The sequence below is a fragment of the Rhizobium sp. 268 genome (assembly GCF_036571585.1).
GTDB lineage: Bacteria > Pseudomonadota > Alphaproteobacteria > Rhizobiales > Rhizobiaceae > Rhizobium > Rhizobium redzepovicii.
Map to the genome: position 1 here is coordinate 329717 of NZ_JAPPSO010000001.1, position 228673 is coordinate 558389.

The 228673-nt window shown below is 61.5% G+C and carries 217 protein-coding genes and 2 tRNA genes (2 of these 219 cut by a window edge); 85 read left to right on the forward strand and 134 right to left on the reverse strand.

Going from position 1 to position 228673, the window contains the following annotated elements; all coding sequences use genetic code 11:
- Together tldD and OS035_RS01835 are read left to right on the forward strand one after the other, a co-directional pair.
- Positions 1–553, forward strand: the 3' end of a protein-coding gene (gene tldD / locus OS035_RS01830) for a metalloprotease TldD (protein ID WP_097624096.1). The gene continues 863 nt to the left of window position 1, outside the view; the window shows 553 of its 1416 coding nt (coding positions 864–1416); its start codon lies beyond the left edge, outside the window; the stop codon is at positions 551–553.
- A 17-nt stretch (positions 554–570) separates the two neighbouring features.
- On the forward strand, positions 571–1062 hold the full coding sequence (locus tag OS035_RS01835) for a GNAT family N-acetyltransferase (protein WP_183777294.1): 492 nt from the start codon (positions 571–573) through the stop codon (positions 1060–1062).
- A 16-nt stretch (positions 1063–1078) separates the two neighbouring features.
- On the opposite strand, the gene OS035_RS01840 is transcribed toward OS035_RS01835, so the two are convergent.
- The gene (locus OS035_RS01840; RefSeq protein ID WP_183777293.1) at positions 1079–1396 is read right to left on the reverse strand and encodes a pyrophosphatase; all 318 of its coding nucleotides are present in this window, start codon (positions 1394–1396) and stop codon (positions 1079–1081) included.
- A gap of 76 nt (positions 1397–1472) precedes the next feature.
- Positions 1473–2756, reverse strand: a complete 1284-nt coding sequence (locus tag OS035_RS01845) for a D-alanyl-D-alanine carboxypeptidase family protein (RefSeq protein ID WP_331813309.1) — start codon at positions 2754–2756, stop codon at positions 1473–1475.
- Between the two features lie 217 nt (positions 2757–2973).
- On the opposite strand from OS035_RS01845, the gene OS035_RS01850 reads away from it, so the two are divergent.
- Complete coding sequence (locus OS035_RS01850) at positions 2974–4011, forward strand: polysaccharide deacetylase family protein (protein ID WP_183777292.1); 1038 nt, start codon at positions 2974–2976, stop codon at positions 4009–4011.
- 6 nt (positions 4012–4017) lie between these two features.
- Here OS035_RS01850 and pdxH read toward each other — a convergent pair whose 3' ends face one another.
- Positions 4018–4638 carry a pyridoxamine 5'-phosphate oxidase gene (gene pdxH, locus OS035_RS01855; RefSeq protein WP_097624091.1) on the reverse strand — a complete coding sequence of 207 codons (621 nt, stop codon included), beginning with the start codon at positions 4636–4638 and terminating at the stop codon, positions 4018–4020.
- 65 nt (positions 4639–4703) lie between these two features.
- On the opposite strand from pdxH, the gene OS035_RS01860 reads away from it, so the two are divergent.
- From OS035_RS01860 to OS035_RS01875, 4 genes are all read left to right on the forward strand, one after another.
- Positions 4704–5162, forward strand: coding sequence for an RT0821/Lpp0805 family surface protein (locus OS035_RS01860; RefSeq protein ID WP_003588112.1), 459 nt, complete (start codon positions 4704–4706; stop codon positions 5160–5162).
- 276 nt (positions 5163–5438) lie between these two features.
- Complete coding sequence (locus OS035_RS01865) at positions 5439–6644, forward strand: J domain-containing protein (RefSeq protein ID WP_331813310.1); 1206 nt, start codon at positions 5439–5441, stop codon at positions 6642–6644.
- A 122-nt stretch (positions 6645–6766) separates the two neighbouring features.
- Positions 6767–7585 carry an enoyl-ACP reductase FabI gene (gene fabI / locus OS035_RS01870; RefSeq protein ID WP_049736024.1) on the forward strand — a complete coding sequence of 273 codons (819 nt, stop codon included), beginning with the start codon at positions 6767–6769 and terminating at the stop codon, positions 7583–7585.
- A 21-nt stretch (positions 7586–7606) separates the two neighbouring features.
- Entirely contained in the window at positions 7607–8197 is a 591-nt protein-coding gene (locus OS035_RS01875) for a histidine phosphatase family protein (protein ID WP_097624088.1), read from the forward strand.
- Positions 8198–8227: 30 nt separating this feature from the next.
- On the opposite strand, the gene OS035_RS01880 is transcribed toward OS035_RS01875, so the two are convergent.
- The gene (locus tag OS035_RS01880) at positions 8228–8470 is read right to left on the reverse strand and encodes a DUF1902 domain-containing protein (protein WP_331813311.1); all 243 of its coding nucleotides are present in this window, start codon (positions 8468–8470) and stop codon (positions 8228–8230) included.
- A 21-nt stretch (positions 8471–8491) separates the two neighbouring features.
- A complete protein-coding gene (locus OS035_RS01885; protein ID WP_003569889.1) occupies positions 8492–8752 on the reverse strand; it encodes a DUF1344 domain-containing protein in 261 nt (86 codons plus the stop codon).
- Between the two features lie 241 nt (positions 8753–8993).
- Here OS035_RS01885 and OS035_RS01890 point away from each other — a divergent pair, with 241 nt between their 5' ends.
- The 3 genes from OS035_RS01890 to ribB all read left to right on the forward strand — a co-directional run bounded on the left by OS035_RS01890 (position 8994) and on the right by ribB (position 14530).
- Positions 8994–12167: a bifunctional diguanylate cyclase/phosphodiesterase gene (locus OS035_RS01890; RefSeq protein WP_331813312.1), complete on the forward strand. Its 3174-nt coding sequence runs from the start codon at positions 8994–8996 to the stop codon at positions 12165–12167.
- A 152-nt stretch (positions 12168–12319) separates the two neighbouring features.
- Positions 12320–13417, forward strand: coding sequence for a chorismate synthase (aroC, locus tag OS035_RS01895; protein WP_331813313.1), 1098 nt, complete (start codon positions 12320–12322; stop codon positions 13415–13417).
- 9 nt (positions 13418–13426) lie between these two features.
- A complete protein-coding gene (gene ribB, locus OS035_RS01900) occupies positions 13427–14530 on the forward strand; it encodes a 3,4-dihydroxy-2-butanone-4-phosphate synthase (RefSeq protein ID WP_097624085.1) in 1104 nt (367 codons plus the stop codon).
- A gap of 39 nt (positions 14531–14569) precedes the next feature.
- Here the strand turns inward: ribB and OS035_RS01905 are convergent, their stop codons facing one another.
- The gene (locus OS035_RS01905; protein ID WP_097624084.1) at positions 14570–15760 is read right to left on the reverse strand and encodes a winged helix-turn-helix domain-containing protein; all 1191 of its coding nucleotides are present in this window, start codon (positions 15758–15760) and stop codon (positions 14570–14572) included.
- 293 nt (positions 15761–16053) lie between these two features.
- Here OS035_RS01905 and OS035_RS01910 point away from each other — a divergent pair, with 293 nt between their 5' ends.
- Genes OS035_RS01910 through OS035_RS01920 form a run of 3 tightly spaced genes read left to right on the forward strand, consistent with a single transcriptional unit; the run spans position 16054 to position 17924 of the window.
- On the forward strand, positions 16054–16728 hold the full coding sequence (locus tag OS035_RS01910) for an energy-coupling factor ABC transporter ATP-binding protein (RefSeq protein ID WP_097624083.1): 675 nt from the start codon (positions 16054–16056) through the stop codon (positions 16726–16728).
- On the forward strand, positions 16728–17336 hold the full coding sequence (locus OS035_RS01915; protein ID WP_183852476.1) for an energy-coupling factor transporter transmembrane component T family protein: 609 nt from the start codon (positions 16728–16730) through the stop codon (positions 17334–17336). The genes OS035_RS01910 and OS035_RS01915 overlap by 1 nt, the downstream gene beginning before the upstream one ends.
- 24 nt (positions 17337–17360) lie before the next feature.
- A complete protein-coding gene (locus tag OS035_RS01920; protein ID WP_012556795.1) occupies positions 17361–17924 on the forward strand; it encodes a biotin transporter BioY in 564 nt (187 codons plus the stop codon).
- Between the two features lie 593 nt (positions 17925–18517).
- Here the strand turns inward: OS035_RS01920 and OS035_RS01925 are convergent.
- Both OS035_RS01925 and OS035_RS01930 read right to left on the reverse strand, forming a co-directional pair.
- Positions 18518–20083 carry a methionine--tRNA ligase gene (locus OS035_RS01925; protein ID WP_331813314.1) on the reverse strand — a complete coding sequence of 522 codons (1566 nt, stop codon included), beginning with the start codon at positions 20081–20083 and terminating at the stop codon, positions 18518–18520.
- A gap of 252 nt (positions 20084–20335) precedes the next feature.
- Positions 20336–21229, reverse strand: a complete 894-nt coding sequence (locus OS035_RS01930) for a LysR substrate-binding domain-containing protein (RefSeq protein WP_183777288.1) — start codon at positions 21227–21229, stop codon at positions 20336–20338.
- A 198-nt stretch (positions 21230–21427) separates the two neighbouring features.
- Here OS035_RS01930 and OS035_RS01935 point away from each other — a divergent pair, with 198 nt between their 5' ends.
- Positions 21428–21814, forward strand: a complete 387-nt coding sequence (locus OS035_RS01935) for an ectoine synthase (RefSeq protein WP_131711368.1) — start codon at positions 21428–21430, stop codon at positions 21812–21814.
- A 166-nt stretch (positions 21815–21980) separates the two neighbouring features.
- Entirely contained in the window at positions 21981–22598 is a 618-nt protein-coding gene (locus OS035_RS01940) for a 2'-5' RNA ligase family protein (protein ID WP_183777287.1), read from the forward strand.
- Between the two features lie 173 nt (positions 22599–22771).
- Here the strand turns inward: OS035_RS01940 and OS035_RS01945 are convergent, their stop codons facing one another.
- Positions 22772–24643 carry a methyl-accepting chemotaxis protein gene (locus OS035_RS01945; RefSeq protein ID WP_331813315.1) on the reverse strand — a complete coding sequence of 624 codons (1872 nt, stop codon included), beginning with the start codon at positions 24641–24643 and terminating at the stop codon, positions 22772–22774.
- Between the two features lie 494 nt (positions 24644–25137).
- Here OS035_RS01945 and OS035_RS01950 point away from each other — a divergent pair, with 494 nt between their 5' ends.
- Positions 25138–26148, forward strand: a complete 1011-nt coding sequence (locus OS035_RS01950; protein WP_183852486.1) for a PAS domain-containing protein — start codon at positions 25138–25140, stop codon at positions 26146–26148.
- Between the two features lie 188 nt (positions 26149–26336).
- Here the strand turns inward: OS035_RS01950 and OS035_RS01955 are convergent, their stop codons facing one another.
- The 4 genes from OS035_RS01955 to OS035_RS01970 form a co-directional block, all read right to left on the reverse strand.
- On the reverse strand, positions 26337–27440 hold the full coding sequence (locus OS035_RS01955; protein ID WP_183852488.1) for a helix-turn-helix transcriptional regulator: 1104 nt from the start codon (positions 27438–27440) through the stop codon (positions 26337–26339).
- Positions 27441–27716: 276 nt separating this feature from the next.
- Positions 27717–29066: an SLC13 family permease gene (locus OS035_RS01960; RefSeq protein ID WP_331813316.1), complete on the reverse strand. Its 1350-nt coding sequence runs from the start codon at positions 29064–29066 to the stop codon at positions 27717–27719.
- Positions 29067–29159: 93 nt separating this feature from the next.
- Positions 29160–30674: a malonate--CoA ligase gene (locus OS035_RS01965; protein WP_183777285.1), complete on the reverse strand. Its 1515-nt coding sequence runs from the start codon at positions 30672–30674 to the stop codon at positions 29160–29162.
- On the reverse strand, positions 30671–32095 hold the full coding sequence (locus OS035_RS01970; RefSeq protein WP_183777284.1) for a malonyl-CoA decarboxylase: 1425 nt from the start codon (positions 32093–32095) through the stop codon (positions 30671–30673). The genes OS035_RS01965 and OS035_RS01970 overlap by 4 nt, the downstream gene beginning before the upstream one ends.
- A gap of 161 nt (positions 32096–32256) precedes the next feature.
- Between OS035_RS01970 and OS035_RS01975 the strand changes: the two genes are divergently transcribed.
- Positions 32257–32907, forward strand: a complete 651-nt coding sequence (locus OS035_RS01975) for a GntR family transcriptional regulator (RefSeq protein WP_097624070.1) — start codon at positions 32257–32259, stop codon at positions 32905–32907.
- A 149-nt stretch (positions 32908–33056) separates the two neighbouring features.
- Here OS035_RS01975 and OS035_RS01980 read toward each other — a convergent pair whose 3' ends face one another.
- Both OS035_RS01980 and OS035_RS01985 read right to left on the reverse strand, forming a co-directional pair.
- A complete protein-coding gene (locus tag OS035_RS01980; protein WP_131711366.1) occupies positions 33057–33476 on the reverse strand; it encodes a hypothetical protein in 420 nt (139 codons plus the stop codon).
- A gap of 12 nt (positions 33477–33488) precedes the next feature.
- Positions 33489–33890: an acyl-CoA thioesterase gene (locus OS035_RS01985; protein WP_097624069.1), complete on the reverse strand. Its 402-nt coding sequence runs from the start codon at positions 33888–33890 to the stop codon at positions 33489–33491.
- Between the two features lie 188 nt (positions 33891–34078).
- On the opposite strand from OS035_RS01985, the gene OS035_RS01990 reads away from it, so the two are divergent.
- The 4 genes from OS035_RS01990 to OS035_RS02005 all read left to right on the forward strand — a co-directional run bounded on the left by OS035_RS01990 (position 34079) and on the right by OS035_RS02005 (position 37164).
- On the forward strand, positions 34079–35014 hold the full coding sequence (locus OS035_RS01990) for a histone deacetylase family protein (protein ID WP_097624068.1): 936 nt from the start codon (positions 34079–34081) through the stop codon (positions 35012–35014).
- A gap of 2 nt (positions 35015–35016) precedes the next feature.
- Entirely contained in the window at positions 35017–35268 is a 252-nt protein-coding gene (locus OS035_RS01995; protein ID WP_003545921.1) for an exodeoxyribonuclease VII small subunit, read from the forward strand.
- Positions 35269–35356: 88 nt separating this feature from the next.
- Entirely contained in the window at positions 35357–36124 is a 768-nt protein-coding gene (locus OS035_RS02000) for an SDR family NAD(P)-dependent oxidoreductase (protein WP_183777283.1), read from the forward strand.
- A gap of 116 nt (positions 36125–36240) precedes the next feature.
- A complete protein-coding gene (locus OS035_RS02005) occupies positions 36241–37164 on the forward strand; it encodes a pirin family protein (RefSeq protein WP_183777282.1) in 924 nt (307 codons plus the stop codon).
- Positions 37165–37207: 43 nt separating this feature from the next.
- On the opposite strand, the gene OS035_RS02010 is transcribed toward OS035_RS02005, so the two are convergent.
- Entirely contained in the window at positions 37208–39187 is a 1980-nt protein-coding gene (locus tag OS035_RS02010) for a phospholipase D-like domain-containing protein (protein WP_331813317.1), read from the reverse strand.
- A gap of 286 nt (positions 39188–39473) precedes the next feature.
- Between OS035_RS02010 and dxs the strand changes: the two genes are divergently transcribed.
- On the forward strand, positions 39474–41390 hold the full coding sequence (gene dxs / locus OS035_RS02015; protein WP_183777280.1) for a 1-deoxy-D-xylulose-5-phosphate synthase: 1917 nt from the start codon (positions 39474–39476) through the stop codon (positions 41388–41390).
- A 282-nt stretch (positions 41391–41672) separates the two neighbouring features.
- On the opposite strand, the gene OS035_RS02020 is transcribed toward dxs, so the two are convergent.
- Together OS035_RS02020 and OS035_RS02025 are read right to left on the reverse strand one after the other, a co-directional pair.
- Positions 41673–43610: a methyl-accepting chemotaxis protein gene (locus OS035_RS02020; protein ID WP_331813318.1), complete on the reverse strand. Its 1938-nt coding sequence runs from the start codon at positions 43608–43610 to the stop codon at positions 41673–41675.
- Between the two features lie 219 nt (positions 43611–43829).
- Positions 43830–44813: a DUF4424 domain-containing protein gene (locus tag OS035_RS02025; RefSeq protein ID WP_097624062.1), complete on the reverse strand. Its 984-nt coding sequence runs from the start codon at positions 44811–44813 to the stop codon at positions 43830–43832.
- Positions 44814–44905: 92 nt separating this feature from the next.
- On the opposite strand from OS035_RS02025, the gene OS035_RS02030 reads away from it, so the two are divergent.
- Together OS035_RS02030 and OS035_RS02035 are read left to right on the forward strand one after the other, a co-directional pair.
- Positions 44906–45691: a TlyA family RNA methyltransferase gene (locus OS035_RS02030; RefSeq protein ID WP_310803971.1), complete on the forward strand. Its 786-nt coding sequence runs from the start codon at positions 44906–44908 to the stop codon at positions 45689–45691.
- Positions 45688–46938 (forward strand): class I SAM-dependent RNA methyltransferase, encoded by a 1251-nt coding sequence (locus tag OS035_RS02035; protein ID WP_097624061.1) that lies wholly within the window; start codon positions 45688–45690, stop codon positions 46936–46938. Before OS035_RS02030 ends, OS035_RS02035 begins: the two co-directional genes overlap by 4 nt.
- A 54-nt stretch (positions 46939–46992) precedes the next feature.
- Here OS035_RS02035 and OS035_RS02040 read toward each other — a convergent pair whose 3' ends face one another.
- On the reverse strand, positions 46993–47442 hold the full coding sequence (locus OS035_RS02040; RefSeq protein WP_097624060.1) for a winged helix-turn-helix transcriptional regulator: 450 nt from the start codon (positions 47440–47442) through the stop codon (positions 46993–46995).
- An 86-nt stretch (positions 47443–47528) separates the two neighbouring features.
- Between OS035_RS02040 and OS035_RS02045 the strand changes: the two genes are divergently transcribed.
- Positions 47529–48347 carry an oxidoreductase gene (locus tag OS035_RS02045; protein ID WP_183777277.1) on the forward strand — a complete coding sequence of 273 codons (819 nt, stop codon included), beginning with the start codon at positions 47529–47531 and terminating at the stop codon, positions 48345–48347.
- Between the two features lie 83 nt (positions 48348–48430).
- The gene (locus tag OS035_RS02050) at positions 48431–49435 is read left to right on the forward strand and encodes an MBL fold metallo-hydrolase (RefSeq protein ID WP_331813319.1); all 1005 of its coding nucleotides are present in this window, start codon (positions 48431–48433) and stop codon (positions 49433–49435) included.
- Here OS035_RS02050 and OS035_RS02055 read toward each other — a convergent pair.
- On the reverse strand, positions 49432–50187 hold the full coding sequence (locus OS035_RS02055; protein WP_183777275.1) for a crotonase/enoyl-CoA hydratase family protein: 756 nt from the start codon (positions 50185–50187) through the stop codon (positions 49432–49434). The genes OS035_RS02050 and OS035_RS02055 overlap by 4 nt on opposite strands.
- A 9-nt stretch (positions 50188–50196) precedes the next feature.
- Positions 50197–51975, reverse strand: a complete 1779-nt coding sequence (locus OS035_RS02060) for an acyl-CoA dehydrogenase (RefSeq protein WP_097624056.1) — start codon at positions 51973–51975, stop codon at positions 50197–50199.
- 222 nt (positions 51976–52197) lie between these two features.
- On the opposite strand from OS035_RS02060, the gene OS035_RS02065 reads away from it, so the two are divergent.
- Together OS035_RS02065 and OS035_RS02070 are read left to right on the forward strand one after the other, a co-directional pair.
- A complete protein-coding gene (locus OS035_RS02065) occupies positions 52198–53193 on the forward strand; it encodes a transporter (RefSeq protein ID WP_310803975.1) in 996 nt (331 codons plus the stop codon).
- Between the two features lie 259 nt (positions 53194–53452).
- Positions 53453–53716 (forward strand): DUF982 domain-containing protein, encoded by a 264-nt coding sequence (locus tag OS035_RS02070; RefSeq protein WP_097624054.1) that lies wholly within the window; start codon positions 53453–53455, stop codon positions 53714–53716.
- Between the two features lie 274 nt (positions 53717–53990).
- Here OS035_RS02070 and OS035_RS02075 read toward each other — a convergent pair whose 3' ends face one another.
- Together OS035_RS02075 and OS035_RS02080 are read right to left on the reverse strand one after the other, a co-directional pair.
- Positions 53991–54461 (reverse strand): BA14K family protein, encoded by a 471-nt coding sequence (locus OS035_RS02075; protein ID WP_131711363.1) that lies wholly within the window; start codon positions 54459–54461, stop codon positions 53991–53993.
- A 168-nt stretch (positions 54462–54629) separates the two neighbouring features.
- Positions 54630–55874 (reverse strand): aromatic ring-hydroxylating oxygenase subunit alpha, encoded by a 1245-nt coding sequence (locus OS035_RS02080; protein WP_097624179.1) that lies wholly within the window; start codon positions 55872–55874, stop codon positions 54630–54632.
- Positions 55875–56277: 403 nt separating this feature from the next.
- Between OS035_RS02080 and OS035_RS02085 the strand changes: the two genes are divergently transcribed.
- From OS035_RS02085 to OS035_RS02095, 3 genes are all read left to right on the forward strand, one after another.
- Entirely contained in the window at positions 56278–56886 is a 609-nt protein-coding gene (locus tag OS035_RS02085; RefSeq protein WP_003588182.1) for a DUF6656 family protein, read from the forward strand.
- A gap of 88 nt (positions 56887–56974) precedes the next feature.
- Positions 56975–57949, forward strand: coding sequence for an L-threonylcarbamoyladenylate synthase (locus tag OS035_RS02090; RefSeq protein WP_331813320.1), 975 nt, complete (start codon positions 56975–56977; stop codon positions 57947–57949).
- 36 nt (positions 57950–57985) lie between these two features.
- Positions 57986–59422 (forward strand): FAD-binding oxidoreductase, encoded by a 1437-nt coding sequence (locus tag OS035_RS02095; protein ID WP_310803977.1) that lies wholly within the window; start codon positions 57986–57988, stop codon positions 59420–59422.
- A 219-nt stretch (positions 59423–59641) separates the two neighbouring features.
- Here OS035_RS02095 and OS035_RS02100 read toward each other — a convergent pair whose 3' ends face one another.
- A complete protein-coding gene (locus OS035_RS02100) occupies positions 59642–62977 on the reverse strand; it encodes a DUF1217 domain-containing protein (RefSeq protein ID WP_183852523.1) in 3336 nt (1111 codons plus the stop codon).
- Between the two features lie 297 nt (positions 62978–63274).
- On the opposite strand from OS035_RS02100, the gene OS035_RS02105 reads away from it, so the two are divergent.
- Positions 63275–63841, forward strand: coding sequence for a DUF6101 family protein (locus OS035_RS02105; protein ID WP_012556768.1), 567 nt, complete (start codon positions 63275–63277; stop codon positions 63839–63841).
- An 80-nt stretch (positions 63842–63921) separates the two neighbouring features.
- Here the strand turns inward: OS035_RS02105 and ubiA are convergent, their stop codons facing one another.
- From ubiA to OS035_RS02130, 5 genes are all read right to left on the reverse strand, one after another.
- Entirely contained in the window at positions 63922–64881 is a 960-nt protein-coding gene (ubiA, locus tag OS035_RS02110; RefSeq protein ID WP_097624049.1) for a 4-hydroxybenzoate octaprenyltransferase, read from the reverse strand.
- Between the two features lie 165 nt (positions 64882–65046).
- On the reverse strand, positions 65047–65859 hold the full coding sequence (locus tag OS035_RS02115) for a MipA/OmpV family protein (protein ID WP_097624048.1): 813 nt from the start codon (positions 65857–65859) through the stop codon (positions 65047–65049).
- Between the two features lie 146 nt (positions 65860–66005).
- The gene (locus OS035_RS02120; RefSeq protein ID WP_097624178.1) at positions 66006–66587 is read right to left on the reverse strand and encodes a histidine phosphatase family protein; all 582 of its coding nucleotides are present in this window, start codon (positions 66585–66587) and stop codon (positions 66006–66008) included.
- Between the two features lie 32 nt (positions 66588–66619).
- Positions 66620–67879, reverse strand: coding sequence for a cyclopropane-fatty-acyl-phospholipid synthase family protein (locus OS035_RS02125; RefSeq protein WP_331813321.1), 1260 nt, complete (start codon positions 67877–67879; stop codon positions 66620–66622).
- A gap of 133 nt (positions 67880–68012) precedes the next feature.
- Positions 68013–70322, reverse strand: a complete 2310-nt coding sequence (locus OS035_RS02130) for a Tex family protein (RefSeq protein ID WP_097624046.1) — start codon at positions 70320–70322, stop codon at positions 68013–68015.
- A 422-nt stretch (positions 70323–70744) separates the two neighbouring features.
- Between OS035_RS02130 and glyS the strand changes: the two genes are divergently transcribed.
- Positions 70745–72928, forward strand: a complete 2184-nt coding sequence (glyS, locus tag OS035_RS02135) for a glycine--tRNA ligase subunit beta (RefSeq protein ID WP_331813322.1) — start codon at positions 70745–70747, stop codon at positions 72926–72928.
- A 368-nt stretch (positions 72929–73296) separates the two neighbouring features.
- Here glyS and OS035_RS02140 read toward each other — a convergent pair whose 3' ends face one another.
- The 10 genes from OS035_RS02140 to OS035_RS02185 form a co-directional block, all read right to left on the reverse strand.
- A complete protein-coding gene (locus tag OS035_RS02140; protein WP_331813323.1) occupies positions 73297–75120 on the reverse strand; it encodes a methyl-accepting chemotaxis protein in 1824 nt (607 codons plus the stop codon).
- Positions 75121–75535: 415 nt separating this feature from the next.
- Positions 75536–75997, reverse strand: a complete 462-nt coding sequence (locus tag OS035_RS02145) for a plant virulence effector HPE1-like domain-containing protein (RefSeq protein WP_097624043.1) — start codon at positions 75995–75997, stop codon at positions 75536–75538.
- Positions 75998–76090: 93 nt separating this feature from the next.
- Positions 76091–77374 (reverse strand): phosphoribosylamine--glycine ligase, encoded by a 1284-nt coding sequence (purD, locus tag OS035_RS02150; protein ID WP_183852529.1) that lies wholly within the window; start codon positions 77372–77374, stop codon positions 76091–76093.
- A 65-nt stretch (positions 77375–77439) separates the two neighbouring features.
- Positions 77440–79374, reverse strand: coding sequence for a DUF2207 domain-containing protein (locus OS035_RS02155; protein ID WP_331813324.1), 1935 nt, complete (start codon positions 79372–79374; stop codon positions 77440–77442).
- Between the two features lie 36 nt (positions 79375–79410).
- Complete coding sequence (locus OS035_RS02160) at positions 79411–80673, reverse strand: 3-phosphoshikimate 1-carboxyvinyltransferase (RefSeq protein ID WP_331813325.1); 1263 nt, start codon at positions 80671–80673, stop codon at positions 79411–79413.
- A 111-nt stretch (positions 80674–80784) separates the two neighbouring features.
- Positions 80785–81336: a LemA family protein gene (locus tag OS035_RS02165; protein WP_097624039.1), complete on the reverse strand. Its 552-nt coding sequence runs from the start codon at positions 81334–81336 to the stop codon at positions 80785–80787.
- 61 nt (positions 81337–81397) lie between these two features.
- Positions 81398–81835: a nucleoside kinase gene (locus OS035_RS02170; RefSeq protein WP_097624038.1), complete on the reverse strand. Its 438-nt coding sequence runs from the start codon at positions 81833–81835 to the stop codon at positions 81398–81400.
- The gene (locus OS035_RS02175; RefSeq protein ID WP_331813326.1) at positions 81832–82788 is read right to left on the reverse strand and encodes a glycine--tRNA ligase subunit alpha; all 957 of its coding nucleotides are present in this window, start codon (positions 82786–82788) and stop codon (positions 81832–81834) included. Before OS035_RS02175 ends, OS035_RS02170 begins: the two co-directional genes overlap by 4 nt.
- A 381-nt stretch (positions 82789–83169) precedes the next feature.
- A complete protein-coding gene (locus OS035_RS02180; RefSeq protein WP_003588221.1) occupies positions 83170–83361 on the reverse strand; it encodes a hypothetical protein in 192 nt (63 codons plus the stop codon).
- An 18-nt stretch (positions 83362–83379) separates the two neighbouring features.
- Positions 83380–84240: a S49 family peptidase gene (locus OS035_RS02185; RefSeq protein ID WP_097624177.1), complete on the reverse strand. Its 861-nt coding sequence runs from the start codon at positions 84238–84240 to the stop codon at positions 83380–83382.
- 200 nt (positions 84241–84440) lie between these two features.
- Between OS035_RS02185 and OS035_RS02190 the strand changes: the two genes are divergently transcribed.
- Positions 84441–85781: an Nramp family divalent metal transporter gene (locus OS035_RS02190; protein WP_097624037.1), complete on the forward strand. Its 1341-nt coding sequence runs from the start codon at positions 84441–84443 to the stop codon at positions 85779–85781.
- 1 nt (position 85782) lies between these two features.
- On the opposite strand, the gene OS035_RS02195 is transcribed toward OS035_RS02190, so the two are convergent.
- On the reverse strand, positions 85783–86559 hold the full coding sequence (locus OS035_RS02195; RefSeq protein ID WP_097624036.1) for a tRNA1(Val) (adenine(37)-N6)-methyltransferase: 777 nt from the start codon (positions 86557–86559) through the stop codon (positions 85783–85785).
- 7 nt (positions 86560–86566) lie between these two features.
- Positions 86567–86794: a putative signal transducing protein gene (locus OS035_RS02200; protein WP_012556751.1), complete on the reverse strand. Its 228-nt coding sequence runs from the start codon at positions 86792–86794 to the stop codon at positions 86567–86569.
- A 108-nt stretch (positions 86795–86902) separates the two neighbouring features.
- Here OS035_RS02200 and OS035_RS02205 point away from each other — a divergent pair, with 108 nt between their 5' ends.
- From OS035_RS02205 to moaB, 4 genes are all read left to right on the forward strand, one after another.
- The gene (locus OS035_RS02205; protein ID WP_097624035.1) at positions 86903–87919 is read left to right on the forward strand and encodes a polyprenyl synthetase family protein; all 1017 of its coding nucleotides are present in this window, start codon (positions 86903–86905) and stop codon (positions 87917–87919) included.
- A 133-nt stretch (positions 87920–88052) separates the two neighbouring features.
- Complete coding sequence (locus OS035_RS02210; RefSeq protein ID WP_097624034.1) at positions 88053–89885, forward strand: tetratricopeptide repeat protein; 1833 nt, start codon at positions 88053–88055, stop codon at positions 89883–89885.
- A 12-nt stretch (positions 89886–89897) separates the two neighbouring features.
- On the forward strand, positions 89898–90794 hold the full coding sequence (locus OS035_RS02215; protein WP_097624033.1) for a 4-(cytidine 5'-diphospho)-2-C-methyl-D-erythritol kinase: 897 nt from the start codon (positions 89898–89900) through the stop codon (positions 90792–90794).
- Complete coding sequence (gene moaB / locus OS035_RS02220; RefSeq protein ID WP_097624032.1) at positions 90794–91345, forward strand: molybdenum cofactor biosynthesis protein B; 552 nt, start codon at positions 90794–90796, stop codon at positions 91343–91345. The genes OS035_RS02215 and moaB overlap by 1 nt, the downstream gene beginning before the upstream one ends.
- An 18-nt stretch (positions 91346–91363) precedes the next feature.
- Here moaB and OS035_RS02225 read toward each other — a convergent pair whose 3' ends face one another.
- Both OS035_RS02225 and OS035_RS02230 read right to left on the reverse strand, forming a co-directional pair.
- Positions 91364–91678: a hypothetical protein gene (locus OS035_RS02225; protein WP_097624031.1), complete on the reverse strand. Its 315-nt coding sequence runs from the start codon at positions 91676–91678 to the stop codon at positions 91364–91366.
- 388 nt (positions 91679–92066) lie between these two features.
- Positions 92067–92585, reverse strand: a complete 519-nt coding sequence (locus OS035_RS02230; RefSeq protein WP_097624176.1) for a glycosyl transferase — start codon at positions 92583–92585, stop codon at positions 92067–92069.
- Positions 92586–92723: 138 nt separating this feature from the next.
- Here OS035_RS02230 and OS035_RS02235 point away from each other — a divergent pair, with 138 nt between their 5' ends.
- Together OS035_RS02235 and OS035_RS02240 are read left to right on the forward strand one after the other, a co-directional pair.
- On the forward strand, positions 92724–93881 hold the full coding sequence (locus OS035_RS02235; protein ID WP_097624029.1) for a PA0069 family radical SAM protein: 1158 nt from the start codon (positions 92724–92726) through the stop codon (positions 93879–93881).
- A gap of 270 nt (positions 93882–94151) precedes the next feature.
- Entirely contained in the window at positions 94152–94841 is a 690-nt protein-coding gene (locus OS035_RS02240; RefSeq protein ID WP_003588235.1) for a ribonuclease HII, read from the forward strand.
- Between the two features lie 134 nt (positions 94842–94975).
- Here OS035_RS02240 and OS035_RS02245 read toward each other — a convergent pair whose 3' ends face one another.
- From OS035_RS02245 to OS035_RS02295, 11 genes are all read right to left on the reverse strand, one after another.
- Positions 94976–95467, reverse strand: a complete 492-nt coding sequence (locus OS035_RS02245) for a F0F1 ATP synthase subunit B (protein WP_097624028.1) — start codon at positions 95465–95467, stop codon at positions 94976–94978.
- Positions 95468–95470: 3 nt separating this feature from the next.
- The gene (locus tag OS035_RS02250) at positions 95471–96094 is read right to left on the reverse strand and encodes a F0F1 ATP synthase subunit B (protein WP_097624027.1); all 624 of its coding nucleotides are present in this window, start codon (positions 96092–96094) and stop codon (positions 95471–95473) included.
- 77 nt (positions 96095–96171) lie between these two features.
- Entirely contained in the window at positions 96172–96399 is a 228-nt protein-coding gene (locus OS035_RS02255) for a F0F1 ATP synthase subunit C (protein ID WP_003545854.1), read from the reverse strand.
- A gap of 67 nt (positions 96400–96466) precedes the next feature.
- Entirely contained in the window at positions 96467–97219 is a 753-nt protein-coding gene (locus tag OS035_RS02260) for a F0F1 ATP synthase subunit A (RefSeq protein ID WP_097624026.1), read from the reverse strand.
- 62 nt (positions 97220–97281) lie between these two features.
- Positions 97282–97620 (reverse strand): AtpZ/AtpI family protein, encoded by a 339-nt coding sequence (locus tag OS035_RS02265; protein ID WP_097624025.1) that lies wholly within the window; start codon positions 97618–97620, stop codon positions 97282–97284.
- 271 nt (positions 97621–97891) lie between these two features.
- A complete protein-coding gene (locus tag OS035_RS02270; protein ID WP_331813327.1) occupies positions 97892–99100 on the reverse strand; it encodes a cell wall hydrolase in 1209 nt (402 codons plus the stop codon).
- A gap of 264 nt (positions 99101–99364) precedes the next feature.
- A complete protein-coding gene (locus OS035_RS02275; protein WP_183777261.1) occupies positions 99365–101263 on the reverse strand; it encodes a potassium transporter Kup in 1899 nt (632 codons plus the stop codon).
- A gap of 18 nt (positions 101264–101281) precedes the next feature.
- Positions 101282–102259: a magnesium transporter CorA family protein gene (locus OS035_RS02280; protein ID WP_331813370.1), complete on the reverse strand. Its 978-nt coding sequence runs from the start codon at positions 102257–102259 to the stop codon at positions 101282–101284.
- Between the two features lie 399 nt (positions 102260–102658).
- Entirely contained in the window at positions 102659–103843 is a 1185-nt protein-coding gene (locus OS035_RS02285) for an Mrp/NBP35 family ATP-binding protein (protein WP_183777260.1), read from the reverse strand.
- A 523-nt stretch (positions 103844–104366) separates the two neighbouring features.
- The gene (locus OS035_RS02290; RefSeq protein WP_097624021.1) at positions 104367–105101 is read right to left on the reverse strand and encodes a LuxR family transcriptional regulator; all 735 of its coding nucleotides are present in this window, start codon (positions 105099–105101) and stop codon (positions 104367–104369) included.
- Positions 105102–105304: 203 nt separating this feature from the next.
- Positions 105305–106102: an IclR family transcriptional regulator gene (locus OS035_RS02295; RefSeq protein ID WP_183777259.1), complete on the reverse strand. Its 798-nt coding sequence runs from the start codon at positions 106100–106102 to the stop codon at positions 105305–105307.
- A 105-nt stretch (positions 106103–106207) separates the two neighbouring features.
- Between OS035_RS02295 and OS035_RS02300 the strand changes: the two genes are divergently transcribed.
- The 5 genes from OS035_RS02300 (at position 106208) to OS035_RS02320 (ending at position 110249) form a co-directional block, all read left to right on the forward strand.
- On the forward strand, positions 106208–106969 hold the full coding sequence (locus tag OS035_RS02300; protein WP_310803988.1) for an SDR family NAD(P)-dependent oxidoreductase: 762 nt from the start codon (positions 106208–106210) through the stop codon (positions 106967–106969).
- Complete coding sequence (locus OS035_RS02305) at positions 106969–107883, forward strand: 2-dehydro-3-deoxygalactonokinase (protein ID WP_183777257.1); 915 nt, start codon at positions 106969–106971, stop codon at positions 107881–107883. Before OS035_RS02300 ends, OS035_RS02305 begins: the two co-directional genes overlap by 1 nt.
- 13 nt (positions 107884–107896) lie before the next feature.
- Positions 107897–108538: a 2-dehydro-3-deoxy-6-phosphogalactonate aldolase gene (locus OS035_RS02310; protein ID WP_183777256.1), complete on the forward strand. Its 642-nt coding sequence runs from the start codon at positions 107897–107899 to the stop codon at positions 108536–108538.
- The gene (locus OS035_RS02315; RefSeq protein WP_003588263.1) at positions 108535–109422 is read left to right on the forward strand and encodes an SMP-30/gluconolactonase/LRE family protein; all 888 of its coding nucleotides are present in this window, start codon (positions 108535–108537) and stop codon (positions 109420–109422) included. The genes OS035_RS02310 and OS035_RS02315 overlap by 4 nt, the downstream gene beginning before the upstream one ends.
- Before the next feature lie 221 nt (positions 109423–109643).
- Entirely contained in the window at positions 109644–110249 is a 606-nt protein-coding gene (locus OS035_RS02320; RefSeq protein ID WP_097624018.1) for a PRC-barrel domain-containing protein, read from the forward strand.
- A 138-nt stretch (positions 110250–110387) separates the two neighbouring features.
- Here the strand turns inward: OS035_RS02320 and OS035_RS02325 are convergent, their stop codons facing one another.
- Together OS035_RS02325 and OS035_RS02330 are read right to left on the reverse strand one after the other, a co-directional pair.
- Entirely contained in the window at positions 110388–111752 is a 1365-nt protein-coding gene (locus OS035_RS02325; protein WP_183777255.1) for a putative bifunctional diguanylate cyclase/phosphodiesterase, read from the reverse strand.
- A 181-nt stretch (positions 111753–111933) separates the two neighbouring features.
- Positions 111934–113658: a response regulator gene (locus OS035_RS02330; protein WP_331813328.1), complete on the reverse strand. Its 1725-nt coding sequence runs from the start codon at positions 113656–113658 to the stop codon at positions 111934–111936.
- A 290-nt stretch (positions 113659–113948) separates the two neighbouring features.
- On the opposite strand from OS035_RS02330, the gene mutL reads away from it, so the two are divergent.
- Entirely contained in the window at positions 113949–115751 is a 1803-nt protein-coding gene (gene mutL / locus OS035_RS02335; protein ID WP_331813329.1) for a DNA mismatch repair endonuclease MutL, read from the forward strand.
- Positions 115752–115818: 67 nt separating this feature from the next.
- Positions 115819–116049, forward strand: coding sequence for a DUF2093 domain-containing protein (locus OS035_RS02340; RefSeq protein ID WP_003588271.1), 231 nt, complete (start codon positions 115819–115821; stop codon positions 116047–116049).
- Between the two features lie 116 nt (positions 116050–116165).
- Here OS035_RS02340 and OS035_RS02345 read toward each other — a convergent pair whose 3' ends face one another.
- From OS035_RS02345 to OS035_RS02355, 3 genes are all read right to left on the reverse strand, one after another.
- Complete coding sequence (locus tag OS035_RS02345) at positions 116166–117083, reverse strand: sugar ABC transporter substrate-binding protein (RefSeq protein WP_097624172.1); 918 nt, start codon at positions 117081–117083, stop codon at positions 116166–116168.
- A 79-nt stretch (positions 117084–117162) separates the two neighbouring features.
- The gene (locus OS035_RS02350; RefSeq protein WP_183777254.1) at positions 117163–117927 is read right to left on the reverse strand and encodes an ATP-binding cassette domain-containing protein; all 765 of its coding nucleotides are present in this window, start codon (positions 117925–117927) and stop codon (positions 117163–117165) included.
- Entirely contained in the window at positions 117924–118982 is a 1059-nt protein-coding gene (locus OS035_RS02355) for an ABC transporter permease (RefSeq protein ID WP_179867054.1), read from the reverse strand. Before OS035_RS02355 ends, OS035_RS02350 begins: the two co-directional genes overlap by 4 nt.
- 99 nt (positions 118983–119081) lie before the next feature.
- Between OS035_RS02355 and OS035_RS02360 the strand changes: the two genes are divergently transcribed.
- Positions 119082–119966 carry a GntR family transcriptional regulator gene (locus tag OS035_RS02360; RefSeq protein ID WP_097624012.1) on the forward strand — a complete coding sequence of 295 codons (885 nt, stop codon included), beginning with the start codon at positions 119082–119084 and terminating at the stop codon, positions 119964–119966.
- 100 nt (positions 119967–120066) lie between these two features.
- Here OS035_RS02360 and lpxK read toward each other — a convergent pair whose 3' ends face one another.
- The 6 genes from lpxK to OS035_RS02390 all read right to left on the reverse strand — a co-directional run bounded on the left by lpxK (position 120067) and on the right by OS035_RS02390 (position 126015).
- Positions 120067–121140 (reverse strand): tetraacyldisaccharide 4'-kinase, encoded by a 1074-nt coding sequence (lpxK, locus tag OS035_RS02365; protein ID WP_097624011.1) that lies wholly within the window; start codon positions 121138–121140, stop codon positions 120067–120069.
- Between the two features lie 103 nt (positions 121141–121243).
- A complete protein-coding gene (locus tag OS035_RS02370; RefSeq protein WP_183777252.1) occupies positions 121244–121966 on the reverse strand; it encodes an HAD family hydrolase in 723 nt (240 codons plus the stop codon).
- A 9-nt stretch (positions 121967–121975) separates the two neighbouring features.
- Complete coding sequence (gene waaA / locus OS035_RS02375) at positions 121976–123295, reverse strand: lipid IV(A) 3-deoxy-D-manno-octulosonic acid transferase (RefSeq protein WP_331813330.1); 1320 nt, start codon at positions 123293–123295, stop codon at positions 121976–121978.
- A gap of 188 nt (positions 123296–123483) precedes the next feature.
- Entirely contained in the window at positions 123484–123723 is a 240-nt protein-coding gene (locus tag OS035_RS02380) for a DUF4170 domain-containing protein (RefSeq protein WP_012556727.1), read from the reverse strand.
- 61 nt (positions 123724–123784) lie between these two features.
- The gene (locus OS035_RS02385; RefSeq protein WP_097624171.1) at positions 123785–124594 is read right to left on the reverse strand and encodes a 3'(2'),5'-bisphosphate nucleotidase CysQ; all 810 of its coding nucleotides are present in this window, start codon (positions 124592–124594) and stop codon (positions 123785–123787) included.
- A gap of 74 nt (positions 124595–124668) precedes the next feature.
- The gene (locus OS035_RS02390) at positions 124669–126015 is read right to left on the reverse strand and encodes a TldD/PmbA family protein (RefSeq protein WP_097624008.1); all 1347 of its coding nucleotides are present in this window, start codon (positions 126013–126015) and stop codon (positions 124669–124671) included.
- Between the two features lie 119 nt (positions 126016–126134).
- Between OS035_RS02390 and OS035_RS02395 the strand changes: the two genes are divergently transcribed.
- The 4 genes from OS035_RS02395 (at position 126135) to OS035_RS02410 (ending at position 130355) form a co-directional block, all read left to right on the forward strand.
- Positions 126135–127949: a monovalent cation:proton antiporter-2 (CPA2) family protein gene (locus tag OS035_RS02395; protein ID WP_183777250.1), complete on the forward strand. Its 1815-nt coding sequence runs from the start codon at positions 126135–126137 to the stop codon at positions 127947–127949.
- An 81-nt stretch (positions 127950–128030) separates the two neighbouring features.
- A complete protein-coding gene (locus tag OS035_RS02400) occupies positions 128031–128432 on the forward strand; it encodes a hypothetical protein (RefSeq protein WP_331813331.1) in 402 nt (133 codons plus the stop codon).
- A gap of 86 nt (positions 128433–128518) precedes the next feature.
- Complete coding sequence (locus tag OS035_RS02405; protein ID WP_331813332.1) at positions 128519–129892, forward strand: PepSY-associated TM helix domain-containing protein; 1374 nt, start codon at positions 128519–128521, stop codon at positions 129890–129892.
- Positions 129893–129905: 13 nt separating this feature from the next.
- On the forward strand, positions 129906–130355 hold the full coding sequence (locus OS035_RS02410; protein WP_097624004.1) for a copper uptake system-associated protein: 450 nt from the start codon (positions 129906–129908) through the stop codon (positions 130353–130355).
- A 9-nt stretch (positions 130356–130364) separates the two neighbouring features.
- Here OS035_RS02410 and OS035_RS02415 read toward each other — a convergent pair whose 3' ends face one another.
- Genes OS035_RS02415 through OS035_RS02425 form a run of 3 tightly spaced genes read right to left on the reverse strand, consistent with a single transcriptional unit; the run spans position 130365 to position 133831 of the window.
- Positions 130365–131246 (reverse strand): patatin-like phospholipase family protein, encoded by an 882-nt coding sequence (locus OS035_RS02415; protein ID WP_097624003.1) that lies wholly within the window; start codon positions 131244–131246, stop codon positions 130365–130367.
- A gap of 13 nt (positions 131247–131259) precedes the next feature.
- Complete coding sequence (rsmD, locus tag OS035_RS02420; protein ID WP_097624002.1) at positions 131260–131820, reverse strand: 16S rRNA (guanine(966)-N(2))-methyltransferase RsmD; 561 nt, start codon at positions 131818–131820, stop codon at positions 131260–131262.
- Positions 131801–133831, reverse strand: a complete 2031-nt coding sequence (locus OS035_RS02425; RefSeq protein WP_097624001.1) for a pseudouridine synthase — start codon at positions 133829–133831, stop codon at positions 131801–131803. The genes rsmD and OS035_RS02425 overlap by 20 nt, the downstream gene beginning before the upstream one ends.
- Before the next feature lie 90 nt (positions 133832–133921).
- Here OS035_RS02425 and OS035_RS02430 point away from each other — a divergent pair, with 90 nt between their 5' ends.
- A complete protein-coding gene (locus tag OS035_RS02430; protein ID WP_331813371.1) occupies positions 133922–134359 on the forward strand; it encodes a nucleoside deaminase in 438 nt (145 codons plus the stop codon).
- A 40-nt stretch (positions 134360–134399) separates the two neighbouring features.
- Here OS035_RS02430 and OS035_RS02435 read toward each other — a convergent pair whose 3' ends face one another.
- Complete coding sequence (locus OS035_RS02435; protein ID WP_097623999.1) at positions 134400–135029, reverse strand: hypothetical protein; 630 nt, start codon at positions 135027–135029, stop codon at positions 134400–134402.
- A 131-nt stretch (positions 135030–135160) separates the two neighbouring features.
- The gene (gene ileS, locus OS035_RS02440) at positions 135161–138052 is read right to left on the reverse strand and encodes an isoleucine--tRNA ligase (protein ID WP_097623998.1); all 2892 of its coding nucleotides are present in this window, start codon (positions 138050–138052) and stop codon (positions 135161–135163) included.
- A 325-nt stretch (positions 138053–138377) separates the two neighbouring features.
- On the opposite strand from ileS, the gene OS035_RS02445 reads away from it, so the two are divergent.
- The gene (locus OS035_RS02445; RefSeq protein ID WP_239619830.1) at positions 138378–138758 is read left to right on the forward strand and encodes an antitoxin Xre/MbcA/ParS toxin-binding domain-containing protein; all 381 of its coding nucleotides are present in this window, start codon (positions 138378–138380) and stop codon (positions 138756–138758) included.
- Between the two features lie 3 nt (positions 138759–138761).
- The gene (locus tag OS035_RS02450; protein WP_097623996.1) at positions 138762–139196 is read left to right on the forward strand and encodes an RES family NAD+ phosphorylase; all 435 of its coding nucleotides are present in this window, start codon (positions 138762–138764) and stop codon (positions 139194–139196) included.
- Here the strand turns inward: OS035_RS02450 and OS035_RS02455 are convergent.
- Positions 139185–140177: a bifunctional riboflavin kinase/FAD synthetase gene (locus tag OS035_RS02455; protein ID WP_097623995.1), complete on the reverse strand. Its 993-nt coding sequence runs from the start codon at positions 140175–140177 to the stop codon at positions 139185–139187. The two genes, OS035_RS02450 and OS035_RS02455, sit on opposite strands and share 12 nt — an antisense overlap.
- Positions 140178–140208: 31 nt before the next feature.
- On the reverse strand, positions 140209–141057 hold the full coding sequence (locus OS035_RS02460; RefSeq protein ID WP_097623994.1) for a TIGR01459 family HAD-type hydrolase: 849 nt from the start codon (positions 141055–141057) through the stop codon (positions 140209–140211).
- Positions 141058–141341: 284 nt separating this feature from the next.
- Between OS035_RS02460 and groES the strand changes: the two genes are divergently transcribed.
- From groES to OS035_RS02475, 3 genes are all read left to right on the forward strand, one after another.
- Positions 141342–141638, forward strand: coding sequence for a co-chaperone GroES (gene groES / locus OS035_RS02465; protein WP_003545797.1), 297 nt, complete (start codon positions 141342–141344; stop codon positions 141636–141638).
- Between the two features lie 71 nt (positions 141639–141709).
- On the forward strand, positions 141710–143350 hold the full coding sequence (gene groL / locus OS035_RS02470; protein ID WP_097623993.1) for a chaperonin GroEL: 1641 nt from the start codon (positions 141710–141712) through the stop codon (positions 143348–143350).
- A gap of 566 nt (positions 143351–143916) precedes the next feature.
- Complete coding sequence (locus OS035_RS02475; protein ID WP_097623992.1) at positions 143917–144363, forward strand: hypothetical protein; 447 nt, start codon at positions 143917–143919, stop codon at positions 144361–144363.
- A 71-nt stretch (positions 144364–144434) separates the two neighbouring features.
- On the opposite strand, the gene OS035_RS02480 is transcribed toward OS035_RS02475, so the two are convergent.
- On the reverse strand, positions 144435–145145 hold the full coding sequence (locus OS035_RS02480) for a glutathione binding-like protein (protein ID WP_097623991.1): 711 nt from the start codon (positions 145143–145145) through the stop codon (positions 144435–144437).
- Between the two features lie 212 nt (positions 145146–145357).
- Here OS035_RS02480 and OS035_RS02485 point away from each other — a divergent pair, with 212 nt between their 5' ends.
- On the forward strand, positions 145358–145771 hold the full coding sequence (locus tag OS035_RS02485) for a DoxX family protein (protein WP_097623990.1): 414 nt from the start codon (positions 145358–145360) through the stop codon (positions 145769–145771).
- A gap of 81 nt (positions 145772–145852) precedes the next feature.
- Here the strand turns inward: OS035_RS02485 and hisG are convergent, their stop codons facing one another.
- The 3 genes from hisG to hisS form a co-directional block, all read right to left on the reverse strand.
- Positions 145853–146548 carry an ATP phosphoribosyltransferase gene (gene hisG / locus OS035_RS02490; RefSeq protein ID WP_097623989.1) on the reverse strand — a complete coding sequence of 232 codons (696 nt, stop codon included), beginning with the start codon at positions 146546–146548 and terminating at the stop codon, positions 145853–145855.
- The gene (locus tag OS035_RS02495) at positions 146545–147666 is read right to left on the reverse strand and encodes an ATP phosphoribosyltransferase regulatory subunit (protein WP_331813333.1); all 1122 of its coding nucleotides are present in this window, start codon (positions 147664–147666) and stop codon (positions 146545–146547) included. Before OS035_RS02495 ends, hisG begins: the two co-directional genes overlap by 4 nt.
- 174 nt (positions 147667–147840) lie before the next feature.
- Complete coding sequence (gene hisS, locus OS035_RS02500; RefSeq protein ID WP_097623987.1) at positions 147841–149364, reverse strand: histidine--tRNA ligase; 1524 nt, start codon at positions 149362–149364, stop codon at positions 147841–147843.
- Between the two features lie 134 nt (positions 149365–149498).
- On the opposite strand from hisS, the gene OS035_RS02505 reads away from it, so the two are divergent.
- From OS035_RS02505 to copM, 3 genes are all read left to right on the forward strand, one after another.
- A complete protein-coding gene (locus OS035_RS02505; RefSeq protein WP_331813334.1) occupies positions 149499–150254 on the forward strand; it encodes a hypothetical protein in 756 nt (251 codons plus the stop codon).
- 59 nt (positions 150255–150313) lie between these two features.
- On the forward strand, positions 150314–150679 hold the full coding sequence (locus tag OS035_RS02510; protein WP_183777241.1) for a hypothetical protein: 366 nt from the start codon (positions 150314–150316) through the stop codon (positions 150677–150679).
- Positions 150680–150755: 76 nt separating this feature from the next.
- Positions 150756–151115: a CopM family metallochaperone gene (copM, locus tag OS035_RS02515; RefSeq protein ID WP_097623985.1), complete on the forward strand. Its 360-nt coding sequence runs from the start codon at positions 150756–150758 to the stop codon at positions 151113–151115.
- Between the two features lie 209 nt (positions 151116–151324).
- Here copM and OS035_RS02520 read toward each other — a convergent pair whose 3' ends face one another.
- On the reverse strand, positions 151325–152374 hold the full coding sequence (locus tag OS035_RS02520) for an aldo/keto reductase (RefSeq protein ID WP_310804003.1): 1050 nt from the start codon (positions 152372–152374) through the stop codon (positions 151325–151327).
- 346 nt (positions 152375–152720) lie between these two features.
- Here OS035_RS02520 and OS035_RS02525 point away from each other — a divergent pair, with 346 nt between their 5' ends.
- Entirely contained in the window at positions 152721–153425 is a 705-nt protein-coding gene (locus OS035_RS02525; RefSeq protein WP_003588314.1) for an HAD family hydrolase, read from the forward strand.
- Positions 153426–153444: 19 nt separating this feature from the next.
- Here the strand turns inward: OS035_RS02525 and OS035_RS02530 are convergent, their stop codons facing one another.
- Positions 153445–153954, reverse strand: coding sequence for a hypothetical protein (locus OS035_RS02530; protein WP_310804004.1), 510 nt, complete (start codon positions 153952–153954; stop codon positions 153445–153447).
- Positions 153951–154580, reverse strand: a complete 630-nt coding sequence (locus OS035_RS02535) for a DNA-3-methyladenine glycosylase I (RefSeq protein WP_097623982.1) — start codon at positions 154578–154580, stop codon at positions 153951–153953. Before OS035_RS02535 ends, OS035_RS02530 begins: the two co-directional genes overlap by 4 nt.
- 261 nt (positions 154581–154841) lie before the next feature.
- Between OS035_RS02535 and OS035_RS02540 the strand changes: the two genes are divergently transcribed.
- The 3 genes from OS035_RS02540 to OS035_RS02550 all read left to right on the forward strand — a co-directional run bounded on the left by OS035_RS02540 (position 154842) and on the right by OS035_RS02550 (position 157212).
- Complete coding sequence (locus tag OS035_RS02540; RefSeq protein ID WP_183777237.1) at positions 154842–155591, forward strand: L,D-transpeptidase; 750 nt, start codon at positions 154842–154844, stop codon at positions 155589–155591.
- Between the two features lie 135 nt (positions 155592–155726).
- The gene (locus OS035_RS02545) at positions 155727–156413 is read left to right on the forward strand and encodes a L,D-transpeptidase (RefSeq protein ID WP_331813335.1); all 687 of its coding nucleotides are present in this window, start codon (positions 155727–155729) and stop codon (positions 156411–156413) included.
- Between the two features lie 124 nt (positions 156414–156537).
- Positions 156538–157212: an outer membrane protein gene (locus OS035_RS02550; RefSeq protein ID WP_331813336.1), complete on the forward strand. Its 675-nt coding sequence runs from the start codon at positions 156538–156540 to the stop codon at positions 157210–157212.
- Positions 157213–157311: 99 nt separating this feature from the next.
- Here the strand turns inward: OS035_RS02550 and OS035_RS02555 are convergent, their stop codons facing one another.
- From OS035_RS02555 to OS035_RS02570, 4 genes are all read right to left on the reverse strand, one after another.
- Positions 157312–157752, reverse strand: a complete 441-nt coding sequence (locus OS035_RS02555) for a hypothetical protein (protein WP_097623978.1) — start codon at positions 157750–157752, stop codon at positions 157312–157314.
- A 39-nt stretch (positions 157753–157791) separates the two neighbouring features.
- A complete protein-coding gene (gene glcF, locus OS035_RS02560) occupies positions 157792–159102 on the reverse strand; it encodes a glycolate oxidase subunit GlcF (protein WP_097623977.1) in 1311 nt (436 codons plus the stop codon).
- Positions 159103–159339: 237 nt separating this feature from the next.
- Entirely contained in the window at positions 159340–160539 is a 1200-nt protein-coding gene (locus OS035_RS02565) for an FAD-binding protein (protein WP_183852581.1), read from the reverse strand.
- On the reverse strand, positions 160536–161975 hold the full coding sequence (locus OS035_RS02570) for an FAD-linked oxidase C-terminal domain-containing protein (protein WP_183852583.1): 1440 nt from the start codon (positions 161973–161975) through the stop codon (positions 160536–160538). Before OS035_RS02570 ends, OS035_RS02565 begins: the two co-directional genes overlap by 4 nt.
- A gap of 147 nt (positions 161976–162122) precedes the next feature.
- On the opposite strand from OS035_RS02570, the gene OS035_RS02575 reads away from it, so the two are divergent.
- Entirely contained in the window at positions 162123–163019 is an 897-nt protein-coding gene (locus OS035_RS02575; protein WP_097623974.1) for a LysR family transcriptional regulator, read from the forward strand.
- Positions 163020–163032: 13 nt separating this feature from the next.
- Here OS035_RS02575 and OS035_RS02580 read toward each other — a convergent pair whose 3' ends face one another.
- A complete protein-coding gene (locus OS035_RS02580; protein ID WP_183852585.1) occupies positions 163033–163884 on the reverse strand; it encodes a LysR family transcriptional regulator in 852 nt (283 codons plus the stop codon).
- Between the two features lie 134 nt (positions 163885–164018).
- Between OS035_RS02580 and OS035_RS02585 the strand changes: the two genes are divergently transcribed.
- On the forward strand, positions 164019–165086 hold the full coding sequence (locus OS035_RS02585) for a zinc-dependent alcohol dehydrogenase family protein (RefSeq protein ID WP_331813337.1): 1068 nt from the start codon (positions 164019–164021) through the stop codon (positions 165084–165086).
- Between the two features lie 56 nt (positions 165087–165142).
- Here OS035_RS02585 and OS035_RS02590 read toward each other — a convergent pair whose 3' ends face one another.
- A complete protein-coding gene (locus OS035_RS02590; protein ID WP_331813338.1) occupies positions 165143–166300 on the reverse strand; it encodes an adenosylhomocysteinase in 1158 nt (385 codons plus the stop codon).
- A 65-nt stretch (positions 166301–166365) separates the two neighbouring features.
- Positions 166366–167271, reverse strand: a complete 906-nt coding sequence (locus OS035_RS02595; protein ID WP_097623970.1) for a LysR substrate-binding domain-containing protein — start codon at positions 167269–167271, stop codon at positions 166366–166368.
- A gap of 263 nt (positions 167272–167534) precedes the next feature.
- Between OS035_RS02595 and OS035_RS02600 the strand changes: the two genes are divergently transcribed.
- From OS035_RS02600 to OS035_RS02620, 5 genes are all read left to right on the forward strand, one after another.
- Entirely contained in the window at positions 167535–168065 is a 531-nt protein-coding gene (locus tag OS035_RS02600; protein ID WP_310804012.1) for an NUDIX hydrolase, read from the forward strand.
- Positions 168066–168129: 64 nt separating this feature from the next.
- Positions 168130–169629, forward strand: coding sequence for an inorganic phosphate transporter (locus OS035_RS02605; RefSeq protein WP_310804013.1), 1500 nt, complete (start codon positions 168130–168132; stop codon positions 169627–169629).
- Positions 169630–169645: 16 nt separating this feature from the next.
- A complete protein-coding gene (locus OS035_RS02610; RefSeq protein WP_331813339.1) occupies positions 169646–170383 on the forward strand; it encodes a 16S rRNA (uracil(1498)-N(3))-methyltransferase in 738 nt (245 codons plus the stop codon).
- Positions 170384–170530: 147 nt separating this feature from the next.
- Entirely contained in the window at positions 170531–171904 is a 1374-nt protein-coding gene (locus OS035_RS02615) for a glutamate--cysteine ligase (RefSeq protein WP_331813340.1), read from the forward strand.
- Between the two features lie 147 nt (positions 171905–172051).
- On the forward strand, positions 172052–172915 hold the full coding sequence (locus OS035_RS02620; RefSeq protein ID WP_331813341.1) for a DUF937 domain-containing protein: 864 nt from the start codon (positions 172052–172054) through the stop codon (positions 172913–172915).
- Between the two features lie 88 nt (positions 172916–173003).
- Here the strand turns inward: OS035_RS02620 and OS035_RS02625 are convergent, their stop codons facing one another.
- Entirely contained in the window at positions 173004–173303 is a 300-nt protein-coding gene (locus OS035_RS02625) for a DUF1127 domain-containing protein (RefSeq protein ID WP_012556688.1), read from the reverse strand.
- Between the two features lie 204 nt (positions 173304–173507).
- On the opposite strand from OS035_RS02625, the gene OS035_RS02630 reads away from it, so the two are divergent.
- On the forward strand, positions 173508–174464 hold the full coding sequence (locus tag OS035_RS02630) for a LysR substrate-binding domain-containing protein (protein ID WP_003588350.1): 957 nt from the start codon (positions 173508–173510) through the stop codon (positions 174462–174464).
- A 20-nt stretch (positions 174465–174484) separates the two neighbouring features.
- Here OS035_RS02630 and OS035_RS02635 read toward each other — a convergent pair whose 3' ends face one another.
- The 3 genes from OS035_RS02635 to OS035_RS02645 form a co-directional block, all read right to left on the reverse strand.
- Positions 174485–175126, reverse strand: coding sequence for a TetR family transcriptional regulator (locus OS035_RS02635; protein ID WP_331813342.1), 642 nt, complete (start codon positions 175124–175126; stop codon positions 174485–174487).
- A 290-nt stretch (positions 175127–175416) separates the two neighbouring features.
- Positions 175417–175833 (reverse strand): MAPEG family protein, encoded by a 417-nt coding sequence (locus tag OS035_RS02640; protein WP_097623963.1) that lies wholly within the window; start codon positions 175831–175833, stop codon positions 175417–175419.
- Positions 175834–175941: 108 nt separating this feature from the next.
- On the reverse strand, positions 175942–176697 hold the full coding sequence (locus tag OS035_RS02645; protein WP_097623962.1) for an SDR family oxidoreductase: 756 nt from the start codon (positions 176695–176697) through the stop codon (positions 175942–175944).
- Between the two features lie 92 nt (positions 176698–176789).
- On the opposite strand from OS035_RS02645, the gene OS035_RS02650 reads away from it, so the two are divergent.
- A complete protein-coding gene (locus OS035_RS02650) occupies positions 176790–177707 on the forward strand; it encodes a LysR family transcriptional regulator (RefSeq protein ID WP_097623961.1) in 918 nt (305 codons plus the stop codon).
- A gap of 7 nt (positions 177708–177714) precedes the next feature.
- Here OS035_RS02650 and OS035_RS02655 read toward each other — a convergent pair whose 3' ends face one another.
- The 3 genes from OS035_RS02655 to OS035_RS02665 all read right to left on the reverse strand — a co-directional run bounded on the left by OS035_RS02655 (position 177715) and on the right by OS035_RS02665 (position 180955).
- Entirely contained in the window at positions 177715–178266 is a 552-nt protein-coding gene (locus tag OS035_RS02655; RefSeq protein WP_097623960.1) for a hypothetical protein, read from the reverse strand.
- Between the two features lie 2 nt (positions 178267–178268).
- On the reverse strand, positions 178269–179753 hold the full coding sequence (gene guaB / locus OS035_RS02660) for an IMP dehydrogenase (protein WP_003588358.1): 1485 nt from the start codon (positions 179751–179753) through the stop codon (positions 178269–178271).
- A 209-nt stretch (positions 179754–179962) separates the two neighbouring features.
- Positions 179963–180955: an MBL fold metallo-hydrolase gene (locus OS035_RS02665; protein WP_331813343.1), complete on the reverse strand. Its 993-nt coding sequence runs from the start codon at positions 180953–180955 to the stop codon at positions 179963–179965.
- 249 nt (positions 180956–181204) lie between these two features.
- Between OS035_RS02665 and OS035_RS02670 the strand changes: the two genes are divergently transcribed.
- Positions 181205–182626, forward strand: coding sequence for a DHA2 family efflux MFS transporter permease subunit (locus OS035_RS02670; protein WP_097623958.1), 1422 nt, complete (start codon positions 181205–181207; stop codon positions 182624–182626).
- A gap of 55 nt (positions 182627–182681) precedes the next feature.
- Here the strand turns inward: OS035_RS02670 and OS035_RS02675 are convergent, their stop codons facing one another.
- From OS035_RS02675 to OS035_RS02685, 3 genes are read right to left on the reverse strand one after another with little or no spacing between them, the layout of a single operon-like run.
- Positions 182682–183065, reverse strand: a complete 384-nt coding sequence (locus OS035_RS02675) for a VOC family protein (protein ID WP_097623957.1) — start codon at positions 183063–183065, stop codon at positions 182682–182684.
- A 55-nt stretch (positions 183066–183120) separates the two neighbouring features.
- Positions 183121–183840 carry an RlmE family RNA methyltransferase gene (locus tag OS035_RS02680; RefSeq protein WP_331813344.1) on the reverse strand — a complete coding sequence of 240 codons (720 nt, stop codon included), beginning with the start codon at positions 183838–183840 and terminating at the stop codon, positions 183121–183123.
- 9 nt (positions 183841–183849) lie between these two features.
- On the reverse strand, positions 183850–185412 hold the full coding sequence (locus tag OS035_RS02685) for a Ppx/GppA phosphatase family protein (protein ID WP_331813345.1): 1563 nt from the start codon (positions 185410–185412) through the stop codon (positions 183850–183852).
- Between the two features lie 244 nt (positions 185413–185656).
- Here OS035_RS02685 and OS035_RS02690 point away from each other — a divergent pair.
- Positions 185657–185730, forward strand: a tRNA-Gln gene (locus OS035_RS02690).
- 232 nt (positions 185731–185962) lie between these two features.
- Here the strand turns inward: OS035_RS02690 and fcl are convergent.
- Complete coding sequence (fcl, locus tag OS035_RS02695; protein WP_331813346.1) at positions 185963–186913, reverse strand: GDP-L-fucose synthase; 951 nt, start codon at positions 186911–186913, stop codon at positions 185963–185965.
- On the reverse strand, positions 186914–187975 hold the full coding sequence (gene gmd / locus OS035_RS02700) for a GDP-mannose 4,6-dehydratase (RefSeq protein WP_331813347.1): 1062 nt from the start codon (positions 187973–187975) through the stop codon (positions 186914–186916).
- A gap of 183 nt (positions 187976–188158) precedes the next feature.
- On the opposite strand from gmd, the gene rfbB reads away from it, so the two are divergent.
- Positions 188159–189214, forward strand: a complete 1056-nt coding sequence (rfbB, locus tag OS035_RS02705; protein ID WP_331813348.1) for a dTDP-glucose 4,6-dehydratase — start codon at positions 188159–188161, stop codon at positions 189212–189214.
- A 40-nt stretch (positions 189215–189254) separates the two neighbouring features.
- Here rfbB and OS035_RS02710 read toward each other — a convergent pair whose 3' ends face one another.
- From OS035_RS02710 to rfbA, 21 genes are all read right to left on the reverse strand, one after another.
- Positions 189255–190226 carry a hypothetical protein gene (locus OS035_RS02710; protein WP_310806855.1) on the reverse strand — a complete coding sequence of 324 codons (972 nt, stop codon included), beginning with the start codon at positions 190224–190226 and terminating at the stop codon, positions 189255–189257.
- A complete protein-coding gene (locus OS035_RS02715) occupies positions 190223–191035 on the reverse strand; it encodes a class I SAM-dependent methyltransferase (protein ID WP_331813349.1) in 813 nt (270 codons plus the stop codon). Before OS035_RS02715 ends, OS035_RS02710 begins: the two co-directional genes overlap by 4 nt.
- The gene (locus OS035_RS02720; protein ID WP_097623951.1) at positions 191035–192168 is read right to left on the reverse strand and encodes a CgeB family protein; all 1134 of its coding nucleotides are present in this window, start codon (positions 192166–192168) and stop codon (positions 191035–191037) included. The genes OS035_RS02715 and OS035_RS02720 overlap by 1 nt, the downstream gene beginning before the upstream one ends.
- Positions 192169–192178: 10 nt before the next feature.
- Complete coding sequence (locus OS035_RS02725; RefSeq protein WP_097623950.1) at positions 192179–193186, reverse strand: class I SAM-dependent methyltransferase; 1008 nt, start codon at positions 193184–193186, stop codon at positions 192179–192181.
- Positions 193183–194061 (reverse strand): glycosyltransferase family 2 protein, encoded by an 879-nt coding sequence (locus OS035_RS02730; protein ID WP_097623949.1) that lies wholly within the window; start codon positions 194059–194061, stop codon positions 193183–193185. The genes OS035_RS02725 and OS035_RS02730 overlap by 4 nt, the downstream gene beginning before the upstream one ends.
- A gap of 3 nt (positions 194062–194064) precedes the next feature.
- A complete protein-coding gene (locus tag OS035_RS02735) occupies positions 194065–194979 on the reverse strand; it encodes a TIGR04325 family methyltransferase (protein WP_097623948.1) in 915 nt (304 codons plus the stop codon).
- The gene (locus OS035_RS02740; protein ID WP_165503917.1) at positions 194976–195842 is read right to left on the reverse strand and encodes a hypothetical protein; all 867 of its coding nucleotides are present in this window, start codon (positions 195840–195842) and stop codon (positions 194976–194978) included. The genes OS035_RS02735 and OS035_RS02740 overlap by 4 nt, the downstream gene beginning before the upstream one ends.
- Positions 195827–196459, reverse strand: a complete 633-nt coding sequence (locus tag OS035_RS02745) for a PIG-L deacetylase family protein (RefSeq protein WP_003556714.1) — start codon at positions 196457–196459, stop codon at positions 195827–195829. The genes OS035_RS02740 and OS035_RS02745 overlap by 16 nt, the downstream gene beginning before the upstream one ends.
- On the reverse strand, positions 196456–197157 hold the full coding sequence (locus OS035_RS02750; RefSeq protein ID WP_097623947.1) for a WbqC family protein: 702 nt from the start codon (positions 197155–197157) through the stop codon (positions 196456–196458). The genes OS035_RS02745 and OS035_RS02750 overlap by 4 nt, the downstream gene beginning before the upstream one ends.
- The gene (locus tag OS035_RS02755; protein ID WP_097623946.1) at positions 197154–198119 is read right to left on the reverse strand and encodes a PseG/SpsG family protein; all 966 of its coding nucleotides are present in this window, start codon (positions 198117–198119) and stop codon (positions 197154–197156) included. Before OS035_RS02755 ends, OS035_RS02750 begins: the two co-directional genes overlap by 4 nt.
- Entirely contained in the window at positions 198101–198778 is a 678-nt protein-coding gene (locus OS035_RS02760) for a cytidylyltransferase domain-containing protein (protein ID WP_097623945.1), read from the reverse strand. The genes OS035_RS02755 and OS035_RS02760 overlap by 19 nt, the downstream gene beginning before the upstream one ends.
- Entirely contained in the window at positions 198775–199791 is a 1017-nt protein-coding gene (locus OS035_RS02765; RefSeq protein ID WP_097623944.1) for an N-acetylneuraminate synthase family protein, read from the reverse strand. The genes OS035_RS02760 and OS035_RS02765 overlap by 4 nt, the downstream gene beginning before the upstream one ends.
- A gap of 83 nt (positions 199792–199874) precedes the next feature.
- Positions 199875–200945: a radical SAM/SPASM domain-containing protein gene (locus OS035_RS02770; RefSeq protein WP_097623943.1), complete on the reverse strand. Its 1071-nt coding sequence runs from the start codon at positions 200943–200945 to the stop codon at positions 199875–199877.
- Between the two features lies 1 nt (position 200946).
- Positions 200947–201792 (reverse strand): NAD-dependent epimerase/dehydratase family protein, encoded by an 846-nt coding sequence (locus OS035_RS02775; protein ID WP_097623942.1) that lies wholly within the window; start codon positions 201790–201792, stop codon positions 200947–200949.
- Positions 201785–202498, reverse strand: a complete 714-nt coding sequence (locus OS035_RS02780) for a nucleotidyltransferase family protein (RefSeq protein WP_097623941.1) — start codon at positions 202496–202498, stop codon at positions 201785–201787. The genes OS035_RS02775 and OS035_RS02780 overlap by 8 nt, the downstream gene beginning before the upstream one ends.
- Positions 202491–203471, reverse strand: coding sequence for an NAD-dependent 4,6-dehydratase LegB (locus tag OS035_RS02785; RefSeq protein WP_097623940.1), 981 nt, complete (start codon positions 203469–203471; stop codon positions 202491–202493). Before OS035_RS02785 ends, OS035_RS02780 begins: the two co-directional genes overlap by 8 nt.
- Positions 203468–204787: an ABC transporter ATP-binding protein gene (locus OS035_RS02790; protein ID WP_097623939.1), complete on the reverse strand. Its 1320-nt coding sequence runs from the start codon at positions 204785–204787 to the stop codon at positions 203468–203470. Before OS035_RS02790 ends, OS035_RS02785 begins: the two co-directional genes overlap by 4 nt.
- Positions 204787–205665 carry an ABC transporter permease gene (locus OS035_RS02795; protein ID WP_012556661.1) on the reverse strand — a complete coding sequence of 293 codons (879 nt, stop codon included), beginning with the start codon at positions 205663–205665 and terminating at the stop codon, positions 204787–204789. The genes OS035_RS02790 and OS035_RS02795 overlap by 1 nt, the downstream gene beginning before the upstream one ends.
- Positions 205662–206768, reverse strand: a complete 1107-nt coding sequence (locus tag OS035_RS02800) for a DegT/DnrJ/EryC1/StrS family aminotransferase (RefSeq protein ID WP_097623938.1) — start codon at positions 206766–206768, stop codon at positions 205662–205664. The genes OS035_RS02795 and OS035_RS02800 overlap by 4 nt, the downstream gene beginning before the upstream one ends.
- A gap of 1 nt (position 206769) precedes the next feature.
- A complete protein-coding gene (locus OS035_RS02805; protein ID WP_012556659.1) occupies positions 206770–207144 on the reverse strand; it encodes a sugar 3,4-ketoisomerase in 375 nt (124 codons plus the stop codon).
- A 24-nt stretch (positions 207145–207168) separates the two neighbouring features.
- Positions 207169–208080 (reverse strand): glucose-1-phosphate thymidylyltransferase RfbA, encoded by a 912-nt coding sequence (gene rfbA / locus OS035_RS02810; protein ID WP_097623937.1) that lies wholly within the window; start codon positions 208078–208080, stop codon positions 207169–207171.
- 251 nt (positions 208081–208331) lie between these two features.
- Between rfbA and OS035_RS02815 the strand changes: the two genes are divergently transcribed.
- Positions 208332–209120, forward strand: coding sequence for a glycosyltransferase family 2 protein (locus OS035_RS02815; RefSeq protein WP_097623936.1), 789 nt, complete (start codon positions 208332–208334; stop codon positions 209118–209120).
- Between the two features lie 42 nt (positions 209121–209162).
- Here the strand turns inward: OS035_RS02815 and OS035_RS02820 are convergent, their stop codons facing one another.
- The 3 genes from OS035_RS02820 to OS035_RS02830 are packed head-to-tail and all read right to left on the reverse strand — an operon-like array spanning position 209163 to position 211153.
- Positions 209163–209966: an anti-sigma factor family protein gene (locus OS035_RS02820; RefSeq protein WP_097623935.1), complete on the reverse strand. Its 804-nt coding sequence runs from the start codon at positions 209964–209966 to the stop codon at positions 209163–209165.
- Positions 209963–210568 (reverse strand): RNA polymerase sigma factor, encoded by a 606-nt coding sequence (locus tag OS035_RS02825; RefSeq protein ID WP_097623934.1) that lies wholly within the window; start codon positions 210566–210568, stop codon positions 209963–209965. The genes OS035_RS02820 and OS035_RS02825 overlap by 4 nt, the downstream gene beginning before the upstream one ends.
- Positions 210569–210616: 48 nt before the next feature.
- Positions 210617–211153 (reverse strand): tetratricopeptide repeat protein, encoded by a 537-nt coding sequence (locus OS035_RS02830; RefSeq protein WP_097623933.1) that lies wholly within the window; start codon positions 211151–211153, stop codon positions 210617–210619.
- Positions 211154–211322: 169 nt separating this feature from the next.
- Here OS035_RS02830 and OS035_RS02835 point away from each other — a divergent pair, with 169 nt between their 5' ends.
- The 3 genes from OS035_RS02835 to OS035_RS02845 all read left to right on the forward strand — a co-directional run bounded on the left by OS035_RS02835 (position 211323) and on the right by OS035_RS02845 (position 214196).
- Positions 211323–212375, forward strand: a complete 1053-nt coding sequence (locus tag OS035_RS02835) for a type III polyketide synthase (RefSeq protein ID WP_097623932.1) — start codon at positions 211323–211325, stop codon at positions 212373–212375.
- Positions 212372–212875 (forward strand): isoprenylcysteine carboxyl methyltransferase family protein, encoded by a 504-nt coding sequence (locus OS035_RS02840; RefSeq protein ID WP_097623931.1) that lies wholly within the window; start codon positions 212372–212374, stop codon positions 212873–212875. Before OS035_RS02835 ends, OS035_RS02840 begins: the two co-directional genes overlap by 4 nt.
- A gap of 73 nt (positions 212876–212948) precedes the next feature.
- Positions 212949–214196 (forward strand): NAD(P)/FAD-dependent oxidoreductase, encoded by a 1248-nt coding sequence (locus OS035_RS02845; RefSeq protein WP_097623930.1) that lies wholly within the window; start codon positions 212949–212951, stop codon positions 214194–214196.
- Here the strand turns inward: OS035_RS02845 and OS035_RS02850 are convergent.
- The 8 genes from OS035_RS02850 to OS035_RS02885 all read right to left on the reverse strand — a co-directional run bounded on the left by OS035_RS02850 (position 214186) and on the right by OS035_RS02885 (position 222977).
- The gene (locus OS035_RS02850) at positions 214186–214725 is read right to left on the reverse strand and encodes a gluconokinase (protein ID WP_097623929.1); all 540 of its coding nucleotides are present in this window, start codon (positions 214723–214725) and stop codon (positions 214186–214188) included. The genes OS035_RS02845 and OS035_RS02850 overlap by 11 nt on opposite strands.
- A gap of 85 nt (positions 214726–214810) precedes the next feature.
- Complete coding sequence (locus OS035_RS02855; RefSeq protein ID WP_331813350.1) at positions 214811–215764, reverse strand: peptide ABC transporter ATP-binding protein; 954 nt, start codon at positions 215762–215764, stop codon at positions 214811–214813.
- Positions 215761–216777 (reverse strand): ABC transporter ATP-binding protein, encoded by a 1017-nt coding sequence (locus tag OS035_RS02860; protein ID WP_097623927.1) that lies wholly within the window; start codon positions 216775–216777, stop codon positions 215761–215763. Before OS035_RS02860 ends, OS035_RS02855 begins: the two co-directional genes overlap by 4 nt.
- The gene (locus tag OS035_RS02865) at positions 216777–217667 is read right to left on the reverse strand and encodes an ABC transporter permease subunit (RefSeq protein ID WP_183777225.1); all 891 of its coding nucleotides are present in this window, start codon (positions 217665–217667) and stop codon (positions 216777–216779) included. The genes OS035_RS02860 and OS035_RS02865 overlap by 1 nt, the downstream gene beginning before the upstream one ends.
- A 9-nt stretch (positions 217668–217676) precedes the next feature.
- The gene (locus OS035_RS02870; protein ID WP_097623925.1) at positions 217677–218681 is read right to left on the reverse strand and encodes an ABC transporter permease subunit; all 1005 of its coding nucleotides are present in this window, start codon (positions 218679–218681) and stop codon (positions 217677–217679) included.
- Positions 218682–218768: 87 nt separating this feature from the next.
- Positions 218769–220364 (reverse strand): ABC transporter substrate-binding protein, encoded by a 1596-nt coding sequence (locus OS035_RS02875; RefSeq protein ID WP_003588419.1) that lies wholly within the window; start codon positions 220362–220364, stop codon positions 218769–218771.
- Positions 220365–220724: 360 nt separating this feature from the next.
- Positions 220725–221207: an iron-responsive transcriptional regulator RirA gene (gene rirA, locus OS035_RS02880; protein ID WP_003588420.1), complete on the reverse strand. Its 483-nt coding sequence runs from the start codon at positions 221205–221207 to the stop codon at positions 220725–220727.
- Between the two features lie 273 nt (positions 221208–221480).
- Complete coding sequence (locus tag OS035_RS02885; RefSeq protein WP_097623923.1) at positions 221481–222977, reverse strand: CoA-acylating methylmalonate-semialdehyde dehydrogenase; 1497 nt, start codon at positions 222975–222977, stop codon at positions 221481–221483.
- Between the two features lie 181 nt (positions 222978–223158).
- Here OS035_RS02885 and OS035_RS02890 point away from each other — a divergent pair, with 181 nt between their 5' ends.
- Complete coding sequence (locus OS035_RS02890; RefSeq protein WP_183777224.1) at positions 223159–223473, forward strand: putative quinol monooxygenase; 315 nt, start codon at positions 223159–223161, stop codon at positions 223471–223473.
- Positions 223470–224351 carry a LysR family transcriptional regulator gene (locus tag OS035_RS02895; protein ID WP_097623921.1) on the forward strand — a complete coding sequence of 294 codons (882 nt, stop codon included), beginning with the start codon at positions 223470–223472 and terminating at the stop codon, positions 224349–224351. Before OS035_RS02890 ends, OS035_RS02895 begins: the two co-directional genes overlap by 4 nt.
- On the opposite strand, the gene OS035_RS02900 is transcribed toward OS035_RS02895, so the two are convergent.
- The 4 genes from OS035_RS02900 to OS035_RS02915 form a co-directional block, all read right to left on the reverse strand.
- Positions 224348–224515 (reverse strand): hypothetical protein, encoded by a 168-nt coding sequence (locus OS035_RS02900; protein WP_097623920.1) that lies wholly within the window; start codon positions 224513–224515, stop codon positions 224348–224350. The two genes, OS035_RS02895 and OS035_RS02900, sit on opposite strands and share 4 nt — an antisense overlap.
- Before the next feature lie 48 nt (positions 224516–224563).
- Positions 224564–225001 carry a DUF4174 domain-containing protein gene (locus tag OS035_RS02905; protein ID WP_097623919.1) on the reverse strand — a complete coding sequence of 146 codons (438 nt, stop codon included), beginning with the start codon at positions 224999–225001 and terminating at the stop codon, positions 224564–224566.
- A gap of 94 nt (positions 225002–225095) precedes the next feature.
- Positions 225096–225172: transfer RNA gene (locus OS035_RS02910), tRNA-His, on the reverse strand.
- A gap of 130 nt (positions 225173–225302) precedes the next feature.
- Positions 225303–225752, reverse strand: a complete 450-nt coding sequence (locus OS035_RS02915) for a phasin (RefSeq protein WP_097623918.1) — start codon at positions 225750–225752, stop codon at positions 225303–225305.
- A gap of 214 nt (positions 225753–225966) precedes the next feature.
- Between OS035_RS02915 and OS035_RS02920 the strand changes: the two genes are divergently transcribed.
- Positions 225967–228673, forward strand: partial view of an ATP-binding protein gene (locus OS035_RS02920; protein ID WP_097623917.1) — the 5' portion only. Its footprint extends 1157 nt past the window's final position; the window shows 2707 of its 3864 coding nt (coding positions 1–2707); its start codon is at positions 225967–225969; its stop codon lies off the right edge, out of view.

Genomic DNA, 228673 nt, shown 5'->3' on the forward strand with positions numbered 1-228673 from the left:
CGGCACGATCGACAACCGCCGCGGCTCGATCACCATCGACGACGAGGGCACGCCTTCCGGCTACAACGTGCTGATCGAGAACGGCAAGCTCGTCGGCTATATGCAGGATCGGCAGAATGCCCGGCTGATGGGCATGGCGCCGACCGGCAACGGCCGCCGCCAGGGTTATGCCCATGTGCCGATGCCGCGCATGACCAACACCTATATGCTCGGCGGCGACAAGACGCCCGAGGAAATCATCGCCTCGGTGAAGAAGGGCATCTATGCCGTTTCCTTCGGCGGCGGCCAGGTGGATATCACCTCAGGCAAGTTCGTCTTCGGCTGCACCGAGGCCTATCTGATCGAGAACGGCAAGGTCGGCGCGCCGATCAAGGGCGCGATGCTGATCGGCAATGGCCCGGATGCGATGAAGCGGGTGTCGCTGATCGGCAACGACATGAAGCTCGATACCGGCATCGGCAATTGCGGCAAGGGCGGCCAATGGGTTCCGGTCGGCGTCGGCCAGCCGCATCTGCGCATGGATCAGATCACCGTCGGCGGCACCCAGACCTGAGGCGAAAGGAGCCTGTCATGGCGGAGGTCGAGATCAGGCGTTTTGCGGAAGGCGACGCCGATGCCGTGCTTTCGGTGATCCTGCCGATCCAGCGCGAAGAGTTCGGCATCGACATCACCGCCGATGCGCAGCCGGATCTGAGGGTCATCCCGGATTTCTATCAGTCCGGCAAGGGAGAGTTCTGGGTCGCCGTCAAGGATGGCGCCATCGTCGGCACGCTGGGCTTGAAGGACATCGGCAATCATCAGGCGGCCCTGCGCAAGATGTTCGTTGCCGCTGAGGTTCGCGGCCGCGAACATGGGGTGGCGGCGCTGCTTCTCGACCGCATGTTCGCCCATGCCAGGGATGCCTGCCTGACCGATATCTTCCTCGGCACGACCGACAAATTCGTCGCCGCCCATCGCTTCTACGAAAAGAACGGCTTTACCGAGATCGCCAAAAGCGCCCTTCCCCGCGCCTTCCCGCTGATGGCGGTGGACACCAAGTTCTATCGGCATAAGGTCGGCTGAAGGCCACCGGCATGCTTCAGCTCTTCGGCGCCTCCGCCGGCTGAAACAGCCACTTGCGTTCGATCGCCGCGGCAAGGTCGATATCATTGCGGCGGGCAAATAGCAGCAGATGACCGAGAAGGTCGGCGGTCTCGTCGGCCAGATCGCGCCGCATCTCGTCAGGCGAGCGGCCTTTCGCACGGCCGCGGCCGGTCAGCCGGTTCCAGGCCTGCGTCAGCTCGCCCATTTCCTCCTGCAGCTTCAACAGGAACCAGTCGGCATCGCGTTCGATGCCGTTGGCGGCGACATGGGCGGCGGATGAGATTTCGAACTGATCGGCAAGACGACGCAACATAAGCGTTCTCCTTTTGTTTATGAAGGAGACGCTGATTCCAGATGCTTGTCCAGAGTCGATTGCCTGACTGCGGCGATCAGCCGTGGTCAGGCAGCAGCATGCAGTCGTAGGAGCGCTGCTTCAGCGCATCGCAGGCGGAAACGGCAGCATCCTTGCTGGCGAAACCGACGAAGCGGGCACGGTAGATCTTGTTGGCGCCCTTGCCGACCGCTTCGGTATAGGGCGAGGCTGAACTGAGCGGCGCGCCGCCTTCAGACTTCGCCTGGGCGAGAAGTGCACGCGCAGCATCGGCGCTCGGGGCGGCCGAGATCTGGATCTGCCAGTCGCCGTCGGACTTTTCTGCCGACATTTTCGGCGCCTTGCCGGCGTTCAGGATTTCGTCCATTGCGACGGGACGCTCCAGCGGCACGACGGCGTCATCGGCATAGGCCAGGCTCTTTGCTGCAAGATCGTCGGCCGGGCGCGGTGCGCTGAGCGGCACCGGAACATCGGAATCGTCGGCGGCAGACGCCACTTCGACAGGCTCCCTGGCGCCGACGCTCGCCACCAGCTTGGCGCCGCCGGAAGAGGAGGCACGGCCGAGATAACGGTCGAGCAGACCGGCCATCTTGTCGTCACGGCTGCGGGCGGTGCGGCCGCCGAGCACGACGCCGACGACGCGGCGGTTGCCGTCCCGAACAGCGCTGACGAGATTGAAGCCGGAGGCGTTGGTGTAACCGGTCTTGATGCCGTCCATGCCCTGGTAGCGGTACATGAGATTGTTGTGGCCGCGCACGGTGCGGCCGCGGAAATTGAAGCTTGCCACCGAAAACAGCCGGTATTCGTTCGGATAATTCTTCATCAGCGCGATGGCGAGCGTCGACATATCTCGCGCGGTGGTGACCTGGCGGCCGTCCGGCAGGCCGGAGGCGTTGACGAAGACGGTGCGGCTCATGCCGAGCTGGCGGGCCTTGGCCGTCATCATCCGGGCAAAGCCGCTTTCCGAGCCGCCGAGCTTCTCGCCCATGGCGGAGGCGGCATCATTTGCGGATTTGATGATCATGCCATAGACCGCCTCGCGCACGGTGATCGTGCCGCCGGCCTTGACGCCGAGCTTGGTCGGCGGCCGGGAAGCGGCGTATTTCGACATCTTGATCGGCGTATCCCAGGCGATCTTGCCGCGTTTCAGCGCTTCGAAGGTGAGATAGAGCGTCATCATCTTCGTCAGCGAGGCCGGATGGTTCAGCGTATCGGCGTTCTCGGCGGAGAGAACCTTGCCGGTGCGGGCATCGAGGACCAGTGAAGCGCTGCCGGCCAGGGCCGCAAGAGGCGCCGAAACGGCCAGCGTTACGGTCAAAACAGCCGCCAGAAGCGTTCTCATGCAGTTCCCCTTGATGCGTCGGCGCTCGATCGGATCGGCGTTGTGCCGTAACGTGACAGAAGCGGCAAGTTTGGCGCGACTTTGAGGCAACTCCCACCATTTTTCTAGTCTTTTCATTGCCTTGGTTAACAGGAAATGAAAGGAGCCGTGCGAAATCGGGATTCAGCAAGGCTTAAGTCGCGCTTGCTAGTTTGCGGCAAAAAGCAACGGACGGCGCATGATGGGACAATTCCGGCGACTGGCAAAACGCGCGGCGATTGGCGCCGGGCTCGAGCTTTCCTGGCTGATTGCCGCCGCCGGGCTGATGCGCCAGGCGCGCGGACGCGGCGTCGTCTTCACGCTGCATCATGTCCGCCCGTACGTGCCGGAGGCCTTCGAGCCGAATGCGCATCTCGAAATCACCCCCGGCTTTCTCGATACGGCGCTGCGGCGGCTGAAGCGGGAGGGCTATCGTTTCGTGCCGCTCGATCAGGTGCCGGCGCTGCTGGCCGAGCCCGAGGGCGGAACGCCGTTTGCTGCCTTCACGCTCGACGACGGCTACACAAACAATCTGGAGCACGCGCTGCCGGTGTTCGAACAGCATCGGGCGCCGTTCACAGTGTTCGTTGCCAAGGGTTTTGCCGAGGGCTCGCACAGCATTTGGTGGGAGACGCTCGCCGCCCTCTTACGCCGGTCAGGCGAACTTCACTTCGACTTCGGCCGTGGCAGCGAACGGCTGGCGCTCGACGATCCGCAGCAGCAATGGGATGCCTTCGACCGATTCGCCGCCTTTATCCACCGGTCCGACGAGGCGCGCGCCGTCGCCGCGATCGACATGCTGGCGCGGGAAAACGGCATCGAGCCAACCGATCTCACCCGCGCGCTGGTGATGGAGCCCCGCCAGTTGCAGCGGCTCGCGGCCCATCCGCTCGCCACACTCGGCGCCCATACGATCAGCCATCGGGCGCTGGCCCGCCTGCCGGAGGCCGAAGCGCGGATAGAAATGCAGGTTTCGGCCGATTACGTCGAGGCGGTGAGCGGCATTCGCCCCAAGACGATCGCCTATCCCTACGGCACGCCGGAGGCTGCGACCAGCCGCGAGGCGGCGATCGCCCGCAATCTCGGCTTCGAGCTTGCGGTCACCACCCAGCCGGGCCTGCCGGAGGCGAGGAAAACCGGCTATCTCAGCCGCATTTCGCTGAACGGCTTCTACCAGAAGCGACGCTACGTCTCAGCGCTTGCCTCCGGCATTCCACTGAAGCTGATGGGCAAATAGCGCCGCTTACGGATACATCCTGACCTTCTCCCATGCGCCTTCCGCCAAGGCCCGTCGAAATTCGATGCGGTCATGCAGGCGGAAATTCTGGTCCTTCCAGAACTCGATCGAGGTCGGCCGGATGCGGAAGCCCGACCAGTGGGCGGGGCGCGGAATTTCGCCGATGGCATAACGGGCGGTATATTCGGCCACCGCCTTTTCAAGCGCGAATCGGCTTTCGAGCGGGCGGGATTGTTTCGAAGCCCAGGCGCCGATGCGGCTGCCGCGGGCCCGCGTCTTGAAATAGGCGTCGGCTTCGGCGTCGGTGACGATCTCGACTGGGCCGCGCAGCCTGACCTGGCGGCGCAGGCTTTTCCAGTGGAAACACATGGCGGCCTTTTTCTGGCCGAGAATTTCACGGCCTTTCTGGCTCTCGAAATTGGTGTAGAAGACGAAACCGTTGTCGTCGAATCCCTTCAGGAGAACCATGCGGACATTGGGAAGACCATCCTCATCGACCGTTGCCAGCGCCACGGCGTTCGGGTCATTGGGTTCGGAAGCCTCCGCTTCGCCAAGCCATTCGGCAAAGAGCTTGAAGGGTTCGCCACTTTCGGTAAAGTCACCGCTTGTTAACTCGTTTGCCGACATATTGGTTCAAATGCCCCGGATTATTCAAAACTCGCCCAGCTTTTGATAACTGGACAGGATGCAGGGTGGAAGTCATAGCAAAGTCATATCGCCATACAAAGGGCCTGCGGCGTCGCAGCAGCACGTTCTTCGTCATCGGTGCCGCAATGCTTTCGCTTTCCGGCTGCCTGGCAGGCGGTATGGATTTTCTCAGCGAAGCCAAGGTCGACCGATCGGTGGCAACCGGCACGGTGCCGCAGACGCCGCCGAGCACCGATACGCTGTCAGACGAGATGACGGTGCGCAATGCCGTGACCTCGGCTGATGTGCAAAGGCTCGAGGGCCAACCGCTTCCCTGGGCGAATGCATCGACAGGCAGCGCCGGCGTCATCGATACGATCGTCGAGAATAACGAGTCGGGCCAGGTTTGCCGCCAGTTCCGCACGACGCGGCATTCCTATGTCGGCATCGCCAAATTCTACGGCAAGACCTGCCTCGTCGGCGGCGGCAACTGGCAGCTCTTGAGCTTCCAGCCGGAAAGCTGATCCGGCGGGAAAGCTGCTCCGGCTCGCCGACAGGTTAACGCCCGACACCTTTCGGCCGAATGCTTAGCAAAGAGCTAACCATTCGGCGCAAAACACCCCACATCTCTCCATAGAAATAAGAAGTGATTAGCAACTCCGACGCACGATCAGCGTTGAGAGTGGTTGTCCCTGCCTGTGCAACGGGATGGCGCGAATTGTTATTGGGCTTTTGATTTCGGAATTTCGGGATGCCGGGCAAGGACGTGGCTTCCCGCATCGCAACACCGGCGGTTTAACATGCGCGATCCTTATAAAATTCTGGGCGTCAAGCGCGACGCGGCAGCGGACGAGATCAAGGCGGCCTGGCGCAATATGGCCAAGTCAGCCCATCCCGACCACAATCAGGGTGACCCGACGGCAACCGCCCGGTTCGCCGAGATCGGCCGCGCCTATGAAACGCTGAAGGACCCGCGCAAACGCAGCCTGTTCGACAATGCCGTACGGATGGCGGAAGCCAAGAAGAACGAACAGACGATCATGCAGCAGCGCCAGGCCGCACGTGAGGCCGCAGTGCGCGCCAAGGCGGCGCAGGCCAATGCCGAGCGGGTGATGGAAGAGCTTGCGCGCGCCGCCCAGAAGGCCGCCGCCGACGGCTCCAGACAACAGGCCGGATCGGCCGAGCCCGCCGACGAGATGGTCGATCGCATTTTCGGCGTTCAGGCCCGCGCTGCGGCCGGCGGCCAGGCGCAGGCTCGCGCGCAACAGGCGCAATACCAGCAGGCCCAGAGCCAGCAGACACAGAATCAACAGGCCCAAAACCAGCAGGCTGGCGAGGCCGGCAGGCGCGTGGATGGCGACGCCGCCGAGGGTGAAACCAAGGGCGACGAGGAGGCCGGCGAGGCTGGGCCAAATGCCGGCGCCAACCTGCCGCTGCCGCTCAGTATCCTGACATCCCTGGTGCGCCGGTTCACCGGCGCCAAGGATACCGGCCTGGAAAAAGCCCCCGACGAGGTGGCGACGGCGACGGTGACGATCGACGACGTGCTGAAAAGCGGCTGGATCACCGCCTCACTGCCGGAGGGTCGCGAGATCGGTTTCGCGTTGCCGGCCGGCACCAAGGATGGTCACGAGCTGCGGCTCAAGGGACAAGGCTTCAAGCTGCCGGGCATGCAGCGGGGCGATGCCGTCATCAACATTCGCATTGCGCCCGATCCACGCTTCACGGTCGACGGTTTCGATCTGCATGCGGTGCTGCCGCTCAGCATCGAAAATGCCGTGCTCGGCACCGAGGCGCGTATCGAAGGACCGAGCGGGCCGCTGAACGTGACGATCCCCGCATGGTCCGGCTCGGACAAGACGATTAGAATTCCCGGCCAGGGATTGCCTCGCGAAGAGGGCGGCAGAGGCGATCTCGTCGTCGAATTGCGCATTATCCTGTGGGAAAAGCCCGACGACAAAGTCACCGATCTCATGCGGAGCATGCGCGAAGGCCTGTTCCTGTGAAATATTTATGACTTTCGCACCCTTTGTTACGAAGCCTAACAGTTGATGATCCAGGCCAAGCTTGAACCGATTAGCGGCCTATGCCATAGGCAGGATCAATCAGAATTCCTAGGGAGCGAAATATGGCTCAAGCATCCGGCCTCATGGCAGGCAAACGCGGCGTTATCATGGGTGTCGCCAACAATCGCTCGATTGCGTGGGGTATTGCCAAGGCCATTCATGCGCAGGGCGGAGAAGTCGCGCTCACCTACCAGGGCGATGCGCTGAAGAAGCGCGTCGAGCCGCTTGCCGCCGAAATCGGCGCAACGCTGGTCGGACACTGTGACGTTGCCGACGAAGCCACCATCGACGAGGTTTTCGCAAACGTCGAAAAGCTCTGGGGCAAGATCGATTTCCTGGTGCATGCGATCGGCTTCTCCGACAAGGACGAGCTCACCGGCCGCTACGTCGACACCTCGGCCGACAATTTCGCCAAGACGATGCAGATCTCCGTCTATTCCTTCACCTCGGTCGCACGCCGCGCCGAGAAGCTGATGACGGATGGCGGCGCTATGCTGACGCTGACCTATTACGGCGCCGAAAAGGTGATGCCGAACTATAACGTCATGGGTGTCGCCAAGGCCGCGCTCGAAGCGAGCGTCAAGTATCTGGCCGTCGACCTCGGACCGCAGAATATCCGCGTCAACGCCGTCTCGGCCGGCCCGATCAAGACGCTCGCAGCCTCCGGCATCGGCGATTTCCGCTATATTCTGAAGTGGAACGAATACAACGCGCCGCTGCGCCGCACCGTCACCATCGAAGAAGTCGGCGATGTCGGCCTCTATCTGCTGTCCGATCTCTCGCGCTCCGTCACCGGCGAAGTGCACCATGCCGACAGCGGCTATCATGTCATCGGCATGAAGGCGGTCGACGCCCCTGACATTTCGGTCGTCAAGGACTGAAGCATTCCCGGAGCAGAGACCGTGCTTATCTACGTGATCAGACACGGTCAGACCGACTGGAATGCCGAGCGCCGCCTGCAGGGCCAGAAGGACATCCCGATGAACGCCACGGGCCTGGAACAGGCCCGGCAGAACGGGGTGGCGCTTGGCGAAATTCTCGGCGACACGGTCGATGAATTCGATTTCGTCGCAAGCCCGCTGCAACGCACGCGCGCGACCATGGAAATCGTCCGCGGCGCCATGGGCCTGCCGCCGTTTGCCTATCGCACCGATCCGAGGCTGGTCGAGATCTCCTTCGGTGACTGGGAGGGCTCGACGCTCAAGGAGCTGAAGGCCACGCAGCGCGAGCGGGTGGCCGAACGCAATGCTTCGAAATGGGATTTCATCCCGCCCGGCGACGACGCGGAAAGCTACGAGATCCTCTCCTGGCGCACCGGCTCATGGCTGCAATCCGTCGACCGCCCGACCGTCTGCGTCACCCATGGCGGCGTCATCCGCACACTGTTCCAGATGATCGCCGACCTGCCGAAGAGCAGCGCTGCCGAAGGCGGGATCCCGCAGGACCAGATTGTCAGGATCGATACTACTGAGCGGACGATCGTCTGGCTTTAGGGCGTTGCCGCATCTTAGCCCGCGATAGGCTCACTTTGTGGGATTGGGGATGCCGACGAGTTGTTCGGCTATGATGTGGATCGGGATTTCCGGCTGGTTCGAGGTAAAACCGTTCAGCTCGAGAAGGCCGGCTGCAACAGCGATAAGTTTAGGCTTGGGGCTTCGAAGGGTATCGGCTTCAATGGCCAGTCCTTCGATATCGTTGCTGCTGGCGACCCAAACGCCAGCCTCTTCATCCCAATCAGCACGCACGACGATCGAAGCATGCTTCAAGCCATCCTCCGCGGACCCGCCCTACTTGACGATATCGAGATCGTTGATGACGCGCTTGCCGTCGACCTCGGTATAGAAGACGATCACCTTCACGCCGGCTTCGAGGCCGTCGAAATTGAATTCCTCAGGCGCCTGATAGGTTTTGCCGTCGTCGAGCGTCAGCACCAGATTAGCGGTATCGACCTTCTTGATCGTCGCCTCGACATCGGCGCTCTCGGCAAAACCGCTCATCGGCGACAGGAAACTTGCTGTTGCCAAAAGCGTGGCGACGACGAAACGCATGGCGACAATCCTTTTCAGACGCTGCACGAGAACATGACTGGCCACAGATAGCCTCCTGAATATGGCGAAAATTGCCCGGAAGAATGGCTTTTCCCGCCTAATTGATGAATAGGATTTTAAATATAATCAAGACGCCGTGTTAACCGCTGCTTTTGCCTTCCCATGATTTTTGGCATCGCTTGCGGGCAATCGTAAATTAACCCCCACGCCCTAAAGTCGCCCGGAAGACGGGAGTTTCATTTTGCTATTCAGGCTGAGCGACAACAAGCAGTTACGGCGCGTGTTGAAGAATACCCGCGTTTCGTTTCTGGTTTCATCGCTTGTCGCCCTTGTCGTCATCATGGTCGGCTTCGGCCTCGACCGGGCCAATACTCAATCCTATGAGCGCGAACTTCATATCCGCACCGAAAGCGAGGCAAACCTCATCCGCGCCCGGGTGATGGCTGAGATCAATATGGACCTCAGCATGGTCCGCGATCTTGCCAATCTGATCTCCGTCAGTGCGGCAAACGGAGAGGAGATGGAGCGGCAGATCAACTGGCTGCTGATCCAGAATCCGTCCTTCATTCACATCGCCGTCGCACCGGATTTCATCATCGACAACGTCTATCCCCGGCTACCCGGCAATGAGGAGATCGGCCGCGACGTGCGCGCAACGCTGTTTTCACGCCAGGCGATGACGCCGGCGGCCGCCGATCTGTCGGCGCGCTTTTATGGCCCTGTCAGCACCGACGGCCGGGACGGCTTTGCCATATTCTTCCCGGTTTTCGTCAAGGAGAACGGCCAACGGCGGCTCTGGGGGGCGGTCGAGCTCGTCATCGACCAGCAGATGTTCTACGAGGCGACCGGGCTGATGCCGGCGCGCGACCGCGAGAACCGGGAACGTTTTCCGCATCTCAACCATCTATCGATCGCCCTCCGGGATATCGGCTCATCGGCGAGGGCCGCGACAACCGCGCCGTTCTTCGGGTCGTCCGAGATCGATGACAAGGATCCTATGCGCCAGAAGATCGGCTTTGCCGGCGGCAAGTGGGAACTTTCCGTCGTTCCGAACAGCGGCTGGCACGCGATACCGGAGAACCAGACCGAGCTGCGGCTGATCGTCGTTGCCGCCGGCTGCATCATCATCGTCCCGATCTTCTTCGCGACCCTCCTGCTTGGGGAGCGTAATCGCAATATCACCGAGCTCGAGACGCGCGAAGCGAAACTCAAGGAATTGTCGCAACGGCTCGATCTGGCGTTGGAATCCTCGAATATCGGCATCTGGGAGCTGGATGATCATTCGAGCAGCCTGCTCTGGGATGCACGTGCGGCGGCCCTGCACGGCAAGCCGGCGCAGGAAGGAAGCCGGGCGCTCGACGAATGGCTAACGGCGATCCTGCCCGAGGACCGCGAGATCGCCGAGGTGCATTTCTTCAGCTGCAGCATCGCCGGTGCCGCCTGCACGGCGCAGTACCGTATCGTGCCAGCCGATGGCGGCATCCGTCACCTGCGCTCGGTCGGCGCCTTCTATACCGATGCCGGCGGCGTCAGCAGGACGATCGGCATCGTCTGGGACGTGACCGCCGATGCGGAGACGACCGATACGCTGCGCAAGGCGAAAGACATGAGCGAGGTCAAGAATGCCGAGCTGGAGCTGGCGCTTGAAGAGCTTTCCAGCCGCGAGGGACAACTCGCCGAGCTGTCGAGCCGGCTCGACCTGGCGCTCAACTCCTATCAATGCGGCATCTGGGAAGCGCGGCCCGACCGGGGCGGCTCGATCTGGAACGAGCGCATGCACGAGCTCTATGGGCTTGCGCCGCGCAACGGCTTCATGACCGAGGAGACCTGGCTTGGCTGCATCCACCCCGAGGATCGGGGTCTGGCGCTCGAAAGCGCGCGCCACTTCAAGAAAAATGGCGATACCCACACCCTCGTCTGTCGGGTGATCGTCGATGGCGGCGCGGTGCGCTATGTCCGCTCCGTCGGCAAGGTCCACCAGACGGGGACCGGCGAGATGAAGATCATGGGCATCGCCTTCGATGCCACCGAAGACGTGCTAATGACGATCCGGCTGAAAGCCGCCAAGGACGAGGCGGTCGCCAAGAATATCGAGCTCGAGCTTGCCAAGAACAGGATCGAGCACAATTCGCTGCACGACCCGCTGACCGCGCTTGCCAATCGCCGCAAGCTCGATATCGCGCTCGAAGAATTGACGAATGACGGCCGCCGGCAGCGGCAGAAATTCTCGATCCTGCACATCGACCTCGACCGCTTCAAGGACATCAACGACACGCTTGGCCATGCCGCCGGCGATGCCATGCTGGTGCACGCCTCGAAGGTGCTCGCCAAGAATGTCCGCGGCAGCGATATCGTCGCCCGCATCGGCGGCGACGAATTCGTCATCCTCGCCCTTGATGTCGGCGACACGGAGATGGCACAGCTTTCGGCGCGGATCATCGAAGAGATGCGCCAGCCGATCGATTTCCAGGGTTTTTCCTGCCGCTGCGGCGTGTCGATCGGCGTGGCGCTTGCCAACGGCATTCACGTCGATGCGCGCAAGGTGCTGATCAATGCCGATATCGCGCTCTACCGCGCCAAGAGCACGGGCCGCAACCGCTTCGAATTCTTCAATCACAATCTCCAGGCCGATATCGTCAACACCAAGCGCACGGCCGACGAGATCCTCGCCGGCATCGACAATGGCGAGTTCACCGCCTGGTACCAGCCGCAATTCTCAGCCCGGACGATGGAACTGACGGGTGTGGAGGCGCTGGTGCGCTGGAAACATCCGACCAAGGGGTGGCTGACGCCAGACAAGTTCCTGCGCATCGCCGACGAGATCAATGTCGTGCAGATGCTCGACAGGATCGTGCTGGAAACGGCGCTGCGCGACAAGATGCGCTGGACGGCGCAAGGCATTGCCGTGCCCAAGGTCTCGGTCAATGTTTCGGCGCGGCGGCTGCATGACGGCAGCCTGCTGGAATCGCTCGCCGACCTGCATATCCGCCCCGGCGAGCTTTCCTTCGAACTGGTGGAATCGATCTTCCTCGACGAGAGCGAGGACGTCGTCTCGCACAATCTCGAGCACATCAAGGCGCTCGGCATCGATATCGAGATCGACGATTTCGGCACCGGCCATACCTCGATCGTCAGCCTGTTGAAGCTGAAGCCCAAGCGCCTGAAGATCGACCGCCAGCTGGTGCAGCCGATCGTCGGCGCAACACAGGAGCGGGCGCTGGTCCGCTCGATCATCGACATCGCCCGCTCGCTCGGCGTCGAGACGGTGGCCGAAGGGGTGGAGACGGCGGCCCATGCCGAACTGCTGCGCGATCTCGGCTGCGACATCCTGCAGGGCTATGCCTTCTCGCGGCCGCTCTCCTTCGACGATTTCACCACCGAGGCCACCGGCACGGGATGGCGGCTGGCATCCTGACCGCCTTCCTTTGATAGGGACGGAAATAGCATTTCCGCCACCGCCGGTTTGACGCAAAGAAAGGCTTTTGCCTCGACGGTTTTTTGGCCTATGAGTGTCGCGCCTTTTCAAGCAATGGCGCAACCGGCTTTGGCGCGCCACCGTGGGAACACATGTCGCACAATACATTCGGTCACCTCTTCCGCGTAACCACCTGGGGCGAAAGCCATGGTCCGGCGCTCGGCTGCGTCGTCGATGGCTGCCCTCCGGGGCTGCGCTTCAAGCTCGAGGACCTGCAGGTCTGGCTCGACAAGCGCAAGCCCGGGCAATCCCGCTTCGTGACGCAGCGGCGCGAGGACGACCTGGTGAAGGTACTCTCCGGCGTCATGCTCGACGCCGACGGCGAGACGATGACGACAACCGGCACGCCGATCTCGATGCTGATCGAAAACACCGACCAGCGCTCCAAGGATTACGGCGAGATCGCCCGGCAATTCCGCCCCGGCCATGCCGATTTTACCTATGACCTCAAATACGGCATTCGCGATTATCGCGGCGGCGGCCGCTCCTCGGCGCGCGAGACCGCGGCAAGGGTCGCCGCCGGCGGCATCGCCCGGCTGGTCGTGCCCGGTGTCACGGTGCGCGGCGCCCTGGTGCAGATCGGCAAGCACAAGATCGACCGCCGCAACTGGGATTGGGATCAGGTCGGCCAGAACCCGTTCTTCTCCCCCGATGCGGCGATCGTGCCTGTGTGGGAAGAATATCTCGACGGCATCCGCAAGACGGGCTCCTCAATCGGCGCCGTCGTCGAAGTGATCGCCGAAGGCGTGCCGGCCGGCCTCGGCGCGCCGATCTATGCCAAGCTCGACCAGGACATCGCCTCGCTGCTGATGTCGATCAACGCCGTCAAGGGCGTCGAGATCGGCAATGGTTTTGCCGCCGCCGAAACCTCAGGCGAAGACAATGCCGACGAGATGCGCATGGGCAATGACGGCACGCCGATCTTCCTTTCCAACAATGCCGGCGGTATTCTCGGCGGGATCTCGACCGGACAGCCTGTCGTGGCACGTTTCGCCGTCAAGCCGACTTCGTCGATCCTGACCGAGCGCCAGTCGATCGATGCCGACGGCAAGAATGTCGATGTCCGCACCAAGGGCCGGCACGACCCCTGCGTCGGCATCCGCGCCGTGCCGATCGGCGAGGCGATGGTCGCCTGCGCCGTCGCTGACCATTATCTTCGCGACCGCGGCCAGACCGGCCGCCTGAAATAGGAGCGCCCCATGTCGTATGATCAAAAGCGCGTCGTCGACGCCATCCGGGCTTTCGAGGCCGGCGAGATCGTCGTCGTCATGGACGACAATGACCGCGAGAACGAGGGTGACCTGATTGTCGCCGCCGTGCACACCACGCCGGAGAAGATGGCCTTCATCGTGCGCCACACATCCGGCATCGTCTGTGCGCCGATGCCGAAGGAAGAGGCCAAGCGCCTCAACCTCAACGCCATGGTGGCGGAAAACGACTCGGCCCATACGACGGCCTTCACCGTCTCGGTCGATTTCAAGCACGGCACGACGACCGGCATTTCCGCCGACGACCGGACCCTGACGGTGCGCAACCTCGCCAATCCGAATGTGGGCGCCGCCGATTTCGTCCGGCCCGGCCACATCTTCCCGCTGGTTTCGCGCGAAGGCGGCGTGCTAATGCGCTCCGGCCATACGGAAGCGGCCGTCGACCTCTGCAAACTCGCCGGCCTGCCGCCGATCGGCGTCATCTCGGAACTCGTCAATGACGACGGCACCGTCACGCGCGGCCCGCAGGTGGTCGATTTCGCCGAGCAGCACGGGTTGAAGCTCGTCTCCGTCGCCGATCTCATTGCCTATCGCCAGCGCAAGGAAACGTTGGTCGAGCACGGCACGAGCTTCGACATCGACACACCGTTCGGCAAGGCCAAGGCTCATACCTATTCCCTGCCCTGGGACCCGATGCAGCATCTCGCCGTCGTCTTCGGCGACATCCGCGACGGCGTCGACATCCCGGTGCGCCTGCATCCGGAAAATGTCGCCGAGGATCTCTTCGGCAAGAACAGCCCGGTCGATTTCTACATGCAGAAGATTTCCGAGGAAGGCCGCGGCGTCATCGTCTACCTGCGCGAAGGCTCGGTCGGCGTCGGCCACCACGACAACGGCCGCAAGGCCCGCAACCAGGGCCGCGAAGCCCATGCCGAAGCGCAGAGCCGCGACAGCGAATGGCTGGAAATCGGCCTCGGCGCCCAGATCCTCAAGGACCTCGGCGTCAGCTCGATCAAGCTGCTCACCAGCCGCGAGCGCCACTATGTCGGGCTGGAAGGTTTCGGGATCAAGATCAGCAAGACGGAGATTTGCTGAGGCTCGGAGAAAGCCCCCTCCCCACAAGGGGGAGGGGTTTTATCCTCTCCAGCCGTCGAGCAACACAACCTTCTCTACCCCCGCAAACCGCGCCAGCCGCTCCAGCTCGGCTTCCAGCCTCTCCAGCCGCCCGGCTGACGGCTTCACGCCAGGCTCCAGCCAGAGCCGCTTGACATCGAGCGTCGACTTTTTCCGATCCGCCTTCATGTCGATGCGGCCGATCAGCCTGTCACCTTCGAGCAGCGGGAAGACGTAATAGCCATATTCGCGCTTCGGCTCGGGGACGAAAATCTCGATGCGGTAGAAGAAGCCGAACAGGCGTTCGGTGCGGTTGCGGTCGCGGATCATCGGGTCGAAGGGGCTGAGTACGCGGATGCGCGGCGGTGCGGCGGGGTAGTTGTCGAGCGTCGAGAGGAAATCGGCAAAGGCCCAGGAGGGGCGCGGCTTGGCTCCGAGCGCCGGTTCGATCAGCACTTCGGCGAGCTCGTCGCGATGGGCTGATACCCAGGCCTTGGCTTCCTCGGGCGAGACGAGGTTCCAGAAGGCCGATATCTCGCCATGGGTGGCAAAGCCGAGGCGGGTGAGCGCACTGCGGCAGGCCCAGTCGATAAAGTCCTCGCGGCTCACCTCCGGCTCACGGAATTCGGCCGGGATGACGCGCTCGGTGAGATCGTAGATCTTCTGGAAGTTCGATCGGCCAGCGATGGCGAACTTGCCGGTGTGCCAGAAATATTCGAGCGCCGTCTTGTTCGGATGCCAGTTCCACCAGCCGCCGGAAACATGGCCGTCGGCCTTGATGTCGCGCGCTAGGATCGCCCCGTCGCGCTCGACGCGCTGATAGGTCTCCTCGAAGGCCGCCTCGAAGCCTTCGCCGCGCCATTTGCGCCAGCGCTCGACGATGACCTTCTCCTGATGGCGGAACTTGTGCTTCCAATAGACGAAGAAGGCGCTCGGCAGGATCGAGGCGTCGTGCGTCCAGTGCTCGAACAGCGCGCCGTCCTTTTCGAGCAGTGCCGTCAGATGCTCGCGCCGATAAGTCTGGTTGCGGGAGAACAGGATCTGATGATGCGCCCGCTCGACCGTCTGGATGCTGTCCACCTGAACGAACCCCAGTTCGCCGATCAGTTGCAGCAGCCCCTGCTTGGTCAAAGCGCGGTTCGGCGGGGCGCTGAGGCCCTGCTTGGCGAGGAAGACCCGGCGGGCGTCGGAATTGGAGAGCAGATTCGTCATGGATACATCATAACGCGGAAAATCTTCCTAGCCACCCGATATCGCTATCGGATGTCGACAGCGAGGTTTGCTCTTTGTAGAAGCACTGCTGTCAGGTCGGCGCCAATGACTGCCCCTCACCCTAAACCTCTCCCCGTTTTGACGTGGAGAGGGGACGTGCCAGACGCAGCGTCGAGGTAGAAGGAGATGGTGCGGCATATCCCCTTCTCCCCGCCTGCGCGGAGAAGGTGGCGGCAGCCGGATGAGGGGCCGGGATCGGCAATCTCCTCCGATGAAAAATGCGAGGAACTGGTTTGGACATACACTTCGAAGGCGCCGGGGTCAGTTTCGGAACGCGGGTGGCGCTCGCGCCGCTCACGCTCGGCATCAGCGGCAAACGCATCGGCGTCATCGGGCTCAATGGCTCGGGCAAGACCACGTTTGCGCGGCTGATCAACGGGCTGACCAAGCCGACGGTCGGGCGGGTCACCGTCAACGGCCGCGACACGGCCGACGAGAAGACGGCGGCAGCCGATGTCGGCTTCATCTTTCAGTCGCCGCAGAACCAGATCATCATGCCGATCGTCCGGGACGACATCGCCTTCGGGCTGAAGCGGCGCGGCTTCACCAAGGCGGAGATCGAGGCGAAAGTCGAGGGCGTGCTGGCCCGCTTCGGCGCCGAGGCGCTGGCCGGGCGGCGGGCGCACGAGCTTTCCGGCGGCGAGCTGCAGGTGGCAGCCCTCTGCTCGGTGCTGGCGACGGGGCCCGGTATTCTGATCCTCGACGAACCCACAAACCAGCTCGATCTCAAAAACCGGGCGCTGGTCGAAGGAATTATCGCCGGACTTGCCGAAAGCGCCATCGTCATCACCCATGATCTGGAGCTGATTGCCGGTTTCGAGCGGGTGCTGCTGTTTCATGAAGGGCGGCTTGCCGCGGATGCGCCGGCGACTGAGGCGATCGCCCGCTACAGGGAGATCGCCCTCTGATGCAGTCGCTCTATGTCGAAGGCAACAGCGCAATGCATCGGCTTTCGCCGCGGGTGAAACTGCTGTCGCTTGCGATCTTCAGCATCGTGCTGTTCATCACCGGCAATCTCGTGCTGCTGTCTCTCGCCTTGCTGGCGGCGGCGATCCTCTATCGCATGGTCGGCCTGCCGATTGGCGCCGCGCTGAGGCGGCTCCGGCCGATCTTTCTGACGATCGCGGTCGTCGCGCTCTTCAACCTGCTCTTCAATCCCTGGCAGCAGGCGCTCGTGCCGCCGCTGCGGCTGACGGCGCTGATGCTGCTTGCCGCCGCCGTGACGGCGACGACGTCGATCACCGCCTTCATCGACGAAGTGACGGCACTTGCCCGCCCGCTGGAGCGTACGGGCCGGGTGCGGGCCGACGATATCGGCCTGGCGCTGGGCCTGGTCTTGCGTTTCGTGCCTGAAATCGTCGACCGTTACCAGGCGATCCGCGAGGCACACAGGGCGCGCGGGCTGAAGGTCCGGCCGGCGAGCCTGCTTGCGCCGCTGATCATCCTGACGCTCAAGGATGCGGATAATATCGCCGCGGCGATTGACGCGCGCGGCATTCGACGGCATGGAAGTTAATCAATTTTAACCACGGAATTCATGATGAGCACCCGCGACCTCGTTCTCACCGCCCTCTTTGCCGCAATCATCGTGGCGCTCGGCCTGCTGCCGCCGATCCCGCTCGGCTTCATTCCGGTGCCGATCACCGCGCAATCGCTCGGCGTCATGATGGCCGGCGTCGTGCTCGGCGCCCGGCGCGGCGCCATTGCCGTGCTGATCGTGCTCTTGCTCGTCGCCATCGGCCTGCCGGTGCTTTCCGGCGGCCGCGGCGGGCTTGCGATCTTCGCCTCGCCGACGGCCGGCTTCCTCATCGGCTGGATCTTTGCCGCCTTCGTCACCGGTTACCTCAGCGAGCGGCTGATCAACGACCGGCAGTCCGGCCTGGTGCAGACGGTCAGCTTCTTCCTCACCGCCATGGTCGGCGGCATCGTCGTGCTCTATGCTTTCGGCATCACCTATCTCGCGACGGTTGCCGGTCTCGGCTTCCCGAAAGCCTTCGTCGGCTCGATGGCTTTCGTTCCCGGCGATGTGATCAAGGCCTTCGTCGCCGCGCTCCTCGGCCGCGCCGTCATGGTCGGCTATCCCCTGCTGCCGGCGCGCGCATAGCCGTCCCAATGGCAAATACTGGCAATGGCCGTCTTCGTCAGAAGGCGGCCATTATGCGTTAATGGCCGCGTCAATCCATCGCCCGCCGTCGGAAGCGAGCCACGCGTCTTTATGCCGGTACGTTGGGATAAGGGATCGTCCGCGTTGCGATCTCGGCATAGCCCCGGAATCCGGGCAACAAAAAACCGCCTTGAGGCGGTCGGGCATTCTATCGATTTGAGATTGATTTAGTCTCCTCCACCTCCGTCGCTGCCGTCACAGCCGCCGCCGTCGTCTGAGGCGTCGAAGCCACCGCCATCGCCGGAGCTTCCTGAACTGCGCTTGCTGCTCGCGATTAGCAGGGCAACAAGCAGGACAAAACATGCGAAGGGCATGGCATCCGAGAAAAATGTGTCCAATCAGTATCCTTTCGTTTGCATCGAGAAATCTTGTTTCCCTATGAGAATAATAGATTATTTTCTCGATCCGGACAATTGCTCCAGTATAAAACTTTTATGACATCCTGGATCGCGTCAAAACGCCCTCTCTTGTCACCGCCCTCCCGACCCTGCGCTGCTGTCGCTGCAGCGCAGGGTATCCGGCCCCGGGATGATTCAAGCTACCGCTCTTTGTGGGAAGAGCACGGCTTGCGGGGCAGCCTTGGCCCCAGCCACGATCAGCGGATCCCGATAGAGCCGAGGAGACGGTATTCCCAGCCTGGAGTGCAGCGTTGCGGCCGAGCCCGGCAGCAACGGGAGCAGGCAGCGGGCAACGATCGCAAGGCCGCAGACCTGCTCCGCCAGGCAAGCGCCAAGACGTTCGGCGGTCACCTTGCGATCCTCCGGAGCGGGATCGCCAAGCAGCGCTTTCGCATCAGCCCATGGTGCACCTTTTGTAAATCGCCGGTTCGCCTCACCGACAAACTCGAAAATATCAGCGAGGCCGACATGCAGCTCGTAGGCATCGAAGGCCTCCGCCACCTTGCCCGGAAGGCGGTAAGCTTTCTGCACGAACTCGCTCTCCGGTACGGGCGGTACGATGCCGCCGAACGACTGATATAAAAGGGTAAGCACCCGGTTGGCGAGATTGCCGAGCTGGCCTGCGAGCTCTCCCGCCCATGCGGCTTCGAGACGCTCGCCCGAGAAATCGCCGTCGTCTCCCGAGCGTATATGCCGGAGCAGGTAATATCGCAGCGCGTCCGGCGTTCCGTAGGCGTCGATGATGCCTTCGGGATCAATGCCGTTGCCGGCCGACTTGCCGATCTTCCTGCCGTCCACCGTGACATAGCCGTGCACCAGGATCGACGACGGCGGCGGCAGGCCGGCGGACAGCAGGATGGCCGGCCAGTAGATGGCGTGGAACTTGGAGATGCCCTTGCCGACGACGTGGATGCTTTCTCCGCGATTCCAATAGCGCTGCTGGAGCACCTGATCGGATCCGTGCCCCAGACCTGTATGATAGTTCGCCAGGGCGTCGAACCAGACATAGACGACGTCACCTGCTTCGGGGCCACCCCCATCGGGAACCGGAACGCCCCAGCCTCGCGCCCGTTCGGCGCTGCGCGACACGCTGATGTCGGTCAGGCCACGCCGCAGCAGGGCAAGGACCTCGTTGCGCCGATGGGCTGGAACGATGCGAAGCTCACCAGTTTCGACGAGTTCACGGAGTTTGCCGCCATATCGGGATAGACGGAAGAACCAGTTCTCCTCACGGACGATCTCAAGAGCGATCCCATGTTCCGGGCAGCGCCCGTCATCGAGTTCCGATGGCTCGTAGAATTGCTCGCAGCCGACGCAGTAGAGGCCCTCATAGGCCTTGCGATAGAAGTCGCCGGTGTCAGCGCAGGCCCGCCATAAGGCGTGGACACAGGCGACATGCCTTGGATCACGGGAGGTGCAGACGAATTCCTGGTTGGAGATATCGAGCCGGCCGCCAAGGCGCTCGAACCTGTCGGCGTTGGCATTGACGAAGTCCCTCACCTGCAGTCCCGCGGCTTCCGCGGCCCTGACATTCTTCAGGCTGTTGTCATCGGTCCCGCACTGGAACCTGACGTCATGGCCGAGGAGCCTGAGATGACGGGCATAGGCATCGGCCTGGACGAGTTCCAGGGCAAAACCCACATGCGGCGCGGCATTCACATAGGGGATGGAAGTGGTGATATAGATATCCGCCTTGTTCATCGGTGTTTCCTTTCGAAGGCTGTTATTGCCGGCGAGACGGATCGACCCATGAAAAAACCGCCTCGAGGGCGGTTGCTGGTGCATTATGGACGCACGAAACCCGCCACGCTATGAGCGCGGCATCATCATCACGAAAGTGCTGATCACGTTGTTGTCCATACCATTTTTCTAGCATCAAGCGTGGTTTCGAACAAGCGCGCTGTTTGGGCCGGCGCGCTTTGCCCTCCCGTTGAGCGCCCGCCTTGGCGGAGCTTATTCAATGATCGGTGAGCCGGCGGATCGGCATTCCTTCGTGAACCACTCCGTAAAACGACGCACCGGCTTTTTCGCCCAGGAACTGGTGATCAGGTAATATCCCTGGGTCTCGGCGGTCGAGATGTCCGAAAGCACGACGAGGTCGCCGCGATCGATCTCTCGCCGAAACACTTCGACCGGGCATAATGCCACCCCATGCCCGGCGATCACCGCCGTGGCAAGGATGTTGAAGTCCTGAAATATCGGCCCGCGAACCGGCTCGGGCGCCTTTATCTCAGTCTTCCGGAACCATTCTTTCCAGCCGTCGACGGATTCGTCGTGCAGCAGGTCGGCCGTGGCAAAGGGCACGTTCCCGATCGTCCAATTCCGCTTTGCCAGATAGTGGACGCTCGCCACCGGCTGGTTGCGCCGGGAGAAAAGCAGACGGCTCTCCCGTCCTCCCGACAGGTCTTCCCCCATGGTGATGAGAACATCCAGGCTTTCGTCATCGAAGCGTTCCTCGGCTCTGGCGTAAACGATCCTGACGTCGAGATCGGGATCGCTCTCCCGGAACGACGGCAGTGCCGGAACCAGCCAGCGCGACGCGATCGAAGGAATGCAGCCGACCGTGATCGAACGCATATTGTGGTCTCTGCGCATGTTGCCGGTTGCATGGGCGATGGCTGCCAATGAGCCGGAGACGGCAAGATAATATTCGGCACCCGCTGGCGTCAGCGCCACGCCGCGTCCGGATTTTTGGAGCAGCTTGCGCCCCAGCCACGTCTCCAGATGCTTGATCTGGTGGCTGATCGCGGCGTGGGTCACATGCAGCTCGTCTCCGGCCTTTGAGAGGCTCATGAGCCGAGCGGTCGCTTCGAAGGCCCTCAATGCGTTCAGCGGCGGCAGCTGCATCTGTTTGAATTCCTCACATGAGAGCCAGGATAGGCTCCTTTATCTACATCAAATTCGGGCATCTACATCAAATTCGGGCGAAACATGTAAATTATTCTAACAGTTTTCTCAATTTAGATCATTTGAAGCAGGCGTGGATTTCAGGGCCTAATGGATCATGGAGATCGAGCTATCTCCGCCATTTTCGAGGAGAACAACATGTTTGTGAGAAGCCTGAAAGACGTGGAGCAGACCGAGCGCTTCGTCGATTGGGGCAATGGCACGAGCCATCGCCTGCTGACGAATGATGACGGGATGGGGTTCACGGTCTGCCACACGGTCGTTCGCGCCAACACGCAAGCTCTGCTGCAATACCGCAACCACCTGGAGGCCTGCTATTGCATCCAGGGAGAAGGCGAGGTCGAGGATATGGACGGCAACGTGTTTCCGATCCGCGTCGGCGACATCTACGTCCTCGATAAACATGATCGCCACTATTTGCGGGGCGGGAAGGACAAGGACCTCATTCTCGTCAGTGTCTTCAATCCGCCTTTGAAAGGGACGGAACGTCACGATCTGAACAACAGTAGCGGTTCCGAATACTGAGCCGAGCGACGCGGCGGGGATTCCTGAGCGGCTCAAGATCTTCATCATCTGCCGATCTCCGGCCGGGTCGCCCGTCCTTGGCGAACAGTTTGGCGATGTGATAGCAAGGATCGGAATTGCACGCTCTCGGTGCGGCGTGCCCCGGTTGGGTGGAAGGGTGCTGCCAGTGATCCGCACGAAGGTTGATACGCTGTGGTTCAAGCGGTGCTGCGCGTTTCACCTGCAGTTCCTTCCCGATCGCGAGGCGCTGTCAAAACTCTGCCTCTTGCAAGACAGCATCGAGCGAGACAGCGCCGCGTCCCTCTCACGCGTCCCGGCCACAAGCCTGCACATGACGGTCGTCACCCTCGTTAATGCGGCAGCCCAATTCGGCATTCCGAACGAGGAGGTCTGGAAGCGGAACGGGGAACAATGGACGGAGATTGTCGAGAGACTGATCGACGAGACCCCACCCTTCGACGTTCATTTTCACGAGGTGGCGGCTTCGGAAGCGGCTATCTTCGTAAAAGCCGAGGAGCCCGCGGAATTGCACAGACTTCGCTCGGCCATTTCACAGGCCGTCTGCTTCGAACAGTGGCGTCCGACCCCGCCCCGCATAGCGCATATAACGCTGTTCAGGTTTTTCGCCCAAGAGCCGGTGCCGGCGGTAAGTTTCGACGCAGGCTGTTTACCCATGGGAATGCGAGCTGGATCCCTCACCTTGCTGGAAGAGCACGTTTATCCAAACGTCGATATCAATATCCTCAGCGAACCGGCCCTCCGCGGCAAAAGCGCGGAATGCTAAAATGGTTAGCCCACCGGCTCCAGCCGGCTGATGGCAATCAGCGCATGAGCGGCAGCACCAAGCCGAGCCGGCTCAGCGCGCGGCTGCATTGCATCTCGTTCTTCATACAGGAGGCCTGCGGCGGCAGGCTCCGCCGCAGGTTGGGTTCTGTCGGTTCCAAACCGTCTGACACACTAGCGAACGGCTGCCAGTCTGGGGGCTCTCGCCGACTCCTCGCCTGGTCTGCGTGCCCAGGCTGCGTCCGGCTCGCGGACCTGGGTGCGACGATTGAGTTTAAAACGGCCAACCAGTTCGGTGAGCATTTGGGAATCTACTGCGAGGGAGTGGCCGATCGCCGTACTCTCTTCGACCATCGCCGCATTCTGCTGCGTCATCTGATCGATTGAATTCACTGCGCCGCTGATTTCCTGTAGGCCGATCGACTGTTCGCGTGAGGCAGTGGTGATCGCATCGACTTTGGCGTCGATTTCGGTGACGTAGCTAGCGATTTTTGAAAGTGCCTTGCCCGTTTCGTCGACGAGTTGAACGCCCGAGGCGACCTCATCGGTCGAGTTGCGGATCAGCGCAGTGATCTCCTTGGCTGCACTTGCCGAGCGCTGGGCAAGCTCGCGCACTTCCTGTGCCACGACTGCAAAGCCCTTGCCTGCATCTCCGGCTCGCGCCGCCTCGACGCCGGCATTAAGCGCCAACAGATTGGTCTGGAAGGCGATCTGGTCGATGACATTGATGATCTGGCTGATTTGGCCTGAGGCGTCCGCGATTCGTTTCATTGCCTGGACGGCTTCGCCCACCACCTGGCTGGAGGCGGTGGCGCAGTCCTTGGCTTCGCGAACGAGGTCGCGGGTTTCGGCTGTGCGTTCGGCCGAAGAACGCACCGTTGACGATACCTCTTCGAGGGATGCGGACGTCTGCTCGAGCGCTGCGGCCTGCTGTTCGGTGCGACGTGCAAGATTGTCTGCGGCACCGCGCATCTCCTGCGCCGAGGCCGAGAGATGTCCGGTCTTGGCCAGTACCTGTTCGAGCGTGGCCTGGAAGGTGGCAATCGAATTGTTGAAGTCGTGCCGCAGCGGTTCAAAGTCGGCGGCAAAGGGTTCATCGATCGTGGTACGGATATTGCAGTCCGCCAGTCGACCGAGGCCCGCGCCGAGTGTCTGAACGACTTGCTGCAGCAATTCTGCCTGCTGCGCCTGCAGGCGGCTGCGTTCGGCTGCGTCGCGTTGCGCGACGGCGCGGCTGTCATCCATTTCCTGCTGCAAGCGCTGACGCTCCATACCGGCATGGCGGAAGACTTCCACGGCGCCCGCGATCACGCCGATTTCATCCTTTCGCGACAGGAACGGCACAGATTTCGTGTAGTCGCCGCCTGCAAGCTCCTGCATGTTGTCGGCAATCGCGAAGAGCGGCCTGATGGCGCGACTGCGGACGAACCACAGGCCAAGCAGAAAGAGTGCAACCGAAACCGCGCTGCCCGACAGCGCAAGCGTCCTCGCCCGAACGCCGGCGGCCTCAGCGGCGGTCTCTGACTTTGCCAACCAGACATTGCTAAGCTGCGCCAGAACATTGACCTGCGCTTCATGCGCATGAAACGCGTCCTTCAGGTGATCAAGCGCTGCGTGAACGGCGTGTTCGTCCTCTTGGGAGACGGCAGAGGCATAGGTGCGCTCTACCTCGTCCCAGAAGACGTCCGCCGAGCTGTAGACACCCGACAGCCTGTCGCGGACTTCCGCGGGAAGGTCGGCCTTTGCCCAGAATGCCTTGCGATCCAGGTATCCCTTGTGAAGCTCGACAATGCGGCCGAGATTGGGATGCAACAGCTCGGTATGCACCGCACCCTCCGTCGCCAGCATATAGGCTTCGACGACGAAAATTGGCGGCGGCAGGATATCGGCAACCAGATCCTTGCCTTCGACGAGGCCGTTATAGACCGGACCCCTGACCCTTAACTCCTCGAAGGCCTTAGTCTGCAGACCAACAGCCAGGATCAAGCCTGCCGTAACGATGATTCCAAACAGCATGATGAGGCGGGAGACAGATAGATTTGGCACAGCGGCGACCTTTGTTTTGTTGGGGAGGAGTTACACAGGAGTGGAAAGCTTGGTCGTGGAACCTGCAAAGTATCTGGAGTTGCTTTGCGCCAGGAACTTGTTGGCAAGTTTGACGACGAAAGGAGGAGACGAATATTTGCCTGCGGCGCAGATTTTGCGGGCAGTAGGAGCATTGCGATTTCGACGGCCACCACGATCATTCACCGGCAATATTCTGGAATTCGCGATCCGATCCCGAATTCCTGAGCTTCCACGTTTGAAGTATAGATTAGCGCTAGCGAGTAACTCGTCAGTAAGAACGCGGCAGCCAGCCAACATATTTCTAATGAACAATAATTGCTCACATCAGAGACTTTGAGCAATTAATGCTCATTAAGCTGCGAATATCTGCTCACTTGGCGAAATCTTGCTCAAATTGATATATGTCGTCTTCACTGCCTTCCGAAGGCCGTAAAAGACGGCTCTGGGCTCGCCAAAAGAGGATGCGCGCGGCAATGCCACTCCGGAATGCAAAAACACCTGAAAAACGAGCGCAACTGATTGAGGTATTCCTCGGAGCGGGAACCTGGACCTATGATCTGATCACGCGGGAACTGACGTGGTCGGACGGGCTCTATCGTCTCGTCGGACTCGATCCAAAAGCCGTTGCGGCAAGTTTCGACCTCTATGAATCCCTTGTGCATCCCGACGACCGTCTAGCGCACGAAGAAATTGTAGAGTTGGCACATGCGAACCAACTGTCCTCGCGCCGCTTTCGCGTCATCCGGCCCGACGGGCATCTTATTTGGCTCGAAAGCAGATTTGACCGCCAATATGACCGCAGTGGCCGGCTGGCCATCCTCCACGGTGTCGTTCAGGACGTAACCAATGATCACAAGGCGCAAATTGCACACAACCGCGCCGCCGCGGCCAATGCGTCGTTGCGTAAGCTTGTGGGTGGCGAGTTCTGGCGCGCCGACAGTCAGGGTAAGCTGCTCGACTATACCAACTGGATGCGCTTCACCGGTCAGACGGCGGAGCAGCTCAGGGATTACGACAGGCTTGCAGCGGTTCATCCTGACGATCGGCAACATTTCCGCACGACTTGGCAGGGAGCGATTGAGGGCAAGTATAAACTGGATCTCTCCGTTCGTGTCCGACGGCATGACGGCGTTTTTCAGCGTTTCGAAAATACGGCGGTTCCCCTACTCGATAACGATGGCGAGATCGTTGAATGGCACGGCGTCTCCAAGTTGGTTGAGGATATTCCCGCGAAACCCAATCTGCAGAATGCGGTCTGCGAAGTTCACATCAGGGCCGCGCGCGCAATGCTCGGTTGGACGGCTCAGGAACTGGCAGAGCGATCGGGCATTTCCTTTTCCACAATACGACGTATGGAAGCGGATGCTCACTCGGTCAAAGCTGAAAACGTCGAGCGGGCGCGCGAAACGCTGGAGATCCATGGCATTACATTCCTGTCTGAACCAAAGGATGTTGTAACGGTGACATTCGCAGCCAAGAGGTAAGCGGTTTCGGTATCGCAATCATGCCGCCGAACCGCTGCCGCGACCGAAGATTTCAGTTTAACCGGAACCAATGGCAACTCGGGGATAGCGACTATCGTCTCACGAGATGGCAGCTTGGGGCGCCATCGGCCTCAAAAGCATGAAACGCGATAAGCGGTAGCCCAACAGTTCCAGCCAGCCGATACCAATCAACGCATCAGCAGCGACACCAGGCCGGCCTGGGAGTTGACCCCGAGCTTGGAATAGATGTTCCGCAGATGAGTTCTGACGGTCTCGTAACTGATCTCGTCGGCGATCGCCACTTCCCTTGCGGAATGACCCGATGCGATGCTCGATGCGATCCGGACTTCGGTTGCGGTCAGCTTGTAGAGCTGCATCAGCAAATCGCGCCGCTCCCTGAGGGGGCTCGCCAGCATCGGCTCGGCAATGAGCGCCACGGTCGGCCCCTCCAGAAACTCGGTAAACGCATCGGACTGAAGCCGGACGAGCGTGAGGCGGTAGTTATCCTGGTCCCTGCCGTTGACGATTGCCGTGTGCGGTTTGGTCTGCATACCGTTTCGGGAGGTCAGGAATTCAAGAACGGCAGCCGACTTCTGGCATTGCAGTCCGAGCTTGCCATCTGCGGTGATCCGCACCGGCAGGCCGGCTTCCATCAAGGCCTCCGCGCTATTATTCCAGCGACGGACTTTCCCTTGCTCCGAAACATAGATCAGGCCGACCCCGATGCTGTCGAACAGGGTTTGGGTTACGTGTTCGTGCGGCGCAAACAGATCGCGCTTGCGAATGAAATCGAACGCCCTCTTCAGATGCGGCGCGAGGATCGTGTAGCGTTGGGCCGCTTCCCTGTTGAGATCGGGGTCGGCCGAAGATGTCGAGGTCGACAAGATGAAGGTGCGGTCTTCCTCGCGAATGATGGAAACACCCACACTCGTTTCGCATCCGGCCTGTCGCTTCAGCCAGTCGTTGTAAAATTCCGATTTGATCAGCTCTTCGCGCGGAAAGATCTCGTCGCCGCACAGGCCCTGGCCGACGGGCACGAGACCCAATCTGGGGATCCAAGGATTGACCGCGGCAAAGTGGCTGCTGAACTGGTCAACCTCGGCCTGCGAAAAGCCCGACATGAAGGGAACATGGGCAACCGACGAGGTCAGATCGTGGTAATGCAGCGCGGCCTTGCCGCCCGGCGACGTTTGCGCAACGCGATCGAGGAAATCCTGCCAGCTGCACTCGCCGAAGAGACTTCCATAAATCAAATCCGTCAAGTGAGATGAGACGTCAGTCGATTGAACCATGATCGATTTTCAACTTCAGCGAATGAAAGCATCTTCGAATAATCAATAGCGTTGAATTCGGAAATGCAACGGAATTCGCGCGTTCAAATCCGGTAGCTGCCGGCTGCGCAATACTACAACCGAAGCATGCTTCATCTTCGACCGTCGTTACATTTGGCGACTGGCGCCTTCCAGCCGGGAAACGCATGGAACTGGGAATGCCCGCGCGCGGCATGGACATTTTGACGCCGCGGGCGATGCCCCGCGGCGTCAAGCAATGGCTGCGGCTGCCCGTCGTCAAACCAGCCCCGGCACGACGAAAACCAGCCAAGCGACGATCGGGCCGATGATGGCAATCAGCGCGCTGTAGATCAGCAGTTGCCTGAGCACCTGCTCTCGACTGTCATCCGGGGCATTGGCGACCACAAGCGCGCCATTGGTGGAGAACGGGCTGGTATCGACGATCGTCGTTGAGATCGCGATGGCGGCGACCACGCCGATGGCACTGACATGTCCCTGCATGAGGAACGGAACGGCAAGCGGGATGATCGCGCCGAGCAGCGCGGTCGAGGATGCAAAGGCCGAGACGATGGCGCCGGTAAAGCAAAGCAGCAGCGCCACCAGCAGCGGCATGCCGAGACTGGATATGCCATTCGCCACGTAATCGACCGTGCCGGCCTTCTCCATGACGCCGACATAAGTGATGATGCCGGCAATCAGCAGCACGGTCGACCAGCTGACCTTGTCGATTGCCGCCTTCTGCGTTTTCGGGGATAGCAGCGCGAGAGCGACGGCGACGGTCATGGCGACGAGGCCGACATTGAACTTGAAAACCAGGGCGCCGATGCCGAGCGCCGTCAGGCCGATCAGGGTGGTAATTCTCTCATTGTTCAGGCGCAGCGTCGCGGCGGTATCGGCCGCCGTACCGTAGGCATGCTCCCGGATGGGTTTTGCCGGCGTGCCGCCGTGACCTCTGATCGACGCCGACACGCCCTCGGGATGCAGTTCGGGCAAAGGGCCAAAGGACGATGCGGGTATCTGCCGCATGACCTTTGCGCCCCCGAAAACGAAGAAGACCAGCACCGCGATCGCCAGGTTGAAGAAAAAGCTGGAGAGAAACAGGGAGGTCGGCGCGAAAGGCAGGCCGGCCTTGGCGACGATCTGGTTGGTGATGCCGCCATAGATGCTGATCGGCGAAAAACCGCCCGCTTGCGCGCCGTGGATCACCATCAGGCCCATCATGACGGGGTGAATGCGGTACTGGATGGCAAAGCTCAGCGCGACGGGCGCAAGAATCGCGACCGCGGCAGGCCCAAGAGCGCCGAAGCCGGTAATGACGGCGGCGACGAGGAACATCACCCAGGGGATCAAGCCTATGTGTCCACGCACCAGGCGGACGGCGCATTCGACCAGCCAATCGATGGTGCCGTTGATCTGCGCGATGGCGAAGAGGTAGGTGACGGCGACGAGCGTCAGGAACAGATCGCTCGGAAAGCCGGCAAAAATGTCGGTGGTTTTCATGCCGATGGTCATCGAGCCAAGCACGAAGGCGCCGGCAAAGGCGAGCGCGCCCATGTTGATCGGCTGGATCGTCGCAACGATGAACATGGCGACCAGCAGGCCTATGGCCAGAATTTCAATACCCATGATTCCCCTCCCTCCGACGCCTCCGGCGCCGTCGCTGCTGTTTGCAATATTGATGCGGATACCGACGCGCCCTCCTCCCAGAGGGCGGCCGTCTTACGTCCCTGTGTAGAGATCGGCGTATTGCTGCCGCAGGATGTTCTTCTGAACCTTGCCCATTGTGTTGCGCGGCAAGTCCTCGGCGAAGATGATGCGTTTGGGCTGCTTATAGCGCGCGAGGCGATCCTGGAGGGCGCGGACAATGGTCTTTTCATCCAGGCCGGCGTCGGGTCTGCATACGACGACTGCTGTTACGCCCTCTCCGAAATCGGGATGCGGCACGCCGATCACAGCGCTCTCGACGACGCCCTCGATCTGGTCGATCTCGCTCTCGACCTCTTTCGGATAGATATTGTATCCCCCCGAAATCACCAGATCCTTGCCGCGGCCGACGATGTGCACATAACCGTCCCGGTCGATCTTACCGAGGTCGCCGCTGATGAAGAAGCCGTCCGCGGTAAATTCGGCCGCGGTTTTTTCCGGCATGCGCCAATAACCCTTGAAGACGTTCGGCCCCTTGATCTCGATCATGCCGGTTTGTTCAGGCGGCAGCACTTGTCCCGTGGCGGGATCGGTGACGCGCACCGTCACATCAGGCAGCGGCAAGCCGACCGTCCCGGCGATCCGCTTCTCCTCATAGGGGTTGGAGGTGTTCATGTTGGTTTCCGTCATGCCGTAGCGCTCGAGAATCGCGTGGCCGGTCCGCGCCTGGAACTGGGTGTGCGTTTCTGCAAGCAGCGGCGCCGAGCCTGATATGAACAGGCGGATGCTGGCTGCCGCCTCTTTACCGAAGTGCGGGCTTTGCAGGAGGCGAACATAGAAGGTCGGCACGCCCATCAGCATGGTTGCCTGCGGCATCAGTGAAACGACCTCGTCGGCGTCGAACTTCGACAGCAGGAACATCGAGGCGCCGGCGAGCAGCGTGACGTTGGTGGCAACGAACAGCCCGTGCGTGTGGAAGATCGGCAAGGCGTGGATCAGCCGGTCATCGGGGGTGACGCGCCAATAGTCGCGCAAGGTCAGAGCGTTCGAAAGCAGGTTCCCATGCGTGAGCATCGCCCCCTTGGAGCGTCCCGTCGTTCCCGAGGTGTAGAGGATCGCGGCCAGATCATCGGCGGAGCGCGAAGCGTCGACAAAGTCGGCCGGCTCGTCACGCGCCAGATCGAGCAACGAGCCGCTGCCGTCAGCGTCGAGCGTTTCGACGATCGCGCCGTAATGCTTGGCGATTTTCTCCACGCCCTCCCGCGCAGCCGAGGCAACGACCACCAGACGCGGCTCGGCGTCGCCGATGAAGTAATCGAGCTCGGCCAGCGTATAGGCGGTATTGAGCGGCAGGTAGACCGCGCCGCTTCGAAGACAGGCGAGGTAAAGGATCAATGCCTCGGCGCTTTTCTCGACTTGCACCGCAACCCGATCGCCGGGGCGAATGCCGAGCGTGTCCATGGCGCCGGCGAGGCGGCCGGAAAGAGCAAAGGCATCGCCATAGGTCCAAGTCTGAGCGCTGCCAATCCGAATGAACGGTGCGTCATCGGGTGCGGCGGCCCGCATGGCGTCGAAAAGATGGTTGCTCACTTTCGCCCTCCTCCAAGCGTTGAGTTCATGATCTGTGCGAAGGCTCGAGAGCCTTGCTGGCCGTTGCCGCCGCGACGGCCTTCGTCGCTCTGGTTGAGCAGGCTTTTGACGGCTGGCGAGGCGATCACTTCGCCGCGCTGCGCTAAGGCCTCGTGGTTGGCCACGATGTCGTCGAGCTTATAGAGGTAGTTGACCATCAGGCCATGCGCCTGCCGGACTGCCTTCGGCGATCGGTCGCCGAGAAAATTCACTCTTTCAAGCCGAGCACCGTTGCCGAGATGGAAGCGGGCCACCGGATCGACCGGGCGGCCCTCCGGCGTCCGTTCGGTCAGGAAGTAGCGCGCCGCAAGCGGCAGCAACACGCGCTCCAATTCGGCGCTGCTCTTCTCCTTGTCGGGCCAGTTCGGGTCGTCCAGCAGGCTCAGCGTTTCCAGGGCCGCTTTGGACAAGGACCGGGCGCCGGCCGGATCGCGCGCCTTGGCAAGCCAACGGGCGAAGCCCGGGACAGGCGACAGCGTGACGAAATTCTTCAGGCCTGGCAGGTCTCGCCGCAGGTCTTCCACGACCTGCTTGATCAGGAAATTGCCGAACGAGATTCCGCGCAAGCCATCCTGGCAGTTGGAGATCGAATAGAAGACAGCCGTCGTCGCCTCATCGGCATTGATCTGCTCCCTCCCCTCGTCGAGTACATCGGCGATCGCATTCGGCAAGGATCGGGTGAGCGCCACCTCGACGAACACGAGCGGTTCGTCGGCCAATCGGGGATGGAAAAAGGCAAAGCATCGACGGTCGGCCGGCGCCAGACGGCGGCGCAACTCCTCCCAGCTGGCGATCTCATGCACGGCCTCGTATTTGATAATCTTTTCGAGGATGTTTGCCGGCGTCGACCAGTCGATCGGCCGCAGCGTCAGAAAGCCGCGATTGAACCAGGAGCCGAACAGATGCGTGAAGTCAGCATCGAGCGCGTGATAGGCTTCGGACCGGTCCTTGGAGGCAAGCAGCTGCTGACGCATACGGACCAGCCTGGCGGTGCCGTTCGGCGCATGATTCAACCGGCGCAGGAGCTCCTGGCGCCGCGGCTCCGCGGCCTGATGGAGCGCGATGACGGCGGCAGAGCTTTTGTCAGCGCGGTAATTTTCCATCGCCTGGTCGAGCCTCACCGTGTCGGGCCCGAACGTTTCGTGAAGCATATGGAAGAATTGCTGCGCGCCCGCGCTTTCGAGCGCGCCCCAGCGATCGAGTATCTCGGCCGCAAGGGCGATGCCTGATGCTTCACCCCGGCTCGACAACAGCATCTCGCAGAGAGTCTGCAGATCGGCTTTGGCCGCAGCCTGGGTATTGCGCGAGCCGGAAAACAGAAGCTGGCGTCCGTGATCGGTGATGCTTTGCAGCATGTCGGTGAAGAAAGAAGCTTCAGGCATGTCATTCTCCCCTCTCTGCAGGCCCGCCACATTATGCGCGCCTTGGACCTCTGCTTCCCATCGAAGGGCTTGGTCTGTAGTATGTAGACTGTCATTCTTCGTACACGAAGTCAACAATCGTGTATACAAGAATGGCATTTATGTATGAAGGATGCGAAAAAATGTCCGAGAATGTCGGCCGGTGGCTCCGGGATGAGATTGAAAATGCAATACTTTCCTACGAATTCGCCCCCGGCGAACGGCTGGATGAAACCGTGCTTGCCAATCGGTTCGGCGTGTCGCGAACGCCGGTGCGCGAAGCCTTGATGCAGCTAGACGCGATCGGCCTGATAGAAATCCGGCCGCGCCGGGGCGCTGTCGTGATCGATCCGGGGCCGCACCGCATTTACGAGATGTTCGAGGTGATGGCGGAGCTCGAGGGCCTAGCTGGAGCGCTCGCCGCACGCCGGTTGGACAAGACCTCCCGGGAAGCGATCACCGCCACCCACGGCCGCTGCGAGCAGTCCGCCGGCGCCGGCGACAGCGATGCCTACTACTACGACAATGAGGAATTCCATAAGGCCATCTACGCCGCAAGCCGAAGCGATTTCCTGCAGGAGCAATGCGTGCAATTGCATCGGCGCCTGCGCCCCTATCGCCGTCTCCAATTGCGGGTGCGCAATCGCCTGTCGACCTCTTTCTCGGAACATTGCGCCATCGTCGATGCGATCTTCGCCGGCGATGGAGATGAAGCCCGCCGCCTGCTGCGCACGCATGTCGGCATTCAGGGAGAGAGGTTCAGCGATCTGGTCGCCAGCATGGCGGCGAGATGACCGGAGGGCGTGACATAAGCCGGATCGCGTTGGTTTTCTGTTCCTCACGCAAGATAGGGCCGCTACCGATCCCTTATTTAACTCTGCCCGGATCTCCGGCTCACCCAGTCGCCTTCAGAGATCAGCGCTGGACCAACTCCGGGATCGGTTCAATTGCTGTCGACTTTTTGGATGGCGGCTGGAAACGTCCGGGAAACCTCGTTTCCATCAGGAAAGCCTTCGGTCACAACCGTAAATTTGATCCAGCCTTTCCATCCTATAAGACCGGTGCGCTTCGGCGCGATCACCACTACCACGATGTCCTCATTCGGAACAACGTGAACGGCACGAACTCCTGGACCTGGCTCTGAGTGCAGCACTGCGAGTACCGTTCCGCCCCCCGGCTTGGCACCTGCATAGATGGGAGAACCGTCACCTAGTGGTGCGATTGCGCTAATAAAACGCGTGCTGACGTAACCCTCGCCATTGAAGAAAAGAGGACCTTGGTAGGGACGGGGCTCATCATCGCTCCAAGCAGCGCTGACGGACACAAGCAACAGGCCAGTTGCGAGCATTGAAAGTCGCGTCACCGAATGGCTCCTCTAATCCAAGAACCCATAAAGCCAGTCCCGCGTCTCCTCCGGCAAAGACACCGGCTGCTGATCCTCGCCGCTGCGGGCCTGCCAGATGATCTCCACCTCGGCGGCGCGTTCCTCCCCCGTATCGATCGAGACGATGAAGCCGATGGAACGCACGCCGATCTTGTCGACGGCGGCGGTAAAAAGGGCCGGCTCGTCGTAATGCAGCGGGCGGTGGAGAACGCAGGTAATCTTGCTGGCGATATAGACCGGTTCGTCCTCGACCTCGGGCCGCGCTAACCAGAAGCTCGCAATGACGGACTCGGCATAGGAAATATAGGAGGCCAGAAACATCTGGCCGGTCATATCGACATCGCGAAACGGCACATGTATTTCCGTTACACCCGGGCGTTTCGACTGACTCATCAACAACTCTGCCTACAAAATTCCCCGTTGACGACAGTAGCACGGGGTTTTTCGAAGTAAACCGCTGAGATGACAGGAATTTATAATGCCGGCGGCGACGAGATGGGGCGCAGGCGCGCTTGTTGAAATCGTCGGGCGATGCCCCATCTGCTGTGGAACATGACATAAGCGACCGATAGAGTGTCTCCATGAGCACCCGTCTTTATGAGCATCCGATCTTTCTGGAACATGTGACGCCCACTGGTCATCCGGAGCGATCGGACAGGATCCGCGCCATCAATGTCGCGCTCGAACATCCGAATTTCGAGCGGCTGGAGCGCCGGCAGGCGCCTGAAGCGAGCGCGGATGCGGTGCTGCTGGCGCATCCGGAGGAACATCTCAAAGCCGTGATGCGGGAAATTCCTGAGGAAGAGGACCGGATCAACCAGCTCGAAGCCGATACCTATGCCAGTCCCAAAAGCCTGCAGGCGGCGCTGACCGGCATCGGCGGTGCGATGGCGGCGGTGGACGACGTCTTTTCCGGCGCCGCCGACAATGTGTTCGTCGCCGCCCGTCCGCCGGGCCACCATGCCGAGAAGATGACGGCGATGGGCTTTTGCTTCTTCAACAATGCGGCGATTGCCGCCCGCCATGCGCAGAAGCGGCATGGCGCCGAGCGCGTCGCCATCATTGACTGGGATGTGCACCACGGCAACGGCACCCAGGATATCTTCTGGGACGACCCCTCGGTGCTGTTCTGCTCGACGCATCAGATGCCGCTTTATCCCGGCAGCGGCGCCAAGGACGAGAAGGGCAAGCACAACACCATCGTCAATGCGCCGCTTTCGCCGAATGTCGGCAGCGACCATTTCCGCGAGGCGTTCAAATCGCGCGTGCTGCCGGCCGTTGCCGATTTCAGGCCGGATCTCATCATCATCTCCGCCGGCTTCGACGCGCATCACCGCGACCCTCTGGCGCAGATCAACCTGACGGGCGAGGATTTCGACTGGGCAACCGGCCGCGTGCTCGAACTGGCCGACCGGCACGCGAAGAACCGGGTCGTCAGCCTGCTCGAAGGCGGTTATGATCTCGAGGGGCTCGCCGAATCGGCGGGCATGCATATTCTGCGAATGATGAAGGGTTGAGAATGACTGACAGCGCCAAGCCGGAGGTATCCGGCCTTTCCTTCGAAAAGGCGGTCGCCGAACTCGAAAGCATCGTCGCCCGGCTGGAACGCGGCGACGTGGCGCTGGATGAATCTATCGAGATCTATGAGCGCGGCGAAGCGCTGAAGAAACATTGCGAGACGCTGCTTTCGGCCGCCGAAAACCGCATCGAGAAGATCAGGCTCGACCGCGCCGGCAAGCCGCAGGGCGTCGAACCGCTCGACGGGGCCTGAGGGTCAGAGCAAAGCTGCCTTTTGGCGCTTGGCGATCGGCTCGCGGCCGATCTATGATCCCCTTCCAATATCATGAGGGGACGGAAACATGACGGACAGATTGAAGGGCAAGGTCGCCATCATCTCAGGCGGCGCGACCGGCATGGGCGGTGCCGCCTCGAAGCTGTTTGCGGCGGAAGGCGCGCGTGTCGCGATCATCGACCGCAATGGAGAAGCTGCGGCCGAGACCGTCAAGCAGATCCGTGATGCCGGCGGCGAGGCCGACTGCTGGACGGCCGACGTCTCCGATGAAGCTGCGGTCAATTCAGCCGTCGCTGGCGTCGAGGAACGCTACGGCGCCGTCACCGTACTTTTCAACCATGCCGGCACCATCGTCATCAAACCCTTCCTGGAAACGACGCTTCAGGAATGGGACTGGCTGCACGCCGTCAATGTGCGTTCGATGTTCCTGATGACCAAGGCGGTGCTGCCGAAGATGATTGCCGCGGGCGGCGGGTCGATCGTCTGCACCTCGTCGATCTCGGCGGTCGCCGCCACGCCGATGGAAGTGCTTTACGACACGACCAAGGGCGCCGTGCATATGTTTGCCCGCGCCATCGCCGTGGAATTCCGCGACCGCAACATCCGCTGCAACGCCGTCTGCCCCGGCTTCATCCGCACGCCGCACGGCCTGCGCGAGGTGGCCGACCTGCAGGCGCTCGGCGTCGACGTCTCCGATGCCGCCATCGCCGCGCAACAGGGTCGGATCGGCGAGCCCGAAGACGTGGCGCGGGCCGCCCTTTACCTCGCCAGCGACGAGTCGAATTTCGTCAACGGCGCCCATCTGTTCGTCGACAACGGCTTTACGGCAATCTGAGACGGGCCGGCTCAGCGCGTGATTGGACGCGCGGCGCTCCAAGCGCTATCTGTGGGCAGTGCAAAGCTGCATCATTCAAACTGCTGCAACGGCGCCTCAGATCGGAGAGTTCCATCATGTCCTTCTTTCCCGGTAAAGATCCGCTGCCCGGCGATGCCTTCGCCTGTGATGCGATCGAGAATCTGATCATTCCGCGCACCAGCGATATCGGCGGCTTCCAGGTGCGGCGGGCGCTGCCGACGCGGCAGCGACGGCTGGTCGGGCCGTTCATCTTCTTCGACCGCATGGGGCCGGCGATCCTGAAGCCCAACGAGGCGCTTGATGTGAAGCCGCATCCGCATATCGGGCTGTCGACGGTTACCTATCTCTTCGACGGCGAGATCCGCCATCGCGACAGCCTCGGCACCGAAAAGGTCATCCGTCCGGGCGATATCAACCTGATGACGGCAGGGCGCGGCATCGTGCATTCCGAGCGCACGCCCGACAATCTGCGCGGCCATCCGCTGCTGATGTCGGGCCTGCAGACCTGGCTGGCGCTGCCCGACGACAAGGAGGAAATCGATCCTTCCTTCGCTCATACGGAAAAGTCTGAAATGCCGCTGATCGAGACTCCAGGCGTGCGCGGGCGCGTGGTTATCGGCTCGTTCGAAGGCATGACATCGCCTGTCGGGGTTTTCTCCGACACGCTCTATGTCGATCTCGACCTGCAGCCGGGCGCCAAATTTCCTTTCGGCGCAGCGCATGAAGAGCGCGCCGTCTACGTGCTCTCCGGCGAGGTCGTCATCTCAGGCGACCGCTTCGCCGCCGATCAGCTGCTGGTCTTTCGGCCCGGCGATCCGATCACGCTCGAAGCCGGCAGCGACGGCTGCCACCTGATGCTGTTCGGCGGCGCGGCGCTGAATTCGAAACGTTACATCTGGTGGAATTTCGTTTCCTCCTCGAAGGAGCGGATCGAAAAAGCCAAAGAGGAATGGCGCAGCGGCCGCTTCGATATCGTTCCCGGCGACGAAGAGGAATTCGTGCCTTTGCCGGAAGGCTGACGGCGGCAATGATCGGCCGCCGCCGGTCACCTGTCCCCGAATTTCAACCCGCCGCGAAATACCGCGTCAGTGCGCCCTTCGTGCGGTTGATATAGCCATCCTGCCAGCTGTCGTCGACGTTGAGAAAGCCCGACCAGCCCTTCTTGCCCTGGCGCTTCAATTCAGCCTCGACGGCGCGGAAGCGATAGTGGTCATAGACGTCGAGGATGTGGACGGCATAGGCTTCGGCCAGCGCCCGGTCGCCTTTGACGATCAGCATGTTTTCGTCATTGGCATAGGAGGCCTTGAAGCCGAGATTGTGGCTGCCGAGGACGACGACGCATTCGTCCGACAGGGGATCGATCACCAGCACCTTGTCGTGAATGATGGCGCCCACCTTCTTGGCCGTCAGTTCCTCCGCACCGAAATCCGCCAGCAACTGGCGGTCTTCGATGCGCGACGCCCGAACGATCGATACATTGGCCTCGTCGAAAGTATGGGGCGAAACACCCTCTTCATCGTCATCCGGATCGTCGGGATCGTTGTCCTTGCCGGGGACGTAATTGGGCATGGCCTGCGGGCTGGAAACGGCGCCGGTGACGATCAGCTTCTGATCCTTCAGGCCGATATCGATCGCCTCGCCGACGATGCAATCCCGGCCCGACTGACCGGGATAGAAGGCAAGAAAGAGCACCGCATGCTCGGCACGGCGCATCAGGCGATAGACCTCGCGAAGGTCGGGCGGAATTGCCTTGCCTTTTCTGCGGCTTTGCATGTTCGGCGAGAACCAGGTTTCAAGCGAAGCCCCGTTGACTGTGGGTATAATGGACGGCGTCTCGTTGGAGCGGCGGAATTCCTTGCTCTGCTGGTTGTCGGGCATGCCGTCATCGAATTCGACGGGCGCTTCCAGCGTCTTATTGTCTTCCAGCATCCGATCCCAATAACCGACATAGGCCGCGGCGACCGCATCGTTCCTGACGATCAAGGCGTTGTTGGACTGGCCGGCAAGTCCGGTGGCCGTCCAGTTGGTGCTGCCGGTGAAAACGCTGCGCGGAGCGTCATCCGCCGGTAGGTGCACGACAAATTTGTTGTGGCCGATCTGGCTCGAATTGTTGAACATCCGGTGGTGTATCTCGACGCCCGCATCGATCAATGCCTTGCGCGCAGGCGTATTGCGCACATCCCAGGCATCCCCGACCTTTCCGGTATTGGCGAGGATGATGCGCAGCCTGTTCTTGTTGGCAAGCAGCAGCTCCAGCAGTTCCTCGTCCTCCAGCTCGTAAAGCGCGACGAGGAAACGGCCCGGTGTACTCATGAATTCCCTGAGCATCGGAATGACATCGCCGGCAAGATATTTGCGGATGCCGTTCGACGGATTGGAAATCATGTCGATCAGCTCATTCGGCTGTTTCATCCCGTCTTCGAGAAGGACGTTGCGCAACCACTGGGCGGCGAGAATACCATTGGTGAAGGTCGACTCGAACTGGCCGCGCTTGCGCGTCACATGGACGGGGTTGGAGGCGACCGCCGGTCCGAGATAACCGAGCGGCCGCGGAGGACCGTCATAGGCCTTGACGGAGATTTTCTCGAAGGTGCCGTCGGCCTTCTTGATCGGCCTGCCGTTGGCGTCGCGCTTGTTGATCTCGACAAGCTGAGGCGTCGGGTCGGGGGCAGCCGCCATGCCCGGCTTCAGATCGCCGAGCGGACGGATCTCGTAGCGCACCCGCACCTCGTCCGGCCGCCGCCGCATTTCATTGCGCCGCTTGCGCAGCGTCAGGTCGCGCCAGGAGAGCTTCTGCACTGGCCAGAGCGATGTCGTCTGCGGCAACCAATGCGGATTGCGCTGTCCCTTGAAGGCGACCCAGGCGGCGCACGTCACTCGGTCATCGCTGCCATCGGGTCTTTTCGACGCGTTTCCCTGTTCGTCGAGATAGACGCGAACGACTTCGAACCCGAGGCATCCATCGATCTTGGCGTCTATGTGCCAGGCCACATAGGCGACCTCGTTGTTCACATAGGCATGCGCTGCGACAATCGTTCCCATGGCCCGTCTCCCAGTGAGCGCGGCAACTCTGCTACCATTCCGTGTCATATTCAAGCTGCTCGCCGGCCCTTCGCGCGTTCGGCCACCGTTCGGAAAAACAGGGCGGAACCGGCCAGGATCAGGCGAATGCAACGCGCAGAAATAGAATGTGATATCTCCCGAAACCGCTCACACATTTTTCCGCCATGCTCTAAGGTGAAAACCTTCGGTTCCTGAAAATCACTTGTTTTGCCTCGTTCTAATCGAATAAAGCGGTACAAGGAAAAGTAAGAAAGAGCGCCCGCCCGTGACACAACTGCCGAAGACCCCCCTGCTCGATCAGGTCACCTACCCCGCCGACCTGCGCAAGCTGGAGGATCGCGACCTGCCGCAGCTTGCCCGCGAAGTGCGGGACGAAATGATCGATGCGGTGTCGCGCACCGGTGGTCATCTCGGAGCCGGTCTCGGCGTCGTCGAGCTGACGATCGCCATTCACAGCGTCTTCGACACGCCTGACGATCGGCTGATCTTCGATGTCGGCCATCAGTGTTATCCGCACAAGATCCTCACCGGCCGGCGCGACCGCATCCGCACGCTGCGCCAGGAAGACGGGCTTTCCGGCTTCACCCGCCGGGCCGAGAGCGAATACGACCCCTTCGGGGCGGCGCATTCCTCGACCTCGATCTCGGCCGGCCTCGGCATGGCGATCGCCGCCGATCTCGACAAGAACGACCGGCGCGTCATCGCCGTCATCGGCGACGGGGCGATGTCGGCCGGCATGGCCTATGAGGCGCTGAACAATGCCGGCGCGCTCGATGCGCGGCTCATCGTCATCCTCAACGACAACGACATGTCGATTGCGCCGCCGACGGGCGCGATGAGCGCCTATCTCGCCCGCCTCGCCTCGGGCCGCACCTATATGGGCTTCCGCGACTTCGGCAAGAAGCTGACGGCCTATCTCGGCAAGAACATCGATCGCGCCATCACCCGCGCCGTCGAGCATGCCCGCGGCTACGTCACCGGCGGCACAATGTTCGAGGAGATGGGCTTCTATCATATCGGGCCGATCGACGGGCATTCCTTCGACCATCTGCTGCCGGTGCTGCGCAATGTGCGCGACAATGCGCGCGGACCGGTGCTGATCCATGTGGTCACCCAGAAGGGCAAGGGTTATCCGCCGGCAGAAGCTGCTGCCGACAAATATCACGGCGTCAACAAGTTCGACGTCATCACCGGCGCCCAGGCCAGGGTCAAGCCGAATGCGCCGAGCTATACTAGCGTCTTTGCCGAAGCGCTGGTGCAGGAAGCCGCCCTCGACGACAAGATCGTCGGCATCACCGCCGCCATGCCGAACGGCACCGGCCTCGACAAGCTCGCCGAAGCCTTTCCGTCGCGCTGTTTCGATGTCGGCATCGCCGAGCAGCATGCCGTGACCTTCGCCGCCGGCCTTGCGGCTGAGGGTTACAAGCCGTTCGCGGCGCTCTATTCCACCTTCCTGCAGCGCGCCTACGACCAGGTCGTTCACGACGTGGCGATCCAGGGACTGCCGGTGCGTTTTCCGATCGACCGCGCCGGCTTCGTCGGCGCCGACGGGCCGACGCATGCCGGCTCCTTCGACACCGCCTTCCTCACCACCCTGCCCGGCTTCGTGGTGATGGCGGCGGCCGACGAGGCCGAACTCAAGCATATGGTGCGCACCGCTGTCGCCTATGATGCCGGGCCGATCTCGTTCCGTTATCCGCGCGGCGAAGGTGTCGGCGTCGACATGCCGGTGCGCGGCGAAATCCTGCAGATCGGCAAGGGCCGCATCGTCAAGGAAGGCACCAAGGTGGCGCTGCTTTCCTTCGGCACCCGGCTTGCCGATTGTCTGCTTGCCGCCGAAGATCTCGATGCCGCCGGCCTTTCGACGACGGTTGCCGATGCACGCTTCGCCAAGCCGCTCGACCACGACCTGATCCGCCAGCTGGCCCGCCACCACGAAATGGTCATCACCGTCGAGGAAGGCTCGGTCGGCGGCTTCGGCAGCCAGGTGATGCAATATCTCTCGAGCGAGGGCCTGCTCGACAACGGCCTGAAGATCCGCTCGCTCGTCATGCCCGATATCTGGATGGAGCAGGCAAAGCCGGAAGCGATGAACGCCCATGCCGGGTTGGATCGCGCCGGGATTGTTTCCACGGTGTTCCGGGCGCTTGGGCGCGGTGTTGCGGTCGGGGTTGCGGGATAGGTGAATTGTGAGGGTGTGCCGTGCGGCGCCCTCATCCGCCCGCCGGCACCGACCGGGGTTGAGCCACTGGTCTCAACCCGCCCTTCGGACCCCGCTGGGGAGAAGAGATTTGCGGCGATGTCTCGACTCCCTCTTCTCCCCTCGGCGAGAAGGTGCCCGTAGGGCGGATGAGGGGGCCGCGAGGTCGGACAGACCTAACAGAAGCTTATTCCCATAAAAAAAGGCGGCACTACCGCGCCGCCGTCTTCACTTGACATTCTTCCCTTCCAGGAAAGCGCCCTCTCAGAACTCCGTCCAGTCTTCCTGAACCGCGACCGCAGCAGCCGCTTGCCGGCCGCCGAAGGCCTTGGTGACCTTGTTGGCGAGCGCGCGGGCCGGAGAAGCGACCGGGCGGGCGTTCGCAACGGCCGCGCGCGGTGCTGCATCCGGCCTCGTCTGGCCGAGCTTGAACTGGTGCAACAATTCGTCCAACGCGTTTGCCTCCTGGGCGAGCGCATGGCTTGCCGCCGTCTGCTCCTCGACCATGGCGGCGTTCTGCTGGGTGCCCTGGTCCATGTTGTTGACGGCGGTGTTGATCTCCTGCAGGCCGATCGACTGTTCGCGGGTGGCGGTGACGATCGCGCTGACGTGGTGGTTGATCTCCTGCACCTCGGCGACGATTGCTTCCAGGGCCTTGCCGGTCTCGCCGACAAGCGAAACGCCGGCAACGACCTGTTCGCCCGATGTGGTGATCAGCGCCTTGATCTCTTTCGCTGCCTTGGCCGAGCGCTGCGCAAGCTCGCGCACTTCCTGGGCAACGACGGCAAAGCCCTTGCCGGCATCGCCGGCGCGGGCGGCTTCGACGCCGGCGTTCAGGGCCAAGAGGTTGGTCTGGAAGGCGATGTCGTCGATGACGCCGATGATGTTGGAGATTTCACCCGACGACTTTTCGATCTGCTGCATGGCGGAGACCGCCCTGCGGACGACTTCGCCGGATTTTTCGGCGCCAAGGCGGGTGCGCTCGACGAGATTGCCGGCGTCCTCGGCGCGCTTGGCGCTGTCGCGGACGGTCGTCGTCACCTGCTCGAGGGCTGCGGCGGTCTGTTCGACGGCGGCGGCCTGCTGTTCGGTGCGGTGGGCAAGATCGTCGGCGGCCGAGCGGATTTCGCCGGCGCCGGCATTGATCGCCGAGGCGTTGCGGCCGACCGATTGCAGGGCCGCCTGCAGCTTTTCAACGGCATGGTTGAAGTCATTGCGCAGGCTGTCATATTGCGGCGCGAACGGCGTCTGGATACGGCCGGCCATATCGCCATTGGCAAGCTCGGCGAGGCCGCCGGCCAGCGCGTCGATGGCATGGCGGATCTCGCCTTCCTCGCGGGCCTTCTGCTCGTCGCTTGCCCGGCGCTGGCGTTCGGCGTCGCCGCGCATGCGGTCGGTCTCGCCGGCAAGCCGCAGCTTCTCGATCGCCGCCTGCTTGAAGACCAGCACAGACTGGGCCATGCGGCCGACTTCGTCGCCGCGGTCGGTTGCCGGGACCTCGATATCGTTTTCACCGCCGGCGAGGCGATCCATGGCGCTCGTCATGCCGACGATCGGGTGGACGATGGTGCGCGACATCAGCCAGGCGAGCACGGCGGCGGCAAACGAGGCGACGATACCGCCGGCCAGCAGCGTCGTCTTCAGATCGCTGTTGGCATCGGCGCGAATTTCAGCAAGCGCTTCGGATTTTTCGCGGGCGCTGGCCTTGATCTTCGCCGAGGCCTGGCGGAACCCGTCGAGCTGGCCCTTGGTGGCGTTGACGCCGATCTTGACGACCTCTTCGATCGGCATGTCGGATTCCTTGCGCGCCTTGGTCTGCGGCTCGGCCAGTTCATGGAAATAGAGGTCGGCTGCCTTCTGCATGCCGTCGATCATCTCGACCAGCTGCGGCTCGCCGGCCGCTGTCTGCTTGGCGGCGGCAATCGCCTTCAGCATGCGCTCGCGGTTGGCAAAGACATCGCCATAGGTGCTGTCGCTGCGGAAGAGGATGAAGCCGCGCAGATTGACGGCCTGCTCGAGCATTGCCTGCAGCGCATCGTCGATCTGGTTAACGAGCAGCTCGGACTTTTCCTGCTCGGCAGAAGCAGCCGCAGACGCCGTCGCCTTGGAATAAACAAAAGCGGAAATGGCGACGAAAATGAGAATGAGGGCTGCGAACGTGGCCGCAAGCTTACCGTTCAAGGATATGTTTTTGGCGGACATCGGTGATTTCTCCTGACGACAGTCGACGCGGCGAGAGGCAGGTCGCGTGAGACGCAACCGCCGGGATGTTTGAAGCTGAAAACATGATCGGCGTGGAAACGCTTGCGCCTTCATGGCGCCGAGCAGTTCAGATGAACCGCTGCAATCGCGCTGAACCTATATGGGCAGGCTTTAAATTTGTTTAAATTTGTGCGGCGCAACAGCGGCGGAGCCTGCGGATTATTGTGCCGTTTCCGGCGGATTGAGGATCAGAATGTCGAAGTCCTTGGCGGGATCGAAATCCTCTGCTGTCATCCGGAAGGTCGTCGGGCCGATCTTCTCGACATTGCTGCCGCAGAAGCTGATGAGGCTGCCGGGCTTGCCCTTGTCGATCGTCAGCTGGAAGCGCCGGATCGGCCCCGCCCAGTTGGCGCCGGTCGACAGTACATAGGAGATCCAGCTTTCGGTGTAGTTGGCGCCATTCGTCTCGGCTTCCGCGGCACGCTGCTGCGCGACCCGGACGAAGTCTGCGTCCAGGCAGTATTTGCGGGAATATTCCTCGAAGCGCTCGCCCTTCGGCTGGCCGTTTTCGAGAAAGCTGATGGCGACGGTGCCGCCGACGGCTGGCTGGTAGCGGTGCTCGACGCTCACTTTCTTCTTCGCGGGAAAAGTGGTGCGCCACCAATAGGTCGAGCGCAGCGTCCAGAGCGGCACCAGATCGGCCTCTGCCATCGGATAGATCAGGCCGCGGGCGATCCAATCCTTCCGGATGGTCTGGGGAAGTTTGGCGAGCGCGTCGCGGGTCTTGTCGCTGTAGGGCAGGACCGGAATGTTATTTTTGGCAAGTTCGTCGGTGACGTCGATGCCGAGCGAGACGACACGCTGCTGCAGCTTGGCGGTGATCGGCTTGCCGTCCTGCACGGTGGAGAAATGCAGGAAATTGTCGCTGTCATAATCTGCGATGGCGGAGTTGTTGTCCATCTGACCCGATATATCGGGCATCGGGAAGGCGACCAGGCTTTCGACATCCTTGTCGGACGTGTTCTCGAACACGTAATCGACCCGCACCTCAGAAGCGGAAATGAAGAGATCCTCTTGCACCATGCTGACATCGTCGGATTGGGCAAAGATCAGCCCGCCGGTCTTGACCTCGGCCATGGTATCGTTTGCCAGCGCCGGCGATGCGATCCCTGCCGCGACAAGAAGAGTGAAGAGCTTCAGCATAAAACACCCCCGTGCCTGCGGCCGCCCCGTAATCGCCGCGGCAGGATTATCGCCGAAAGCTTTCGAGGGTCAATGACGCTGTCTGGAACAAAATGCTTGCAACCGGCGGCTTTGCCGGTCATTCACAGCCGATGTCCGATCAAAACAGCCAACGCCTCGACCAACTTCTCGTCTCCCGCGGCCTCTTCGCCAGCCGCTCGCGGGCTCGCGACGCCGTGCAACGCGGCACCGTGCGGATCGCCGGCCAGGTGGTGACGAAAGCCGGCGCGCTCATCGGCGACGACGCCAATATCGAGATCGACGATCCGGCGCAGGACTATGTGTCGCGCGCGGCATTGAAGCTTGCTAGCGCCCTCGAGCATTTTCGGCTCGATCCCGCCGGCCATCGCTGTCTTGATATCGGCGCTTCCACCGGCGGCTTCACCGAGGTGCTGCTGCAGCGCGGCGCCGCGCATGTCACGGCGATCGATGTCGGCCATGGCCAGATGCATCCGCGCATTGCGGCCGATCCGCGGGTGACGAACAAGGAAGGCCTCAACGCCCGCCACCTGACGGCCGAGGATATCTGCAAGCCCGCCACATTCCTCGTCTCCGACGTCTCCTTCATCTCGCTGAAGCTGGCGCTGGCGCCGGCTCTCGATATCGCCGAAGCGGGTGCGGTCGCCGTGCTCTTGGTCAAGCCGCAGTTCGAGGCGGGGCGCGAGGCGATCGGCAAGGGCGGACTGTTGAAGGACCCCTCGTCCGCGCCCGCCGTCGCTGCGGAACTGGAGCGCTGGTTCATCGAGGATATGGGCTGGAAAAGCCTCGGCCTCATCCCCTCCCCGATTGCTGGCGGCGACGGCAATCAGGAATATCTTCTGGCAGGATCGAAACCGTGAGCACCGAAACCGTCACCATCGAAAAGCTCGGCGCCCAGGGCGACGGCATTGCCGGCAGCGCCGGCGGGCCAATCTATGTGCCGTTTTCGCTACCCGGAGAAACCGTGGCGATCGCCCGCGTCAAAAGCCAGGGCACGATCATGTCGATCACGACACCCTCGCCCGACCGGCAGGAGCCGCCCTGCCGGCATTTCGGTCCGGATGGCGTCAACGGCACCTGCGGCGGCTGCACGCTGCAGCACATGACCGATAGCCCCTACCGCGCCTTCAAGCGACAGCTGGTCATCGATGCACTCAGATCGAAGGGGCTGACGCCCGATGTCGGCGAGATCGTGCCGGCCCGGCCGGGCGAGCGCCGACGCGTGGTGTTTGCGGCGCGCAAGACCGAGAAGGACATGCTGATCGGTTTCAACCAGGCCGAAAGCCATCATATCGTCGCGATCGAGGAATGTCCGATCTCGTCGGCGGGGATCGTCGCCCGGCTGCCGGCGATCCGGGCGATTGCTTCAGCACTCGCGACCAATGCCGAACCCTTCCGCGTCTCCGTGCTGGAAACGCTGTCCGGCCTCGACATTGCGGTCGACGAGGTGAAGAAGCTCTCCGACCCGCAGCGGCGCAAGGCGGTCGAAACCGTGCTCAGCCTGCGCGGCATTGCCCGTGTTTCTCTGAACGGCGAAATCCTCATCGAGCCGTCGAAGCCGCTGATTGATTTCGGCGGCGTCCAGGTTTCACCGCCGCCGGGCGGCTTTGCCCAGGCAACCAAGCCGGCGGAAGAGGCAATGGCCGAGCTGGTGCTTGCCCATGCCGGCAAGGCCAAAAGGATCGCCGATCTTTTTGCCGGCGCCGGCACATTTTCGCTGCGGCTGGCGCGTGTCGGCCGCGTGCATGCTGTCGAAGCCGAGGCAAAGGCGCTCGCCGCCCTCGACCATGCCGCCCGCAACACGCAGGGGCTGAAACCGGTCAGCATCGAGAAGCGCGATCTCTTCCGCCGCCCGTTGATGACGCAGGAGTTCAAGCCCTATGACGCCGTCGTCTTCGATCCGCCACGCGCCGGCGCCGAGTTCCAGTGCAAGGAGCTTGCCCGCTCGAGCGTGAAGAAGATCGCCGCCGTCAGCTGCAATCCGCTGACGCTGGCGCGAGACCTCGCGATCCTCGTCGAGGGCGGCTACCGGATCACCGGCGTGACGCCGATCGACCAGTTCCTCTGGACCTCGCATGTCGAGGTGGTGGCGACGCTGGAGAAATAGGGGCTGCCGTCGGCTGCTCCCTCCGTATCAATGTCGAGGGGCGACGCCCCCTCTCTATTGGTCGCCGGATTCTTGTTCTTGACCAGCACTCAGCCGCATTGCCCGGGTTCCGAGTTTTGCACCCGTCACCGCATCGATGGCGATCGGCTCGATCTCCGAGCCCGTTTCGACATCGACATAGCGGGCGAGTTCGCCGTCGCAGTGGCGGTGCGCCCACGCCCCGATCATCATCAGCACCGGCAGGAAATCCCGGCCTGCTTCCGTCAGCACGTACTCCTCGCGGGGCGGTCGCTCGGAATAGAGGCGCTTTTCCAGCAGGCCATCGTCGGTCAGCGCCTTGAGGCGCTTGGTGAGCATGGTCGGGACGATGCCGAGGCTCTTCCTGAACTGGTCGAACCGGGTAAGGCCGGTATGGGCGTCCCGCAAGACCAGAATGCTCCACGCATCGCCCACAGACTTAAGACCGCGGGCCACCGGGCACTGGAGGATCGAAGTATTTTTCATTAGGTATCTTTTCGATAGTGACATGATATCTAAAAGATAGTAACACAGCGTCAGCCAATGATCCACTTCAAATGAGAGCTGACAGCATGATCGACAGAACCAAAAACATCGCCCTGGTCACCGGTGCTTCCTCCGGCATTGGCCTTGTCACCGCCCAAACCCTGGTGAAAGCCGGTTATCGCGTCTATGGGACCAGCCGCAAACAGGTTGCCGGCAAGCCCGGGATTACCATGCTGGTCTGCGACGTGACGGATAAGGCCTCGGTGGAGGCGATGATTGCCGAGATCATGCAACAGGCCGGCCGGATCGACCTCGTCGTCAACAATGCCGGGATCGGCCTGCTCGGCGGCGCGGAAGAATCGTCGATCGACCAGGCCCAGCGCCTTTTCGACGTCAATCTTTTCGGCGTCGCCCGCGTCGTCAATGCCGTGCTGCCCATCATGCGCAAGCTGAAGAGCGGCCGGATCATCAATATGAGCTCGATCCTCGGACTTATCCCATCCCCGTACAACGCCTTCTATGCCTCGACCAAACATGCGATCGAGGGCTATTCCGAATCCCTCGACCATGAAGTGCGCAACTTCGGCATCCGTGTCGTTCTCGTCCAGCCCGGCATCACCAAGACATCCTTCGAGGAGAACCTGACGCGCGTCGATCAACCTCTTCCCGTCTACGACTCGGAGCGGAGCCGGAGCGAGGCTCTGATGCGCAAGTGGATGGAGACGGGCGACGCGCCACAGGTGGTCGCCGACATGGTCGTGAAAGCCGCAACCGCCAAGAAGCCGAAGCTGCGCTATTCCGCCGGCAAGCAGTCGCGCCAGGTCCGCTCGCTTCGCCGCTTCCTGCCGGAGCGGCTGGTCGACAGCCTCCTGCGCAAGGTCAACGAGTTTCCTGCCTCCTTGTGAGTCTTTAATTTGGAACAGGTTCAGATCCCGGTCGACCTGGCCTAAAATCCGAACCTGTTCCAGGCGAAGGAAACCGCTTCCGAATGCGCAAGACCAAACGACGCAATCCCTATTATACCGGCCCGGTGTCCGATCATTTCGACGGCACGCATTTCTTCAATCCCGACGGTATCGAGCCGCTTGGTTTTCGCGATTTGCTGCGGTGGCAATTCGGCGGCGGCCGCCAGCCTTGGCCGAAATCGGTCCCAAGTCCATACGCGGCGGCCAAGCCGGATACACGTGTCGAAGGTGAGGATCTGCGGGTGACCATGGTTGGCCATGCAACCATGCTGGTGCAGGTCGCCGGGCTCAATATTCTCACCGACCCGGTGTGGTCGGAGCGCGTCAGCCCTTTCACCTTTGCCGGACCCAAACGCGTCGTCCAGCCGGGCATTGCGTTCGATGATCTGCCGCCGATCGATCTCGTGCTGATCTCGCACAATCATTATGATCACCTCGATATCGCAACGCTCAAGCGGTTGCATGCAAAGCATCGACCGCATGTGGTGACGCCACTCGGCAACGACACGATCATCCGCCGCGCCGTGCCCGATATGGAGACGACATCGATGGACTGGGGCGAACGCATCGCGCACGCCGGAATCAGCATCGATGCCGAACCCGCCCATCATTGGTCCGCCCGCGGCGGCGCCGATCGCCGGATGGCGCTCTGGGCAGCGTTCGTCCTCTCGACCCCGGCCGGAAAGATCTATCACATCGGGGATACGGGCTTTCATCACGGCGTCAATTACAAGGCGGCACAGCAGAGGCATGGCGGCTTTCGCTTGGCGATTTTACCCTTCGGTGCCTATGAGCCGCGATGGTTCATGAAAGGCCAGCACCAGAATCCGCAGGAAGCGGTGATGGGGATGAAGCTGGCGAATGCGGCCTATGTGGCCGGGCATCACTTCGCGACGTTCCAACTGACGGATGAAGCGGTCGACGCACCGGTAAGGGCGTTGCAAGAGGCAATGGGCGAGCACAATATTGCCGCGGACCGGTTCCGGCCGCTCAGGGCCGGCGAGGTCTTCGATGTGCCCATGCTCTAGCGACGCATGAAGGCTTCGAAGGCGGCCCGGGCCTCGGCGCTTTTCAGACGGGCGGAGAAGTGGCGGGCCTCCTCGTCGATGCGGGCGATGATCTCGTCCCTGTCGCCGCGGACGAGATCGCGGGCGATGCGCATCGCTTCCGGCGGTTTGGCGGCAAGCCGAGCGGCAGTCGCCAGCGTCACAATATCGACCTCGCCGGGTTCGACCACCTTCCAGATCAGACCGGCGTCCTTGGCCTCTTCAGCCGAGAAGGTTTCACCGGCCGCCAGCAGGGCGAAGGCGCGCTGGTGGCCCATCAGGCGCGGCGCAACGAGACTGGACCCCGCCTCCGGCACCAGCGCCAGATCGACGAAGGGAGTGCGGAACTGGCTGCGGTTCGAGGCGATCGCCAGGTCGCAATGGAGGTGGATCGTCGTGCCGATGCCGATCGCCAGACCGTCGACGCCGGAGATCACGGGTTTTTCGGCTTTCACCAGGGCATAGAGGAAATCGAGGATCTCCTGCTCAAGGCCGCCGCCGCCGACTGCGGCGGCAAGGAAATCGTTGAGATCATTGCCGGCGGAAAAGCAGCCTTCGGTGCCGAGGAAGGCGGTGGCGCGGATGGTCGTATCGGCATCGGCCGATTTCAGGGCATCGGCCATGGTGCTATACATGGCGCGGGTGATGGCGTTCTTCTTCTCCGGCCGGTTGAAGCGGATGATCTGGACGCCGGGATGTGCGGAAGGCTGCTCGACGATGATGTGATCGGTCATTGGATGTCCTCAGGCAAGCAGGATGCGGGCGGCGGCAAGGCTTGCCGCGCCATTGACGACGCGGTCGCGAAGGGCTGCGGTCTCGGCAAGCAGGTTTTCGGCGGCGAAGCGGCTAAGCGCGATGCGGCCCTCGCCCCTGCCATCGCCGCTTTCGGCGAGAGCACCCTTGGCGAGATAGCAGCCGGTGAGCACGAGGCCGAACAGGCGCTGATAGGGCGTCGCGCCCGAAAGCGCCTCGGCCGCCTTGCCGTCGGCAAGCATCTTCATGAGCCAGCCAGTCGCCGCTTCGAGATCTGAAATTGCTGCGTCGAGCCTGACTGATGTCTCGCCGAAACCATCGAGATTGGAGCGGCGGGCGCTATCGGCGATCTCCTTCAGCTCGGCGATGAAACCCTTCACCTGCTCGCCGGCGGAGAGCGGCAGCTTGCGGGTGACGAGGTCGATCGCCTGGATGCCATTGGTGCCCTCGTAAATCGGCGCGATGCGCGCGTCGCGCAGGTAACGCGCCGCACCAGTCTCCTCGATGAAGCCCATGCCGCCATGCACCTGAATGCCAAGCGAAGCGACGTCGACGCCGGCATCGGTCGAAAAGGATTTGGCGATCGGGGTCAAAAGCGCGGCGCGCTCCTGCCAGTGGCGGCTGACGTCGCCGGCCCGGTGGGACATGTCGATCGCGTGGGCGCAGGCATAGGAAATGGCGCGCGCGCCTTGGGTCAGCGCCTTCATGGTGAGGAGCATGCGGGCGACATCGGGATGTTCGACGATCGGGCTCATGCCGGCGCCGCTCCAGCCGGGCGCCCTGCCTTGGGTGCGTTCCTTGGCATAGGCGACAGCCTTCTGGGTGGCGGCCTCGGCGATCGCCACGCCCTGCATGCCGACGGCCAGGCGCGCATTGTTCATCATTGTGAACATGCAGGCGAGGCCCTTGTTCTCCTCGCCGATCAACCATCCCACGGCCCCCTTTTCGTCGCCGAACCGGCCGTCGCCATAGATCATCGTGCAGGTCGGCGAGCCGTGGATGCCGAGCTTGTGCTCCAGCGAATGGCAGAAGAGATCGTTCCGGGGCCCAAGCGAGCCGTCCTCGTTCACCAGGAATTTCGGCACCAGGAAGAGCGAGATGCCGCGAGTGCCGGCCGGCGCATCCGGCAGGCGGGCGAGCACAAGATGGATGATGTTGTCGGCCGCGTCATGCTCGCCCCACGTGATGAAGATCTTCTGGCCAAAGATGCGATAGCTGCCGTCGGCGCGGCGCTCTGCACGGGCCTTGAGCACGCCGAGATCGGAGCCGGCATGCGGCTCCGTCAGGTTCATGGTGCCGGTCCATTCGCCTGAGACCATCTTCTCCAGATATTTTTTCTTCAGCGCGGCGCTGCCATGGGTGCTGACCGCCTCGATCGCGCCCATTGTCAGCGTCGGGGCGAGCGCAAAGGCCATGGAGCCGGAATTCCACATTTCCAGCGCAGCGACGTTCAGCATATGCGGCAGGGCCTGGCCGCCGAAAGCTTCGGGCGCCGTCAGACCGTTCCAGCCGCCGGCGATCCAGCTGCGGTAGAGATCGCGCCAGCCATCCGGTAGCCTGACCTCGCCGCCTTCCAGACGGGCGCCTTGGCGGTCGCCGATGTCGGCGAGCGGCGCCACTTCCTCTGTGGCAAACCGTCCCGCCTCGGAGAGGACGGCATCGACCAGATCTTCGCCGAGATCGCCGAGAAGCCCTAGTGAAATCGCTTCGCCCATGCCGGCTACATGCTTCAACGTGAACGCGATTTCCTCGACGGGCGCCTTGTACATTGTTTCCTCCGCAGGACCGGCCTGCATCCCGCGCAAAGCCCTCCGGGGCAAAGGGCTAATTGATTTTTACGTAAACGTCAATTTCGATTTGCCGGTCTGCCATGCCATAATTCGACTGAAACGGCGCCGAGCTCTTGCACCGTCGCACAAACAGCCGTCATGAAGACTCTCTAGGGGGGAACCTCTGAAAACGACATCGCCTTCGCAAAGGATCGGCGACCAATGGATACATTGCCCGTCAACATACCCGGTTTCGTCTGGGCTTATCGCTTCTCCCCGGATGAAAAGACCGCAGTGCGGCTGAACAACAGTGCGACGGTGGCGGATCTGACCGCCGACAATTGTTTCTACTGGCTGCACCTCAACCTTGTCGACGCGCGTGTGCCGGCATTGCTCGACACACTCACCGGGCTGACGGAGGACGCGAAATCGGCGCTGACGACGCGCGACACGCATGCGACCATCACCGTCGACGAGCAGATGCTCTACGGCACGCTCGTCGACTGCCAGCGCGATTTCGCTGAGGATACCAACAATCTCGGCTGGCTGCATTTCGCCATGTCCGACCGCTTCATCATCACCACCAGGCTGCAGCCGCTGCGTAGCGTCGAGCGGGCGCGGACACTGATCGACAAGAATCCGGGCAAATTCTCGCGGCCGGTCGATCTGTTCGAACTGCTGGTGATCGAGTTTCAGCGCACGCTGATCGCGATCGTCATCGAGCTCACCGACGAGCTGAACCTGATCGAGGATTTCGTCTACGACAATGCGCCGCGCGACGAACGCCGGCGGCTGGCGCCGGTGCGACGAACCGTGGTCAGGCTGCATCGGCATCTGCGCACGGTGCTGGCGCTGATGCGGCGCGCCTCGGCAACCGACGAGGACGAGATGCCCTTCGGCTTCGACGACGTGGCGCGGCGGCTGACGAGCCGGCTGGAAACGGTCGATCACGACATCTATGCGCTGCAGGACAGGGCGCGCCTGCTGCACGAAGAAATCGATTCGAAACAATCCTCCGAAACCAACCGCCACCTCTATCTGCTATCGATCATGACGGCCTTCCTGCTGCCGCCGACCCTGGTGACCGGCTTCTTCGGCATGAACACCGCCAACCTGCCCTTCGCCGTCGGCGAGTACGGCACCGAATACGCCGTCGCCCTCATCGTCGCCTCGATTGCCTTTGCCTGGTGGCTGCTGCGGCGGGTGGATATTCTTTGAGGGTGAGAGGTGCGGTGGGCGTGCTGAGTTTCTCCACCATACGTTGCGGTATCTATCACAGGGCTCACCCGTCATCCTCGGGCTTGGGGAGGCCAACATGGATCCTCGGCTCAAGGCGGAGGATGACGGAGGGCGGGGTTACGTTCGGCCAAACTCACCGTCGGCACAACGCAATTGCGCGACGCTGCGCGTACCCCACCTCGCCCGGAACGGTTCTTGCACGGTTACTAATACATTTACCGTGGGGAGACCAATTGTCATGGAATGGTGCATATCCGAAGAGTTTGTCCCTCTGATGCTCGTTGTGAGTGGGCCGGAAAAATACAAGCTTGTTGCAAGCCTCGTACAGGCTGCCGAGATGCTGACGGTTGGCTGGCCAATCGACGATGGAGACGAATATCTGATTGCGATCAGGGCGTGCCGGGCTGCGATCCATGGGGAAATTTCAGCGCAGGACGCGCGAGCAGCGCTCATCCGTGCCGCCGACGAAGCTGGCATTTCGGTGATAACAGCCGTTCACTGAGTTTCGCAGCCGACGATGAAATGGTCCACGGGCTTTCATGCCAGCGCCCTCTCGTTCCGCTGCATGCGCAGGTCCATGAGTGATTGCTGAGTCCCTGCGCATCGCATCTCGGGCCACGGGCGCTTCTGACCCGGATATCTCGCGGAATTAGGCGCAGAGCTTACCCCCATCCCCCGTCATCCTCGGGCTTGACTTGAGGATAACGGGAGGCGGGGTGATGTTCCGGCCAACTCCTCGGCCGAAGCAACTGGCGTCGCGCTTGCCCTACCTCACCTCAATACGGCGAATAGCACTGCTGGCGCGGGCCGTTATAGGGCTGGAACGTATTGTCGTAGGCGCGATAGGACCGGTAGCGGCTGGCGCACCAGGCGACGTGGCTTGAACCCATGCGGGGCGCGGGGGCGACGTAGCGCGGCTGGGCGACAACGGCGCCGCCGATGACCGCGCCGGCGCCGAAGGCGGCGAGCGGATACCAATAGCCGTTGTAGTGACGATAGCCCGGGCGGTAATAGGAATATCCGCGATATCCGCCGTAATAGCCGGGGCGGTAATAAGCGCCGGGGCGATAGCCTGGCCGGTAATAATCGCCGCGATAGTAGCGGCGGTATTGAACGTTCTCGACGGTGGAGGATTTTTCCACCTGCGGGGCGGTCGGCATCTGGATTGCCTGCGACGGCACGAAGCCTGTCAGAACCACGGCGGCAGCCAGAACTGCAGTCGCGATCTTGTTACTCAAACCGAACATTCTTCTCTCCCATTCAGCAGCGATAACCGCCTGCTCAGCAACGCTTTCGTGCCGGAATGGTTCCGAAAGCGGCCGGGGCCCGGCTGCTTTCGTATTTTTAAAGAAATCGATCTGAACCGGGCATTAACCGGGGCGAACCACCTTCAATGCCTCACGTCCGACGTGTGTTCAGGCCACGGCGGAGATTTTCGCCTGATCGCCCTGCAGACGGTTGACCATGAAGTTCGAATACCATTCGAGGAACTGCATGACGCCGCCCTCGTGCAGGGAAGAATAGGGGCCGGGTTCATAGGCCGGAGAGTGAATGCCGAAGGCGTTCTCTTCGACGATGCGGCGATCCTGGTCGTTGGTCTCGGTCCAGACGTGGGTCAGTTCCTCGAGATTGTAATCCACGCCTTCGACGGCGTCCTTGTGGACGAGCCATTTGGTCGTCACCGCCGTCTCGTTGGCGCTGAGCGGCAGCACCCGGAAGGAGATGGCGTGGTCGCCAAGCAGGTGGTTCCACGTCGTCGGATAGTGGAAGAGCAGCATGGTGCCGATATGGCTGATCGAGATATCGTCGGCGAGCGGACGATTGACCGCGCGCTTGCCCGACATGGTGTAGCTCTCGGCATCTTCGATCAGCGGCATGCGGGCGGTGCGGAATTGGCCGTCCGGCGAAATCTGGAATTTGCTCGGCAGGCCGGCGGCCTCGCAGCGCGCCCAATGGCCGGCGATCTCCGGATCGTCGGCGCCGCCATCCGTGCCGGTGACGCTCGGGGCTTCGGGATAGGTGCGGCAGAGTTCGGGATGATTGGCGGCGCAGTGATAACACTCGCGGTTGTTTTCCCAGACGAGCTTCCAGTTGCCCTTCTCGATGATCGTGCTCTGGAAGGCGACCTTGCTCTCGCTGATCCGGTGCGGCGCGACATAGGGCTCGATCTTGTCGCGCACCGGCTGGAAGTCCGGAGCGGTGTTGGCAAGGCAGATGAAGACATAGCCTGCGACGACTTCGCAATGGACGGGCTTCAGGTTGAAGCCGGTCTTGTCGAAATCATCGCCCATGTGGCGGGCGAAGGCGAGCTTGCCTTCGAGATCGTAGGTCCACTGATGATAGGGGCAGACGAGACGCACGGAGGAGCCGTGCTCCTTGGTGCAGACGCGCGAGCCGCGATGACGACAGCTGTTGTGGAAGGCGCGGATGACATTGTCGCGGCCGCGGACGACAACGACGGGATAGGTGCCGATCTGGACGGTGAAATAGGCGCCCGGCTTCGGCAGTTCGCAATCATGGCCGATGAACAGCCAGTCGCGATAATAGATCATCTCCATGTCGAGCTGGAAATAGTCCTCGTCGATATAGAACGGCCGTTCGAGGCTGAAGCCCTCCCGGCGGTTCTTGAGCTGACGCAAAACGTTGCTGCGAATATCCATCTTCATGTCCTCGTGCACCCGGTTGCCGCCCTTACGCAGAAGGCCGGCGGAAGCGCGCCCGCTTCCTTCTCCTTCGGGAGAATTGTTCATGGCAGCCATTTAATCATCTGGGCTGGCTGCCGCTCGGTTGTAATGCGACATCGGCTTCGAAATTGACGACAGGATGCAAGCGGCCCGTCCAGGTCGTTCGCATCTGCCGACTCTGCAGCAATTATCGTCAATTGCGACATGGCGTAAAGACCCGCTGCGTAAGAGGTAAGCCGACCGGGATAGAAGTCCGTCGCGTTTGCGACATCTGTCGGCATTTGCCTTTTGGCCGGCCGGCTGCCGGGTGATTTTAACATCGCCTTAAGCATACCGCCCTATCCTACTGTTGATTCAGACCGAGCGAAGAACGCGAACCATGGCCAAACTCCGTTATTTCGACGCGAAAGATGCAAGCAGATCGCAGGAGCCGCAGCTGGTTGCCGCGCATTCCGAATTCCTGCGCACCGGCCGCATTCCCCGCGAGCGACGGCACTGGCTGGCCGAGGAAAAGCGCTATTTCACCCATGACGAGGTCGCCGCCAAAACCGGCCGCAAGCTGCAGGTGGCCGGCGAGAAGACGCATCAGCACATCAACGGCTTTCACCACTCGATCCAGTTTCCGAAAATGATCTTCCATCGGACGCTGGAGGACAGCCCGCATCTCGGCTATTGCCACGTCACCGCAGCACGAACGAAGTTCGCTCACTACGAAGAGGTCAGCTGGGCCTTCTACATCGCCAATTTCTATTCCGACATCGGCGAGAACGACAACTTCTTCGAACGGATCGATGTCGGTTATTCCCGCATGTATTTCGCCGTCGCCATCAAAGCGGGCGAGAATTCCCAGGAAAAGATGACCATCGACCGGTCGGTGCGCGGCAACGGCCTGCTGTTCCGCACCCATGATCCGCAGGCGGCAATCCGCAACATCCTTCTGCTTGGCGCCCGTAACGAACAGCTGCGCGAAATCATCCGCCAGCTGTGACGCCCACCAATGGGTGAGGCAAACATCGCGATTGATCGCAGGCAGCGGAAAGCCTAATGACTGCCGGGACCAAAGCATCGGGCAGCACATGGCACGCATCATCGATATAGAGGCAGACAGGCGGGCAGCACTTGAAGCGGCCTCAGCCGCTCTTGCCGACGGCTTTGCCATCGCCATTCCGACCGAAACCGTCTACGGCCTTGCCGCCGACGCCACCAATCCGGCGGCCATCACCCGCATCTACGAAACCAAGGGACGGCCGCGTTTCAACCCGCTGATCTGCCATATGGCCGACCTTGCCATGGCCGAAGAGCATGCCGAATTCGATCGTGTCTCGCGGGCGCTCGCCGCAGCCTTCTGGCCCGGCCCGCTGACGCTGGTGCTGCCGCTGAAACCGCAAAGCCCGATCCATTCGCTGGCGACCGCCGGGCTCGACAGCGTCGGGGTGCGCGTGCCGAAAGGTTTTGCGGGCGCCCTGATCGGCGCCTTCGGGCGGCCGCTCGCAGCCCCCAGCGCCAATACCTCAGGCGCGATCAGCGCGACGAGTGCGGCTCATGTCGAGGCCGATCTCGGAGCGAAGGTCCCGTTGATCCTCGATGCGGGGCCAAGCACCGTCGGCGTCGAATCGACGATCGTCAAGGTGGAGGGCGACCGGGTAAGGCTGCTGCGGCCCGGCGGCCTGGCAGCACGCGAGATCGAGCGTGTCGCAGGCCGGCCGCTGCTCAGGGCGAAAACGGCATCGGCGGCGATCGAAGCACCTGGTATGCTTGCCTCGCACTATGCGCCCGGCGCCTCCGTGCGTCTCAATGCGACGAGGGTCGAACCCGGCGAAGCGCTGATCGCCTTCGGCGGCGCGGCAATCTCCGGCACGAACAGCGCCCGGATCGTGCTTGATCTCAGCCCGCGCGGCGACCTTGCCGAGGCGGCGGCCAATCTTTTCGATTATATGAAGCGGGCCGATGCCAGCGGGGCTTCGAGCATCGCCTTCTCGGCCATTCCCGAAGAGGGGCTCGGCGAAGCGATCAACGACCGCCTGCAGCGGGCGGCGGCGCCACGCGACTGACAGACCCGATCAAATCGACCGAGGAGACCGACCCCGATGAGCAGCACCGGCATTTCCACCGAACTTCTCGACCGTTTCGCAGCCATCGTCGGCGATAAATACGCGCTTCGGGGCGAGGCCGATCTTGCGCCGCATCTGGTCGAAAACCGCGGCCTCTATCACGGCTCCTCCCCTCTCCTGCTGAAACCCGGCTCGGTCGAGGACGTCTCTGCTATCATGAAGCTTGCGACGGAGACCGGAACGGCGATCGTGCCGCAGACCGGCAATACCGGCCTTGTCGGAGGCCAGACGCCGCGCGCCGGCAAGTCCGATATCATCCTGTCGCTCGAGCGCATGAACAGGATCCGTGACGTCGATCCGGTGGCGAACGTGCTGGTCGCCGACGGCGGCGCCATTCTCGCCGATGTGCAGAAGGCGGCCGAAGCGCATGGGCGGCTGTTTCCGCTGTCGCTCGGTTCCGAGGGCTCCTGCCGCATCGGCGGCAATCTTTCCACCAATGCCGGCGGCACGGCGGTGCTGGCTTATGGCAATATGCGCCAGCTCTGCCTCGGCCTCGAAGTGGTGCTACCGACCGGCGAGGTCTGGGACGGCCTGCGCCGCCTGAAGAAGGACAATACCGGCTACGATCTGCGCGACCTCTTCATCGGCGCCGAAGGCACGCTTGGCATCATCACCGGCGCGGTGCTGAAGCTGTTTCCCCAGCCGCTCGGCCATCAGGTGGCATTCGCCGGCCTTCACTCGGTCGAGGATGCGCTTGCGCTTTTCAACCTAGCCTCCAGCCTCTGCGGCACCTCGCTCACCGGTTTCGAGCTGATGCCGCGTTTCGGCGTCGAAATCACCGCCCGCCATATCGAGGGCGTACGCGATCCGCTCGACGCGGCCTATCCCTGGTACGTGCTGATCGATATTTCGACGTCTGACTCGGCCGAAACGGCGGAGCGGATGATGAACGGCGTTCTCGAACAGGGTTTTGCGGCCGGGCTGGTGCTCGATGCGGCGATCGCCTCATCGGTGGCGCAGCAGCAAGCAATCTGGCACATGCGCGAGAGCATGTCGGATGCCCAGAAGCCCGAAGGCGGGTCGATCAAGCACGATGTTTCCGTGCCGGTTTCGCGGATCCCGCATTTCATGGCCGAGGCCGCGGAAGCGGTCCTGGCAGCAATGCCCGGGGCCCGTATCTGCGCCTTCGGCCATATGGGCGACGGCAATATCCATTACAATATTTCCCAGCCGGTCGGCGCCGACAAGGCCGCCTTCATCGCCCGCTGGCGCGAAATGAACCACATCGTCCATGGGCTGGTGCTGGCGCATGGCGGCTCGATCTCGGCCGAGCACGGCATCGGCCAGCTGAAGCGCGACGAATTGGCGGCGATCCGCCCGGCAATCGAAATCGAACTGATGCGCCGGATCAAGCGGGCTTTCGATCCGGCTGGTATCATGAACCCTGGGAAGGTGGTCAGCCTCGAGGTTTGAGGGTGGCGGACCGGGGGAGCCCCCTCATCCGCCTGCCGGCACCGACCGGGGTCGAGCCACGGGTCCCTCGACCCGTCCTTCGGACCCCCGCGCGCGGGGCGAGGGGGACTGCCGCAACCCCTCCGTTCCTCATCAAAGTGGCGCGGGGCACGTCCCCTCGCCCCGTTTTTACGGGGAGAGGGTTAGGGTGAGGGGCAAATCATTGAAACTGACTAGCAATTAGGACGACTGCGTGCCGCCGCCGGTCAGGATCTGCAGCGCCGGCGATTGCTGGGTGGCGTTCTGGACGTCGTACATGGCGGTAAAGCGGCGCAGCAGCTTGTCGACCTTCTTCGGATCCTGGAGATCCTCGAGCTTGACGAAGCGGTTGAGGAGGTCGGCCTGTTTGGTGACATCCATGCCCGACATCTGCGAGGGCAGGCTGTAAGCTGTGGTGATGACCTGATAGAGCGCCTTGTCGCCGAGGATCGAATAGATCGAGGTGATGCTCGGGGCCTTGCGGCTGAAATAAAGCGCCAGGCGCACACCATCGTTGCTTTCGCCCTGCTGGGCTTCCATCGTCTGCTGGACGTAGAGCTCCTGGGTGTGCTCCTCGGCCGCCTTGTTCTGGATGGTGCCCATCTTGGCGCGGGTGAGATTGCCGTCCTTGTCGAAGTTGAAGGCGGCGACGATATCCTGGAAGCGCGCATCGGCCTTGGCGTTCAGGTAGCTCTTCTTGTCGTCGGGATCGGAGGTGAAGATCTTCTTCAGCGTCGCCTTGTCGTAATCCTTCGGGTCGAGGTTGTTGGCCTTCAGCACCAGATCCGTCAGGCGGCTGTCGTCGAGGAAATCGTCGAGCGACTTCACCTTGGCCATGCCCTTGGCGAAATAATCGACTTCGGCAGTCGCGTCCTTCGATGCCTTGTCCTTTACCGGGCCGGCCTTCAGCAGCATGGTCATATGCGCCTTGTAGTCGGTGGCGTATTTGGCCATGGTCGCGTCGGGCAGCGCCTGGAAGGGTGATGCCGCCTTGCCGTCCGGGCCGAAATTGAAGGCGCGGGCGAGATTGGTGATGCGTTCGTCCTTCAGCGAGGCGATATAGCCGTCCGGATCATAGGCGTCGCTCGTCAGGATCTTGCGCATCATCGAGCGCGGCACGTCCTGGTCGGTCAGGCCGAAGGCCTGCAGCGCCACATGATAGGGATCCGGCAGATTGTCGTTGCTCTTCTTGAAATCGGCCGTGGCATTGGTGCGCAGGAAATCGTTGACGGATTTGATCTCGGCAGTATCGAGCAGGCTCGTACTGTCGGCCATCATGCTCGAGTAGTTGGAAGCAACCTCGTCGATCGCCTCTTCGCGCTCGTCGTCATAGCGCGCCATATAATTGTCATTGGTGGTCTGCGCCTGATCGGCCGTCTGGACCGAGCTTACAACCGGCAGCGATCCATCGGCGGCGAAGTTGAAATCGGCGTTGAGATCGGCATAACCGGCGGCTGAGGCAGCCGTCGCATCGGTCAGGTAGCTCTTCAGGTCGGCGTCCGAGATATTCAACGGCAGATTATAGGTGCTCTTCAGGAAATTGGTGATGGCGGGATCGGCGATGAGATCGTCGACATTGGCGATCGTCGCCATCCGGGCGGAATAGTCGTCGGTGCGCGCTCCGGCGGCAAATTTCGTGTTGCGGATCTGGGTGTCCGTCTGCGCCGCCAGTCCGTCCTTGAGAGAGCCGTCGGCCTTGAAATTGAAGGCGGCGGCGACGTCGGCATAGGTGCCGGTGCCGCTCTGATCGGTCAGGATGCTGCGAAGAGCGACGTCGGTAACGGTGGACGGGATGCCGAAGGCGTTGCGCACGAAATTGTTCAGCTTCTGGTCCGCCAGCAGCTGATCGACATTGGCGATGCCTGCGATGGTCGCCTGGTAATAGACGGCCGCATTGTCGGCCTTGCTGGCGGTGCTGGCACTTTGCGCGGCCGTCTGCGAGGCGTAGAGGGTGGCGATCGAACCGTCCGTCTTGAAATTGAAGAGATCGTGGACGTCGCTATAGCCCTGGGCGCTGGCAGCGGCGGGATCGACGAGGAAGGTCCTCAGCGTCGCATCGGAGACGCTGTCGGCGACCTGCATGCTGGTTCTGAGATAGCTGACCGCAACGGGATCGGACATGATGTCGTCGACACTGGTGACACTGTCGATCATGGCGTTGAAGTGGGCCGCGTTCGCCGCCGATTTGTCGGTGGTCGACTTGCGCTGCGTGTCCGTCTGGATCACCGACCCGTTGATCGAGCCATCCGCCTGGAAGTTGAAATCGGCGTTGAGATCGGCATGGCCTTGCGCGGCGGCATAGGCGGAGTCGGTCAGGATGTTCTTCAGATCGGCATTGCTGAAATCCGTGCCGAGACCATAGGCATCCTTGATGTAGCGCGCCATGTTTCCGTCGGCGAGCAGGGCGTCGACATTGGTGATGCCGCTCGATTGAGAGGTCACCTTGTAGTAGTTGGCAGTCTGCGACGCCGCCGACGACAGCTTGTTTGCCTGATCGAGCGTCCGGACGCGCGCCGTGCTCGAGGTGGAGCCGTCAGCCTTGAAGTTGAAGGCGTTGTAGACATTGGTAAAGCCCATCAGCTGGGCATAGCCGGGGTCAGTCAGGACCGTGCGCAGTGCTGCCGCGGTGAAATCGGCGCCCATGCTGTAGGCGGTCTTGATGTAGGAGGTCAGACGTTTGTCTGCGACCAGATCGTCGACATTGGTGATCGTGCCGATCTTGGCGGTATAATAGGCCTGGTTATAGTCGGCCGCCGTCTTGTTGACGTAGACGACGTCGGAACCGACCGAATTGTCAATGATGACCGACTGGGAATTCAGCGTGTAGGTTTCGATGACCGAAGCCTTCTGCGCCGCGGTCTGGGCCGTGCCGGTAACCGTGCCGTCGGCGTTGAAGCTGAACTGGGCGGCAAGCGCCTTGTACTTGTCGCCGCCCTGCGTGTTGACGACGCTCGTGGGGTCGCTCAGATCGCTCGTCAGCACCTGGCGCAGAAAATCCTTCGACGCATAGGTGGGATCGATGTTGAACGTCTTCAGCACGTAGGTGCGAAGCCTCGTGTTGTTGACCAGATCGTCGACGGTCGTCACGCTGTCGATATTATTGCCGTAATAAGTGCTCTCTGCGGACGTCGCCTTGTCGGCATCGATGAAGGACTGCTTGTAGAGGCCGATCAGATCGTCCTCCTGCGCGTCCGTCTGCACGTCCTTCTCGGGCGCATTAAAATTGAAGGCGGAAGCGAATTCGCGATAGCGCGTATCAGAGAGCTTGTTGGCGTAGCTGTTGGGGTCGGTGAGATCGCTTTCCAGCACCTTCTTCATGAAGGCCTTGGCATAGGTCATATCCTCAAGACCATAGGCTTTCATCGCATAGCTGTAGAGCTTGTAATCGCCGAGGAAGTCGTCGACCGAGGTGACCTTGTTGATATGATCGGCGTAGTATTCGGCGTCCTTCTTGACCGTCGCCTGCGACGCGACCTTGTTCAGGCTCGACGTCATATCCTTCGACAGGATCGTGTAAGCGAGGGAGGCCGTAATCATCAAATGCGCCCTTTTCGGCAAAATCTCTAAAAGAACGAACTGCTGGTAAGCATATTTTGCCACGAAAAACTTACCTGAGCCTTACCTCAGGATGCATCACTTCAGCACAGCATGGCGTTCACCTTCCGGAAACCCTGCCGGATTCGGTTTTGATAACCATCAGAGGACGCAAAGTTTTCTTAACCGCAATTTTTAAGCTGTACGGAACGGCAGGCCCCTATTGTCGGCCATAGAGGACGAAAAGTCCCAAGGAGAAGACCGGAAATCGGCTCTCAGGTAAGACAAGGGTAGAATGACATGAACAATCCCGTAATGAAGCCCGCCTGGGCTGGTACGACGTTACGCCTCGATCCGTCCCGCTTTCCGCAGCAGGTCAGCTACGCCATCCATGATTGTTCGGATGACGTGAATATTACCATAGACGAACGCGGCGCGGTCCTGCGCAAGGTCCTCCCCTCCAGCGGCCTGCCGCTCTCGATTGCGCTGCCGAAGCGCGTCTTCCAAGGTGTCGCCGCCCGCGCCATCGACCATGGCGACGGCGAGGTTACCGTCACCCTCGAACTCCATCATGCCGATCCGGAACTGTGCATTCCGCTGCTCGTCGCCCATGATCTCAGCGATATCGCCGCCGACTGGCGCGGCTGGTCGGAAGCATTCCGCATTCCGATGCTGATGGTCGAGGCCGACGGCGTCGCCCGGCCGCTCGAAGACCATATCGGCGGCTTGCGCACCAGCGATCTCAAACCGCGCCGCCGCCATTCCTACTTCGCCAACCGCCGCCCGCGCTTCCTCGTGCGCCGCACCACCGGCCGGCTCGGCGTCGCCATGAAGATCGAAGGCAAGGAAATCATCGCCCGCAACTGAGCGATTTCGCGACACTTCGTTTCGCACGCATTTGAAACCCGGCGCCCGCGCCGGGTTTGTCTTTTCACGCATCGCCCCATTCAGGGAATGGCGAAGAGCAGCGAGACGAAGAGGCCGAAGAAGATGATCAGGCCGACGCGATTGTTCGACTTGAAGAGCGCCAGGCATTGGGCGGCATCATTGATATCGAGCCGGACGATCTGCCAGGCGAACATGCCGGCGGCCCCGAACAGGGCCAGGAAAGCGATCAGATTGGCGCCGGCAAGCGCGAAAGCGGCAAACATCAATACCAGCGTCAGCCCATAGAGGCCGATCAGCCATACCCGCGTCCTGTCGCCGAACAGGCGCGCGGTGGAACGGACGCCGATCAGCTCGTCGTCCTCCTTGTCCTGATGGGCGTAAATCGTGTCGTAACCGATCGTCCAGGCCACCGAGGCGGCATAAAGCAGGACAGCGGCAAAGGAGAGGCCGCCCAAAATGCCGGCCCAGCCCATCAGCGCGCCCCAGGAGAAGGCAAGCCCCAGGTAGAATTGCGGCCAGTCGGTGAAGCGTTTGGCGTAGGGATAAAGCGCCACGATGCCGAGCGAGAGCACGCCGAGGAAGACGGTGAACCAGTTGAACTGCAAGAGCACGAAAAGCCCGACGAGGGCCTGCAGGCCAATGAAGATCTTCGCGTGGGCGCGCGTCACCCGGCCGGAGGGAAGCGGACGCGAGCGCGTGCGGGCCACCTCCATGTCGATCTGGTGGTCGACAAGATCGTTATAGGTGCAGCCGGCGCCACGCATGGCCACGGCGCCGATGAAATAGAGCAAAAGGTGGGACACCAGCAGGCTGCCGGAATAGAGCCCCTCGCCGATCGCCGCATTGGCGGCAAGGGTTGCCGACCAGAAGCACGGCCACATCAGCAGCTGCCAGCCGATCGGGCGATCCCATCGCGCCAGCTGTGCATAGGGCCAGAGCCATGGCGGCAGGATCCGGTAGACCCAGTTATCGGAAGGTGCGTCGGAAACGCGATCGTGGAAGTCGCCGGTATCTTGCATGCCGCCATCTAGCGACCGGCCGGCGATCCGGTCAAGAAGCGATCTCTTGTCTTATGCGTGTCGTTATCCCGGACCCGCTGCACACTTCTGGGCGACATGCATTGGATGTTTAATGCATGTCGTTATCCCGGAACCGCTGCACACTTCCGGGCGACATGCATTGGATCACTGCAGGGAGAAATTGAACTTGTAGGTCGCCGAGACGCCGATCAGGACCTGGTTCTTGGAGCCGCGGTCGCGCACCAGGCTGCTGTCGGCGGCGGGACCGGCCAGCCGCTTATATTCGAGGAAGGAGCTTGCCGAGAGATTTTCGGTCGCCTTCCACGTCAGTGCTGCGCCGGCGCCGTAAGACTGCATGCCCGCCGTCGGCTTGTAAGGATCAAGGCCGCTTTCGGCGGCGTGCTTGGCGCTGACGCCATAATAGGCGTCGTAATAGCCCCTTGTCGCAAATGTCGCGCGCGGGCCACCTGACAGCTGCAGGTCGGGCGCGATATCGGTGAAGGCATCGATCGCCAGATCGGCGACAACGCCGTCATGCGAGCGGATGCCCTGGCGGACTTCGGCGCGGGCGCGCAGGAAATCGGTGGGGTAGACTTCTAGGAAACCGCCGGCCTCAGCCCCCCATTTGACCTTCCTCAAGCCCTTCAGCTCATGGCCGTCGCCCTCGTCGCGCGATGGCACGAACTTGCCGACGATGCCGGCGCGGAAGGCGCCCTTGTCGATCAGGGCGAAGGAGGGATTATCGTTGCGCGATGAAAAACGCGGGCCGGCGCCTTGGCGGCCGACCGAGATCAGTGGGCTGAACTTGAATTCATTGTGCGACGAGCCCTCGAATTTTGGCGCCGAGAAGCCGGCGACGCCGACGTTCAGATACCAGTCGCCCGACCAGAAATGCTGGCCGCTTTCCTGCGCCGCCGCTGAACCGAAAGATAAAAAGGCAATAGCCAAAGAGATCGATACGACTGATCGATGAGACACGTCCGCACTCCAGAAAACGCAAAAACAAAGCCGCGGAGAGCGGCGACGGTTACATTTATAGTGGGGTCGTTACCCCAATGTTAACCACGGGGGACAAAGGGCGCTAATGAAAGTCATGTCGTCGGCCCCACACGGCTGATGGCATCCTATCTCTGATTCCACCGGCGAATGACCGGTTCCGTCAGATCGTGTTCGTAACCGAGCACGCTGATGCTGGCCGTATCCAGCACGAAATGCGCGCCGCCTTCCGGCGGCAGGCCGAGCCAGCGGGCGGCGAGCACGCGCAGGAAATGCGAGCTGGAAAAGATCAGGATGCTGTCCGCCGCCTCGCGAAGCGCGTGGATGATGCTATCTGCGCGAGCGCCGGCGTCGGCCGCCGTTTCGCCATTCGGGCAACCGTCGCGAAAGAGCTGCCAGCCGGGGCGCTCCGCCAGGATTGCCTTCGTGGTGACGCCTTCATAAGCGCCATAGTCCCATTCGGCGAGATCGTCGCGGATCACCGCGCCCGATCCGAAGCCGGCGAGCGCGCAGGTTTTACGGGCACGCGCCGACGGGCTCGACCAGACGGCGGAGAAGGCGTGGCCGGCGAGTCGCTCGGCAAGCTTGCGGGCGGCGGCCTCACCATTCGCCGTCAGCGGAATATCGCTGCGGCCGGTATGGCGCCCGGACAGGCTCCATTCGGTTTCTCCGTGCCGAACCAGGTAGATCTCGGGAAACGCACTGCTCATCGGCATGTCCTTTCATCGCGTCCGGCTGCCGCTCAGAAGGTCACCTTTTCCAACGGCGGGCGCCTCGCCTCGAATTCCTTCAGCTTGGCTTCGTTGCGGGCGATGTAATTGCGGTTGTCGGGAACGGTGAACTGGTTCTTGGCGATCTGGATCTGCAGGATGAAGAGCTCGTCCCAGCGAAAACCCATTTCCGAGCCGGCCAGGTAGAATTCCCACATGCGGAAGAACTGCTCGTCGTAAAGCGCCACCGCTTCGGCCTTGCGGGCCACGAAGCGCTCGCGCCAGTGACGCAGCGTATAGGCATAATGCAAAGGCAGGATTTCGACATCCCTGACCAGGAGCCCGGCCTTTTCGAGCGGCGGCAAGACTTCGCCGACGGAAGGGATATAACCGCCGGGGAAAATATACTTCTCGATGAAGGCATTGGTGCCGAAACTCGGCTTCGGGCGGCCGATCGAATGCAGCACCATGACGCCGTTGTCGTCGAGCAGATCCGACACCTTGCGGAAGAAATTGGGGTAATTGCCGATCCCGACATGCTCGAACATGCCGACCGAGACGATGCGGTCGAATTTTCTGCCCGTCAGGGTGCGGTAATCCTGCAGCTCGAACCGCACGCGCTCGGCAAGGCCGCGCTTTTCAGCACGAGTGCGGGAGACCTTCAGCTGTTCTTCGCTGAGCGTAATGCCGGTGAAATCGGCTCCCTCCGTCGCCTCCGTCAGGTACATGCCCATGCCGCCCCAGCCGGAGCCGATCTCCAAGATGCGTTGGTTCGGCTCGAGCAGGAGCTTGGCGGCAATATGGCGTTTCTTGGCGAGCTGCGCCTCGTCGAGCCCGATGCCCGGGGGTTCGAAATAGGCGCAGGAATATTGCCAGTCCTCATCTAGGAAGAGATCGAAGAGCTTGGCTGACAGGTCGTAATGATGGGCGACATTGTGCTTGTTGCGATTGACCGGCACGCGGCTCTTCAGCTGCTGCCAGGCAATTCGGCCCAGAAGCAGTGCTGCCATCTTGAAATCGAAGATCTCGTTGGTGGTGTTCTGTTTCACCATCGACAGGAAATCGTAGATATTGCCCTCTTCGAGAATGAACCGGCCCTGCATATACATCTCGCCGAGCTTCATCGTCGGGTCGCGCCGGATGGCGTCCTCGGCCTCCTGATCGGCGAGGCGGGCGGCAACCATGTCTCCGCTACCGTCGCCGATCAAATAAATGTCGCCATTGGCAAGGGTAAGTTTCAACGAACCCTTGCGGATGATTTGCTGGACGATCGAAAGGAAAGCCGACGCCATGGACGCCTCGCAAATGTGACAGGATGGTCACATCAACTTAATAACTCTCCTTCGCCTTACAAGCGCCGGATTTAGCACTCCGTTCAGAACGTTGCCAAACTGTTGCATTTTTGCCGAAATACGGGCTAAACCCTTATTTTCGCTTCATCGCTTCGGCCAGTGCCGCGCCAAAAGCACCCTGGCTCTCCGGCTTGGGAGCGGCAGGCCGGCGCTCGTTCTGTGGCCGCGAGCCCTGGTTTCCGCGAGAATCACCACGCGGCGGCGGCGCTGCAGAACCGTCGTCGCGCTTCATCGACAGAGCGATGCGCTTACGCTTGGCGTCGACCTCGACGACCCGCACCTTGACGACATCTCCCGCCTTGACCACCTCGTGCGGATCCTTGACGAAGCGGTCGGCAAGCTGGGACACATGCACCAGACCGTCCTGGTGCACGCCGATATCGACGAAGGCGCCGAAGGCGGCGACGTTTGTCACCGTGCCCTCCAGCATCATGCCGGGCTTCAGGTCGGAAATTTCGTTGACGCCCTCGGCGAAGGTGGCGGTCTTGAAGCTCGGACGCGGGTCGCGACCAGGCTTTTCCAGTTCCGAGATGATGTCCCTGACGGTCGGCAGGCCGAATTTCTCGTCGATGAACTGGCGCGGATCGACCGATTTCAGCATGGCGCTGTCGCCCATCAATGCGCGCAGGTCACGGCCGCAGGCGGCGACGATCTTCTTGGCGACGCCATAGGCCTCCGGGTGAACGGAGGAGGCGTCGAGCGGCTCCTTGCCGTTGGGGATGCGCAGGAAGCCGGCGCATTGCTCGAAGGTGCGGCCGCCGAGGCGGGCAACCTTCAACAGATCGCGGCGCGTCTCGAAACGGCCCTCGTTGTCGCGGTGGCGGACGATGGCGTCGGCGATCGAGGGCCCGAGGCCGGAGACGCGGGACAGCAGCGGCGCCGAGGCGGTATTCAGATCGACGCCGACGGCGTTCACCGCGTCTTCGACCACAGCATCGAGCGAACGCGACAGCTTCTGCTGGTCGACATCGTGCTGATACTGGCCGACGCCGATCGACTTCGGCTCGATCTTGACGAGTTCGGCGAGCGGATCCTGCAGACGGCGGGCGATCGAGACGGCGCCGCGCAGCGACACGTCGAGATCGGGAAACTCGGCCGCTGCGGTTGCCGAGGCTGAGTAGACCGAGGCGCCGGCTTCCGAGACGATGACCTTGGTCGGCTTCGGCGCCGGCAGTTCGGCCAGCATGTCGGCCACCAGCTTTTCGGTCTCGCGGCTGCCGGTACCGTTGCCGATCGAAATCAGCTCGACATTGTGCTTGCGGATCAGCGATGCGAGCTCGATCTGGGCGCCGCGCACATCGTTTCGCGGCTGGAAGGGATAGACCGTCGATGTCGCAACCACCTTGCCGGTGCCGTCGACGACGGCGACCTTGACGCCGGTGCGGATGCCGGGATCGAGACCCATGGTGGCGCGCGAGCCGGCGGGGGCGGCGAGCAGCAGGTCCTTGAGATTGCGGGCGAAGACATGGATCGCCTCCTCTTCGGCCCTCTCGCGCAGCTCCCGCATCAGGTCGAGCGACAGCGACATGGAAAGCTTGACGCGCCAGGTCCAGCTCGCGACCTCTATCAGCCAGCGGTCGCCGGGGCGGCTTGCGCCGATCTCATAGGCCGCAGCGATCATGCGTTCGACCGGCTTGTTCGGCGAGGCGGTCTCGGCGTCGGCCTCGATCGTCAGCGTCAGCACCTCCTCGTTCCAGCCGCGCAGCATGGCGAGCGCGCGGTGGCCGGGGGCGGTCGCCCAGCGTTCGGAATGGTCGAAATAATCGGAAAATTTTTCGCCCGCCGCCTGCTTGCCGTCGACGACCTTGGCCTTCAGCAGCGACGCCTGGCGCATATGGGCGCGCAATCTGCCGAGCAGATCGGCATTTTCGGCAATGCCTTCGGCGATGATGTCGCGCGCGCCTTCGAGCGCCATCTTCACATCGGGCACATCAGCCGTGACGAAGCTTTCGGCAAGCGCCGCCGGTTCCCGGCCGCGCTCGGCAAGGATCGCCTCGGCAAGCGGCCCGAGGCCGCGTTCGCGGGCGATTTCGGCGCGGGTGCGCCGCTTCGGCTTGTAGGGCAGGTAGAGGTCTTCGAGCTCGGCCTTGGTTTCGGCGCCTGAAACCTTCGCCATCAGCTCGTCGGTCATCTTGCCCTGGCCGGTGATCGATTCGACGATCGCGGCGCGCCGGGCCTCGAGTTCACGCAGATAGACCAGCCGCTCGGCGAGATTGCGCAGCTGCGTATCGTCGAGCCCGCCCGTCACTTCCTTGCGGTAGCGCGCGATGAAGGGCACGGTGGCGCCTTCGTCGAGCAGCTCGATGGCGGCTTTGGCCTGTTCCGGACGAGCGTTGATTTCGGCCGAGATGCGGGCTGCGAGAAAACGGAGGTCAGCGGCCATAGGATTTCCTATTTCGACGAAAGTTGCGGGACCATAGCGGCGAAAAGCGGCAAGGCAATGCCCGACTGTGGTTTCCACAGCGGAAGTTATTGGATTGGGGGATCATCGGCATCGTGCCGCGTAGCTCCCTCATCTGCCTGCCGGCATCTTCTCCCCAAGGGGAGAAGCGGAATCGTAGCAGCGTCTCGCCCTCCTGGAGGTACTGTTTGCGGAGCCGAGGGCAAGCGGCCTGCTCCTCTCTTCTCCCCAGCGGGGAGAAGGCGGCCCGAAGGGTCGGATGAGGGGGCCACACGGCACAACGCCTCCCAACCGTTCACCCCATCGCTCTCTTCCGTTTTTGCGGTTGTGCAGATGCGGCATTCTTTGATAGCAGAAGCAACGTTTTGGATCGCCCTGCCCGCGGGCGCAAGGAAAAGTGTGACATGCCAAACCTTCTTCTCGAACTCCGCTCCGAAGAGATTCCGGCCCGCATGCAGCGCAAGGCTGCCGGCGATCTGAAGAAGCTCGTCACCGATGCGCTCGTCGAAGCGGGTCTTTCCTATGAGGGCGCCCGTGAATATTGGACGCCGCGGCGGCTGGCGCTCGACATTCACGGCCTGACGGCGCGCTCGGCCGACGTGCGCGAGGAGCGCAAGGGGCCGCGCACCGACGCCAATGAGAAGGCGATCGAAGGCTTTCTGCGCGGCGCCGGCCTTTCGTCGATCTCCGAGGCGCAGGTGGTCAGCGATCCGAAGAAGGGCGATTTCTACGTCGCGGTCATTTCCAAGCCCGGCCGCGCGGCGGAAGAAATCGTCGCCGAGGTGATGCCCGGCATCATCCGCGATTTCCCCTGGCCGAAGTCGATGCGCTGGGGCAAGGCGTCCTCCAAGTCCGGTGCTCTGCGCTGGGTGCGGCCGCTGCAATCGATCGTCTGCACCTTCGGCCCCGAGCATGAGGAAACCACCGTCATCCCCTTCGAGATCGACGGCATCATCGCCTCCAACATCACCTACGGCCATCGTTTCCACGCGCCCCAGGCGATTACCGTCCGGCGCTTCGACGATTATGCGGCAAGCCTGGAAAAGGCAAAGGTCATCCTCGACGCCGAGCGGCGCAAGGATATCATCCTGCACGACGCCCGCGACACCGCTTTTGCCAACGGGCTGGAGCTTGTCGAAGACGAGGGCCTGCTGGAGGAAGTCTCCGGCCTCGTGGAATGGCCGCAGGTGCTGATGGGCAGTTTCGAGGAAGATTATCTCTCCATCCCCTCCGAGATCATCCGGCTGACCATCAAGACCAATCAGAAGTGCTTCGTCACCCGCAAGCAGGGTCAGGAAACGCTGTCGAACAAATTCATCCTGGTTTCCAATATCCAGGCACATGACGGCGGCAAGGAAATCGTCCACGGCAACGGCAAGGTGGTGCGGGCCCGGCTTTCGGATGCGCTGCATTTCTGGAAGCGCGACCAGGGCGACCTGCCGGATCTGGAGACTTTGAAGGCGTCGGCAGCAAAATTCGACCTCGACCTGAGGAAGCCGCTCGACCAGCGCATGGCCAAGCTCGATGCGCTCGACGTGACCTTCCATGCCAAGCTCGGCACGCAGGGCGCACGTGTCGCCCGCATCCGCGCGCTGGCGGAGCAATTGGCAAAGATCACCGGCGCGGATGCGGCTCTCACCGATCGCGCCGCCGTGCTCGCCAAGGCCGATCTGCGCACCGAAGCGGTCGGCGAATTCCCCGAACTGCAGGGCCTGATGGGCCGCAAATATGCGGCGCTGCAGGGTGAGAATGGCTCGGTTGCCGCAGCAATCGAAGACCACTACAAGCCGCAAGGCCCGTCGGACCGCGTTCCCGCCGACAAGGTCGCGATCACCGTCGCGCTCGCCGATAAGCTGGACACGCTGATCGGCTTCTGGGCGATCGGCGAAAAGCCGACAGGTTCGAAGGATCCCTTCGCGCTGCGGCGTGCCGCCCTCGGCGTCGTCAGGATCCTGCTGGAGCGCAATGTCAGGCTGCCGCTGCTGAAGATCATGAGCCGGACGTCGCTGCTCGCCAAGACAGGCGGCGAGTCCGTGTTTTCATTCGCAGGCGATCCGGCCGAGACTTGCTTCGACCTCCTCTCCTTCTTCCACGATCGCCTGAAGGTCTATCTGCGCGACCAGGGTGCCCGCCACGATCTGATCGACGCCGTGCTGACGGCCGATGCCGACGATCTGTTGATGGTGGCCCGCCGCGTCGAAGCGCTGACGGCCTTCATCACCTCGGAGGACGGCAAAAACTTGCTTGCCGGCACCAAGCGCGCCACACAGCTGCTCGCCGCCGAGGAGAAGAAGGGCACTGTGATCGCCGATGCCGTTTCGCCGGCGCTGCTGAAGCTCGATGCCGAGAAGGAGCTGTTCGCGGCAATCTCCAGTGCGTCGACGGAAGCGGCCGATGCCGTCGCCGGAGAAGATTTCCGCTCGGCGATGGCAGGGCTTTCCCAGCTGCGCGGCCCGGTCGACCGCTTCTTCGAAGACGTGCTCGTCAACGACGAGGACGCGGCCATCCGCGCCAACCGCCTGGCTCTGCTGCGGCTGATCCGCGAAGCGACGGGGACGGTGGCGGACTTCTCGAAGATCTCGGGGTGAGAGCGGGTTGGGTCGGTAATCTTTCTACCTCTCAAGTTGGGCCTACGGCTGCCGGGTTAGCACCGGAATTTGCCCCTCACCCTCACCCTAACCCTCTCCCCGTTCTGACGAGGAGAGTCGAGGTGCCCTGCAAGAGCTTGTGGGGAACGGAGAGGTCGCGGCATATCCCCTTCGCCCCGTTTACGGGGAGAAGGTGCCGGCAGGCGGATGAGGGGCTGCTCCCGCCGGGCGATTTCATCCATGACGACGCCGGCGCCGGCATTTTATCAGATCACGAGATCAAACGCGTTGCTGAATGTTTCCAAAACAGTACGGCCGCCGGAAACCGGCGGCCGCACAGGCTCTGGTGATGGAACTCGCGGGGCCGTTTAAGCGGCGCGACGACCCTGATGCATGGCCGGAGCCGCGCCGGACCTGCCGACGCGGAAGCCGCGGATCAGATCAATCAGCTCGTCGGTGTCGCTGGCCAGCGTTTCGGCCGATGCCGTGGTTTCCTCGGCCATGGCGGCGTTCTGCTGGGTAGCGGCGTCGAGCTGGTTCATCGACGATGAGATCGAGCGCAGCGTCGTGTCCTGCTCGGAGGCGCTGTGGGCGATCTTGGCGACGATCTCGTTGGCGGCCTTGATCTGGTCGGAGATGCGCTTCAGCGCCTCGCCTGCCTCGCCGACCAGGCGGACGCCGTGCTCGACCTGGCTGGAGGAGCGGGCGATCTGGTCCTTGATCTCCTTGGCCGCGGCGGCGGAGCGCTGGGCGAGTTCGCGCACTTCCTGGGCGACGACCGCAAAGCCCTTGCCGGATTCACCGGCGCGGGCCGCCTCGACGCCGGCATTCAGCGCCAGGAGGTTGGTCTGGAAGGCGATTTCGTCGATGACGCCGATAATCTTGGTGATCTCCGACGACGATTTCTCGATGCCGCTCATCGCCTCGATCGCCTGGCCGACGATCGCATCGCTGTGGGTGGCCTCGTTGCTGACCGAGTGGACGCGCTTGCTCGCCTCATGGGCCCCATCGGCCGTCTGGCGGACGGCGACGGTGAGTTCGTCGAGGGCCGCCGAGGTTTCCTCGAGGCTCGCCGCCTGGCGCTCGGTGCGCTGCGACAGCTCGTTGGAAGCGCGGCGGATTTCTTCCTTGCTGGTGCCGATATCGGCGCCCTTGGCGCTGACCTTGGCCATGGCGGCTTCGAGATGCGACAGCGCATCGTTGAAGTTGTCGCGAAGGGCGGCATATTTCTGGCCGAGATCGGCGCAGCGGACGGTGAGATCGCCACGGGCAATCATCTCCAACGCCTGGCCGATCGTCGCCATCACGCGGACCTGGAGTGCCGTCTCGTCCTGTTGCTGGCGCTGATTGTTTTCGCGCTCGTTTTCCAGCGCCAGCTGCTGGGCCGCCTCGCGATCCGACATCGCATGGCGTTCGCGGATCTTTTCCTGCAGCGACTGCGTGGCTTTCGCCATCAAGCCGACCTCGTTGTTCATGGCCGTATGCGGGATGGCGATGGAAACATCCTCTTCGGCGACAGACTTCAGCGCTGCGTGGACGCTGTTGAGAGGGCCGGAAATGCCACGGATGACGACGTAGGCGGCCGCCATGGCAAGGAAGAACAGAACGATGCTGCCGGAGAGCGCGGTCAGGATCGTGCTGTGGATCTGCGCATCGAGATCGTCCATATAAACCCCGGTGACGACGACGACTTTCCATGGCTCGAAGGCCTGTCCATAGGCCGTCTTGCGATAATCGCCGGCCGGCTCGCCCGGCTTGCTGGTGGAATAAAATTCGACGAGACCGCCGCCCCGCTGGCCGAGCTTGACCAGTTCCTCGCGGTAGAGCTTGCCCTTGCTGTCCGGCTGGCCCTTGAGGTTCTGCCCGACTTTCGCGGCGTCGTAGTGGAACAGCATCTGGACGTCATAGCTATAACCGAAGAAATAGCCGTCCGGATCGTATTTCATGCCGTTGACGGTGGCGTAGGCCTGCTTCTGGGCATCTTCGAGCGTCATTTCGCCCGCGGTGACCTTAGCCTGGTAAAGCTTGAGAACGGAGACCGCCGACTGAACCTCGGCGCGGAGCATGTCATAACGCTCCTTGTAGATCGCATCGACCGAGGAACGGATTTGCAGGGACGTGGCAACTGCAAAGGCGATCATCAGGCCGACGACCAGCAGTATGAGCTGCTTCGATATTTTCAGATTTTTCATGACGCCTCGCAACGGGAACGGTGAGTGCAGTCCGGTGCGGTTTCCTACCGCCTGTGCGAGCGCGCCAAAACGGCGACGCATCTACCGCTGCTCAAACAACATGCTGCGACCGGGTAAATAACCATTGAGGCTCACCCCATAAGAAATGTTTAATTTTATTATAAGTGACGGGAATTTCCCTAAAATTTCAGGGGTCGACTGGGAAGCAAAACGCTCGATGTTCACCGATAATTGGATCTCATTTGCTTGAAGTTCTTGAATAAATTGTTGTCTGCGAGCCGGACGCAAACCGCCTCGGTTTTCGCCATCACGCACAAAAGAGAATGCACCCCCGCTTCTCTTCGAGGGTGCATTCGGTCCACCTGAGGTGGAACCCCAAACGATCGAAACCTTGATCGGGCAGGGGCAGGGAACTTTAGAAACGCAGCTTGAATTCCGAAACGTTCAGGGCTGCCGGTTGTTCCGCCATGCCGGCCACAACAGGCTTGGCATCGCCGCCGATGACGGCCGCGGTCGTCGCGCTCATATCGATGCCATCCGCGGATGGGGCTGAAGGCGCGGCAGCGATCATCGCTTCCGGTGTCGCCTTGCTGACGAAGACGACGGGCGAGCCGCCCATCCAGCCTTCGGTGCGATAGATTTTCTTTTCGCCGCCGACATCGCGGACTTCACTCGCCTGGAGGACACCGGGCTTCAGCTCCGGCACCGTATAGTCCTTCTTGACGAGTTCGGCCTGGAGCGGCGGGCAAGCGGCACAGCTTTCGGTGATGATGCTGCCTTCAGCCGGCGCCGCGGTCTTGCCGATCACCTCGATCGAGGAAGCCATCGCCGAACCTGCCATCAGCAGGATTGCCGCACCGAGGAAAATCTGACGCATCAACGCAACTCCGTCTCACTATGAGAGCGGTATAGCGCAGCTTTGTTTCCATCCCGTCAGGGGAAAGGGTAAAAATTTAAAGAACGCGGCGGTTTATACTGTGTCCGCACCTGTTTCGCGCTCGATCGCCCGCCAGCCGATGTCGCGCCTGGAGAAGCCGTTTTCCCACTTGACCCTGTCGAGCAGCGCGTAAGCGCGATCCCTGGCCTCGGCGACCGTGCCGCCTGACGCGGTGACGTTCAGCACGCGCCCGCCGGTCGCAACCAGCGCGCCGTCCTTCAGGCCCGTGCCGGCATGAAACACCTTCTCGCCCTCGCCTGCCTCAGGCAGGGAGAGGATCGGCGTGTTTTTCGCGTACGCGCCGGGATAACCCTTCGAGGCCATGACCACCGTCAGGGCCGGATCGTCGCTCCATTCGGCGCTCACCTGGTCGAGCGTGCCGTTGGCGGTGGCGAGCAGCAGCGGCAGCAGATCGCTCTTCAGCCGCATCATCATCACCTGGCATTCGGGATCGCCGAAGCGGACATTGTATTCGATAAGCTCCGGCCCCTTGCTGGTGATCATCAGCCCGGCGAAAAACACGCCAGAGAAGGGATGGCCGCTCTCGGCCATGCCGCGCATCGTCGGCTCGATGATTTCCTTCATAGTGCGCTCGACCATGTCGGCGGTCATGACCGGCGCCGGCGAATAGGCGCCCATGCCGCCGGTATTGACGCCGGTATCGCCCTCGCCCACCCGCTTGTGATCCTGGGCGGTCGCGAGCGGCAGCGCATTCCTTCCGTCACAAAGGCAGAAGAAGCTCGCCTCCTCGCCGTCGAGATAGGCTTCGACGACGACTTCGGCGCCGGCAGCGCCAAAGGCGCCCTCGAAACAGTCGTCGACGGCAGCCAAGGCTTCATCCAGCGTCATCGCCACCGTCACGCCCTTGCCGGCGGCAAGGCCATCGGCCTTGACGACGATCGGTGCGCCCTGATCGCGAATATAGGCCTTGGCCTTCGGCGCATTGTTGAAGCGCTGATAGGCGCCTGTCGGAATGCCGTAGCGGGCGCAGATATCCTTAGTGAAACCCTTGGAGCCCTCGAGCTGGGCGGCGGCTGCCGAGGGTCCGAAGACGGTCAGGCCATCGGCGCGTAGCCGGTCGGCAAGGCCGGCAACGAGCGGCGCCTCGGGGCCGACGACGACGAAATCGATCGCCTTGTCCTTACAGAAGGCGGCGACCGCTTCATGATCCTCGATGTTGACGGGCGCGAGCACGGCGTGTTCGCCAATGCCGGGATTGCCGGGCGCGGCATAGAATTCGCTCAGCAACGGCGATTGCGCCAGCTTCCAGGCGAGCGCATGCTCGCGTCCGCCCGATCCGATCAACAGAACCTTCATGCGCCACCCTTTCCTTTTGCCTCTGGCGGTTAAGGGCCAAGGGGCGAAAGGTCAAGCGGGAAAGCTTACCAGCCCCCGCCTCCCCCGCCTCCGCCACCGCCCCCCGACGAACCGCCGCCGCCAAAACCGGAGGACGAGCTCGACGGCGGCGGCGAGGGTATGGTCGAGGCGATGGTCGAGGCCATCGACGAGGAAAAGCCGCCGACGCGGTCGGAGAAACTGCCGCTGTTGAAATTGCCGGAATACCAGGCGGGCGCATAGGCGGCGGCCGCACCGGCCGCGGCGGCTGCAAGCCAGGTCTCGAAGGTGCGCGACCAGGGCCTCTCGACACCGAGCGCCACCGCATAGGGCAGCAGCGTCTCGAAATGCTGCGGCGACATTTCAGGCGCGCCTGCCGTGTTCATGCGGTCTTTTTCGGCCAGCGTCAGATATTGGCGCAGGCCGTCTATGCCGTCCATCATCCGCGCGCCAAGCGGGGTCGGCGCGCCCATGATGAAGAAATAGAGGATGTTGAGCAGCACGATGCCGCCGACGGCAAAGAGCATCGGCGTTTCGTGCAGCTGCACCAGCGACGAGGCAAGCGCCAGGACGACGACGGCAAGAATGCTGATGCCAACGAAAACGCCGACCGCCGTGGCGATGATGGCGATGATCTTGCCGAACAGCGAGTTGCCGCGATGCATCGACCTCATGAAACCGGCGAAGAAGACGGCAACGAATACAGAGATCGCCGTCGGGACCAGCATCAGCGCGATCGTGTCCGGTTGCAGCGAGCCGAAAACGAACAGCGCCACCAGGGAAGCGGCGCTGAGCGCGATGCCGCCTGCGGTATAGGCCAGGTTGGAATTGTAATATTTGCCGCGATGCTCCTTCTCGATCGCCGAACGGAAACTCTGGCCGACGGATTTGACCCGCTCGCCATTGGCCTTGTCGATCGTGAGCGTCCTGCCTGCGCCACCGACAGCTTTCAGAAGCTCGGTCTCGCCGGCCTGGAATTTCTCCTTGCCGAGCGCTTTGCCGGTGCCCTGGATGACGATCGAATTCTTCAAGTCTTCGAGCTTGACGTAGCCGCGGACCGCAAGGTTGAGCGCGCTTGAAGCAAGCGCCGTCCAACCTCCGCCGGAGAAACCCTTGTTGTCGATGTAGTTGACCAGCGCCGGCGAGATGCCCTCAGGCGCGTCCCAGCGCGGCACGACGACGCCGCGGGCGGGATCGCGGCCGACCTTCAGCCAGGAACGAGTGTAATAAGCGAAAACCAGGATCAAGCCGCCGAAGCCGATGAAATAATTGCGGTTATCCTTGAGCCACCAGGTGCTTTCCATATCGGCGCTCGGCGGATCGATCGAACCCTTCGGCATGCGGATCGCGAAGGTCAGGCCCTCGCCGGCGGCAAGCGGCGCGGTGGTGGCAAAGACCAGGCTGGCGCCGGCTTCATCGACGCGGGCGTTCTTCCCCGTCGCGCCCTGAGGGCCGGTAAAGAAGACCGTGTCGGTGGCGGCAACACCCAGCGGCAGTTGCACCGTCGCCGTGGCCGAGCGGATCGGGAAGATCCAGCCATTGCCGGTGACGTTCCAGTAGAGTTCGGCATGATCGTCGAAATAGCGGATCTGGCGGTTGGTCTTGTAGGTGAAGACGTAGCGGTGACGGCCCGGCGTCACCGACACATCGGCGGAACCGGCATAGATGCGGATGCCGCCGGAAATCGATTCCGTGTGCCAAGGCTCGTCTTCGCCGTCGCGGGTGACCGACACCATATCGAAATCGACGCTACGGCGACGGCCTTCGGCGTCGGTGAAATAGAGCGGGAAGTCACGGAAGATGCCGTGATTGATCCGGTTGCCCTCGGCATTGACGGTGATCGTTTCGGCCACCGTCATCGCGCCGCTCTTTTCGAGTGTGATGGCGGAGGCGAAACTGTCGATGACCTCGGCGGCGAAAGCCGCCGGGGCCGCCAGCATAAAGAGCAGAGCAAAACAAAATCCGAAAAACCGACGCCCCATCCCAGTCTCCCCGCCGGCAGCCTCGGCTGCTTCTAGTCAATCCTTGTTCTGATATGTCACGCCGAGGGCGGCGAGCGTCCGCCAATAGGCGGGGAAGGTCTTGCCGACGCAATCGGGATCAAGAATGGTGATGCCGTCGATCTTCAGGCCGGCGAGCGCGAAGCTCATGGCGATACGATGATCGGCGAAACTGTCGATCTCGGCCGGAAGACGCTTTCCCGCAAGGGCCGGATCGGACTTTACGATCAGATCGTCCCCCTCTTCGCGGGCAAGGCCGGGGAGAATGCGGTTGAGGCCGGAGGAAAGCGCCCGGATGCGGTCGCATTCCTTGACGCGCAGATTGGCGATGCCGACGAAGCGCACCGGCGTCTCGTTGAAGGCGGCAAGCACGGCCAGCGTCGGAACGGCATCCTGCATCTGCGAGCCGTCGATTTCGGGGGGCAGCTGCGGAAAGCGGGCGATCATGTCGTAGGCGCGCGCGTCCGGCTGCGAAAAAGCGTCGGCGGGAACGCCGAGATCGATCGCGCCGCTGGTCAGAACTTCGGCGGCCCAGAGATAGGTCGCAGCCGAGGCATCGGGTTCGACGATGAAGTCGGCGGCGCGGTAGCCGGTCGGCTCGACCCGCCAGGTGACCGGGCTGGTCCTTTCGACCTTGGCGCCGAAGGCTTTCATCGCCGCCGTGGTCAGATCGATATAACCGAGTGCGCCGATATCCTCGCCGACGAGCTCGATATCGACCGGCCGGTCGCCGCCGGCCGCCATCATCAGCAAGGCCGAGACATATTGGCTGGACAGGCCGCCATCGATGCGGATGCGGTCGGCCTGGAAGCGGCCGGTGCCCTTGACGGTGACCGGCGGGCAGCCGGTCTCGGCGGTCGCATCGATGCCGAGCGTGCGCATCGCCTCAACCAGCGGGCCGATCGGGCGCTTGCGCATATGTTCATCGCCGTCGACGATCACGGTGCCATCGACCAAGGCGGCGGCCGCCGTCAGGAAGCGTGTCGCCGTGCCGGCATTGCCGAGGAAGAGCGGTACTTTCGGCGGCTGGAGCCTGCCGCTGCCGGTGACGACGAAGGTTGTGTCGTCGGGCTCGTCGATCGAAACGCCCATGGCGCGCAGCGCATCGGCCATATAGCGCGTATCGTCGCTCTTCAGCGCGCCGGTCAGCCGGCTCGTGCCCTTGGCAAGGCCGGCGAGCAGCAGCGCCCGATTGGTGATCGACTTGGAGCCCGGCGGCATGGCGCGGCCCGAAAGCGGCTTGTCCGGCGGGATGATCGTGAGTTTGGCTGTACGTGTCATGCTGTTCTTCCGTCCATCGTGCCGCTGCACAGTTTTGCGCGACATGCTCTTGCCGGCCGCAGTCTGCCCCTGCTCTTAGTCGCTTTTTCGCAAAGGCAAAATGCCGGATCGTCAGAATTTAACGCTGGGGACGGCGCGATCGGCCTCGTTGGTGATTTCGAAATAGTCCCGCTTGGCAAAACCGAACTGGCCGGCGACGAGATTGGAGGGGAAGCTTTCGACCTTGACGTTGAGGTCGCGAGCTGCCCCATTGTAATAACGCCGCGCCATCTGCAGCTCGCCTTCCATGGTTTCGAGCGAGGCCTGCAGCTCGGCAAAATTCTGGTTGGCCTTGAGGTCGGGATAGGCTTCCGCGAGCGCGATGACACGGCCGAGCGCCTGGCCGAGCAGCCCTTCCGCCTGCGCCCTGCCGGCGACATCATCTGCTGGCACGGCCTGCGCCTTGTTGCGAAGCGCAACCACCTCTTCGAGCGTCGACTTCTCGTGGGCGGCATAACCCTTGACCGTCTCGATCAGGTTCGGGATCAGATCGGCGCGGCGCTTCAGCTGCACGTCGATACCCGACCAGGCTTCTTCAGCCATCTGCCGCGAGCGAACCAGGCCGTTGTAGATGAAGACGACATAGAGGGCGACCAAAACGATGACGCCAAGCGCAATATACATCGCGAATCCCCTGCAACGAAGTAATCTTGGTGCAAAGACTACGCAGGATTCCCAGTTGCCGTCAAACACCGATATGCGCGAGAATTCGGGCCGTCGTCTGCTCCGGCGAAAGATCCGTCTTATCAATTTCGACCGTGTGCTCAGCAAGTCCGCGCAACAGTTTATAGTTTGCCCGGAGCTGTTGCAGCCTCGCCGTATCCGTCAGCTTGAGCGCCTCCGATCGGCCGGGGGAGACGAGGCGCCTGGCATTTTCCTCCGGCGCGCAGTCGAGGAGAACTGCGACCAGATCCGCGCCCCTGCCGGCAGCCAGATCGAGATACCAGGAAAACGTCGCACTATCATCCGCGTCATCCGCAAGAGCATCGGTAAAGACGAAGCTGTCGGCCGGATCGGCACGCACGGCATGGTCGAAAACCGCCAGCAAACGGCCGACGGTCAGCTTCCCGGTGCCTGGCCAGCCGTTGATATGGACAATACGGCTGGCAGGCTTTTGCGTCACGCTGCCTCTTTGCCCAGATTGACGCCGCCGGCGTCGGTCAGGAGGAAGGCTTCGCCGCAGGCCTTGGCGAGCGTGCGCACGCGCAGGATATAGCTCTGGCGTTCGGTGACCGAGATGACGCCGCGGGCATCGAGCAGGTTGAAGACGTGGCTGGCCTTGATGCACTGGTCATAGGCGGGGAAGACGCATTTGTGCAGGCGCTGGTTGGCGTTGTCGCCAGGCGCGCCGGCATCGAGCAGCGCCCGGCATTCCTTCTCGGCATCGACAAAGTGGCGATGCAGCATCTCGGTATTGGCGAATTCGAAGTTGTGACGCGAATATTCCTGCTCAGCCTGCAGGAAGACGTCGCCATAGCTGATCTTCTCGTCGCCTTCGCGGCCGTTGAAGTTCAGGTCGTAGACATTGTCGACGCCCTGGACATACATGGCGAGGCGCTCGAGGCCATAGGTCAGCTCACCGGCGACCGGCGCGCATTCGATGCCGCAGACCTGCTGGAAATAGGTGAACTGCGAGACTTCCATGCCGTCGCACCAGCATTCCCAGCCGAGGCCCCAGGCGCCGAGCGTCGGGCTTTCCCAATCGTCCTCGACGAAACGGATGTCGTGCAGCAGCGGGTCGAGGCCGATCGCCGCGAGCGAGCCGAGATAAAGCTCCTGCAGATTGGGCGGGTTCGGCTTCAGGATGACCTGATACTGGTAATAATGCTGCAGGCGGTTCGGGTTTTCACCATAGCGGCCGTCGGACGGGCGCCGCGACGGCTGGACATAGGCGGCCTTCCAAGGCTTGGGGCCGAGGGCGCGCAGCGTGGTGGCAGGGTGGAAGGTGCCGGCGCCGACCTCCATGTCGTAGGGTTGCAGCACCGCGCAACCCTTGTCCGCCCAGTAGCTGTGCAGGGTCAGGATCAGCGCCTGGAAGGAGCGCTTCGGGTTCATATAGTCTGGGATGGCTGACATGAAACGGCACCGATTGCGTGGGGATTATCGGCGCGACAGGTGCCATGGAGGGCGGCGGGGGTCAAGGGTTTTGCGAGAGTGGAACGGCCCGTATGGAGAGGGTCTCTGCCCTCACCCTAGCCCAACGGGGACGTGCCCCGTGAGGCGTCGGTGCGGGACGGAGAGGTCGCGGCATATCCCTTCTCCCCAGCGTGGAGAAGATGCCGGCATGCAGATGAGGGGGTAAGCGGCAAAGCCGCGAATGCGCTGAGCGCAACCGAAGGGCAATTAATGCCGTGCCGTGCGGCCCCCTCATCCGACCCTTCGGGCCACCAGCCTGGGCGAGCCACCGGTCTCGCCCGTCCTTCGGACCCCCGCTGGGGAGAAGGGAAAATCGACGCCCTATTCCTCATCCCGCTTCAGCCGGTATTCGCCGGTGACAGGATCCTTGACCAGCGTGCCGATTGCGCCGGTCTGGCGCTCCCTTTCGGCGCGGCGCGATTTTTCGGCGAGCTTGCGGGCATCGGAGACGAAGCGGCGGTAGAGCCACCAGGCCGAGAAGACCAGGACCAGGATGGTGATAAGCTGCGCCATTTCCCTCTCTCGCTCCCCTCAAAGCCCGAAACGGCTCCACAATGCTCTTTCTTCGGCCGCTTCGACAAGCCCCGTCGCGAGACCGGATGCCGCACTTTCGAGCGAGACCGGCGACACGCCGGGAACACGGCGGCCGAACAGGCCGCGGCCGGCGGCGACGAGTTCCAGCTTGGTCTTCTGGCCGTAGCGCCGCTTCAATTCCTGGCGCATGTCGCCGAGACCGTCGACGAGGCCGAGTTCGAGGCCGCGGGTGCCGCTCCAGAACAGGCCCGAGAAGACCGCCGCATCGTCCCTCAGCTTGCCGGCGCGGCGCTCGCGCACCATCGAGATGAAGACCTGGTGGATTTCGAGCTGCAGGCTCTTCAGATATTCGATGTCCTTTTCCTTTTCCGGCTGGAACGGATCGAGGATCACCTTGTTTTCGCCCGCGGTGTAGACACGGCGCTCGACGCCGATCTTCTTCAAAAGTTCGGGAAAGCCGAAACCGCCGGAGACGACGCCGATCGAGCCGACGATCGAGGTGGCGTCGGCAATGATCTCGTCGCCGGCGAGCGCGATCATATAACCGCCCGAGGCGGCGACATCCTCGACGAAGACCAGGACCTTCTTCTGCTTCTCGCGGGCGAGTTCGCGAATGCGGGTGAAGATCAGGCGGGACTGGACGGGCGAACCGCCCGGCGAATTGATAGTTATGGCAACCGCCGGCGCGTCCTTCATGGCGAAGGCCTTTTCCAGAACCGGAGCGACATTGGCGAGATTGAGGGCCGGCCGAAACGGGCCGCCGCCGCTGACGATCGGCCCCTGCAATCTGACGACCGGGATGGTGATGCCGTTCTTGCGGAACCGTTTCGGCAGCAGCTTTCTCCAGAATCCGGCCATCTCTAATCCTTCGCTTTCGGGTCGCACGATCACGTCAATGATGATCGGCATCCATGTATGCGCTGGAACGACAAACGCAATGGCCGCGTTCTCGAAAACATCGGCCCTGAAAACAGCGGATTGATTTTCTTGTTGCGAATGACTTGCATTATCATTCTAATTCGTCATAGTGCCACTCACGACTAATAGGTGGAAATCGTATGGATGCCCTGAATCCGAATGCAAACCGCGGCTGGCGGCACGAACGGGGAGAGGCGTCGCTATCAGATGTCTATCGCACCGTCGGAACCGGGCGTCATAGCTCAAGGTGGCGGCGGGCGGCAGCTTTTGCCGGACCCGGCTACATGGTCGCCGTCGGTTACATGGATCCCGGCAACTGGGCGACTTCGCTCGCCGGCGGCTCGAAATTCGGCTATGCGCTGCTCACCGTCGCGCTGCTTTCCAACCTGATGGCGATCGTGCTGCAATCGCTCTGCGCGCGCCTGGCGATCGCGTCCGGCCGCGACCTGGCGCAGGCCTGCCGCGACGCCTATCCGAAATGGGTTTCGGTGCCGCTCTGGGCCTTTGCCGAAATCGCGATCATTGCCACCGACATCGCCGAGGTGATCGGCACGGCGATCGGCCTCAACCTCTTGATGGGCATCCCGCTCGAACTTGGCGTGCTGATCACCGCGCTCGACGTCTTCGTCATTCTCTTCCTGCAAAAGCTCGGTTTCCGCTGGGTGGAAGCCTTCATCATCGCGCTGCTCGGCGTCATCGCGATCTGCTTCGGCGTGCAGATCCTGCTGGCCGATCCGCAGTGGGGCGCCGTCGTCACCGGCTTCTTCCCGACGACGGAGATCGTCACCAATCCTGAGATGCTTTATCTGGCGCTCGGCATTCTCGGCGCGACCGTCATGCCGCACAATCTCTATCTTCACTCCGGCATCGTGCAGACACGGGCCTATGGCCATACGGTTCCCGAAAAGAAAGAGGCGCTGACCTATGCGACGATCGACTCGACGGTCGCTCTCTGCTTCGCGCTGCTGATCAACGCCTCGATCCTGATCCTGGCGGCTGCCGCCTTCAATGCGCATGGCAGGACCGATGTCGTCGAACTCGGCGAGGCGCATTCGCTGCTGTCGCCGCTGCTCGGTCTCGCCATCGCGCCGACATTGTTCGGCATCGCGCTTCTCTGCTGCGGCCTCAACTCGACGGTGACGGCGACGCTTGCCGGCCAGATCGTCATGGAAGGTTTCCTGAAAATCAAGCTGCCGCCATGGATGCGCCGGCTGATAACCCGCGCCATCGCCATCGTGCCGGCGGCGATCGTCACCATCTGGTATGGCGACCAGGGCACGGCGCAGCTTTTGATCCTGACACAGGTAGTGCTCAGCCTGCAGCTTTCCTTCGCCGTCTTCCCGCTCGTCATGTTCACCGCCAACAAGGCCAAAATGGGCGAACTCGTGGCGCCGCGCTGGCTGAGCGGCATCGCCTATCTGATCGCGGTTGTAATTGCGGGGCTGAACGTCAAGCTGCTCTTCGACTTCGTCACCGGCTAAATTAAAGCCTGGCATAGGCCGCCCGGCCATTGTTGAAATCGTCGACGAGAGGGGAGAACTTGTGGCTCCCCTCTTCGTGCATGATGAGGGCCGCGCGCAGCGACAACCGCGCCCGCGATCCCTTGATCGCGGTCACCAGGATACGCACGGCGTTTTCACCCTGTCGCGGATGGATTGCGGTGATTTCGATGCCGCCGAAGCGCCGGCCGCAGGCATCGATGATCTCGGCGATCGATTGGGGTCTGGCGATCAGCGACAATTGCCCGCCCGGGATCATGACCGCACCCGCCGTGCGGATCCAGCTTTCGAACAGGCCGTCGGTCATCGCATGGGCTTCGGCTTTCAACGCATCCGGCGTGCGCCGGTCGCCCACATGGTTGAACGGCGGGTTCATGATGACGTGGTGGAAACTCTCATCGATGAGGCCGGCATCGTTGCGTGCTCTGGCAGTCAGCGTCACATCGGCTTCGACGACGCTGACGCGGGTAGCAAGATGGGCGTTTTCAGGCAGCAGGATGCTGCGGCGGGCGTAATCGGCCATTTCGGCCGAGCGCTCGAACAGCACCACCTCAGCATCGGCAAGCCGCGAGGCGACGGCAAGGCCGGCAGCACCGGCGCCGGCGCCGAGGTCGGCGACCTTGACCGGACGGTCGTCGGCAACGAGGGCGGCGAGCAGCATCGCATCCATGCCGGCGCGATGGCCCCTGCCCTTCGGCTGCACCAGGTGGAAGGCGCCGCGATGGAAGGCATCGATGGTTTCGGCGGGCTCCCCGGTCATCCTCCCCTCACGTCCTGTCACGCAATTCGTCGCCGAGGCCGGCGTCGATCAGGATGCGGCGGGCCTGATCGGCCATCTCCTCATCCACGAGCAGGCGGCGCGGCAGCATGCCGAGCGAACCTTCCAGCACGCTCATGCCCTGATCGGCGATGAAGCAGTGAATTCCGGCATCCTTCATCAAGCTCTCAGCAAAGGAGAGCAGAACAGCGTCGTTGGCGCGGATAAGTTCATGCATTTGCCGTCGTTTTCCTTCCAATTTCGCCTTGCGCGACAATTCACCCCTTGCCGCGTCCATCGCCCCTTTCTATTGTCAGATGCAAAGAATGAACAGGAGTCCGGGTCGTTGGGCGTGGTCATACCGCTTGAAGAAAGCAAAAACAAACTGGCATCCATCAAGCCATTGGTCGATCTCACCAGGGCGGACATGGAGCGGGTGAACCAGCTCATTCTGTCCAAGGCCGGCTCCGACGTGCAGATGATCCCCGAAGTGGCGAACCATCTGATATCGTCCGGCGGCAAGCGGCTGCGGCCGATGCTGACGCTGGCGGCCGCCTCGCTGTTCGACTACCGGGGCGAAAACCACGTCAAGCTCGCCACCTCGGTCGAGTTCATGCACACCGCAACGCTTCTGCATGACGACGTCGTCGACGAAAGCGACCTGCGCCGCGGCAAATCGACAGCGCGGATGATCTGGGGCAACCAGGCAAGCGTGCTGGTCGGCGACTTCCTGCTCGGCCAGGCCTTCCGCATGATGGTCGATGTCGGCTCGCTCGATGCGCTCGACGTCCTGTCTTCCGCCGCCTGCATCATTGCCGAAGGCGAGGTTCTGCAGCTTTCCGTCGCCAAGAACATGGAGACGACGGAGGACGACTATCTCTCCGTCATCCGCGCCAAGACGGCGGCGCTCTTTGCCGCCGCCGCCGAAGTCGGGCCGATCGTCGCCGAGGCCGGCAAATCCGGCCGCAACGCGCTGAAATCCTACGGCATGAATCTGGGGCTCGCCTTCCAGCTGGTCGACGATGCGCTCGATTACGGCGGCAAGGCGGCCGATCTCGGCAAGAATGTCGGCGACGATTTCCGCGAGGGCAAGATCACCCTGCCGGTCATTCTCGCCTATCGCCGCGGCACCGAAGACGAACGCGCCTTCTGGCGCGATGCGATCGAAGCCGGCAACAGCACCGACGCCAACCTCGAAAAAGCGCTGGGGCTGATCACCAAATACGGCACGCTCGCCGACACGATCGGCCGGGCGATTCATTACGGCACGATCGCACGGGACGCGTTGGCGCCGCTGCCCGATACCGTATGGAAATCCTCCCTGATGGAAGTGATCGACTTCTGCATCGAGCGCGTCAATTGATCAAACGTCCTTGATCTTAGGCTGAATTTCTTGCGGCGCCGCTTCAAAAAAGCCATCCTGTTATGAATCAGTGAACACAACTGGTTTTGCGACCGGCACCATTGTCGGGACGCTGTCGAAGAAAGGTTTCCTAATGCGGCAGAGAATTGCCATCCGTCTTCTTACGAGCGCAGCGCTTGCCGCTGTCCTTTCGCTCAGCGGTGTCGGCGGCGCGAATGCCGAGGATGCGGCCAAGCCGAGCGATGTGGCGAAGACCGATAGCTTCGATGCCGATAGCGTTACCACCTTCTCCGGCGCCTTCCTTGCGGCGCGCACGGCCGATGTCGATCATGACTACGAGACGGCGATCGAACTCTACAAGAAGGCGCTGCAGATTGAGCCCGGCAATCCCGAGATCCGCCAGCGGCTGATGATCTCGCTGCTGCTCAATGGCGACATCAAGGACGGCGTCAAATATGCCAACGACCTGAAGGGCGATCCGTCCGTCGAGCGCATTACCACGATCGTGCGCGGCATGGATGCCGTGCGCCGTGATGACTACAAGACGGCCGAGAGCATTCTCAAATATAACGGGCCGAACGATCTCGACCGGATGATGAACGACCTGCTGCTCGCCTGGGCCCGCGTCGGCGCAGGCCGCGGCAAGGAAGCGCTCGCCATGGTCGAGAAGATGAAGGGGCCGGACTGGGTCCGCATCTTCCAGAATTACAATGCCGGGGCAATCGCCATCGCCACCGGCGACGTGAAATCGGCCCGGAAGCATCTCAACGATGCCGTGCTCGACAAGGAGGGAGGTGCGACGGCACCCGACACCTTCATGCGCGCAGTGATGGCGCTGGCCCGTCTCGAAGCGACACAAGGCAATAAGCAGAAGGCGCTCGACGCCGTTTCCGTCGGCGACAATCTGCTGCCGAACTACGCGCCGCTGAACGCGCTGCGCGACAGTATCGAAAAAGACGAGAAGCAGGAGCAACAGGTCAAGACGGCCGAAGAAGGCGCTGCCGGCGTACTGTTCTCGGTCGGCGGGGCGCTGAACCGCGATGGCGCCGAGGACATCGTTTCGCTTTACCTGCAGACCGCCAATGCGCTCGACCCGAACAGCGCCGATACGCTGGTGCTGCTCGGCGGCATCGCCGAGAAGCAGAACCAGATGGATCGCGCCATTGCGCTTTACAAGAAGGTGCCGGAGAATTCGCCGATGCGGCGGATCTCCGAGCTGCAGCTCGGCCTTGCCCTAGCCCAGGGCGGCAAGGTGGACGAAGCGCGCAAGCACCTGCAGGCGCTGATCGCTTCCGACCCGAAGGATATCCGCAGCTATCTCGCCTATGGCAGCGTGCTCTCCGACGCCAAGGACTACGAGGCGATGGCCGCCAATTACGACAAGGCGGTCGACGCGATCGGCCCCATTCCCGGCCGCGCCAACTGGAGCGTCTTCTTCCAGCGCGGCATTGCCTATGAACGGCTGAAGAAGTGGGACCAGGCGGAACCGAACTTTCGCAAGGCCCTCGAACTCAATCCCGACCAGCCGCAGGTGCTGAACTATCTCGGCTATTCCTGGATCGACATGAACCGCAACCTCGACGAAGGTCTCGGCATGATCAAGAAGGCCGTCGACCTTCGCCCCGACGACGGCTACATCATCGATTCGCTCGGCTGGGCCTATTTCCGCCTCAACCGTTTCGACGATGCCGTCGACGAGCTGGAGCGGGCCGCCCAGATCAAGGCCGGCGACGCGACGATCAACGACCATCTGGGTGACGCCTACTGGCGCGTCGGCCGCAAGCTTGAGGCCGTCTATCAGTGGAACCGGGCGCTCGCCTCCGAGCCAGAAGCAGCCGAGATCCCGAAGATCAAGGACAAGGTCGCCAATGGCCTGCCTGCCGTCAGCGACGATGCCAAGGCGGCCGACAAGAAGCAGCCGGATCCGGCCCCGGTCACGCCGCCGCCGGTCGACAAGAAATCCTGACGGGCGACAAACATGCCTGAAGCAGGCCTGGCCGAGGCGTTCGGCGTCACCGAAGAGGCGCGCGCGAAGATCAATCTCGCCTTGCATGTGACGGGCCAGCGGGCAGATGGCTATCATCTGCTTGATATGCTGGTAACCTTTGCCGATTGCGGCGACCGGCTGGGCTTCCTGCCTGCCCAAGTCGACGCCTTCACCCTGTCGGGCCGCTTCAGCGAGATGCTTGCCGGCGAAGGCGGCACCAATCTGGTGCTGCGGGCACGCGATCTCCTGCGCGAGCAGTTCGGCGCCCTCGCCTTCCCCGTCCATATCCACCTGCAAAAGAACCTGCCTGTTGCCTCCGGCATCGGCGGCGGCTCGGCCGATGCGGCCGCGACATTGCGCGGGCTGATGCGGCTCTGGGGCATGAGCCTGCCGGTGGAGGCGCTTGCCAGCCTGGCGCTGAAGCTCGGCGCCGACGTGCCGATGTGCCTTGAAAGCCGGCCGCTGATCGCCCGTGGCATCGGTGAGGAGATCGAGGCCGTGGCTGATCTGCCGGCCTTTGCCATGGTGCTTGCCAATCCGCTGAAGGGTGTTGCGACGCCCGAGGTGTTCCGCCGGCTGACGACAAAGAACAACGCGGCCCTGAGCCTCGCAACCGGTGTATCCGGGAGTGCCGGCTGGCTGGCAGTCATCGATGCCGCCCGCAACGATCTGGAACCGCCGGCGCGCCAGCTCGTGCCTGAGATTGCAGTCATCTCTGAGATGCTGCAGACCCGGGGCGCGCTTTTGACCCGCATGTCCGGCTCCGGCGCTACCTGTTTCGGGATCTTTGCCAACATGGCTGAGGCGCAAGAAGCGGCTGCAGCCCTTCACGGCGAGCGGCCCGACTGGTATTTCCAGGCGACGGAAACGGTTTCGGGAGGCATGTGATGGCAGGTCTGGACGAGAAGCGGCCCTTCATCGCCGTCGGTATTGCGGTTCTCACCGTCTCGGATACGCGCACGCGGGAGACGGACAAGTCAGGCGACACGCTGGCGGCGCGAATCACCGAGGCGGGCCACCGGCTGGTCGACCGGGCGATCGTGCCGGATGATCGCGAGAAAATCGCCGCCCGGGTGAAGGCCTGGACCGAGCTGGATGAGATCGACGTCGTCATCACCTCAGGGGGCACCGGCTTTACCGGCCGCGATGTGACGCCCGAAGCGCTGGAGCCCTTGTTCGAAAAGCGCATGGACGGCTTTTCCGCCGTCTTCCACCGCATCTCCTACGACAAGATCGGCACGGCGACGATCCAGTCTCGCGCCACGGCGGGCGTTGCCAACGCCACTTTCATCTTCGCGCTGCCGGGGTCGCCCGGCGCCTGCCGGGATGCCTGGGACGGCATTTTGAAAGCACAGCTCGACTACCGCAGCCTGCCGTGCAATTTCGTCGAGATCATGCCGCGTCTGGACGAACACCTGAAACGCGGCGCGATGAAATAGGCTACCGAACCCGGCTCGCTATGTGGCAAGGCCCGGCAGAGTGGGCATCGTTTCCCAGCTGTCACCCGACAGCAGGATGCAGCTTATGCCGTGAACATCCGTGACGACGAGCGTCCAGGTGCCGCTTTCGGCGGCATAGACCTCAAGAACGGCGTTCTCGTTGACCAGTCCGACCGCTGTCAGCTTTTCGGCGAAATTCTTGTCCAGGAAATTGACGACCTCGGATCGGCCTGCGCAACTGAGCATCGTCTGCGATGCTGCCGAATGCGGATGCGCGATCACCAATGTCGGCAATATGACGGCCAGCAGGCCGTAGAGCATATTGCGTACCATGACGCACCTCCTTCCGCCGGGAACCCGGCAGAAGAGGAGATTGTCGCCGACCTGTTCTGCCGTCCACCGGCATCCATGGCCATCCGTTGCGAAGCGAGGCGCTTCGGCGGCGCCATGGAAGAATTATAGCGCAAAATCCGATTGGGCGCCATCTTTTGCGCGATGGTGGGTTGCAATCGCCGACGTTATTGCGGGACCAGCCCCTCATCCGGCTGCGGCCACCTTCTCCCCGCTTGCGGGGCGAAGGGGATATGCCGCAACCTCTCCGTTCCCCGCTAACGTCTCGCAGGGCACGTCCCCTCTCCCCGTTCTTCACGGGGAGAGGACGTTTTCGGCGCCAACCAGATATGCGCGGTCAAGCCCAGCTCAAGATTGAGAGCGAAATCGTCTACCGAGCGGCGCGCGCCACCCAGGAAGGAATCAATTCACTGGCGAGCTTGCGCGGCTTCTGGCCCTTGGCGAATTCGGCAAGGGCCATGCCGCTTTGGGCGGCGGCGAGCGCCTGGTTCTTCGGCATCAGCAGACCGAGTTCCAACGGCGGCGCGGCGCGACCGATGCGCTTCAGAAACGGGCGCCGGTAGCCGCGCGAGGCGGTGAAGCGCGCCGGCAGCTTGTTCAGCGCCATATATTCGGCGATCTCGTCGATCCAGCCGGCCTGAGGCCGCGCGCCGGGCTCGACGAAGAGCAGCCATTCGCCGCGGGCGGAGCGGACGATGTCCTTGATATCCCAGTGCAAATAAAACCGGCAGCCAGCGGCGTCGGCGACCCGCGAGCTGCCGTCGCGCGAGCCGTGATCGAGCACGACCACATCGCTGACCAGCCCCTCTACCGCGCCTGCCACCAATACCGATAAAGTCTGGGCCAGCTCAGTTTCCTGATCCTGACATTCGAGAACAACCGTCAACATCGCCCATTCATAATGCGCCGTACAAATTATTGCCAGCGGCGTTTTCCGCATTTTGTTCTTGCATTGTTCTTGTTTTGCGGATAGGAATTTAATCATCAAAACGGGCGGAAGCGATGGCTTTTGCCGCGGGAGAATCCGATGAGAGAGCAGTCCTTGGCAGGGCAGGCCGCATTCGCGCCTGCCAATACGGCAGATATTGCCGATGCGATGATCGTGTCCTCCGGGCTGCGGATCGAGGTCGATCGGCGCCGTGGGCGCGGGGCGGGATTGAACCCGACAGGCAGGTTCGAGGCGCTGCAGCGCGAGACCTTCGACGATGGCTGGCAGACGCTGGAAGAGCTGCCGCCGTTCAAGACGGACGTGCAGATCGAGAAGCCGCGCACGGCCATTACCCGCAACGAATCGCCTGACATTGGCTTCGACCGCTCGATCAATCCCTATCGCGGCTGCGAGCATGGCTGCATCTATTGTTTCGCCCGGCCGACGCACGCCTATATGGGGCTTTCGGCGGGGCTTGATTTCGAGACGAAGCTCTTCGCCAAGCCGGATGCGGCAAAACTGCTGGAACGGGAACTTGCCAAGCCGGGCTACAAGGTGCGGGCGATCGCAATCGGCACCAATACCGACCCCTATCAGCCGATCGAAAAGGAATGGCGCATCATGCGCGGTATTCTCGAGGTCTTGAACAAGGCGAACCACCCGGTATCGATCGTGACCAAGTCAGCGATGATCCTGCGGGATCTCGACATTCTGCGGGAGATGGCGGCGAAGAACCTGGTGCGCGTCGGCATCTCGGTCACCACGCTCGACCGCAAGCTTGCCCGGACGATGGAGCCGCGCGCCGCCACGCCGCCGCGCCGGCTGGAGACCATTCACGCGCTGTCGGAAGCCGGCATCCAGACGGCTGTGATGGCTGCACCGCTGATCCCGGCGCTGAACGATCACGAGCTGGAGCGCATCCTCGAATCGGCCAAGGCTGCCGGCGCTGCCGAGGCGAGTTATGTCATCCTGAGACTGCCGCTCGAGGTCAGCCCGCTCTTCCGCGACTGGCTGCTGCAGCATTATCCCGATCGCTACCGGCATGTGATGTCGCTGGTGCGCTCGATGCGCGGCGGCAAGGATTACGATGCCGAATTCGGCAAGCGCATGAAGGGCGCCGGTCCCTATGCCTGGCAGATCGCCCGGCGCTTTGAAATGGCCGCCAGGCGTTTCGGCCTGACGCGGCGCGGCATGCCGCTGCGCGACGATCTGTTCGTGCCGCCCGATGGCAGCGGCGTGCAGCTGTCGCTGCTCTAGGCTTTGTCTTACGCAATTCTTGGCTTCTCGCTTTGTCTGGAATTGCTTTTTGACTTTTTACGCAATTCCGGACGGAAAACCGTGCCGCACTTTTCCCGGAATTGCTTCAAGCTTGCGCATCGGCTGCTCAGAAAAACCGCCCTGTTTTCGAGCCCCGAGCGCAATTCCCGCGGATGGCACTGACCGCCACCATCCGCCGGACCCGGTCCCCGACCGCCGCCCTGATCGGGGACTTGCGGGCAATCGGGTTGGCGTGCGAGGTTCAGCCGCATGAAACCTCGCACGCCACCCGATTCTCCCCAGCTGTTCCAAGCGGTTCCCCTCGTGCCGGATTTCCGGCTGGAGCTCAAAGCCCGCAAGGCCGGCCACTGGCCGGTCGCCGGCGCCGACGAGGCCGGCCGCGGGCCGCTCGCCGGGCCGGTCGTTGCTGCCGCCGTCATCCTCGACCCGAAGCGCATCCCGGAGGGGCTGAACGATTCCAAGCAGCTTTCGGCGCAACGGCGCGAGGAGCTGTTCGTGCAGATCCTGGCGACCGCCACCGTCTCGATCGCCTCCTCCAGCTCGACACGTATCGACGAGACGGATATCCGTAAGGCGAGCCTCGACGCCATGCGCCGCGCCATCTGCAGCCTCGCCATCCCGGCAAGCTACGTGCTGACCGACGGGCTCGACGTGCCGCCCGGCCTCGATTGTCCCGGACAGGCTGTCGTCAAGGGCGATGCCCGTTCGGTCTCGATCGCCGCCGCCTCGATCGTCGCCAAGGTCACACGCGACCGGATGATGGCGCGCGCCCATCACGTCTTTCCCGATTACGGCTTTGCCGCTCATGTCGGCTACGGCACGGCGCAGCACCGCGCCGGCATCGAAAAACTCGGCCCCTGCTCCCTGCACCGGATGAGCTTTCGGCCGCTGCGCAAGGTCGAGGACGGTCCTGAGATGGACGAGCTGATCTCGGAATAGGTCTGGACTCCAGACTGCCGAGAGCTGCTTTAGGCCCCCTCCCCAACCGGACAGGCTCGGATTTCATAAGAGGAACTATCAACAAGAAAAGGCCGGGACATGCCCGGCCTTTTGCTCATTTCATTCGATACTGCTCAGTTGAGCCGCGTCTTGACCTGGCCGACGGCGTTGCCGAAGAGCTCGGACTGGACCTTGGCGTCGGCCTGCTTGGCGAGCACCGTTTCGGCAGCCGCGATTGCGAGATCGACGGCGGCGGAACGGACCGCCTTCATCGCTTCGGCCTCGGCCTGCTTGATCTTCTGCTCGGAAACCGCCGTGCGGTTGGCGACGAATTCTTCCGTCTTCTTCTTTGCTTCGGCGGTTAGCATTTCGGCTTCGCGCTCAGCGGCGGCAACGATGTGGGCCGCTTCGGCTTCGGCTTCCTTGCGCTTGCGCTGGTATTCGGCCAGCAGGTGCTGGGCCTCCTCGCGCAGGCGCTTGGCTTCGGCCAATTCGTTGCGGATCTGATCGGCGCGGTCGTCGAGCGACCGTGCCATCATGCCCGGAACCTTCAGGTAAACGACCAGCGCCAGGAAGAGGACGAGGCCGACAAAGGCGAAGAAAGTTGCGTCTAAGGCAAATTCCATCGATCAAGCCTCCTTCTTGGCGGCTGCGACGGCAGCGGCGACATCGGCCTTGGCGACGGTGCCGCCGATCAGTTGATCGACCACGGCAGCCGCGGTTTCCTCGGCAATGGTGCCGACATCGGCAAAAGCCTTCGCCTTGATTTCGCCGATGCGGAGCTCGGCAGCCTTAATCTTTTCAGACAGGCTCGCCTCGACAGCGCGGCGATCCTCTTCGGCCTTGGCCTTGGCGGCGTCGCGTGCGGCGGAGCCGATCGCGTTGGATTTGGCGCGGGCAGCAGCCAGTTCACCTTCATAGGTCTGAACAGCAGCGTCGGCTTCCGCCTTCAGGCGGCCCGCTTCTTCCAGATCCTGGGAAATGCGCGTATGACGCTGGTCGAGGATCGCCCCGATACGCGGCGCGATGACCTTTTGCATGAGCAAATAGAAGACGGTGAACGTGATCACCAGCCAGAGCAGTTGGGACGCGAAGGTCGTCGAATCGAAAGGCGGGAAAGGGCCACGGGCGTGCTCGCCGCCGGCAACACCAGTCTCGGTATGGACCTCGCCTGCGGCCGGAGCGGCATGCGCATCCGTACCCGTCGCTGCCGCCGGTGCTTCTTCAGCGTAAGCCGGGGTCACAAAAAACATTCTCACCTCCAGGTGGACTGCAAATGCAAAGGATCACGGCTTGCGGTGGCAGGCCGTGATCCATCTATTCGCCGATATCAGACGGCGAAGAGGAGGAGGAGAGCGACGAGCAGCGAGAAGATGCCCAGAGCTTCCGTAACGGCGAAGCCGAATACCAGACGGCCGAACTGGCTGTCAGCGGCAGACGGATTGCGCAGTGCGCCGGAGAGGTAGCTGCCGAAAATATTGCCGAGGCCGAGAGCCGTACCGGCCATACCAAAGCAAGCCAGGCCTGCACCGATGTACTTTGCTGCTTCCGCTTCCATGTTGAACTCCTTTGAAATGGTTGTTGCGGCGAATGACTGACGCCCTATGACGTCGATGTCGTTATCCTTAGTGCCCGCCCGGATGGATTGCGTCGTTGAGGTACATGCAAGTGAGCACCGCAAAGACGTAAGCCTGGAGGAAGGCGACGAGGAACTCGAGACCGGTCAGGGCGACGGTCATGATGAGGGGAAGAACGGCGCCGCCGACACCGACTGCACCAAGGGCTCCAAGCGAGGCGACGAAGCCTGCGAACACCTTCAGCGTAATGTGACCGGCGAGCATATTTGCGAAAAGACGAACGGACAGTGAAATCGGGCGGGACAGGAACGAAATGATTTCGATCGAGACGACCAGCGGCAGCAGGATACCCGGGACCCCCGAGGGCACGAAGACATTCAGGAAGTGGAAGCCATGCTTATAGAAGCCGTAGACGAGAACTGTGCCGATGACGAGGATCGCCAGTGCGAAAGTGACGATGATTTGGCTGGTGATCGTGAAAAAATACGGGAACATGCCAAGCAGGTTCGCCGTCAACACGAACATGAAGAGCGAGAAGACCAGCGGGAAGAACTTCATTCCCTGCTTTCCCGCGCCTTCCTTCAACATGTTGGCGATGAATTCATAGGACATTTCCGCAACCGACTGCGAACGGCCAGGTACGATGGCGCGGTTCGAGGTTGCGAAATAGAGGAAGCCTACGGCCACGGCGGCCGAAGCGACCATGAAGAGCGATGCATTGGTGAACGAGAAATCAATCCCGCCGATTTCGATCGGCACAATCTTGAAGATCTGGAACTGATGAGTCGGATCGTTGGACACCGCTTGTTCTCTCTCTTTGGCCCGCAGGACGCGGGGTCATTGCACTGGACCGGGACCGGTCCTTACTTCTTGTCGTCCTTATCGTCCAGAGGATGGGCCACCACCCCCGCAGAACGCAGCACGTTCAGAACGCCGGCACAGAATCCGAGAAGCAGAAGAACAATCATCCCCCAAGGCGCCGTGCCAACAAAACGGTCGAAGACATAGCCAAGGACAGCACCGACGACGATTGCGGAAATGAACTCGCTGGAAAGCTTCATCGCCTGGGCATAACCTTTGCGGCTTACCTCGGAACGGGCTTCGCTTGCCTCTTCCACTTTCGCCTCCACGCGCTTGGTCGCGAGTTTCGCTTCCAGTTGCGCACGGCGCTTCTCAAGACTTTCTTCGCGGTCATCCGCCATGGATCTCTCCTCGCCTGCCCGTCGCCCGCACTCCCGCTACCCCGGTCATTCGGACCCCGGACGCGAAGGTTGAAACCCTTCCGGCCCGTTCTGAAGTCGCGCGCAACATAGTTTTAGGGACTGGTATAGTCAAGGCGTAGGCAGCTTCTGTCCAGCCATAAAATAGTTTTGTCAAATCAAAGAGATAAGTCGTTTCTGGGGCGATCTGTTAAATTCGATGGAAAGAATCCGCTTTTCAGCCCGGCAAATCGGCTTGCCCGAGCGAATTATCTCAGCTCCAGCCGCCGCCATAGGTGCGATAGAAGACGTGAAGACCGATGCGGCCGACCTTTTCCATCGTCTTTGCCCATTTCGGCCTGACATAGACGGCATGGTAATGCGTCGCCGAGCCCACCTGCGGCAGCCAGATCTTACCTGATGTCACCGCCATCGCCACATCGCGGGCCATCCGCCAGTGATATTCCGAGTTCACCCTGTCCTCGATGCTGTCGCAGGCGAAGGAAAACTGGCAGCGGTTGCGCCAGTCCTCGTTCTGGTAGACGACGCCGCAGATGGTTTTCGGATAGGACGGGTTGCGGACGCGGTTGAGGATGACCTGGGCGACGGCCGCCTGTCCCTTCACCGATTCTCCCCGCGCCTCGAAATAGATGCCGGAGGCAAGGCACTGCTGCTCGCGGGCGGAAAAGACGCTCGGCGACAATATGCTGGCGGCCCAGGCATGGTCGCGCGGGCCGATCTGCGGGACGAAGCGGCCGCTATCCTGCTCGGTCAGAATGGAATCGAAAGGCGATTGGCGGGAATAGTCGGGCGCCGCTGGCCCATAGGCCGTGGCCAGGACATCGGCCTTGTCGCTGGTGACGAGGCTTGCGAGCATTGCCGGCACGCCACTATCGGTCACCACCGGCTGCTTCTTATAGAAAGAAGTGGCGATCTCGATTTCCTTGCCTTGGATCTTCGGCTTGACGAAAGCCGACCTGTCCTTGAGATCGAAACTCGGGGTGAAGAGCATCCTGGTGCGCTCGAGGATCGAGCCGGCGGAAAAATCCTTCGGCGGCTGCATCTCCTCGACGGCGACAACGCGGCCTTTCTTGGTGCCGCGGTTGACGCGATCCTCGTCGGGCGTGTCCTCGTGGCCTTTTTCCTTGGTGAAAGCCACCTTGCGGCCATCGGGAAGCACCATGCCGGCACCCGACGAGATCGAGCCCGTCACCGCCGGATCGGAAAAGGCAAGTTCGGCCTGATGGATCGAGCCGGCCGGCGAATTGGTCAGCACCATGCGCCAGTTCTCCCCCTCCCGATCGAGACCGGCGAGCATGGCGGCGAGATCGGCATGAGACGCGACGCTCGGGAAGATCAGCCAGCCGGCGAGCCCGAAGATTGCGGGCGACACCCAATTCTCGGGAAGAAGACGCAGCTTGCTACGGGAAGAGCTCTTTCGACGCAACACCAACTCCGGGCATGGAACGCGGGAACATTCCATCGAAAATCTCTCATTAACCTTGACGTCGGGTTAACGGGGCGTGCCGGAATGTGACCATGCGAAGTTTTGCATGTTCTAATGTGGCTTGTTTGACAGGGACGCATCCCCACTCTCCGTCATCCTCGGCCTTGAGCCGAGGATCCATGCCGCGGCTGCTGTGGATGCCGTGTGGATGCTCGGCTCAAGGCCGAGCATGACGGAAGACGAGGTCGCGGAAGGAGCCAGACAGCGCAGACACGCGTGTCGGAATGTCGCCCGCACCTGTCAAATAATTACGTGCGACCCCAGTTCCACCACGCGGTTGGCCGGCAGGCGGAAGTAGTCCGAGGGGTTGGCGGCGGCGTTGGCAAGGGCGATGTAAAGCCGGTCCTGCCAGTAGGGCATGCCTGATTTGGCGTCCGGCACCAGCTTGCGGCGGCCGAGATAGAAGGAGGTCGACATGATATCGAACTTCAGCCCCGTCTTGCGCAGCGTCGCCAGGGCCTGCGAGACGTTCTGGGATTCCATGAAGCCGAACAGCAGTTCGACGCGGGAGAAACGCTCGGAAATCTGCTCGACCTTATAGCGGTCGTGGCTCGGCACGCGCGGCTTGTTGACGGTGCGGATCGTCAGGATGACGTTGCGGTCGTGGAGCACATGGTTGTGCTTGAGATTGTGCAGCAAGGCGGCGGGGGCCGATTCCGGGTCGCTCGTCAGGAAGATCGCGGTGCCCGGGACCTGGGCCGGCGAATGTTCGCTCTTGCGCTCGATCGAGCTGACGAAGGAGGGGAGCGGAATATCGGTGTGGCGGGTCTTTTCCATCAGGATCGCGGTGCCGCGACGCCAGGTCCACATGATGACGGTAAAGGCGGTGGCGATCAGGATCGGGATATAACCACCGTCGTGGATCTTCAAAAGGTTGGCGCCGAGGAAGATCAGTTCGAGCACGACCAGCGGCGCAAGCGCGATCACCGCCACCGGAAACGACCAGTTCCAGCGGGCGCGAACGAATTCGAAGGCCATGATCGAGGTGACGACCATCGCACCGGTGACGGAGATGCCATAGGCGGTCGCCAGCGCATCCGAGGTCTTGAAACTCAGGACCAGGAAGATGACGCCGATGAACAGCACAGCATTGACCGACGGCACGAAGATCTGCCCGGTATTGGTTTCCGACGTGAAGAGGATTTCCATACGCGGCAGGAAGCCGAGGTTGATGCCCTGGCGCACCATCGAGAACGCGCCCGTGATGACCGCCTGGCTGGCGATGATCGTCGCGGCAGTCGCCAGGATGACGACCGGCAGCAGCGCCCATTTCGGATACATCAGATAGAAGGGATCGGACATCGTCTCCGGATTGCCGAGAACGAGAGCGCCCTGCCCGAGATAGTTCAGCGTCAGCGCCGGGAAGACCAGCAGGAACCAGGCCCACTGGATCGGACGGCGGCCGAAATGGCCGAGATCGGCATAAAGCGCCTCCGCACCGGTCACCGTCAGGAACACGGCGCCGAGCACGACGACGCCGTAAAAGCCCTCATGCAGCAGAAAGCTGACGGCATAATAGGGGTTGAAGGCGGCGAGGATGCCGAAATCGTCGGAGATATGGGAAATGCCGGCGGCAGCCATGACCAGGAACCAGACGGCGGTGATCGGGCCGAAGAACCTGGCGACGGCGCCGGTGCCGCGCGATTGCACGACGAAGAGCAGCGCCAGGATCACCACCGAAATCGGCACGATATATTCCGAGAGCCTCGGCGTGACGAGTTTCAGGCCCTCGACCGCCGAGAGTACCGACAGCGCCGGCGTGATCATCGCATCGCCGAGGAAGAGGGCAGCCCCCATCAGGCCGAGCAGCATCAGTATGGCGGTATGGCCGTTGGCGGTTTTCATCAGAAGGGCGAGCAGCGACAGCGTTCCGCCCTCACCTTCGTTGTCGGCGCGCAGCAAAAACAGCACATATTTGATGGTGACGATGATCGTCAGCGCCCAGATCATCAGCGAGATCAGGCTGATGACCTCGAAACGGGTGACGCCGTCATGGGCGACCGGCTTCAGCGCCTCGCGAAAAGCATAGAGCGGGCTGGTGCCGATATCGCCGTAGACGACACCGACGGAACCGAGCGCAAGATAGAACAGCTTTTTCGGCGTCATCTGGGATTCGTTCGGATGGCTCTCTTCGGACATGAAGTTGCAACAGGCTCCTCAGAGCCAGCCTTTCCAGCGGAAAAAGAAAAAGGGGATGACGGCTGATATCACCATCAGGGCCAGCGAATAGGGATAACCCGCGGCCCAGGCCAACTCCGGCATGACCTGAAAATTCATACCATAGATGGAGGCGACCAATGTCGGCGGCAAGAAAACCACCGAGGCAATCGAGAAAATCTTGATGATCGAATTCTGCTCGATGTTGATCAGCCCGAGCGAAGCGTCGAGCAGGAAGGTGATGTTGCCTGCAACGAAGGCGGCATGCTCCGACAGCGACTGGATATCGCGCGAGAGGGTGCGGCAGAGTTCCTTCGTCTCGCAGTCCTGCTGGACCGCCGGAATCGTGTGGAAGAAGGTCAGCAGGCGGGACAGCGAACCGAGGCTGTCGCGCACCTTGCTGATCATCCGGTGATAACCGGCGATATCGCGCAGCTTCTCCTCTAGATAATTCGAGGGCTTGCGCGTCTTCTTCGCCCGATCGCCGAAGACATGCATCGACAGGATATCGAGGCGCGAGACGGAGACCTCGAGGATCTCGGCGGTGCGGTCGACGATCGTCTCCAGCAGTTTGGCGAGAAGGGCAGCGCCGCTGCGCCAGTTTTCCGGCAGCCGGTGGAGGGCAGCGATGAACAGCGCAAAGGATTTGGGATGGGCGTAGCGGATGGTGACAAGCCGGTTTCCGGCCAGGATGAAGGCGACATCGGTCAGCGTCGGCGCGTCGGTATCGGCCTTCCAGAGCAGCGAGGCGGTCATGAAGACAGCGTCGTTTTCGACGTAGAGACGGGCGGAGGGCTCGATATCCTTGAGGTCGTCCCGGGTCGGAACCTCGATGCCGAGCACCTTCTCGACATAAAGCTCCTCGTCGCGGCTCGGCTCGATCATGTCGATCCAGACGACATCCTCGGGGAAGGATGCGGGATGCGACAGATCGCGGATCTCGACCGACCTGCAATTGGAACAGTAAGCGGTGATCACCGGCAGCCTTTCCATGCGGCCGCCAGCGCGGCAACGCGAGGGTCGCTCGTCCCAGGTCCCAACGGAAGCGGATCAAAAAAGGTCATACAACTCCGGCTGCATCCAACCTTGAAGGCCGGCATGCGCATTGTGCTCCACCGCATCGCAGCGATCAATCCTTCGATCGACAAGACAACTCCGAACTTGCAGGCGGGCCGAAATCTTCCAAACGAGGACGGCCGTCATTGAGCATCTGCAGCAAACGCCATCATGGCGCCGCGGCATATGCAGCAAAGCCGTGAAATAATCAAGACATCTTCCGTGAAGCGCGGCTTTTCACCACGTTTCCCCCACAATTTGGGGTACTGGCGATCGCGATTCGGCCGCTCGGAGCAGCCGCCCGGGTGCCGATGACAGCGCTTATTCGAAGACGATTGTCGGGGCGGGACGCTGGGTCTGGCCGCCGAGCTGCTCCCAGACCTTGGCGGCGATGCCGCGATAGATGCCGGCGACGACGCCGTTCGGCTCGGAGGCGACAAGCGGCGTGCCGGCGTCGGAGGTCTCGCGAATATTCATCGTCAGCGGCACTTCGCCGAGGAAGGGCACACCGATGCGCTCGGCCTCCTTGCGGGCGCCGCCATGGCCGAAGATGTCGTAGCGGGTGCCGGTATCCGGCGCGATGAAATAGCTCATATTCTCGACGATGCCGAGCACCGGCACTTCGACCTTGCGGAACATGTTGAGGCCCTTGCGGGCATCGATCAAAGCGAGGTCCTGCGGCGTCGAGACGATGACGGCGCCGGCAAGCGGCACCTGCTGGGCCATGGTCAGCTGCGCGTCGCCGGTGCCGGGCGGCATGTCAACGACGAGCACGTCGAGCTCGCCCCAGGCGACTTCGCGCAGCATCTGCAGGAGCGCCGACTGGACCATCGGACCGCGCCAGATCATTGCCGTCTCCTCGTCGACGAGGAAGCCCATCGACATGACCTTGAGGCCGTAATTCTCCATCGGATTGATGATGCGGCCATCGATCTGGGTCGGGCGGCCGGATATCTTCAACAGCCGCGGCATGGAGGGACCATAGATATCGGCGTCGAGAATGCCGACGCGCAAACCGTTGGCAAGCAGGCCGAGCGCCAGGTTGACGGCGGTGGTCGACTTGCCGACCCCACCCTTGCCCGAGGCGACGGCGATGATGGCGCCGATGCCGGGGACGCCGATCTTGCCGGCCCGCGGCGGCTGTTGCTGCGGCGCGTGCGCATGGCCACCATGGTCATGCCCGTGATGATCGTGGCCGGCATGGCCGTGCGACGGGTTCGGCACCGGGCGGGCAGTCGGAGCGGCGGCGGCAGCTTTCTTGTCTGCGGTCAGTGCGACGAGCGCGCCCTTGACACCAGGCATTGCCTTGACGACGCGCTCGGCGGCGAGCCGCATCGGCTCCAGCTCCTTGGCACGATCGGCCGGAACGGTGATAGAGAAATAAACCTTGCCGTCGGAGATAAAGACGTCGGAAACCATACCGAGCTCGACGATATCGTGCTCGAGATCCGGTCCACGCACGGTCTTCAGCGTTTCGAGAACCTGTTCCTTGGTGACGTCGGTCATTCCACCCTCACTGCTGCTTCCCGATCACAGATAGTGGAGACGGACGCCTTCGCCAAACAAAATCATCGGCGGGAAAATCGATTTGCCGGCTTGCAAAAAGCGCCGGGGAGAACGGGCAATCCGTTGCGGCCATCAAGTCCGCCGGGCTTTCGCCCTGATGGCCGCAACGGTCTCCCCGAGAACCGGCGCAATCCGGGGCGAACTAGAGCAAGCCGACAAAAAGGCCAGCGAAAAATGAAGCGGGAGGGCCAAATGGCGCGCAGCTGTGCAAGAGGCGGTGCCAAAACGCAACAACCGCCGCCGACACCGAAGGCTTGGGAAAAGCGGCATCGGCGTCGGGCAGCGGTGTGCGGCCGCGCCATTTCCTGGCGCTGGTCCAAGTCCCCTCTGGGCCTCTGGCAAAAGAGAAGCAGAAAGCGTGCCAGACGGAAAATCGGCGGAAATGGCGCAAACGCCGGCTGGGACGGCCGCCATATGCCCAAGCGCTGGGCGCCCGGCGAAGACCCGCTATGCCTTTTGCACCTTATTTGATCAGGCCGATCCGAAGCGCCTTGGCCACCGCCTGGGTGCGATTGACCGTATCGAGCTTCTTGGTGGCACGGTTGAGGTAGTGATTGACCGTGTGCTCGGAGAGGGTGAGGATTTCGGCGATTTCCGCACTGGTCTTGCCAGCCGCTGTCCAGTTGAGGCAATCGATTTCCCGGTCGGTCAGCGTGTCCGTAATGCGCGTGTCGAGGTTGCGGATCTCGGCAAGCCTGTCATAGACATGGATCGAGATATAGCAAAGCTCGCGCATCTCCGCCGGGCTGAAGGGCTCGCGGTCGCCGGCGAAAGAGATGGCGCCGCGCACGCCGGATGGCTCATGCGTCGGGAAATAGGCGCCGCGCATCATCCGGAAACGTTCGAACAGCGAGGCGACGAGGATGGACTTGCCGTCGTCGCGCGACCAGTTTTCGCGAGACATGTCGTAGAAAAAGGGCCGCGCCGATGTTCTGAGCCGCCTGAGAACCGGGCTGTTGACCAGCAGTCCCTCCTGGTCGTAGAGCGCCAGAAGCTCGGCCGGCCAACTGGTGATGACGGTGCTGCCCTGGATATCCAGGGAGGTGACCGGCGGCAGATTGAGAACCAGGAAGGCACGGCTGCGATAGGCTTCCGTCACACGTTTCAGGAACCGGAAAATATCGAACTGGGTCTTCAGGCCGGCTATTTCCTGGATGTAATCGTCGTCTTCCTGGGATGTTTGCGACAAGGGTGCCATCACATTTCTTCATCTTCGGCGCAACGGCCGGTTCGATTGCCTCGGGGAATGACGATCGCTGATTGGATCACATGGAATCGGCCTCGCCGCAGAGGCGTTCGGCCGGCAGGTGGTTAATCGATTTCGCGGACTATTTGCAGTTGTCGTGATTCGCCCGAAAATCTCAATATCGCCCTCATCATAAGCATGCTCTCCGATCGCATTTAGCGGCGCGGGCCGAGCCGAACGCGCATATCTTCCATGATCCTCCCAGCTGCCAGCTGAACTGGAACGGCCCATTGGCGCAGAAGTTCCATCGACAGACGATAGGCCGGGCCGGTAATCGAAATGCCGCCGATAAAGCTCCGATCCTGCGACCATAGCGGAGCGGCGACACAGCGGATGCCGGCCTCATGCTCCTCGCGGTCGAAGGCATAGCCCTGGTCGGTGATCTCGCGGATTTCGGCAAGCAGCGTTTCTGCCGAGAGATGGGTCGAGGCGGTAAAGCCGGTGAAGTTCAGGCCGGCGAGGAGATCGGCGAGGAGATCGGCCGGTAGCAGGGACAGGGCGGCCTTGCCGACACCGGTGCAGTAGCAGGGCGAGGCATTGCCGATCTGCGAATACATGCGCACCGGCTGACGACCGTCGACCTTGTCGAGATAGATGATCGACTGGCCCCTCAAAACACCGAGATGCACCGTTTCGCCGGTCGCCTGCTGCAGAGCGGCAAGGTGCGGCTCGGCAATCAGCCGGAATTCATTGCGCGCCCAGCTGCGTGCCGCAAAATCGAGCAGGCGCAGGCCCGGCGCATAACGGCCGTCGCCATCAAGCTCAAGCAACCCTTCCTCCACCAGATGGCTCAGCTGGCGATGCAAGGTGCCGCGCGGCTGGCCGGCAAGGGCGAGGATATCGGTGAAACGCAGCGGCGCATCGGCATGGGTGACGAGATCGAGCAGAACCATCAGTTTGCCGAGCGTGCCGGTCTCGCGGCCCTGCGCCATGCTTTCGCTATTTGAATTCATCGTCTCGTCCGCCCTTGACAGCAAGGCCAGCATAATTTGATAATTCCATATAGTCAAATATAGTTCCAAATAATGGAACGCATTGAATATCAAAAGGCGACGGCGATGCCAGCACAATTTCCGGAGTTCAGAGATCGAACCGTGCTGGTGACGGGCGGCGGATCGGGCATCGGTGCTGCGATCGTCGAAGGCTTCGCGCGCCAGGGCGCCAAGGTCTCGTTCATCGATATCGCCGAGGCTGCCGGCCGCGAACTCGCCGAAAGGCTGTCGCAGGAGACCATGCATCCAGTCTCCTTTCACCATGCCGATCTGCGCGACATCGAGGCGATCCGGCGCACGGTCGATAGCGTCATTGCCAGCTCAGGGCCGATCCGCGTGCTGGTCAACAATGCCGCCTGGGACGACCGCCATGAATTCGACGCGGTGACCGAGGCCTATTGGGACAACAACCAGGCGGTCAACCTCAAGCATGTGTTCTTCACCTCGCAGGCAGTCGTGCCACCGATGCGGGTGGCCGGCGGCGGGGCGATCATCAATATGTCGTCGATTGCCTTCAAGCTGAACATGGGTGGCTTTCCCGCCTATGCGGCAGCCAAGGCGGCGGTCGTCGGGCTGACGAAGAGCCTGGCGGGCAGGCTCGGGCCGGAGAACATCCGGGTCAACTGCATTCTGCCCGGCATGGTCGTCACCGAGCGGCAGATGCAGCACTGGCTCACCGAGGAGAGCATTGCGCGCTCGGTCGAGGACCAGTGCCTGAAGGTCGCGCTCAAGCCCGATGCGATCGTCGGTCCCTGCCTGTTTCTTGCATCCGACTGTGCGGCTGGAATGACCGCCCAGTCCCTGATTGTCGATGGAGGCGTTCTGTAATGGCAAATCCCGCTTATGTCGCGGTGGACTGGGGCACCAGCAGCTTCCGGCTCTGGCTCATGGGTAGGGACGGCACCATCCTTGCCGAACGCCGCAGCGGCGAAGGCATGACGAGCGCGGCAAAGACCGGCTTTTCCACCGTGCTTACCGGCCATCTCACAGCCATTGAGGCGCCGGAAAACCTGCCGGTGATCATTTGCGGCATGGCCGGCGCACGGCAGGGCTGGGTCGAGGCCGGTTATATCGATGTGCCGGCGCCCCTTGCCTCCGTCCTCACCGGGGCGGTCTCCGTGCCAGGCGAAAGCTGTGACATCCGCATCCTGCCCGGCCTTGCCCAGCGGGATATGGCGACACCCGACGTCATGCGCGGCGAGGAAACCCAGCTTCTCGGCGCGCTCGGCAGCGCAAGCGCGGGCGCCCAGGCGGTCTGCATGCCCGGAACCCATTCGAAGTGGGTGCATGTGGGCGACGGCAAGGTCACCGGTTTTTCGACCTTCATGACCGGCGAACTTTTCGACGTCATCAGCAAACACACGATCCTTTCGCATGCCGTTGCCGGCGCCGAGGAGCAGCCGGCCGATGCGGCCGCCTTCGAGGCGGCGGTCTCGGCCGCTTTCGCGCGGCCCGCGCTTGCCTCCAATCTGCTCTTTACCGCCCGCTCGGGGCAGCTCCTGCACGGAATCTCCGCCGCTGCCGCGCAGGCCCGCCTCTCCGGCACGCTGATCGGTCTCGAAATCGCCGGTGCGCTGCAGGAGGCGGCCAACTCAGGCATCACCCTGGTCGCTTCCGGGCGCCTGCAGGCGCTCTATGAACAGGCCTTCAAAACCCTTTCACTTCCCTTCACCGCCATCGATGCGGACGCCGCCGTGCGCCGCGGGCTTTCGGCCGCCGCCGAAGCCATCTGGCCGAATTGAGAAAGCCGACACGATGAACCGTATCCCCTTCCCCGACATGAAGCGCCCGCTGATCGCCATCCTTCGCGGCATCCGGCCCGACGAGACCGAAAGCGTGGTCGGCGCCTTGATCGACAATGGCCTGACGGCGATCGAGATCCCGCTGAATTCGCCGGAACCGTTCAAATCGATCGAGATCGCCGCCAAGATGGCGCCGCCCGAGGTGCTGATCGGCGCCGGCACGGTGCTGACGGTCGAGGCGGTCGACAGCCTGCATGCGGCCGGCGGCACGCTGCTCGTCACGCCGAATGTCGAGCCCGAGGTGATCATCCGGGCGCGCCAATACGGCATGGTGACGATGCCTGGTGTCTTTACCCCGACAGAGGCGCTCGCCGCAGCGCGGGCCGGCGCCACCGGTCTCAAATTCTTTCCGGCAAGCGTGCTCGGTCCTTCCGGCATCACGGCGATCCGGGCGATCCTGCCGCCGGAACTGACGATTGCCGCCGTCGGCGGCGTGTCTGACAAGAATTTCGGCGATTACACCAAGGCCGGCATCTTCGCCTTCGGTCTCGGCACCAGCCTCTACAAGCCCGGAATGACCGCAGCAGAGGTTGCCGAGCGCGCCAAGGCGACCATTTACGCCTATGATGCAGCCATTGGGAGCGTGAGCGTATGACCGATATCTACGAGTTCGAGGGCAAGACCCTTTGCAACACCAATTCCGTTCTCGGCGAAGGCCCGACCTATGATCCGGACAGCAACACCGTCTGGTGGTTCAACATCCTCGGCAAGGAACTGCACGAGCTCAATCTCTCGACGGGCGCCAAAAAGGTGCATCCATTGCCTGCCATGGCGAGCGTGCTTGCCCGTATCGACGCCGGCCGGCAGCTGATCGCGACGGAGGAAGGGCTTTTCGTTCGCGATGTGGCGAGCGGCAACCTCACCTTCTATGCCGCGCTCGAAAACGACAGGCCGGAGAACCGTTCGAACGACGGCCGCACCCATCCTTCCGGTGCGCTCTGGATCGGCACGATGAGCAAGCGGGCGGAAAACCAGGCCGGCGCCATCTATCATGTCGCCGGCGGCAAGGTGACGAAGATCTTCAACGGCATCAGCATCCCGAATTCGATCTGCTTCTCGCCGGACGGCACGATCGGCTATTATACGGATTCCCGCCTTAATCGACTGATGCGCGTCATGGTCGATCCGAACACCGGCATGCCCTCGGGCGAACCGATCGTGCTGGTCGACAGCGCCGACGAGCCCGGCGACATCGACGGCTCGGTGGTCGATGCCGATGGTTATATCTGGAATTCCCGCTGGGGTGCTGGCGTCGTCGACCGCTACAATCCCGACGGGTTGCGCATCTCGCGCTATAAGGTTCCCGCCGTCCAGCCCTCCTGCCCCGCCTTCATCGGCGTCAATGCCGACCGGCTGGCAGTGACGACCGCCTGGGAGGGCCTCGACGAAGATGCCCGTTCTGCGCAGCCGAGCGCCGGCGCGCTGCTCGAACTCGGCATCGAGGTCAAAGGCGTGTTCGATCCGGTCTACGTGATCTGAAGACAGCTTGCCCGTAACAACCAGAGGCGCTTCCGGCCGGAGGCGCCTTTTCTCGTTCTGGTGGCGGTTGCGCGATAAATGTTCCGTGAAAATCGAGAAATTTTCCGTGTTTTCAACCGGAACCATTCGGCGCACCAGTCATTTTCCTTTCGAACCGGCGCGGCAATGAAACAGAAATTGCCGCGTCAGCGACCACTCTAGGAACTGAAGGTAGGTTCGAAATGACACGCAAACTCTTGACGACCGTTGCCGCTGGCGCACTGTTTGCCACGGCTTTCGCACCGGCGGCATTCTCGCAAGCGGCGCCGCAGCCCGCGGATCCGGCTGCTCCGACACAGGCGGCTCCGGCCGATCCGGCAGCACCGAAGCCGATGACCCCTGACGTCACCAAGCCCGCAGGCGATGCCGCACAGGCTCCGGCTGCAGCCCCGACGGCAGACACGGCGCAGGCCGGCTATATCACGGAGCAGTCTCCGGACCAGGTCAGCGCCAACACCTATATCGGCCAGTCGGTCTATAACGGCAACAATGAAAGCATCGGCAGCGTCAACGACCTGATTCTCAAGAAGGACGGCGGTTTCGTTGCTGCGATCGTCGGCGTCGGCGGCTTCCTCGGTATCGGCGAAAAGAACGTCGCCGTCCCGATGGAGAAGATCACCGTCGCCCAGAATACTCAGGATGGCAGCGTCAAGCTGACGACAAGCGAAACGGCTGAATCGCTGAAGGCTGCACCTGAGTTCAAGACGCTGGCCATGCAGTCGGCCGAAAAGGCTCCGGCTGCAACCGGCACCGACACCACGGCCACCGGCTCGACAACGCCCAAGTAAGTTGGCGTTTAGACAGCCCGGCCAGATATACCGCGCGGTAGTATAGCGTAGGCGATGGCGCTCCTAGGGGCGCCATCGCTTTTTGCTATGTCGGTCTTTGGAGCATGATAAACCGCTCACACTTTTCGGCATCATGCTTTATGCGCTGACACGCTCCGCCATGGCGGGATCGTAATAGTTCTCGTGCAGAAAGCGCAGTGTGGCGATCCCGTCCGCCGGGCGGCCGAAATGATAGCCTTGGCCCATGCCGCAACCGAGCATGCGCAGCTTCACTGCCTCGGCATAATCCTCGATACCCTCAGCCACGACTTCCAGCTCCAGGCCGTCGCACATGGTCAGAATCGCCTTGATGATGTGTTCGGAGGCGCGGTCGGAATTGATGCGCGAGACGAAGGCGCGGTCGATCTTGATCTTGTCGAAGATGAAGTCGCGCAGGCGCCCGAGGCTCGACTGGCCGGTGCCGAAATCATCAAGCGAAATACGCACACCGGCGGCGCGCAGATCGGCGATGATGCGGTGGGCGGTATCGGCCGAGCTCATCACCGCGGTTTCGGTGATCTCCAGCTCCAGGCGATGCGGATCGAAGCCGACCCGACCGAGGATCGACAGGACGCTGCTGCTGGTGCCTGGATCCATCAACTGGGCCGAGGAGAGATTGAACGACAGGAAGAGTTCGCGCGGCCATGAAAGAGCTGCTTCGGCGGCTTTGCGCAGCAGCGCTTCCGACAGCGCATCGATGAAACCACGTTCTTCGGCGAGCGGCACGAAGACGCCGGGAGAGACGAAGCCGAGATCGGGATCGTTCCAGCGGGCGAGCGCCTCGAAGCCGACCACCTGATTGTTGGAGAGCGAGACGATCGGCTGGAAATGCACGTCGATCGCGTCGGAGATGATGGCGTTTCTAAGCGCCTGCTCCAGCTGCGTCGCGCGCTTCATTTCCTGGGCGATCTCGCGCGAATAGACGGTGATCTGGCCGCGCCCGCGGCGCTTGGAACGGTAGAGGGCGGTTTCGGCGCTCTTCAGCAGCTCTTCGCAGTCTTCTCCGGCGAACGGGTAGATGGCAAAGCCGAGGGAGGCGGAAAGACGGACGTTGCGGTCGCCGAGATCATAGGGGGCCGACAGTATTTCACGGATCATCTGGCCGAATTTTTCGGCACTCGCCCGCTCGAAGATCAGCGGTAGCACGAAGGCGAATTCATCTCCGTCATGGCGGGTGACCAGCGCGCCATCGGGAATGCAGGCCCTGAGGCGATGGGCGACCTGACAAAGGATCTCATCGCCGGCAGCCGAGCCGAAAAGATCGTTGATCGGTTTGAAACTGTCGAGATTGGCGATGCCGATGGTGAAGGGAGCCGGGTCGCTAGCGCGCTCGGAAGAGATCTGCAAGACCTTGTCCCGCATGCGATTGCGGTTTCCCAATCCGGTGAGCGGATCGGTATAGGCCATCGCCTGAAGCTCATTCTGACCGACGGTCAAGAAAGCTGTGTCCGCCGATTTCATCATTCACCCGAGCTTTCCCGCGCCATGCAAAGAATGACCGGCATGTCTTAACAATTTGATAGTAAATCAGCAGGCATTGCCGCTAAAACCACCCCAGAATCCAGGAGTTGACCGGTAGTCCCGGCTAAAGTCGTTAATTTTTATGTCGTTAGCCGGAACCGCTAAGAGGTCCTGATGACATGTATCAGCCTCGCGCCCGTATGCCTTCATCCAGCAGATGCCTCTGGAAGACAGCCTCGAGCATATCGGGGCTGACCGGTTTCATGATGACATCGTCCATGCCTGCCTTGACGCATTCGGCGCGGTCTCGTTCGAAGGCCTGGGTGAGCACGCCGATGATCGGGGTGTGGCTTGTCCCGCCGGATTCTTCCATCTGCCGGATGAGGCGGGCAGCCTCGAAGCCGTTGAAGCCCGGCAGCGAAATATCCATCAACACGATCTGCGGCCGGTGCTCGGCCCAGAGACGCACGGCTTCATCGCCGGTCGCCGCGATCATATGGCGATAGCCAAGGCCTTCGAGGATCTGCGAAAAAACGATCTGGTTGATATCATTGTCTTCGGCGACGAGAACCTGCAGGCCGACGACGTCGTCGGAAATGCTGATTTCCCAATCCGAATCCGCACCGGCGGCGCCATTGCGGCTGTTGCGATTGAAATGGCGGGCGATCTGGAAGGTGAGCTCGTTGGCGATCTGAAAACCGTCCATAACAAGCGCCGGGATGCCATATTGCTCTGACAGCTCGAGGCAGCGCATGCCCATCTGGTTGTCGATGATCAAGAGATCGAGCGAGATGCCGGAGGAAGTGGCGATTTCCAGGAACCGCTCCTCCTCGTCCTCGCCGCGGACCGAGCAGGATTCGAAACCGTATTTCGACAGCGTCCGCAACGCGGCGGTCTCGGCGGCAAGGTCGGACGTGACGACGAGGACCTTGCGGCCGGAGAAATTCTCCGGAACGATCGCTTCCATCGCCGCCGGCTCGCGGCGCTCGACAGCGCTCGGCACCGGCACATAGGCGCGGCGATAGCTTTGATTGCTTGAGGTGGTGATCGCCGATGCCCGGCCGAACTCGTCGAGATCGGCGCCATCGCGCGGCAGATCCTGCATGGTCGACACGAGGAAATAGCGGCCCGGCTTGCCGATGCGGTGCTTGCGGCTGACGATGTCGCGCTCGATGCCGTCGCGGGAGATCTGCCGCTGGCGGGAGACGGACATCTCGCCGGTCTCCAGCACATGACGGTCGCTTTCTTCGAAACGCTTGGCGATCTCGACGGAAAAAAGGTCGCTGCTCTTGCGCCCGAGCACCTCGTCGGCGGTCGTCTGATATTTCTCGCAAAAGGCGAGATTGACCGCGACATAGGTGAGGTTGCGGTCCTTGACGAAGAGCGGGAACGGCAGATTGTCGAGAATGTCCTCGGTGAGCTGCACCCGCTCCAGATCCGAGCGCCATTGCTCTTCGCGCTTCTTGTCCTCGGAAATATCAGAAATGATGGTGACGCCGTAACCGCCGGGGAGCCTGCGTTTGACGAAACGGACCCAGCTGTCGGCAGCATGGCGCTCGACGGCATCGAAGCGCTCGCGCCAATGCGAGGCGATTTTCTGCGACAGCCAATCCTCGCGGCTCAGCGAGCCGCGCTGCTTCACGTCATATTGCTGGCGAATGCCGGTGTCGTAAACCGCGCCGAGGAAATCGCGAAGCCGCGTGCCGGGCTTCAGCATCTCGGGGGGCAGCGGGAAGAATTCCAGCGTCTGGCGGCTGGCGAAGATCAGATGATCGTTCTTGTCATAGATGATGAAAGCTGACGAAAGGCTGTCGCACACCACATCGAAAAGCGCCGTCTGCAGATCGGCTCCGGCGGAAATCCCGTCGGTTTCCGATGATGTGTCCGCCTTATCGAAGCCGGCACTCATGCTGTTGCGTCCCACATCTGTTCGATTTCGAAAGCTTCCGGAGGTATTTGAATAGAAATGCCATTTTTATGTTAAAACCGGCTTAACACTACAGCGCCGCGGGTCTTTTCCAGGCGCGCATAGGGCGCAATAACACTTTGAACTGCTGCATAATTTCATCAGTAAATCGGTTCCGATTTAAGCATGAATTATGCAGCGGCGATTCCCAGGTTGCGGGAGCCTCGGATCACGCTTTGGGAAAGCCCGCCGAACCCTCTTCCCTCCGGCCCGCGAATCCTCGAAAATAGCCCATGGCCATCAGACAGCTTTCCGAAACGCTCATCAACCAGATCGCCGCCGGCGAAGTCATCGAACGGCCGGCGAGCGCTGCCAAGGAACTGATCGAAAACGCGCTCGATGCAGGCGCGACTCGCATCGAGATCGCCACGGCAGGCGGCGGCAAGGCACTGCTGCGGGTGAGCGACAACGGTTCGGGCATGGATGCGGCCGATCTGGAACTGGCGGTCAGGCGCCACTGCACCTCGAAACTATCGGAGACGCTCGAGAATATACGCACGCTCGGCTTCCGTGGCGAGGCGCTGCCCTCGATCGGCTCGGTTGCAAGACTCAGCATCGCCAGCCGCCGGCGCGACAGCGCTGGCGGCCACGAGATCGCCGTCAACGCCGGCAAGATCGCGCATTTGCGCCCGGCCGCCGCCAATCCCGGCACGATCGTCGAAGTGCGCGATCTTTTCTTCGCGACCCCCGCGCGGCTCAAATTCCTGAAGACCGAGAAGGCCGAGGCCGGCGCCATTACCGAGATCGTCAAGCGCATGGCGATCGCCTTCCCGGCCGTGCGCTTCGTGCTGTCCGGCTCCGACCGCACGACGCTGGAATTTCCGGCGACCGGCGACGACCATCTGGCGCGCATGGCGCAGGTGCTCGGCAAGGACTTCCGCGACAACGCCATCGCCCTCGACGCCGTGCGCGAGGAAATTTCGCTGACGGGCTTTGCCGGCGTGCCGACCTTCAATCGCGGCAACTCCGCCCATCAATATGCCTTCGTCAACGGCCGGCCGGTGCAGGACAAGCTGATCCTGTCGGCGATCCGCGGCGCCTATGCCGAAACCATCCCGTCAGGCCGCCATCCGGTGGTGGTGCTATCGATTACCCTCGATCCCGCCCTCGTCGACGTCAACGTGCATCCAGCAAAATCCGACGTACGGTTCCGCGACCCCGGCCTCGTGCGCGGCCTCATCGTCGGCGCCATCCGCGAGGCCCTGGCGCGTGACGGCAGCCGGGCGGCAACCACCGGGGCAAGCGACATGCTGCGCTCCTTCCGTCCCGCTTTTCAGCCCTACGCGCAACGGCCACAGACGGCATGGTCGGCCGAGACCTCGCCTTCCCGTCCCTACCAGCCGGCAAACGGTTTCGGTGAACGGCCGCAGGCCTCCTTCGACGGGCTCTCGATGCCGACGGCACGAGCCGAGCCGCCGTTTCCGCCGCAGCCGGCAGCAGCCGACACCACCGCGCGCTATCCGCTCGGCGCGGCGCGGGCGCAGATCCACGCCAATTACATCGTCGCCCAGACCGAGGACGGGCTTGTCATCGTCGACCAGCATGCCGCGCATGAGCGACTGGTGTTCGAAGCGATGCGCAAGGCGCTGCATTCGAAGCGGCTAGCCTCGCAGGTGCTGCTCATTCCGGAGATCGTCGATATTCCGGAAGAGGATTGCGACCGGCTGATGCAGCATGCGGGCGAGCTTTCCGAACTCGGTCTGGCGATCGAGCGTTTCGGTCCTGGGGCGATTGCCGTGCGCGAGACGCCGGCGATGCTCGGCGAAGTCGATGCGCATGGGCTGATCCGCCAGCTTGCCGACGAGATCGCCGAATGGGATACGGCGTCAGGCCTGTCGGCCAAGCTCGAATATGTGGCGGCAACCATGGCCTGCCACGGATCGGTGCGCTCCGGACGACGGCTGCGGCCGGAGGAAATGAACGCGCTGCTGCGGGAAATGGAAGTGACGCCCGGCTCCGGCCAGTGCAATCACGGCCGGCCGACCTATATCGAATTGAAGCTCAGCGATATCGAGCGGCTTTTCGGCAGAAGCTAAAAAAGCTGGAAAAGCCGCCTTTGCGGGAGTATGGCAAACGGATGAGAGGCTGCAGGGAACGGAGCGCATGAATTTGTTCGAAGGGCACGGAAACCGCGAAGCGAAGATCCGATATCTCGATGGCGATTTCCAGATTCTCTCGCCCGGCTCCTATGTCGTCTGCGCAATGACGGGAAAACAGATCCCGCTCGACGAACTGCGCTATTGGAGCGTCGCCCGCCAGGAGCCCTATGCCGACGTGATCTCGGCGATCGAAGCCGACAAACGCGCCGGCGTGCTGCCGAACCAGCGGCGTTAAGCGCGGCCGCGTGCGAGAGGCCGCAGGTCCGGCCCGCCCCACGAAGGACGGGCCGTTTGCTAGGCAACAGCAAGGTCGATATGCGCTCTCTGCAAATTGCACAGATCGGCAACGGTTTACTTGAATTGCGCCATATTCTCGGGCGTCACGAGCGCGGCGCCGGAATCGATCAAAGACTCCACCGTCTCTCCGCGAATCGATTTTACCAGCGCATCCACACCGAGTTCAGCCATCTTGGTGGGGAATTGCGCCACCGAAGCATCCTCGATTCCGCTCTTCAGCGCTTCCTCTTCACCACAGCAGAAGTCGAAACCGACCAGCACAATCTTGTCATTGGCAGTGCCGGCGTTCTTGATGGCGCGCGCAGCGCCAGCAGCGGGCGGGCCGCAAGCGGCATAAATGGCCTTGAGGTCCGGGTTCTTCGTCAGCAGGTCTTCGGCGACACTGATCCCGAGTTCCTCAGTGCAGTTTGTTGCGCCTTTCCCGACGATCTTGACGTCAAGGCCCTGCAGCCCTTCAAGCATGCCCTTCACACGGTCATCAAGCGCTGGCACACCGGGCACACCCTCGAGAATCCCGAGCGTATCGCCCGCTTTGAGAACCGTTTTGAGATATTCGCCCGCGATTTTGCCCGCGGCAAAATTATTGGTCGTGGCAAGCGCCGTTCTGCCTTTCCAATCCGGAATATTGTTATCCATCAGGACGACCTTGACGCCGGCTGCCACCGCCTTGTCCAGAGCCGTGGACACGGTAGGATCGACGGGCGTCAGGGCGATGCCCTGCACGCCTCGTGTCACCATCGACTCGATCTGTGCAATCTGGCCCTCGATGTCAGTTGCGGACGTCCCCTGTCCGTAGATGATCTCGACGCCGGGATTTCTCTTTGCATAATCTTTGGCTGCGTTCTCCATTGTTGCGAAGAACGGAACCGGGAACTTGGTTATAAAGCCGAGCTTGACCGGCTCCTGCGCCAAGGATGGGACTACAGCGAGAGCCAGAAGCGCAAGAGCTCCCAGCAGGGATTGCGGTTTCATCATAACACCTCCCATGTTTCGATCGCCCTCCTCTAGAGCGATCTCGTTGTCCACTGCCCTATCGAAGCAGTGATCTCCCTTAAGCCTCGGCGCCCACAATCATCGCGACAAGGTCCTGCTTGTTCGCTTCGGCTGGCTTCAGTTCACCCACCTTGCGACCCTGCCGCAGCACCACGGCCCGATCGGCGATTTCGACGACATGTTCCATATTGTGCGTGATTATGATCACGGCATTGCCTTCGGCTTTGAGCTGATTGACAAGGTCAAGAACTTGGCGAGATTCTCGCACGCCGAGGGCGGCCGTTGGCTCGTCAAGGATCACAAGCTTGCGCGCAAAAACAATGGCGCGCGCGACCGCGATCGCCTGTCGCTGTCCACCAGACATCAGCGCGACCGGCGCGTCGAACCGCGGCAGCTTGACCTTCAGGCGATCGATCACACGCGCTGCTTCCCGCTTCATCACGCCGGTGTTGAGGAAGCGGAGCGGGCGTGGCAGCCAGGAAGGGAAAGAGATTTCTCGCCCGCAATAGAAATTCTGCACAGGGGTCAGATTGTCGAAAAGCGCCAGATCCTGATAGACGGTTTCAATGCCGGCGCGGCGGGCCGCCGCCGCTGAATGGAGCAATACGGGAGCACCATCCACGAGGATCTCTCCTTCGTCGAGGCAATGAAGCCCACTAATGCATTTGACGAGCGTCGACTTGCCGGCGCCGTTGTCACCCAGAAGAGCGGTTACCTCGCCTGCATATGCATCAAAGCTTACATTTTTCAGGGCATGAATGGCGCCAAAGCGCTTCTGCGCATTTCGAACCGAAAGGACCGGTGGAGCGGATGCAGCGTTCATTGCACTCTCGCCGATTGAAGCACACGCGCGCGCGCCTCGAGATGGTTACGAAGCACATCGGCCTCAACGGCGATGACGATGACGAGACCGATCGCGATCATTTGAAAGAACACGTCGACGCCGAGAAGGTTAAGGGCGTTGCGGATGACGCCGATTAGCACGGCGCCGATCAGAGCGTGGCCGAGATGGCCTCGTCCGCCGAGGAAGCTGGCACCGCCGATTATCACCGCGGCAATCGTATCGAGCTCCAAGAGATTGCCGTAGATCGGCGAGGCGGCGCCGGTTCGTCCCGCCAGCAGCACCGCGCCGGCGCCGGCACAAAAGCCTGAGATAATGTAGGTCGAGAGCAGAACGCCCTTTACCGGTATACCCATGCTTCTGGCGGCATTCGGCGAGCCACCGACCGCATAGATCCATCGGCCACAGACCATTGACTTCGTCAAAATCAGAAAAAGAAGCCCGAAGATCCCGACGGCAAGGAAGGAATTGGGCACACCAAACGTCGTACCGCCGCCGATCGCAGTAATTGCATTGGGCATCCCGCGCATGGTGGTGTGGCCAGGGGCCAGTGCCAGTGCAAGGCCACGGCAGATACTCAAGGTCGCGAGGGTAATAATGAAGGGGTGTGGCAGCCTGCCATAGACAAATACCACGCCGTTTACCGCCCCGATTGCAGCACCCGAAAGCAGCATGGCCATAATGACGGCGATCGAGGCATCAACCTGCTGATAGACCAGTCCGCCGATGACTGTCGCGAGCGCGAGATTCGAGCCGACAGACAGGTCGACACCGCGAGTCAGGATAACGAGCTGCTGCCCCATCGCCACCAGAGCAATCACCGCCGTCTGCGCCAGGATGTTCCCCAGGTTGCCGGGCTTTAGAAAAGCCGGCGTGATCAGACTGACGACGGCGATGAGGATGATGAGGATCAGCAATGGGCCTAAGCTCAAAAGCTTCAGTCCTAATGTGATGCCAGATTGTCTCGGGTGGAAGGTTGCACCTTGCGAACCTCCAGGTCGAGACGAGTTCTGAGGCAGAATCCCAGAGTCTTCCAAATTTCCCCAGCCTCCCTGGTTTTTTATACATAAGAAACATATGATACACGTACGTCAAATTGTTTCTTATGGATATCTAAACATGCCGGGAGTTGTGCAATGAGGACGGATACGACCTTTAAGAGGGCCTTCAATGATATGATCGATATCATTCGGACATCCGGTCTTGGGGAGGAATTGCCGTCCGAAAACGCACTGCGCGCCCAGCTTGGCGTGAGCAGAACGACGGTGCGGAAGGTGCTGGCGGCGATGTCCGCACGTGGGATCATCATATCCGAAGCGCATAGGCGGATCATACGCGAGCAGCCGCGGCAGATAGAGCGTTATCCGAAGGAAGAGACCTTAGCCATCTCGGAACAGGTCGAGACGAGTTTCATGGAATGGATGCTGCGCGGCGATGCCTGTCCGGGCACAGAAATCAATGAGGCTGAATTAGCTCGGAAATTCGGCGTCGCGACAACCATAGTCCGTGAATTTCTCAATCGATTTCAGAAATATGGGCTGATCGAGAGGCGTCAGAATGCAGGCTGGGTTTTTAAAGGGTTCACCGCGAGTTTCGCACTCGAACTGTTCGAAATCAGAGAAATGTTCGAAATGCGCTCCGCACGTCTCTTCGCTACCCTGCCCGACAGCTCACCCATCTGGAAGCAGGTGCGTGCAATACGAGCGGCGCATTTGGAACTGCTCGCGGACATCGATGCCCGGTTTCAGGATTTCTCGGAACTGGACAGCCGGTTCCATCGCCTGATTGTGGCTGTCGCGCCAAACCGCTTTATCGAAAGCTTCCAAGACGTGATCGCCATGGTCTTCCACTATCACTATCAGTGGAACAAGCGGGATGAACGCGCTCGGAATGAGGTCGCCATTGGGGAACATCTCGCGCTGATCGATGCCCTCGAAAGCCGCAATGTCGCGTTGATCGATCACGCTTGTCGGTCGCATCTGACCTCCGCCCGTGAAACTCTGCTTCATTCGATCGTGTAACCACATTGCGATTGGGGGTAGCAGAAAGCCCGGCGAACCGGCGGACAAGAGGCCGGCGATCCATAGCCTCAGCAAACCAACGCGAGTTCGCGGCAGTCTTTTAGAGCGGCCCAGCCTTGCCGGGCATCGCTTTAAAGCCGGCCTTCATCTCCCTTAGGCGCCGCTCGCGGCAGGCAACGATCGCCCGGTCGATGATCAGGCTCGGGGCGAGGTGATCCTCGAACACCATGTCGACCTCGATCACCTGGCACTTTTCCGCGAGCTGTGCCGCCTTGCCGGGATGGCCGGAAAGGCGGACGAAATCCTTTGAGGTGGTGACGATCAGCAAGCCCTGACGCTCGGCGGTCGTCAGGATGTCGTCGATCTCGTCCTCGGTCAGGTGCTCGTGGTCGCCGAAGGACTTGGCGACGGCGATTTCGGCGCCGCGCGATTCGACCGTGCGGAAGAATTTGGCGGGATCGGCAATGCCGGCAAAGGCGAACACCTTCATGCCCGCGAGCGTATTGTCGCCGCGCACTTTCAGCGAGGCGGTGAAATAGGGCTTTGCGGCGCGTGCCGCCATGCGGACGATGCTGTCGGCGGCATTGCCGCCGCCGACCTTCAACAGGGCGGTGGCCGAACGCAGCTGCTGGCGGATCGGGGCCCGCACCGGGCCGGCCGGCACGATATGGCCGTTGCCGAGGCCGCGGGTCGCATCGATGACCAGCAGGGCATAGTCGATCGCCAGCCGGGCGCTCTGGAAACCGTCGTCCATGATGATGAGATCGGCGCCTTCCGCGACCAGACGCTGTGCCCCGTCGACGCGCCTCCGCGAAATCACCGTCAGCGCCTCCCGGGCAAGCAGCAGCGGCTCGTCACCGACGGCGACCGCCCGGTGATGATCGGGATCAACCACGGTCGTCACATCGAGCGAGCCGCCGTAACCGCGGCTGAGAAAGCCGGGTTTCAGCCCTTTCGCCTTGGCGGCGCGGGCAATGGTCAGCGCCGTCGGCGTCTTGCCGGCGCCGCCGACGGTGAAATTGCCGACGCAGATGACCGGAATGGCAACGGAGGCGCGGCGCGCATGGGCCATGCGGTGGCCGGCGATACGACCGTAGAGAAAGGAAACCGGCAGCAGCAGCCAGGCCCGCCAATCGGCTTTCCTCCACCAGAACGGCGGCGCTTCGGATATCATCTTGCCGTTCCGCTCCCCTGCCCGCCTTACGGCAACCAGCCCCTTGCTTTTCGACCGGCCGGATTGAGAAGCCAAATTCAATGAAAATGCAAGCCCTTACCAGTCAGGCCGGCTGCAGATCCGGCAGCAGTGCCTCGAGAGCGGTGATATCGTCGAGCACATGATCGGCGGCGGCGGCCAGCGAATCGCGCGAACCGGTTCCGGTCAGCACCGCGATCCTGAGCCCCGTTCCGGCATTCAGGCCCATGTGCAGGTCGTGATTGTTGTCGCCGACCATCGCCACTTCCTCGGGCGAAAGACCGGTCGCAGCGCAGAAGCCGAGCACCATGCCCGGCTCCGGCTTGACGCCGAAACCGCTATCATATCCGGCGATATAATCGACATAGCGGGCGAAACCAAAACGTTCCGCGGTCTGGCGGATCGAGCGCTCATTGTCGCTGGAGGCGACGCCGAGCTTGAAGCCGCGCCGATGCAGCCTGGCGAAGAAGTCAGCGAGATTGGTTACCGGCACGGAAAATTCGGCGGCGTTGGAAAACAGTTCGTCGAGGCGCACCGTCAGTTCGCCGACATCGACCATCGAACCCGCGGCAACCAGACCCTCGGCAATCTGGCGGGTATTGCCGGCGGCAAGCAGGCTGTCAGGCACGATATGGCCAGTCGCCGGATCCATGCCGCAGGCCGACAGCAGCCGGTCGGCAAGAAGCGGATCCCCTTCGGCGGCGATGCGGGCAAGTTCGCGGTTTACCGGCAGCCAGCTCTCGTCATAGTCGAGCAGCGTGCCGTCCTTGTCGAAGAGAATGCCTTTGATAAGCGACGCTGCCGCCATGCTTTATCCTCAGAGCTGGGCCACGGCCTTGGGCAGCAGCCGCGCCTTCACCGTCAGCGGATTGATATAGGGTTCCAGCCCCTTGACGGTCGCGGTCAGCGCACCGCGCATCTCGTGCACGGCGGTGATGCCGGCCTCGATCATATTGCGGCGGGCTTCGTCATTGGTCAAAAGGTAATGCACGCCCTTGGCCAGCATTTCGGTATCGCGCACCATGCGGGCGCTGCCGCTGCGGGCAAGCTTCTGATAGGCATCGCGGAAATTCTGCACATGGCCGCCGGAGAGAACGGCGCAGCCGAGCATGGCGGGCTCCAGCGGATTCTGGCCGCCTTCGGCAAAAAGCGAGCGGCCGACGAAGGCGATTTCCGTCAGTCGCAAATAGAGGCCCATTTCGCCGATCGTATCGCCGAGGAAGATATCGACATCGGCCGACAGGACATCGTCGCGGGTGCGGCGGGCGACCTTCAGCCCCAGCTTGACCAGAGCCGCCTCGATCTCGTCGCAACGGTCGGGATGGCGAGGCACGATGATCGTCAGCTGACGATCGCGCTCCCTCAGCGCCCGATGAACGATGGCAGCGGCATTCTCCTCGCCGTCGAAGGTCGAGATCGCCGCCCAGGTCTTGCGGTCGCCGATCTGCTTCTTGTAGCGGGCGAGGACAGTGCTGTCATAAGGGGGTGCGTCGGTATCGACTTTCAGATTGCCCGAGGTGATAACGGGAACGGCGCCGAGATCGCGGAAACGTTCGGCATCGATATCCGACTGGGCGATGACGAGGGCGAGATTCTCGAACAAGGCTTCGGCGATTGCCGGCCGGCGGCGCCAGCGGGCAAAGGAACGATCCGACATGCGGGCATTGATCAGGATCTGCGGAATGCGGCGGCGGCCGAGTTCCAGCACTGTTGCCGGCCAGATCTCGGATTCGGCGATGATGGCGCAATCGGGCGCCCAATAATCGAGGAAGCGGCTGACCGAGGGCTTCAGGTCGAGCGGCACATATTGGTGGATCGCGTCATTGCCGAGGCGCTCGGCGGCGAGCCTGGCCGAGGTGATCGTGCCCGTGGTCAAGATGACATGGATGTCGCGGCGGCGGATTTCGCGGATCAGCGGAATGACGGCATTGGTTTCACCGACACTTGCAGCATGGAACCAGACGAGCGGGCCCTGCGGCCGGTTGGCGCTCGGATAGCCGAAGCGTTCCAGGCGGCGCGCCCGGTCTTCCTTGCCCTTGGCCGTGCGGTAGGTGATATAGAGGCCGACGACAGGAGAGGCCACGGTTCCCGCCAGACGGTATGCGCTCAGACCGAACCGAGCCATCCGGGAACTCATTGCGCCAGTCTCCGATCCAAGATCGACATCAAACCCATTCCCTCATTATCGTTGCGGCCGGAATGGCCGATGAATTTGTTCAGAATGCGTCAAACGATCCGGATCGACGGACGGCCGGTGCACGAACCCGGCGCGACGAACCGCAGGCCGCCGATACATGCCGCGGCCGATGGCCGAGATCGGCTGCTTCAGGCCTTTTCCTGCGGATCGAGCAAACGATGCATGTGGACGATGAAATAGCGCATATGCGCATTGTCGACCGTCTGCTGCGCTTTCGACTTCCAGGCCGTCAGCGCCGTGGCATAATCCGGGAAAATGCCGACGATATCGAGACCCTTCAGATCGCGGAACTGGACGTTGTCGAGGCTTTCCAGTTCGCCGCCAAAAACGAGATGCAAAAGCTGCTTCTTGTCACCGGAGTCAGTCATTTTTTGTTCTCTTTCTGCTATTCTCCTCCGCCACCCCATCTGCGGGATTTTGACGGAAACGTCAACTGTCTCGTCGTCCCGCAAAGGCCGCGAGAAACTCGCTGATGCGGGGCGTCGGTGCTGCGCAGAGGACGTTGTGGGTCACGTCGGCGCGATTGTAGACGATCGGCCTGCCGTCGAGATCGACGAGGCCACCGCCAGCGCAGCTAAGGATCAGATCGGCGGCGGCCAGATCCCAATCATGCGAATTGCTCTTGACGAAGGTGCCTTCGAGACGACCGTCCGCCACCATGGCGATGCGATAGGCAAGCGAGGGAATGTGTTTGTGGCGGCTGACCCGGTCGCGAAACTCCGGCGGAAAGGTCGTCAACAGGTCCTCGCCGACCGCAAGGCGGCTCGTCTCCTCCGGTCCCGCGGCGGAGACGGTGAAGGGCACGCCGTTTTTCAGCGCCACGCCGCCGTCGACGGCCTCATAGAGTTCCTCGAGCGCCGGGGCATAGAGCACGCCGGCGACCGGACGGCCGCGATGAACGACCGCGACGCTGACGCACCAGAGCTTCTGCCCGCCGAGAAAGGCGCGCGTGCCGTCGATCGGGTCGATGATGAACAGCGTCTCATGCGAGAGGCGGCCGGCATCATCGTCGGTTTCCTCAGACAGCCAGCCATAATCCGGCCGGGCCTTGCGCAGAATGGTTTCGAGCGTCTTGTTGGCGGCGAAATCGGCGGCGCTGACGGGGGAGCGGTCGTCGTTTTTCCACCAGACCTCGGGAGACTGGTTGAAGAAACCGAAAGCGACCGCACCGGCCTCTTTCGCAGCATCGACGATCAGCGTGAGATCGCTCTGCCAACGGGGCTTTTCCCTATCGCTCATCCCGTCAAATCCGTCCAACTTTCGTTTGAGCATGATGTCGTCCGAAAACCGCACACACTTTTCGGCATCATGCTCTACCGCCCTGCCAGGGTCATGCCTTCGATGGCGAAGGTCGGGGCCGCGACGCCGAACTTGCGGTCGATGTCGTTTGCCGGCGTCAGGCGCATGAACATCTCCTTGAGATTCGAGGCGATCGTCACCTCGGAGACCGGGAAGGTCAGTTCGCCGTTCTCAATCCAGAAACCGGTGGCGCCGCGGCTGTATTCGCCGGTGATCATGTTGACGCCGTGGCCGATCAATTCGGTGACATAAAAGCCATTGCCGACGCTGCGGATCAGTTCCTCCGGCGTGATGTCGCCGGGTTCAAGGGCAAGATTGGTGGAGGACGGCGAAACGGCAGTGCCGCCGCGCACGCCGCGGCCGTTGGTCTGAAGGCCGAGCTCGCGACCGGTCGAGGTCGACAGGAACCAATGCTTCAAGACGCCGTCCTCGATCATCACCATCCGCTCGCCCGATACGCCCTCGCCGTCGAAGGGCCGCGAGGAGGGGCCGCGCACGATCAACGGATCGTCGGTGATAGACAGGCCCGATTTCAGTACCTGCTGACCCATCCTGTCGCGCAGGAAGCTCGACTTGCGGGCGACGGCGGCGCCATTGATTGCGCCGGCGATATGGCCGACGAAGCCGCGGGCGACTCGCGGATCGAAGATGACGGTGACATCCTTGCCGGTCGGCACTTGGCGCGGGTTGATGCGCTTTATCACTCGTTCGCCGGCTCGGCGGCCGATCTCGGCGGGATCGTCGAGCTCGGCATAATAGAGCCGGCTGTCGAAATCATAATCGCGCTCCATGCCGGTGCCTTCTCCGGCGATGACGCTGACGGAATGGCCGAAACGCGAGGCCATGTAGCTGCCTTCGAAACCGTGCGAGGTGGCGAGAACCAGGCCGCCCATGCCGGCCGAGGCACCGGCGCCGGAGGAATTGGTGACGCCCTCGACCGCAAGGGCCGCGGCCTCAGCTGCAAGGCCTGCCTCGCGCAGCATCTCGGAGGAGACCTCGGTGGTATCGAGCAATTGCAGGTCGGGGTAGGATTTCGCAAGGCTCGCCTCATCCGCGAGGCAGGCGAAGGGATCTTCCGGCGAGACTTTGGCCATGGCGACGGCGCGTTCGGCCAGCGCCTGCAGATCGAAGCCCGGATTGGCCGAAACGCTGGCAACGCGCTTGCCGATGAAGACGCGCAACGAAAAATCGTCGCTTTCGGAGGATTCCGTGCCCTCGACCTTGCCGAGGCGGACGCTGACCGATTGCGAGCGCGACCGGACGACGACGGCGTCGGCGGCGTCGGCCCCTGCCTTCCTGGCCAGATCGATCAATTGACTTGCGCGGGAAAGAAGTGTCGAGGAATCGATTTCAGAGGACATGATTTGGCCTTTCCTTCGGCTTCCATTTATTGTGCACTCACCCAAGCATCAAGGCCGCCGCCGCCGATTCTTTGTCGGGGCTGCCGGCCTGTTCCCCGCCGTCGAAAGAAATCGCCCCGATGTCCGCGTCCAATGCCTTTTTTTCCGAAACGATCCTGCTGCTCGGCGGAGCGGTGGTCGCCGCGCCGATCTTCAAGAAGCTCGGGCTCGGCACGGTGCTCGGCTATCTCGCCGCCGGCATCGTCATCGGGCCGGTTTTCCACGGCATCACCGATGGCGAACAGATCCTTGCCGTCGCCGAACTCGGCGTCGTCTTCCTGCTTTTCATCATCGGGCTGGAGCTGAAACCCAGCCGCCTCTGGCAAATGCGCCGCGACATTTTCGGTCTCGGCACGGCGCAGGTGGTGGTGACCGGGCTGGCGCTGACCGCGCTTGCCTGGTTTTCTGAGGTTCTCGACTGGCGCGGCAGCATCGTCGCCGGCTTCGGCCTGGCACTGTCCTCGACGGCCTTCGCCATGCAGATCCTCGAGGGCGACGGCGACGTCAACACGAGGTATGGGCAGCGCTCCTTCTCGATGCTGCTGTTCCAGGACCTTGCAATCGTGCCGCTCTTGGCGCTGATTACCGTGCTCGACGGCGGCGGCAAGGGCAGCCCTGCGCCGCTCACCGATTTTGCGGTCGCCGTCGGCGCGGTCGCGGCGATGGTCGTCATGGGGCGCTACCTGCTGACGCCGCTCTTCCAGGTCATCGCGCGCACCGGTGCGCGCGAAGCGATGATCGCCGCCGCCCTCTTCGTCGTCATGGGATCGGCGAGCCTGATGCAGCTTGCCGGGCTTTCGATGGCGATGGGCGCCTTCCTCTCCGGGGTGATGCTCGCCGAATCCTCCTACCGGCACGAGCTGGAGGCCGATATCGAGCCCTTCCGCGGCGTGCTGCTCGCCATCTTCTTCATCGCCGTCGGCCTGTCGCTGCAGCTCGACGTGCTTGCCGACAACGTGCTCTTCGTCATCGTCGCGGTGCCGATCATCATGGCGGTCAAGGCGATCATCATCTACGGGCTCTGCCGGATCTCCGGCTCTCCGCATGATGATGCGATCCGCATCGCCTTCCTGCTGCCGCAGGGCGGCGAATTCGGCTTCGTGCTGTTTACCGCGGCGGCGACCGTCGGGCTGATGTCGGCGAGCACGGCATCGCTGCTGGTCGCGATCGTCACGCTGTCCATGGCGCTGACGCCGATCGGCGCGGCGTTTGCGAAGAGTCTGCTCAGCGGCGACGAGCATGAGGAGCTGGACGAGGATTTCGAGGGCGCCGGCGCCGACGTGCTGATGGTCGGCTTCTCGCGTTTCGGCCAGATCGCCGCGCAGATCCTGCTTGCCGGCGGGCGCAGCGTCACCGTCATCGAATTTTCGGCGGACCGCATCCGCCAGGCCTCCTCTTTCGGCTTCCGCATCTATTTCGGTGACGGCACCCGCAAGGACGTGCTGCGCTCGGCCGGCATCGACCGGGCAAAGATCGTGCTCGTCTGCACGCAGAAGAAGGAGGTCACCGACAAGGTGGTGGAGCTGGTGCAGGCGGATTATCCGCACACAAGGCTCTACGTGCGCTCCTACGACCGTATCCATTCGATCGAACTGCGCAACAAGGGCGTCGACTACGAGTTGCGCGAAACGCTGGAATCCGGCCTGCTCTTCGGGCGGCGGACGCTGGAGGCGCTCGGCGTTCCCGAGGTCGACGCCTATGAGATCGGCGAGGATATCCGCAAGCGCGACGAGGCGCGCCTGGTGCTGCAGGTGTCGGAAGGGCTGCAGGCCGGCCGCGACATGCTGTTTTCCCACCCTGTCCGCCCCGAACCGCTCGTGAAGCCGAAACGCGCCGCCGATCCATTCGAGGACGATCCGCTGGCGGGAACGGTGGATGCGACGGCGGAGGCCTGATCGCCGCCGATCGGCTTGTTAAATTGACGCATTGAATATGCGCTCGGCGGCGTCTATCAGCGGGTGATCGGAGAGGGACATTTGATCAGACGGGCGAGACAGATCGAGCAATGGGCACTGCGCATCCTGTGCGCGGCGACGTTGGTTTTTGTCGCATTCGCCCATCAGGCTCCCGTCGCCGGTGAGTCCGGTCCGACCGAACTCGCGCAATATGTACTGCCCGATGGAACGCTGCCGTCGCTTTGCGTCACCGTCAGTGACAAATCCGATCAAGGCCAGCACGACAAAACCCATTCGCATGGTTGCGAGGCCTGCCGGATCGGCGCCTCGACCCTGCTGCCGGCGCCGATGGATGTCGCCGGTGCTCCGATACCCTTTGCGGTCGCGGTCGAACTGCCGATCCGGGCCGAAAGCTTCCCTCGCCGGCTTTTCCCGCCCAATACCGGTCCCCGCGCTCCGCCTTCCGATCCGATCCTCGCCTGAACCTCGTGTTGCGGCAGGCGCCGTGACGCCTTTCAACGCCGGCCGAACTGCTTCCCGCAGCCGGCCGCGGATACGGATCCATCCTCATGTCGACTATCACTGCCGCCGGACCGGCGGAGGACGCCGCCAGCGGCGTTTCGCTCTACCGCGCCATCTGGCGCTGGCATTTCTTTGCCGGGCTTCTCGTCATACCCTTCATGCTCAATCTGGCCGTGACCGGATCGCTCTATCTTTTCAAGGACGAGATCAACAACAGCTTCTTCGGCTACCGTTATACCGTCCAGCCCTCCGGCCAGGCGCTGCCGGCCGAGCGGATCGCGGAAATCGCCACCGCCGCGGTGCCGAGCTCGGCGGCGACCTCCTACAAGGAGCCGGCCGGACCTGAGCGATCGGCCATCGTCACCGTCGCCAGCGATGCCGGCACGACGCTGGTCTTCGTCGACCCTTATGCCGGCAAGGTGCTCGATGTGGTCGGATCGACCGATGAGTTCAATTATGTCGTCAAGCGCATCCACAGCCTGGCCTATTTCGGCGGTATAGCGAACCGGCTGATTGAGATCACCGGCGGCTTTGCCATGGTGCTCGTCGTCACCGGCATCTATCTCTGGTGGCCGCGCCGCCAGACGGGCGGTGTCGTCAGCGTGCGGGGAACGCCGGGCCGCCGGGTTTTCTGGCGTGACCTGCATGCGGTGACGGGCGTCTTCGCCGGGGTGCTGATCTTCTTCCTGGCGATAACAGGCATGCCATGGTCGGGCTATTGGGGCGCAAACGCCAATGCCTGGCTGACCGAACACGGCCTCGGCTATCCCGTCCAGCTCTGGGACGACGTGCCGAAATCGCAGAAGGTGACCGAGGACATCCTGCCGAAGAGCGGCTGGATCGTCGAAAAGGCGCCGGTTCCGCTTTCCGATATCGCCGCAGCACAATCGGCCAAGCCGATCGGTCTCGACAAGGCCGTGGAGATCGCCAGGCGGCTGGGCATGGCGCCGGGCTTCGACGTGGCCATTCCCTCCGACGAGACGGGCGTCTATACCGCCTCGCTCTATCCCGACGATCTGGCCAACGAACGCACCATCCATATCGACCAGTATTCCGGCAAACCGCTGATCGATATCGGCTTCAATCAGTATCCGTTGCTCGGCAAGGCGATCGAGTGGGGCATCAATGTCCACCAGGGACAGGAATGGGGGCGTTTCAACCAGTTGCTGATGCTCGCGACCTGCCTGGCCATCGTGCTCAGCTGCGTGAGTGCCGTCATCATGTGGTGGAAACGGCGCCCGGCCGGCCGGCTCGGCGTGCCACCCATGCCGCCAAAACGCGCGGTCTATTACGGCCTGTGGCTGATTACCACAATCTTCGCCGTCGCCTTCCCGATGAGCGGGCTCGCCATTGTCGCCATGATCGCCTTCGACCAGATCGTCGTGCGCTTCGTGCCCGTGTTGAAACGCGTTGTCGCTTAAGGGAGACCATTCGATGAGGATGATCATTGCCCTTCTAGCCTGCATGCTTTTCGCATCCATGGCAGCTGCGGACGACGATCCGCAGCAGGCGATCCCGGCAAGGCTGAAGCTGATGTTCGAAAGGCTTGATAAGCCATTGGACATCGCCCCGGTCGTCGTCCAGGCCGATTGGGCGATCGCCGGCTGGCGCCAAGCTGGGCGCGGCGGACGCGTCTTGCTGCAAAAGACGCATCATGGCTGGAGCATCTATCTCAGTAGCGGCGACAGCCTGAAGGATGCGGGGACGCTGGAGAAAATCGGCCTCCCGGCAAGTGACGCGGCCGGACTGGCTGCGAAGCTGAAAGAGGCCGAGACAAGCCTTGATCCCTCCGCGCTGGCACTGTTCTCAAGCTTCGAGGGCACGGTCATGATGATTAACGCGGCGTCAAACGGGGCGGGTGGCCATGAGGGCCACGCCCAATAACACTATGTTCTAGCGCTTGAGCCGCGCTTCGATTTCCCGGTCAAGGGCGAATTTCAGCTCGTCCTTGACGCCGACCGACATGGCCAGCACCTCGCGGGCCTTGAGGAAATCCATGACGCCGGTGCGGCCGACGGCCGGGCGCAGGAAGATGTGCGGCTGGCAGAGCTTCAGCTTCAGCGTGATCGCCGTCTGCATCATCAGCTGGCCGGAGCCGAAGATGCTCTCCATGCGGTTCGGAATATGGGTGCCGTCGCCTTCCGGCGCGCCGACGACATCGATGCCGATGACGATATCGGCAAGATCCATCAGCGGTTCATAGGGCACGGGATTGCTGATACCACCGTCGATCATCACCCGGCCGCGCAGGCGCACCGGCATGAAGACGGCGGGAATGGCGGAAGACGCGGCGAGTGCCGGAAACAGCTCACCTTCTTCGATGATGACTTCGTTCTGCCCGTAATAATCCGTGGTGATGACCTTCATCGGCACCAGCAAATCCTCGAAGCGGGCCGGCAACTCGGCCGGCAGAAAGGCTTTCAGGATCCGCTCCAGATTGAACTGGCCGATGCGGATGCCCTTGGCCACCGCATCGCGCACCGTCGCCGGCCGCAGGCCCCAGATGCGTGCAACGACCGCCGTCTTGTTGCCGACGGTCGTCAGCGCATGTTCGCGGATTTCGGCTCCCGACATGCCGGCGGCCATGCCGGCCCCCATGATCGCGCCCATCGACGAACCCGATATCGCCACCGGGCGGATGCCGAGTTCGTCGAGCGTCTCGATGATATGGATGTGGGCAAGTCCGCGCGCGCCACCGCCGCCGAAAGCGACGGCGACCGTTGGAAGATCGCTGATCGCAGGCAGTTTCGGACTGATGATCTCTGCCTGCTGCACGCCCCGCCCCCGCTTATTGCGGCTGATACCGGAAGAAATGTACCCTCGTATCGCCAAAGATGCGGTTTTCGAGGAAAACATAGGAAGGATGCACGGATACGACAATATCGGCGCGTTCCTCGAGCACCGCGATCGCGCCGGGCCTGAGCCAGCCGCCGCCGGCCGCCGCCGCCATCGCCTTTTCGCCGAGGCCTTTGCCATAGGGCGGGTCGGCAAACAGCATGTCGAAAGCTTCGAGATTGCCGACGCTGCCGAGATCGGTCGCATCGCGGCGCAGGATGCGCGTGCGGCCGTGCAGGCCGAGCGCATCGATGTTTTCCCAGAGCAGCGCCCTGCCCTCGACGCTGTTTTCGACGAAGAGCGCGTGACGACAGCCGCGTGAAACGGCTTCGAGACCGACCGCGCCGGTTCCGGCAAAAAGGTCAAGGATCCGGGTGCCATCGACGCATTCCGGATAGGCATGGCTCAATATATTGAACAGGCTCTCGCGCGTCCGGTCGGCAGTCGGCCGGATCTCGTTGGATTTTGGCACGGCGAGAGGCCGCCCGCGAAATTCACCGCCGACGATCCGCACCGCGCGTCATTCCCTTTCCTTTTCCACTACCTCTGGACGGCCCGCCCGCGGGCCTGTCGCCGCCCGGTCTGTCGCCGCCTGATTTGGCGTCCTTCGGCTTACCGGAAAAATTCTTGGCCGCGCCCGGCTTGGCGCCAAAGCCCTTGCCGCGCGGCTTATCGCCCGAAGACCGGCCGCCCGCAGATTTGTCGCCGAAGGATTTCTCGCCACGCGGACGCTCGGAGCGGCCTTCGCCGGCAAAACTTCTGGCTGCGCGCGGACGTTCATCACCGTCCTCGCGCGGCCTGCGTTCACCCCGCGGCTTATCGCCGAAGGGGCGGTCGCCACGCGAAGGACGATCCCCGAAAGGCCGGTCACCGCGCGGACGCTCCGAACGGGCCTCACCGGTGGAGGATCTGGCGGCACGAGGGCGTTCGTCACCATCGCCACGCGGTTTGCGATCCCCGCGCGGCTTGTCGCCGAAGGGCCGGTCGCCACGCGAGGGACGATCACCGAAAGGCCGATCGCCGCGCGGACGCTCGGGGCGGCCTTCACCGGCAGAGCTTCTGCTACGCGGACGTTCGTCACCCCCTTCACGGGGCCTGCGGTCGCCGCGGGCCGGGCGGTCGCCAAAACCGCGCTCTTCACGGCCCGGACGATCCCCGAACGGACGCTTGCGGCCGCGGGCTTCGCCTTCATCCTTGCGATTGGGCTGCTCGCTCGAGCGGATCCATTCGCCGTCCTCTTCGCGCACCCGATTGATCTGTGTGCGCGGGCGATCCTCGATATGTTGGGAACCGCTGCTTTTTGCCGGCACCTGCTCGCCGCGCCGGCGCGCGGTCTGCTCATTCTTGGCAGCTTTCGCCGCAGCTTTTTCGCCGAGCGGCCGGGCGCCCGGCGCCATCCAGACATTGGCGCTGCGGCGCTGGCCGAGCGGCTGGGGACGTTTCGGCTTGTCGTCGTCGAAGCGGCCGCCATCGCGGCGGTCGTCATCTCTACGCCCGCCACCGCGGCGATCGTCGCGCTTGGTGTCGAGGCGGCTCAGCGCCCGTTCGCGCTTGTCCTCGTCGCGGCGCGGACGCTGCTCGCGCCTTTCCGGTACTGGGGCTTCAGCCCCTTCCTCGGCGGCAACCGCCGGCGCGTTATAGATCGGCGCATCGAAATTCGCCTTGGCTTCCTCAATCAGGCGCGGGCCGAGCTGGTCGCGAAGCGTGCGGCCGCGCACTTCGATGACATGGCCTTCCGGTAAGTCGCCGAGCTGGAACGGGCCGTAGGAGATGCGGATCAGACGATTGACGTCAAGGCCGAGCGCGCCCATCACGTTCTTGATTTCGCGGTTCTTGCCTTCGCGAAGACCCATGGTGATCCAGACGTTCGAGCCCTGCGTGCGGTCGAGCGTCGCCTCGATCGAACCGTAGAGCACGCCGTCGACGGCAATGCCGTCCTTCAGCTTGTCGAGAGCGTCCTGATCGATGTCGCCATGGGCGCGGACACGGTAGCGGCGCAGCCAGCCGGTCGCCGGCAGCTCGAGCGCACGGGCAAGACCGCCGTCATTGGTCAGCAGCAGCAGGCCTTCGGTGTTGATATCGAGACGGCCGATCGACATGACGCGCGGCAGTTCTTCCGGCAGGTTGTCGAAGACGGTCGCGCGGCCTTCCGGATCGGCATTGGTGGTCACCAGCCCGGCCGGCTTATGATAGAGCCACAGCCTGGTGCGCTCGATGCCGCGGATCGGCACGCCGTCGACCTCGATGCGATCGGCCAGCGTGACGTTGACGACAGGGGTGTCGAGAACCGCGCCGTTCAGCGTCACGCGGCCTTCCATGATCATGCGCTCGATGTCGCGGCGGGAGGCGACGCCGGCGCGCGCCATCACCTTGGAAATGCGTTCGGCCTTGGCCTCGCCTTCGGTCTCGGCCGCGATCGCAGCCTTTGCCGGCTTCGTGCCGCCCGACTTCGCGCCGGCCTTCGGCCCGCTGTCGCGTGAAAAGGGCTTTGCGCCCGGGCGTTTTGGCTTGTCTTTGGGTGTCATTTGTTGTTTGCCTGCCTTTTGGGCCTGTCTATCAGGTCACGCATCTGCGGTTAAGTGGAAATTCTTGCGATCGTGAAGACAAATCGTTTCATGGAGATGGCGCTCGAAGAGGCACGCGCCGCCGGAGACCGCGGCGAGGTGCCGATCGGCGCCGTCGTCGTCATCGACGATATTGCCGTTTCGCGCTCGGGAAACCGCACGCGCGAGCTTAATGACGTGACCGCACATGCCGAAATCACCGCGATCCGGCTGGCCTGCGAAGCTCTCGGCCAGGAGCGTCTTGTCGGCGCCGATCTTTATGTGACACTCGAGCCTTGCACCATGTGCGCGGCAGCCATCTCGTTTGCGCGTATCCGCAGGCTCTATTACGGCGCCGAGGACCCGAAAGGCGGCGGCGTCGACAATGGCGTGCGATTTTATGCGCAACCGACCTGCCACCACGCACCGGAAGTCTATTCCGGCTTCAACGAGGTGCAATCGGCCGATATATTGCGAACATTCTTCTCGCAAAAGAGAGAGGCGCCGTAGTCTCTACAGCGCCTCGCGTCTATTCAGGCAGATAAGGAGACTATTGCAGGAAGTTCCACCACTGCTTGCCGCTGTTGGCGATCGCCGCATCCTTCTTGCGCTTCTTCTGCTTCTTGAGTTCGGGCTCGCCGACATCATCGAGCTTTGCCGGGTCGTCGACGGTGCGGTAGCCGGGCGGCGGATCGGAAATATAGCGGCGCTGATCGACATAGGAGCCCTTCTGCAGGGCGCGGGCTTCGCGATAGGCCTTGGTCTGGGCTTCGGTCGTACGCCGGCCGCCCTCGATGGCGGAGCTTGCCAGCGGCGAGCGGTAATTCGGATTGTCGGAGTTGGCGTCGGCTTCCCCGACCAGGCGGGCGCGGGTTTCCTCCGGCGATTCAATCCACTGCGGATTGTCCTTGTTGGCGACGGTCGGCTGTGGCGCAACGAGGGTTTCCCTCTGCGCCTGGGCCGGCAGCACCAGCGTCGGGCGCGGCGTGTATTTGACGCCCTTGTTCTTCGGGTCCGGCCCGGTCAGCGACACGGACTGGCCGAGATCGTCGGTCAATTGCTCCATGGCGGTCTTGTCGGTGCCGTAGGTCGGGCTGCTGGCGCAGCTGGAGACCAGGGAGCATCCCGCCATGACAACAGACAGGCAGGCGCCCATACGGAACCAATGCGTTGCGAACATGAAAACCCTTCCAGCCACCGGTGCAATCGTTGCCCTACCGGACAACCGTCCCCCTGACGCAAAAATCCGGCCATTTTCAGGCAGCTTTTACCGGATGAACCGCGAAAACGCAATTCACCCGGCAATATTCTTCACGCGAGCCGGGCAAGCTCGCGAAGCGCGGCAGCGTCACGGGCCGAGACATCGGGATATTCCGGATCGGAACCGACATCCCTGGTGATGCGCCAGGAGCGGGCGCATTTTTGGCCCTCCGCCAGCTTCGGCACGACGCTGACCAGAGGCACCTCGGCAAGGCGGAAAGCCTCCGCCGGGCCATCGCCGGCCGCAATCTCGATTGCCGAGGTGATGCAGACTTCGGTGAAGTCCTGGCCTTCCAGCGCCTTCATCAGTTCCGGATCGGCGATGTGGACGACGGGAGCGGCTTCCAGCGAAGAGCCGATGCGCTTGTCCTTGCGCTCGATTTCCAGGGCGCCTGTGACAACCGAGCGGACAGCGCGGATCTTCTTCCACTTCTCGGCCAGGGCATCGTTGCGCCATTCCTTGGCAACAGGGGCAAACTGCTCCAGATGCACGGAAACGGCGGACGGGTTGCGCGACAGCCAGGCCTCCTCGGTGGTGAAGGGCAGCATCGGGGCAAGCCAGGTCACCATGCAATCGAAGATCTGGCGGATGACATGCAGGCTGGCGCGCCGGCGCAGGCTCGACGGCGCGTCGCAATAGAGTGCGTCCTTGCGGACATCGAAATAGAAGGCCGAAAGCTCGACATTGGCGAAATCGATCAGCGCACGGGCGATCTTCTTGAAATCGAAGGCATCGTAATTCTCGCGCACCAGCTCGTCGAGTTCGGCAAGCCGGTGCAGCATCAGCTGCTCCAGTTCCGGCAGATCGGCAAAAGCGATCTCCTCGCCCTTGTCGTGGGCAAGTGTGCCCAGCATCCAGCGGATGGTGTTGCGTAGCTTGCGATAGGCGTCGACATTGGTCTGGATGATCGTCTTGCCGACGCGCAGGTCGTCGGCATAGTCGGAGGTCATCACCCACAGACGCAGGATGTCAGCGCCGGCATCCTTCATTACTTCCTGCGGCGCGGTGACGTTGCCCTTCGACTTCGACATCTTCTCGCCCTTCTCGTCCATGGTGAAGCCATGGGTGAGGACGGCGTTGTAAGGCGCGCGGCCGCGGGTGGCTGCCGATTCCAACAGCGACGAATGGAACCAGCCGCGATGCTGGTCCGAGCCTTCGAGATAGAGATCGGCCGGCCACTTCAGGTCCGGACGGTCCTCCAGCGTGAAGGTGTGCGTCGAGCCGGAGTCGAACCACACGTCGAGGATATCCATGACCTGCTTCCAGCGGGAATGGTCATGGTCGTTGCCGAGGAAGCGCTCCTTGGCGCCATCGGCAAACCAGGCGTCGGCGCCCTCCTGTTCGAAGGCTTCGAGGATACGGGTGTTGACGGCTTCATCGACCAGGACCTCGCCCTCATCGTCGGCAAAGACGGCGATCGGCACGCCCCATGCTCTCTGACGGGACAGAACCCAGTCCGGGCGGCCCTCGATCATGGCGCGCAAGCGGTTCTGGCCGGCGGCGGGCACGAAGCGGGTGTCGTCGATCGCACCCAGCGCGCGCGAACGCAGCGTCGTGCCGTCGGCAAGCGTCTTGTCCATATAGACGAACCATTGCGGCGTGTTGCGGAAGATCACCGGCTTCTTCGAGCGCCAGGAATGCGGATACTGGTGCTTCAGCCGGCCGCGGGCAAAGAGCGCGTTGCGTTCGATCAGCGCCTTGATGACGCGGTCGTTGGCATCGCCCTTCTTGCCGTTGTCGTCGATGACGCGGGCGCCTTCGAAGCCGGGGGCGTCCGATGTGTAGAAGCCGCCGTCGTCGACCGGGAACGGGATCTTGGTGTCGATGCCGCGGGCCTCAAGCGTGCGGACAGCCGACATCCAGGCATCAAAGTCTTCGCGGCCGTGGCTGGGCGCCGTGTGCACGAAACCGGTGCCCGCATCGTCGGTGACGTGATCGCCATCGAGCAATGGCACTGGGAATTCATAGCCGCCGTCCAGACCCTTGAAGGGATGCGCACAGGCCATCGCTGCGAAGTCGGCCGCGGAGACATCGCTCAGGCGCTTGTACTGCAGCTTGGACTTGGCAAAGGACTCCTCAGCCAGTTTATCGGCAAAGATCAGCTTTTCGCCCGGACGCGGACCAAAATCGTTCTCGGCGGCCGTCACCTCATAGAGGCCGTAGGAAACACGCGCGGAAAAGGAGACCGCGCGGTTGCCGGGGATCGTCCAGGGCGTCGTCGTCCAGATGACCACGAACGCATCCTTGAGCGCAGCCGGACCTTCGACGACGGGGAATTTCACCCAGATCGTGTCGCTCTCATAGTCCTGGTATTCGACCTCGGCCTCGGCCAGCGCCGTGCGCTCGACGACCGACCACATGATCGGCTTGGAGCCGCGATAAAGCTGACCGCTTGCGGCGATCTTCAAGAGTTCGCCGGCGATGCGCGACTCCGCGTGGAAGTTCATCGTCGTATAGGGATTGTCGAAGTCGCCCTCGATGCCGAGACGCTTGAACTCTTCTGCCTGGACCTTGATCCAGCCGGCGGCGAATTCACGGCATTCCCGGCGGAATTCGTTGACCGGGACCTCGTCCTTGTTCTTGCCCTTTTCGCGGTACTTTTCCTCGATCTTCCATTCGATCGGCAGGCCGTGGCAATCCCAGCCGGGCACGTAATTGGCGTCGTAGCCGCGCATCTGGAACGAGCGGTTGATGACGTCCTTGAGGATCTTGTTCAGCGCGTGGCCGATGTGGATGTTGCCGTTGGCGTAGGGCGGGCCATCGTGCAGCACGAATTTTTCGCGGCCGGCGGCAGAGGCGCGCAGTTTCTTGTAGAGACCCATCTCCTGCCAGCGCTTGACCAGCTCCGGCTCCTTCTGCGGCAGGCCGGCACGCATCGGGAAATCGGTTTCGGGCAAATAGAGGGTCTTCGAATAGTCGATCTTTTCGGCTGTGTCGGTCATATCGGGACAATCGTTTCTGGCGGCCCAGGAAGGGGCGCAACGGCGTGAAAAAGCTGGTGACGGAAGCGCTCATATCCAAGCGCCAAAAACCCGGACCTCCCGGCCGCTTAGCGCGCGCGGAAGGCCGGGCCGATAATTCGCATCATCATTGCCAGCCGATATTTTGTCATCGCGCCGGTTCATAGGCGTTTTTGCCGGGAAAAGGAAGAGGCCGGCTGCCACAACGGAAGCAATTGAAGATGGCGCCAAATGCGCATATATATTGGGGCAAGTGGCATAAAGGTCATTCAGGGCAATGCTTGGTTTTCTTCAGACACCAGAATCGATGACTATACGCGAGCGCCTCGAGATCGCTTCGCACGGCTCCGTCCAGGTTTATGACGGAGCAATGGCATTGAAATTGACAGAACTCGGCTTTTCCGTGGAGGAAATATATCGTTTCGTCGCACCGCGCCGAACTCTGGCGAGACGCAATGCGAACGGCGAGCCGCTGACGGTCGAGGAAAACGACGGCGCCTTACGCATCGTGCGGATCGCGGACATGGCTAAGCGCATTTTCGGCGACAGAGCCGTTGCGTTCGATTGGCTGCGCAAGCCCAATCGCGGCATGGACGGCATCGCGCCGATCGATCTGCTGGAATCGGAAACCGGCGCCCGCCTCGTCGAGCAGGCCCTGCACCAGATCGACCACGGGATTTACGTCTAGGCCATGATCTTATGGCGTATCTCGAATTATGCCGATCTTTCCGGACGCGGCGGGCTGCTTGCACCGGGACGATGGCATCATCAGGGAATTCCCGTCGTCTATTGCTGTGATCACCCGTCGACTGCGCTCCTCGAAATTCTGGTACAGGTCGACCTGCATCAAATTCCGAGAGATTTTCAGCTCCTGAAAATCCGTTGCCCGGATAACATCGAAGTCTTCGATATCGGGATCGATCCTGCTGCGATCAACCAGACCAGCCTGACGCGCGACCGTGGCAACAAATTACTGGAAGACAATGAATTCTGTCTCCTGCGCGTCCCATCGGCAATCATGCCAGAGGCCGCGAATATTCTTATCAATCCGCGTCATCCGGACGCGTCGCGCCTGACGATCGAAAAAACGATCCGCTATCCTTTCGACAGCCGGCTATTGCGCTGAGGAAAAGCAGAGTTTCTGATCAAGCGCGCCGAGCGGCTTGACACCTGCAAGCAGCGCCCTCGCCTCTTCCTCATCGCGCTTAATCTGGGCGACCAGCGGATCGAGGCCGTCGAATTTTAGCTCGGGGCGGAGATAGCCGAAGAAGGAGACGGAGCAGAGCTCACCGTAGAGATCGCCGCTGAAATCGAAAAGATAGGTTTCGAGCAGCGGCGCGCCGTTCTCCGTCACCGTCGGGCGGCGGCCGTAGCTCGCGACGGCGTCGTGCAGCGTGCCGTCCTGGCGGCGGAAGCGGACGGCGTAAATGCCGGCAGCAAGTTCAACCTCCGGCGGCAGGCGCATGTTGGCAGTGGGAAAACCGAGCTGGCGGCCGAGCTTTTCGCCGTCGATCACCTCGGCCTCAACCGTATAACGATAGCCCAGCATGCCGGCGACTTCGCTGACGCTGCCTTCTTTCAGCAGCGCGCGGATATGGCTCGACGAGACGACATCGGCATTTTCGTCGCGGAAGGCATCGATCAGGGTGACGCCGAAGCCATAGGTCTGGCCGGCATTCATCAGGAAGGCCGGACCGCCCTCGCGGCCGCGGCCGAAATGGAAATCGAAACCGGTGACGACCTCAGAGGCGCCGAGCCAATCCTTGAGGATCGAATGGATGAAATCATCGGCCGAGCGCTGCGAGAACTCGTAGTCGAAGGGGTATTCGATCACCGCGTTGAAGCCCAGCGTTTCCAGGATGCGGGCCTTCAGCGGCGCAGGCGTGAGGCGAAAGACCGGGGTCTCGGGCCGGAAGACCGTGCGCGGATGCGGCTCGAACGTCAGCACCAAAGCCGGGATGCCGCGCGCCTTGGAGATTTCGAGTGCGCGGTTGAGCACCGACTGGTGGCCGCGGTGCACGCCGTCGAAATTACCGATGGCAATGACGCCGCCCTTGAGATGGGCGGGCAAGGGTTCCCGGGTTTCATTGCGGTGGAAGACGGTCATCGGCTGGCTTCTCTTTATGCAAGGCGTGTCTTCATGCAAGGCGGGGCATCCACCACTTCGGCGCGGCGTTTTCCCGATCGAGATAGGCGTTGAGGATCGCCTCGTCGGTCTCGCCGTTCAAGGTGTATTCCCGGGCGTGGATACCGCCGCTGATGTAGAGAAGGTCGAGGCCATAATTCAAGGCGCCGCGCACATCGGTCGGCATGCCGTCGCCGATTGCCAGCACGCGCTCGACGGGGAAATCGCCGCGAAGCTCGCGGGCAGCGGCCAGCGTCGCCTCATAGATCGGCCGGTGCGGTTTTCCGGCGATGCGAGTGCTGCCGCCAAGCTGCTCGTAATAGGCGGCCATGGCGCCGGCGCAGGGGATGATGCGATGGCCGCGCTCGACGACGAGGTCGGGATTGGCGCAGATCATCGGCACCTCGCGGGATTTGAACTCCAGAAGCATGTCGGTGTAATCCTCCGGCTTCTGGGTCTCATCGTCGAAAAAGCCGGTGCAGACGAGCGATTGCGCTTCTTCAGCCGGCCGGCGCTCGACATCGAGGCCGTCGAGCAGCGGGCTGTCACGCTCGGGGCCGAGCAGAAAGACCGTCTTCGGCCCTTCGGCGATCAGCCGGCGCGTGACGTCGCCAGAGGTGACGATCCGGTCATAGGCGCCGTCGGGAACGCCGATCTGGCGCAGTTGCTCGACCACCTGCCAGGAAAGGCGCGGCGAATTGGTGATGAGGACGACGGCGACGCCGCTGGCGCGGGCCGCTTCAAGAGCTGCGGCCGCCTTCGGAAACGGATCGACGCCATTGTGAACGACGCCCCAGACATCGCAGAGCACCACGTCATAGTGAGCTGTGATTTCCGAGAAGTTTTCTATCCGCCTGGCCATTCCGATTTCCCGATTTGCTTCAGTCACCGGTGACATTGCAAAGGCGCAAGGCGATGGCAAGGAATTTTCTTTGCCGTTCGCCCAGCATGCCGGTTTCGGCGGCAATCTCCGCAATTCTCCGGCCTCTTCACAATTCCGGCACAAAAATTCGTGATTGCTCTCATTGACTCCTCTCGGAGCCATCCCTAAATGCTCGTCGCTAGCACTCACTGCAAGGGAGTGCTAACATCTATCCATGTGGGCCGCTCCGGCCCGCGAATGTCATTCGATCGAGGGATTAGACAATGGCAAGCACCAACTTCCGCCCCCTTCACGACCGCGTCGTTGTTCGCCGCGTTGAGTCCGAAGCCAAGACCAAGGGTGGCATCATCATTCCCGATACCGCCAAGGAAAAGCCGCAGGAAGGCGAAATCGTCGCCGTCGGTTCCGGCGCTCGTGACGAGTCCGGCAAGGTCGTCGCACTCGACGTCAAGGCTGGCGACCGCATCCTGTTCGGCAAGTGGTCCGGCACCGAAGTCAAGATCGACGGCGAAGACCTTCTGATCATGAAGGAAGCCGACATTATGGGCATCATCGGCTGATCAGCCGCTGGCCTTTCCGACGTAGCCGACGGGTCCCAAAACCCGGACACTCGAATTGAGGAGTTTCAATCATGGCATCTAAAGAAATCAAGTTTGGTCGTACCGCGCGCGAAAAGATGCTGCGTGGCGTCGACATTCTCGCCGATGCAGTCAAGGTAACGCTCGGCCCGAAGGGCCGTAACGTCATCATCGACAAGTCCTTCGGCGCTCCGCGCATCACCAAGGACGGCGTTTCCGTCGCCAAGGAAATCGAACTCGAAGACAAGTTCGAAAACATGGGCGCCCAGATGGTCCGCGAAGTTGCTTCGAAGACCAACGACATCGCCGGCGACGGCACCACGACTGCAACCGTTCTTGCCCAGGCGATCGTTCGCGAAGGCAACAAGGCCGTTGCAGCCGGCATGAACCCGATGGACCTGAAGCGCGGTATCGACCTCGCTGTGGCCGACGTCGTGAAGGATCTCCAGGCCAAGGCCAAGAAGATCTCCACCTCTGAAGAAGTTGCACAGGTCGGCACGATCTCGGCAAACGGCGACAAGCAGGTCGGTCTCGACATTGCTGAAGCCATGCAGAAGGTCGGCAACGAAGGCGTCATCACAGTTGAAGAAGCCAAGACCGCCGAAACCGAACTCGAAGTCGTCGAAGGCATGCAGTTCGACCGCGGCTACCTCAGCCCCTACTTCGTGACCAACCCGGAAAAGATGATCGCCGACCTCGAAGACGTCTTCATTCTCCTTCACGAGAAGAAGCTCTCGAACCTGCAGTCGATGCTTCCGGTTCTCGAAGCTGTCGTCCAGACCGGCAAGCCGCTCCTGATCATCGCTGAAGACGTCGAAGGCGAAGCTCTTGCTACGCTCGTCGTCAACAAGCTGCGCGGCGGTCTCAAGATCGCTGCCGTCAAGGCTCCTGGCTTCGGCGACCGCCGCAAGGCCATGCTCGAAGACATCGCCATCCTGACCGGCGGCACCGTGATCTCCGAAGACCTCGGCATCAAGCTCGAGAGCGTCACGCTCGACATGCTCGGCCGTGCGAAGAAGGTTTCGATCTCCAAGGAAAACACCACGATCGTCGACGGTTCGGGCGCCAAGTCCGACATCGAAGGCCGTGTTGCCCAGATCAAGGCCCAGATCGAAGAAACCACCTCCGACTACGACCGCGAGAAGCTGCAGGAACGCCTTGCCAAGCTCGCTGGCGGCGTTGCCGTCATCCGCGTCGGCGGCTCGACTGAAGTCGAAGTGAAGGAAAAGAAGGACCGCATCGACGACGCCCTCAACGCGACGCGCGCTGCCGTTCAGGAAGGCATCGTCCCCGGCGGCGGTATCGCACTCCTGCGCTCCTCCACGAAGATCACCGTCAAGGGTGCAAACGACGACCAGGAAGCCGGCATCAACATCGTTCGCCGCGCCCTGCAGTCGCTGGTTCGCCAGATCGCTGAAAACGCAGGCGACGAAGCCTCGATCGTTGTCGGCAAGGTCTTGGACAAGAATGAAGACAACTACGGCTACAACGCCCAGACGTCCGAATTCGGCGACATGATCTCCATGGGTATCGTCGACCCGCTCAAGGTCGTTCGCACCGCGCTGCAGAACGCTGCTTCTGTCGCATCGCTGCTGATCACCACCGAAGCCATGATCGCCGAACTGCCGAAGAAGGATGCCCCTGCCGGCATGCCTGGCGGCATGGGCGGAATGGGCGGAATGGACATGATGTGATAGGCGAAAGCCTGCACTGATCACCATTCCGGCATCCGGAATAGGAAGGGCGGCCCTCGGGTCGCCCTTTTCTTTTGCGCTCAAAGCGATTCGGTCCGTTGCGCGCAATTTTATGGCGCGTTGCCGGCTCCTGCCCCGGAAACTTGCGCGAAACTTGCGTTGGCGCGTTTTTTCAGGCCGCCGGCCTCGGCGCGGGAATGCGGTGTTGGGGCGCCATTTCTGACCTCATATCGAGTGGAATGGTATCCAAATCGCGCGAAATTGATGTGTCGGCGCGGCTTTCCCGCTGGATAAGGCGAGAGTGGCGGCATCCCAGGGGAAAATGCCGATCCGAACACCCCTTAAAAAGCCGTTGCCGTTTGTTCAAAAGCTCCTATAAATCCGCGCTGCAATTGAAGTGCGCCTACCAAACGGGCGCGAGAGACGATCCTTGACGTTCCGCCGGCCCGAGGGCCGCGGCAACAATCGCCGGTAAAAGCACGGGCATCATGCCTGCTGCTGCGTGATCCTGTTTTTGTGTTTACCGAGCGTGCGGCGGAGGAGCTGCATCCGAACGGGGGAACGCCTTGTTTAAGATCGCCAAAGCCAATGCAGCCGTACCTTTGACACCCGGCTCGCTGGAGCACCACAATCAAAATGACGAGATGGTGGCTCAGTTTTCGATTTCCGAGGCCTGGACCGGAGATTTGTCGAGCGGCATGCTCCGCCTCGGCGAATGGAGCGCGATGCTGCACGGCCTCTCCGCACGAGACTGCGGGCTATTGAGCCTGATCCGCTGCTATGACAGCAAGGACCGCGGCCACATCCTGGAGCTATTCGAGCAGGCGGCGACGCTCTGCTCCTCCTTCTGTTTTTCGACGACGATCATCATGCCGAACGGCTTGCGCCAGCCGCTCTTCTGCATGGGCGAGTCGAACGGGCTCGAGGAAAAATACAGCGGCAGCATGGTCGGCGTCTTTATTTTTCCGCGCTTCAAGCTCGAAGGCGCAAGGCAGATCACAAGTCCGCGATAAGACCACCCATGCAGAGCAAAAAGGCCGTCTCCGAGTTCCCCGGGGACGGTCTTTGTGTTTTCCGGCAGTCCCTACTCCGGCTTGACCGGAATGTTGAGCCCCTTCTCGCTGGCCGGACGGGCGATGCAGCGCTGCAGCCAGTCCATCACGGCGGGGAAATTCGCATAGTCGAGAACCTCGCGGCCGCCGTAGAAGATATCGGCGCCGCGAACCCAGGTGAAGGTGGTGATGTCGGCGATCGTATACTGATTGCCCATGATCCACTGCCGACCCTTCAGGCGGCCTTCGAGCACGCCGAGCAGCCGCTTGGATTCGTCGCGATAGCGCTCCACCGGATAGGAATTGTTGGCGACCTTGTCGGCGGCGAATTTGTAGAAATGCCCGAACTGGCCGAACATCGGGCCGATACCGGCCATCTGGAAAAACACCCACTGGATGCATTCATAGCGGCCGGCAGCATCCTCGGGGATGAGCTTGCCCGTCTTTTCCGCGAGATAAAGCAGGATGGCGCCGGATTCGAAAAGGCCGATCGGTTTACCATCAGGCCCGTTCGGATCGATGATCGCCGGAATGCGGCCGTTCGGGTTGAGGGATTCGAATTCCGGCGACTTCTGCTCGTTGGCGGCGAAGGAAATATAATGCGGCTCATAGGCGAGCCCGAACTCTTCGAGGGCGACCGATACTTTCACCCCATTTGGGGTCTGCAGGGAATAGAGCTGGATGATGTCGGAATTTTTCGCCGGCCAGCGCTTCGTGATCGGAAATGCGGACAGATCTGCCATCGGATTCTCCTTGTTGGGCGCCGACCATAAGAGACCGGGTGCGGCAAAGGCAAGCGGCCGTCCGCAGGAGATCGTTCCACATTATTGAACGAACTGTCCGCGTCTGTTTATCTATCCATAACGGAGGAAAAGAGCGACATAGGACGCATCCGAGGTCCACACGGTGCCGGGGCACCAAGATCTCCAGAGCCATTCAAACGGAGACTGCATCCATGTCGAACGCCATTATCCTGATTGCCCGCATCCTTCTGTCTTTCATGTTCGTCCTTTCCGGCTTCATGAAGCTAACCGATCCTGCCGGTACTGCGGGCATGATCGCAGGTGCCGGCCTGCCGGCCGCAACCCTGTTGGCCTATGTCGCAGGCCTTTTTGAACTGCTCGCCGGCCTTGCGGTTCTCACAGGCTTCCAGGTCCGCATTGCCGGCTGGCTGCTGGCGGGCTTCTGTGTCTTCACGGCGGTTGCCTTCCATCTGCCCTACGCAAGTGGCGCGGATCTCGTGAATATTCTCAACCAGATCATGGTCATGAAGAACATCACGCTTGCCGGCGCGTACATATTGCTCGCCACCGTCGGTGCCGGTGCCTATTCGATTGACGCCCGCCGCGGCGCCTATGCGACTGCCTGATCCAGCAGACATCCTCCCAGACATGAGAGAACCCGCCGTCATTGAATTGACGGCGGGTTTTCTTATGCATTGATGGCTAGATCAGAGGGCGGCGCGCACCGCGTCGATAATCGCCTGCACGACGGGTTCATCGGCATGGCTTTCCTTGCGGGCGCGCACAAGGCAGGCCTGCGAATGCAGGATAACGCCGTCCTGGAGCACCTTCAGATGGTTGGCGCGTAGGGTCGAGCCGGTGGAGGTGATGTCGACGATGATATCGGCCGAGCCTGAGGCGGGAGCGCCCTCGGTGGCGCCGAGGCTTTCGACGATGCGATAGAGCTGGATGCCGTGCTGGCTTGAAAAGAACTGCTGGGTCAGGCGCCAGTATTTGGTGGCGATGGCCAGGCGCCTGGAGTGGCGGGCACGAAAATCGGCAGCGACATCGCCGAGATCGGCCATGGTCTCGACATCCAGCCAGATCTCCGGCACGGCGACGACGACGTCGGCATGGCCGAAGCCGAGGCGGGCGCAGAATTCGACGCGCTTATCCACTTCGGAAAAACCTTCCCGCATCAGATCCTCGCCGGTGACGCCGAAATCGACAGTGCCGTTGCCGAGTTCGCGGGAGATTTCGGAGGCAGAGAGGAAGGCAACCTCGACATCGTCCCAGCCTTCAACGCGGCCGCGATAGGAGCGGTCGTTGCCGACAGCCGTGATCGGCATGCCGGCCCGCTCGAAGATCGCCGAAGCGTCGTCCTTCATCCGGCCCTTGGAGGGAAGCGCGATGGTGATGGTCATACGGCTGCCCTTTCGGTTTCGATGCGGTCGAGCCAGAAGGAGAAGCCGACAGCCGGAATGCGGTCCGTCGCACCGAGGAAAGTCAGGAGCCTATCGTAGCGGCCGCCGCCGGCCAGAACCGCGCTCGATCCCTCAGCCGTCACCTCGAAGACGAGACCGGTATAATAATCGAGCGGTCGTCCGAAGGCGGCGCGGTAGTGGAGACAGGAAAGATCGACGCCGGCATCGGCAAGGGCGCCGACACGACCGTTGAAGCGGGAAAGCGCATTGCCAAGTTTCAGGCCGGCAGCATCGGCAAAACCGGCCAGTGCTGCGGACGCATTGACGAGCGGTACGTCGAGCGACAGGAACTCTTCCAGCACATGGAAGGCTGCATCGTCGAGGCGCGTTTCGGAGAGGATGAGCTTTTCCTTGAGCCGCCGGGCGATCTCCAGCGGCGAGCGACCGGCATTGGTCGAATAGCCCGTCGCCTGCATTTCCTGCTCGAGATGGGCGACCAGCGCCTGCTCGTCGCCTGACGCAACAAGCTTGGCGATATCGTCGTCGAGGCCGGTGACGAATTGCGGGCTGACGAGACCGGCCAGCAACGCTTCCAGCTGCGTCATGTTGCCGAAGGCGTGGATCAGCCGCTTCTGCCAGCCGAGCGGCAGGCCGAGCGCCTGGACAACGGCCTCGAAGACCGCCTGGTCGCCCAGCGTCACCGACAGGCGCCGGCCCGGCAGCAGACGGGCGAGAATGCCGGTGGCATCGCCGATGGCGCGGGCATCGGCGCTCGGTATGTTGATATCGCCGAGATCCTCGATGCCGGCCTGATAGAACTCATTGGCGCCATCGCGGCGCTGGCGAAAGACCTCCCCGAGATAGGCGTAACGCTTCGGCGTGCCGGTCGCCGTCTCGATGTGGCGCAGACAGACGGGAATGGTGAATTCGGGGCGCAGGCAGAGGCTGGCGCCGGTTTCACTCTCCGTCATGAAGATGCGGCGACGCAGATCCTCGCCGGCGATATCGAGGAAAGGTTCGGCCGGCTGAATGACAGGCGTATCGATGCGCTCGGCCTTGCGGGCGTCGAATTCGGAAAGCAGGTCGTTGGCAAATTCGGGGAGGTTGATCAGGGGCATGGTGTCGCTCCCGGGAAAAGTCCCCTCCCCAACCCCTGCCCACAAGGGGGAGGGATTATCCCGTGGCGACCGTCGAAACAAATCGAAAGAACCGTCGAGGAAGCAGACGTTGAGTTGGGCACAGCGTCACCACTTGAAGCCCCTCCCCCTTGTGGGCAGGGGTTGGGGAGGGGTCTATTGCGCATCGCCCGCCCTCTTCCGATCCTCCGCCTGCGCCGCAAGGATTTCCCTCACCTTGGCGACCAAGTCGGCTTCCGGCGTCGTCTCCTGCGCCACGCGGGCTTCGCGCCAGCTGGCATTGTCCTCGATCTCGCCGGAGAGCCGCTTGCCCTCGATCAGATCCTTGATCTGCACCACACCGGTTGCGCGTTCGTCGCCGCCCTGGATGATGGCGACGGGGCAGCCGCGACGGTCGGCATATTTCAGCTGGTTGCCGAACTTCTTCCAATTGCCCTGGAACATCTCGGCGCGGATGCCGGCGGCGCGCAGTTGCTGCGTCATCTTCTGATAACGGCCCATCGCCTCGACGTCGCCATCCATGACGGTCACCAGCACCGGCTCGATCACTTCGCTGGCGCCAAGCTTGCCGAGGTTCTTCAGCGCCGTCATCAGCCGGGAGACGCCGATCGAAAAGCCGGTGGCCGGCACCGGCTGGCCCATGAAACGCGAGACGAGACCATCATAACGGCCACCGCCGCCGACCGAACCGAAGACGACCTTTTCGCCCTTTTCGTTGGTGACGTCGAAGCTCAATTCGGCCTCATAGACCGGGCCGGTATAATATTCGAGGCCGCGCACGACGGAGGGATCGATCTTGATGCGATCGGACTCGTAGCCTGCGCTCTTGACCAGCGCGCCAATGAAGTTCAGTTCCTCGACGCCTTCGCCGCCCTTCGACGTTCCGGCAACGAGTTCGGCGAGTCGGGCAGCGCTTTCGGCGTAGTCCTTGATGCCGACGAAGAACAGCACCTTGTCGATCTGCGCCTGGTCGAGACCGGCGCCCTTGGTGAAGTCGCCGGATTCATCCTTGCGGCCGGGGCCGAGCAGCAGGGCCACACCTTCGGGGCCGAACTTGTCGAGCTTATCGATGGCACGCAACACGTTCAGCCGCTGGCCGGCCTTGTCGTCGCCGCCGAGGCCGATCGCTTCCAAGACGCCGTCCAGAACCTTGCGGTTGTTGACGCGGATGACGTAGTCGCCGCGCTTGATGCCGAGCGCCTCAAGCGTATCGGCCATCATCATGCACATTTCCGCATCGGCCTGGACGCCCGGCGCGCCGACGGTATCGGCATCAAACTGCATGAACTGGCGGAAGCGGCCAGGGCCCGGCTTCTCATTGCGGAAGACGTAGCCGGCGCGATAGGTGCGGTAGGGAAGCTGGATCTCGTTGAAATTCTCGGCGACATGACGGGCAAGCGGCGCCGTCAGATCGTAGCGCAGCGACATCCATTGCTCGTCGTCATCCTGCAGCGAGAAGACGCCCTCGTTCGGCCGGTCGCTGTCGGGCAGGAACTTGCCGAGCGCATCGGTATATTCGAACTGCGGCGTTTCGAGCGGGTCGAAACCATAATGCTCATAGACTTCCCGGATCTTTGCCGTCATCTCGTTGACGGCGCGGATATCGCCGGCCGTCCGGTCGACGAAGCCGCGCGGCAGGCGGGCCTTGAGCTTTTGCGGTTTCTTCTGCTTGTCATTCATTTCCGGGAATTCCACTGACTGTGACAGTGGCGGTTTCCTAGCGGATTGGGCGGGGAGCGGCAAGAGCGAAGGGTCTTGAAGCCGCAAGCCGAATCGATTGAAGCAGAGGCGCCTATCAGAATGCGGATATGCTCATGATCACCGAAGCGCTTCTTTATGCCGCGACATGGCCGCTGACCGGCAAGGCGCATCGAAAGTTCATCCGCTATTCCGTCAATCTCTGGTCACGGGCCAGGCGCTGCGCCGGCGAATGGGCCGAACATGAGACGATGAGCCGGAACGCGATCCGCGCGGCGGCGGCTGGTCTCAGGCAGAAGCGGACCGCCGTCGTGCTCGGCTCCGGGCTGCTGCGCGACGTGCCGATCGAGGAACTGGCGCGCGCGTTCGACACTGTCGTTCTGGTCGACCTCGTCCATCTCGCCTCGGTGCGCCTATGGCTTGCGGCCAAGGGCTATCGCAATATCAGGCTGATCGAACGCGATCTCTCCGGCTATGACGATCTCGCCGCCGGCAAGGAGCCGGAGCCGCTCGGCTTCCTGCGCACCGTGCCCTATCTCGATTTCGTGGTTTCGGCAAATCTCCTGTCGCAGATCGGCCGCGGCGTAAAACGGCGCTGCGACGCCGAGGCGGCCGGAATGCCTGAAGATACGGTGGAACGGCTGATTGCGGCGCATCTCGTCGGGCTTTCGGGGCTCTCCTGCCGCCATTGCCTGGTGAGCGACATCGCCTATGCCGTCATCGACCGCAACGGCCGGACGCATGAGGAGGCCGACCTGCTGCACGGCATCCCGCCGCCGCCGGTCAAAGCCACCTGGACATGGCCGGTGGCGCCGCTTGGCGAGGAGAGCCGGGATTACCGGATCGAGCACAAGGTGATTGCCGCCTGGTGACCAGGATGTGACCGCCGATCGGCTTGGCTTGCATCCGGCATTCCCCTATATGAAGGACGATGCGCACGCTCGCTCTCATCACGATGGTTCTCGGCTGGCTGGTCTACAGCGCCATGTCTGCTTGGGCAGGCTGTCCGACCTGTGCGTCGATGAGTGCACCCGCCGCCGCCGAAGCCGGCATGCATCATGAGATGGCCGGCATGCAGATGCCTGACGCGGCGGGCAAGGCGGATCCCTTGAAAGACCCTTGCACCAGCGGCAATGCCGCGCATATGCCGCTGTGCGCCGCCTGTCTTCTGCTGCCGCCGACGGTGACGGTCATGGATGGCGGAAAGTCCGTTTTCTTCTATCCCGCCCCCGCGCTTGCGCGCGCTCTGGATGACAGAAGACCCGCACCGCAGGCACCCCCTCCCCGACTGTCCTGATATCACGCTGATGCATTGAGAAGCGAGCGGCCTCAGTCGCCCGCGAACCTATTGTCAGACAGAGGAAGGATCTTTCATGTCTCTGAAAATCATCACGTTTACCGCCATGCTCGCCATCATTGCCGCTCCCGTCCTTGCCGAAGACAAGGCCATGGATATGAGCAAGCCGATGGGCAGCCACGACGCGGCAAGCCATGCCTTCACCGAGGCGAACGACAAGATGCACAAGAATATGATGATCGAATATAGTGGCGATGCCGACGCGGATTTCGTCCGCGGCATGATCCCGCATCATCAAGGCGCGATCGACATGGCAAAGATCGAGCTTCAATACGGCAAGGATCCGGAAATCCGCAAACTCGCCGAAGGGGTGATCAAGGCGCAGGAAGCCGAGATCGCCGAGATGAACGCCTGGCTTAAGGCCCACGGCAAGTAAGTATCCCTAACCGGTGAAGGGGATTTCAGGCAAAAGGCCACGGTTCGTGCCGTGGCTGCCCTCACCCTAACCCTCTCCCCGTTCTGACGGGGAGAGGGGACGTGCCTTGCGAGAGCGAGGTGGGAACCGAAAGTTTGCGGCATAGTCCCTTCGCCCCGCAAGCGGGGAGAAGGTGCCGGTAGGCGGATGAGGGTCCCCTGTCGGCGATCTCAGCCTTTCGGCTCGAAATCGGCCGGGCGGCGGCCGGCGCCTTGTCGCTCCAGCATCCAGCCCGGATATTCGGGGGCAAGCGCGCTGACCTCGTCGAGCTTCGTCATATCGTCCCCGTCGAGCTTCAGCTTGACGGCGGCAAGATTCTGGTCGAGCTGGTCGACATGCTTGGCGCCGATGATGACGGTGGTGACGAAAGGCTTGGCGAGGATATAGGCGAGCGCCACGGTGGCGACGCTGACGCCGTGCTTTTCGGCGACCTCACGCATGACGGCGACGCAAGCCCAGGCCTTGTCCTTATCGACCGGCGGGAAGTCGAAACTGGCGCGGCGGCCCTCGCCATTGCCGGGCGCACCGGGACCGTACTTGCCCGACAGGAGACCGCCGGCGAGCGGCGACCAGACCATCAGGCCGAGCTTCTCCTCCTGCATCATCGGCACGATGTCGCGTTCGAGGTCGCGTCCGGCGATGGAATAATAGGCCTGCACCGTCTCGAAACGGGCAAGGCCGCGGCGTTCGGAGAGGCCGAGCGCCTTGGAAATGCGCCAGGCCTGCCAGTTGGAGACGCCGATATAGCGCACGAGGCCGCGGGACACGAGATCGTCGAAGGCGCGCAGCGTCTCCTCGATCGGCGTCACCGTGTCGGTCGCGTGGATCTGATAGAGGTCGATATGATCGGTCTGCAGACGCTTGAGGCTCGCCTCGACCGAATCCATGATGTGGCCGCGCGAGGCGCCGCGGTCGTTCGGCTTCTCGCCCATGACGCCATAGACCTTGGTAGCGATGACGACGTCCTTGCGGGGCACGTCGAGGTTCTTCAGCGCCTGGCCGAGCAGCCTTTCGGACTCGCCGGCGGAGTAGACATCGGCCGTGTCGATGAAATTGACGCCAGAGCCGAGCGAGCGCTCGACGATCCGGTCGGCGGCATTCTGGTCGACATCGGCGATGGCGCCCCACATGGTGCCCTGTTTGGCTTCGCCGAAGGTCATGGTGCCCAGGCAGATTTCCGAGACGAAAAGTCCCGTATTTCCGAGTTGATTGTAACGCATGGTCGAAAAAATCCTTTGTGTCTGCCGCAAGAGGGGCTTGCGAACCTAAGAACTTCATTTTTTGATTATTGGCCTGCGCACGCGACAGGCACAGCCGTGGCTGGCTGCAAGGTGAGGCGTTTTTCATGTAGTGCGGCGGCGAGGCTTTTCAACGCCGCGCCCTTGTCTCGACACAGCCCTTGTCTCGACACAGGCGAGCGATAGATTGCCGGCGATATTTCAAGAACAGGATGATTTTGGGCCGGGTCGGCCTCAGATCTGAATCCTGTTCTCAATTTTAGAGTTAGAGCATGATGTTGTCCGAAAACCGCTCGCACTTTTCGGCATCATGCTCGAAGGTACGCATATGACGACGCGACCACTGACCACGATCGGCTTCGATGCCGACGACACGCTCTGGCAGAACGAACAATATTACCGGCTTACGGAAGCGCATTTCACCGGGCTTCTTGCCGATTTCGCCGAAGGGCCGAAGATCTCCGAGCGGCTGCTGGAAGCCGAGAAGCGCAACCTTCGCCATTACGGCTTCGGCATCAAGGGTTTTACGCTCTCGATGATCGAGACGGCGATCGAGATCACCGAAGGCAAGGTTCCCGCCGGCGTGATCGCCAAGATCCTCGATACGGGCCGCGATCTTCTTTCCCATCCTGTCGAGACCATGCCGCATGTGCGCGACACGCTGGAAGCGCTTTCCGGCAAATATCTGCTTGTGATGATCACCAAGGGCGACCTGTTCGACCAGGAGCGCAAGCTCGCCCAGTCCGGGCTCGGCGACTTCTTCGATGCCGTCGAGATCGTCTCCGACAAGACGGCCGTCACCTATCGTCGCATCTTCGCCAAGGTCGGCGATGGACCGGAACGGGCGATGATGGTCGGCAATTCGCTGAAATCGGACATCGTGCCGGCGATCGCCGCCGGCAGCTACGGCGTCTTCGTGCCGCATGAACTCACCTGGGTGCTGGAACATGTGGACGAACCGACGGAGGCGCCGCGATTTCGCAAGATCGGTCATCTCGGCGAATTGCGTGACCTGATCGACCGGCTGGCATAGGCGGGCCGCTCGCCCGCCTTTATTGCTGTTTGGCGGGCGCCTTCGGGAACAGCGACGGGCGTTCCGGCTCGACCGGCGGCTGCGGCTGTTTCGGGGCAGCCGCCAAAGGCTCGATCAGGATGCTGAAGGGGGCGCCGAGGCCGCGGCGCGGCGACACCTTGGAATAATAGGGACGCATCAGCCAGGTGGTGTTTTCCTTGACCGTCGTCTCGAAGCTCATGCCGTCCTCGTCGGTGCCGAAGAAGGCCTCGTCATCCGGTTTCGACAGGTCGAAGATTGCCAGGAAGGCGAATTTGCTCTTGGTGGCAAAGTCGATCTTCATGTGCTGGCCGGCGCGCACCGGCAGCGTGTAGACATGGCCGTTGCCGAACTTCGTCCAGCCCTTCAACTGCATGGTGACGGCCGGGAATTGCAGCTTCTCCAGCTTTTCACCGGGATCCAGCTGCGGCGTCTGCGCCAGAGCGGGGACCGTCAGGAGAAGGAGGGCAGCGGCGGCGATCAATGTTCTCACGGATGCATCTTCTTTCATGGTCGGACCAAAACGGCGCGCATCGCCTCGACCTCGGGCCGGCAGAAACAGCCCTCCAGATGATCGTTGACGAGGCCCATCGCCTGCATGAAAGCATAAACTGTGGTCGGGCCGACAAAGGTCCAGCCGCGTTTCTTCAGATCCTTGGAAATGATCGTCGAGGTCGGCGTCGTCGGATTGGCGACGATATGCTCGCGGTCGACTACTCCGGGCCGTTCGTTATGACCCGGCTCATAGCGCCAGAAATAATGGGCGAGCGAACCGAATTCATCTCTCAGCGCAATAGCGCGCCTGGCATTGTTGATGGTCGAGACGATCTTGCCGCGATGGCGGATGATGCCAGCATCGGCAAGGCAGCGGGTGACGTCCTCGTCGCCGAAGAGGGCAACCTTTTCGAAATCGAAGCCGGAAAAAGCGGCACGGAAATTCTCGCGCTTGCGCAGGATGGTCAGCCAGGAAAGCCCGGACTGGAAACCTTCGAGGCAGATCTTCTCGAAGAGGCGGATATCATCGGTGACAGGGCGGCCCCATTCCTCGTCATGATAGCGGAGATAATCCGGCAGATTGGCGTGCCAGTGGCAGCGGCTCCTGCCGTCCTCGCCGATGATGATGCCTGTCTCGCTCATGTCCGCTTCATTTCCGGGTCCGTCCGTTCGCCGGTCCGCCTGGTTTTCCGGTCATGATTCCGGCTTTACCATTTGCAAACCGTCTTTCCAAACCGAACGGTAACCCTGACGAAAAGTTTATTCGGCCGGTCGGGTTTTCATGAATCGATCTTTACCATTCGCTGGCGGATTGGGTGGCAGCGTCTTTCCCGGGTGGAACATCTCCGCCCGGGCGGACGTCTCCGCCAGCGCATTTTCGGCCATTTGTAGAGAGTCCGCCCGATGATGAAACAGCTTGTTCTTGCCGCAGCCCTGTTCGGCATATGCTCCACGGCCGCCCTTGCAGACGACCGCTACGCCACCCGTCCGCCGGTCGTGCTCAGCCCCGATCTGACCGCACCCTGGATCAACCAGCTCGGGGGCGGCACGGTTCGCCCCGTCGTCTATCAGCGACCGGTCGTCCAGTTGCAGCAGCGCGGCCTTTTCCAGCGCCGCGTCATCCGCCAGGCGCCGCAGGTCGCACCGCAGACCGTTTCGGCGATCAACCCTGGCATACCGGCGATCCGCCATCCGATCGAGCCGCAATTCCTGCCGCAGATGGTCGATTACGACACTCAGGAAAAGCCCGGCACCATCGTCATCGATACCAATAACCGCTTCCTCTATCTGGTGATGGATGGCGGCAAGGCGCGGCGTTACGGCGTCGGCGTCGGCAAGCCCGGCTTCGAATGGGCCGGCGCCCACAAGATCACCCGCAAACAGGAATGGCCGGACTGGACGCCGCCTTCCGAAATGATCAGCCGTGAAGCAGCCAAGGGCCACTACCTGCCGGCGCGGATGGATGGCGGTGCGGAAAACCCGCTCGGTGCCCGCGCCATGTATCTCGGCTCGACGCTTTACCGTATCCACGGTACCAACGCGCCTTGGTCGATCGGTAGCGCCGTCTCCTCCGGTTGCATCCGCTTGCGCAACGAAGATGTCGTCGATCTCTATGACCGCGTCCGCGTCGGAACCCGCGTCGTCGTCATGTAACGGCACATACAATATCTTGGAAGCCGCAAGAACAGCCGGCTTCCTTCCCCGAAATTGCTTTATCCGGCCGGGCCGATCTTGAATCGGGCAGAAGTTCATGTAGCTTCAGGCAGATTTGCTTGAGGGGAATCGATCATGATCAAATTGATGCCAGGTCTGGCCGCGGCCGGACTTGTCCTGTCCTTGATGTCTACATCCGCCTTTGCCGCGCCTGCCGGCTCCGACAACACCCAGCGCCCGGCGCACGTCTTGCGTGTGGCGCAGATGCCGAAATATGTGAAGCCGCAGTTCAAGCGCAAGAAAGTGCGGCTGGTGACGACGGAAGCCGCCGGCACCGTGATCATCGATACCAACAACAAATATCTCTATCTCGTCGAAGGCAACAACCGGGCCACCCGCTACGGCATCGGCGTCGGCCGCGACGGCTTCGGCTGGTCGGGCGTCGTCAAGATCGGCCGCAAGGCCGAATGGCCGGGCTGGACACCGCCGGCCGAGATGCGCCGCCGCGAAGCCGCCAAGGGTCACATCATTCCCGCTTTCCAGGAAGGCGGCGAGGATAATCCGCTCGGTGCGCGGGCCATGTATCTCTACCAGGGCGGCCGCGACACGATCTTCCGCATCCACGGCACCAACCAGCCCTGGACGATTGGCCTCAACATGTCTTCCGGCTGCATCCGGATGATGAACGAAGATGTGACGCATCTCTATGATCGCGCCCCTGTCGGCACCAAGGTGATCGTCATCGGCCCCGGCAACAGGCAAGGCAAGGTCGCGTTCGAGGACAGAGGCATCGACGTGCTCCGCACAATGTTCGGCGGCTGAGCAACACTCACGAAAAAAACGAAAGGCGCTTTCGGATGCGCCTTTCGTTTTGCTTAGACATTGCGGCACAAAGCTGGCACATCTGCCGCAAGGTCGACTTATTTTACAATATCGGGGCTATTCAATGACATATGCGCTGCGTTCCTCAGCATCCCTGCTTGCGGGCATTGCGTTTTTCACGATCTGTTCGGCAGCCTCCGCTTCGGCGGAAGATCTGCAATTTTCTGTCTATGGCGGCTACCAGACGGCACCGCACAGCGGCGTCGATCTCTCCGACGGCACGCATTTCACCGCCGGCTGGGAAGGCAAATCCTTCGGCGCCCCGCCTTATTACGGCGGCCGCGTCACCTGGTGGCTCGAGAACTTCAACAAGCCGAACTGGGGTATCTCGCTCGATTATACCCATGACAAGGTCTATGCCGACGACGATACACTGGCCAAGACCGGCTGGTCGCATTTCGAATTCACCGACGGCCTGAACCTCCTGACGGTGAACGGGCTCTATCGCTTTCAGGATCCGAGCCGCCGCTGGACCCCCTATCTCGGCGCCGGTGTGGGCGTGAACATTCCGCATGTCGAAGTGATTCGCCCCGAAGGCAAGACCTGGGCTTATGAATTCGGCGGCGTGACGCTGCAGGCCCAGGCCGGCGTCGACTTCAAGGTGACCGACCGCTGGTCGGCCTTCGTCGAATACAAGGGCACCTATTCGCGCATCGACGTTCCGATCGACAGCGGCGTGGACCTGAAGACCAACATCTTCACCAACGCCGTCAATGTCGGCGTCTCGTTCCACTGGTAATTAACTCATTAGAGCGGTCCAGCTTTTGGGGCCGCTCTATTTTTTTGCTAAGGCGCAATTCCAGACGGAAACGCGCTTCGTGGTTTTTCTGGCATTGCTCTATTTCTTGCCGCAGCTGACCTTGCCTTCGACGGCATAGGGTTTTTCACCGCCTTCGATCGTCAGGGAATAGGTGCCGCTGAAATTTGCCGCCGGCTTGCCGCGTTCGCCGGCAACCACGACCAGATCCAGCGTTGCCCCGCCGGTGTCATCTTCGCCGCCATCGAAGACCTCCAGAAGCAGATCGCCGTCGCGCGACCAATGGTTGGTCAGATGCTGCGATTCGAAAACACGCTTGCCGAACACGGTCGCTTGGGCCGGATCCTTGACAACAAGCGCGCCGCGGAAATGGTTGAGCTTGTGGCCGGCTTCGCTTTCGAAACCGCTTTCGAGCGTGAAGCGCGCTTCCTTGTCATCGGCGGAACAGAAAAAACGGCTGTCGGCATGGGCGGCGCCCGCCGCACCGAGCAGTCCCGCAAACACGATCATTCCCCGCCACATCGTCTAAACTCCCGAGACAGGCCCGACAGGCCTTTCACGTCAGCCTAACGGCAAACCTGTTAATTTTTCCGGCACAGCGCCGCCATAGGCCCAATCGAGCAGCTCGACCGTATGCAGGATCGGCATGCCGGTGCCGGTGGCGATCTGGGTGATGCAGCCGATATTGCCGGTGGCGATGATGTCGGCCTTGGTGGCTTCGATGTTTTTGACCTTGCGTGCCTTCAGCGCAGCCGAGATCTCCGGCTGCATGATGTTGTAGGTGCCAGCCGAACCGCAGCAGAGATGGCCTTCGGCGGGATCGCGCACCGTAAAACCCGCCGCCTTCAACAATTGCTTCGGCGTCAGCGTGATGCGCTGGCCGTGCTGCATGGAACAGGCGGAGTGATAGGCGATCGTGATGCCCTTCGGCGTGTGCACCGGCAGCTCGAGGGTTGCCAGATATTCGGTGATGTCTTTGGCGAGGCCCGAGACCCTCGCCGCCTTTGCGGCATAGGCGGGATCGAGGCGCAGCATATGGCCGTAATCCTTGATCGTCGTGCCGCAGCCCGAGGCGGTGATGATGATCGCGTCGAGCCCTTGCCCTTCGATCTCGCGCGTCCAGAGATCGACATTGGTGCGCGCACTGGCGAGCGCCTGGTCGGCGCGGCCCATGTGATGAACCAGCGAACCGCAGCAGACCTCGCCTTCTGGCAGCACCACCTCGACGCCGAGCCGGGTCAGCAGCCGGATCGCCGCCGCGTTGATACCGGGATCGAGCACCGGCTGGGCGCAGCCGGAGAGCATCGCCACCCGGCCGCGCCGTTCCGTTTCGGGCAGGTAGCTGCCGGGTTTTGCCATGGCTGAAGCGGCGGGGATGCGGCGCGGCGCAAGCGCCAGCATGGCGGCGAAGGGCTTGAGAGTGGCCCCCAGCATCAGCCCGGCGAAGGGCCGGCCGAGGCGGGCGAGATTGAGCGCCAGGCGAAATCGGCTGGGATAGGGCAGCACGGCGGCAAGGATCGCCCGTGTCAGCCTGTTCATCAATGGGCGCCGGTAGGTCTTTTCGATATGGGCGCGGGCGTGATCGACAAGATGCATATAGTCGACGCCAGAGGGACAGGTGGTGACGCAGGCAAGGCAGGAGAGACAGCGGTCGATATGGGTGACGACCTCGGCATCGGCCGGCCGGCCGTTTTCCAGCATGTCCTTGATCAGATAGATGCGACCGCGCGGGCTGTCGAGCTCATTGCCGAGCGTCACATAGGTGGGACAGGTGGCGGTGCAGAAACCGCAATGGACACATTTGCGCAGGATCTTCTCGGATTCGGCGACATCGGGATCGGCGAGCTGGGTGGGGGTGAAGTTGGTTTGCATTAGCGGGGCCTCCGCCTTGGGCGCGCTGTACCCGGGGCGCCCCCCTCTGTCCTGCCGGACATCTCCCCCACAAGGGGGGAGATCGGATGGGATTGACGGCCTCCCCAAACAACGAAATTGCTGCGACTGCGATACGCCAGATAGGAAGCGATCGTCCCACCTCTTGCCGATCTCCCCCCTTGTGGGGGAGATGTCCGGCAGGACAGAGGGGGGTACTCCGCGCACAGGCTCATCTTCTCACCCCATCTTCCCCGGATTGAAGATCCCCGCCGGATCGAACTTCTCTTTCACCCGCCGCGACAGCATCGCCACCGCCTCGGCCTCCGGATGAAACGCCGCGGTTGCCGCCCGCACCTGCTCCGATGCACGGATCAGCGTCGCATGGCCACCGCCGAGCGCCTTGATGTAGCGGCGGACCAGCTCGCCTTCGGGGCCGGCTTCCATGCGCAGCCAGACGAGACCGCCCTGCCAATCATAAAAGGCATCGACGCCGGCTTCGAGGCGAAGGGCTGCAACCAGCAGATGGCCGGTGCCGGGGGCGACCGAGACGCGCCAGACCGGCCGCGCCGTGCCGTCGGCATAGGGCAGCACATCGCGGATTTCTTGCCAGAGCCGGCGGCTTTCCGGCGCATCCAGCCGCGTGACCGCTGCGAAGGCCGACATTGCTGCCGCAAGTTTTTCCAAGCGCGCGTCAACCGAACCGGCGAGACCTTCGATGCGCAGCACCGTCGCCTCGCCCTCGGGCAGGTTTCCGGCGAGGAATTTCCAGGTCACCGTCAGCGGCAGATGGGCGGCGCCGGAGACTTCGACCGGCAGCGCCATTGCCGCCGCCATGGCGTTGGCCGCCTCGGCGTCGTTGAGGCCCGACAGTACCACCGTGCGCTCGGTCTTCGGACGCGGCGGCACCCGGAAGGTGACTTCGGTGAGGAAGCCCAGCGTGCCGTGCGAGCCGGCGATCAGCTTCACGAGGTCGAGGCCGGTGACATTCTTCATCACCCGGCCGCCGGCCTTGATGATCTCGCCCTTGCCGTTGACGAAGCGTACACCGAGCAGGCTGTCGCGAGCAGCCCCCGCAACGAGCCGTCGCGGGCCGGAGACATTGGCGGCAAAGACGCCGCCGATGGTCGGCTCGCCCGATGTGCCCATGACAGGGCGATGATCCATCGGCTCGAAGACGAGCATCTGGCCGCTCTCCTCAAACGCCGCCTCGACCTCGGCGAGCGGCGTTCCCGATCGCACCGTCATGACCATTTCGCCGGGATTATAGGCGACGATGCCGGCAAGCCCGGTCGAGCGCAGCCGGTCCTCGGCGGCAACGGCATTGCCGAAGCCTGCGCGGCTATCGCCGCCGCAGATAGCCAGCGGTCGGCCGCTCCCGGCATGGGTGCGGACGATCGCTGCCGCCTCTTCCTCGCTCGTCGGCATCAGATCGATCATGCGGCGGGGCGCCCTTCGAGCGGAAAGACCTTCGACGGATTGAGAAGCCAGCCGGGATCGAAGGCGGCGCGCGCCGCCATCTGCTGGGCGAGATCGACTTCCGAATATTGGTGCCGCATCAGGTCGCGCTTCTCGATGCCGACGCCATGTTCGCCGGTGAGGCAGCCGCCGGCATCGACGCAGAGTTTGAGAATATCGTTGCCGGCGGCCTCGGCGCGGGCGGCATCCTCGGGATCGTTGGCGTTGAAGAGGATCAGCGGATGCATGTTGCCGTCGCCGGCATGGAAGACATTGGCGACCCGCAGGCCGTAATGATCGATGATCTCGGCCGTCTTTTTCAGCACATGGGAAAGCTGGCTGAGCGGCACGGTGCCGTCCATGCAGATATAGTCGGCGATGCGTCCGGTGGCGCCGAAGGCGGATTTGCGGCCCTTCCAGATCAGCGCCGCTTCGGTCGCCGACTGACATTCCCGCACCGTCTTGACGCCATGCTGGCGGGCGATCTCGACAATGTCCTTCAGCGTGGCGTCCATTTCTGCTTCCGAGCCTTCGACCTCGACGATCAGAAGAGCGCCTACGTCGAGGGGATAACCGGCATGGGCAAAGGCCTCGCAGATCTCGATCGCCGGCTTGTCCATGAATTCTATCGCAACCGGGATGATGCCGGCGGCGATGACATCGGCGACACAGGCGCCGGCCTCTTCCGAAGCTTCGAAGCCGAAGAGCACCGGGCGCGCGCCCTCCGGCTTGGCGATCAGCCGCACTGTCGCCTCGGTGACGATGCCGAGCTGGCCTTCGTGACCGCAGACGAGGCCGAGCAAATCGTAACCGGCGGCATCCAGCGCCTTGCCGCCGAGTTCGATCACCGTGCCGTCGACCAGCACCATCCGGACGCCGAGCAGATTGTTGGTCGTGACGCCGTATTTCAGGCAATGGGCGCCGCCGGAATTCATACCGATATTGCCGCCGATGGTGCAGGCGAGCTGCGAACTCGGATCGGGTGCGTAGAAAAAGCCGTCCGCCGAGACGGATTCCGAAATATTGAGATTGGTGACACCGGCTTGAACCACCGCGACCCGGTTCGGCAGATCGATCTCGAGGATGCGGTTCATCTTCGACAGGCCGAGTACGACGGCATCCTCCTGCGGAATGGCGCCGCCCGAAAGCGAGGTGCCGGCACCGCGCGGCACGACGGGAATGCCGTAGCGGTGGCAATAGCGCATGACCGCCGAAACCTCAGCCGTGCTGCGCGGCAGGGCGACGGCGAGCGGCAGGCGGCGATAGGACACGAAAGCGTCGGTCTCGAAGGGAACCAGTTCGCGCGCCTCATGCACCAGGCATTCCGGCGGTAGAAGATCGGTGAGATCGGCGACGATCTGGGCTCGGCGCGCCAGGACATCGGCTCGGGGTTTGAGAAACGGGATGGCGTCGGACATGGCGTTCTCCCTAGCCCCTTTCATCGGGAAAATGACGACAGGAACCGGCCGCGAACCTTCTGCCGCCGATAAATCGGCTTAGCACTTTCCCGAAAGCGGCGCAAATGCTAAGCACTTATGCCAAAAGGGGAAAAAATCGAAAACCGTATGACCAATCTGGGCGATCTCGAAATCTTTGCCAAGGTCGTTTCGACGGGCAGCATGTCGCTTGCCGGGCGGGCGCTCGGCTTTTCCCCGGCCGTCGTCTCCAAGCGGATCAAGCGGCTGGAGGACCGGCTCGGCACCCGGCTGTTGCAGCGCACGACGCGACAGATCTCGCTGACGGAAGCCGGCCAGGGTTTCTACGACCGCGTCCTCGGTATCCTCGCCGGGCTGGAAGAGGCGGAATTCTACATTTCCGGCCGCTCGGCGCAGATGCACGGGACGCTGAAAATCTCGGCGCCGACCTCCTTCGGGCGCATGCACATCGCGCCGCATCTGAAGGCGTTCATGGAGACGCATCCGGAGCTGGCGATCAACCTGGTGCTGACCGATGAATTCAGCGACATCGTCGGCGGCGGCTTCGATCTGGCGATCCGCATTGCCGAACTCACCGATTCGAGCCTCGTCGCCCGGCGGCTGGCGCCGGTGCGCCGGCTGCTCTGCGCCTCGCCGGATTATCTCGCGGCACACGGCAAGCCTAGAGATATCGACGATTTGAAACATCATCGCTGCCTGCCGGCGCACAATGGCGACACTTGGCGGCTGAACGGGCCGGACGGAATGCTCAGCCTGCGGCCGGAGGGAATGCTGGTCACCAATTCCAGCGAGGTGATCCGCGAGGCAGTCATCTCAGGCCTCGGGATCGCGCTGCGCTCCACCTGGGATATCGGCGAAGAGCTGAAAGCCGGGAAGCTGGTGCAAGTGCTGCCCGCCTATGAGGGCTCGCACAATGTGGCGCTGTCGGCCGTCTATCCCAGCCGGCAATTCCTGCCGGCCAAGGTGCGGCTGTTCATCGACTATCTCGCCGAGCTTTACGGACCTGTCCCCTATTGGGAACGCTGACGGCGGTGCTCGCTCAGCGCGCCAGCCTCTCGATGACGAGATCCAGCAGGGCGCGCAGTCGCGCCAGGCGCTTCATGTCGCGGTGATAGCCGATCCAGGTGTCGCGGCCGGGCGGCGCCTCACCGAGATCGACCAGTTCGATGGCAGCAAGCGAATCGCCGAGAGGCCGCGGCAGGACGGCGAGCCCCGCTCCATTGGCACAGAGCGCCGCCTGAACATCGCGGCTGTTGCTGCGCATGACAATTTCGGCCCGCGGCAAGAGCCGTTGCAGCCAGCCGGCATCCGGCATGTCGCCGAAAGCTTGGTCCATGGTGACGAGGCGGGCGCCCACCCCGTCAAATGCCCTCGGGTGCGGCGCGCCGCGACGGATGTAAAGGCCGTATTTAATATGGATAAGCTTGCGGGATATGATCTCCGCTTCCGTAAAGGGCTGAATACGAAAAACGAGGTCGGCTTCGCGTCGTGGCAGGCTAAGCAGCCGGCTGTCGGTCAATAGTTCGACCACCACCTTGGGATGGAGTTGCGAGAATTCCGCCAGCACCGGCGAAAGCACATGCGCACCGAACCAGTCGGACGAAGACAGCCTGAGAAAACCACCGAGCTGGCGGCTGCCACCGGCAAGGATGCGCTCCATAGCAAGCGTCTCCTCCTCGATGCGTTCGGCACCGGCGAGCACGGCCGCGCCTTCCTCGGTCAGCACGAAGCCCTCAGTAGTGCGCTGAAATAACGTCTGCCCAACGGACGCTTCCAGGGCACGCAACCGCCGGCCCATCGTCGGCTGCGTCAGACCGAGGCTGCGGGCTGCGGCTCCGAGCGTTCCGAACCGCGCGATCGCCAGAAAAATCTTCAGGTCGCTCCATTCCATCGCGCGTATCCATCAAACAAAAATGCATGGGCTACAGTCTTTTTCTTTTATTTTCATTCGCGTTTCAATGAGCGATCTTTCTTCCAGGAAAGCCCGTTGCGACCGTAGAGGCCGCGCGAACGAAGGAGAATTGCATGTCGAGACAATCAACGATGAAAGTGATGCTGGCGGAATCGCCGAATTCGCCATTACGGATCGCCGATGTTCCGAAGCCTGTGCCTGGTGAAGGCCAAGTCCTGGTGCGTATCTTGGCGAGCGGGGTCAATCCGCTCGATCTCAAGATCAGAGCCGGCAATGCGGCCCATGCGCGCCACCCGCTTCCGGCCGTGCTTGGCATCGATATGGCCGGCATCGTCGAAGAGATCGGACCTGGCGTCGGCGGTTTCCGTCGCGGCGACGCCGTTTATGGCATGACCGGCGGGGTCGGCGGCGTTCAGGGATCGCTTGCCGAATTCGCAGCGGTCGACGCCGCGCTGTTGGCGCCAAAGCCGCAGAACCTTTCGATGCGCGAGGCAGCCGCCCTGCCGCTGATCTCCATTACCGCCTGGGAAGGGCTGGTCGACCGCGCCGGGGTCAGCGCCGACCGCAAGGTCCTCGTGCTTGGCGGCGGCGGTGTCGGCCATATCGTCGCCCAGATCGCCAAGGCTGCTGGAGCCGAGGTCTATGTCGTCGACGGCGCTTCGAAAGCGGACTATCTCGCCGGCCTAGGTGCAACGCCGATCGATCGTGCCGCGGAAACAGTAGAAAGCTATGTCGCAAGACTTACCGGTGGCAAAGGTTTCGATCTGGTCTACGACACGGTCGGCGGCCAGGGGCTCGATACGGCGTTCCAGGCCGTCAGCCGGTTCGGCCATGTGGTGAGCTGCCTTGGCTGGGGAAATCACGCGCTGGCGCCGCTCTCCTTTAAGGCGGCGACCTATTCCGGGGTTTTCACGCTGCTCCCGCTTCTAACCAGCGAAGGACGCCCACATCACGGCGAGATTATGCGGGAAATGACGAGACTGGTCGAAGCCGGCAAGGTGATGCCGAGGCTCGACCCGCACCGCTTCACACTTGACGATACCGACGAGGCACATCGGCTGATCGAAAACCGGCAGGCGGACGGGAAGGTCGTCGTCGAGATCGACGGATCTCACGGTGCCGAACGACTGGAACAGGATGATTTGAGGCTCCGGTCGGCCTTAGATCTATTCCTTCGCTAAATGAGAGAGTTGCGCCTGGTGTCGTCCGAAAACACTCACATTTTTAGGCATCTTCCTCAGCACGCGAGATCAAGATAAGCATTCGCCACCATCGCGTCGATATCCCTGGGCACCGGCACCACGCAGGCTTCGGGACCGGCCTCGCCCCTGGCGATGCGTTCCAGGCAGCGGGCCTGCAGGGTGAAGCCGAGATCCATCGATTCGACCGTGTTGCCGAGCGGCCGCGGGCCGGCGAGATTGGCCATGTGGCCCCCGCCCAGCACGTGAAAGGAGCGGCCGTCCCGCAGATGGAAGGTCTCGATATGATCGGCCTCGTAGCGATCGATGCCGATGACATCGGGATGGTGGCGGAAGGCCTCGACATCGATCTCATGCGGGAAATGGCCGCCATTCATCAGGATCGCGCCATCCTTGACGAGCGGCAGGTCGGCTGCCGTGACGATGCCGGCAAACCCGGTGACGGTGACGATTATATCGGCCGAGCGGATTGCCGCCTCGCGCAGCGGCGTGGCGAAACCATCGAGATGGGCCTCGAGTGTCGTCACGGCGTCGATATCGACGACGCTGACGGTGGAAAAAGCGTTGCGGAAACAGGCGGCCGTGCCCTTGCCGCAACCGCCGTAGCCGAACACCGTCACGCGTTTGCCGTTGGTCGAGCGGTTGGTGAAGCGCAAATAGCTTTCGAACAGGCTTTGTCCGACGGCATGCCTGTTTTCGGCGAACTGCTTGATCGGGCTGTCGTTGATGACGAGGATCGGCATATTGAGGCGTTCGCGCAGCGGCAGCAAGCGGGTGCGGCCCGAGGTAGTTTCCTCGGTGCCGCCACGGAGATTGGCATGGGGTTTTTCCGCCGCGATGGCGAAGAGATCGCCGCCATTGTCGAGCAGCAGATCCGGCCTTTCGGCTATCACCGCTTCGAGGCTGGCATGATGGGCGGCCGGATCGATCGTCTGCGTGGCGAAGACCGTAAAATCCTGCGAACGCAGAAACTCGACCGTCGAAGGCTGGGTGCTGTTGAGATTGCCGGTGCAGACGAGGCGCGCCCCGCCGGCGCGAAGCGTCATCAGCAGCGCAACCGTCTTCGGCTCCAGATGAATGCCCGTGCCGATCGACAGTCCCTCGAAGGGCCGCGTCCGCTCGAATTCGGCTGCCGTCGCCTTCAGCAGCCGGCAGCTGCCGCCGATCCAGTCGATGCGCGTCGCGGTCTTTTCCATCATCTCATCCCTGTTGCCGATATCCCGCTATTTCTAGCGATGCCACAGGGCGGCGAATATGGAGTTTATTCTGATGTTGGAGCAGAAAAACTGCCCTTTCCGCGCCCGGATTGGCGCAGCCAGCCGGACAAAGCGGCGAAAGCCGGACGTTTTGCATCCGGCGTGCGGCAGCAGAGGCTGTAGCCGGACGGCCGGGCGATGAAACCATAGGGCGCGACCAGCTGCCCGCGCTGAAGATCGTCCTCGATCGAGGCGCGCGGCGCAAGGGCGATGCCGAGCCCGGAGCGGGCGGCACCGAGCGCCAGCAGCAAATCCTCGAATTCTTGGGCGCGGGAAAAGACGACCGGCGGCGTGCCGCTTTCGGCAAACCATTCGTCCCAGAGTTTTGGAACGCTGCGGCTCGCAAGCATCGTCAGCCGGCCCATCGCTGCCGGGCTCTCCGAGAGCGTCGCTGCAAGCGCCGGCGTTGCGACCGGACCGAACTCGTCTTCCATGAAGCGCACCGCGGTCACGCCGGCAGCCGGCCGGTATTCGCCGCCCATGATCACCGCGTCCAGTTCCGGGTGCATCTGCAATGGTTCGACGACGGTCATCGGCACGATATCGACCGCCGTATCACCGAGGTTCGCCTGCATGTCGGCAACACGCGGCATCAGCCACCAGACGGCGAAGGCGGAGGGCACGCCGAGCCGGATGCGGCCCGGCACGATGCCCGAGAGCTCGTAAGCGGCGCGTTGCAGAATGTCGAAAGCCGCGCTCGATGCTGCGGCGAAAGCGCTCGCCTCTCCGGTCGGGACCAGCCTGCGGCCGTCACGAACAAAGAGCTTGCGGCCGAAGTGACCCTCCAGCGTGGCAATCTGCTGGCGCACCGCGCCGCGCACCACCTTCAGCTCTTCGGCGGCCTTCAGAATGCTGCCGTGGCGGCAGACGGCCTCGAAGGCGCGGACGGCATTGAGCGGTGGAAGACGCATGATTACCACGATCAGAAATGACAGTGGATCACTTGATCTTGCCATTGAAGGAAAGGCAAGACCGCGCCATATTGAACACCTGTGCAATGCGACGCATTCGAGATACGACGTGACGGATTTCTGAGCCTGCCCCAGCTCGATTTCCCTTATTGAACGGCGATCAAATCCCGTTTCGGAACGTTCGCGGCTTTGGATTGTGTAAGCTTTTCGTGATACACGTATATGAATGATTCCTAACAACCACTGCGAAGGTGACCCGACAATTGACTCTTCTCGCCCGATTGGCATCCGATGTGCAACTGATGTTCCGGCGTCCGCCGCGACAGCAATATGGTGCGATCTGCTATCGGGTGAAAAAGAAGAGTGACGATGTCGAGGTGATGCTAATGACGAGCCGCGACACCGGCCGCTGGGTCATTCCCAAGGGCTGGCCGATGACGGGTAAATGCGCTCATGAGGTCGCAGCACAGGAAGCCTTTGAGGAAGCCGGCGTCCGCGGCGCGGTCGAGACGGAGACGCTCGGCGCTTACAGCTATTCGAAAGTCCTGCGCGACGGCGTACAGGTGGCCTGCAAGGTGCAGGTCTATGCGCTCGAAGTCACCGACATGGCGAAGAACTTCAAGGAAAAGGGTGAACGCCGCATCGAATGGGTCTCGTTCGACGAGGCGGCGGGGCGCGTGCGCGAGCCGGAACTGCGCGGCCTTTTCCTGGCCTTCAAGCAAAAGATAACTGAGCGGCTTTCGGCCAAAGCGGCAAAGCAGGGATCTGCGGGAAAGCAAATCCCGGCGGAATGAATCCTGCCATCTTGCGCTGCTAGGAAAGTGGCGTAGAAGCAGATTTCATTCCCCGGAATAAAGAATGCCGCCACGTCCCACAGTCCTCACGAAACGCACGCTCGACAAGGATCTCGACAAAATAACCCATGCCGAGGAGGCGGCGAAGCATGTTTTGCGGCGGCTGGTGGCGCCTGGCCTCGGGTTGATCTTTGTCGGCCTGGCCATGCTGTTTGCCGGTGTCTATGTGCTCGACCAACCGGGAGCGGTGCTCGTCGTGGCGGCGGCGGCGCTTGCCGGCTACATGGCGATGAATATCGGCGCCAATGACGTGACCAACAATGTCGGTGCGGCCGTCGGGGCGCGCGCCATGACGATGGGCCAGGCGCTGGTCATCGCCGCTATTTTCGAAGTTCTCGGCGCCACGGTCGCCGGCGGCGAGGTCGTCAAGACGATTTCCTCGAATATCGTCGATACCGTCGAGGTGCCGCAGGCGCTGCTCGGCTGGATCATGATGGCAGCGCTGATGGCGGCCGCCCTCTGGATCAATCTCGCAACCTGGATGAATGCGCCGGTTTCCACCACCCATGCGATTGTCGGCGCGGTGATCGGCGCCGGCATCGCAGCCGTCGGGACGGAACCGGTGAACTGGCGGGTGATGCTGGAAATCACCTCGAGCTGGATCACCTCGCCGCTGATCGGCGGACTGATCGCGGCCGGACTGCTTTACTTCGTCAAGACGCTGATCATCTATCGCGACGACAAGATCGCGGCGGCTCGGCGCTGGGTGCCGGTGCTGGTCGCGGTGATGGCCGGCGGCTTCATGGCCTATATGGTGTTGCAGCTGTCGCCCACCGGCAAATTTCCGTCTTTCACCATCATCCTTATCGGCATCGGCATCGGGCTGGTGAGCTGGCTTATTGCCCGGCCGCTTGTGCTCGCCCAGGCGCGCAATCTCGAAAACCGCAACAGCTCGCTGCGGATGCTGTTCCGGCTGCCGCTCATCGGCTCGGCGGCGCTGCTGTCCTTCGCACATGGCGCAAATGACGTTTCGAATGCGGTCGGGCCGCTTTCGGCCATCGTCCACTCGGTCGGCATCGGCGGCGGTGACGGCGTTGGCCATCCGCCGCTCTGGGTGATGCTGATCGGCGCCTTCGGCATCTCCGTCGGCCTGCTGCTGTTCGGGCCGCGCCTCATCCGCTTGGTCGGCGAGGAGATCACCAAGCTCAATCCGATGCGGGCCTATTGCGTCGCGCTGTCGACCGCCTTCACCGTCATCGTCGCCTCCTGGCTCGGTCTACCGGTCAGCACCACGCATATCGCCGTCGGCTCCGTCTTCGGCGTCGGCTTCTTCCGCGAATGGTACACCCGCCATTCGAAGCGTCGCATCGCCTATATCAGGCGCAGGGCCGAGAGCTTCGATATCGACGAGCCGGAGGATCCGAACATCCACGAGACGCGGCGGCGCTATCTCGTGCGCCGCTCGCATTTCATGACGATCATTGCCGCCTGGATCGTCACCGTGCCGGTTTCGGCAGCGCTTGCGGCAGTGATTTATTGGGTTATGTTCGCGCTTTTCGTCTGAAACTCACGGGTCCTAAATGCGCGCCAATTTCCGCATGCAACGGCTTTTCGTCGACGCGCCGCTTTCCGGCGGCGCCGCCCTCGAGGCGACTGCCGACCAGTTCAACTATCTCGCCAATGTGCTGAGGATGGAAGAAGGTGGGGAAGTCCTGCTCTTCAACGGCCGCGACGGCGAGTGGAAGGCCACCCTCACCTTCCCCACCCGCAAACGCATCCTGCTGACGGCGATCGAAGAGACGCGGCCGCAGCCGGCACCCTGCGACCTGCATTATCTCTTTGCGCCGCTCAAGGTCGGCCGCATGGATTATCTCGTGCAGAAGGCCGTGGAAATGGGCGCCGGCCTGCTGCAACCGGTCATGACCCAGCACGTACAGGGTAAGATCACCAATCTCGACAAGCTGCGTGCCAATGTCGTCGAGGCGGCGGAGCAATGCGGCGTTCTCGGCATTCCCGATGTCGCCGAGCCGGTGCGGCTTCTCGACCTGCTCGACCGCTGGCCGAAAGAGCGGCGCATCATCTATTGCGACGAGGGCGATGCCGGGCAAAACCCGCTGCCGGTGCTGTCGGCGATCCGGGAAAGGCACCTCGCGCTGCTCGTCGGGCCGGAAGGCGGCTTTTCCGAGGAAGAGCGGGCGCGGCTTCGAAGCCTCGATTTCGTCACCGCCATTCCGCTTGGACCGCGCATCCTGCGGGCCGATACGGCAGCCGTTGCGGCGCTCGCCGTGGTGCAGGCGGCGATCGGCGACTGGAGCTGACGAGAAAAACGGGTGGACATGGAAATCGCTGCTATTTTTTTGATGCGTCATTGAAAGAATTTCACTTGCAACATACGTGACTTGGGTCCTAATCAGCCTTCCAGCTGCCCGGCCCCCTGGGCGCCTTTTTGAATACAGGTACCCCGCATGGCCCGTGACACCACCGACCAGACACCGCTCTCTTCGGTTCAGGATCTGACCGATTATATCGCCGCCGGCAACAAGCCGCGGGAGCGCTTCCGGATCGGCACCGAACACGAGAAATTCGCCTTCTTCCGCGCCGACAACAGCCCGGTTCCTTATTCCGGCGATGCCAGCATTTCAGCCCTTTTGACCGGCCTGCAGGCGAAAAGCGGCTGGGAGCCGATCATGGACGGCGGCAACATCATCGGGCTTGCCGAGCAGAGCGGCATGGGCGCGATCTCGATCGAGCCCGGCGGCCAGTTCGAACTCTCCGGCGCACCGTTGGAAACGATCCACGAAACCTGCAGGGAATCGAACCAGCATCTGGCGACGCTGCGCGAAATCGCCGAGCCGATGGGTATTCGCTTCCTCGGCATCGGCGGCAGCCCGAAATGGACCTATGCGGAAACCCCGCACATGCCGAAATCGCGCTACGAGATCATGACCCGCTATATGCCGAAGGTCGGCAGCCAGGGTCTCGACATGATGTACCGCACCTGCACGATCCAGGTGAATCTCGATTTTTCCTCTGAAGACGACATGCGCAAGAAAATGCGCGTTTCGATGAAGCTGCAATCGCTGGCGACCGCCCTCTTTGCATCCTCGCCCTTCACCGAGGGCAAGCCGAACGGGCTGCTCTCCTGGCGCGGCGATATCTGGCGCGATACCGACAACCGGCGCTCGGGCTTGCTCGATTTCACCTTCCGCGACGATTTCGGTTTCCGCGACTATGCCGAATGGGCGCTCGATGTGCCGATGTACTTCATCGTTCGCGACGGCCGCTATCACGACTGTACCCATGTCACTTTCCGCCAGTTCATGAATGGCGCATTGAAGGGTGAGATCGCCGATCCGGCGCCGACGATGGGCGACTGGACGAACCATCTTTCGACGCTTTTCCCCGACGTGCGGCTGAAGCGTTTCCTGGAAATGCGCGGCGCCGACGGCGGCCCGTGGCGGCGCATCTGTGCCTTGCCGGCCTTCTGGGTCGGCCTGCTTTACGACGATGCCGCACTCGACGCCGCCGACCAGTTGACGAAAGATTGGAACTTTGCCGAGATCGGCGCACTGCGCGATGCCGTTCCGGCGCAAGGGCTGAAGGCTGAATTTCGCGGGCATCCGCTCTTCGACATGGCGCGCGAAGTGGTCGGCATTTCAAGGGCCGGCCTCAAGGCGCGCGGCAAGCTCAACCGGGAAGGCCAGGACGAGACGATCTTCCTGGCGCCGCTCGACGAGGTGCTCGCCAAGAAGGCGACGCTCGCCGAGGATCTGCTTTCGCTCTATCACGGCCGCTGGAACGGCTCCGTCGAACCGGTGTTCGAGGATTATCAGTACTGAGCCTGCCCGGGGTCTTCGCCAACTCGGAAAACCACCCGGCAGCTTTGCAGTACGGCTTTAAGTTCTTATGGCAAAAAGCCGTTTGCACATTTCCTTTTCCGGATATAGTGGCGTGACACGCGTCACGACTCGGGGAAAGGGACCTCCATGCTGCCACTCTTCGACATGATGATGCAGGCGCAGAACGGCGCGGCGATGGAAGCGATCGCCCGCCAGTTCAACCTCGCCCAGGAACAGGCAACCAAGGCGATGGCGGCGCTGATGCCGGCCTTTTCTGCCGGCCTGAAGCGCAGCACCAGCAACCCTTATGACTTCGTCGGGCTGATGCAGGCCGTCTCCTCCGGCAATTATGCGCGCTATTTCGAGGATATGAACCGGGCCTTCACGCCGGAGGGCATTTCCGACGGCAACAATATCCTTGCCCAGCTTTTCGGCTCGAAAGAGGTTTCGCGGGCGGTCGCCGCCCAGGCCGCACAGATGACCGGCATCGGCCAGAATATCTACAAGCGGATGCTGCCGGTGCTGGCCGATACGCTGATGGGCGGGCTCTTCAAGCAGACGACCGGCCAGATGGCTTCGCCGATCAACCCCTTCGTCAATACGGCGATGGGCGAGACCATCCAGCAATGGCTTGAGAGTACCGGCTTCGCGCCGAAACCGAAGGCCGCGCAGCCGAGCATCTTCGACAATCCCTTCACACAGGCGATGCAGCAGATGTTTTCGGTGCCCAAGGCCGAACCGGCACCTCAGCCGAACCCCTTCCTCGACAACCCTTTCGCCAAGGCCTTCCAGGAGATGATGGCCGGGCTTGGGCAGCCGGCGGCGGCCAAGCAACCGGCTGCCAAGACGCAAGAGGCGCCGAAGGAAGAGGCGAAGGTCACTGCCGACAGCTATACCGAGATCCTGAACGCCATGTTCGACAGCGGGCTGGAAGTGCAGAAGACCTACCAGAGAAACCTGGAAGCGATCTTCGAAACCTACCGACCGAAGCCGCCTGAAACCAAGGCATAAAAAAACCCGGAGATGGCTTGGGAAAAGCCGGTCTCCGGGTCAAGCGGCAGGGCTATTGGCTATCACCCTGCGGGGAAACTCGACGCTCCTATTCGTTGTAGGAGCGGAAGAGCTGCAGGCGCCAGCGATTGCGCGCCGAGCGCGTCAGATGTTCCGATGGGTCCTCGAAAAAGGTCGAGGCCAGAAACGCAGAGGTCAGGTCAGCCCTGCTCAGGCCGATATCCCTCAGCTGACTGTCATTCAGATCGTGCAGCGTGTTGATCTCCATGCGATTGCGGAACCCGCGAAAGAGGGAGACCAGCGGAGCGAGGCCTGCGACCAGACGCTGGAAAAGCGTCGGGGCGAGCTTGCCGCAGTCGAGTTCTGTTGTCCGGTTTGTCATAAGCATCGAACTCTCCTTTCTCGAGGGCACGCAACAACCCACCCCTCCCGCGAGGTCGTGCGGGAAGGGATAAGGCTGAATTCTGCTTGGACAGGCAGGGCGTCTGTCCTTCACTTTGCTTGATTTGCATCCCGAAGATGCCAAAGACCTATTGATCAGTCCAACGAATGTTTCTAATGATTATCATCAGCTATCTTTATGGGTGACACAATGTCCGCGCCTCTTGATCTCGACCAGTTGCAGACTTTCATCGCCATCGTCGATTCCGGCAGCTTCACCAAGGCCGCCGACAGGGTCTACAAGACCCAATCGGCCGTTTCCATGCAGATGCGCCGTCTCGAAGAGCGCATCGGCAAGCAGTTGTTCATCAAGGACGGACGCGGCAACCGGCTGACGGTCGAGGGTGAAAAACTGCTCAACTATGCCCGGCGCATCATCCGTCTCAACAATGAGGCGATCGCCGCCTTCGACGACAACAGGCTGGAGGGGACGCTGCGCATTGGCACGCCTGACGATTATGCCGACCGCTACATGCCCGAAATCATCGGCCGCTTCGCCAAGACGCATCCGAATGTCGAGCTCTACATCGTCTGCGAGCCCTCGGTGGATCTGGCCGAGCGCATGCACAAGGGCGAACTCGATATCGCGCTCGTCACCCACAATCCGCGCGAGCGCATGTCCGATGTGGTAAGAACCGAGCCGCTCTGCTGGGTGGGTTCGGCCAACCATCCGATCCGCGACGACGCGCCGGTGCCGCTTGCCGTCGGCCGGCGCGATTGCCAATGGCGCCAGCTCGCCTGCTCGGCGCTCGATGCGGTGGGGCGCGAACACCAGATCCTGTTCACCAGCTGGTCCTGCACCGTCGTTGCCGCCGCCGTGCTTGCCGGCATGGCGGTCTCGGTGATGCCGGAATCGGCGCTGCGAACCGGCATGAAGGTGCTGAGCCAGGCGGACGGCTTTCCGGCGCTGCCGCCGGTGCAGATCGGCATCATGAAGCGCCCGGGCGTTTCGCTCTCGCTGATGAATGCGATCACCGCGCATATCACCGCCTGCCTCGACAACATCACGCCGGCCGTCGTCGACGATACGCTGGAGGCCGATGTCAAATCCGCCCAGGCACGCCTTTATCCGCGGCTGAAGGCGGCCAATATGGTGCCTAGCTGGTAAGAGGTAGAAGCTGAGTACCGTCAGGCGGCGCGCTTCGCGGTCGCGGCGAAAAGGGAAGCGCGGATGACGCGTTTCCACTCATCGAGCATGCGGCGCGCCAGGGCCTTGTCGCTGACGGCAGCAAGCCGGATGACGGCGCCGATCAGGTGGCTGAACAGGTAAGTGCGCGCGTACATCTCTTCGTCGCAAAGGTCGGGCGCCAGCCGGCGCACGGCCTCCTGAAAGATGCCGGCGACGCGGCCGCTATGCTCGATGTTCAACTGCAGCAGATCCTGGTCGGTCTCCGTTCCCATCCAGACGCCGAGATAGACGGGATCATCATGGTAGGACTCGTAATACCAGTCGATGATGTCGCAGATGAGGTCGAGCGCCTGGTCGAGCGTCTGAACGTCGGCGAACATCGTCGCCGTCTTCGCCTGGATTGCCGCGGCGTGCTGGTCGAACAGAGCTTTGACGATCGCCGCCTTTTCGGGAAAATACTGGTAGACCGAGCCGATCGGCACTTTGGCGGCAACGGCAAGTTCCGTCATCCGCATGGCGCTGACGCCCTTTTCGGCAATGATCTTGGCGGCGGCGGCGAGAATGACGTCCAGCCTCTGGATACTGCGCTCCTGCTTCGGCTTCCTGCGCAAGCCGATCCGATCCATGCTTTCTACGCCCATGTCGTTCCCGTTCTTATTGTTCGCGCGGGGTAAGCATCATGCCAAATCAGCGCGTCGGGCGGGTATGACATTGCAGGTCTTCATCAGTCGTAAATGAAAACACTCGCATTTTAACGACCGGCAAAGCCATGTGAAATCAGGCCTCTAGATCATATCATGCTAATTGATCAGCGGTGGAAAGACCTGAAATAGTTGTAGGATTCTTTGACCGAAGAGATATCCATGCCACTGCCCGAGACGAGCGACAATTGCTGTCCACCCGGGCGCCTGACGAGGCTTCGCGCCGGTCCTCAGCCCATCACGATCCATGCGGCGAGCCAGACCCACATCGCTCCCAACGCCAGGTATCCAGCGGCGAAAAGCGGGCTGCGGTAGCGCAGATCGTTGCTGGTGACATGGACGGCGGCATGGGCGTACCGCAGGGCGACGAAGAGCCAGGCGAGGCCGACGGCGACGACATTATCGGACTCGGTGACATAGAGAAGAATACAGCAGGCATAGAACAGCACGGGCAGTTCGAACTGATTGGCGAGGCAGTTTTTGACGACGAGGCTTTCAGCCGGCTCGCCGCGATTTTCGCGGTAATCCGATTTCGCGACGTTGCCGGCGCGGACCATTTTTGCGCGCCGCTGCCCAAGAAGGGCATAAAGACCGTAGACCAGCGCCACATGGGCAAGGAGTGGCCAAAAGATTTGATAGCCGGTCATTTCGGCACTTCCTTTTCCGCTTTCGCATGTCGCGAGGAGCATTAGCGGAAAGGTTAAGCGGATGCCAGGGGCGGCTCGCCGCTGGCATCCTCAAAGGCGATATTGTCTTTACACCTGGGCGCTGCCGCCATCGACGAAGAGTTCGGCCCCGGTAACGAAGCTGGAATCATCCGAGGCGAGGAAGAGTGCGGCAGCGGCAACTTCCTCGGCACGGCCAACCCTGCCCATTGGCACCTGAGCCGCCAGGGCATCGAGCAAGCCCTGCTGTTGGGCTGGATCCTTACCCGCCAATTCGACCAGTCCGGTCGTTTCCGTCGGGCCAGGACTGAGCGTGTTGATCCGAATGCCGCGATCCTTCAAGTCGAGGATCCAATTGCGCGCAAAGCTGCGCAAGGCGGCTTTCGATGCGGCGTAAACGCTGAAGGCGGGTGTGCCGGTCGAGCCTGCCGTTGATCCCGTCAAGATGATCGACGATCCTCGCGAGAGCAGCGGCAAGGCCTTCTGTACCGTGAAGAGAACCCCCTTCACGTTTCGATCGAATGTGTCGTCATACTGCTCTTCCGTGATTTCGCCGAGGGGCAACATGGAGCCGCCACCTGCGTTGACGAAGAGCACGTCAACTCTCCCGGCCTCGGCCTTCACCTTCTCATAGACGCGATCGAGGTCGGCGAGATTGGCTGAATCAGCCTGAATACCCACAACTCCGCCGCCGATCTCAGCGATTGCTGCATCGAGAACATCCTTGCGACGGCCCGTGATGAAAACCCGTGCGCCCTCGGCCACGAAGCGCTTGGCTGCGGCAAGGCCAATGCCGGAAGTGGCACCGGTGATAACCGCAATCTTCGCATTCAATCGTTGTGTCATTGTCGTCTCCTTTGGTTCGACTGAAGCTGAGATATGGACGGGGGTATCGTTTCGGAATAGAAAGAATTGAAAGCCATTGTTTCAGGAATGAAATGAACAAATTTCCCGATTTCGAGGGACTGGCAATGTTCGCAAAGGTCGCCGAGGAGCGTTCTTTCGTTCGGGCTGCGCAGACGCTCGGCGTGTCGGTGCCGACGGTTTCGCGGGCCGTAAGCCGTCTTGAGCAGAGGTTGGGCGCAAGGCTCTTCAACCGCACCTCTCGACAACTCGCTTTGACCGATTTCGGCCTGCGACTGGTCGAAAGCGCCGCACGGATCTATGCCGAGGCCGAGATGGCAGAGGACACCGCCCGGGAGCTTGCCACCCGACCGAAGGGGCTCATCAGGCTTGCCGCGCCGATGGACTTCGGGACACGCTGGCTGGCCCCAATCCTGCCTGACTTTTTCGAGCTCTTTCCGGAGATTTCGATCGACCTGCACATGAGCGATGCCGTCGTCGATATCGTGGGAGACGGCTTCGATGCGGCACTCCGAATCGCGGTACTACCGGATTCGTCATTGGTCGCGCGCAGGCTGGCGCCGGTGGATCGCTTCATTCTCGCAGCACCCGCATACCTTAAACAGTACGGCGTGCCGGAACATCCCCGCGAGCTAACGGCTCACCATTGCCTCGGGTACGCCTACAGGGCGCGACAGGATGTCTGGCGCCTGCGCAATAGCGAAGGCAAGGAGGAGGTCATTTCACCAAGCGGCTCTCTCAGGGCCACCAACTCGCAAGCATTGGTTCCGATGGCGCTACGGGGCCTCGGGATCATCGAACTCCCCGAATTTCTCGCGCATGACTATCTCGTCGACGGCCAATTGACGCCAATCCTTCCCGACTGGACGCTGCCGACCGGCGCACTGTATTTCGTCACACCTTCGGCTCGGAGCCGGCCAGCGAAGGTCGAGGTCCTTGCCGATTTCATGATGGCGAGACTGTCAAATCCGGTTTGGCGGAGGAGGAACTGACGCCGCTTCAATCCCGGCCTGGCGACAGCCAACGGGCGATGGCAAGCCTGACAAGGACGATGCACGAGATGGCGAGGCTGGCGAATTTCAGCCTTGTCATCCATGGCAGCAGCTGCGCGGCAAGGCCTGCGGAAGGACTGTCGCCGAAGGCGATAAGGCTCGAGATGTTCTCGCCGTAGTCGGCGATGCCGTAGACGAAGGGCAGCAGATAAATCGCCTGGCCGACGAGCGGATGCGATCGTCCGAACCACGCGCCGAGAGGGCCAAGCTTGAGCAAGGCGAGAAATAGCAGCGCCGTCAGCAAGGCAGGAAAGATCAGTTCCGGCCCGAAATACATGGCGCTGAGCAGCTTCGCCGCAGTCTCGTTCTGATCGAGCAGCGTCTGCATGTGGAAGACGGCCGCTTCGTCGTAACCGGCGAAATATGTATCGAGCACCGCCTGCCCGGTTTCATGCTTGAAGGGAACGACGAAGCCGAAGGTCGTCCAGGCGAGCACGGCAAGGCAGAGGCCTGCGAGCAGCGCGATGATCCAAAGGGGAATCCCGCTGCCCGCCTTCATGATCAGAGACCGGCGCCCGGATAGTTCGGGCTTTCGCGGGTGATCGTCACATCATGGGCGTGGCTTTCGCGAAGGCCGGCGCCGGAGATGCGCACGAAGGTCGCGCGCTCCTGGAAATCCTTCAGGTCCTTGCCGCCGACATAACCCATGGCCGCCTTGAGGCCGCCGGCGAGCTGGTGGACGACGGCCGAGACCGGTCCCTTGTAGGGAACCTGACCCTCAATACCCTCCGGCACGAGTTTCAGCGTGTCGCGCACCTCAGCCTGGAAATAACGGTCGGCCGAGCCGCGGGCCATGGCGCCGACGGAGCCCATGCCGCGATAGGCCTTGAAGGAACGGCCCTGGTAGAGATAGACCTCGCCCGGGCTCTCATCGGTGCCGGCCAGCAGCGAGCCGATCATGACGGCGGAAGCGCCGGCGGCGATCGCCTTGGCAAGATCGCCGGAAAATTTGATGCCGCCATCGGCGATGACGGGCACGTCCTGAGCCTGTGCTGCCTGAACCGCCGACATGATGGCGGCAAGCTGGGGAACGCCGACGCCGGCGACGATGCGCGTCGTGCAGATCGAGCCCGGGCCGATGCCGACCTTGACGGCATCCGCACCCGCATCGATCAGCGCTCTGGTGCCGTCATAGGTGGCGACGTTGCCGGCCATGATGCGCACCGAGTTGGACAGCTTCTTGACGCGGGTGACGGCATCGAGGACGCGCTGCGAGTGGCCATGGGCGGTATCGACGACCAAGAGGTCGACGCCGGCCTCGATCAGCCGTTCGGCGCGCTCGAAGCCGTCATCGCCGACGCTGATGGCGGCGGCGGCGCGAAGCCTGCCCTGCGCATCCTTGGAGGCGTTCGGGTTCAGCTGCGACTTCTCGATATCCTTGACGGTGATCAGGCCGACGCAGCGGCCTTCGGTATCGACGACCAGCAGCTTCTCGATCCGGTGCGAATGCAGCAGGCGCTTGGCCTCCTGCTGATCGACGCTCTCCTTGACGGTGACCAGATTGTCCTTGGTCATCAGCTCGTGGATCTTCTGCTCCGGATCGGAGGCGAAGCGCACATCGCGGTTGGTCAGGATGCCGACGAGGCGGCCCGACTTCTCGACGACCGGGATACCGGAAATGCCGTGTGATTTCATCAGACCGAGTGCTTCGGCAAGCTTTGCCTCCGGACCGATGGTGACCGGATTGACGACCATGCCGCTTTCGAACTTCTTCACCTGGCGGACCTCTTCGGCCTGCTCGACCGGCGTCAGGTTGCGGTGGATGACACCGAGGCCGCCGGCCTGGGCCATGGCGATCGCGAGACGGCTTTCGGTGACGGTATCCATGGCTGAAGAAAGGATCGGGATGTTGAGTTCAAAATCCCGGGCGATGCGGGTCGCGATATTCGTCTGGCCGGGCATGACCTCGGAGTGGCCGGGCTGCAGCAGCACGTCGTCGAAGGTAAGCGCGTCCGCGCCGGTTGCCGTTTCAATGATGCGTGCCATGGCCAAATTCCTTCATTTAAGAAAATGCAACCTGGCCCGGAAACGAATCGTCCGCCCCGGCGGTGTGCATGGGATTGCTTGGAAGTTGGCGAGGGCTGGTAACACGTCTATGACAGGAAGGAAATAGCAAAAAGCCCGGCGTGTCCGCCGGGCTCGTCATGGGTGCCATGCACAGAGAGCAATTCCGGGAAACCCCGAACGGCTCTCGATCAGATGTCGAACTGATAGGTCTTCGGCACGAAGCGATAGCCGCCATCCTGCTTCTCGGCAAAACCGACCGCCGGGAACGGCATGTGATAGCCGAGGAAGGCGATCTTCTCGCTCGCGATCATGTCGAAGACCTTGCGGCGGGTGGCCGCTGCCTGCGCCTTGTCCATGTCGAAGCGCACTTCCCAATCCGGTCGCAGCAGCGACAGGATATAGTGATTGGCGGTATCGCCGGTGAGAACGAGGCGCTTGCCCTCGGATTCGACGTGGAAGACCATATGCCCCGGCGAGTGGCCGGCCGCCAGCATTGCCGTCATGCCGGGCGCGACACTGTCACCGTCCTTGATGAAGGTGGTCCTTTCGGCAAGCGGCGCAACATTGGCAAGCACCGCCTTGTGGCCGCCTTCGGCCGGCGTTCCCTCGCGTGCCTTGTTCGACCAGAAATCATATTCGGCCTGGCCGACGACATAGCGGGCGTTTTTGAAGGCCGCCGCGCCGTTTTCCATCAGGCCGCCGATATGATCGCCGTGCAGATGGGTGAGCGCCACCAGGGTGACGTCGTCGGTCGAATAGCCTGCGGCCTTCAGCCCCTTGGTAAGCTGGCCGGCGCCCCGTGCGCGGCCGCTTTCGCCAAAGCCGGTATCGATGAGGATGACATCCGAACCGGTATCGATGAGCGCCGGCGTATAGCCGTTCACGAATTTGTCGGCCGGCAGGAAGTTTGCCGTCAGCAGCGCCTGAACTATTTCGGGGGCCTGATTGGTCCCGAAGGTTTCATAAGGCTTTTCGGAGACATTGATGCCATCACGGACGACGGTGAACTTATAGGAACCAAGCTTGAATTGATTGATCTCGGGCAAAGGCGTCAAATTCATTTTATTGCTTTCTCCAGTCGCGGCCGCTTCGGCCTTCTCTCTCAAAATGACCGGCGCCACGAGCAGGCCGAGGCCTGCCGCAAAAAGGGTGCGCCGCTTTATTCCCGACGAAATTGCCATATGTCCATCCTTCCATGACGTGCTGCATCGCCGCACGGCCCCCGATGTCGATTCCAGCCGGATTTCTTCTGCCGACGGAAAAGACATATCTCAATCTTGACACGCGACGTTGTCGGACAAGCCGTTTCACGCAGACGTGAAGCAAACGTGTCGCCGAGGCGGATTGGGGGATTGGCAGGCTCCTGATGTGGGACTAAACAGCACGGGCCTTCCCAGCTCCCATCTGCAGCCCACCAAGGCCTCCCGACTATGAACCGCATCGTGCCGCTGATCCTCGCCGTCGCTCTTTTCATGGAGCAGATGGACTCCACCGTCATAGCAACCGCGCTGCCGGCGATCGCAGCGGATCTCAATGTCGGGCCGATCACGCTGAAACTGGCGCTGACCTCCTATATGGTGGCGCTGGCGGTGTTCATCCCGGTCAGCGGCTGGATGGCCGACAGGTTCGGCGCCAAGAAGATCTTCCGCCTTGCCATCTCGGTCTTCGTCATCGGCTCGATCTTCTGCGCCATCTCGTCCAACCTCGTCGAATTCGTGTTCGCCCGCTTCCTACAGGGCATGGGCGGAGCGATGATGACGCCGGTCGGCCGTCTGGTGCTGGTGCGCACGACGAAGCGCAGTGATCTGGTCTCGGCCATGGCGCTGCTCACCATCCCGGCGCTGGTCGGCCCGCTCACCGGTCCGCCGCTCGGCGGCTTTATCACCACCTATTTCAGCTGGCACTGGATCTTCCTGATCAACGTGCCGGTCGGCATCATCGGCATCTGGCTGGCGACGATCTTCCTGCCGGAGGTCGAGGCGACGGCGCCGCCGAAGCTTGATTTCACCGGTTTCATGCTCACCTCGCTTTCGGCCGCGGGCGTCGTCTTCGGCCTGTCGGTGGTGAGCCTGCCGGCCCTGCCGCCGATCATCGGCGTCACCGCCACCGCGATCGGCCTCATCTGCGGCTTCCTCTATATTAGCCATGCCAGACGCCACCCGGCGCCGATTCTCAACCTCGACCTGTTCAAGAACCCGACCTTCCGGGCCTCGACCCTCGGCGGCACGCTCTTTCGCATCTGCGTCGGCGCCATGCCCTTCCTGACGCCGCTGATGCTGCAGCTGGGCTTCGGGCTGACGCCATTCCAATCCGGCCTGATCACCTTTGCCGGCGCTATCGGGGCGATCACCACCAAGTTCATGGCAAAGCGCGTCTTCGCCGCTGCCGGCTTCCGCACGACGCTGCTTTGCGCCGCGATGGTGACGACCCTCGTGACCATCGTCACCGGCCTGTTCACGCCGGCAACGCCGCATCTGGTCATCATCGGCGTGCTGCTCATCGGCGGCTTCTCGCGCTCCTTCATGTTCACCGGCGTGAATGCGCTTGCCTTCGCCGATATCGACGATGCCGAAGCCAGCCAGGCGACATCGATGAGTTCGGTGATGCAGCAGGTCAGCCTGGCACTCGGTGTCGCGGTTGCCGCCGCGATCCTGGAAAGCTCGATCTATATCAGGGGAGAAGCGTTGCAGGTCGCCGATTTCCACCTTGCCTTCTATATCATCGCCGGATTGACCGTCATCGCCACCATTCCCTTCGTCAGAATGGACCGCAATGCCGGCGCACTGGTTTCCGGCCACCGCTCCAAGGTGGTGACAGTATCGACTGTTGAAGCCGAGCAGCCGGTCAAATAGGTTCAAGGTGCTACAACGTCCCTTGCGCCTCAAAAGGACACGCGGCGCTGTCGTATTATTCCGGATTTTCGCAAACGGCAGAGAGCTTGTTGCCGTCGAGATCGCGCACATAAGCGGCATAGAAATGGGCGTGGTAGGGGCGAAGGCCCGGCCCGCCTTCATCGACGCCGCCTGCCGCAATCGCAGCCGCATGGAAAGCATCGACGGACGCCCGGGTTTCCGCCGCGAGCGCGACCATGGCGCCGTTGCCTGATGTCGCCCGGCGGCGATTGAAGGGCGTCACCACCCAGAAGCGGCAGCGCGTATCGCTGTCGGCGGAATAGCCGATTTCCTCTTCCGAATAGTGCTGGCGGCGATAGCCGAGCAGCGGCAGCACGGCATCATAAAACTGTCCTGCGCGATAAAGGTCGTTGGTTCCGAGCGTGATGTACAGAAGCATGGGATCAGCAGTTCAACTCTTGAGACCGTCATCATCGGTCCGGACCGGCTGAAGATCAAGCTTTCTCAGCGTCGCCTTCGACCTTGCGCCCCTTGAAGCCCTTGGCCAGCAAAAACATCTCGACCGATTCGGCGCGTGAGGCATTCGGCTTGACATGAACGACCTGGCGGAAGTTCTTCTTCAGCATAGCGAGCAGCTCACGCTCGGTACCGCCCTGGAAGGTCTTGGTGAGGAAATGTCCGCCCTCCCCCAATACCTCGACGGCAAATTGCGCCGCGACTTCGCAGAGATGCATGGTGCGCAAATGGTCGGTGCGGTGGTGGCCGGTGGTCGGTGCTGCCATGTCGGAGATGACGAGATCGGGCGTGCCGCCGACGGCTTCCAGCAGCTTTTCCGGCGCAGTGGGATCGAGGAAATCGAGCTGCAGGATCTTGACGCCGGGCAGCTGTGCCATTTCGAGAAAATCGATCGCGGCCACACGGATATCCTCGTCCGTCGAGCCGGTGACCTTGGCGGCGATCTGCGACCAGCTGCCGGGTGCCGCACCCAGATCGATGATGCGCTTGGCGCCGCGCAGGATATGGTGCTTCTCGTCGATCTCCAAGAGCTTGAAGGCGGCGCGGGCGCGATAGCCCTCCAGCTGGGCGCGCTGCACATAGGGATCGTTGATGTGGCGCTGCAGCCATTGGCGGGAGGATGCCTTCATCTTCTTGTTCTTGACGCGCTGGCCGAGCTTGCGGCCGGTGCGGTTTCCCGCGATCGGTGCCTTGGTCATGCGTTCTCCTTATCTAGCACGCTGGCCGCGGCGGTTGCGGTTGCGTCGCCACACGCCGTCATCGGCCATCATGTCGGTGAGCAGGCCTTCCCTCAAGCCGCGATCGGCGACCCGCATGCGCGGGCTCGGCCAGCGGCGGCGGATCGCCTCGAGGATGGCGCAGCCGGCGAGTACCAGATCGGCCCGATCCGGCCCGATGCAGGGATTGGCGGCACGGCTTTCGAAATTCCAGGAGAGCAGCTTTGCCTGCATAGCGGAGACCTCGTCGTCGGACAGCCAAATGCCGTCGACCTTGCGCCGGTCATAACGCGGCAGGTCGAGATGGACGCCGGCAAGCGTCGTCACCGTGCCCGATGTGCCGATCAGATGGAAATCGCCGGTCTGGGCGACCTCGATCTCCGGGCAATCGAAGCCTTCGAGCATGCCGCCAACTTCGCGCACCATGCCTTCGAAAGCTTCCGGCGTGACGTCGCGCCCGCCATGACGCTCCGACAGCGTCACGACGCCGACCGGCAGCGATGTCCAGTGGGTGATGTGATTGGCCAGCCGGCTGTAGCGATTGTCGCCGATGCGAATGACGGCGATCTCCGACGAGCCGCCGCCAATATCGAAGAGCACGACGGAGCGGGTTTCACGCCCGACCAGCGAGGAGCAGCCGGAGACGGCGAGCCGCGCTTCGGTCTCTCGATCGATGATCTCGAGCGCCAGGCCGGTTTCGGCAACGACCCGGGCGAGGAATTCCTCACCATTGACCGCCTGGCGGCAGGCTTCGGTGGCGATCAACCGCATGCGGCGGATCTCCCGGTTTCTGAGCTTGGAGGCGCAGATCCTCAGCGCTTCGATCGCCCTTTCCATCGCCTCGTCGGACAGACGGCCGCTGGCCGCCAGGCCTTCGCCAAGGCGCACGATGCGGGAGAAGGCGTCGACCACCCGGAATTGCCCCGGGCGGGTCGGCTGGGCGATCAGGAGACGGCAATTGTTGGTGCCGAGATCGAGAGCGGCGTAGAGTTCGTCCGGCCACGCATGTTCGCCGGCCTGGCGATCCCCTGGATAACCGGAATTGATATGACCATCCTGGCGCCCCCTGCCGCCGGCATTTGCGCTGTTCTGCGCCTCGCGCGACTCGGCGCGCTGCACGGTCTCTTCGGCGCGGCTCTCCTGCTGCGGCGGGGAAGGTTTTGCCGCCGTCAGCGGCCGGCCCTGAAGACCGCGCTTGCCGCGATGTTTGCGGCGGTTACGCCGGCTCGGCGTCTGCTCGCCTTCGGCCCGGGCAGCATTGCTTGCCGCTCTCGCCTGTTCCATCGCTTGGGGATGAGATGAACCGTCCTGCGCAGCGCCTTGGCCGCCACGGCGGCGACGCTTTCGCTTGCGGGCCGGACTTCCGGCCGCATCTTCCATCGGGCGCGCAGACTGCCCGGCATTGCCGGAAAGCTCATGCGAAGCGGGATGAGCCGCGCTGCGGGATTGCCCGCCACGCTTGCCCTTGCGGCGCCTGGACTTCTTGCCGTCCTTGCGCCCTGCCGCCGACGCCCCGTCAAATTGCGGCTTTGCGCCGCCTTCGGGGTCTTCCACGTTGTTTTTCCACCGCGCCGCGCAACTCCCTGAGGTATGCAGCAGGCGCTCGTTCGATTTTTGCGTTGCGGCAAGAATATCAGCGCCCGCCAAAATCACCAAATTCTTTTTTGTGAGCGGGATTTGGGGATCCTTTCACCGCTTCGCGGCAGCACCGAATTTTTTCAAAACGGGTATTTGCAATCCGCCCGCTTTTGGTTATAAGCGCCGCACAGCAGCCAAGCCATGCTTCGGCGGCGACTGCTGGGGAATAGTTCAATGGTAGAACGACGGACTCTGACTCCGTTAATCTTGGTTCGAGTCCAGGTTCCCCAGCCAAACAATTTCACTGATCAAACATTTGTTGAATCCAGGCGGCGACGATTTCCCGAGCGGGTTGCCGTGTTCGAACGGCTCGGGAAATTGACAGGAAAGGTGCTTCCGTCAACGGGCTGATCACCCAGACGGCATAGCGGCGATCTTATCACTGGCATGTTGCCCAGGCACCAGCCCTGCGACACCGTCTGTGTCGCAAAGATCGTCGCGGGGATAAATGCTGGTTTGCCTGATATCAGACCGCTGGGTCGGACGTATTCTCGAACTCCAGGAACCAAGCATAAGTGGCTCGGATGCCATCCTCAAGCGAGATGCGCGGCTTCCAACCCATGTCCTGCAGCTTCTGATTGCTCATCAGCTTTCGCGGCGTACCATCGGGCTTGGAAAGATCATGAATGATCTCACCCTCATAACCGACAACGCGGCAGACCAACCGCGTCAATTCGATAATTTCGAGATCCGTCCCCGAGCCGACGTTGACGTGCTGCGAGCCCGAATATGTCTTGAGAAGAAACACCAGCGCGTCGGCGCAGTCATCGACGTGCAGAAATTCGCGGCGCGGGGTTCCGGTGCCCCACACCACCATATGCGGGTCTTTGCGAAGTTTCGCAGCGTGCGCCTTGCGGATAAGCGCAGGCAGCACATGGCTGGATGTCAGGTCGAAATTGTCGCCCGGGCCATAAAGATTGGTCGGCATGGCCGAAATATAATCGCGGCCGTATTGCTTACGATAGGCTTCCGCGAGCTTAATACCGGCGATCTTGGCGATCGCGTACCATTCGTTGGTCGGCTCGAGTGCACCGGTCAAGAGAGCCTCTTCGGGAATCGGCTGTGGAGCGAGCTTCGGATAAATGCAGCTTGAACCCAGGAACAGCAGCCGGTCCACTCCCCCCTGGTGGGCGGCTTCGAAGACGTTCGCTTCGATAATCAGATTGTCATAGATGAATTCTGCCGGATAACTGTCATTGGCGAGGATACCGCCAACCTTGGCAGCGGCGAGAATGATCGCGTCGGGTCGGTTTGCTTCAACAAATTTCTCGACCTCGTCCTGCCGCTTCAAATCGACCTCACGGCGCGTGGCCGTGATGACGCTGCAATCTTCGGATTGAAGCCTGCGCACAAGAGCACTGCCGACCATACCGCGATGACCAGCAACCCAAATCTTCTTGTTGGACAAGTCGTACACTTAGATCTCTTTCCGGCTGTTTTGCGCCTTCCAGTGCTTGACATCCTCGCGCACCATTTCGGCGGCGAGTTCGCGAACCGGGGTCTTGTGCTGCCAGCCCAGCTTCTGGCGCGCCTTGGTCGGGTCACCCAGCAGAAGATCGACTTCCGTCGGGCGGAAATACCGAGGATCGACTTCCACGAGGCACGCACCGGACGCGGAATCATAACCCTTTTCGTCTACGCCGGAACCCTTCCATTCCAAAGCAATACCGACGTCTGCAAACGCCCATTCGACAAACTGGCGGACACTCGTTGTCTCGCCTGTCGCCAAGACATAGTCATCCGGCTTGTCTTGCTGCAGCATGCGCCACATGCCTTCAACATACTCACGTGCATGACCCCAGTCGCGCTTGGCGTCAAGATTGCCGAGGAAGAGCTTATCCTGAAGGCCGAGATGGATGGCGGCTACGGCCATCGTGATCTTGCGCGTGACGAAGGTCTCGCCGCGACGCGGGCTTTCGTGATTGAAAAGAATGCCGTTCGACGCATGCATGCCATAGGCTTCGCGATAATTCACCACGATCCAGTAGGCATAGAGCTTGGCTGCGGCATAGGGAGAACGCGGGTAAAACGGCGTCTTCTCGCTCTGCGGCACTTCCTGCACAAGACCGTAGAGTTCCGAGGTCGATGCCTGGTAGAACCGGGTCTTTTCCTCGAGCCGCAGGATACGGATCGCCTCGAGCAGCCTCAGCGTCCCGATACCATCGGCATCCGCCGTATATTCAGGCGTTTCGAAGCTGACGCCGACATGGCTCTGGGCGGCAAGATTGTAGATTTCATCGGGCTGCGTCTGCTGCACGATCCGCAGGAGGTTGGTCGAGTCGATCATATCGCCATAGTGCAGAATGAAGCGTGGATGCGCCTCGTGCGGATCCTGGTAAATATGCTCGATACGGCCGGTATTGAAAGACGATGACCGGCGCTTGATACCATGCACCGTATAGCCCTTGCTCAGAAGCAATTCGGCCAGATAGGCACCATCCTGACCAGTCACCCCAGTAATCAGCGCGGTTTTTGTCATTTTTTCACATCGTCTTTCGATACAATCTTCGGGACGTGTTTATGGAAACGGCCGAACTAGCGCAACCCCCATGTGACCGCGGCCTGGCCAGCGAAATAAGCATGCTCGATCTCTTCGGTTGACGTGAGATCGGCACGATGAGACTAGAACACTCCATACTGTCAGAACTCCAAGGGAGAAAATATGATCCTCGTGACGGGGGGAGCTGGTTTCATCGGTGCGAATTTCGTGCTCGATTGGCTTGCGCTTCATGATGAACCGATCGTCAATCTCGATGTGCTGACCTATGCCGGCAATCTGGAGAATCTGGCCTCCGTCTGGAACGACCCGCGCCATCTCTTTGTCAAAGGCAGCATCGCGGATTACGATCTCGTTGCGGGACTGCTCCGGTCCCATAGCCCCCGTGCGGTCCTGAATTTCGCCGCCGAAAGCCACGTCGACCGATCGATCCACGGGCCCGAAGAATTTATCCAGACGAATATCGTCGGCACGTTTCGCCTGTTGGAGGCCATCCGCGGATTTCTTGCCTTGCAGGATGAAACCTTCCTGGAAAGCTTTCGTTTTCTCCATGTGTCGACGGACGAGGTCTACGGTTCGCTCGCACCCCTGGAAGCCGCCTTTAGTGAAGATCGCAAGTACGAACCAAACAGCCCTTATTCCGCGAGCAAGGCGGCCAGCGATCATCTGGTTCGCGCCTATCATCACACCTACGGCTTACCGGTGCTGACGACGAACTGTTCGAACAACTACGGCCCCTATCATTTTCCCGAGAAGCTTATTCCCCTGGTCATCCACAATGCCCTCTCGGGCAAACAGATTCCGATCTACGGGGACGGAATGCAGGTACGCGACTGGCTTTTCGTCAAGGATCATTGCAGCGCGATCCGACGCGTTCTGGAGGCTGGAAAAGCCGGGGAAACCTACAATGTCGGCGGCAGGAACGAACTGACGAACCTGTCGGTGGTCAATACGCTCTGCGGGATCCTTGATGAATTGAGGCCACGGGCCGACCGGGCAAGCTATACGTCGCAGATGACTTTCGTGCGCGACCGCCCCGGCCATGATCGCCGGTACGCCATCGATGCGGCCAAAATCGAGCGGGAACTGAACTGGCGCCCAAGTGAGACATTCGATACGGGCATCCGCAAGACCGTCGAATGGTATCTTGCCAATGAAGTCTGGATAGAAAACGTCACGAGCGGCAACTACCGCCAATGGCTCGACCGTCAATACCAATAGGTTGGAGGACGCCAGATTTCTCGCGCCCGCCAAGGTGACCTCAATATCTGATGAAACGGTGGAGGAACCGTTTGATCGGCAGGGGTACATGACGCTGCACCCATCTGCGGAGCGCCACGGCACGAACAGGACGTAGGCCGCCGGAAAAGCCCGGCGAAATAGTCCTGATCGCATCCAGCGCTCGCATCAGCGCACGCTCGTAAGCTTCGTAAGCAACGACCGGTTCCTCGCAGACGGAGGTGTAGAATGTCGACAGTCGATTGAAATCGCCATTGGCCAGCAGCTGGAACTGATGGAAGTGATAGAAGATCAGAGGTGAGCCGTCGACCTCGATCTGACCGGACGCATCCTGCGTAAAATGCAGTTTCTCGTAATTCCAGGGGGCAACGCCGGCGCCCGGATGTTCGATGATGTGGCAATGCAGATAGAGATCCGGCCATTCGTCCAAATATTTCTGGTCGCCCATCTTGCCGTCTTCGAGGCGGTAGTAACACCATTCGATGCATTGCTCGCGCCAGCGGTCCAGGCAGCGCATTCCCTCCTCGTCGCGTCGGAAACTCACCCATTCCACACAAAAGCGACCGTTCACCTCCCTGTCCTGCAGCCGCGGGGCAAAACGATGTTCGATAATCGCGATGGAATTATCGCCGATTTCATCGAAGATGGGTTGGATCGGCGAATAGAACAGCAGATCCGAGTCGAGATAGGTGATGAAATCGATTTCCGGGTGATGCTGCAGCACGAAGGTCGGCAGGCAGGGAGACAAGGTCCAGCAATATTCGGCGACGCCGCGCGATTTCTTGGCCTCCAGGAGTTCCGGCGTCTCCAGGTCGGCAAGCGCGATGCAGCTGATGTAGGACCTGTTGGAGGCGGTCAGTATCTCCTGCGCCTGCTGATCCATGCAGAGCACAAAAATATGCGCGTCTGGGCACCACTGGACGAGGCTCTCCATCATAGCCATGCCCTTGATGAGATAGCCGCTGTCGAAAAGGGTACAGAAGTAGGTCGTCATGATTGAGATTGTTTCCTGCACAAATAGGTGCGGCTTGCATTGCCCTTGCTGCTTTCACGCGGGTCCGCATTCTCATTCAGCGTGAAGGTCGCCAGGACTTCGAGGCCGTGAACCCGAAAGCTATCCAATAGCTCCGGCTCGGAAAAATGGATTTCCATGGTCTCGACGCCATAGGCCTGCTTGCGGAAATACTTGGTGGGTTCACCGTAGACAATGGGAGTGCGGTGAAAGATGACGTAGTCTTTGGCGACGCGGGCGCTTTCTGCAATCGCCGCTTCATAGTCGGCGATATGCAGCAGACAGCATCCCGAAACCACAACATCATAAGCATTGTCCTGATAGCTGAGCCGTGTTGCATCCTCCACATCGAACGACAGTGCCGGATAGATGCGGCGCGCCATCTCGATGAAGGCATCGGAATAATCGCAGCCGTGATACCGAAACGGCAGGCCATTTACCTCAAGCACTTCGGAGTAATATCCGCTGGAGCAACCGATTTCGAGCAACGAACCGGCCGCCGGAAGATTGTCGATCTTACGCAGCGCAGCGGTAAAGACATCGAATACATCGATGGAAGCACCGCCGCGATATTCCTTCAACTGGCGCTCGACGAGCGCTCTCTGGCGTGCAGGCAGATCATTCGCTTTCCACGCTGCAGCTAGGCGCGAGCTTTCGCTGTCTCGCCGAGCTGAATCGATCTCGACGTAGTGGGACGATACCGATGCAGCCGGCTGCAGCCGTTCACGCAATCGCTTCAGCTGGCTCTTCAATACCGGAAAGCGGTTGAGAGTCGTACGAACAAATGACATCAACCCTGATTCTCCAGATGTCTCTCGAGGATCGGCATCAACTCTTTCATTCTCGACTTGTAGGTGTGATCTTTCAGCGTCCTCGCCTGGCCAGCCTTCGCGATGGCATCGGCCTCGTCGGGATGATCTATATAATAGCGGATGAGTTCCGCGGCTTCCTCAGGACTGGAATAGGCAACGACCTCCTTGCCGACGTCGAAAATCTCACCGAGATTGTCTTTTTGGTCGGTAATGAGCAGCGATCCGACACCGGTCGCCTCATAAAGCCGCATGTTGTTGGCATTGCTCTCGGCAACATTGATATGTCGGTTGACGGTGATCCGGCTGCGCGCCAGAGCGCGGTACATATCCGGACCCCAGACCTCCCCATTATGACGCTTTCGAATGGGAGATGAGCGTGGAAGTGTCGCCGCACCATAGCCGAAAAACTGTATCGGCGTGGTTTCGGCGAGATGTTCGAGCATCGGGATCGCCTTGCCATGATGACGGCTTATGCCGCCAACGAAACTCACCGGCACGTCGCGTGGGACATCGCCGAGGATATCGAGCACCCGGGTATCGAAGCCGATCCTGAAATATTCGGATTTTATGCCCATTTCATGAAAACGAGGTACGAAATGTGGGAAGGAGGTCAGAATGAGGTCATAGGGCCGCAGAAAGTTGTCTGGCGGCAGGGGACAAGCGATTTGGCCGACGATCAAAGGCACAGTCTTTTTCAACCCCATCAGAGCATGAGGCGGAAAAAAACTGAGATCCTGACAATAAAGGACGTCCGGCTTGAATGATCGAACCCGCGCCATTGCGACTTCCAGCAGGCCGGGGAGCGCTGCCAGGCGCGCACCGATATAAGGCAGCCTAAAAAAACGATGCGGCAGTTTCATCGCCCATGGGCTGAATGGTTCGTTGTTCTCCCGCGCCCAGGCCGATTGCAGCGGAACGCAATTGCCGACGATATCGATGACATCGCAGCCGAGCTCTTTCAGGTGGCGCGAGTAGAAATCGGACGTGCCGAAAGCAGCCTCAAGCAGAGCGTCCGTCTGCTTTTGGGAGGAGGCGGACCTCAAATCCCGATTGCGATGATAATGCATCGTCAGGAATCGGGAATAGTAGGTATCGAATACGGCAATCCGCATGACGCTGATCCTAGTTCTCTGTCGCGGAGAGCCGGAGTTCGACCAGGAGACTATCGCCCTGCCCCGTTGCATCCAGAGCCCGGTTCATAAAGCCCATCATGGCGCCGGCAAGGCGTGCGCCGCGCGTAACGGTGACATTGCGGAGCTTTCGAACAAAGCTCGGGGGCTTCTGAGAACTGCCGCTTTCCGACCAGGTATTGGAGGCCCTTCCCTCCTGCCGCTGCTCCTGCGAGGTTCGCAGTTGGAGCACCGACCACAAATTGGGAGTGATCGTCCTGATGCGCTTGACATCGTAACCGGATTTTCGCGCAAGCAACGTGAAGGAGGTTCGGTTGAAATGGTTCTGATGGTACGGAATGTGCCAGTTTATCCAACGCAACTTCCAGAGCTTGCGATGAAAGGAACCGGTATTCGGGAAAGCCAATATGACGCGTCCGTCTTCATTGAGACGGCCCTTGAGGGCCGCCAGCATCGCAAGCGGATCGGGCACATGTTCGATGACCTGGTTCAGCACGATCAGATCAAATTTCTGATCTGCGAACGGCACGTCATAGATGTTGCCGATATGAACGCGTAAGCCATATTTTTCGGCAATTGTCCGAACGTTCGGATCAGCCTCCACACCCCAGCATTCCACGCCGAGCTTTTGCATCTCCAACAGAGAGAGGCAGGAGCCACAGCCGATATCCAGGACTTTCTGCCCCGGCTTGGCGAGATAATGCCCCTGGTTGTCGGTGCCGGCAGCCCACCGGCGGAATCCGGCAAGAGGTTTCTCGACAAGAGCGGCCTCTTTTTCAAGCGCATCAAAATCGATCTCCCGGCGGGGATAATAATTGCTGTAGAGCGCCGGCAGATCCTCTTCCGTCAGCCGTGGCGCAGTCGACATGTGGCCGCAAGAAACGCAGCGGTCTATCGAGTAGACGCCGGGGCAGCCGTATCGATCATCACTGATGCGCTCGATAAAGGTTCGCATCTTCGATCCGCACGCGATGCACTGCTGGTGCTGGCCGCCGCTCATATCGTTCCTTCCTTCCGTTTCGCCAATGACCTCCACGTTGAAAACGCGCGGCTGCAGGAGAAATACGCCATACGGATCGGCGCAGTTATGCGTTGCACCGGTGACCCGACAAGCGAGTAAAAAATAAGACGCTGAAACACGTTGTGCGCCGAACGCCTGCCAAACAACCGCTTTCGCCACGAAAGGCTGGACGCGTCGTTTCCATATACCGGAGGCGAATAGACGATTGCCTTGCTGCTGACAACCAGAGGCACTCCCGCACGCGCAAAGCGCATGGCGATTTCGTAGTCGGCCATGTAGTGCGGCAACAGGTTCGGTCGCATACCACCATGTCTGCGAAACAGGATCGCCGGGTAAAGCGTTCCCCGGCCACTCAGTGCATCAACACGATACTGGCGGGCGGGCGACTGTTTTTCCGTTTCGCTCAATTCCGAAAGCAGATCCCAGACAGCAAGCCGATTGATGTTGACCCTTGCCCCAATACTGACAAGCGGTGGATCCCGCCCCTCTTCATGGATGACGCTTCCGACCGCGGCTCCGCCGTTTTCTTTGGATGCCTGCACCAGCGCTTCAACAAAATTGTCGCCAAACCAGGTATCATTGTTGAGAAACAGGACATAGTCGTCCGGTCGGCAGCCGGGAAGCACATGTTTCAGTCCTTCCTCGATGGCGCCGCCCCACCAGAGATTACCGTCGCCTCGGATTTCGGTCAGATCGCTCTGCGATTGCAGGTATTTTGCGGTTCCATCGGTCGAACCGTCGTTGACGATGACGATCGTCATGGCGTCAAAGACGGTCTGCTTCCGAAGAGCTTCCAAAACCTTACGGGTATGTTCAAGGCGGTTGAAAACCGGGATAATGACGTTCACGCGCATTCGCTAGCTTTCCAGCTTCTCGAGAAACCAGCCAACATACGGCCATTCGTGCTGCTGAGGCGCTGGTGTAACGCCAATGCCCCAACGCTTCAGTTCTTGCAAGGGCGGCGGCGTCACTGAGCCAAATGTCCCGGCCGGCTGGAAACGATCCAGCACCTCATATCCATGCCTGGCAAAGCCGTCCTGCATTTCATCCGCGTTCAAGAACCATACCGGGTAGCTCGCGCTGTAGATCCACGCGGGCACATGCTGCACGAAAGGTGTGGCTGCGATATCGAACTGCGCTGCTGTCCTGTCAATCAGTATGAACTTGACGCCCTTCGACAGAAGATTTTCAAGATATTCAAGAGGGTATTCAAGATATTGGAGAACGCCGGACAGCAGAACGACATTGGGCTTCACCCGATCAATCGCCTCATCCAGACTGTCGGAAAAGCTCAACCGCGCATCTTCAAATTCCGTTCGGCCCGCGATCACAAAATGCGGCTGCTCGACGACGCACCATTTCAGTTCCGCAAGATGCGCCAATGCCGAGCGGTGCTGAAAATAAGAACTTCCCAACGCGCCCCCAAAATCGACCACCCTCAAATGAAGATCAGACCGGGATGCAACATAAAGAAGCCAGGCAAGCAGGGGGTGCGAATAGCTTCTTTCCGTGAAAACGACCGTGTCTCGCTCATATTCGGCACGACCCTGAACAACTGCACGTGTCGCTTCAACAACTTTGGCAAGAATAGCCGGCGCGTCATATCCATCTGCAGCAGCCAGTGCCGAGCGCCAATCGTTGTGAGGCCCGTCGAAAACGACGTTGTGACGCCGAAATTCGCTCAAAACGTCCTGTTCGCGGGCTTGCGGCGATTCCCGCGTGACCTCAAGCAAACAATGAATTCCCGGGAGCGAAAAATTAATCTGCCTCATTCTTCAAACCAAGCTTCGAAAGGCCGTCGGTCAAATTCGTCCAGCGCCCCACCGGGTGTAGAATTGACGATACAGATGCCATTCGCTTTCGCTATGTTTGCGATGGCTCGATATTGTCGCCACAGCCGCGCCAGCGTTTGAAAGTCATCGTGACGGTTCGTTCTCAAGGTGCCGTCCGCATTCGCGGTGCTATCCATGCCCTTTTGGACCTTGAGGTCGAACGCATATTGGTAGCTCGATGACAGGAAATGATCATGGTCGACGCCGAGCAGAATGATCTCCTTGAAACCCAGGTACATCGCTATCATCAGGGCCATCACCGGCACCGACTCGACACGCGGCACCGGTCGAGAAATATCGACGATTTCGTCCGATCGCTTATCGTCGAAGCTTTCGCCCAGCAGCAGATAGCGAACCGTTCGCCCTGCAAACAGATTGTGTTTCCGCACGAGTTCCGCTTCCGTGGAGCTGAGGAACAGTTCCGCAGCTCCCAGATGTGAGTGCATCTCCTCAAACCAGCGGATCACGTCCTCGGATGTCATTAATCCATAGGTAATCTGCGGAACACAATGATAACGAGATTGGAACTTGTCAAAATCGGAATGCAGGTAGCCGTTGGAAACGGTGATAACGTTTTGGCCTTGAAGCCGCGACAGATCCAAGCCCTTGACGCTCGGGCCATTTCCTAAGATGAAACAGCGTTGGCCGGCGTGCAGACCGGCAAGCTGTCGATTTCCTGCCAGGGATCTCGCAACATCAGCAGAGATTTTGTGACGACTACTTAGCCTGCGCCTTAACTCATGCACACCATAGGGAAGCAGCATGGAGCCAAAGGTCAAAACCTTTCTCAGGGCTGCAGCCACTTCACCACCTCAAACACTTCGGCATATTTTACACCGATGCGCTGGCCGGCGTTTTCCGCTTCATTGCGGAAGAAGCTCACCCATTTCCGCCCTGTACGCTCCATCTCGGATTCATGGGCAAGGATCGCCTTTTCCTTCTGGTCCCAGTGGGAGGTAATATCGACGTAGAAATTCCCCCGGAAATCGACCGTCGAGTGATACCAGTTGCTGCGGTACATCAGTAGGCGCGGCACATGGCGGCAGCTATGCAGCGAGGCGCGCGACAAGGCCAGATGGTCATGGTGGATATCTCCGACCCAGTGGGTGTAGACCATGTCGATCTTCAGATCCTGCACCAGCTTGAGGATCTCGATATTCAGCGGATCGACGAATTCGATCTGGAGCGTTTTGAACTCGCCGCAAAACATCTTGTGGACGCCGAGAATTTCCATCGCAGCATCCGCTTCCGCCCTGGCGACCTGGCTGCTGCGCACGGACTGATCATATTGGTTGGAAAAGCCGGATACGGTTGCAACATAGACATAAACCGTGTCGCCGTTTGCCGCATGGCGTGCCAGTGCACCGCCACAGCCGAGCTCCACGTCGTCAAAATGGGCACCGATCGCGAGAATATTCATTTGCAACTCCAGAGCAGGTCACGCGTGCCTGCAATACCACAATTCAGCAGTGTGTCGAGGATGCTGAGATAGGGCATGAACTCGCCGAAAGGCTGCGGGTATACGGGATGGACGAAATGTTGCCATTCGATCTCGACCCCCGCTGCCTCGAACACCTCAGGCCGCATGTAGTCGCGCGCGCCCAGGCCTGAGAGGTAACGCGTTGCTCCGACTTTGCGCAGCAGTTCGACGAGCAACTCATTCTTATGCCCCTTGGGGCTTAAAGTGCTCGACCGCACCGTCGGCATGGTGATCTCAAGCATCTCCAGAATGCCTTCGAGGAAATGCATGTTGAAATCGGCCAACAGCTCGAACCGCTGGCCGTAGAGGGCCTCGATACAGGGAAAGACTTCGCTCCAGCCCCCGGACTTGCGATAATTTTCGCGAAGCAGGGAAAGGTTCTGATCGATCCATCCGGTGCCCGGCGCCAGTTCCACCTCGTTAATCGGAGTGCCGAGACTCGGCTTTTTGATTCCGACGGTGAGCCACCGGTCACCTTGCGCGGTCTTGATCTTATCGCGGTGCGTCCAGCTTTTGCTTGTGCCATGGACGAACTGGACGTGATCCAGAACGATATAGAGGTCAGCGTTCAGGAAACGCTGAAAAAAGCCGAGATATGAAGCGAAGTCCGGCTGATGAATAACCGCCGTGATGGTCATGCAGCCAATCTTTCCAGCAAATCGGCAACACGCCCTACGCCGCCGAGGTCGACCCTGGTCATGGCAGTCTCGCTCATGCTCCTGATGGGAAGCGCCTCTTCCAGGATGCCCAGATCGAATGCCGAGTGATGTCCGGCAAAGAACGCGGCCCCCAATCCTTCCAGAGCACGGCCGACCGGGATTTCGAAAGCCTCGTTGGCGATCACCACGCACGGCAGGCCGGCCGCACAGGCTTCGAAGGGCGTAACGCCACCGCCGGTAATCGCCAGATCGTGCCCATACATCTCTGCCGCAAGCGACGGCACCTGGTTCAACAGCTTGAACCGATCCGGCTCTGCGGTCGAGACGACTTCTTCAAGCTCCGCCATATGCTGGAAGCTCGGGCCCGTGACGATGGTGACTGGAAAAGGCTTGCCGCTCAGCCATTTGGCGACGCGCACCGTCACTCCGTAGGTATCGGCGCCTCCGAGCGTGACGAGTATCGATGCAAGGCTTTGCCGAACTCTGCGATACCTGGCGATTTCAGGATTGAGTATCATGTACTCCACCCCCAGCCGAACATCCTCGCCCTTCAGATCCTCCGTCTTTTCGAAAAGGAGCGCGCAGATATTCATGTCGGCAAGTTCTGCGCCATTGCCGCGATCATCAAAAGTCACGAGCTTGGCGCCCAAACGCTTGATCGTTTCGCTGTGAGGTCTTCTCGTATTGAGGCGGTCGTTGATCCAGATCGGGGAAGGAACGGCGGGGTCGACGAAAGCCTCTTCCCATCCCGTGACGGCGGCGAGATCGTAGAGCGCGACATCAAAGCCGCGCTCCCGAATGATTCTCAGCGAATTCGGATGATTATTCGCCAGGAAACGGACCGAATACCCGCGCGAACGCAGTTCGGTGGCGAGCGTCAACGACCGAAACAAATGCCCCATGCCGCGGGCATGCGAACTCTCTATGCAGAGGACGAACATAGTCTGATCGCTTCCTCTGTCCCAAGCCAGGTCCCACCCGCCTGGGCGGCGAGCGCACAGGCACGTCGCCAGTCTTCCTCGGTATCCACCGTCAGACGCAGGTTCGGAGCGACTTTGGCCGGCGGAATATCGAGCTGACCGAGCTTGAAGAGCTCGGGCCGATCGGTGAAGTATTCGTTCACATGTTCGCGATGGTGCGGCAGTTTCCCGTCGCGATGACTGCGCGACAAGGCTTCGAATGTAAATATCTCGGCGCCGACACCGATGGGCAGTTGTCCGAACGCGTGCGTGTAGTCAAACCCGTGCTTTTGGTGCAGGGCGATCAGCCTCTCCAGCTCCTCGATATCAGTGAACGGATTATCGGCGGTCAATCGCACGATATCCGACATCCCAAGCGATCTTGCACATTGGAAATAACGATCGAGAACATCGGCTTCGTCGCCGCGAAAGCAGCTTACGCCGTGCTCGAGGCACCAAGCTTCGACAATGTCGTTCTCGCCGGCCGATGATGTCGCGACGACGATCTTGGCCGGCCGCTTCAACATCTGAAGCCTGCCAAGGACATGTGCGAGAAGGGGCTTGCCGGCAATGTCGCGAAGGACTTTTCCCGGTAGCCGCGTCGATCCCATCCGCGCCTGGATGATGATTCCAAGCGTCACGCCAGATCGCTCCACTGGAGGACGGCGTCGCCTTCGAGATCTCTTAGCAGTCGTCGCCCAGTGAGAGTTTCCAAATGCTTAGGCTCGATTCCCGTCCCCGGTCGCTTAACCGAAATGTCGCCGGCGGAAATGACGTCACCGGCTTTGAGCCGTCTATTGAGAACGACGCTCTTGCGGTTGTTCAATCTGGTCGTCGCCTCACTTGCAGCCGGCTCTTTGCGACCGCTGCCTTTCATGATCTCGAATGCGCGTATCGCATCCACAAGCCATTTCATTTCCGCTGGATCAGCCGAAAGCATGTGATCGGGACCATCGGCGGCTTTGTCGTAGGTGAAATGCCGCTCGATGACCCGGGCGCCCATCGCGACCGCGCAAAGGCTCGCGACAGGGTTCAATGTATGGTCGGAATAGCCAACATCGAGATCCGGAAACGCCTTCATCATCGTTTGCATCGCACCCAGGTTCACATTTTCCGGATGCGTCGGATAGCTTGTGATGGCGTGCAGCAGGATGAGCTTGTCGTTGCCGGCTTCCTTGATGGCTGCGACGGATTCCCGAACTTCTTCGAGCGTCGACATGCCCGTCGACAGGATGATCGGCTTGCCCGTTCTTGCAAGATAGCGGAGAAAGGGGATGTTGACCGCATCGTCCGAACCCACCTTGTGGGCCCCAACACCGCATCTCTCCAGCAGGTCGACATCCGTCTCATGCGAGGGAGACGAAAACCAGTCCAGGGCTTGCTCCTCGGCATAGCGGAAAACCGCTTCGTGAAGCTCGTGACCGATTTCATATTTACGGAAAAGCTCGAATTGCGAGGTAACGCCGGTGTTTTCCATGTCGAACATGGCATTCCGGCTCGACAATGTTTCGGCCCGATAGGTCTGAAGCTTGACGGCATCCACGCCTGACGCCTTTGCCTCGTCGATCAGGCGCTTTGCCTGATCGAACGTCGTAAAGTTGCCGCCGATCTCGGCTATGATATAGCAGCGATCGGGCCGGTAGTTGCGGAACATTCGTCACTCCCTGTAATTCACGACCGGCAAGCTGCCTTGCGCGCTGATGGCATGCCCTAGGAGTATGCGCACATTGCGGTCGATTATCGCCCGATTTCCTGGTTCCGGTCGACGTAATTCCGGACAATGACCTGCCTGCCGCAAATCTGTGCGGTTTCGTCGTTGGTCTCTCTCGGCAGGTAGCACCTGCGGCAGACCTCGCTCTTCAGGAAGCCCTGCGGTTCCTTGTGCAGAGCCCGGACGGCGTTCATTTTTTCCCCGTGCCATATCTGGTGCACGGTTTCGGTGTTCGCATTGCCGATAACCTCGCGGTTCTCCTCATCGTTCGAGCACTTCATCACCAAGCCGTCGGCACCGATCACCAAACGCTGGTATTGCTGCGGGCAGGTGAAGTTGTCGAGATAGGCGATGTCTGAATCGTTGCCGAGGTAGTCGATCAGCGGATTGAAGGCGACGAGATCCACGTGCGGCGCGAAAGTGTCGTAATAGAGATCGGGGTTTTCCCGGATCGCCGGCCAGATGCCCTGCACCTTGATGACAGGACGGTGGAGACCGCGCTCGTCCTTGTATTTCTTTATGTCTTTGATCTTGTCGAGCAGGGCTTGGAACTTGATCGGCTTGCGTATCTTCTCATAGGTCTCACCGGTGCCATCGATCGAAACGGTAATCCAGTCGATGCCGGCATCGACGAGCTGGGCGAAATAGTCTCTGTTGAGCTTGAAGCCGTGCGTGAGGGTCGAGACTTCTTTGATGCCGTGATCCTTGGCATAGCGTACGCAATCGGCGAAGCGCTTGTGCAGCGTGGCTTCGCCGCGCAGCGACAGACGGATCGCAGGAACCTTGCCGCCGATCTCATCGATGATGCGGCAGTAGAGGTCCCAGTCCATCCGAGTGGTGTTGACGCTCTTCTTGAACTCATCGCTGATCGTATAGCACATCGGGCAGCGCAGGTTGCAGATCGACGCCAGCTCGAGATCGACCAGCAGCGGATAATCCGAAACCTGCTGGTTCAGGGCATATTCCGACCACTTGCGACGGTAATCTGCGTATTCGGCTTCCCAACCCTCGCCACGGTATCTGTCGAACGCGGCTTCGCGCTCGTCCGTGTCCATCGAGTAGTTGCCTTTGTTGATCGGAACGTAACGCTCGTTCAATTTAAGACTCCTTCATCAGTTCGCGGATGCCGGCGGGCAGATCCCATTCTGGCCGCCATCCAAGAACAGCGCGAGCCCTTGTAATATCGGCCCGCACGTCAGGTATTTCATTCCGCCGAACGGCGCAAGATGACACTACAGGTAGAGCAGTGCCGGCGGCTTCTTGCAAGATATCGATGATTTCCTGCACCGAATACGACCTGCCGGAGCCGATATTGATGCAGTGGTAACCTTCCGGCACGCCCATGGCCTTGGCAAAGGCGCTCAGGACATCGTCAACGAAGACATAATCACGCCGCGGACTGAGGTCCATGACCTGTATGTCCTGCTTCGCCCGTATCCGGTTCAGAAGTGTCGGTATCAGGAACTCCGGGCGCTGCCCAGCCCCATATATATTGAAAAGCCGCAATACCACGACCGGTATTTGCTCGTGTGTGGCAGCAAACTCACAAAGTTGTTCGGCAAGATGCTTGGACAACGCGTAGGGGTTATTCGGCCTGACCGGATCGCTTTCCTGGATCGGCAGTCGCTCCGGCACTCCGTAGACATAGGCGCTTGCGAATACGAGCTTGGCCTTGTGCCGCTTGCACCAGTTCAGAGCATGCTGCGTACCGAGAACATTGGCGGCCATGAAACTCGGGCCTTGCGACCAGCTATCCGGGACAAACGTCCGGCCGGCAAGATGAAACAGCGTGCCGGCTGCGGGAAGTTCCTGCCAGATTCCCTCTTCGCTTATATCACCATGCGTTCGGTCAACCGCAAGCACGTCGACACCGGCCTTTTTAAGCCTCTCAACCAGACGCTTCCCGAGAAAGCCGCCAGCACCGGTGACGATTGCATCAACCATTCAAGAACCTGGATTGCATGGTTTCGAACTGCTCGATCGCCAGTGCATAATCGTCGGGCCGTCCGATATCGAGCCAATAGCCTGGAAAATCTCGAACCGTTGCCGGTTTTCCGGCCGCAAGAAGATCAAGCATCAGTTGGTCAAAACCGTAGGCGCCCCGTTGTGGTATGTGCTCGACCGCCCCCGAAGACACCATGTAGACGCCCATGCTGACTTTGTACTCAGCCGTCGGCTTTTCCCGGAACCCCGTCAGCAGCCCCGCCTCGCTGGTGTCCAGAACGCCGTAGTCTATCCGATGCTCCCGTGTCTTTGACGAGATGGTGAATATATTCCCCTCCCGGACGTGAGCGTCATGAAAATCGGCATAGTTCAGGTCCGTCAGGATGTCTCCGTTCATCACCAAAAAATTCTCAGGCAGATCCTTGATCAATCGTAGCGGACCCATGGTGCCGAGCGGCTGATCTTCGAGCGAATAATCGATGCGCACACCCCATTTGTCGCCATCCTGGAAAAAGGCTTTGATCAGTTCAGCCTGATGGTTGACGGCAAGCGTTATATGCTGAAACCCGCCTGATATCAGCTGGCGAATGATGACCTCTAGAATGGGATAATCGCCGATCGGCATCAGCGGCTTTGGGAGCACGACGGTATAGGGCCGCAGCCGCGTTCCCATCCCTCCCGCCAGAATGACTGCACGCCTAGACATTGAAGATATCCGCCTTATATCGTGCCAGATTGTCAGGCTGACGCAGCCATTCAATCGTCGCCTGGAGCCCGTCTTTCAAGCTGTAGCGCGGCGAAAATCCCGTCAGAGACTTGATCAGGCTGTTATCACAGCACAGGCGTTCCACTTCGCTGTTTGCGGGACGCAAACGCTGTTCATCGCATTCAATCTCGATGTTGACGCCGATGATATCGGCGATCAGCCGAACGGTATCGCCGATCGATATCTCGCCGCCCGAGCCGATATTTACCGTCTGTCCGATGGCTTCGTCGCAGGCCGCGAGCGCCAGAAAGCCGTCGCATGTATCCTGCACGAAATTGAAATCCCGGGTGGGCGAGAGCGCACCAAGTTTCAGCGTCGTTCGTCCACTCAGAAGCTGCGAAATCACGGTTGGAATAACCGCCCTTGCAGATTGTCTCGGGCCGTAGGTGTTGAACGGCCGTGCGATCGTCACCGGCAGATCGAAGCTCGAATGATAGCTGTAGGCGATCGCATCGGCGCCGATTTTGGACGCCGAATAGGGCGACTGCGCCTGCAGGGGATGGCTTTCGCTGATGGGCACAAAACGTGCGGTCCCATAAACTTCGCTCGTCGAGGTCTGGATCACTCTTCCGACACCGGCGTCGAGAGCGCCTTGAAGGACGTTCAGCGTCCCATGCACATTGGTATCGATGTAGCTTGAGGGAGCCTGATAGGAATAGGGAATCGCAATCAGAGCGGCGAGATGAAAGATCGTGTCGACACCTTTGGCGACAGAGCGCATCTGAGCGGGATCACGGACGTCTCCGAGGATCACCTCGAACTTGCCGCGGTATTCGGACTGATCGAGCCAGCCCCAGCTGGAAAATGAGTTGTACTGGCAGAGGGCGCGGACTTCCACACCCGATCTCACCAGCGTCTCGACAAGATGAGAGCCGATGAACCCATCTGCTCCGGTGACAAGCGCCTTCTTCATTTCAAAACACCTTCAGAATCGCGGTGGAAGACCTTTTCAACCTCCCAAGGCAACTGTATCGCCGAAATCGACGGCTTCCGCTGTTGACCAAGCATCTGGATAATTCCGACATTATCCTCCACGTCAAACCGAATACCTTCGGCGACGGAATATATCGAGAACCGGCTCGATATGCCCAGTCGGAGGTAGAAGGTGCCGGTATTGAGAAGATATCCCGGAAATTTTACCCGAGCGCGATAATAACCGGCTGGCCGGGTATCCAAGCGCCCGACGTCGAGCTCAGGATCGGAAAGGCTGACAAGCGTGGTATAGCCGTCCTCCATCATGATCTGCATCCCGACCGAGAGACCGGAAAGAGGCTCCCTCAGCTCGTACTCGACCTCGACGGAAAATCCCTTCGACAGTTCCAGTGTTCCCGAAGCCTCGTCCTTCTCATTCAACACTGCGACACGGCATATAACCGCCTTGCCTTCGACGTCCTCGGGATTGACCGAGTAACTTGCGGTGCCGCCGAATTCCGGGCGATCGAGATAGGCCTTTATCACATCTGCCGTATCGCCCATCGCAGCGACTTTGCCATCGGCCATCAGAATCGATTTCGGGCAGATGCTGCTGATCGCCGTCATATTGTGGCTGACGAAGATAATCGTTCGACCGGCCTTCGTGACCTCCTGCATGCGCCCCATGCATTTGTTCTGGAAGTTGACGTCGCCGACGGCCAATACCTCGTCGACCAGGAGTATTTCCGGCTCGAGATGCGCCGCGACGGCGAAGGCCAGACGCACATACATGCCGGACGAATATCGCTTCACCGGCGTGTCGATAAATTCGCCGATCTCCGCAAACTCGACGATTTCATCGAATTTCGACCTGACCTCGGCACGGCTCATCCCGAGGATGGCGCCATTGAGATAGACATTCTCCCGACCGGTGAGTTCCGGATGAAACCCGGTGCCGACCTCAAGCAGGCTCGCAATTCTGCCCCGTATTCCAATGAAGCCCGAATTGGGCATGGTGATACGCGACATCACCTTCAACAGTGTGGACTTTCCCGCCCCGTTCCTGCCGATAATCCCGACGATCTCGCCCTGTCCGACTTCGAAAGAGACATCATCCAGCGCATGGAAGATGTCTCCCTTCAGCCGCGACTGTGCGCCGCGGTCGGACGTATGGTCGGATACCGAAACGTTCGGATCCGGAAGGTTGCGCCACTTCGCCCACCAGCTCTGAAGGTCGCGATAGAGGGTGCCGTGATTGATCACGCCAAGACGATAGAGTTTGCTGACGTGCTCCGCTCGAATAACGATGTCGTTCATCAGACGGTATCCATCGCATTGGCTTCCGCCCGCGAAAAAAGTGCCAGCCCGAACAGGGTGATTGCGATCGTCACTGCAAAATTGGCGAGGCAAAGACCAATGGGCAAGGCGGGAGCGTCGAATAGCGCCCAGCGGAAGGTTTGAACCGGCGTCGTCATTGGATTGAGGTAATAGAACCAATGATACCGTTCAGGGATCTGGCTGAAGGGGTACACGATCGGCGTGCCATACATCCAGAGTTGCGTCATGAACCCGACTGCGTAAACAAGATCGCGGAAACGGACCGTTAGCGCCGAAACGACAAGCCCGGCACCAATGCCCAGCACGGCGATATAGAGTAGCACCAGCGGCGTCAGCAACAGGAACCAATAGTTCAGGGCCAGATCTGGATTGGCAATTTTGAGGCCAATGGAAACCGTCAACAACAGCAGGAACTGGATCGCAAAAGCGACAAGGCCGCTCATCGCAACGGATAGCGGCACCACAAGTCTCGGAAAGTAAACCTTTCCGAACAGATTGGCGTTCTTCGAGAAGACCTCGGAGTTATTAGTCAAACAGGCAGCAAAGTAGCTCCAGATAATCGTGCCCGACATGTAAAACAGGAAGGGCGGAAGGCCATCGGTGGAAAGATTGGCGATTTTGCCGAACACGACATAATAGGTCATCGCCGTCAGCGACGGTTGGATGATATACCAGACCGGCCCGAGAATGGTCTGTTTGTAAAATGTGGTGAAATCCCGCTTGAAAAACATCCAGACGAGATCGCGATATTGCCAGACAAGGCCGAGATCCGGCGTATTTCCCTTGGAAGGCTTGATAACGATATCCCAATCGTCATCGGCACGTGCCGAGGCTGGTCCTTTCAGGTGCTCTGTCATGCCGCCAACTTCAGCTTTTCTGGCAGCGCCGCAAGAAGGCTGCAGACACGCTCTATCTCATCGCCGCTATGCCCGGCGGAAATAGGCAGGCTGAGCTCAGTGGCATGCAGCTCATCGGCGATGGGATAATCGCCGGAAAGAATGCCTTGCATTGCCTTCTGCCTATGCGGCGCGATCGGATAATGTATCTCGGTCTTGACTCCGTTATCGAGCAGCCACTGACGCAATTCGTCGCGGGCCGGGTGACGTATCCCGAAAATATGAAACACGTCATACTCGGCAGGTCGACGAAGCGGCTGTGCGAGCCATTTGGGCAGATTGGCAAAATAGATATCGGCCAGCGCCCGCTTATGTTCAGTGACCTGACCGAGGGAACGCAGTTTGACCCGCAGGAATGCCGCCTGCATCTCATCAAGCCTGGAATTTACACCGATATAGACGTTCTCATATTTCTTCTTCGAACCGTAGTTGCGCATGTGTCTCAAGCGATCTGCAAATTCGTCATCATCCGTGACGATCGCGCCCGCATCTCCGAGAGCTCCCAGATTCTTGGTCGGATAGAAGCTGAAGCAGCCGGCAATTCCGAAGGTGCCGGTCAGTTTGCCGTCATAGCGCGCGCCATGAGACTGCGCGCAATCCTCGATCACCCTCAGACCATGCTCGCTTGCAAACGCGGCGATCTCGGTCATCCGGCACGCTTTGCCGAAAAGATGCGTGACACAGATTGCCTGCGTGTGGCGAGTGAGCGCCGCAGGAAGGCGCTCCGGATCGATATTGAAGGTTTCGCGTTCGGGCTCCACCAGAACAGGTTTGTGGCCGGCGCGAAGAATTGCCAGAATAGTGGCTATATAGGTATTGGAGGCAACCATGATCTCGCTGCCTTTCGGCAGATCGAGCGCTTCGATTGAGAGGATCAACGCATCCAGACCATTGGCCACGCTGATGCAATGTTTGCTTTCCGCAAAGGCGGCGAATTCAGCTTCGAATGAGGAGACCTCATTGCCAAGTATGTACCACCCGGAACGAATGACACGGGAAGCAGCCGCCTCCAACTCTTCCATTAGCGCGCGGTTGGCCTGCGCAAGACTTTCATACTCAATCATCTCAGAGCCGCTCATAGGGGGTGTCGATGTAGTCGTCCTTATCATATCCGCGTGAGGCAAAAACGAGCAGGATCGAACCGGGACCGAAGGTCATTTCGTGCCAGTCCCTTGGCTCTACCAGCAGGCACTGGTCCGGTGACGACAAGGTGATCTCTTCCCGGGCCTTTCCATCGTCCATCAAAATCATCACGCTTCCCGAAAGCGCCACCAACGCCTGTCGAGTCTGGTGATGACGATGGCCACCGCGCGTGTATCCGTCGGCTCCATAGATCCAAAAGCTCCGGACGACCGGAAATGGCAGTATTCCGTCCATGACGGTCAGCGCGCCTCGTCCGTCGGACATCGTCTTTAACGTAAGCAGGGTAAAAGCAGACAAGATTGGTTTTCCAGTTTTGTCGGTTCAGCCGGTTGGGAAATGCGGAGCTGGCTCCCTCACCAGGCTGATGAGGTATCGACCGTAAGAGCTCTTTTCAAGTGGAGCCGCCAGCCTTAGCAATTGCTCGGCATCTATGTATTCCAAATGAAAGGCGATTTCTTCGGGGCAGGCAATCTTCAGCCCCTGGCGCCGCTCGATGGTGGCAATGAATTGACTGGCTTCAAGGAGTGAATCGTGCGTGCCCGTATCAAGCCAGGCATGCCCTCTTCCCAGGACGGCAACATTCAGCCTGCCGGTCGACAAATAATGCCGATTGATGTCGGTAATTTCGGTTTCACCGCGCGGCGAGGGTTTCAAACCGGCAGCAATGTCAATCACGTCATTGTCGTAGAAATACAAACCCGTCACCGCGTAAGAAGAGCGGGGCCTGGATGGCTTTTCCTCCAAGGTGAGGACTTTCCCCTCACCGTCAAATTCTACCACCCCATACCGTTCGGGATCGTGGACTTTGTACGCGAAGATCGTCGCTTCGTCCGATCTCGCCGAAGCCGCGGATAAATCATGCGTCAGGAGGTTGCCGTAAAAGATATTGTCTCCGAGCACGAGGGCGGTTGCCTCTTGCCCGATGAATTCCCTGCCGATCGAGAATGCCTGAGGAATGCCTTCGGGCGCGGCCTGCACGGCATATTGAAGGTTCAACCCCCATTGGGCGCCGTCACCTAGCAGCTGTTCAAAGCGCGGCGTGTCCTGTGGCGTCGAGATAATCAGGATATCCCGGATACCTGCGAGCATCAGCGTTGACAGGGGATAATAGATCATCGGTTTGTCAAAAACCGGAAGAAGTTGCTTCGAAATGGCGAGGGTCGCGGGATGGAGCCGGGTACCCGAGCCCCCGGCGAGCAAGATGCCCTTGCGCAGCTTTTTCTTCGAAGACAAGAGACCTCCTGCAACTGGTAAATCCGCGCGCATTCACGAGGCTTCGTGATGACGTCGCTGTTCGACATTGCTCACTACAGATAGATCGATCGGCATGCAATGCACTTACCGAGACGGGAAGTAGCCCAATCTCTCATCAATCGAGCATTGATCCAGGATAATCTGCAGTACCGGATTGCGACGCCGCCTTTCCGTCTGCTACGGCTTGGCCAGATTTCGCCCCTTAGAATGTGAGCAAGACACCCTTCAAAATGGCTGCAGACACTGCCGATCCACGCCCTCCCCGGATAAGTCTCATCACCGTTTGCTGGAACGCAGAGCGGACCATTGCCGATACGTTGCGGTCCATCGACCAACAAACCTACCGCGATTTCGAGCACATCATCATTGACGGTGGCTCAAGCGATTCCACACTCGCCATCATTGCTTCGGCGCCGGCGGAGAACCGCCGCGTATTTTCGGGACGGGACGGAGGTATCTATGAGGCCATGAACAAGGGGATTGGCCTTGCGAGCGGCGAGATCATCGGCTTCCTGAACGCGGATGACACTTTCGAGAGCAGCGGCTCCCTCGAAACCGTGGCGGCCGCGCTGGACGATGAAGCCTATGACGGCTGCTATGGCGATCTCATTTATGTTTCCAACCAGCATCCCGATCGCACAGTCCGTTATTGGAAATCCTGTGCGTTTGAACCCGGTTTCTTTAGACGGGGCTGGTGTCCGCCGCATCCGACATTCTATGTTCGGCGTCGCATCTATGACCGGTTCGGGACGTTCGATCTGCGTTATCGGCTGGCAGCCGATGTCGAGCTTATGATGCGTTTTCTGGAAGTTGCGCGCATCAGGACCGTTTATATTCCCCGCGTATTGGTGAGGATGCGCTTGGGGGGCGCCACAAACAAGAACATTCAAAACATATCGCGTCAGAACAAGGAAGTGCTGCGTGCCCTTGCCGACCACGGCCTGGGGGTCTCGATCCTCACGTTCTGGGCATCGAAGCTTGTGAACCGTCTCGGTCAGTTCGTGAAACGAGATCGATAGCAGGATTTATCACGCCCGATTTCAGGCCGGGCCAATGGCAGGTCAGGCAGCCACCCTCCCCCGCACTCCATCGGCAATCGCCGCCATCCTGTCCGCCGCTGCATGGCCGATCAGCATGAAGGCGTGCGTTCCGTTCGACCAGTAGACGACGTTCATGCCCTTGCGGCTTTCGAGATCCGGCGCTTTGGGACCGGCATCGGAGCGGACGATGCAGAGCGCCATCGGGCCGGTTTCGGGGTCGAGATAGGCGATCTGGGCGAGCGGTTTGCCATCATATTGCAGCAGCAGAGCACGTTTGAAATCGATGCCCGGCAGCGAAACGGATTCGGGGGAGAGCGATAGGCCGAGCTTTTCGTCGAGGCCTGCGAGCTGGGTGGCCTGGTCGTCTCTTGCGGGCACGGGACCGGCAAGAGTCTCCGGTGTATAGAGCGAGATATAGTCGGCGACCACGGCGCGCCATTCGCTGTTTTCGTCCTTCGCTGAAACGCCTCTGCCGATGGCGAGGACGGCGCGGTCGATAGCGACGCCGGCGACAAGTGAGGCGGCAAGCGCGCCGAGGAAGCGGCGGCGGCTGGCGGATACAGGCGTGGCGCCGGGTTTGGCGCTCTCAGGCACTGGGATGGCGGCGAGCATCGTTTCCAGTTTCTCGCGTGGAGCCTGCGACAGCAGCGGCGCAAAGGCCTGCGCGAAGGGCAGGCTGGCGCGGGCCAGGAATTCCAGCCGCTCGGCGACAGCCTTGTCTTCGTTCACCAGACTTTCGATGCGCGCAGCTTCGTCAGCCGTCAGTTCACCGTCGATGAAGGCGGTCAGGTCCTCGTCGGAGGGAATGGTGCGTTTCGTATTCATTGCCGTCCCCCTTCCCGCTCGTCACTGGCGAGCTTGGCGCGGGCTGCCGCCAGCCGGCTCATCACGGTTCCGATCGGAATATCCAGTATGCTTGCAACCTCGCGATAGGAAAGCCCTTCGACATAGGCGAGGAACACCACTGTTCTCTGCGCCTCGGGCAGCGCATTCACCCGTTTCAGCACCTGACCCGCCATCACATGGGTTTCGGTGTCGTGGGCGCCGTCGAAGGTCAGAGCCTCCCCGGCATCGACGAAACCCTGGCCCTCACGCACCCGGCGGGAGCGGACCTCGTTCAGCCAGATCGAATGCAGGATCGAAAACAGCCAGCGGTCGAGCCGGGTGCCGGCGACGAACTGATCGGCGCGTTCCAGCGCGCGCAGGCAGGTCGCCTGCACCAGATCGTCGGCGACATCACGCTGATGCGAGAGAACGAGACCATAACGCCAGAGCCTTGCCAGATTTTCCGTCAGGCCGCTCTTGATATCCGCTGCGCTCGCGATAGCCGCCTCCGACGATCCTGCCTGCCTCGGAACCGCCGGACGAACCGGCGATTCCGTTCTCGCGCGACTATAGGCAGGAAACGAAGTGCGCGCGACCGACATTCTTACATCCCTCCCCCGTGGTTTCCCGTTCCCGCCCGGTGCCGGCAATCAGATCTTCGACGGATCGATGATGGCTGCGCTCAAGTCCTGATATTCCTCGCAGTCGGTGCCGCAGATCGACTTGATTGACTTCAACTGGTCCTTTGCCAGATCGAGCCTGCCCTTGATGACATAGGCTTCGCCGAGATATTCACGGACCTTGGCGTATTGCGGATCCATCTTCACAGACTTGAGATAATAGGAAATGCCTTCGTCGGTGCGGCCGAGCTTGCGGGTGGCGTAACCGCGATAATTCAGCACCTCGGCGGTGTTCTGGTCCTTGACCGTGTCGAGCATGGCAAGCGCCTCCTCATAGCGACCGCTCTTGGCCAGTGAATAGGCGTAGTCGGTGCGGTTCTCGTCAGAGACGTTGGCGCTCTGCTGCTTGACGCATTTCTTGCTCTTCTGGTCGTAGATCTCACCCTTCTTGCAGGTCGGCATCGTGCTGTTGTCATTGCCGGCTGCGAAGACCGGGCCCGAGAAAACGGAAGCGGCAAGGCAGCCGCCGAGAATGAGGGAAGCAATACGGATTGTCATGATCGTCATCGGAAAACTCCTCGAAAGTGACGTTGCGAGGAGAAAACACCGCTGCCCCGAGCTTTATTCGGCAGCCTCTCTATTTTCTTCATCACGGCTTCGTGAAGCCACCGAGGCCGAATAGATCGTCGAAACCGGGTGTTCTCAACGTTACGCCGGGAACGACAAGGAGAACTTAGTGACCGATACCGTAAAACTCGTCAGCCTCGCCGTCGCCGCACCCGAACATGTCATTTTCCAGAAAGAAGCGGTCGAAGCCTCCGGCCGGCTGTTTGCCGACCGTTTTGAGGATTTCCGCCATCTTGCCCGCGTCTTCGACAGCGCTGGCATTCAAAAGCGCCATGCGGCGCGACCGCTTGCCTGGTTCGACGAGCAGCATGGCTGGCAAGACCGGATGCAGGCCTATGCGGAGGTGGCAGCTGAGCTCTTTGTCGAAGCCGCCAGCTCAGCGCTTTCCCGGGCGGGGCTTGAAGCCGGCGATGTCGACTGTGTCGTGACGGTCTCGTCGACCGGTTTTACGACGCCGAGCCTCGATGCGCAGATGGCGCGCCGGATGGGCTTCAGGGCCGATATCGAGCGCGTGCCGGTGTTCGGGCTCGGCTGTGCGGCCGGTGTGTCGGGCTTTGCGATCGCCGCGCGGCTGGCGCGCAGCCGGCCGGGCGCCGTCGTGCTCTTCGTCTCGATCGAGCTCTGCACGCTTGCCTTCCGGCTTGACGAGCTGACGCGGCCGAACATCATTGCGACGGCGCTTTTCGGCGACGGTGCCGCCGCCTGCGTGCTGCGATCCGGCGAAGGCGGGCTGGCGGAGGTGGAATCGACTGGCGACCATCTCTTTCCCGACACACTCGACATCATGGGCTGGAAGATCGACGACGGCGGTTTCGGCATCGTGCTGGCGCAATCCCTGCCGCCTTTTGCCGAAAAGGAGCTGGGCCCGGCGGTGACCGCCATTCTGGCGCGAAGCGGACTGACACCTGCAGATATCGATCGCTTCATCTGCCATCCCGGCGGCACCAAAGTCCTGGCGGCGATGGAGAGCGCGCTTTCGCTGACGCCGGGCACGCTCGATCACGAGCGCGGCGTGCTTGCCGACTACGGCAATATGTCCTCGCCGACCATTCTATTCGTGCTGGAGCGGGCGATCCGCGCCGGATTGCCGGAGCGCTCCGCGATGATCGCCATGGGGCCGGGCTTTTCGGCGAGCTGCGTGACGCTTCGGAGGGTGGCATGATCTGGCCGTCGATCGCGCTCCTTGCCTTCGTGACGCTGCAGCGGTTTGGCGAACTCGTGCTAGCCCGGCGCAACACCGCCGCCCTTCTCGCCAGAGGCGCCAGGGAACTGGCGCCGGAACACTATCCGGCCATAGTGGCGCTGCACGCCGGCTGGATCATCGGCCTCTGGCTGCTGGCACCCGGCAGGCCGGTCGAGCTCTTCTGGTTTGCCGTCTTCATCGGGCTGCAGGCGCTGCGGCTTTGGGTTCTGGCGACGCTGAAAGACCGCTGGACGACGCGCATCATCATCCTGCCCGGCGCGCCGCTCGTCACATCCGGCCCCTATCGCTTCCTCCGGCATCCGAACTACGCGATCGTCGTCGGCGAGATCGCCGCCCTTCCTCTGGCGTTCGGTCTGCCCTTTTACGCAATCGGCTTTTCGCTTCTCAACGCCTGCATCCTCTATGTCCGCATGAAGGCCGAAAATGCCGCACTGAAAAGCGCAATGATTTTGAAATGAAGGCGATTTTTCGTTTGCCCGGCGGTATCGGCAGGGGCATTTTCACTGCGATAACAAAGCGGAATGCAGGGAAATGACGAAAAACGCAATCGTGCTCGGCGCCGGCATCGTCGGCGTGTCGACGGCTATCCATCTTCAACGGCGCGGCCGGCAGGTGACGCTGGTCGACCGCAAGGATCCGGGCAACGAAACCTCCTTCGGCAATGCCGGCCTGATCCAGCGCGAAGGTGTTGCGCCCTACGGCTTTCCGCAGCAGCTTGGCCTGTTGCTGCGTTATGCGCTGAACAACCGCATCGATGCGCATTACCATCTGCGCACGCTGCCGAGCCAGCTTGCCTTTCTCGCCCGCTACTGGTGGAATTCGAACGCCCGGCGCCACGCTCTCATCACCCGAGCCTATGCGCCGCTGATCGAAAATTCGATTGCCGAACACAAGGATCTCATCGAGGCGGCGCATGCCGAAGCGCTGATCCGTAGGGACGGCTGGATGAAGATCTTCCGGACTGAGGCCAAGCGCGATCAGGCCTTAGCGGAGGCAGCACTCTGGCAGAGTGAATTCGGGGTGGAATATGACGGCCTGACTTCGGCCGACATCGCCCGCATGGAGCCTGACATGACAGGCGATTTTGCCGGCGGCATCCGCTGGCGTGATCCCTGGTCGGTGCTCGATCCGCATGCGCTGACATCGGCCTATCGCGGCTATTTCGAAAGCCTCGGCGGCAGGTTCGTCACAGGCGACGCCGCCTCGCTTGGCCAGTTCGGCTCCGGCTGGAAGATCATGACCGGGGAAGGCCCGCTCGAAGCCGACGATGCGGTGATTGCGCTCGGCCCCTGGGCGGCGCTTGCGACGCGCCGCCTCGGCTATTCCTTGTCCCTTGGCGTCAAACGCGGCTATCATATGCATTATGCCGCCAAGGGAAATGCAGTGCTCAACAACTGGATGCTGGATGCCGAACGCGGCTATCTGCTGGCGCCGATGCGCCGCGGCATCCGCCTGACGACCGGCGCGGAGTTCACAACGCTTGATGCGCCGAAGACACCGGTCCAGCTCGACCGGGCCGAGGTGGTTGCCCGCGCAATCTTTCCGCTCGGCGACAGGCTCGATCCCGAACCCTGGATGGGCGCCCGCCCCTGTACGCCGGACATGATGCCTATCATCGGCAAGGCGCCGCGCCATCAGGGCCTGTGGTTCGCCTTCGGACATGCCCACCACGGGCTGACGCTCGGGCCGGTGACCGGCCGCGTGCTTGCCGAACTCATTACCGGCGAGACGCCGTTCATCGATATTGCGGCTTATTCGCCGCAGCGTTTCAACCCGTGACGCCGAGCGTGGCAAGCCCTTCGAGAGCCGCTACCGCGATGCCTTCCACAGTATCGTCGATATTGACGGTGACGACACCTTGCTCGCCGGTGGGCACCTCAAGCGTTGCCAACTGGCTTTCGAGCAACGACACCGGCATGAAATGGCCTTTGCGCTCGCCCATCCGTTTGGTCAGCAAGGCTTTGGAGCCTTCGAGATAGACGAAGAACAGATTGCCGCCGGCCGCAGCCCGCAGCCTGTCGCGATAGATGCGCCTCAGCGCCGAGCAGGAGACGATGATGCCCTCGCCTTTCTCAAGCGAGGACTTGATGTCTTCGCCGATGCGGTCGAGCCAGGGCATCCGGTCCGCGTCGGTCAGCGCAATGCCCCTCGACATCTTCTCGACATTGGCCGCGGGGTGCAGTGCATCGCCTTCGACGAAAGCCAGGTGCAGGGCTTCCGCGAGCTTTTCGCCGACGGAGGATTTGCCGCAACCGCTGACCCCCATGACGATGATCGCATGAGGTTTGTTCGTCCGCCGTTCCGGCATGTTTCCTCCTGAACCTTCCAACCTGTCGGTCATTCCGGACGGAAAACCGCTTCACACTTTTCCTGGAATTACTCCATTTTCCCGCTCAATCGAGCGGGAAATGACAGGCATATTGTTGAGCATCCTCTCCCCTTAATTCGGGAGAAACCTGGCGGCAATAGTCCTGCGCCTTCCAGCAGCGCGGGTTGAAATGGCAGCCGGACGGCGGCTTCAGCGGCGATGGCAGTTCGCCCTGCAGGCGGATGCGGTTCTTCTCGCGCTCGGGATCGGCGATCGGCGTCGCCGACAGCAAGGCTGCCGTATAGGGATGGCGCGGCCGGGCGAAGACCTCGGCGGCGGGACCGGTCTCCACCGGGCGGCCGAGATACATCACCATCACCTCGTCGGCGATATGATGGACGACGGAGAGGCCGTGCGAGATGAAGAGATAGGCAAGGCCCATCTCCTTCTGCAGGTCCATCAACAGGTTCAGCACCTGCGCCTGGATCGACAGGTCGAGCGCCGAAACCGGCTCGTCGAGCACCAGCACCTTCGGCCGCAGCATCAAGGCGCGGGCAATGGCGATGCGCTGACGCTGGCCGCCGGAGAACATGTGCGGGTAGCGGCCATGATGCTCCGGACGCAGGCCGACGCGGGCCATCATCTCCTCCACCTTGCGGCGGCGGGCGGCGGCGTTGAGATCGGTATTGATCTTCAGCGGCTCTTCCAGGATCGAGCCGACCTTGTGGCGCGGGTTGAGCGAGCCGTAAGGATTCTGGAAGACGATCTGCACCTGGCTGCGCAGGCTGCGGTCGCCAACCTGGGCGGGCTTGCCGTCGATCAGCAATTCTCCCGCTGTCGGGTTCTCGATCATGGTGACGAGGCGGGCGAGCGTCGACTTGCCGCAGCCGGATTCGCCGACGACGGCAAGCGTCTTGCCGGAATGAAGGCTGAAGCTGACGCCGTTCAGCGCTTTGACCGTGGCATCGGCTTTGAAGAGACCACGGTTAACGGTGTAGAAGCGGGCGAGATCCCTGCCCTCAAGAACAGCGCCTGTCATACCAGGTCTCCTGCGGTTTCAGTGGCCATGACGCCGGGATGGCCGAGCGGCTTGCCGTTCTTCAAAGGATAATTGCACAAAGCCAGCCCGAGCTCCGGTCCCTGGCGTACGACGCCGCGATCGCATTCGACCGTGGCGTAGCCACAGCGCGGCGCGAAAAGACAGCCCGTAGGGCGGCCGTGCTGGCCGGGAACGACACCGGCGATCGAGGGAAGACGCTGGCCGACCTCAGCGCGTTCCGGCAGGGCGGCGAGAAGCGCTGCGGTATAAGGGTGGTGCGGATCGCGGAACAGCGCCTTCACCGGCTGCTCCTCGACCTTCTGGCCGGCATATTGCACCTGCACGCGCTCGGCAGTTTCGGCGACGACACCCATGTCGTGAGTGATCAGCACCAGCGCCATGCCCTGCTCTTTCTGTAGGCGCACGAGCAGATCGAGGATCTGCGCCTGGATCGTCACGTCGAGCGCGGTCGTCGGCTCATCGGCGATCAAGAGCTTCGGATTGCAGGCGAGTGCCATGGCGATCATGACGCGCTGGCTCATACCGCCGGACATCTGATGCGGGAAGTTCGACAGGCGGTCTTCCGGCGCCGGAATGCCGACGAGGTTCAGAAGCTCGATCGAACGTTCGCGGCGCTCCTTGCGGTTGAGGCCCATATGGACGCGCAGGGTCTCGCCGAGCTGGAAACCGACGGTGAAGCACGGATTGAGGCTCGACATCGGCTCCTGGAAGATCATCGCCATGTCCTTGCCGACGATCCTGCGGCGCTGGCGGCCGGAGATGCCGCGCAGATCCTGGCCGTCGAATTGCATGCGGTCGGCAGTGATCTTCGCCGTCCAGGGCAGAAGCCCCATCAGAGCGAGCATGGCAACGGATTTGCCCGAGCCGGATTCTCCGACGACCGACAGGATCTCGCCCTTGTCGCAGGCAAGCGATACGCGGTCGACGGCGCGGAAGAGACCTGAAGAGGTCTGGAATTCGACGGTTAGATTTTCAATTTCGAGAAGTGGCATCACGACCTCTTCAGCTTGGGGTCAAGCGCATCGCGCAGGCCGTCGCCCATCAGGTTGATGGCGAGAACGGTGATGAGAATGGCAAGACCGGGGAATGTTACGACCCACCAGGCGCGCGAGATGAACTCGCGGGATTCGGCGAGCATCGTGCCCCATTCGGGTGTCGGCGGCTGGGCACCCATACCGAGGAAGCCGAGGGCGGCGGCGTCGAGGATCGCTGCCGAGAAGGCGAGCGTCGCCTGGACGATCAGCGGCCCAAGACAGTTTGGCAGGATGGTCTTGAACATCAGACGGAACGTCCCGGCGCCGGCAACACGCGATGCGATCACATATTCCTTCTCGCGTTCCGTGATGACGGAGGCGCGCGTCAGCCGCACGAAATGCGGCTGGTTGACCAGCGAAATCGCGATCATCGCATTGGTCAGGCCCGGGCCGAGCACAGCCACCAGCACGAGGGCGAGCAGCAGCGACGGGAAGGCCAGGATGATATCCATCAGCCGCATGATCGCCGTATCGACCTTGCCGCGGAAATAGCCGGCGACGAGGCCGATCAGAACACCGCTTACGACCGAAAGGGTGACGACGACGACGCCGATGAAGAGCGAGAAGCGCGCGCCGTAGATCAGGCGCGAAAGGATATCGCGGCCGACGGCATCGGTTCCGAGCGGGAAGGAGATGCTGCCGCCTTCCATCCAGGCCGGCACGGCGAGCAATACCTGGCGGTTCTGCTCGTTCGGCGTATGCGGCGCAAAGACCGGCGCGAAGACAGCGACCACAAGGATAATGACGAAGACCACGAGGCCGATGACGGCGCCCTTGTTGCGGGAGAAATAATGCCAGAACTCCGCAAGAGCGGATGGCTGGCCGGTTTTGACGGTGACGGTGCTCATGAACCGCTCCTAATGACGAATGCGCGGATTGATGAAGCCGTAGAGGACATCAACAATCAGATTGACCAGCATGATGACGCCAGCGATCAGCAGGAGGCCGCCCTGGACCACGGCGTAGTCACGCTTGAAGACCGAATCGACCATCCATTTGCCGATGCCCGGCCAGGAGAAGATCGTCTCGGTGAGAATGGCGCCGGCCAGGAGAACGCCGATCTGCAGACCGATGGTGGTGATGACCGGGATCATCGCATTGCGCAGCGCGTGCACGCCGACGACGCGCAGCGGCTTCAGGCCTTTCGAGCGGGCCGTGCGGACATAGTCCTCGCCGAGAACCTCGAGCATCGCCGAACGCGTCTGGCGCGCAATCACGGCGAGCGGAATGGTGGCCAGCACGATGGTCGGCAGAATGAGATAACTGACGGCCGAGGCGAAGGCGCCCTTCTGGCCGGACAGCAGACTGTCGATCAGCATGAAGCCGGTGACCGGCTTGAAGAAATACATCAGCGAGATGCGGCCGGAAACCGGCGTCCAGCCGAGATAGCCCGAGAAGAAGATGATCAGCAGCAGGCCCCACCAGAAAATCGGCATGGAATAACCGATGAGGGCGACACCCATCACGCTTTGATCGAACCATGTGCCTCGCTTGACGGCAGCAAAGATGCCGGCGGGCACGCCAAGACAGACGGCGAGCATGATGGCACAAAAGGAAAGTTCGAGCGTTGCCGGAAACAGCGTCAGGAATTCGCCGAGAACCGGCCGCTTGGTGACGATCGAGGTGCCGAGATCGCCGTGCAGCACTTTTCCGAGATAATCGAAATACTGCACATACATGGGCCGGTCGAAACCGAGATCGTGCATGATCTGGGCGTGCCGTTCCGGCGCCATGACACGCTCGCCCGATAAAAGCATGACGGGATCGCCGGGCAGCATGCGGATGAACGAGAAGGCAATGAGGGAAACGCCGAGGAATGTCGGGATCAGCACCGCAAGGCGGCCGATGAAAAAACGCAACATGGCAGATGTCCAATAGTTTCCGGCGGTCAGGGGGTGCCTGACCGCCGGCTGCGCCCAGCTCTGCCGGGCATTCTTACATTTTTCTTGTTATTCGGATACGTCGACGCCGTCGAAGCGGTGAATGCCGAGCGGATCCATGAAGAAGCCGGAGACCTTCTTGCTCATCGGAACGAAGACGAGCGAGTGATCAAGCGTCGCCCAGGGGGCTTCCTTCTTGAAGATCAGCTGTGCCTGCTCATAGGCCTTGGTGCGCTCGCCGACATCGGCGGTCAGCTTGGCCTTGGTCATCAGGTCGTCATATTCCTTGTTGCACCACTGAGCACGGTTGTTGCCGCCGACGGCATCGCAGCCAAGCAGCGTATCCATGAAGTTGTCCGGGTCGCCATTGTCGCCGGTCCAGCCGAGGATGACGGCGCCGTCGCGCTTCACGTCGGAGGAGAGCTTCAGATATTCGGCCCATTCATGGGTGACGATCTCGACCTTGACGCCGGCCTTGGCAAAATCGGCCTGGATCAGTTCGGCAGCGCGGCGCGCGTTCAGCATGTAGGGACGCGAAACCGGCATCGCCCAGACCTTCATGCTGAGATCCTTGACGCCGGCATCGGCGAGAGCCTTCTTGGCGGCATCCGGATCGTACTTGTCGTCCTGAACGGCGTCGTTATAGGACCACATCGTCGGCGGAATGGGGTTCTTGGCAACGGCCGCTGCACCCTGGAAGACGGCGTCGATGATCGCCTGCTTGTTGATCGCCATGTTCAACGCACGGCGAACTTCCGGCTTGTCGAAGGGGGCCATCTGCGTGTTGTAGGCGAGGAAGCCGACATTGAGGCCGGCCTGTTCCATCACCGTTAGATTGCCGTCCTTCTTCAGCTCGGGAACGTCAGCCGCATTCGGATAAGGGATCAGGTGGCATTCGCCGGCCTTCAGCTTCTGCGCGCGGACGGCGGCGTCAGAGGTGATGGCGAAAACCAGATCGTCGATCTTTTCCTTGCCCTTGAAATAGGTTTCGTTGGCCTTGTAGCGGATGACGGCATCCGGCTGATAGGCGACGAAGGTGAAGGGGCCGGTGCCGAGCGGCTGCTGGTTGAGCTGCGCCATCTTGCCGTCGGCGGCAAGCTTGTCGGCATATTCCTTGGAAACGATCGAGGCGAAGTCCATGGCCAGGTCGGCAAGGAACGGCGCCTCGGGATGGTTGAGCGTGAACTTGACGGTGAGGTCGTCGACCTTCTCGATCGACTTGATCAGATCCGGGAAGCCCATGCCGGCGGCGTATTCGTAAGAACCGCCCTCGACATACTTGTTCCACGGATTGTCCGCCTTCAGCTGACGCTCGAAGGAGAACACGACGTCGTCGGCGTTGAAATCGCGCGTCGGCGTGAAGAAGTCGGTGGTCTGATACTTGACGCCGGGATGAAGCTTGAAGGTGTATTCCGTGCCATCGGCCGAAACGCTCCAGCTGTCGGCGAGGCCCGGTTCGATCTCGGTACCGCCATGCTTGAATTCGACCAGGCGGCTATAGACCGTGCGCGACGAGGCGTCGAAGGTCGTGCCAGCCGTATAGAGGCTCGGGTCGAAGCCTTCCGGCGAACCCTCGGAGCAATAAACAAGGGTCTTGGACCAGGCCGACGTCGCCATGACCGAAATCAGGGCCGTCGCTGCCAGCATGACAGAGATCTTTTTCATAATATTGTTTCCCGGTTGTTCTTTTTTAATGTCTGGAGACCGCAGATATGCATCCCGATCGACGGTCGATGGAACGACATTTATCTACTGAAAGCAACGGGCTACGGAGAAAATTTTTCCAGTTGGACAATTTTAGAAATTTTCAATCAAAAATCGGCCTCATTTGGACAGATTCGGATAAAAACGTCCGGGATTTCGTCGTATTTTGGATAATTGCGCCCTTTATGCGTGTCGTGATCGGTCAGAATCGCCTGCCAGGCTTGAGACGTTTATTCTCGCCGAACCGGTAGACGCGGCAAAATAAAAACCGCGATGGCCGGGGCCATCGCGGTTTCAGAACTCTGTCCTGCTCTTTTAAATTCAGGCGGCGGGCGCAACGATCGCGGGTTTGCGATATGGCTGCTCGCCGGTGATTCCGAGAAGGAAATTGATCTGCGGACGCGCCTTGACGAGGTCGTCGATGGAATATTCCGACAGCACGGCGAAGAAGGCGTTGAGCGCCTTGCGCAGCGCCGAATTCAGGCCGCAGCTGTCAACCAGCGGGCATTCGACCACGCCATCATCTTCGAAGCATTCGGCCATGGCGAAACTGTCTTCCGTCACCCTGACGACGTCGAAGAGCGTAATGTCGGCCGCCGGCTTGCCCAGGCGCACGCCGCCATTGCGACCGCGCACGGTTTCGACGAGGCCGGCCTTGTTCAGCGGCTGGAGGATCTTGAAAAGAAACAGTTCGGACACGCCGTAAGCCCTGGCAATTTCCGGAATCCGGCTCAAGTGCCCGTCGTTGGCAGCACAATACATCAACATGCGAACCGCATAGTTGGTCTGCTTCGTCAACCGCATGCCATTCTCCTGACTCGTGCCTGTTCAGACCTATATAGGCGGTTTGGTAGTTTTGAACAATTCCAAAATATGAAATTCGCATTCAGCTTATGAGGCCAAATGACGCGACGTCAATCCTGCGCCGAAATCTTCTGGTTGCAATCCATAATGTCATGCCCGCGCCCGGCGCGCGCCGGGACGGTCGGAGATACCGGTGCGGTGTGATGGTTTCCAAGACAGTAAATAAAACGGGGGCCATAAGGCCCCCGAATTGCAAATCGATTTATCGTCAGATCACTTCATTGTTGGCATGACGAACTCAGCGCCGCTCTTGATGCCGGAGGGCCAGCGGGCGGTGACGGTCTTGGTCTTCGTCCAGAACTTGATCGAGTCCGTGCCGTGCTGGTTGAGGTCGCCGAAGCTCGAGGCTTTCCAGCCGCCAAAGGAGTGATAGGCGAGCGGAACCGGGATCGGAACGTTGATGCCGATCATGCCGATATTGATGCGCGAGGCGAAATCGCGGGCGGCATCGCCGTCACGGGTGTAGATCGCAACACCGTTGCCATATTCGTGCTTCATGGGCAGCGACAGGGCCTCTTCGTAATTCTGGGCACGAACGACGGAGAGGACAGGTCCGAAGATCTCGGTCTTGTAGATGTCCATCTCGGGTGTGACGTGATCAAACAGGCAGCCGCCGACGAAATAACCGTCCTCATAGCCCTGGAGCTTGAAGTCGCGGCCGTCGACGACGAGCTTGGCGCCTTCTTCGACGCCGCGGTCGATCAGGCCGCGAACACGGGTATAGGCATCCTTCGTGACCAGCGGGCCCATGTCGGCCTGGTCGTCGGTGTAGGGGCCGATGCGCAGCGATTCGATCTTCGGGATCAGCTTTTCGACGAGGCGGTTGGCGGTGTCCTCGCCGACCGGTACGGCAACCGAGATCGCCATGCAGCGCTCGCCGGCCGAACCGTAGCCTGCGCCCATCAGCGCGTTGACGGCCTGATCCATATCGGCATCCGGCATGATGATCATGTGGTTCTTGGCGCCGCCGAAGCACTGGGCGCGTTTGCCGTTCATCGCCGCCGTGCCGTAGACGTAGCGGGCGATCGGCGTCGAGCCGACGAAGGAGACGGCGCCGATATCGGGATCGGTGAGGATCGCGTCGACGGCACCCTTGTCGCCGTTGACGACGTTGAGGATGCCGGCGGGCAGACCGGCTTCGATCATCAGTTCGGCAAGACGAATCGGCAGGGAGGGGTCACGCTCTGAGGGCTTCAGGATGAAGGCGTTGCCGCAGGCGATCGCCGGCGCGAACATCCACATCGGGATCATACCGGGGAAATTGAAGGGGGTGATGCCGGCGCCGATGCCGACCGGCTGGCGGATCGAATACATGTCGATCGCCGGACCAGCGCCCTCGGTGAACTCGCCCTTGGCGAGATGCGGGATGCCGCAGACGAATTCGCAGACTTCCAGGCCGCGGATGACGTCGCCCTTGGCATCCTCGATCGTCTTGCCGTGCTCCTTGGAGAGCATCTCGGCGAGTTCATCCATGTGCTTGTTCAGGAGTTCGACGAATTTGAAGAAGACGCGGGCGCGACGCTGCGGATTGGTGGCAGCCCATTTCGGCTGCGCAGCCTTGGCATTTTCGACGGCGGCGCGCAGTTCCTCGACGCTTGCGAGCGCGACCGTCGCCTGCACTTCGCCGGTTGCCGGATTATAGACATTGCTCACGCGGCCGCTGGTGCCGGCGACCTGCTTGCCGCCGATGAAATGACCGATCTCACGCATGGATGCTCCTCCTGTTTTTGGGATGGCCCACAATCGCACTTCAATTTGCACAAATCAATGCGCTGATATAAGTAACCGTTGTGCGTAAATTATAGTGCCACCATTTGCATCAGGCGCTGCTGCTGCTCTCAAACTTGGAACGGCAGTCGGACAAGTCAAATCCCAAGGGGAGATCAAAACGATGAGCCGCAAACCCGTCGTCAGAATGGCGGAGCTGGAGATCGATCCGGACATGCTTGACGCCTATCGCGCCTTGCTCACCAGAGAAATCGAGGCATCCGTAGCGCTGGAAGCCGGCGTCCTTTCTCTCAGTGCCGTTTGCATCAGGGACGTCCCCAACCGGATTCGCATTCTCGAGGTCTATGCCGACAAGGAGGCATACGAGGCCCATCTGCGGACACCGCATTTCCTTGAATACAAGGCCGAAACGGCCGGCATGGTGACATCGCTGACGCTTCTCGACGTCGATCCGATCGTAATGCGGGCCAAGCCATGAACTGGGACGACGTGCGGATTTTCCTTGCCGTCGCCCGTACCGGGCAGATCCTTGCCGCCTCGAAGCGGCTGGGGCTGAATCATGCTACGCTCTCGCGCCGGCTGACCTCGCTGGAAGAGGCGCTGAAGACGCGGCTTTTCATCCGCCGGACCAATGGCTGCGAGTTGACGGCGGAAGGCGAAGTGTTCCTGGCGTCCGCCGAGCGGATGGAAACGGAAATGCTCGCAGCACAGGCCAGCCTCGGCCACACCGATACGGCGATCGCCGGGACGGTACGCGTCGGCGCGCCGGATGGTTTCGGCGTTTCTTTTCTGGCGCCACGCATGGGCCGGCTGATCGAGCGTCATCCGGCGCTGAAGATCCAGCTCGTCCCGGTGCCGCGCTCCTTTTCGCTGTCGCAGCGCGAAGCCGATATCGCCATCACGCTGGAGCGGCCCGAACAGGGCCGGCTCGTCTCCTCCAAGCTCACAGATTACACGCTCGGCCTTTATGCCTCGCGGGACTATCTCGCCTCTCGCGGCACGCCTTGTGATATCGAAGCGCTGAAGGCGCATCCGCGTATCGGCTATGTCGAAGACCTGATCTTCACCGCGTCGCTGAATTTCTCCGGCGAGGTGATGCGAAGCTGGGATGCCAGCTTCGAGATTTCGACGTCAATCGGGCAGACCGAGGCGGTGCGATCAGGCGCCGGCATCGGCATTCTGCACGATTATATCGCCCGGCAATATCCGGAGCTCCAGCGCATCTTGCCGGATGTGTCCATCAGACGCGCTTACTGGACGACCTATCACGAAACAGCCCGCGATCTGGTGCGCGTCAGGAGCGTTGTCGATTTCCTGCAGGAACTCGTCGGCGCCGAACGGCAGATCTTTCTTTAGTTCTCAGAGACGTGCTTGGCCGGTTCGTCGTTTTCATCGGGATTTGGAACCGGCGCCTCGTCCGGCAGCCTGTCCGGCTCCGGTTCGATGATCGGCGGCACCGGCTTCCAGCCGGGTGCCGGCATCGGCGGCTGATCGGGAATGGGTTCGTTGGGCACGGACATGGCCGCCTCCCTTTTGATGATAATGGATTAAACTGACGTCGGGCCGGGCTATTTGTCCGGCTTCAGCACATCGGCAGCACGCATCGGCATGCTGTCGATGATGGCGAAAAGCTCGCCATCGGTGATCGGTTCGCTGACCTTGAGTTTCACCGTACCGTCCTTGCCGACAAGGAAGGCGGCAAATTCCCCAATCTCGGCCGCCTCGAGATCAAGGCGGATCGCCTCGCCGTCAAGCCCGTCCGCCGCACCGAAGAGCGGCCGGACAGTTGCGCCCGAGATCTTGAGCACCACCAGATCACGCTCGTCTAGGGCTGAGCGGTCGGCCAAAAGCTGATTTTCCTGCCGGGCGGCGCGGGCATTATCCTTGTCGGCAAAAACGACGAAGACGCGGTTCTTCCACTGGAACGCCGCGAGGCTTTCGACCGGTGCATAAGCACTGTTCGTCTCGTCGATTTTGGTCGCGCCGTAGAGAAGGGTTTTCGACATGCATATTCTCCCGTTAACTTGGAGAACGGGTCGGGACGGCATGGGTTCCATCGAAATGGCTGGAAGCGGGGTTTCATTCTTATCGTGGAGAAAATGGTACGGTTGGGGGGTCTCGAACCTCCGACCTCAGGTGCCACAAACCTGCGCTCTAACCAACTGAGCTACAACCGCATAAATCACGCTTGGCGCGACGGGGGTCACATACGAGGACTTGGCGATGAATTCAAGCCCCATTCCTCGTCAATATACAAAAAGGCTGGACGCGTGGTCCAGCCTTTTGTCTCCGACCGGTTAAGATCGATCAGGCAACCTTGAAGGAAGCCATGGCCTTTTCGGCGGCGTCCTTGGAGGGCTTTGCGAGCTTTTCGGCAACCTGCTTGGTGGTTTCCTGGATCGACTTCGCCTGTTCGACGGTCAGCTCGGCCTGCTTGCGGATGAAGGCGGTCTGCAGCTCGAAGAATTCGGCGGCGGACTTGACGCCGAGCAGTGCTTCGAAATGCGAGAGCGAGTTCTCGGAATTGACGCGCAGGATGTCGATAGCCTTCAGGCCGAGTTCGACGCCGCCGGCCTGTGCCGTCTGGACGGTGGCTTCGAGGGTCTTGCCGGCTTCTTCGCCAGCGGTCTTCAGCTTGGCATAGGCGTCTTTGGACTGCTGAGCGCCTTTTTCGGCGAAATCACGGAAGGATTCCGCGAACTTGGACGGGTCGAAAGAAGCGATTGAAAAAACGTCGTCGGTCTTTATGGTAGCCATGGGTCGCATCCTTTGGGCTGAGGCAGTCGCTGCCTGCAATAGTTGGGATGATGCTTATATAAGACATTTCATTGTGCATTGCAACAATTATTGTGCAATGCACAAGACGTTAACCTTGCCGGCCGAAAACCCCCTGCTCTTCTGGACCCGCATGCGCCCCGCAGTTATTAATAAGCCGTTAATTTAAGAAGGCCGACAGCGACAAGGTTCGATCATGCCCGCAGTCCAATATCCGTTCATCGATATCGCCGTGCATGCACGGGTGCGGGAACGTTTTTCACGCGGCGAGGCGATGGTGCTGTTTTCGGCCGACCTTGCCCGCCTGCTCTGGGCAAACGGTGCGGGCGCCGAACTTTTCGGCCATTCGGCCGTCTATGATCTGCTCGATCAGGGCGTCGACCGCACGGATATCACCTTCCGCCAGCTGGAAACGGCCGCGCGCCAGCTTGCCGATATCGGTGACCACAGAAGCCTGATGATCCGCGTCGCCAAGGGCTTTCAGCGTGTGCAGGTGCAGGCGGCAGCCGAACTGATCCGGCTTTCTTCAGGCGAAAAGGCCATGCTGTTTTCGGTCCCGGTCTCGACAAAGCCGCTGACGTCAGGCGCATCGGCGGCGCAGATGCTGCAGGGGCTCGATGACCCGGACACCCATATGGCCGTGATCGGCGCCGACGGCGACGTCATCGCCGCTTCACCCGGCTTTGCCTCGCTCGGGATTTCGGCGCAGACGGCAAAGACCTTGATCAATCTTGCCGGCGCGCATCCCGACCGGCTGGTGAAGCGACCCGTTGCCACTAGCAGAGGCAATCTTCCGGCTGCGGTCGGCAAGCTCAGCGACGAGCCGGCGCTCAACCTGCTCTTTGCCGTGGAGACGGCGATCGGCCATCTCGACGCGATCGACGCAGCCGCGTCAAATCCGATCGATACCCCCGCCCTCGACTTGATTGATGCGCCCGTGCAGGAAGAAAGCGTGCCGCCGGCCGAAGATTTCCGCGACGAGCCCGTTGCCCACACAGGCTTTACCGAGATCATTGAGGCGGTCTCGGGGATCGAGGAAGTCGAGGAAACGCTCGAGGACATCACCGGCGAAAACGACCAGCCGGTGGAAAGCGCAGCGGCAACCGCAGACGAGATGGCCGAGGACGCCGGTCTCGCCGAGGATGCGGAGCCGGAAAGCGACGGCGGCGCGATCGACGGCAGCGCGGATGAGTCCCACGAGCCTGCTGCGATCATCGAGGACGACCTTGCCTCCGTCACGCAGACGGTGGAAACGGCGACGACGGCGGAACCGCCTGTTGAAGCCGGCGAAACGCCGGTCGAAGAGGCGCCGGAAGCCGTTCACGAAGAGCCCGTCGTTGCACCGCCTATGGTCGCCGACGCCTCCCCTGCTCCTGAGCTTGCGGCTGCGCCAGGCTTCGTCTTCAGGCCGAACAGCCGCGCCACGCGCTTCGTCTGGAAGATCGACGCCGAGGGCCGGTTCAACGAGGTCAGCCATGAATTTGCCGAGGCCGTCGGTCCGCATGCCTCCGAGATTATCGGCTCTGCCTTCGGCGATGTCGCCGCCCTCTTCAATCTCGATCCCGACGGCAAGCTTGCCGAAGCGCTCGCCCGCCGCGACACTTGGTCGGGCAAAACCATCCTCTGGCCGGTCGAAGGCACAAGCCTCGTCGTTCCCGTCGATCTGGCGGCCCTGCCGACCTATACCCGCAACCGCGACTTCGATGGCTTCCGCGGTTTCGGCGTCGTCCGGCTTTCCGATGCGCAGGAAGATCCGCTGGCGCTCGGCCTGACGCTCGGCCCGGATGGCGTCGGCCATGATGCGGCAAGCCTCGGTCCGGTGACCGAGACCGTCGCCGAGGCGGTACACGAGATGCCGGCAGTGCAGGAAGAGGTCGCGAGCGAACCCGCCCTGACGCAAGAGGTCGAGGAGCAGGCGCCTGCGGCAAGCGAGCCGCAGCCGGAGACGGAGCTGGCGTCTGAGGAGATTGCAGCCGAGCAGGCGTCCGACGAACCGCCTTTCCAGCAAAACGCTTCGGAAAAAGCAGACGATAGCGCCGATGCCGGCGATATCTCCGCCGCCGAACCGGCAACGAAAACGTCGAACGAGCCGCCGGCGCTTCGCATTTCGGAAACGCCCAACCGCCGCTTCTCCGACAAGATCGTTCAGCTCCATAACAGCGGCGCCGCACTGACGGCCGCCGAACAGGCCAATTTCCGCGAGATCGCCAAGCGTCTCGAGGCCTTCGGCGCCAGCAAGGACGAAGCTGCTGCGCCGGCGCGGAGCGAACCCGCCGCCACGGAAACGGCCAGCTTCGAAGAGGCTTCCGGGGCCGAAGAGTTCAAGGCCGAAACACCCATTGACGACGACACGGAAGCGCCATCGCTCGAGGAGATCGTGCCACAGGAGGCGATTTTCGAGAATGCCGCCGACGCCCAGCGCGACGACGATGGTGCCGAGGAGCCCGATGTCATCGATGAGGACGAGGTGACGGAAGGGCTGGGGGAGACGGTCAGCCAGATCGAGGTTCTGACAAGCTTCATCCCGCCGCGCGTCAAGATGACGGACGGGCTTTCGCTGGGAACGGTCGACCAGCTGCCGGTCGCCGTGCTTATCCATGTCGGCGATGCGCTGATCCATGCCAATCCGGAATTCATGCGGCTGACCGGCTACGCGTCGCTCGATGCTTTGCGCGAGGTCGGCGGCATCGAAGCCCTGCTGCAACGCCGCGAACTTGAGGAAAAAGCCGCCGGCTCCGGCACCATGATGCTCGTCAAGGCAGACGATAGCCTAGTTCCGGTGACGGCGCGGCTGCAATCGGTGCGCTGGGAAGACGCCAACGCGCTGATGCTGGCGCTCATGCCGGTGGAAGGCAAGGAAGACGGCCGCGGCGACGCAAGCCGCTCCGAGGGCCGGACAGAAG

Bases quoted from the DNA above. Each gene is read 5' to 3' on its own strand.
- OS035_RS01835 (WP_183777294.1), top strand. From the start codon at position 571: ATGGCGGAGGTCGAGATCAGGCGTTTTGCGGAAGGCGACGCCGATGCC.
- OS035_RS01840 (WP_183777293.1), bottom strand. From the start codon at position 1,396: ATGTTGCGTCGTCTTGCCGATCAGTTCGAAATCTCATCCGCCGCCCAT.
- OS035_RS01845 (WP_331813309.1), bottom strand. From the start codon at position 2,756: ATGAGAACGCTTCTGGCGGCTGTTTTGACCGTAACGCTGGCCGTTTCG.
- OS035_RS01850 (WP_183777292.1), top strand. From the start codon at position 2,974: ATGATGGGACAATTCCGGCGACTGGCAAAACGCGCGGCGATTGGCGCC.
- pdxH (WP_097624091.1), bottom strand. From the start codon at position 4,638: ATGTCGGCAAACGAGTTAACAAGCGGTGACTTTACCGAAAGTGGCGAA.
- OS035_RS01865 (WP_331813310.1), top strand. From the start codon at position 5,439: ATGCGCGATCCTTATAAAATTCTGGGCGTCAAGCGCGACGCGGCAGCG.
- fabI (WP_049736024.1), top strand. From the start codon at position 6,767: ATGGCTCAAGCATCCGGCCTCATGGCAGGCAAACGCGGCGTTATCATG.
- OS035_RS01885 (WP_003569889.1), bottom strand. From the start codon at position 8,752: ATGCGTTTCGTCGTCGCCACGCTTTTGGCAACAGCAAGTTTCCTGTCG.
- aroC (WP_331813313.1), top strand. From the start codon at position 12,320: ATGTCGCACAATACATTCGGTCACCTCTTCCGCGTAACCACCTGGGGC.
- ribB (WP_097624085.1), top strand. From the start codon at position 13,427: ATGTCGTATGATCAAAAGCGCGTCGTCGACGCCATCCGGGCTTTCGAG.
- OS035_RS01905 (WP_097624084.1), bottom strand. From the start codon at position 15,760: ATGACGAATCTGCTCTCCAATTCCGACGCCCGCCGGGTCTTCCTCGCC.
- OS035_RS01915 (WP_183852476.1), top strand. From the start codon at position 16,728: ATGCAGTCGCTCTATGTCGAAGGCAACAGCGCAATGCATCGGCTTTCG.
- OS035_RS01920 (WP_012556795.1), top strand. From the start codon at position 17,361: ATGAGCACCCGCGACCTCGTTCTCACCGCCCTCTTTGCCGCAATCATC.
- OS035_RS01925 (WP_331813314.1), bottom strand. From the start codon at position 20,083: ATGAACAAGGCGGATATCTATATCACCACTTCCATCCCCTATGTGAAT.
- OS035_RS01930 (WP_183777288.1), bottom strand. From the start codon at position 21,229: ATGCAGCTGCCGCCGCTGAACGCATTGAGGGCCTTCGAAGCGACCGCT.
- OS035_RS01935 (WP_131711368.1), top strand. From the start codon at position 21,428: ATGTTTGTGAGAAGCCTGAAAGACGTGGAGCAGACCGAGCGCTTCGTC.
- OS035_RS01950 (WP_183852486.1), top strand. From the start codon at position 25,138: ATGCCACTCCGGAATGCAAAAACACCTGAAAAACGAGCGCAACTGATT.
- OS035_RS01955 (WP_183852488.1), bottom strand. From the start codon at position 27,440: ATGGTTCAATCGACTGACGTCTCATCTCACTTGACGGATTTGATTTAT.
- OS035_RS01960 (WP_331813316.1), bottom strand. From the start codon at position 29,066: ATGGGTATTGAAATTCTGGCCATAGGCCTGCTGGTCGCCATGTTCATC.
- OS035_RS01970 (WP_183777284.1), bottom strand. From the start codon at position 32,095: ATGCCTGAAGCTTCTTTCTTCACCGACATGCTGCAAAGCATCACCGAT.
- OS035_RS01975 (WP_097624070.1), top strand. From the start codon at position 32,257: ATGTCCGAGAATGTCGGCCGGTGGCTCCGGGATGAGATTGAAAATGCA.
- OS035_RS01985 (WP_097624069.1), bottom strand. From the start codon at position 33,890: ATGAGTCAGTCGAAACGCCCGGGTGTAACGGAAATACATGTGCCGTTT.
- OS035_RS01990 (WP_097624068.1), top strand. From the start codon at position 34,079: ATGAGCACCCGTCTTTATGAGCATCCGATCTTTCTGGAACATGTGACG.
- OS035_RS01995 (WP_003545921.1), top strand. From the start codon at position 35,017: ATGACTGACAGCGCCAAGCCGGAGGTATCCGGCCTTTCCTTCGAAAAG.
- OS035_RS02000 (WP_183777283.1), top strand. From the start codon at position 35,357: ATGACGGACAGATTGAAGGGCAAGGTCGCCATCATCTCAGGCGGCGCG.
- OS035_RS02005 (WP_183777282.1), top strand. From the start codon at position 36,241: ATGTCCTTCTTTCCCGGTAAAGATCCGCTGCCCGGCGATGCCTTCGCC.
- OS035_RS02010 (WP_331813317.1), bottom strand. From the start codon at position 39,187: ATGGGAACGATTGTCGCAGCGCATGCCTATGTGAACAACGAGGTCGCC.
- OS035_RS02020 (WP_331813318.1), bottom strand. From the start codon at position 43,610: ATGTCCGCCAAAAACATATCCTTGAACGGTAAGCTTGCGGCCACGTTC.
- OS035_RS02025 (WP_097624062.1), bottom strand. From the start codon at position 44,813: ATGCTGAAGCTCTTCACTCTTCTTGTCGCGGCAGGGATCGCATCGCCG.
- OS035_RS02030 (WP_310803971.1), top strand. From the start codon at position 44,906: ATGCTTGCAACCGGCGGCTTTGCCGGTCATTCACAGCCGATGTCCGAT.
- OS035_RS02040 (WP_097624060.1), bottom strand. From the start codon at position 47,442: ATGAAAAATACTTCGATCCTCCAGTGCCCGGTGGCCCGCGGTCTTAAG.
- OS035_RS02045 (WP_183777277.1), top strand. From the start codon at position 47,529: ATGATCGACAGAACCAAAAACATCGCCCTGGTCACCGGTGCTTCCTCC.
- OS035_RS02050 (WP_331813319.1), top strand. From the start codon at position 48,431: ATGCGCAAGACCAAACGACGCAATCCCTATTATACCGGCCCGGTGTCC.
- OS035_RS02055 (WP_183777275.1), bottom strand. From the start codon at position 50,187: ATGACCGATCACATCATCGTCGAGCAGCCTTCCGCACATCCCGGCGTC.
- OS035_RS02060 (WP_097624056.1), bottom strand. From the start codon at position 51,975: ATGTACAAGGCGCCCGTCGAGGAAATCGCGTTCACGTTGAAGCATGTA.
- OS035_RS02065 (WP_310803975.1), top strand. From the start codon at position 52,198: ATGGATACATTGCCCGTCAACATACCCGGTTTCGTCTGGGCTTATCGC.
- OS035_RS02070 (WP_097624054.1), top strand. From the start codon at position 53,453: ATGGAATGGTGCATATCCGAAGAGTTTGTCCCTCTGATGCTCGTTGTG.
- OS035_RS02075 (WP_131711363.1), bottom strand. From the start codon at position 54,461: ATGTTCGGTTTGAGTAACAAGATCGCGACTGCAGTTCTGGCTGCCGCC.
- OS035_RS02080 (WP_097624179.1), bottom strand. From the start codon at position 55,874: ATGGATATTCGCAGCAACGTTTTGCGTCAGCTCAAGAACCGCCGGGAG.
- OS035_RS02085 (WP_003588182.1), top strand. From the start codon at position 56,278: ATGGCCAAACTCCGTTATTTCGACGCGAAAGATGCAAGCAGATCGCAG.
- OS035_RS02090 (WP_331813320.1), top strand. From the start codon at position 56,975: ATGGCACGCATCATCGATATAGAGGCAGACAGGCGGGCAGCACTTGAA.
- OS035_RS02095 (WP_310803977.1), top strand. From the start codon at position 57,986: ATGAGCAGCACCGGCATTTCCACCGAACTTCTCGACCGTTTCGCAGCC.
- OS035_RS02100 (WP_183852523.1), bottom strand. From the start codon at position 62,977: ATGATTACGGCCTCCCTCGCTTACACGATCCTGTCGAAGGATATGACG.
- OS035_RS02105 (WP_012556768.1), top strand. From the start codon at position 63,275: ATGAACAATCCCGTAATGAAGCCCGCCTGGGCTGGTACGACGTTACGC.
- ubiA (WP_097624049.1), bottom strand. From the start codon at position 64,881: ATGCAAGATACCGGCGACTTCCACGATCGCGTTTCCGACGCACCTTCC.
- OS035_RS02120 (WP_097624178.1), bottom strand. From the start codon at position 66,587: ATGAGCAGTGCGTTTCCCGAGATCTACCTGGTTCGGCACGGAGAAACC.
- OS035_RS02125 (WP_331813321.1), bottom strand. From the start codon at position 67,879: ATGGCGTCGGCTTTCCTTTCGATCGTCCAGCAAATCATCCGCAAGGGT.
- OS035_RS02130 (WP_097624046.1), bottom strand. From the start codon at position 70,322: ATGGCCGCTGACCTCCGTTTTCTCGCAGCCCGCATCTCGGCCGAAATC.
- glyS (WP_331813322.1), top strand. From the start codon at position 70,745: ATGCCAAACCTTCTTCTCGAACTCCGCTCCGAAGAGATTCCGGCCCGC.
- OS035_RS02140 (WP_331813323.1), bottom strand. From the start codon at position 75,120: ATGAAAAATCTGAAAATATCGAAGCAGCTCATACTGCTGGTCGTCGGC.
- OS035_RS02145 (WP_097624043.1), bottom strand. From the start codon at position 75,997: ATGCGTCAGATTTTCCTCGGTGCGGCAATCCTGCTGATGGCAGGTTCG.
- purD (WP_183852529.1), bottom strand. From the start codon at position 77,374: ATGAAGGTTCTGTTGATCGGATCGGGCGGACGCGAGCATGCGCTCGCC.
- OS035_RS02155 (WP_331813324.1), bottom strand. From the start codon at position 79,374: ATGGGGCGTCGGTTTTTCGGATTTTGTTTTGCTCTGCTCTTTATGCTG.
- OS035_RS02160 (WP_331813325.1), bottom strand. From the start codon at position 80,673: ATGACACGTACAGCCAAACTCACGATCATCCCGCCGGACAAGCCGCTT.
- OS035_RS02165 (WP_097624039.1), bottom strand. From the start codon at position 81,336: ATGTATATTGCGCTTGGCGTCATCGTTTTGGTCGCCCTCTATGTCGTC.
- OS035_RS02175 (WP_331813326.1), bottom strand. From the start codon at position 82,788: ATGTCAGCCATCCCAGACTATATGAACCCGAAGCGCTCCTTCCAGGCG.
- OS035_RS02180 (WP_003588221.1), bottom strand. From the start codon at position 83,361: ATGGCGCAGCTTATCACCATCCTGGTCCTGGTCTTCTCGGCCTGGTGG.
- OS035_RS02185 (WP_097624177.1), bottom strand. From the start codon at position 84,240: ATGGCCGGATTCTGGAGAAAGCTGCTGCCGAAACGGTTCCGCAAGAAC.
- OS035_RS02190 (WP_097624037.1), top strand. From the start codon at position 84,441: ATGGATGCCCTGAATCCGAATGCAAACCGCGGCTGGCGGCACGAACGG.
- OS035_RS02195 (WP_097624036.1), bottom strand. From the start codon at position 86,559: ATGACCGGGGAGCCCGCCGAAACCATCGATGCCTTCCATCGCGGCGCC.
- OS035_RS02200 (WP_012556751.1), bottom strand. From the start codon at position 86,794: ATGCATGAACTTATCCGCGCCAACGACGCTGTTCTGCTCTCCTTTGCT.
- OS035_RS02210 (WP_097624034.1), top strand. From the start codon at position 88,053: ATGCGGCAGAGAATTGCCATCCGTCTTCTTACGAGCGCAGCGCTTGCC.
- OS035_RS02215 (WP_097624033.1), top strand. From the start codon at position 89,898: ATGCCTGAAGCAGGCCTGGCCGAGGCGTTCGGCGTCACCGAAGAGGCG.
- moaB (WP_097624032.1), top strand. From the start codon at position 90,794: ATGGCAGGTCTGGACGAGAAGCGGCCCTTCATCGCCGTCGGTATTGCG.
- OS035_RS02225 (WP_097624031.1), bottom strand. From the start codon at position 91,678: ATGGTACGCAATATGCTCTACGGCCTGCTGGCCGTCATATTGCCGACA.
- OS035_RS02230 (WP_097624176.1), bottom strand. From the start codon at position 92,585: ATGTTGACGGTTGTTCTCGAATGTCAGGATCAGGAAACTGAGCTGGCC.
- OS035_RS02235 (WP_097624029.1), top strand. From the start codon at position 92,724: ATGAGAGAGCAGTCCTTGGCAGGGCAGGCCGCATTCGCGCCTGCCAAT.
- OS035_RS02240 (WP_003588235.1), top strand. From the start codon at position 94,152: ATGAAACCTCGCACGCCACCCGATTCTCCCCAGCTGTTCCAAGCGGTT.
- OS035_RS02245 (WP_097624028.1), bottom strand. From the start codon at position 95,467: ATGGAATTTGCCTTAGACGCAACTTTCTTCGCCTTTGTCGGCCTCGTC.
- OS035_RS02250 (WP_097624027.1), bottom strand. From the start codon at position 96,094: ATGTTTTTTGTGACCCCGGCTTACGCTGAAGAAGCACCGGCGGCAGCG.
- OS035_RS02255 (WP_003545854.1), bottom strand. From the start codon at position 96,399: ATGGAAGCGGAAGCAGCAAAGTACATCGGTGCAGGCCTGGCTTGCTTT.
- OS035_RS02265 (WP_097624025.1), bottom strand. From the start codon at position 97,620: ATGGCGGATGACCGCGAAGAAAGTCTTGAGAAGCGCCGTGCGCAACTG.
- OS035_RS02270 (WP_331813327.1), bottom strand. From the start codon at position 99,100: ATGGAATGTTCCCGCGTTCCATGCCCGGAGTTGGTGTTGCGTCGAAAG.
- OS035_RS02275 (WP_183777261.1), bottom strand. From the start codon at position 101,263: ATGTCCGAAGAGAGCCATCCGAACGAATCCCAGATGACGCCGAAAAAG.
- OS035_RS02285 (WP_183777260.1), bottom strand. From the start codon at position 103,843: ATGACCGACGTCACCAAGGAACAGGTTCTCGAAACGCTGAAGACCGTG.
- OS035_RS02290 (WP_097624021.1), bottom strand. From the start codon at position 105,101: ATGGCACCCTTGTCGCAAACATCCCAGGAAGACGACGATTACATCCAG.
- OS035_RS02295 (WP_183777259.1), bottom strand. From the start codon at position 106,102: ATGAATTCAAATAGCGAAAGCATGGCGCAGGGCCGCGAGACCGGCACG.
- OS035_RS02300 (WP_310803988.1), top strand. From the start codon at position 106,208: ATGCCAGCACAATTTCCGGAGTTCAGAGATCGAACCGTGCTGGTGACG.
- OS035_RS02305 (WP_183777257.1), top strand. From the start codon at position 106,969: ATGGCAAATCCCGCTTATGTCGCGGTGGACTGGGGCACCAGCAGCTTC.
- OS035_RS02310 (WP_183777256.1), top strand. From the start codon at position 107,897: ATGAACCGTATCCCCTTCCCCGACATGAAGCGCCCGCTGATCGCCATC.
- OS035_RS02315 (WP_003588263.1), top strand. From the start codon at position 108,535: ATGACCGATATCTACGAGTTCGAGGGCAAGACCCTTTGCAACACCAAT.
- OS035_RS02320 (WP_097624018.1), top strand. From the start codon at position 109,644: ATGACACGCAAACTCTTGACGACCGTTGCCGCTGGCGCACTGTTTGCC.
- OS035_RS02325 (WP_183777255.1), bottom strand. From the start codon at position 111,752: ATGATGAAATCGGCGGACACAGCTTTCTTGACCGTCGGTCAGAATGAG.
- OS035_RS02330 (WP_331813328.1), bottom strand. From the start codon at position 113,658: ATGAGTGCCGGCTTCGATAAGGCGGACACATCATCGGAAACCGACGGG.
- mutL (WP_331813329.1), top strand. From the start codon at position 113,949: ATGGCCATCAGACAGCTTTCCGAAACGCTCATCAACCAGATCGCCGCC.
- OS035_RS02340 (WP_003588271.1), top strand. From the start codon at position 115,819: ATGAATTTGTTCGAAGGGCACGGAAACCGCGAAGCGAAGATCCGATAT.
- OS035_RS02345 (WP_097624172.1), bottom strand. From the start codon at position 117,083: ATGAAACCGCAATCCCTGCTGGGAGCTCTTGCGCTTCTGGCTCTCGCT.
- OS035_RS02350 (WP_183777254.1), bottom strand. From the start codon at position 117,927: ATGAACGCTGCATCCGCTCCACCGGTCCTTTCGGTTCGAAATGCGCAG.
- OS035_RS02360 (WP_097624012.1), top strand. From the start codon at position 119,082: ATGAGGACGGATACGACCTTTAAGAGGGCCTTCAATGATATGATCGAT.
- lpxK (WP_097624011.1), bottom strand. From the start codon at position 121,140: ATGATATCCGAAGCGCCGCCGTTCTGGTGGAGGAAAGCCGATTGGCGG.
- OS035_RS02370 (WP_183777252.1), bottom strand. From the start codon at position 121,966: ATGGCGGCAGCGTCGCTTATCAAAGGCATTCTCTTCGACAAGGACGGC.
- waaA (WP_331813330.1), bottom strand. From the start codon at position 123,295: ATGAGTTCCCGGATGGCTCGGTTCGGTCTGAGCGCATACCGTCTGGCG.
- OS035_RS02380 (WP_012556727.1), bottom strand. From the start codon at position 123,723: ATGACTGACTCCGGTGACAAGAAGCAGCTTTTGCATCTCGTTTTTGGC.
- OS035_RS02385 (WP_097624171.1), bottom strand. From the start codon at position 124,594: ATGAGCGATAGGGAAAAGCCCCGTTGGCAGAGCGATCTCACGCTGATC.
- OS035_RS02390 (WP_097624008.1), bottom strand. From the start codon at position 126,015: ATGTCCTCTGAAATCGATTCCTCGACACTTCTTTCCCGCGCAAGTCAA.
- OS035_RS02395 (WP_183777250.1), top strand. From the start codon at position 126,135: ATGTCCGCGTCCAATGCCTTTTTTTCCGAAACGATCCTGCTGCTCGGC.
- OS035_RS02405 (WP_331813332.1), top strand. From the start codon at position 128,519: ATGTCGACTATCACTGCCGCCGGACCGGCGGAGGACGCCGCCAGCGGC.
- OS035_RS02410 (WP_097624004.1), top strand. From the start codon at position 129,906: ATGAGGATGATCATTGCCCTTCTAGCCTGCATGCTTTTCGCATCCATG.
- OS035_RS02425 (WP_097624001.1), bottom strand. From the start codon at position 133,831: ATGACACCCAAAGACAAGCCAAAACGCCCGGGCGCAAAGCCCTTTTCA.
- OS035_RS02430 (WP_331813371.1), top strand. From the start codon at position 133,922: ATGGAGATGGCGCTCGAAGAGGCACGCGCCGCCGGAGACCGCGGCGAG.
- OS035_RS02435 (WP_097623999.1), bottom strand. From the start codon at position 135,029: ATGTTCGCAACGCATTGGTTCCGTATGGGCGCCTGCCTGTCTGTTGTC.
- ileS (WP_097623998.1), bottom strand. From the start codon at position 138,052: ATGACCGACACAGCCGAAAAGATCGACTATTCGAAGACCCTCTATTTG.
- OS035_RS02445 (WP_239619830.1), top strand. From the start codon at position 138,378: ATGACTATACGCGAGCGCCTCGAGATCGCTTCGCACGGCTCCGTCCAG.
- OS035_RS02450 (WP_097623996.1), top strand. From the start codon at position 138,762: ATGATCTTATGGCGTATCTCGAATTATGCCGATCTTTCCGGACGCGGC.
- OS035_RS02455 (WP_097623995.1), bottom strand. From the start codon at position 140,177: ATGACCGTCTTCCACCGCAATGAAACCCGGGAACCCTTGCCCGCCCAT.
- OS035_RS02460 (WP_097623994.1), bottom strand. From the start codon at position 141,057: ATGGCCAGGCGGATAGAAAACTTCTCGGAAATCACAGCTCACTATGAC.
- groES (WP_003545797.1), top strand. From the start codon at position 141,342: ATGGCAAGCACCAACTTCCGCCCCCTTCACGACCGCGTCGTTGTTCGC.
- groL (WP_097623993.1), top strand. From the start codon at position 141,710: ATGGCATCTAAAGAAATCAAGTTTGGTCGTACCGCGCGCGAAAAGATG.
- OS035_RS02480 (WP_097623991.1), bottom strand. From the start codon at position 145,145: ATGGCAGATCTGTCCGCATTTCCGATCACGAAGCGCTGGCCGGCGAAA.
- OS035_RS02485 (WP_097623990.1), top strand. From the start codon at position 145,358: ATGTCGAACGCCATTATCCTGATTGCCCGCATCCTTCTGTCTTTCATG.
- hisG (WP_097623989.1), bottom strand. From the start codon at position 146,548: ATGACCATCACCATCGCGCTTCCCTCCAAGGGCCGGATGAAGGACGAC.
- OS035_RS02495 (WP_331813333.1), bottom strand. From the start codon at position 147,666: ATGCCCCTGATCAACCTCCCCGAATTTGCCAACGACCTGCTTTCCGAA.
- hisS (WP_097623987.1), bottom strand. From the start codon at position 149,364: ATGAATGACAAGCAGAAGAAACCGCAAAAGCTCAAGGCCCGCCTGCCG.
- OS035_RS02505 (WP_331813334.1), top strand. From the start codon at position 149,499: ATGATCACCGAAGCGCTTCTTTATGCCGCGACATGGCCGCTGACCGGC.
- OS035_RS02510 (WP_183777241.1), top strand. From the start codon at position 150,314: ATGCGCACGCTCGCTCTCATCACGATGGTTCTCGGCTGGCTGGTCTAC.
- copM (WP_097623985.1), top strand. From the start codon at position 150,756: ATGTCTCTGAAAATCATCACGTTTACCGCCATGCTCGCCATCATTGCC.
- OS035_RS02520 (WP_310804003.1), bottom strand. From the start codon at position 152,374: ATGCGTTACAATCAACTCGGAAATACGGGACTTTTCGTCTCGGAAATC.
- OS035_RS02525 (WP_003588314.1), top strand. From the start codon at position 152,721: ATGACGACGCGACCACTGACCACGATCGGCTTCGATGCCGACGACACG.
- OS035_RS02530 (WP_310804004.1), bottom strand. From the start codon at position 153,954: ATGAAAGAAGATGCATCCGTGAGAACATTGATCGCCGCCGCTGCCCTC.
- OS035_RS02535 (WP_097623982.1), bottom strand. From the start codon at position 154,580: ATGAGCGAGACAGGCATCATCATCGGCGAGGACGGCAGGAGCCGCTGC.
- OS035_RS02540 (WP_183777237.1), top strand. From the start codon at position 154,842: ATGATGAAACAGCTTGTTCTTGCCGCAGCCCTGTTCGGCATATGCTCC.
- OS035_RS02545 (WP_331813335.1), top strand. From the start codon at position 155,727: ATGATCAAATTGATGCCAGGTCTGGCCGCGGCCGGACTTGTCCTGTCC.
- OS035_RS02550 (WP_331813336.1), top strand. From the start codon at position 156,538: ATGACATATGCGCTGCGTTCCTCAGCATCCCTGCTTGCGGGCATTGCG.
- OS035_RS02555 (WP_097623978.1), bottom strand. From the start codon at position 157,752: ATGTGGCGGGGAATGATCGTGTTTGCGGGACTGCTCGGTGCGGCGGGC.
- glcF (WP_097623977.1), bottom strand. From the start codon at position 159,102: ATGCAAACCAACTTCACCCCCACCCAGCTCGCCGATCCCGATGTCGCC.
- OS035_RS02565 (WP_183852581.1), bottom strand. From the start codon at position 160,539: ATGATCGATCTGATGCCGACGAGCGAGGAAGAGGCGGCAGCGATCGTC.
- OS035_RS02570 (WP_183852583.1), bottom strand. From the start codon at position 161,975: ATGTCCGACGCCATCCCGTTTCTCAAACCCCGAGCCGATGTCCTGGCG.
- OS035_RS02575 (WP_097623974.1), top strand. From the start codon at position 162,123: ATGACCAATCTGGGCGATCTCGAAATCTTTGCCAAGGTCGTTTCGACG.
- OS035_RS02580 (WP_183852585.1), bottom strand. From the start codon at position 163,884: ATGGAATGGAGCGACCTGAAGATTTTTCTGGCGATCGCGCGGTTCGGA.
- OS035_RS02585 (WP_331813337.1), top strand. From the start codon at position 164,019: ATGTCGAGACAATCAACGATGAAAGTGATGCTGGCGGAATCGCCGAAT.
- OS035_RS02590 (WP_331813338.1), bottom strand. From the start codon at position 166,300: ATGGAAAAGACCGCGACGCGCATCGACTGGATCGGCGGCAGCTGCCGG.
- OS035_RS02595 (WP_097623970.1), bottom strand. From the start codon at position 167,271: ATGCGTCTTCCACCGCTCAATGCCGTCCGCGCCTTCGAGGCCGTCTGC.
- OS035_RS02605 (WP_310804013.1), top strand. From the start codon at position 168,130: ATGCCGCCACGTCCCACAGTCCTCACGAAACGCACGCTCGACAAGGAT.
- OS035_RS02610 (WP_331813339.1), top strand. From the start codon at position 169,646: ATGCGCGCCAATTTCCGCATGCAACGGCTTTTCGTCGACGCGCCGCTT.
- OS035_RS02615 (WP_331813340.1), top strand. From the start codon at position 170,531: ATGGCCCGTGACACCACCGACCAGACACCGCTCTCTTCGGTTCAGGAT.
- OS035_RS02620 (WP_331813341.1), top strand. From the start codon at position 172,052: ATGCTGCCACTCTTCGACATGATGATGCAGGCGCAGAACGGCGCGGCG.
- OS035_RS02625 (WP_012556688.1), bottom strand. From the start codon at position 173,303: ATGCTTATGACAAACCGGACAACAGAACTCGACTGCGGCAAGCTCGCC.
- OS035_RS02630 (WP_003588350.1), top strand. From the start codon at position 173,508: ATGTCCGCGCCTCTTGATCTCGACCAGTTGCAGACTTTCATCGCCATC.
- OS035_RS02635 (WP_331813342.1), bottom strand. From the start codon at position 175,126: ATGGGCGTAGAAAGCATGGATCGGATCGGCTTGCGCAGGAAGCCGAAG.
- OS035_RS02640 (WP_097623963.1), bottom strand. From the start codon at position 175,833: ATGACCGGCTATCAAATCTTTTGGCCACTCCTTGCCCATGTGGCGCTG.
- OS035_RS02645 (WP_097623962.1), bottom strand. From the start codon at position 176,697: ATGACACAACGATTGAATGCGAAGATTGCGGTTATCACCGGTGCCACT.
- OS035_RS02650 (WP_097623961.1), top strand. From the start codon at position 176,790: ATGAACAAATTTCCCGATTTCGAGGGACTGGCAATGTTCGCAAAGGTC.
- OS035_RS02655 (WP_097623960.1), bottom strand. From the start codon at position 178,266: ATGAAGGCGGGCAGCGGGATTCCCCTTTGGATCATCGCGCTGCTCGCA.
- guaB (WP_003588358.1), bottom strand. From the start codon at position 179,753: ATGGCACGCATCATTGAAACGGCAACCGGCGCGGACGCGCTTACCTTC.
- OS035_RS02665 (WP_331813343.1), bottom strand. From the start codon at position 180,955: ATGGCAATTTCGTCGGGAATAAAGCGGCGCACCCTTTTTGCGGCAGGC.
- OS035_RS02670 (WP_097623958.1), top strand. From the start codon at position 181,205: ATGAACCGCATCGTGCCGCTGATCCTCGCCGTCGCTCTTTTCATGGAG.
- OS035_RS02675 (WP_097623957.1), bottom strand. From the start codon at position 183,065: ATGCTTCTGTACATCACGCTCGGAACCAACGACCTTTATCGCGCAGGA.
- OS035_RS02680 (WP_331813344.1), bottom strand. From the start codon at position 183,840: ATGACCAAGGCACCGATCGCGGGAAACCGCACCGGCCGCAAGCTCGGC.
- gmd (WP_331813347.1), bottom strand. From the start codon at position 187,975: ATGACAAAAACCGCGCTGATTACTGGGGTGACTGGTCAGGATGGTGCC.
- rfbB (WP_331813348.1), top strand. From the start codon at position 188,159: ATGATCCTCGTGACGGGGGGAGCTGGTTTCATCGGTGCGAATTTCGTG.
- OS035_RS02710 (WP_310806855.1), bottom strand. From the start codon at position 190,226: ATGACGACCTACTTCTGTACCCTTTTCGACAGCGGCTATCTCATCAAG.
- OS035_RS02715 (WP_331813349.1), bottom strand. From the start codon at position 191,035: ATGTCATTTGTTCGTACGACTCTCAACCGCTTTCCGGTATTGAAGAGC.
- OS035_RS02720 (WP_097623951.1), bottom strand. From the start codon at position 192,168: ATGCGGATTGCCGTATTCGATACCTACTATTCCCGATTCCTGACGATG.
- OS035_RS02725 (WP_097623950.1), bottom strand. From the start codon at position 193,186: ATGAGCGGCGGCCAGCACCAGCAGTGCATCGCGTGCGGATCGAAGATG.
- OS035_RS02730 (WP_097623949.1), bottom strand. From the start codon at position 194,061: ATGCGCGTGAACGTCATTATCCCGGTTTTCAACCGCCTTGAACATACC.
- OS035_RS02735 (WP_097623948.1), bottom strand. From the start codon at position 194,979: ATGAGGCAGATTAATTTTTCGCTCCCGGGAATTCATTGTTTGCTTGAG.
- OS035_RS02745 (WP_003556714.1), bottom strand. From the start codon at position 196,459: ATGAATATTCTCGCGATCGGTGCCCATTTTGACGACGTGGAGCTCGGC.
- OS035_RS02750 (WP_097623947.1), bottom strand. From the start codon at position 197,157: ATGACCATCACGGCGGTTATTCATCAGCCGGACTTCGCTTCATATCTC.
- OS035_RS02755 (WP_097623946.1), bottom strand. From the start codon at position 198,119: ATGTTCGTCCTCTGCATAGAGAGTTCGCATGCCCGCGGCATGGGGCAT.
- OS035_RS02765 (WP_097623944.1), bottom strand. From the start codon at position 199,791: ATGTTCCGCAACTACCGGCCCGATCGCTGCTATATCATAGCCGAGATC.
- OS035_RS02775 (WP_097623942.1), bottom strand. From the start codon at position 201,792: ATGGTTGATGCAATCGTCACCGGTGCTGGCGGCTTTCTCGGGAAGCGT.
- OS035_RS02780 (WP_097623941.1), bottom strand. From the start codon at position 202,498: ATGTCTAGGCGTGCAGTCATTCTGGCGGGAGGGATGGGAACGCGGCTG.
- OS035_RS02785 (WP_097623940.1), bottom strand. From the start codon at position 203,471: ATGAAGAAGGCGCTTGTCACCGGAGCAGATGGGTTCATCGGCTCTCAT.
- OS035_RS02790 (WP_097623939.1), bottom strand. From the start codon at position 204,787: ATGAACGACATCGTTATTCGAGCGGAGCACGTCAGCAAACTCTATCGT.
- OS035_RS02795 (WP_012556661.1), bottom strand. From the start codon at position 205,665: ATGACAGAGCACCTGAAAGGACCAGCCTCGGCACGTGCCGATGACGAT.
- OS035_RS02800 (WP_097623938.1), bottom strand. From the start codon at position 206,768: ATGATTGAGTATGAAAGTCTTGCGCAGGCCAACCGCGCGCTAATGGAA.
- OS035_RS02815 (WP_097623936.1), top strand. From the start codon at position 208,332: ATGGCTGCAGACACTGCCGATCCACGCCCTCCCCGGATAAGTCTCATC.
- OS035_RS02820 (WP_097623935.1), bottom strand. From the start codon at position 209,966: ATGAATACGAAACGCACCATTCCCTCCGACGAGGACCTGACCGCCTTC.
- OS035_RS02825 (WP_097623934.1), bottom strand. From the start codon at position 210,568: ATGTCGGTCGCGCGCACTTCGTTTCCTGCCTATAGTCGCGCGAGAACG.
- OS035_RS02830 (WP_097623933.1), bottom strand. From the start codon at position 211,153: ATGACGATCATGACAATCCGTATTGCTTCCCTCATTCTCGGCGGCTGC.
- OS035_RS02840 (WP_097623931.1), top strand. From the start codon at position 212,372: ATGATCTGGCCGTCGATCGCGCTCCTTGCCTTCGTGACGCTGCAGCGG.
- OS035_RS02845 (WP_097623930.1), top strand. From the start codon at position 212,949: ATGACGAAAAACGCAATCGTGCTCGGCGCCGGCATCGTCGGCGTGTCG.
- OS035_RS02850 (WP_097623929.1), bottom strand. From the start codon at position 214,725: ATGCCGGAACGGCGGACGAACAAACCTCATGCGATCATCGTCATGGGG.
- OS035_RS02855 (WP_331813350.1), bottom strand. From the start codon at position 215,764: ATGACAGGCGCTGTTCTTGAGGGCAGGGATCTCGCCCGCTTCTACACC.
- OS035_RS02860 (WP_097623927.1), bottom strand. From the start codon at position 216,777: ATGCCACTTCTCGAAATTGAAAATCTAACCGTCGAATTCCAGACCTCT.
- OS035_RS02865 (WP_183777225.1), bottom strand. From the start codon at position 217,667: ATGAGCACCGTCACCGTCAAAACCGGCCAGCCATCCGCTCTTGCGGAG.
- OS035_RS02870 (WP_097623925.1), bottom strand. From the start codon at position 218,681: ATGTTGCGTTTTTTCATCGGCCGCCTTGCGGTGCTGATCCCGACATTC.
- OS035_RS02875 (WP_003588419.1), bottom strand. From the start codon at position 220,364: ATGAAAAAGATCTCTGTCATGCTGGCAGCGACGGCCCTGATTTCGGTC.
- rirA (WP_003588420.1), bottom strand. From the start codon at position 221,207: ATGCGGTTGACGAAGCAGACCAACTATGCGGTTCGCATGTTGATGTAT.
- OS035_RS02885 (WP_097623923.1), bottom strand. From the start codon at position 222,977: ATGCGTGAGATCGGTCATTTCATCGGCGGCAAGCAGGTCGCCGGCACC.
- OS035_RS02890 (WP_183777224.1), top strand. From the start codon at position 223,159: ATGAGCCGCAAACCCGTCGTCAGAATGGCGGAGCTGGAGATCGATCCG.
- OS035_RS02895 (WP_097623921.1), top strand. From the start codon at position 223,470: ATGAACTGGGACGACGTGCGGATTTTCCTTGCCGTCGCCCGTACCGGG.
- OS035_RS02900 (WP_097623920.1), bottom strand. From the start codon at position 224,515: ATGTCCGTGCCCAACGAACCCATTCCCGATCAGCCGCCGATGCCGGCA.
- OS035_RS02905 (WP_097623919.1), bottom strand. From the start codon at position 225,001: ATGTCGAAAACCCTTCTCTACGGCGCGACCAAAATCGACGAGACGAAC.
- OS035_RS02915 (WP_097623918.1), bottom strand. From the start codon at position 225,752: ATGGCTACCATAAAGACCGACGACGTTTTTTCAATCGCTTCTTTCGAC.